The following is a 229,872-nucleotide window of genomic DNA, read 5'->3' on the forward strand; positions in this document are numbered from 1 at the left end:
ATTTATTTAAAGGATACAATAGAAGTAATTTTATTAATAAATTTTTTAGCTAAATCTTCATTTTCTTTTTTGAAAAATCGAATATCTAAGCCGTCATCTACATCACTAACTAAAATAAATTCTTCTTTCATAAATAAAAAATACCACATATCAGCATTAGGGCTTATAACCACTTCTTGTAATTCAATATCCATTACCTTTATTAATTCATTGATTTCACTGCTATCAAAAGAAAAATCTAATGGAAGAGACCATAGGGATTTATTAATTTTTAATGCCTCCATAATTATATCCCTAACTCTGCAAGTAATTTGGCGCAATCGACACCATCTAGCAACTTTTTATTTACTGATTCTCTAGATTTTCTTGATGATTCTATAATATCTTCATAAATTGCATTGCCTTCCAATCCCTTTTTCTTCTTCTTCGCAACTAATTGTTTAAAGGTTAGCATTGGATCGGTTTGGTACAGCTTAATAGCAGCTTTCCTATCTTTCATCAACATTCTTGCTCGAATCCTTGCCTCATTTCTTTGTTTGGAAAGATTTCTAGCACGTTGTTTTAAAGAAAGTTTGCAATTATCCTTTATTCTACTTTCTTCTCTTATATACCAGCATCGAACTGCTACATTACTTAGCGAACCAGCCTTGGGATCGCTTGGTCGAAGTTTAACTAAACCAGCAGGGTCGACCCACATTAACCCATTCGGCGCAAAAGCATATAGATTCTCCCCGCCCAACAACCGAATTGGATCCTGATTCACAAACCGTCCGGCGTCAGGCTCGTAATAGCGCTTCAGGTTGTAATGCAGCCCTGTCTCTTCATCGAAGTACTGGTTTTGCAGTCGGAACGGCTGATGCGCGTTCTTGTAAACCCGCCCGTCCTTTTTCAGACGACCCCAGGCGGTGTATTCGCCGTACCAAAGGAGATTACCGTGGATGTCGGTCATCTCGCGCGGGATGCCGATTTGGTCGGTGTGGAAATAGGCGAGGTATTGTTTGCCGTCTTTGGCGTTGTCAAAGATTTGCGCCAGCGGTTCGTAGCTGTCTTGGTCGGTATAGATATAGGTGTAGCTGCCTTTGTAGGTGTACTCCTGAAGTAATCGCGTTCCGTCCCAGACGAAGTGGGTGCGTTTCGGTTCGGTGCTCGTCCAGGCGAGTTTGTCTTGGCGTTCTTTGGAAAGCCTTCGGCCGAACGGATCGTAGGCGTATGTCCAGATTTCGGTATTGCCTGCGGGCTTTTTGATTTCGGTGCGGACGAGTTGGTTTTCTAAATCGTATTGGTAATATTGGTTTTCGCCGTCGGGCAGCTCGCGGTAGATCAAATTGCCCAATGCGTCGTAGGTGTATTCGATGCCGTTGTATTCTTTGAGGCGGTTGTCGCTGACCGGGTTAGGGTTGGCAGGTGATTTCAGACGACCTTGAGTTTTGGGGTCGTCTGAAATCGGAGCGGTCGCTTTGCCCTCTCCCACGGGAGAGGGAGTAGATGTTGGAATGTCGAGAATGTTGTGGGCGGGGTCGAAGGCGAAGGTTTCGCTGCGGCCGGTTTGGCTGTTGCGGGCTTCTTGAATGCGTCCGATTTTGTCGTAGATGTAATTGAGGACACCGCTTCTTTGGTCGGCGCTTTGAATCAGGTTGCCGGCTTTGTCGTAGGCGTAGCGGCGGTTGACGGCGCCGCCGGCCAGCGGGTTTTGTTTGCCGTGAAGCGTTTGTGTGCCGCTCCGGACGGTACGCTGGCTTTTCAGACGACCCATGGGGTCGTAGTCGTACAGGCTGCTGATGCTGCCCTGCGTCCTTTGGATTTCGCGGTGCAGTTTGTCGCGTTCGATGTCGGTTATGACTTCGCCGTTAAGGCTGATTTGGTGCAGGTGTCCGCTGCCGTAGTACAGGTAATCGATATGGCGGCCGTCGGGCAGGATGGTGCGGATGCGGTTGCCCAACGGGTCGTATCGGTAGCCTACGGTGGCGCTTTGGCCGTTGTGGACGGTGGTTTCGCCGATGAGTCGGTCGAGTTCGTCGTAGGCGAGTTCGACGCTGCTGTGATGGTTGCGGGCTTTGGTCAGGTTGCCGGTAATCGGGTCGTAGTCGAAACGGGTGCGGCTGATGCCTTCGTCTTTACTTTGTCCGTTGCGGTCGGAGACTTTGCGGCTTTGTTTTTCGATCAGTTGGCCGAGGATGTTGCGTTTGAACCGGTGGATGTGCCAAGTCTCGGGACGGTCTTTCAGACGACCTTTATCGGTGCTTTGGCCGTATTCGGTCTGCTGAACCAGTTGTCCGGCGGCATCGTAGCCGTAGGCGGTGATTTTGCCGTCCCAGCCGGTTTCTTGGATCAGGTTGTCGGTCGGGTCGTAATCGAGACGGTAGGTTTCGCCGTTTTCGTTGGTGAGGACGGTCAGACGGCGGGCTTTGTCGTAGGCGTAGGCGAAGGTATGGCCCAGCGCGTTGGTGCGTTTGAGCGGCAGTCCATCCACTGCGAGTTCGTAGGCGGTTTTGGCACCGAGTCCGTCGATGTGGGCGGTCAGACGGTTGAGGCGGTCGTATTCGAAGGTTTCGTGACTGCCGTCGGGATAGTCGGTACGGACGGGGTTGCCCGCTGCGTCGTAGTGGTGGCGGGTGGTATGGCCCAGCGCATCGGTAACGGTTTCGAGATCGCCGTATTCGGTGTAACCGAAACGGGTGGTTTCGCCGGTACAGTCGGTAAAGCAGACGAGCTGGTCGAGGGTGTCGTAGTGTAGGTGTCGGGTTTTGCCTAAGGCGTCGGTAATGGTTTCGGGCAGCCATTGGGCGTTGTAGCCGTAGCGGGTAATGTAACCGGCGGGGTCGGTGATGCTGATGAGGTTGCCGCGTTCGTCGTAATCGTAGGCGGTAATCCTGCCTGCGGGATCGTTGACGGCAACCGGCAGGTTGAGGGTTTCGTGGTAGTCGATTTGGGTGCTGCTGCCGTCCGGCGCGGTGATGGCGATGACGTTGCCTTCGGTATCGTAGAGATAGCGGGTTTCGCGTCCGAGGGGGTCGCGTTCTACGGTAATGCGGCCGTAGCTGTCACGTTCGCTGTCGCTGCGCTGTCCGTCGGCGTCGATGCGGTAGATAAGTTCGCGGTTTTCGTCGAAACCGTACACTTCCGTCCGCCCCAATGCGTCGGTAACGACGGTATGGTCTTTGCGGTAGTCGAACGTCCATTCTTCGCCGAGGTTGTTGCTGCTTTTAAGCACTTTGCCGTCGGTGTCGTAACGGTCGTATTCGTAGCGGGACACCAGTCCGTCGGGCTGGCTGTGTTCGACCATGATGTGGTTACGGTAGGCGAAACCGCGCAGTTTTTTGCCGTCGCGTCCGTAAACGGCGGTCAAATCGCCGTAGCCGTCGTAGTCGTAGCGCACCAGTTCCTTGCCGTTGAAGGTAACGGAGGTGAGGCGGTTGACGTAGAAACGTTCGTCTTCGGAAACGAAGACGTCCCGCTCTCCAGCCGGGTCGAAGTCGGGATCGTTGTCGTTCAGTTGGATGGAGGAGAATACGGGTTGGAAGTGTCGGCCGCTGCCGTCGTAAATGCTGTGCGGCAGTCCGTTGTCGTCGTAGCAGAGGCGGATATGGCGGCCGTTGCGGTCGAGTTGGGCGACCAGTTGGTAAATGCCGCAACCGGAATCGACTTCGGCAAACAGCAGCCGTGCGCCGCCGTCGGGGGAGGCGATTTGGTAGAGGTCGTCTGAAATCTGTGAAAAGAAGATTTGTTCGTAAGGATCGAAATAGGCGTCATCCAGACCGTAGGGATCTTCTTCGGCGGAAGCAGGTCTTGGTGCGGCCTCTTCTTCATATAAATCGTCCTCATCGTCGTCGGCTGCGGAATAAGGCTCGTCCGCTTCGTCGCTGATATCCGGCAACGAAATTTCCCTGCCCTGCTCATCAATATAAAGGAAACCGTCGGCAGTACGGACAAGATGCATGGAGAACGGCAGCGACCAACCTTGTCCCAACCAGCCGTTGCCTATTTGGTCGGAATAGTAGCTGCGCTGCCAAACAAGGGGAAGCGGGGAATCGAAGGCAAAGTCGGTCTCGGTATCGTCAAATAGGACTTTGATACCGAGCACTGCGTTTACGGGGTTACCAACATTTGTGGCAGCAGCTACCTTACAAGGAATACAGTGACCATGACCCGAGGTAACCACCCCGCCATCGAAGCCCATGCCCATGCCGCCGCTAAAACCACTGACCATTTTACGGGAAGGCGGTTTGGGGCTCGGCTGACCGGGTATCATGGACGCAAGGGAAACCAGTTCGGATATGGCATCAACTGCATCGGCTGCAGCAGAATCAGGCGCAACTATGGAAAGGGCAGTGGAAGCAACATCGGCAACCATCTCTATCACATCAACCGGTCCGGCTGCATTGGTCAGCGGCTCGGGTGGATTGGCAGAGCCTTGAGACACCATGGCTGGTGCGGCTGGTTTGGGGATGAGAATACCGAAAGTATTACCGAAAGAGGCCATGGGTTTACTCTCTCCGTCGAGATTCTTTTATTTTTGAAATGAAAAACTGGAATATTTGAGAAACTTGAGAAACTAAGTCAAAATAATTATGACTGTTTTAGAATGGCATTGCAACAAAATTATACAAATGAGAAACTGTAAACACAGTGTATCTTAAGACGTTAAGAATAAATAACGTTTTGTAAATACAATAATATCATAAAATGCTTACTTCACCTATTTTTTGATATGTAAAAAATATCAATGCATAAATCAAATTTATGGTAAAGTATTCGCAAAGTAGGCATATTTTGGATATGTCTGAGATAAGATTATAATCAATAACTTAAGTAACTTTATTTTTGTTAATTTTATTTTAAGTGGTTGTTATTTATGCGGCAAATAGAAACCTACTTTCAACTAGATTTAATTGATTTATTAATTCAGAAAAATGCTGACCCTTTACAAACTAATAAATTAGGTTTATCACCCATCAATTATTACTTAAAATTACACCCTCCCTTATGCCAAACACCTTTTTCAAAAAAGAAAGTAGAGAATGAAGAACTTTTTGTAGAATCAGAAGAAGGTATTTCACCAGGGAATATGAATATTAGAGATACTAAGTACAACACATAGACTTTCCCAAGCTCTAACGCCCCCGTAAGGTCGTCTGAAAAATTTTCAGACGACCCCATCCCCAACAGGAGCAAGCCGCCATGGCATTCAATAAAATCGCCCGCAAAGACAGCGACTTTAGAGTCGTCTTTATCCTCCCCGATTTCTGCTGGGCGCCCCCTCCTGCTCCTCCTGTCACACCCATCCCCTTCCCGCTCTTCGCTGACCTGGGCAACGCTCAAACCGTCGCCAAAGACGTCCGCCTCAACCGCAAGCCCGCCTTCGTCTTCAATGCCAGTAAAACCAACCGCACCACCGGTGACGAACCCGCCCTTCCGGGCCGCAAGGGCATACTTTCCCGTACCGCCACCAAACCCGCATGGCCGATGATGCACTCCTCTTCGGTTAAAATCCGCAAGCGCTACATCATACGCGCCGGCGATATGTTCCACATGAACAACAAGTTCAAGAAGAAACTGCCGCCCAAACCCTGTATTTCCTGCAAAGCCGCCGCCGCTGCCGGCCGCCCGGTCAATCCGATACACGGGCTGAAGTTTTTGGAGAGTGAAACCGACTTTGCTTTTGAAGGCATCCTGCCGCTGGTTTGGAGCCGCAGCTATTATTCCGACCAAGACGGTACCGGCTGGCTCGGCGAGGGCTGGAGCGTGCCGGGCTGCCAACGCATCATCCGCGATGCGGCGGGATTGGCCTATATCGACGATCAGGGCCGTCTGTTCCCGCTGCCGGAAGTCGATGAAGACGATGAAGAGCCGGTATTGTTCGAGAGCGAACAGATTTGGTTCAGCAAAAATCCGGACGGGCATTATGTCATTGCTTCGCTGGACGGTTCGATAGCGCTGCGTTTTGCGCCTTTGGTGGTGGCGGAAGACGGTTCGGACGAAGATGCCACCCTCTTCCCGCTGGTGGCGGTGGAAGACGCCAACGGCAACCATCAGCGTTTCGTCTATCATCCGCTGACCGGTCTGCCGCAATACGTCATCGACGGCAACGGCCGGGTGTTCTCGCTGAACTTCGGCAATGTCGCGGATGAGCAGTCGCCTAAAATGCGGCTGCTGTCGGTGTCGCTGCTGGAGGGTTTGCCCGTCTTCGGCGAGGCGGTCCGGGTCGGCAGTCCGCTGGTCCGCTACGAATACAATAATAGCGGCGACCTGCTGCGCGTCATCGGCCGCGACGGCGCTGTCAAACGCAGCTTCGGCTATAAAAACAATCTGATGGTGTCGCACACGGATGCGGCAGGATTGGTATCGGAATACGAATACGACCATTACACCCCGACCGGCAAGGTGTTGCGCAACTGGACCTCCTTGGGCGAGGAATGGCGTTTTACCTATCACGACGGTTATACCGAGGTAACCGACGTGTTGGGCCGTACCGAGCAATATCATTACGATTACAACAACGAGTTGACCAAACGGGTATTTGCCGACGGCAGCGCCGTATTGATGGAACGCGACGGTTTGGGCCGTCTGCTCAGCCATACCGATGCAATGGGGCGCGTTACCCGCTATCAGTACAGCAACGAGGGGCAGGTGGAGGCCATCGTCCGCCCCGACGGCGCCATCCTGCATTTCGACTATGACGACTGCTACCGCCTGATCCGTAAAAGCGATGCGGAAGGCCGTTATGACGGCTATACCTACGACGAAGCGGGCAACCTGCTGACCCATACCGACCCGCTGAAACATACCACCCGTTTCGAATACGACGACAACGGCCTGCTGCTGTCGGTAACCGATCCGAACGGCAGCAGCACCGCCTATCACTATAATGAAAACCGCCAGCCCGACCTCATTACCGACTGTTCCGGTTACGAAACCAAACTGGCCTACACCCCCGAAGGGCAACTGGCGCGCATTACCGATGCGCTGGGACAGCACACCGAATACCATTACGACGCCGACCAAAACCTCACCCTCGCCCTCTATCCCGACGGCAGCAAAGAAACCTTCGGCTACGATGCCGCAGGCCGTCTGAAAACCCATACCGACGGCGAAGGCCATACCACTTCCTACGAATACGGCCAAGACGGTCTGCCGACCTGACGCACCAATGCGCTGGGCCATACTTTCGGCTACCATTACGACAAAGCCCGCCGCCTGATCGGCCTGACCAATGAAAACGGTGCGCGCTACCGTTTTGCCTACGATGTCCTCGACCGCCTGATTGCCGAAAGCGGTTTCGACCATAAGCTCACCGGCTACCGCTACAACGCCGGCAACGAGCTGATCGAGCAGCGCGAATTCGGCGACGACGCCTCCCTCGCCGCCAAACTGATGGCGCAGCTGGGCGGACAGCCCGTCCCCAAAAAAGACGCCGCCCCGCTTTCAGACGACCTCGACAGCCAAACCCCGCTGCGGATTACCGAGTTCAAACGCGATATATTGGGACGCTTAATCCACACCTTCGCCCGCGATAACGACAAGGTTCAGGAAACCGTTTACCAATACGACTTGGACGGCAACCTCGTCCGCGCCGCCAACCGCCACAGCATCACCTGCTTCGACTACAACGAAAACGGCCAACTCATCGCCCAGCACCAATGGAAGGTGCCAAGCAAGGAAGAGAACGCCCGAAACGTTTTGCCGACAGCCAAAGAGATTACGGCGCGGAAGAGATCGCCAGTGTGTTGGACCAGCTGGCGTTTACCTACCATTTTTACGGGAGGCATACCAAAACAACTTCGCGGATAACGGCATCACCCGGTCGGTAAAAATTAAAGAATTGGAATTTGACGGACAGGGAAAATTGTCGGAAGGCTGTATGTTGATTTTGGAAGTGGAGCAGAAGAAAGGGGACAAGCTGTTTACGCTTTCGCCTGTACCGTTAAACGAGATCATTCATTTTATGCAGGACACTTGGCGGTATTGCTGATGCGGAAAGGACGGATTGAAAACCCGTCCTTTTGTTTTGCCGGTTGTTTTTCAGGTAGCCTACACCATTCAAGGCTACCTGAAAATTCATTTCTAAAAATAAAAGCTCATTCATTCAATGCCGCCAATCTCGCCCGAATTTTTGCAGCTGCATCTTCCGTACTGTTACCAACGATAACGTTTTGCTTGTCGTCGAAATACTGCACGGCAGGGAGGTCGCGCAGGAAGCTGTCAATATCCTGTGCGGTCAGGAAACGGCCGTGCATATCCCAGCCGACATTGAGGGCGCGTCCTTTGACGGCGGCCATGCGGTCGTGCAGATGGCCGTAGAGGTGGTATAGGCCGTGGTGGATACCGTCCCATTCGTATAAAGGATAGTGGCACAAAATCGCGGTATTGCCGATTTCGGGCAGTTTGAGCCGCCGGTAATGGCTGGCGGACGAGAGCAACGGATGGCCGTCGGCTTTGCGCGTGTTGAGGAAATGTGCTTCGTTTTGCCAAATCAGGTAGTCGTGGTTGCCGTAGATCAAATGGTGTTGCCCGTTAAGCCGTTGCAGCACGGCTTCGATGTGTGCGGGCTTTTTGGCAAAGCAGACATCGCCGAGGTTGTACACAGTGTCTTGCGGGGTAACGACGCGGTTCCAGCAGTCGATCAGGTATTCGTTCAGCTCGTTGGTGTTATCGCTTTGTAGGCGGAATTGCGGGCAGTATCGGGCGATGTTGGGATGGGAGAAGTGCCAGTCGGCGGTGAAATAGGTTTGGGACATGGGATACTCGGTTTCGGGTGATCTGACAATGAAAAATAAGGTGCAGGCTGCTTTAGAGGCCGTCTGAAACAGGGTTGGGGCGATAAAAAGCAGCCTGCACTTTTTTGCCCATCTATCTGCCGGTCAATACCAACCGTCGGCAGAAGGCTTCCCAGTCGGTAAGGTGCACAACGTGCGTGCCGTCTGCCAACGGGTGTACATCGGAAGCGCAGGCAGTGCGCCAATAGATGTAAAACGGAAGTTTGGCGATGTCGGCTTCCAATACGGCAGCATTGTCTTGTTCTGGCGTATGCACAATCGGCAGGCCGAAATAGCTATATTGGCCGTCTGCAGCTTGTTTACTGGTATGGCCGGTTTGGCCGCGGTGTTTACCGGTACGGACAAACCGGCGGCAGAATGCGTTCCAATCGTGCAGAAAAACGGCGGCTTGCCCGTCTATTAGGCTTTGGGCAGAACCGATGCTGCTGTCCCGCCAAAATGAATAGAACGGCAATTCGGCGATGTGGTACTCCATGACGACAGGATAATCGCCCTGTCCTGCCGGCCGCATCACCGGAACGCCGAAACAGGCGGTTTCAGGCAAGGTATGTGCAGGCTGCATAAAGGCGTTTTGCAGGATAACGGCCGCTTCGGCAGGTTCGATACCCAAACTGTCTATGGCGGACTGCAAGGTTGCGGGCAGGTCGCAAAAGCAGCCTGCACCGTCCGGCAGGCAATACACCGAGTTGTGCGTATAGGCCAGCGGTGCCACCCATCGGGTAACGGGCGAGGTGCGGATTCGGCTGCCTGCGGCAAAGCGTCCCGCCCCGTCTTGGGCGACCGTGCCGTACACCACGGCATACTCGGATTTGCCGGGCGTGTGGTAGCGCGTGAAGGTCCAGTCAGTGAGCTTGCAGGAGGCGAGGGTGCCGTCGTGGGAATGTGCGGATGGGATGGGGTTGGAGGGGGTGTTAGGCATGGTTCATTCCTTGAAGGGCGGTTTCAGGCAGCCTCAAACATAGGCTGCAGGCACGGCAACCAAATTCTCCGCCAACCAGATTTTTTGCGCGTACTGGTTGATGATCGTGCCGTGGGCGATGCCCAATTCGTTTGCTAGCAGCGTGTTGCGCAATAGGTTGAAAGCGGCGGCCATTTTTTTATTCGGATTGGCGGTGGCTTTGATTTCAACGGGGTACAGCATCTGCTGGTGTTCGATCAGTAGGTCGATTTCTTTTTGATTGGTGTCGCGGTAAAAATAAATCGGTGGTTCCTGGCCTTGGTTGTGGAAGGATTTGATGATTTCACCCACGACAAAAGTTTCAAAAAACTGCCCGCTCTTGGCTCCGTTTTGAATGGTTTCCGGCGTCAGCCATTTGGTCAGGTAGGCCATCAGGCCGGTGTTCAGCATATAGACTTTCGGGGTTTTGATGGCGCGTTTGAGGTGGTTGTTGCCATAGGGTTGCAGCAGATAGACGATGCCCGATGTTTGCAGCACGGTGAGCCAACGCTTGACGGTATCCACCGATACGCCGATTTCCTGGGCCACGCTGCTGTAATTCAATAATTCCCCGCTGCGGGCGGCAATAGCAATCATGAACCGAGTGAAATCACCGCTGCTGCCTACATTGACCAATTGGCGCACGTCGCGTTCGATATAGGTGGCGACATACGAGGCATAGTAAACCTGCCAGTCGGTTGCGGGTTGCTCGTATAAGCGCGGCATATCGCCGCGGTGGATAATCTGCCAGATATTTTCGTGTTCGGGCAAACTGAATACCGGTTTCCGGTCAGCCAAATAGCCTTCGTCCGGCACAAAGGCCGTCTGAAAATCATCGCCGCGCATTTCGCGCCACGACAATCCGTTTAATTTCAATACCGCAATGCGCCCGGCCAGGCTTTCGCTGACATTTTGCATCAACTCAAAAGCCTGAGAACCGGACAGCAGGTACAGGCCGTTCTTCTTGCGCCGGTCTATATCCATTTTCAGCAGGGGGAACAGCTCGGGGGCATATTGGACTTCGTCCACAATCAGCGGCGGCGTGTGGTTCAATAAAAACAGTTGCGGCTCGTTTTCGGCTTGGTCGAGCAGCAAGGGATCGTCTAAGGTAAGGTATCCGTATTCGGGCGCAATGTGCTGAAGCAGCGTAGATTTACCGACCTGCCGCGCACCGGTCAGCAATACAGCGGGAAATTGTGCGGACAGCTTTTGCAGGACGGATTGCAGGTGACGTGGGTAATACATAACAAAATCCAGTTTAACTTAAGACAGAATCTTAATTTAAACTGTATTTTTGCGCAATACATCTTATTTTGTATGGTAATGATGCCGTAGGCCACACCGCGAAACAGCCGCTATATACACTCCTTGTTATACTGGCGTACATAGTCCTCGGGCGTGATGCGCCGCTCATTCTGGCTGTTAGGCAGGTAATCAACAATAGAGACCGAGCTAGATAACACGGTAGATTCTCCGGCGGTACAAAAGGTGCGTGAAGAGTTAACAGCATTAAGCGATCAGCGAGCATAACAGGAAGTAGCTGATGATGCTTACAGATACGCTAACCCGACTAAAAAAAGAACCGCTCTTTCCAGTTAGGCAAGCTGACCGACAAAGGCACATCCGAACCACTACTGAAACCAGAACATGCTCTTTCGCAGCTGCAGAGGGTTTTTGACGGGGTTCAGATGGCACTAAGGGGGGTGAGCTCATGGAGCACAGTACGCAGGCCTCCCTACTTCAAGTACGCTCAACAGAACAGCAACGGATACTGTGTTCTACCCGTAGTGATATCAATGCGCTCATGAAGGAGGTGCAAGGCATCAAACATCCTTTCCATAACCTATCTACATTCAACCAGAGATATTCAGCCCCGCCCTTCTAAAACATCATCGGTATCCTAGAATCCCAACTACAATCCTGATAATTATTGGTGGAACCAATATTAACCAAATCGCCAGCCAATAAACAAGCCACCCTGATTGGGTGGCCTTTTTATTATTGGGTGGACAGATACATCTCGCGAATCTGCTCTTGGGTTGGTTTGGTTAACCCCATTGGTCATTGGTACAGCGTAGGATGAATTTATTGCTTCGGCAGACATAACTAACGCTCCATCCGCCAGTTTGCATACATCTCCATATTGGCATACTCGACTATTTCCCTTTTTGTCATCAACCCACCTACCAACCCGAAGGCTGTCGAGCCGAACCCGATAACATAAAATCAGCTTCGCCCTCGTTCGGTTGACGACCGAACTCGGAGTATGCTGACGGGCGTCTTACCGAATTCCGTCTCGACAATCCGATGACCATCGTGTCAAACCCTATGGGGAAAGTCAGCCAAAATTTCCAAAATCACCGATGTATATATACTATATATGATATATATATTCTTATAATAGGTACTTATATAGTATATATAAATATAAGTATGCGCTTTAAACAAAAAAAGCAATCTCTAGGACACATCATAGCTCCACTTTTCCCAGATCTATAATTTCAAAAAATTCGGGAGGTAAAACAATAAAAGTTTTACCTCCCGAGAAAAATTTTTCCGAAATCTTCATATATCGCTCATATTTTTCAGAGTCTCTTCCTCCAATGATAAATAATTCTTTACAGACCAGTCCTTCATCTTTTTATTTTTATGCAGACCGTAGTAGAACACTTCGTGAAAAAAATAAATGTGGCCCAAACTTGAGTAAAAATTTTTCCAACACGAACCCTAGTACACCGGCCTGGCAAACCATGGCTGGAATTTTTCTGTACCGGCTACCAAGTTTTGTTTACCTTGCTACTTTTTCTCTTCAAATGACAGCAATCGAACAAAGCTTTGGTACGTTGCACCGTAAATTCCGCTATGCCCGGGCAGCCTATTTTGGTCTGATTAAAGTGAGTGCGCAAAGCCATCTGAAGGTGATGTGTTTGAACCTGTTGAAAGCCGCCAACAGGCTAAGTGTGCCTGTTGCCGCCTAAAAGGCGGTCCGGATGCCTTATTATGAGGTATCCGGGGAGGATTAAGGGGGTATTTGGGTAAAATTAGGAGTGATTTGGGGCGAAAACAGCCGAAAACCTGTGTTTGGGTTTCAGCTGTCGGGGGAAGTGCTTTTTTGCAAAGGTCTCGGCCAAAGTCAGCACGCCGGCGGCAATCAGCCCAATGCCCAGCCATTCCTGGGAAGACGGCCATTCCTTCAACACCACTGCGAATAACGCCACCAGCACGATACTGAATTTATCCACAGGCGTGACCTTTGAGGCCTCGCCCATCTGCAAGGCCTTAAAATAAGCCAGCCAAGATGCGCCTGTGGCCAAACCCGACAATATCAGGAACGTCCAATTGCGCGCGGAAAAATCGGTCACGCCCTGCCATTTGCCCGCATAACTCAAAAATGCCGCCAAGGCAGCCAAAATAACCAATGTGCGGATAAAGGTGGCAAAATCCGAATCGATGTCCTGCAAGCCGGCTTTGGCAAAAACAGCCGTCAAAGCGGCAAAGAAAGCAGAAGCCAATGCCCAATAAAACCAAGTATTTTCCATTTTACCGCCTTCTAATTTCAAATATTTAAACAAAAATCAAGGATTCCTATGCAAGACAACGGCTTCTCTTATGCCCAGCAACGGCATGCGCTGTTTTGGCTGGTATTGTTCCATATGCTCATTATTGCCTCAAGCAATTATTTGGTGCAATTCCCCTTCACCGTAACCCTGCCCAACGGATTTGAAGTACATTCCACTTGGGGCGCGCTGACCTTTCCGTTTATCTTTTTGGCTACCGATTTGACCGTTCGGATTTTCGGGCAGCGGCTGGCGCGGAGGATAGTATTTTTCGTCATGTTTCCCGCTCTGGCGCTGTCTTACGCATTATCCGTCTTGTTCCAAAACGGCACATGGGTCGGTTTTGCCTCTTTGGCCGTATTCATACCGTCTGTGTTCCGTATCGCCGTCGCCAGTTTTTCGGCTTATGCGGTCGGACAGATATTGGATATTTTCGTGTTCAACCGGCTGCGCCGCCTGAAATCGTGGTGGATTGCCCCTTTTTCATCAATGTTTGCTGGCAATGCAATCGACACTTTACTTTTTTTCGGCATAGCCTTTGCCGGCAGCGGCGACAAATTTATGGCTGCCAATTGGCCGCATATCGCCTTTGTTGATTATCTGTTCAAACTGGCTGTTTGCACCCTGTTTTTCCTGCCCGCCTATGGGGTATTGTTGAAAATTCTAACCGGCAGACTAACCACATTGCCGGAGGAAGACATAAGGCAGACCGCCGCCCTTGCAGAAGAACATTTGTGAAGGGGCGGGTGTTTCTGACGGGATGGATAAAGGGGTTGGTCAGGCTTTGCCGATTTCGGCCTGCCAAACTTCCAACACACAATCCAGCAGCAACAATAGGGCGTGGTCGGTGCCATATTCGTCCAGATAAACGAAATGCAGCGGCAGGCTTTGTTCGAATTCGTCTATCAGGGCGACGGGTTTGCCTTGTGTGCGGGCGGCTTTGGCGGTATGTTTGGGCACCATGGCCAGTCCCGCACCATCGGCGACCAAGTCGATAATGGTTTGAGGATAATCGCAGATGATCTGCTTTTTGGGCGACAGCTTGTGGCGGTGCCAGAACTGCTGTAGGTTTTTGTGGCTGCCGGATATGCCGGACATCTCTATCCAAGTGTAGTCATTCAGGCTTTTGGGCAAACCGCGCCGCAACTTATCTTCTTCCCCATCCGGGCAAATCAAGGCGTAGGCGATGTTTTGCAGGAAACGGCATTGCAGGCTGCGTCCTTCTATGTTGCCGAGGAAAAAACCGCCGTGCAGCCGCTTTGCGGTCAGGCGTTCCAAAATTTCGCCGCTCATACCGTATTGGATGTGAAGTTGCACATCGGGACTGCGCTGTTGGATCAGGCGGGTCAGTTCGGTTACCTTGTGTGATGCTATGGGGTGGATCAGGCCGAGCTGCGCATGGAAGACGAAGTGTTCCGACAGCGTTTCGGCAAACTTTTCCAAACGGTGCTTGTGCTGCATCAGGGCTTCGGCTTCGGGCAGCAGCACTTCGCCTGCGCGGGTAAGCTGCATACCGTTGCTGGTGCGGATGAAAAGCGGCGTACCGACGTCGCTTTCTATGGCCTTGATTTGGGCGGAAACGGCCGGTTGCGACAAAAACAGCCTTTCGGCGGCCTGTGTCAGATTTTGCGTATGCGCCACAGTGATAAAGGCGCGCAATTGATTGATATCCATATATTCTTCTTTTTTCTACAGATAGAGGGCAGCGTTCTGTCTGTTTTGCCCATGTTTATCTGTGCATTTGTTTGAATTTTCTTATTTAAAATCAATTAACTACTCAGAAACCGAATTACTTCGGCCTTATTAGGCATCAACCTTTTTGATAATCCTTATCCAAATTTGCAATTACCGCGCCAAAAATATCGTTTTTAAAATTTTTTCTTTTATATTCATTAAATTGAATCAAGCCATAGGTAGTCCGGATAGGCTTAATCAGAATTTGCGATTGGCATCGTGTGCGGCTTGGACATTTAATATCTCGGCGGGCTGCCGCTTCGCAATTAAATAACCCCTACATAAGGAGCAAACCGATGGGCAAATCATCTACGGAAGAGGCCAGATTAACGGCTGAAATCCTGAATAATCCGAAATTCCAAAAAATGGCGCAGCAGAAGTCGTTGCTGGGCTGGTCGTTTTCGGCAGTAATGTTTTCCGTTTACACGGCCTTCATCTGGATCATCGGCACGCGCCCCGACCTTTTGGGACGCAAAGTTTCCGAAGGAGGCGTTACCACTTGGGGCATCTACGCCGGCATCGCCGTTATTGTATTTTCCTTCCTTATTACACTAGCGTATGTGTGGTTGGCCAACGGCTATTTCGAAAAAACCACGCGGGAGGTGGTACGTGAAGTTCAGGGGGATGCATCCTGTACTAACGTACAGGAACATGCATAAGGCACAGCTTCATGTACCTGTCCGATTGGAAAGGGATAACGCCTGTTGTTACAAAAAATCCAGATTCTACTGCCCCAAAGGGCTCAGTTTCAACCATTAAGGAAATTCCGATGAAAAAAATATACATAAAAACAATATTATATTTCATTTCGCCGATATTTGCGAATGCGGCGTATGCGGACGCGCTGACGGGCGACGTGCAGCGGCAGGCGACCAATTGGACGGCCATCGTGATGTTTTTCGTCTTTGTCGGCAGCACGCTGCTGATTACCAAGTGGGCGGCACGGCAAAACCGTTCGGCCAAGGATTTCTATACGGGCGGCGGCGGGATTTCCGGCACGCAGAACGGGCTGGCGATTGCGGGCGACTATATGTCCGCCGCGTCTTTTCTCGGCATTTCGGCAATGGTGTTTACCAGCGGCTACGACGGGCTGATTTATTCCACGGGCTTTTTGGTCGGCTGGCCTGTTGTGCTGTTTTTGGTGGCTGAGCGGCTGCGTAATCTGGGACGGTACACGTTTTCGGATGTGGCCGCCTACCGCCTGAAACAAACGCCGGTGAGGGTGTTTTCTGCCGCAGGTTCGCTTTTGGTGGTGATTCTTTATTTAATCGCGCAGGTGGTGGGTGCGGGCAAGCTGATTCAGCTTTTGTTCGGCATGAGCTACCTTTCCGCCGTGATACTGGTGGGCGTGCTGATGGTGGCCTATGTACTGTTCGGCGGGATGCTGGCAACGACATGGGTTCAGATGATTAAGGCGGTGTTGCTGCTGGGCGGGGCGACGCTGATGGCGTTTTTTGTGTTGCAACATGCGGGGTTCAATCTGGAAACCATGTTCGGCCAGGCCGTATCGGCGCATGAAAAGGGCGAGGCAATCATGTCGCCCGGCGGGCTGGTCAAAAACCCGGTGGACGCGCTGTCGCTCGGTTTCGCACTGATGTTCGGCACGGCCGGGCTGCCGCACATTCTGATGCGCTTTTTCACCGTGCCTGATGCGCGAGAAGCACGCAAGTCGGTGGTGGTGGCTACGGGGCTTATCGGTTATTTCTACCTGCTGACGATTATCATCGGCTTTGGCGCGATTATTTTCCTGAGCCGCGATAACCCGCAGTTTTTCACGCAGGTTGTCAAAGAAGGCAAAAGCGTGTACGAAATGGTGGGCGGCACAAATATGGCGGCGGTGCACTTGGCGGGAGCCACGGGTGGCGATTTGCTGCTGGGCTTCATTTCGGCCGTCGCCTTTGCCACAATTTTGGCGGTGGTGGCGGGGCTGACGCTGTCGGGCGCATCGGCGGTAAGCCATGATTTGTACGCTTCGGTCATCCGCAAGGGCAAGGCCACGCAGCACGAAGAGATGCGGGTTTCCAAGGCGGCCACGCTGGCTTTGGGCATTGCGGCGATTGTGTTCGGGATGGCCTTTGAGAATCAGAATGTGGCCTTTATGGTCGGGTTGGCTTTCGCGTTGGCGGCATCGGCCAATTTCCCCGTGCTGATGCTCAGTATGTTTTGGAAGGGGCTGACCACGCGCGGGGCGATTGCGGGCGGTTTTGCGGGGCTGCTCGGTGCGCTGGTGCTGATTGTGCTGGGGCCGACCGTGTGGGTGAGTGTGCTGCATCACGACAAACCCGTCTTCCCCTACGGTAATCCCGCGCTGTTTACCATCCCGCTGGCCTTTATCGTGGCCTGGCTGGTGTCGCTGGCCGACAAATCGGAACAGGCCGGCTGCGACAAGGCGGGTTTTGACGCGCAGTACGTCCGTTCGATGACGGGGGTAGGCGCGGCCGAAGCGAGCGATCATTGATTTCCGTTTTTGCAGGCTGTTTTTTCAGACGGCCTGTATCGGTTTTTCATCTTGTTGTTTGACCTATGTCGGTTTTTGGCTGTATTAATGATATAGAGACCTTTGCAAAATTCCTTTTCCCCCAACAGCCAAAACCCAAACACAGGTTTTTGGCTGTTTTCGCCCCCAATCACTCCTAATTTTACCCAAATACCCCCTTAATCCTCCCCGAATACCCCATAATCAGGCATCCGGGCCGCCTTTTAGGCAGCAACAGGCACACTTAGCCTGTTAGCCGCTTTCAACAGGTTTAAACACATCGCCTTCAGATGGCTTTGCGCACTCACTTTAATCAGCCCAAAATAGGCTGCCCGGGCGTAGCGGAATTTACGGTGCGGCGTACCGAAGCTTTGTTCCACCACATAACGGGTCTTCGACAAATATCGGTTGCGTTTGGTTTGCACTTCTGTCAGCGGACGGTTGCGGTGGGCTTTGCGCATAATGCCGTCTAACAACCGATGCTCTTTCAGGTGTTGCCGGTTTTCCGCACTGTCGTAGCCTTTATCGGCATAGACGGTCGTACCTTCGGCAATGCCTCCCAGCAAAGGCAACAGGTGGTTGCACTCATGGGTATTGGCGGGGGTAATCTGCAGTTTCTCGATATAGCCTTCCTCATCGGTGCGGGTATGTTGTTTGTAACCGAGTCTGTATAAACCGTTTTTCTTTGTCCAACGGGCATCTTTATCCTTACTCGGTGTAGTTTGGCCGCTGACTTGTCCTTCTTCATCGACTTCTATAGCCTGAAGCTGTTTACCGCCGGCGGTCTGAATAATGGTGGCGTCAATGACGGCGGCGGATGCCTTCTCTACTTTTAGTTTTTTTTCGGTCAGTTGTCGGTTAATCAGTTCCAGCAATTCGGACAGGGTGTCGTCTTGCGCCAGCCAGTTGCGGTAGCGGCATAAGGTGCTGTAGTCGGGGATGTTCAGTTCGTCAAAACGGCAAAACAGGTTGAAATCGATGCGGGTGATGAGGCTGTGTTCGAGTTCGGGATCGGAGAGGCTGTGCCATTGTCCGAGCAGGACGGCTTTGAACATGGACAGCAGGGGATAGGCGGGACGGCCGCGGTGGTCTCTAAGATAACGGGTTCTTTGACGGTTCAGGTATTGTTCGATCGGTTGCCAATCAATCACCTGATCCAACTTCAATAGTGGGAAGCGGTCGATGTGTTTGGCAATCATGGCTTGTGCGGTTTGCTGGAAGAAGGTGCTCATGAGAAATCCCCTAAATGCCTTGGTGGGAATTTAGGGGATTTTGGGGAATTTTGCAAAGGTCTCGGCCTGAATATCTGTCCGAAGGCCGTCTGAAAGCCTTATTGCTTCGCCGCCCCGCCTTGACGGCAACTTCGTTTCACCACATTATGGCACAGCCGCCAGGCAGCGATATTCATTGTAATCCAATACATTAGGAGATAAAACATGACCGACGCACACAAAATCTACACCGCATGGACGCAGATGTGGAACGGCCATCTCGATATTGCCGACGAACTGTTGTCGCCCCATTTCAAAGCGCACCTGACCGCCGACTCCACCCCGCCGCCCGCACCCGTTACCGACATTGCCAGCGCGAAGGCCTGGATTGCCACCATCCGCGCCAAAGCCGATTTGCATTACGAACTCGTGCTCGGCCCGTTTTGCGACGGCGACATGATTTCCGCCTATTGGCGCGTTACCGCCACGCTCGGCGACAAAACCGCCGTCAAAGTCGGCACGGATTTCCTGAAAGTCAAAGACGGCAAAATCACCGACTGCTGGACGATGAACAACAACGCCGCATAAGGCGAAGCTCGATGGGTTTCAGGCAGCCTGCACTTGGGAAATTTCAAGTGCAGGCTGCTTTTTTGCACGTTCGGCTTATAGGCCAAGCTAAACCAGCCCAGCCTTCTCCAATCCCATCAGACCGTCCATGCTGCCCGCCGGGGTGGCAAAAGCCACATTCAGGCGGTTCCAAACGTTGATGGTGTTGATGACGTGGGTCAACGCCACCAGTTCTTCTTCATCAAAATGAGCGCGTACCGCTGCGTAGTCCGCATCGTGAATACCCCGTTCGGAGATGCGGGTCAGGTTTTCCGCCCATTGCAGCGCGGCCCGTTCTTTTTCGGTAAACAGGGTTGATTCGTGCCAAACGGCCAAATGGTGCAGGCGCAGTTCTCGCTCACCGTGCAGCTTGGCTTCTTTGACGTGCATATCAACACAAAAAACGCAGCCATTGATTTGTGAAACACGCAGTTTCACCAAATCTTTCAGGGTACTATCCAGCGTGAGGCTTGCTTCCAAAGCCAGCAGTGCCTTATAGGTATTAAGAGCATATTGGGAATAGTGCAAGCGCATAAGTTCTCCAAATAAATGAATAAGCGGGTGGGAAATTTGGCCTGCCGGAAACTTTCTTCATTCAAGTGCAGGCTGCTTTTCAGACGGCCTTGGTTACAACAGCGTCAGTTTGCCCAGCTTAGCTTCCGCTTTTTGATAGTCGGGATGACTTTCGATGCGGCGCACATAGGCGGTAATGTTCGGCAGGTTTAATTCGGTGCGCGACACGGCGGCTTGCAGCGGGAAGCTCATCATGATGTCCGCGCCAGTGAGCGTGTCGCCCAGCAGCCATGCGGTTTTGCCCTGCAATTTCTGTTCGACGAATCCAAGGTGTAGTTCGAGTTGCGGATTCAGGAAATTCCTGCGTGTCCCATCGGTAATCTTGCGGGCAATCGGCTTCGCAAAAAACGGCATCGGGTTTTGGTCTATCTTGCGGAACACCAGCGACATGACCAAAAGCGGCATCAGTGATCCTTCGGCGTAGTGCAACCAAAATAGGTAGTCGGGGTAATTCGGGCTGTCGGCGGCGGGGCGCAGACTGCCTGTTTTGTCATACGTGGCAATCAGGTATTCCACAATCGCGCCGCTTTCGGGCAGGATAAGGCTGCCGTCCTGTAACAGCGGCGATTTACCGAGCGGGTGGATTGAACGCAGGCTTTCCGGCGCGAGTTGGGTTTGTTCGTTACGGCGGACGATTTCGGCGCGGTAATCCAATCCGAGGTGTTCCAGCAGCCAGGCGATGCGGTAAGCGCGGGATTGGGTGAGTGCGTAAAGGGTAATCATGGCGTTTCCTTTATGTGTGCAGCAAAACGGCAGTATGGATGAATTATTCAATCCAATCAACCACATCGTCTACTGCCTGCCGCGTTTTGGCGCGCTTGGGTTCGCCTGCGCGATAGCCAAACGCCGCCATGACGCTGACGCGGTATTCGTCAAGATTGATTAAACCTTTTTCCGACAGCAGTTTTTCCACATTTTCTTTTTGAAAGCCTTCCATCGGCGTGGAATCCACACCAATCAACGCGGCAGCGGTCATCATATTCGCCAACGCGATATAGGTTTGCTTGGCTGCCCAGTCGTTAAATGCGCGCGGATTATCGGCAATGGCAAAATCGGTTTCGGCAAACTGCTTGAAAAATTTTTGCATCATTCCAACGGTTTCAGGCGGTATTCCATGCGCGCCACCCCAGATTTTTTCCTGATAATCCGCCTGCATGGCAGCCTGCGTGCGCGCCAACAAAATCACAAAATGGCTGCAATCCATGATTTTTTCCGCCGCGCCCCATGCGATGCCGCGCAACTCTTCGCGCAGAGTACGGTTCTGCACCACCAAAAACCGCCAAGGTTCCAGCCCGAACGAGCTGGGCGACATGCGTGCGGTTTCCAGAATATAAGCAAAATCATCGGCAGGGATTTTCTTCGCCGCATCATAACTTTTGCAGGCGTGGCGGAAACGGAAGGCGTTTAAAACGGCTTGCTTATCGGCAAACATGGTTTTTCCTGTAAATTTATCTTGAATTCAAGCTAAATATAAATGGAGATTAGCTTGAAGTCAAGATAAAATAATCGCCATTTAAACCGAACGGAACATTCTATGACCGAACACCTTGATGCAGCCGCCCGCGCCGTTGCCCAATGGAAACAGGAACTGCCTGAATTGGCGGCCGAAAATATGCTTTTAATCGGACGTCTGAAACGCGCCGCTGCCTTCATCGCGCGCGAATTGGAAAAAGTTTACGGAGAATATGGTTTAACCGAAGGGTTGTTCGATGTGCTGGCCACTTTGCGCCGCAGCGGCGCGCCTTATACGCTGACCCCGACCGAGTTGTTCTCATCGCTGATGGTAACGTCCGGCACCATGACCACGCGCCTGAAAAATCTGGAAAACCAAGGCTTAATCGACCGCTTGCCCAACCCGGACGATGCCCGCAGCCTGCTTGTCCGCCTGACGGATAAAGGCAAAGAATTGATTGAAAAATCCGTGTTCCCGCATGTGGAAAACGAAAAGCGGCTGCTGGAAAAGCTGGATGCGGACACCCGCACGCAAATCGAACAAGGATTGGCGGCGTGGTTGGGGGCTTTGGAAACGTGAAGGCCGTCTGAAAACATAAAGTCGGCACAATAAAAAGCAGCCTGCACTTCAATTTCCAAAGTGCAGGCTGCTTTTTTCACTTCATCAACCCAATGCCTTTGCCAACGCCACCCCTACGCCTTTGGCGGATGCCGGGTTTTGACCGGTAATCAGACGGCCGTCCACCACCACGTTTTCCGCCCAGTTCGGCGCGGCATGGTGTTTTGCGCCGTGTTCAACGAGCGCGGTTTCCAGCAGGAAGGGGACGATTTTAGCTCCGCCCGTTGCTTCTTCTTCGGCGTTGGTGAAAGCGGCAACGTTTTTGCCGCTGACCAGATATTCGCCATTAGAAAGTTTCGCGTCCACCAGCGCGGCAGGGCCGTGGCAGACGGCGGCAACGATACCGCCGTTTTCGTACACTTCGCGGATAAGGCGTTGCGCGTCAAGGCTTTCGCGGAAATCCCACATCGTACCGTAGCCGCCGGTAAACAGAATGGCGGAATAGTCCGCGCCGTTCAGACCGCCCAGCCCGGGCGCAGCTTGCAAACGTTGTTGCAGGTCAGTTTGCTGCCAGTAATGGGCGTTCACGGGGTCATCCATATTCAGGCTGTCGGCATCAACGGGGGCGACTCCGGCTCGGATGGCGGCGATTTCGCTTCGGTGCCCGGCGGCTTCGGTTTCGTGCATGGGGTGCGTGAGTTCGGACAACCAAAAGCCGGTGGGCTGGCCGCTTGCACCTTTAACGGCATTGCTGGTTACAACGTAGAGAATGGGTTTGTCGGACATGTGTGTCTCCTGTCTGCAAGGTTGGTAAATAAAGGCTGGTTTTCAGAGGAGCTTTTGGCTGTATTCAGCCGTCTGAAATTTAAAAACAATATTAGTTTGTCTATGAAAAGCGGCGTTTTTGTGAAGCTGAAAGCAGCCTGCACTCTGATGCAATTAGGGTTGTCACTGCTTTGTTCATGTTTTCAGGTAGCCTCAATCCGCCACCGAAGCCGCCACCCATTTCACCACCAACGGTCGCACGCCGAGCAGGCTGGCGAATGCCACCGGCCAAGTAATCAAATATGATTTCAACAAACGCAGCGGGTAGCCCGCGTCGATGCCGATATTCAGAGCCACCAGCACCGCGCTCACAATCAGCACCATCACCGCTGAGGCGTAAAAAGAAAACAATACGCCCGCGTATTTTTTCGGCAATTTTTTCATCTCGCTCCCCTCAAAAAATCCATATCGTGTAGTTTAAACCGTTTATAAAAACACGAAAATAAGATAAATTGGCAAACACAGCCAAAACATGCACAAAGGAAGCAATAATGGATTGGGACTGGAACGGCATCCGCCACTTCACCACCCTCGTGGAAAAACAAACCCTTACCGCCGCTGCCGAACACCTGGGCGTGCAGCACAGCACCGTTTCGCGGCAAATCGCCCAGCTGGAAAACGCACTCGGCCTGCGCCTGTTTGACCGCATCGGCAAACGCTACCTGCTCACCCCCGAAGGCGAACGACTTTACCGTCATGCCTGCGAAATCTGCAAAGATATGAGCATGTTGCAGCGTACCGCGCGCGAACAGGCCGAGCTGCGGCACAGCGTCGTCATTTCCGCACCGCCATTCGTCGCCAGACTCCTGCTGATGCCCCACATTGCCGATTTCTACCGCAAACACAACGATATACGTCTTATCATTCAAAGTGATGCCGCACTCGCCGACTTGCACGGCCGCCAAGCCGACATCGCCCTGCGCCTCGTCCGCCCCACCCAAAACGACCTTGCCGTGCGCCGTATCGCCCATTTCTCCTACCGCATCTACGGCCATGAAGGCTACCTGAAAACCATCCGCCGCGAAGACTGGCGTTTCGTGCAAATTGCCGTAAACACCCGTTTTTCCCGCTGGTTTGCCGAACAAATCGGCGAAGATGCCGACATTTCCTTCGCCAGCAACGACTTCGCCGCCGTCAAACAAGCCGTGTGCGAACAAATCGGCATCGGTATCCTACCCGATTTCGCTGTTTTCCTTGCCGACAGGCTGCATCCCGTCTCACCCAATCCAGATGCCCCGCTACCTGAATTCGCAGCGGAACTCTTTCTGGTGATGCACGAAGACGTACGCCGCAGCCCCAGCGTCAGGGCGGTGGCGGATTACTTCGCGGAGGCGTTGGAACACATGTCGGTAAGATAAAAAGCAGCCTGCACTTCAATTTCAAAGTGCAGGCTGCTTTTGCGTTTGGGCGATACTGCTTTCGGCCTATTCCCTTTCCTTCGGCGGCACAATTGCCGGAAACCATCAGCACAATGGCGGTTAGTGTCCAAACTGTCCGAAGCAATCTGCGCCGTCGGCAATGCGCTGCTTGGCTTGCGCTTCGGTGGCGGAGTTGGTCAGGATTTCCGCTGCCTGCGTGCAGCCGATTTGTCGCAATACGTCGGCCAATACGTCCGATTTCGCCGTGTCTAAGCCGTCCTCATAGCGGCTTTTGGGCAGGCGCGCAGGGTTTCCAACCCGCGTTGTTTATCATGGCCTCTTACCCTATTAAAACGGAAGTCATGCTGATTGAGCCGAAGGCGAGTTCGTCATTGAATATTTCCATATCGTCCTGCAGTTCGCGCAGCGCGGCGGTATAGAGCAGCGGCAGGTAGTGTTCGGGGGTTGGCACGGAGAGCGCGGCGGCGTCCCCCTGCCGTTCGTAATGCACCAGTGTGTCGTTGTCCCGCGCGGCAAGGGCGCGGTTGACGGCATTGCGGAAGCCTATTGCCCAGTCGTAGCCCGCGGCGGGTTCGCGGCGCATGGCGCGCAGGTTGTGCACGATGTTGCCGCTGCCGGCCACCAGCACGCCTTGTTCGCGCAGCGGGGCGAGTTTTTTCGCCAAATCGAAATGCCATTGTGCAGGCTGCATCAGGTTCAAGCTGAGCTGCACCACGGGAATCTCGGCTTCGGGATATAGGTGTTTCAGCACCGCCCACGCGCCGTGGTCGAAGCCGCGTTCCGGTTTCGTTTCCACATTTGCAGGCTGCAACAACGAGCGCACCTGCCCCGCCAGTTCGGGCGAGCCGGGCGCGGGATATTGCACTTGGCTGAGTGCTGCGGGGAAGCCGTAAAAATCGTAAATCATTTCGGGGCGTTCGCCGGACGTTACCTGCAAACGGTTGCCGTACCAGTGCGCCGAAATCATCAGAATGGCTTTGGGCTTGGCAAATTTCTGCACGATGCGGCGGAAGCCTTGGTTGAACGGGTTTTCCGCGTCCAGCGCGTTCATCGGGCTGCCGTGTCCGACAAACAATACGGGCATTTTGTTCATGGTGTTTCCCAATTCGTTTTGAATCGGATGATTTTACGGGAAACTTTTGTGCGAACCATCCCGTTAGGAGAAGAATATATAGTCAATTAAAATCAAAATAGGACAGTAACGCATCGTCAAATCGGGCGTAATCAGACAATACGGTTCGCAGATACCGCTTAATATTCGCCCACACCTTCTCAATCGGGTTGAGCTCAGGTGAATAAGGTGCAAGAGGCAATACCTTATGTCCCCATTTTTCCGCCATTTCCCGTAAGACACCCATACGGTGAAATCGCGCATTATCTAAAATAATCACCGATTTTTGAGTCAATGCGGGCAGTAGGCATTGCTGAAACCACGCTTCAAAAAAGACTCCGGTCATCGTATTTTGATAAACCATCGGAGCAATCAGCCGGTTGCCGACTTGTGCGGACACCAGAGATAAGCGTCGGTATCTTTTCCCACTTATCTGCGCTTTCACTATTTGCCCTTTCAGGCTGCGGGCATAGGGGCGGAACAGGTAGCGGTCAAATCCTGTTTCATCCAAATAAACACGTTGGTAGTCGGAAAATTCGGCCAGCTGTGTCAAATAATGCGTTACTTTGGCCGGGTCTTGTTCTTTGTAAGTGGTGGTCTTTTTTTGCGCGTCATCCCCATCTGTTTGAGTGCATAGCAAACGGCGGCTGCCGTACAATCAAAATGTTTGGCGATTTCATGCAGATAGGCATCCGGGTGTTGCCCAACATATTGAGCCAGTTTTTGCCTATCCAATTTGACGGCATTTAGACCGGTAACTTGATGTTTTAGGCTGCCTGTTTGTTTTTTAAGGCGAATCCACAGGTAAAGCGTGTTTCTTGACAAGTTAAACGTCGCTGCGGTTTGGCTGATGTTTTTGCATTGTTCGTAATAGTTTAAAGCTTTGTTTCTTAAGTCCGCAGAGTATGCCATGGTTAGACCTTAAAAGTTGAGTATTGTACTATTTTATTTTTAATTGACTATATTTTCTTAATGGGAAATCATCGGGCGGTTTTTGGCTTTTGTGTTTTATTTTTTGTTGTTTATAAAGGCTACCTGAAAGCGCAGCTTCAACGAAGTTAAAACGAAGCGAAGCGAGTTTCTGCGAAGCTAAAACGGATTTATGCTTTGCCTTCCCAGCCGCCGCGCATATCCACGCCGGTTTCTTCCGCAGGCGTTCGATTTCGGCCGTTTGTTCGGCGGTCAGTACCAGCTTGGCAGAGACCTTTGCAAAAAAGCCCTTCCTTCGACAGCCAAAACCCAAACACAGGTTTTCGTCTATTTCCGCCCCTAATTGCTCCTGATTTTACCCAAATGCCCCCTTAATCCTCCCCGGATACCCCATAATCAGGCATCTGGGTCGCCTTTTAGGCGGCAACAGGCACACTTAGCCTGTTGGCCGCTTTCAACAGGTTCAAACACATCGCCTTCAGATGGCTTTGCGCACTCACTTTGAGCAGACCAAAATAGGCTGCTCGGGCGTAGTCGTAGCCTTTGTCGGCATAGACGGTCGTGCCTTCGGCAATGCCTTCCAACAAAGGGGACAGATGGTTGCACTCATGGGTATTGGCGGGGGTAATGTGCAGTTTCTCGATATAGCCTTCCTCATCGGTGCGGGTATGTTGTTTGTAACCGAGTCTGTATAAACCGTTTTTCTTTGTCCAGCGGGCATCGCTGTCTTTACTCGGTGTGGTTTGTCCGCTGACTTGTCCTTCTTCATCGACTTCTATGGCCTGACGCTGTTTGCTGCCGGCGGTCTGAATAATGGTGGCGTCAATGACGGCGGCGGATGCTTTCTCTATTTTTAGGTTTTTTTCGGTCAGTTGGCGGTTAATCAGTTCCAGCAATTCGGACAGGGTGTCGTCTTGCGCCAGCCAGTTGCGGTAGCGGCATAAGGTGCTGTAATCGGGGATGCTCAGTTCGTCAAAACGGCAAAACAGGTTGAAATCGATGCGGGTGATGAGGCTGTGTTCGAGTTCGGGATCGGAGAGGCTGTGCCATTGTCCGAGCAGGACGGCTTTGAACATGGACAACAGGGGATAGGCGGGACGGCCGCGGTGGTCTCTAAGGTAACGGGTTCTTTGACGATTCAGGTACTGCTCGATCGGCTGCCAATCAATCACCTGATCCAACTTCAATAGTGGGAAGCGGTCGATGTGTTTGGCAATCATGGCTTGTGCGGTTTGCTGGAAGAAGGTGCTCATGAGAAATCCCCTAAATGTCTTGATGGGAATTTAGGGGATTTTGGGGGGATTTTGCAAAGGTCTCCCTCTACCCAACCTCAAATTCTCTGCATTAGAATAGTATATTGATCAAAAGGAGAACACATGACTACCTACTTCGTCTCTCGTCATACAGGCGCGATTGAATGGATAAAACAGCAACCGCAATGGCAAATAGATGAATTTACCTCACACCTGGACGCAACAAGAATTCAAGCGGGTGATGTCGTTTTAGGAACGTTGCCCTTGGACTTGGCTGCAGAAGTGTGCCATCGCGGTGCCAAATTTTATTTTTTAATTTTGCCCCAGCAGTTTGCAGAACGAGGCAACGAGCATACTGTAGCAGCCATGTCTGCCGCAGGCGCAACTTTACAGCGGTTTGAAGTCAAAAAAATCTCCGAATAAAACTTCAAGCTTCCTGAAAAACATTGATCCAGAAAATGCAATGAAACAAAAACGCAAAATCTTAATCGCCGTTACAGGCATGTCACCGCAAATTTTGACCGAAACCGTCTATGCCCTGTATACGCAGCAAAATTGGCTGCCTGATGAAATTTTTGTACTGACCACACAAACCGGCTACAACAATATCGTTCGTAATTTGCTTGGGGAAGACGGCTTTTTCACGCGCCTTTGCAAAGATTACAATCTGCCTGAAATTCAGTTCGGCGAACGGAACATCCATGTTATCCACGATGCCGACGGCGAAAAACTGAGTGATATCCGCACACCTGAAGAAAACAATTTAGCAGCAGATATGATTGTGAATTTTATCCGCCAACAATGCGCCGATGATAAGACCGAGCTACACGTTTCCATCGCAGGCGGACGAAAATCTATGGGATTTTATATTGGTTATGCACTATCTTTGTTTGGTCGTCCGCAGGATAAACTGTCGCACGTTCTAGTCACCGAAGGATTTGAAAACAACCCGCTTTTTTTCTATCCGACCCATTACGACAACTATATTTCCAAAAAGCCGTACGACCCTAATTGCACAGAAACCATTAACACGCGTGAAGCCAAAGTAATGCAGGCAGAAATTCCGTTTGTACGCATGAGTTACGGTTTGCCAAATTTGGCGCAAAATAATGTGAGCTACTCCGAAGCAGTACAGCTCTTACAAAACAATTTAAAAGCTGACCGCATCATTTTAAATATCAAAGATTGCACCATTCAACTTGGGCAGGACAAACCCATTAAAATAGCCGACAAACGCTACTTTTTTGCCTATGCCGCATTAGCGCGTTTTCATTTGCAAAATAAAAGCATCAAGCTGATAAACCAAGCAACCTGCTATGACAACATTAAAAACAACAAATGGCAGCTTGACGTATATCCCGAGCTGGATGATTTTCAAACATGCTATTGGGACATCATGCAAATCCACGAACCATCTCTAAAAAATGCTCCGAATCGTCAAGATCTATTAGAGCAGGCACGCAATAGCGCATTGCAAAGTTTGCGCGAACTACCTTCCAAACTCCGCACCATCTTAACGGAGAACTTTTCAGAATACGTTGCAGAACAATACGGCGTATTTAGCACAGGTACACGAAAAACAACGCCAACATACTATTTAAAGATGCCAGCAGAAAAAATTGAAATTGTAGGGTAATAAAAAATAAATTTTTAAACTGTCTACCCTATTCCTACTTTTATATGGAGTCTTACATGTCCCAAACCATCATTGCCCTAAGCACGACCGAGCAACTTGCTGCAGCCATTCCCGAAAAAGAACAAAACGCACTATTGTTTGAAATATTCAAATTCGCCGCCTGGGGCTTAGACAACAAAGACTATCAAGAAAAAGTAAACGAACTGCTTTACCTTGCGGCACAGCGTGGTACTGAATTGTCAAACTCCGCTCAAAAAAACAAGAAACAGGGCGAACACGCCTATCAGCTGACGCAAGAATTAGAAACCCTATTCAAAAAAGACAACCAGACAGCTCTAAACGCTTGGTTTAATGAGCAGCAAGCCCGTCCCGAACTAAGCCAACGCATCAAAAAACACTTAGCCATCAAACTGGGCAAACTCAACAAGAATAAAGACAAGAGAAAATCCTTCACGCCAACACAAGGCTGCCTGGTACGCCCTCCCCAATTTACCCAACATCATCCCAACAGCCTGCGCCACCTGCCCCAACATTCCAACTGGGAAATCGTCATTGACGAAACAGGCATGGAATTTGAGCAAGCGGAGGATTTATCCATCGATGACTACAGCTTAGGCCGCTATGTTGCGCTTGCCATTCCAGAAGGTAAAGCCGAATTGGACAGACTGCCCGAAACATTCCACGCTGCCGAAGAAAAGCCCGAGCTGCTGGACAAAGTCATCAATAACATTCTCTCGCAGTCAGTAGGCGTATTGGGCATTACTGCCAAAGACCCGCTTTCATTCAACCGCCCGCGTTGGTTTAGCGGTGTTTACCGTTTACTGCAACTTGTCTTACGCCTGCTGCCACTACCCAACGAAGGCAGCAAGCAAGTTCGCGTGTTTATCGAACAACGCGGCAGCTTTAATGCCGATACCGACTTGGAGGTTTTAAAACAACTGCTGTTAAGCGAATTGCAAAGTATAGACGAAGCCCGCTTCAGCCAACTACTCCTGTCGCTGGAAATCGCCCCCAAAGGCAAACACCCCTATCTTGCCCATGTTGACGCACTGGCGCACTGCTGGGGCGGCTCGTCTGCCGCACAACGTTTGACAAAAGCCAAATTCAAAGGGCATTGTTTCCTTACCCCGGAAAGCGGCGATTTAGAACGCATTTATGCTGCACTCGACGGCAAAACTGCCCTGTCGCCGCACGACTGGTTTCAAGCAGTCTGCGCCCTTTCCGGCGAACCCGAACACAGCCTGTTGCGCGAAGCCATGCAGCAATTGGGCGAACGCTGCCGAACACGGCCTGAAATCTGGCAAAACTACCTGCAAACAGTCCGCCAACGCCTAAACGAAAAAGACTACCGCCCCCAAGCCTTAGATGAAATCTTAGGCTGGCTGCAAACCTACGCCCCGGCAGACAACAAACTGCCGCCGCTATTACAGCTGCGTTTTCAAGCAGCCCGGCTTGCCGCCGACAACCATCAGGGCAGAATGCGTCTGGAAGCCATACAAAACCTGCTTGATTTGGGCAACCAACTGAAATACGAAGCCGCACCCGAAGTCGCGCAGGTATACAACCGCCTGGCGGTAGCCACCACCAACATATACGAATTCGACTACGCCAAACAAATTCTGCAACACGCGCTCAAACTGCCTGAAATCGCCGTCGGTCGGCAGCAATACGGCAGGCTTCTATCAGGCATGGGACAGATACACGCCTTCTCGGGCGAACACCAAGCTGCCGCATCCTTTTTTACCCAAGCACTTGAAACATTTGAAAAACTATCCGATCCAGCAGAAGCACAAAAAGACATCCGGCAAACCAACCTTTACCGGCTGCACAACGCCCTGGACGCAGGCGAAACATGGGAAAACATACAGCCGCTCGCCACATCTGTTTTCGGCAGCGATTTAGACAAAGCCGCCAACAAATTTTCAAGCAACCCAAACGGCCGCTTTACCCATCATGCCTTATTGCGCCTGCTTGCCGCCTATCCGCAGCAAACCGCATCCGCGCAAAAAACCTATTTGTACAATCAAGCCCACTGGCTAAGCGAAGCAGGACACCCATGGCAGCTTATCCACCTGTGGCGCGGCTGGTTGGCGCATTTTGCAGGCAACGACATCATTGCCGCCGAAGCCTTTAACCATACCCTAGATGAAGAAGCAGACGGCCTGACCCTGCAATGGATTGTGCTGACGACTGCCGTATTGGCAGAACGGCTCGGACTGGGCAAATCCAGCTCCTACCCCATTGCCACCGAAGCTGCTCGTCTGAAAACCGCGTTCCCCCAAGCGCCGCACGCAGCCTTACAGACCTTGCAGAAAAGCGAAGCAAAACCCGAAAAACTGCTTGCCGCGCTGAAAGCCTGCCTGCCTTTTAACTTCAAATAAAAAAGCGCACACTGACACAACACACCATTTCAGACGACCCCAATCCACCAAACAAAGCGAGACCATCATGCAGCCAATTCCACACTACTTCATCATCCTTTCCGAACACAACATCGCCGAATACCGCGCCTGCCTCGATTTACAGCCCCAAAACGTCCACCTCATCGTCACCGATTGGGTCGCCGGTAAAAACGCACACACCCGTTTCAAAAACACGCTGGAGCAAAGCGAACAATTTAACGGCAAAATCCACGAAATCGGCTTTCAAAGCGACAGCCAACTCATCGGCGAACGAACCGAAGAAATCCAAATGTGGCTCGACACCGTCTTCAAAGCCTACTGCGCCCAACACCACATTTCAAACAACGCCATACTCAACATCACAGGCGGCACAAAAATCCTGTCCCAACTGCTTGCCGCCCAAACCGGCATATGGCAGGAGCTGCACTACCAAGCCTTCCAACGCGACAGCAACCAAATCCACATAGACCGCCTCAATCCCGACAACTTGGCATTTCTGGGCGAAATCGTCCTATCCAATCAATTCTCCCTGCGCGACAGCTTGAAGCTCTACGCCGACGAAATCAAAAAACACAACCCCAACCCCATTGCTAAACATCCCGACAGCCTGCCCCTTGCCCAAATGCGTTTTGCCGCCCAAAGCATGCAGCAGCCTGAAAACGGCAACCTCTTCCCCGCCGTTATGCCCGTCTTGGAAAACGCATGGACACAAAAATATCCCAAAGACCAAAAAGAAATCCTGCTTGAATGGCAAAAGTTCGGGCTTGCACAACCCGACGAACTCAAACCCTTCCTTCAAAGGCTGATCAACCTGCTTGACCCGCAAGACCGCATCCGCCTGGATGAAAAAGGACTGATACTGCCCACCAAATACAACAAAAACAGTCAAATAGCCCGACAAATTCACGACTGGAGAAAATGGATAAGCGGCGACTGGTTTGAACAACTTATTTACACATGGTTTAAAGAAAACGGCGTGAAAGACGAAGAACTGGAGACAGGTTTGCAACTGATACAAGGAGAAAGTCAGGGCAACGAAACCGACATTTTGCTGTTCCGTAAAAACCAACTGATTTTTTGCGAACTCAAATCCGATTTAAGCTCCGAAAGCAAGCTGGCAGACCCGCTAAGGCAAGTGATCGACCAAAGCCTCAACATGGGCAAAGTGCGCCGCGTCCTGATTCTGTCGCCCAAAATCCAGAATGATCACCAAAAAGACGAAAGTAAAAAACAAAAATGGACAGAATTCGAGCGCAACTGCGCCGCCAAAAACATCCAGATCATCATCGTCCGCGACAAAGAAGCGCTGAAAGCCCTGACAAGCTGACATCGAAGTCTCTTGACCATGGAAACGTCGTCTGAAAACGTTAAAAAACATTGTGAAATGCAAAGCAGACGGCTATAATCCGAAACACAAGTTTTCCGACGGATAGCGAAAAGTCTGTCTTTCGGCTGCTCTTTTCAGTTAAGGTTTTATTAAATAATGTTTTTGTTGGTTAAGGAAAAATACTAACTTTTCTTAACTATATAGAAGATTGAAAATAATAGAATTTTTTAACCGAGCGCAGTCGGAAGACTTGCCCCACGTATCGGGGATTAAGACTGTTTCATCTGACTGATTGCACCGTTTTGAACGGGTCGGAAGACTTGCCCCACGTATCGGGGATTAAGACGGAATGCTTTGGACAAGAGCATTGGTATATTTACGTCGGAAGACTTGCCCCACGTATCGGGGATTAAGACCAGTGCAGTGTTAGCTTCTTCACGAGTGATGTCAAGGTCGGAAGACTTGCCCCACGTATCGGGGATTAAGACTCAGCCAGAGAGATGCTGTCATCGTGTGCATTACGTCGGAAGACTTGCCCCACGTATCGGGGATTAAGACCGTACATCTTGCTGTTGAAACACCGTATCAGGAGTCTGAAGACTTGCCCCACGAATCGGGGATTAAGACTTTTAGCCACGATTATCTCCATAAAAGGCTGTTAAGTCGGAAGACTTGCCCCACGTATCGGGGATTAAGACACACGCATTGCACCGTATTGCTGAACCAACTCTGTCGGAAGACTTGCCCCACTTATCTGTCTTTCAAGCTTTTCGGACGACCTCAAGCCAAGGTCGTCTGAAAATATCGGAAAACCTGCCCCACTAATCGGGGATTAAGACCTGTAATATCTGGGTAAATTGACTTTTTTCTTTTGTCGGAAGACTTGCCCCACTAATCGGGGATTAAGACACTAACTGTACTGTTTTTGTGCCAATGAAGTGAAGTCGAAAAACTTTCCCCACACATCTGGAGTTTCAAGCTTTTCAGACGACCTCAAACCAAGGTCGTCTGAAAATGTCGGGAAACCTGCCCCACTCATCGGGGATTAAGACTCGTACATCAAAATCTTCAGGGATAGTCACTTTAGTCGGGAGACTTGCCCCACTCATCGGGGATTAAGACTAACGTCCATTGCGGTTCAAGGCGGCCGCATCACAGTCGGAAGACTTGTACCACGTATCAGGCTTAAAGCTTTTCAGACGACCTCAAGCCTAGCTCGTCTGAAAATATCGGAAAACCTGCCCCACTAATCGGGGATTAAGACACGCTCATTGCCTCGTAGGCACGTTCCGTTTTCAGTCGGAAGACTTGCCCCACCCATCGGGGATTAAGACAAATATTCTACGTTTACTTTGATCCACGATAATATCGGAAGACTTACCCCACTTATCGGGGATAAAAATCAAACAGCCTTGATGGTTCGTTCCATCAAGGCTGTTTTTACGTCGGGCGTATGTTCAAGCGGCTTGGATAATGCGGTATTGCCCGTTGCCGAATACCGTTTCTTTGCCCAAGTGCAGCCATTGCCCGATATACAGCATTTGCGAGAAGGCGGGCGGAAGGTCGGTCAGCTGCCATGTACCGATTGCGCCGCTAAGGGGCGTAATCTGCTTTTGACGGTTGGAAAAACGGCGGTGTTCGTGCCATGAAAGCCGGGGCGGGACGCCTTGTCCGCCGATTTGGGCGGACAGCTCGGCAGCGTTTGCATTGTTGCCCCAGTGCAGATGGGCCAGCGTCAGATAGCGGCGCAGGAGCTGGCGCAGGAAAACCGCCTGCGTCAGTTCGGTTTCCCGCAAAATCCTGCCTTTTTGCTGGATACGCAGAGGCGTCAGCAGCTGAATATGCGCTTGGGTGGGATAGCGTTCGGGCAGCCTGATATGGTTGTCGTGCAGCGCGATGGGGCTGCCGCGTTCGCTAATCGTCAGAAAACTGCCGTCCGCCTGCTGTACCGCAATACCGCTCAATTCGCCCTTGCCCGCATTGTTTGCCCCCAACCCTTTGGCAAAAGCCTGGGCAAATACCGCGGCAATCAAAGGCAGGCTGTGCCGCGCCCTGCCGAACAGCACCAAATCAAACGCATACCCCGCGCCCGCCGGAAAATGCGTGGGCGCGACCAGCGGCGTTTCAATCAAATAAGGCGGCGGCGGACTTTGGCGCACGCTGCCGGGCAAGTCGGCACAAGGCGCCGGCTCGAAAATCTGCGCGTAAGGGCAATCGGGAAGATGCGGCGTTTGAGGCGTATCGCATGTACAGGCGGCAGCCAAAAGCGCATGCCCGAACACTCCGCGCAAGGTCGAAGCCGCATAGGACGGAAGCTGCAAATCATGCGTCAGCGTGAAATGCAAACGATAGCGGGCTATGGGCAATTCCGGAGGAAGATTGAGCGGATTCATGGCAGACAGACAAGTAAAAAATGGCATGATACGGCGTTTCAGACGACCTGAAAATGCGAAATAGAGCAGATTCCAACCATCCCGCCCCTTCAGGCAAGGAAAACACCGTCAGAATATCAAAACAAGCCGATACGGGGAAACAAACAAATTTGTGTCCTTAGCATTTCACGCTGTATAAGCCTAGAATCCACTTCATCGTTTTCAACAACGTTTCTTTTTGCCCTATCCGTCCCAATGCGCCAACATTATCTTTTTGCTTACGACATCACTTGCCCGCGCCGCCAAGCACGAGTACGCCGCTTGCTGCAAAGCTATGCGGTAGGTATGCAGAAATCCTTATTCGAATGCTGGCTGACCGCAGACGAATTAATGCAACTTAACGGCAAATTGAGTGAATTATTGGATTCAAATGATACGCTGCATTATCTCGCCTTAAGTCAGTCAGACAATGAATGGCTGTTCAGCACAACCAAGCCGCTTCGCTACGATGTTTTTATGGTGGTTTAGTATTTGAAACCGCCTACAACATTACACAAACAACACGAAAAGGAAAAAAAGATGCAAAACTTAGACACGATTTTTGTAACCGTCAAAGACATTGCGCAAAAAAATCCGAAACTTGCCGCAATAGTCTGCCTATTCGGCATCGCCATAAGCGCAGTCGTCACCGTCAACGAAACATCAACAAAATAAGGAGAAAACCATGTGGCTGGCAATTTTGAAATGGGCGATTAAATTTTGCATCGGCAAGATTGTCGACAGGATATTCGCCTCCTTCATACCTATACCCGTATAGCTTCAATCCGAAAGGCAAATTCATGACCACGCTCTACCTAGACCGCAAAAACCTTACTCTGCGAGCAGACGGCGATGCTTTGGTGTGTTACGAGAACGATGGACGTATAGCAACCGTACCGCTCAAAATCTTACAGCGCGTCTGCATACGCGGGGATATAACCCTATCGGCAAAGGTTTTAAGCAAATTGGGCGAAGCTGGCGTCGGCGTACTCATATTAAATGGGCGACAAAACCGCCCTGCCCTCATGCTGCCCAACTGGAAACTGGATGGAAAAAGACGTGTCGCGCAATACGCCCTGTCGCAGGATAAGGCAGCAAGCCTTGCCGCCGCCCGAAACACTGTTGCCGCCAAGTTGTCCGCACAACAGCATCACTTGCAGCAAATGGCATGTTCGGACAATCGGAATACAGCTTGCCTGAACAATCACAGCCAAGCCCTGGCAAACCTTGTCGATGCCATTTCAAGCAGCCCCGACATTGCCGCATTGCGGGGCATAGAAGGCGCTGCCGCCGCACATTATTTCAGCGCATGGGCAAGCGTACTGCCCGCAAACTGGCACTTTACAGGACGCAACAAACGTCCGCCGCGCGACCCGCTCAACGCAACCCTGTCCCTCGCCTACACCCTGCTGCACTTCGACATCGTCAAGCATCTCTACCTAAGCGGATTAGACCCCTTTATCGGCTACTATCACCAGCCCGAACACGGTCGCGAATCCTTTGCCTGCGATTTATTGGAACACCTGCGCAGTCAATGCGATGTCTGGGTGCTTTCCCTGTTTCATCAAGAAACCCTGACACTAGAGGATTTTTCAACCACCGCGCAAGGCTGCCTGATGAGCAAAAACGCACGCATCAAATTTTATCCAGCCTACGAAGCAACCGCCAAGCAATGGCGGATCCATATCCACCAGCTTTGCGCCGACTATCTAGCCATCCTCTCCCAATACAGTGGACAGCCTGAGATCCAATTAAGCGGACTGACCACCTTAGAATAAAAATGCGCCACCTTATCGCCTACGACATCGCCGACCCGCACCGCCTGCGAAAAGCACACCGCTATTTAATACAGCACGCCATCCCCCTGCAAAACAGCGTCTTCCTGCACATCGGCAGCAGTGATCAAGCAAGGCAATGCTTTGAAATACTTTGCAAAATGCTCAACGCCAAGCAGGACAATTTACGCTGCTATCCCCTGCCCAACAGCAGCGTAATCCACACGCTGGGCAAACCCGCCTTACCTGAAGGCATCATCTTGGGCGGCGTGGGCAAGCTGTAAACACAAACCCGCTTTTCAGACGACCCCGAACTCACACAAACCCTCCGCCAACAAAAACAGCCTTGATGCAATATCAAGGCTGTTTTGCTATCGGTCATCAACAAACCCGGCAGACATTTTCAGACGACCCAAGCTCGAGGTCGTCTGAAAAGATTGAAACCCCGATTAGTGGGGCAAGTCTTCCGACTTTGCCAGCAATACCGTTTGCGCGACTCTTTTTTGTCTTAATCCCCGATTAGTGGGGCAAGTCTTCCGACGCACTGTAGCGGGTAAACTGAACGTAGTTGCTGGGTCTTAATCCCCGATTAGTGGGGCAAGTCTTCCGACCCTATGTGGCTCAAGTATTTATCTTTTACTTGGATAGTCTTAATCCCCGATTAGTGGGGCAAGTCTTCCGACGTTGTTCAATCTTACGATGGTCAACAGGTTGAAGAGTCTTAATCCCCGATTAGTGGGGCAAGTCTTCCGACGCAAAACCTGCGTGCTTTCGGCACGACCCAAGCGTCTTAATCCCCGATTAGTGGGGCAAGTCTTCCGATATGGCTGAACATTATCATAAGCTGCGGGACTTTTACGTCTTAATCCCCGATTCGTGGGGGTAAGTCTTCCGACATAAGCATTTATATGACTAACAAAAATAAGTTTAGTCTTAATCCCCGATTCGTGGGGGCAAGTCTTCCGACATAACCAAATAGAGTTTTATAGGTGGCGCAAATTGTCTTAATCCCCGATTTATGGGGCAAATCTTCCGACGCGAAGGCTTCACTGCGAAGCAGCACATCATCGAGTCTTAATCCCCGATTCGTGGGGCAAGTCTTCCGACCGTCAGTGGGAATACAGAATGAGCCTGCGAGATGAGTCTTAATCCCCGATTAGTGGGGCAAGTCTTCCGACGGATCAGTTCTATCTCAAGATGGAGAAGTTTGATGATGTCTTAATCCCCGATTAGTGGGGCAAGTCTTCCGACTTAGTTGTTTTCTTTTCTGTAATCTTTTGTGGCGTCTTAATCCCCGATTAGTGGGGCAAGTCTTCCGACTTTAGATGATTCGTCATATGTTGCTAATGGTATTGTCTTAATCCCCGATTAGTGGGGCAAGTCTTCCGACCAAGGAGCAGTTGATAGCATGGCTGCAGTGTTTGAGTCTTAATCCCCGATTAGTGGGGCAAGTCTTCCGACAAGTTATCCGAACCAGAACCCCACCTTTAATTCTGTCTTAATCCCCGATTAGTGGGGCAAGTCTTCCGACCAGGGCCATCGTCCTTCACGGTATTGATTGGTTGTCTTAATCCCCGATTAGTGGGGCAAGTCTTCCGACTGCACTCGGTTAAAAAATTTCATTATTTTCAATCTTCTATATAGTTAAGAAAGGTTAGCATTTTTCCTTAACCAACAAAGACATTATTTAATAAAACCTTAACTGAAAAGAGCAGCCGAAAGACAGACTTTTCGCTATCCGTCGGAAAACTTGTGATACGGATTATAGCCGTGTGCTTTGCATTCGACAACGCTTTTTAACTGTTTTGCGGCTTTAGGTCGTCTGAAAAGCTCGGGCTTTGACAAAGACGAAAATCTATTCGCCGCGCAGCTTCGCCAGGATGGGTTTCAGCTCTTTGCCGCGTTTGTCGTTCAGCCATTTCGGGAATTTTGACATCATCTTTTTGACGGCAAATACGACGGCGATTTCGGCTTTCTGCTCTGCGCTGAAATCGGGGCTTTCTGCGGCGTTTTGAAGAGCTTCTTTCCACTCGTGATAGAGTATGGCGTGCTCTTGATTGCCTATGGTCAGACCGGTTTGCGCTGCCATTTTATCTTGCCATGTTTGGATAAACTGCTGATGCGCGGGCATGGCGGCAAGCTCGGCGGCCTTTTGTTGCGCGGCTAGGGCTTGGTTTTGTGCTTCTTGGATATTGCGGATGCTGCGGCGGGCTTCTTCGCCTGCTTCGGTAAAATAGCCGTAGCCGGATGCGGTTTTGCTGCCTGCGCCTTGTGTTTGCAAGGCTTGAAACAGTAGGTTTTGGGCGTATGCCGCCCATGCCTGCGCGCCCGGTGCGCTTTCGATGACGAAATAGAAGCTGCCTTGTGTGGCGATTTGCTGATTGGGGATGGGGGATTCCATTTCGTCGGCTTCGGGTTGTTTGCCGTTGTAGTAGTCTTGGTGGTGGGTGGTGATGATTTCTGCAGCAAAGGGCGGGGTGTTGGCGGGGATGAACCATGCGTCGTGCCAAACGAGTGCGCCTGATTTCAGGCTGCCTGAGTCGCTGTCGTCGCCGAACAATACGGTCAGGTGGGCTTTATCCAGTCCGAGGCTTTCGGCATGGCTGCGGGCGATGCCTTTGACGGAGGAGCCTGCGATGAGGGGCATGCCGTAGGTGTGGCTGGTGCTGATGCCTGTTTCCAGTGCGCCTGCGCTGTTTAGGCCTGTATAGAGCCTGCCTGAAATGCCGGCAGCAAGTGTGGCGAAGCGGCCGGTATCGGAAGTGGCCTGCACCCAGCGTGTGAAGGCGAGTGTGTACAGGCTGTCTTTTTTGGGCGCGGGAATTTTGACGATTTTTTGAATCAGCTCTGCTTTGGCTTGTTTGTCGTCTTTGTCCCATTTGGTCAGGCCGCGCTGCATGAGCAAACCGGCATGCGCGTCTTTTAGGTCGTCTGAAATGAGTTTTTTCAGGCTTTCCCGCATGAGTGATATGGTCATGATTGTCCCCCTTGTTCGTCTTTGGGTTTGGGCAGCAGGGCTTGGGTGTAGCGTTTGAGGCTGGAGGCGGCTTCTATGGCTTGGCGCGTGAGGAGTTGGTAATGCGATAAGTCTGCTTCTAAGATTTTCTTGTGCAGGCTGTCTTTATTTTCGCCCAACAATTCAGCAATGTGCGCCAGTAGGAGCAGGTGCTCTTCTTTGCCTTTGGCTTGTAAAAAGCCGATGGCTTGGGCAAGCCCGGATTGCAGGATCATGGTGGGGAAATTCAGCGCAAGCGTGCGGTATTCTTTGACTTGCTTGTTGTCATCTTTGACTTTTTGAATCAAGCCTAATGCGCGTTGGGCGTATTTTTGCGAGCGGATGTGTGGCATGTTATTCCCCTTTTGTCAGGTCGTCTGAAAGTACGAGACGACACAGGCCGCGTCCGACTGTATGTTTGCCGCCGATTTGGATTTGGGTCTCGCCTGCGGGAATCAATGCGGAGAGTTCGTCTGCGCTTTTGGCGTTGCGGCTGTGGCGCGATTTGTCGATGGCTAAAATGCCGTACAACACGCTTTCGGCGGGTAGGTTTTCTTCCGACCAGAGCGCGCCTTCTTTGACGATGCGCGTTTCGCGGTCGATTCTGATGCGCATGCGGATTTCGGTTGCGGTATCGGCTAAGAAGGAGAATGTGCTGTCGGGCAGGATAATGAAGCGTTGGCAGAGCTGTTCGCGCCATGCTTCGCTGTTTGCCGTGTTTTCAGGATAAACGGTGGCGGAAATGTGTTCTGCCCATTGTTTGGCTTCGGTACTGGTTTCGCTGCCGATGTCCAAATCTTCCAGCGCGATTTGGCTGCCTGAAACGCGCAATACGGTGTTGTCCGGTACGGATGCGCTATCTTTTAAAGCGGGTACTTTGGGGCTTTCCGGCAGTATCCCGCGTACATCGCGTGCATAACGTTGCAGGATAAAGGGGCAAGTGGCAAAGGCGACTGTTCCGGCAAACGAGCGGATCGGAAGCAGCAATAGATGTGCATCGCCAAAGGCGGCGGCGCCGGCGTGAATATTTTCTTTGTCGGCTTGGCTGTCCGCGCCAAACAGGGCTTGAATGTCGTCTTCGCTGACATGCCATTTTTCTTTGGCTTCATCACGCAATACGCCTTTGAGCGCGCTGCCGGGGACGAGCGGCAGATTGGTGGCGCGGCTGCGGGCGATAGGCAAGTCGACGGCGCCGATGCCTTGACCTGTGCCGACGTGGAGGGCGGATAAGGCATGTAGGTGAAAAATTCGGGTGTTCATTTTGGTTTCCTTGTTTTTTAAATGTGAAATAGGTTGTCAGGTCGTCTGAAAATTAAATGCTCTGCCACGGGCCGATCAATCCGATGCCGAAGCCGTCGCGTCGGTCTTGTTCGCTGTCGCTGAATGCCTGCCATTGGGCTTGGGTAAGTTCGGCCGGGTTGCCGCTTTGTATTTCAAACCAATACACTGCGCCTGCCGAAACGGCTTTTCGCATGGCTTTCGGTGCATGTTGCTGCAAATCCCAGCCTGAAACGGGCAGCCAATGGTCTATGGCGGCGGCGCGGAGTTTGACTTGCAGATTGGTATGCGGGAGTGTGCCTGTTAAGGTTTGGCTGTCCAACCAGCCGGGCAGCCAGCCTTTGTCAAACAAGGCAGGCGTCAGCAAGGTGAGCATCAATCCGTTTGTATATGCGTATTCAGGCTGTTTGAATACGTCGTCTGAAATTTTATTCAGCCGCGACAGCCTTCCTTCTCCGCCGAAACGCACTACGCTGTTATCTTGCAAATCGGCTGCCGTGCGTATCACGAAACCATAGCGGTGGCTTTCCCAGCCCTGATGATGCTTCCGCACAGATTCGGCAAAATCGTAAGCAGCTGTTTGGAACAAACGTCCGTCTTCGGCTGCAAGTGTTTCTCGATTTATGCCGACATGGGTACGCGTTTCAATCGGCAGCGATTGTGCGCCGCGTTTATTGATGTCTTCAAACACCAACTTCCCGCCGTTTTGCCAAGCCAGCAGATCTGCCAAATCCCAATACGTTGCGCCACTTTGAGGCTTGCCTTTGATGGACGATTGAATTTGTACGGGCAATAAATCGGCTTGGGGGAAATCTGCCGCTGTATCGCTGCCAAAGGCTTGCGGCGCGAGACGGACGAGTTCGGTTTTGTCTGTCTCTTTGTTTTTTAAATACAGGGCGTTGGCAGGTTTAGGCAATAGGATTCTCAGGTCGTCTGAAATATCCTGTTTCGCTAAAAACGCGCCCTGTACGGCAATTTGGCGTAATTCATCAACTTGTGCGTCCGACAACTTGGCTCGATTGCCTTGGGTTTTGCCGTCCCAATCACTGCCGCTCTGCCACATGATTTGCGTGCGTACCAAACCTGCTGCCGCAGAGGGTAACGGAAATTGAATATCATCGGTATCCGACTGCGCCCCAAACGGTTTGCCGCTGCGGAATACCAACGGCGCAAGTGCGTCTAAAAAATAGCTGTTCATGATTGCGCCTCCTGTCCTAAATCGTTTTGTGTTTTGGCGGCAAGCCAGCGGGCAATGATTAACTCGGTAGCGAAGATATTGAGTGCGCCGGTATGTTCGCTGCCAAGCTGACGTTGCAAGGCATCCAGTCGGGCTTTCAGCTCTTTCTTCACATCGTCTTTCAATTCACCGCCCGACATATTTCGCGCCCTATCGAGCATTCGGGTAAACTCGGCTTGGCGGATATTTTGGTGCAGCTCGAAGGATAAATCGGCGGATTTCGGAAAATCCGTGCGCATAAAGATATCGCGGCTGTCGTAGGCAATACGGCTGCTGATTTCTTTCTTCTGATACCGGTTTTGCCATTTTTTAAATGCTGCCAAACCTGCTTCATCACTCCATTGCACACGCCAATCGCTGTCCGAACCTGAACGCACGGACAAGGTAATCCCCAATCCATTGCGCTGTTGATCGGCAGGATAATTGTCGCCTTTCGCCACTTTTTCCGCGTGTTTTGCCAAACGGCGTACATTGCCGAGCGGCGTGCTGATGTGGCAAATCGCCAAACCGACGGACAATGTGGGCGTTTTTTCTGCTTTCAAAACATCTGACACTTTTTTCAAGCTGTCTGAAAATTCTTGTCGCAACGTATCCGCGCAACCAACCGCCTTATCCAACGCGACAAAGCCCAATACATCATCGCCGCCCGCATAAACGCATTGCGCCCGAAAATTGCGCATTTTCGCAGGTACACTTTCGGCAAATGTAGATAATGCTTCGGTAATCGCTTGATGCTCTTCAATCGTTTTCGCACGATCCAGCAACTCGCCCATGCGGTCGCCGTCTGCCAGCAACATCGCCCAGTAGCTGCATGGTTCGCCATATTTGTGCCAAATCGTTTTTAAAACATTTTTCAACTTTGATAATTTTTCTGATGCATCCGCACTGTTTTTATTGTCTGACAAAGCAGCATCCAACCGATTGCGGTACAGCAACTGCCCATCAAACGGAAAATCTGAGTAAATGCCTTGATTGCCCTTTACACGAGTCGCTAAATTCAGCGCAATTAAAGGTTCGTAAGCATCGCAAAGTTTGCTTAACTCATTTTCAGGCAAACCTTGCAGCCAAGCATCTGCGGCTACACGGGTAACGGGCGTAAACTGTTCGCTATTGCCGCCCAAACGCTTCACAATTCCTGCGCAATCCAACTGCTCCGACCGACTCAAACCCAGCTTGCGTCTTGCCACATCAGACAAGTCGGCATCGCCGTTTGCTTTTTCCAACAATACGGTTTCACGCGCCCCATCCAGTGAAGACTTAGGCAGCATAAACTGCCTGTCCCAAGCATCGGCCGCATGTGCCGGCGCAAAATCGCGTGTTGCCTTACGCGCCGCCAAAGCCGATGCGGCACGTTGGCTTGCATCCGAATAACCTTTTTCGTTTATCCGCGCCCATGCCGTCTGGATTTCCAAATAATCATTAAGTTGCATCTGCCAGATTTCAACGCGCAAGGCCGCATTCAAATCCTGCAGCGCCTGCCGTGCTATGGTTTCAAACCGTGACTGTGCCGCCGCTTTCGCCTGTTCGACCAAATCGCGCACGGCGGCATCATCAGCCGCCTCAACCTGCACTTGAATTTTGTTGCCGACTGAGAAATTATCGTCCATCCGGTCACAAGGCTCTAAACGGTCTTTGGTCGTCTCATCCACAAACGGAAACACCATCTGCGCTCTGGCTTCAAACAAACTCTTTGCAGCAGCCTTCGCCATTTCCGACAGCAGCCAAGAACCGCTCCATAAATCCCGACTCCGCCGAGCCGAAGCAATGAATCCCTGTACAGGACCGATGGATAGGGTTAAAACGTATTGAGTCATTTCGTTTTCTCCAAAATCTGTTTTACTTCTGGACTACTGTTAGGCAACATAATCACCATGCCACGCCATTGACCGCTCTCATGAACGGGACGGCTGAATATGGTTGCTAAATGTCGTGAATGTTCATCATTTCGTCCAAGCAGTCGGCGAAACTCCGCTTTATATTTACGGCGTGTTTCCTTCCACTCAGTGATTGCATCGATCCAAGCATCTTTGACCTTTTTATCGCTACCTAAAAACAAAATTTTGCAACCCAACTCACGCATTTCATCAGTTAGAACCAGTTTTATACCTTCAGCCTTAAAAGCACCACAGCCACGCCGAGTGCGCCCACCTAGTCCGCCTAAAGTCACCCACCAGCGCAAAGTTTCCAAAATCTGCTGCTTATCTGTTTCGTTTGCCCTTTCACTCAAACGCCATTGCACAACCCATTGCAAACCTTCTTTGCCCAATTTCATTTCAGGTAGTCCTGTATTCGTCTTGCGTGCCGTAAACAACGCATAGCCTAAAGGATCATTTAAACCTCTTACATAATCAGAAAGTGAAGCTTCATGCAGTTTGTTTTGTACCTGTACACGCAAAAATACTAAACTTGCCGCAGCTTCTTCACCAATACCTCCCCATAAACGAAACTCTGCTTCACGTAATCTTTTCCCGCTCAAATTCCATTTTTGATGAGCCAACAAACGCCACCAGAAACGCAGTTGCCCGCGAATTTCGGTTACACGAATAGGCAATTTCTCATCACTTTCACGCGCTACTACGCCACCACCGTGCAAAGGCGTAACAAGCTCACAGTAAATTTCCTGCCAAGCCTCCTTGCTTCCAGGCAGTTTTTCCATCGGCCCAAAATCGGGTATTAGTAAAGCCATTTTCTTATCCTTTGTTATTTAATCAGCAAGCTACTTTATAACGAAACTAACTAAATTTTGCATTATACACAAATTTGTTTAGCATTCATAATTCATAAAAATGAGACTTGAGAACAAAATTACTATAACTGATAATAGACTTCTAATAGTAATAGGCGATATTAGTAAATCGCAGATTTAGTTAAGACTAAACGTTACGTTAATAGAATCCGATCAAAACCTGATTTTAAAGTGACACACAGCCACATCACGAAAACAACTGGATTATGCCATTAAAAATTAATAATTTTTTATCTATTACCGATGCTGAGAGAATCGATTCAGCTTTAAATCAACTGCCTTGGGCAGGATCGAGCATAGATTGGGATAAGATTAAAGGCGAGAAGCTGCGCATTTCCTTATTTGGGGAAATAACGACAGCATCTATTCATTATGATACTTTTAAAAGATTTAAAGCTTGCCAAGGGAAGAACGTGGTAATTTACTACTCGCCATCACATCAACCTTGGATACTGGATACGGATGATTTTATCTATAATTGGTTAAGTATCTTTGAAGAATTACTTGAATTTCCTAAATTTATAGTATTTTGTTATGAAAAAATTTGGCAGCCTGGATATTTAGAAAATTCAATAGAATGCGAACCTATGGGAGAGTTAATTGGTTTAATCTGAAAAAGAACCCTAACACGCATAATATCTGAATTTGCGCACAAGGCATGGATTTTTGCTTACGATTTTTTATGCCATTCATTGCAATCAGTTTTTCAAAAAAGCCGAAATTCTTTAATGGCTGCATGAAAACAGCCAGAGACCTTTGCAAAATCCCCCAAAATCCCCTAAATTCCCATCAAGACATTTAGGGGATTTTCCATGAGCACCTTCTTCCAGCAAACCGCACAAGCCATGATCGCCAAACACATCGACCGCTTCCCATTATTGAAGTTGGATCAGGTGATTAATTGGCAACCGATCAAGCAGTACCTGAATCGCCAAAGAACCCGTTACCTTAGAGACCACCGCAGCCGTCCCGCCTATCCCCTGTTGTCCATGTTCAAAGCCGTCCTGCTCGGACAATGGCACAGCCTCTCCGATCCCGAACTCGAACACAGCCTCATCACCCGCATCGATTTCAACCTGTTTTGCCGTTTTGACGAACTGAGCATCCCCGATTACAGCACCTTATGCCGCTACCGCAACTGGCTGGCGCAAGACGACACCCTGTCCGAATTGCTGGAACTGATTAACCGCCAACTGACCGAAAAAAACCTAAAAATAGAGAAAGCATCCGCCGCCGTCATTGACGCCACCATTATTCAGACCGCCGGCAGCAAACAGCGTCAGGCCATAGAAGTCGATGAAGAAGGACAAGTCAGCGGACAAACCACACCGAGTAAAGACAGCGATGCCCGCTGGACAAAGAAAAACGGCCTCTACAAACTCGGTTACAAACAACATACCCGCACCGATGAGGAAGGCTATATCGAGAAACTGCACATTACCCCCGCCAATACCCATGAGTGCAACCATCTGTCCCCTTTGTTGGAGGGTATTGCCGAAGGCACGACCGTCTATGCCGACAAAGGCTACGACAGTACGGAAAACCGGCAACACCTGAAAGAGCATCGGTTGTTGGACGGCATTATGCTCAAAGCCCACCGCAACCGTCCGCTGACGGAAGCGCAAACCAAACGCAACCGATATTTGTCGAAAACCCGTTATGTGGTCGAACAAAGCTTCGGTACGCTGCACCGTAAATTCCGCTACGCCCGGGCAGCCTATTTCGGACTAATTAAAGTGAGTGCGCAAAGCCATCTGAAGGCGATGTGTTTGAACCTGTTGAAAGCGGCTAACAGGCTAAGTGTGCCTGTTGCCGCCTAAAAGGCGGGCCGGATGCCTGATTATGGGGTATCCGGGGAGGATTAAGGGGGTATTTGGGTAGAATTAAGGAGTGATTGGGAGCGGAAACAGCCGAAAACAGCCGAAAACCTGTGTTTGGGGTTTCGGCTGTTGGGGGGAGGAAGGAATTTTGCAAAGATCTCTATATCATTGAATCAAAACGAATACTGCTGGTAACGAAAACAGTATCAACAATGAAACGATTGACCACGAACCTAGGTACTCCTCCGGTCATTAGGGGAGATAGATGCCGGTCGTCGGTATCATCATCACTGCTTTATTAGGTTTCACTTTTCACTGAGTGAAAGAACCAGGTTCTTGCAATCATCTTTCAGCCAAGCAAAGCTGTCTGCCTCAATCCCCCTTTTGATTGCGGACTTGGTCTCGGCAATCTGCCCATTGCCCGTCGGTATGACTTTCTGCATCGGTGCGGATATGCTGTAAGCAAGCCTTAAAGTGCCTTTAACCTGGCATGCATCACAGTCGTTGCCGGTAGTGACTGCTGTACGGATTCCATTTGCACTAATACGCTGATCTGATTTTGTCAGCCGCCGATAAACCAGGTCCGGATAACGCTAGCGATACCTACATCGGCGCACAGGATATCGGAACCTTGTCCGCTCAATCGGTGCTTGATTAGGCTCAACAGATGGGGAAGTGTGCCTGACCAGGTTTTCCGGTTAGTGAGTTTTGCCAAAGTCTCGGGCAGAAACCACTTCAAAAATATCAATCCATTGATATTTAATATTATTTCTACTTTATATTAAAAACCATGCGGCGCTCAGCATTAACAGAACCTAGTTCCATTACATGAATACACTTGTGGCCATCGTACTTTTTATAGGGATAACCAGCTACGCCAATCCAAAGTAACCTGTTATTCATTCAGTGAACAAAGGTTTTTCTACGTTTCAAACCGCCATATAGTCTGCCAATATTCATCCTCCTTTGAGAATGGGCTGAAAAAAATTTTAGGGCTTTTTACTGCTAATATAGTTGGTACCAATATAGGCAAAGGCAATGGATGCGCACCTGACATTGTTGCTTATCCCACCGGTAAATCACCCTCCCCCACGCAGTGTAGAACACAATCTGCCGTGGACAATGGATTAACTAAACCGCTTAAAGGCGAACTTAAAATTTGGAGAAAAAATGCAAACAGAAAGACGACTCAGGTTGCCTGATGTCCGCCACATGGTTGGCTACGGTACTACGACCACTTACTACAAGTCCTAATTACTCATATGGAGGATTGAATATGCTGAACCAAATCCAGTTGAAACGTTACGCCGAATTGTCAGGCTATACAGAAAAGGCTTTAAGGGACAAAATTAGCACCGGCGTTTGGATAGAGGGACTCCACTACTACCGTGCACCTGACCGCCACATCTTAATCAACGTAAAAGAGGTAGAAAAATGGCAACGAAACGAATGCCAACCGGCTTAGTTATCCGCGACTGTAGTATCAAAATATGGTTCATGTATCGGGGTAAACGATGTTGGGAAAGCCTGCCGCTCAAGCCCACCACCGCCAACATCCGACATGCCACCAAACTCTGGGAAGAAATATGTACCCGAATCGCCATCGGCGTATTCGACTACGCTGAATTCTTCCCCCACTCCAAACGTGCAGAAAAAACGGAAAGCAGCCCCACTTTCCGTGAGATGGCCGAAGCCTAGCTGGCCACCGTTAACCAGCTATCCCACTCCACCCTATCCCGCTATCGCGGCATGCTCAACAGCCACGTTCTGCCCAAAATTGGCGACATACCGATAGACCGTATCCAGTACAGTACCCTAGCCGGGTTGCTGGCTACCTTAGACTGTAGCGCAAAAACTCGCAACAACATCGCCACCGTTATTCGGCAGCCGTTTGTTCTTGCGCTCCGCGACGGTAGGATAAAAGACAACCCCGCCCAGCATCTGTCCAACGCCAAAGTGCAGAAAGAGCCGCCTGACCCGTTCACGCTCGAAGAAGCCGAAGCCATCCTAGGCTACCTGAAAAATGAACCTGTGTTTCACAATTACTTCGAACTGGCCTTCTTCAGCGGTATGCGTACCAGCGAGTTCATCGCCCTCACTTGGCAGGACATCGACTTTCAGAGGCAGTGCGTGTGCGTAACAAAGCATCCGTGGCTGGCAAGCTGAAAAGCACTAAAACCCACAGCTACCGAGACATCGAACTCAATAGCCGCGCCTTGGAAGCCTTACGCAGACAATGGCAAAGAACAGGACTAGCAAGCGGATACGTTTTCATCAATCCAAAAACCGGCAGCCCGTTTGAGAATGACAAAGTACCTTGGAGACCGTGGCAGCACGCCATAAAAATAGCGGGGGTAAGGTACAGGAAACCCTACAACACCCGCCATACATTTGCCACACTCAACCTCATGGCCGGAGCCAACCCCATGTGGGTAGCCCGGCAGATGGGACACAGCACCATGAAGATGCTACTTGAAAACTATTCCCGCTGGATTGACTTGGCCGACAAGCAGCGTGAAAAGTCTAAAATCGAGCAGCTTTTTGATGGGAAATGTGCCAATAGTGTGCCAAAAAACACAGAAATGAAGATAAGTATAGGATACTTATCGGATATCTTGGTGGAGGCGGGGGGAATCGAACCCCCGTCCGGAAGTCCTCTACAGAGCGTTCTACATACTTAGTCGTGTCTATTTAAAATCTCGTTCCTATCATGCCGACCGACAGGCCTTCTAGGAACCAGTTACCTTAAATCTTATTTTCCGCCAAGTAACCCGGCGGAAAACCAGTCAATGTAAAATGACGTTGCGGTAGCTTGCACTACACAGCCCATTGACCAACTGCTGCAACGGCAGGCCTTAAGCGGCCAGTGCGTAAGTTTCGTCGTTTGCGACTATTTAGATTCAGTGTTTTACGGGAAATCTGAGACCCCGGTATGCCCGCATCTGCTTTGCAACCCCCGTCGAAACCAAGATCGCCCCCAGATGGGAAAGGTCGATTATACGCATATCGTTATACTTTGCCAAGTCGGACTGTCTTGATGATGAGTTTGATTGGGATGGTTGCAGAGATTCGAGGTCGTCTGAAAAATACAGTGAATTCGTTTATAATACCGCTTTCCGATTTTGGGCCTGTTTGAGCATGAAAAAGGTTGAGAAAAATATCTTGGTTTTGCATAGCGCGGAGCAAATGTTTGAGTTGGTTGATAAGGTTGAAGACTATCCGAAATTTTTGCCCTGGTATAGTAAAACTGAAGTGATTGAACGAAAAAACAATGAGTTGAAAGCGCGTCTTTTTATGGACTATATGCGCGTGCGCCAATCATTTGCTACACACAATCACAATATTCCCGGCAAGGAAATCCGAATGGATTTGTTGGAAGGGCCTTTTAAAATCTTGCGGGGAACATGGAAATTCTTAGATTTGGGCGACGATATGTGCAAAGTTGAATTTAAATTGGAATATGAATTTTCCAACTCTGTCTTATCTGCCATGATTTCGCCCGTTTTCAGCCATTTGTCCGGGGCATTGGTTGATGCGTTCGTTAAGGAAGCGGATCGCCGTTATGCTTGAGATTGAAGTTGTTTATGGTTTGCCTGGCAAGCAAGTGTTGAAAAAACTGAATGTGCAAAATGGCTGTACGGCGCGTGAAGCGGTGTGTCAAAGTGGCCTAGATGAAATATTTTCAGAATTGGACTTGCAAACTGCTCCGCTGGGAATTTTTGGCAAATCAGTTAAAAGTGAGACGCTTCTTCGCGATAAAGATCGGATTGAGATTTATCGCCCATTATTGATTGATCCTAAAGAGGCACGTCGGAAACGGGTACAAAATCAGGATTGAAAGTTAACCGGGGTCGTCTGAAACCATGTTCAGGCGACCTTTTATTAAAAATTGCCGTATTTTCTGAGGTATTGAGAATTAATTATGTCGAATAAAATCAAAATGATCGTCGGACTGGGAAATCCCGGGGGCGAATACGAACAAACTCGCCATAATGCAGGATTTTGGTTCTTAGACGAACTTGCGTGGCAGTGGAAAGTATCATTTAAAGAAGAGAAAAAATTTTTTGGTGAGGTGGCGCGGGCGAATCTGCCCGATGGCGATGTTTGGCTGCTTAAACCTATGACTTTTATGAATCGTTCCGGCCAGTCTGTTGCCGCACTCGCGCAGTTTTACAAAATCAAGCCCGAAGAGATACTGGTTGTGCATGACGAATTGGACATTCCTTGCGGCCGTATCAAATTTAAACTTGGCGGCGGAAATGGGGGGCATAACGGTTTGAAAGATATCCAAGCCCGTCTTGGTACACCTGACTATTACCGTTTGCGTTTGGGTATAGATCATCCTGGTGACCGTAACCTCGTTGTCTCTTATGTATTGAACAAGCCAAGCGCAGAACACCGCCAACAGATTGACGAGGCAATTGCCAAATCATTAAAAGCGATGCCAAAAATAATGTCGGGCGAATGGGAAGAAGCTACACGTTTCTTGCACAGCAAATAAATTTTATGTTGCTTAGCCCCCTCTTTTGAAAAATTCCCTTATATGACTCAGATTTTAGAATTAATCCAAACTGAATCTGTCGGCGTAGTGGAAGAAACCCTTGATTTTCTTCTGTACGAATGCAGTATAGAGGACGCTCCGACAACAGAGGAAGTTGAACAATGGCGCGACATACTAAACGGACGCGGCAATAAATTCATCCGCCTTGCGGCTATCTGCCAAACTTGGTTGGATGAGGAACAAAAATGAAATTTTACATCAATAAATTCAGCCTGTTGGCTATCGTTTGGTTTGTAGCCGGCATCTATTCTTTAATTTTCAAAGAGGCAGGTAATACGCCGCCGCCGTTCCCCCATTTCGATAAAGTGGCTCACTTTGCTTTGTTTTTTGCCCAAATTTGGTTATTGGCAAAATCTTATATCCATGAAAAAGCAAAAATTCCCTATTTCGGTTTGTTGATATTCGCACTTTTATTTGCTGTTGGAAGCGAATGGGCGCAAGCTACTTTCACGACAACTCGCGAAGGCTCTATCGGTGACGGCATTGCAGATATGTTGGGTACAGGCGTCGCGCTATGGGTTGCAGCAAAAATTAATACATCCAAAAACCTTTCTTCTTCCCAGTCCCATTAACTACCCTCACCTATTTTTTTCTATAAAACTATTTGAAACCCGGGTGCAATCGTATTTGTTGAATACCCTTGCATTCATATGGATTGATTAATTTATTCATTAATAAATGAATTAGCTTTTAAATATAATGATATTTATTCGCATATAGATATTTATATTTGTGGAATCAGCATTTCAGACGACCTATCAATCGTTTCCAATATTATTTTTTAAAATTATACTTGACCGCCTACATGCAATTACTTAAAGTAGCCATCTATTTATACAAAGAAAAACGGGTACTCCCGTTAACGAAAAAATGAGCGCAATCACCCCACCCAAAATCACTAAATTCGACAGCAAGCCGACCGATGTTTATTTCTTCGGCACCTGCGTCCTCGATCTTTTCATGCCCGAAGCAGGCATGGATGCCATTACTTTAATCGAGCAGCAAGGCATACGGGTTCATTACCCGATGGCGCAAAGCTGCTGCGGCCAACCCGCCTACTCTTCCGGTCATCCGACCGAGGCGTTTGATGTCGCCAAAGCACAACTCGACCTCTTCCCCGAAAACTGGCCGATCGTCGTACCGTCCGGCTCATGCGGCGGCATGATGAAACATCACTGGCCTACCCTGTTTAAAAATACAGAATACGAATCCAAAGCGGTTGATTGTGCCAACCGCATCATCGAATTTACTCATTTCTTGCTTGCCATCGGCTACAAGCCTGAAGACAAAGGCGAGCCGGTCAAAGTCGCCGTCCACACTTCCTGCGCCGCCCGCCGCGAAATGAACGTCCATATTTCAGGCTGGCAGTTGATTGACGGCATGGAAAACGTTGAACGTATCGTTCACGACCATGAAAGCGAATGCTGCGGCTTCGGCGGTACATTCTCCGTCAAACAGGCGGATATTTCCGGCGCGATGGTAACCGACAAAGTTGCCGCACTGAAAGAAACCGGTGCGACCGAAATCATCAGCGCGGACTGCGGCTGCATGATGAATATCGGCGGAAAAATCGCTAAGGACGAGCCGAACATGCCGCGTCCGAAACATATCGCATCCTTCTTGTTGGAACGTACCGGAGGCAAAGCATGAGCGCGCGCGAAAATATTTTGGCAAAACTGAAAAAAGCCGACGCATTGCCGATGGAAGAGCCTGCGGTTTTTGATTATTACCGTGAAATGGGCGTTTCTTGGGACAGCGAAGTTGAACGTCTGAAACATTGGGCTGCCGCTATGCGCGCCGTCAAAACCGAAATTTATTGGGTGACCAAAACCGGCTGGCCGCAAGTATTCCGTCAAGCAGCCGAAGGCAAAGGTTTGAAAAACATCCTGCTGCCGTTGGCGACCGAACACGGACAAATTGCCCGTGCCGCGCTGGTGGACAGCAATATCGAACCGATTGCTTTCGAGCGCGAAATCGATACTTGGAAAACCGAGTTCTTCACGAACATCGATGCAGGCTTTAGCGGCTCGCAATGCGGCATCGCCCGTACCGGTACACTGATGCTGTTTTCCAGCCCCGAAGAACCGCGTACTTTAAGCCTCGTTCCGCCCGTGCATTTCTGTCTGTTTGATACGGCGAAAATGTATAACGAATTTCACAACGCCGTTGAAGGCGAAAAACTGGTGGAAAACGGTATGCCGACCAATGTTTTCCTGATTTCCGGCCCGTCCAAAACCGCAGACATTCAGTTGACGCTTGCTTACGGCGCGCACGGTCCGCGTGATTTGGTCATCCTCGCCATCCTGCCTGACCACATTTCCCCTGCCGATTTGGAGGAAAACGCATGACTACGCAAACCATCAAGTTCCACATGAAGCCGGAAACTTTCAAACAAAACGCCGCAATTTCCCTTCAAGACAAGCCTTTGCGTAAGAGTCTGCGTACCGCGATGGATATGCTGATGACCAAACGCAAAGCCGTTTTGACCGACGAAGAAGAGCTGCAAAGCCTGCGTGATTTGTGCGAACACGTCCGTCAGCGTTCTCTGTCCAAATTGCCCGCCCTGCTGGAGCAACTGGAAGAAAACCTGACTAAGTTGGGCGTGAAAGTACACTGGGCGGAAACTCCGGCCGAAGCCTGCCAAATCATCCACGACATCATTGCTGCCAAAAACGGTAAGCTGATGGTCAAAGGCAAATCGATGGTCAGCGAAGAAATCGAACTGAACCATTATCTTGAAGCAAAAGGCATTAAAGCAGTGGAAAGCGACTTGGGCGAGTTTATCGTCCAAATGGCAGGTGAAAAACCGACCCATATCGTGATGCCCGCCATTCACAAAACCAAAGAACAGGTTAGCGAACTTTTCCACCAAAACCTCGGCACGCCGTTAACGGACGACGTAGACCAACTGACCGGCTTCGCCCGCAAAGCCCTGCGCGATATTTACAGCACTGCCGATGTTGGTTTGAGCGGCGTAAACTTTGCTGTTGCAGAAACAGGTACGCTGTGTCTGGTGGAAAACGAAGGCAACGGTCGCTTGAGTACCACCGTTCCGCCCGTGCATATCGCTATTACCGGTATTGAAAAAGTTGTAGCCAAGCTGTCGGACGTTCCTCCTTTGTACAGCCTGCTACCACGTTCTGCCATCGGTCAGAACATTACCACCTATTTCAACATGATTACCGGCCCGCGCCGCAGCGAAGAGCTGGACGGTCCGCAGGAAATGCACTTGGTTCTGCTCGACAACGGCCGCAGCCAAGCCTATGCCGAAGATCAAATGCGCCGCACCTTGCAATGTATCCGTTGTGGCGCATGTATGAACCATTGTCCGGTTTATACCCGTATCGGTGGCGCGGCATACGGCACAACCTACCCCGGCCCTATCGGCGAGATTATTTCTCCGCACCTTTTGGGCTTGGAAGCCACCCGCGATCTGCCGACCGCCTGTACCATGTGCGGCGCGTGTGTGGAAGTTTGTCCGGTGCGTATCCCGATTACCGAGCAAATGCAGCGTCTGCGTGTCGAGGCACAACGTTCGCCGACCGAGGTCGTACCACATCCTATCCGCGGACAAGGCGCATCGCATACCTTCGGCGAACAAATGGCATGGCGCACGTTCAACGGCATTTTCAGCGGCAGCAAAGCCTACCGCGCCTTCGGTTGGGCGGCCACTAAATTCCGCGCATTGACGCCGAGCAAGCAACTGGGCTGGACAGACAACCGCGTTCCGATGAAACCTGCCAAGAGAACTCTGCATGAAATGATGGCGGAAAAAATGCGCCAAAAAGAAAAAGCGTAAAGCTGAATCTGACAAGGAGCGCGACACATAGTTGAGGCTCGTCTGAAAATAGCAAACTGCACTTTGTTAGCTGGATTTTCCCTCCAGTCAGCCAAAGTGCAGTTTTTATGACTTAAATTTGGCGGATAACATTGCATCAGTACGGCTATCGGTACAGCATACGACTCTGCCCCGTCTGATTTGAAGTCGAGCCACGATTAAACGCATCTGAGCAATACAGAAAGTGTTCTTAAAATCTCATTAAAAAGGTCGTCTGAAAACCGTATTTGAAGCATTAGCTTCGTAAATATAGTTCTCAGACGACCTTGATCTATCGGAAATATAAGAAAGAACGGATTAATAATCTACTTTGATTTTAGGCGTTTCGTTTTCCTGTTGCGCCGCTTCGTATTCTTCTTCCAACTCAAACCGTAACGGATACAAATTCAGTTTTTCCATCAGTAGGCGGTCGCCGTCTTCGTCGGGGTTTTCGGTGGTTAAGAGCTTGTCGCCGTAGAAAATCGAGTTCGCGCCCGCCAAGAAACACATCGCCTGCATGGACTCGGGCATATTGCTGCGTCCTGCCGACAGACGGACGTAGCTGTGCGGCATGGTAATCCGTGCTACGGCGATGGTGCGCACGAACTCCGTCCAGTCCAAATCTTCGGCATCGGCAAGCGGCGTGCCTTCCACTTTGACCAACTGGTTAATCGGCACGCTTTCGGGCTGCGGGTCAAGGTTGGCGAGGCTGGCAATCAGTCCGGCACGCTCGGCGCGGGTCTCGTTCATGCCGACGATGCCGCCGCAGCAAACCTTCAAACCGGCATTGCGGACTTTGCCCAAGGTATCCATGCGGTCTTCGTGTTTGCGCGTGTGGATGATGTCGTTGTAGCGCTCAGGGTCGGTGTCGAGGTTGTGGTTGTAATAGTCCAAACCTGCTTTTTTGAAGTCTTCCGCCATACCGTCTTCGAGCATACCGAACGTGCCGCAGGTTTCCATGCCCAAGCCCTTCACGGCTTTGATGATTGCGGAAACCGTCTCCACGTCTTTGGGTTTGGGTCCGCGCCATGCCGCGCCCATGCAGAAACGGCTTGCGCCGCGCGATTTGGCGATTTTGGCTTTTTCGACGATTTCATCTACATCCATCATCTGCTCTTTGCCCAGATTGGTGTTGTGGTGCGCCGATTGCGGACAGTAGGCGCAGTCTTCGGGACAGCCGCCGGTTTTGATGGATAACAGCGTGGAAAGCTGGATTTCGCGCGGGTTGAAATTTTGGCGGTGTATTTCGGCGGCTTGGTAAACGAGGTCGAGGAAGGGAAGTCCGAACAGGGCTTCGACATCGCATTTTTTCCAATAACGCGCAGTCGGGTGCGGCTTGCGCTCGGTCTTACGGCGCAAGGCGACGGGAGAGATGGTCATAGTGTGTTCTTTCGTGTTTACAGCGGCGCAATGACGCTGACTGCCTGACTGTCGGCGCAATGACGGCAGCGGCGTGGTTAGATAAGTTGGCATCGATGTTATTTGCCTCAAAGGGTGAAATCATTCAAATCAAATACTTGAACAATTTTGGCAGCTCATAAAATCATAAGATTGCCACCCTACTCTCGATGCCGGATGGAGTGTAACGCTTTTGAAAACTCAGGGCAAAACTTTTTAGTTTTTCACTCAAAAAATCATCTGAATTTCTATTTCCATTGATGGAAACCGACTTTTCAGACGACTCTCATCAAAAGGAACGAATTTTATCTATGTGTGATATTGGCGGATAGGCAGAATCAAACTAGAATCGATAAATTAATTACAACGTGCTATGACTATAAATTAGAAAAGGAATATGATGAATCAGCCTAAAATTAAAGCATATTGGAAATCTGCCGCTCTGCTGCTGGTTGTATTTGGTGTGCAAGTACTGTTGTTTTTGTTATTGCTTTACATGAATGTTTTAGATAAAGGAAATCCGTCCGTTTTAGAGATATTGGGCAATGTTTTGATTTCTACTGCCCATGGTCTACCCGCCATGCTGTTATGTACCCTTGTCGCAAAACGTTTGTACTTGCGGCGCAGTGTAGCAGGAACGTTGTTGTTTACATTGCTTTCAGCGGCAGGTGTGGTACTTACGATTGCGGCATCTGAAGGTATGTTGATGCTGATATATCAGCGTTCAACAACATTGGATTGGCAAATGTACGCCGGAGTCGGAATAATGGGGGCAATTGCGGGCTCGATTGGTTCTTTGATGTTGCCGAAGTCGTCTGAAAACAAGTCTCTCAATAAATAGTTACATAGCTTTGACTATTGTATTTTGGATAGATATTGGCACTTTTAGAAAGTCAATAGACTAAAGGTCGTCTGAAAACCCTGTTTTCAGACGACCTTTTACATTGGCAAGGATAAACAAATATGCGGTAATGTCTGCTTCTTGTCTAATCCGCTGAACTAGCCTGCCAGTTGCGGAAAAATAGATTTCAATCCGGCAACGATGATTTCTACGGAGACGGCCGCAAGCATCATACCCATGATGCGGTTGAGGATGGTCAACCCTGTCGTACCCAGTTTTTTGCTGATTCGCCCGGCGACGATGAGGATGGCGTAGCAAATCAGGCTGACGAGGAAGCCTGCGGTAAGGATCAAAGCAATATCGCTGTAATTTTTGGCGGCTGAGGCGTAGATGATCACGGTAGAGATACCGCCCGGACCGATGGTGATGGGGATGGCGACGGGAACGACGGCGATGGCTTTGGCATTTTTCTGGATGTGTTGTACAACACCCTCTTCCTTGTCTCCACCGATATTTTGTTTGGCAGGGTTGTCGTTGCCGTTCATCATGGAGATGGCGATAAGCAATACCAAAATACCGCCGCCGACTTGGAAAGAGCCGACGCTGATGCCTAAGATTTTCAACAACATCCCGCCCGTTAAGGTGAAGACGGTAATGACGATGAAGACGGCGAGTGCGGCGGTGCGGGCGATGCGGCGCTTTTCTTTGGTGCTGTGATCCTGCGTCAAATCAAGGTAAATCGAAAGCGCGCTGAACGGGTTGATCAGTACAAGGAAGGCAACCAAAAGTTTGCCGATTTCTACACCTAATTCCATTTTTTATTAGACCTTTTGCGAAAGTATCCTGAAGATTTACAATTCCCAAATGAAATACGAAAACCTCATCCAAAGAAGCGACAGGGAATTCAAACGGCTCACAGGTGTAACGCCCGTCCTTTTTCACGAAATGCTGAAAGTCACCACAGAAGCAGAAAGCCGGAAGGTCAAGTCAGGCAGGCCGCATACGCTCAGCTTGGCAGACCAACTGCTGCTTACCCTGAGCTATCTGCGTCATTACCATACCCAACTCGAATTGGCCGCCATCTACGGCCTTTCTGAAAGTAATGTCTGCCGCACCATCCGTAAAACCGAGGACGCCCTCATCCGTTGCAAACGCTTTTCCCTGCCAAAACACAAGAATCTGGGCGATCAAACGGTCATCATTGACGTTACCGAAAGCCCGATTGAACGTCCCAAAAAAACAGCGGCAGTATTACAGCGGCAAGAAAAAGCGGCACACGGTTAAAATCCAGGTCATATACGGCAGAGAAACTGAAAAAATCATCAGCATCCGGACGGGGATGGGTGCTCAGCATGACATGCGTTTAGCCAAGAGGCACCTTGCAGAGCTTTATCCCTACAAAATAGTCATTGCGGATAAGGGTTATCAAGGATTGGCTAAAACCGGATTACAGACCCCGAAAAAGAAATCCAAACATCATCCGCTGAACAAACAGGATAAAGAGGCGAACAGGCGGTTAGGCAAACTCAGAACCGTCATCGAGCACATCAACAGGAAACTGAAGATATTCAAAATCTTGTCGCTGCCTTACCGCAACAGGCGGAAACGGTTCGGGTTAAGGGTAAATCTGATTGCAGGACTGGTTAATGCGATGGGATGAATATTTTCGCAAGAGGTCTATTCCCTTATTGGTTTTTTGTAGAGACGTTTACGTCCGCTTTGTCATTGAATTCGTAGCGGCGTTTGGTTTTGTGCTCGCTGGAAATACCCATGAGCAGCGCAAGTACGGTCATGATGGAGAGCGTTGCAGTGCCGCCATAGCTGACCAACGGCAGGGGAACGCCGACAACGGGCAAAATGCCGCTCACCATACCCATGTTCACAAAGGCGTAGCAGAAAAAGGTCATGGTCAATGCGCCGGCAAGCGTGCGGCTGTAAAGCGATTGGGCTTTGGCGGCAATCAGCAGTCCGCGCGTCAGGATAACGAGGTAAACCAGCAGCAGCAAGATGTTGCCGATCAAACCGAATTCTTCGCCATACACGGCAAAAATGAAGTCGGTCGTGGACTCGGGAATGTAATCCAAATGCGTTTGTGTGCCGTTGAGCCAGCCTTTTCCCCAAACGCCGCCCGAACCGATGGCAATCATGGACTGAATGATGTGGTAGCCTGCGCCCAAAGGGTCTTGCGTCGGGTCAAACAGCGTCAAAACGCGGGTTTTCTGATAGTCGTGCATCCCGTAGTTCCACAAAAGTGGCAATGCGGCAACAAAGGCGACGATGGCGGCAAAGATGACTTTCCAAGGTAAACCTGCGAAAAAGACGATGAAAATACCCGATGCCATAATCAAAACCGCCGTACCCAAGTCAGGCTGTTTCAAAATCAGCGCAACGGGGATAAGGATTAAAAGCATGGCGATGATGTAGTGAAACCATTTCAGACGACCTTCGTGCCGTTGGAAATACCAAGCAACGGTCATGGGCAGGACGATTTTCATGATTTCGGACGGCTGGATGCGTGTGAAACCCAGCTCCAGCCAGCGCGTAGAGCCATTGACGGTAACGCCTGCAACCTCGACGGCGACAAGCAGCAACACGCCAATCAGGTACATCGGCAGCGCAACCTTTGCGGCATCACGCGGCTTGAAGGAAGCGACAAACCACAGGAGCGCAAAGCCTGTTACGGTGTGAATGGTTTTGTGTTCAAGCTGACCGAAATCCTGACCATCCGCCGAATAGAGCAAAAACAGGCTCATGATGTAGATGGCGAGCATGGGGAAAAACAGCCACGGGTCTATCGGCGCGGATACGATGCGCTTGATTTTCGCCCACATTCCGACCGTTTCATTCATGATTTGCTTCCTCCTGTTTCAGACCGTAGGCTTTTTGGAATATGGTCGGCGGTTGAGGTTGTGTGCGGTGTTGTTGCGGTTCGGGCATTCCGCCTGCATCAGGGTCGTCTGAAAACTGCTGCGGCTTGACGTTGAGCATATAAAAGTCGGTTAAGCTGCGGGCAAGCGGTGCGGCGTATGCACCCCAGCCGCCGTTTTCCAGAATCACTGCGATGGCGATTTCAGGTTTCTCTAAGGGGGCAAACGAGATAAACCACGCATGGTCGCGATGTTGCTCGCGCAAGGCTGAGGCGTTGTAACGACCGCCCTGCTTGATTTGTACAACCTGTGCTGTACCCGTTTTGCCGCCCATGCTGTAAGCCAAACCGCCGCCGATACGGTGTGCCGTACCGCCCGGTTTCAAAACTTTTTCCATCGCCTGTTTGACGTATTCGAAATTGTCTTGTTTAAACGGAATTTTGTATTCGGGATTGGGATTGATACGCGTGATTTTGCGTTTGTCGAAATCCAACAACTCTTTCACCAAATGCGGCTGATAAACCACGCCGTCATTAGCGAGCGAGGCGGTGGCGTGTGCCATTTGTAGTGGGGTGTAGGCGTTGTAACCCTGCCCGATACTGACCGAGACCATCTCGCCTGCGCGCCATTCTTTGGCGGTAGGATCGGACGATTTGGCAAAGCGTTTCGCCTTCCATTCGCGGCTGGGCAAAACGCCCGTATATTCGCTGGGCAGGTCGATGCCGGTTTTTTTGCCGAAACCGAATTGCGCTAAATACGGCGATGCTTTGTCTATGCCCATTTCGTAGCCCAAGCGGTAGAAAAAGGTATCAGACGACACCTGTATCGCCTTGCTCAAATTTGCCGAACCGTGACCACTGCGTACGGAATCTCGGAAAACGTGGCGACTGCCGGGAATGCTCCATGCGCCGGGCGCAGGAACGACCGTCGTTTGGGTAATTTTGCCGCTTTCCAGCAAAGCCATGCCCATAAACGGCTTAAACGTCGAGCCCGGCGGATACAGACCTTGCGTTACGCGGTTAACCAACGGCTTTTTCCAGTCGTCATTCAAGGCTTTCCAAGTTTCGCTGTCGATGCCGTCGATAAAGAGATTGGGATCGAAAGAAGGTTTGGAAACGAAAGCCAACACTGTACCGTCTTGCGGATTGATGGCGACAATCGCCCCGCGCCTGTCTCCCAATATTTTGTCCGCTTCTTGCTGCATACGGATGTCCATGCCCAAACGCAAAGTTTGCCCCATACGCGACGGCACGTTTTTCAAGACGCGAACAATATTGCCGTAAGCGTCTTTTTCCACTTCTTGATAGCCGGGCGCGCCATGAAGCTGCGGTTCGTAAAATTTTTCCAGCCCCGATTTGCCGATGTGCGTGCTGCCGCGATAAAGCGCAGTCAATCCCTCTTCTTCCAAAATTTCCTGATCTTTGTCGCTGATGCGGCCGATGTAGCCTAAAAAGTGTGAAGTCAGTTTGCCATAAGGATACTCGCGGAAAGTACGCGAATTGACTTCTACGCCTTTAAATTCATTAAGATGCACGGACAATTTTGCCGCTTCTTCATCTGTCAGGCGCAGCTTGAGCGGGATGTTTTCAAATTTGCGGTAGCTCTCGCGGTATTTGTGGAAACGCTTCAAATCGGTAGGCGTAATATCGACATACTTCCGCAAGGCTTCGATGACATCCTCCATCTTACCTTCAATGCGGCTGGGGATGACTTCCAGAGAAAACACGGGATAGTTTTTTGCCAACGGCACGCCGTTGACATCTACGATTTCGCCGCGGACGGGCGGGGTTGGAATTAATGTGATGCGGTTGCTGGATGCCTGTCCGGAAAAATCGTCATGCCGAAACACCTGCAAATAAACAAACCGCGCCACCAATGCGGCAAACAGAACCACAATCAGGATAAACGCCACCAGCAGACGCAATAAAGAATCGGCTTGCGCCGCCTTTGCAGTCTGTGTTTTACCGCTACCGCCATTTTTCAGACGACGTTTCATAGTATTCAGTATAGGCATGGTTTCATGTTATCTGTTGGCGCGATAAAAATTGGTCAGCATCAGCATCAACTGGCTCAAGAAAGGCCAAAGCAGCGCACCGGTCAAAGGCGCAATAAAACTTTGCCAAGTGATGATTTGGTTGTTGAGAAACAGGCGCGCCGCCACCAATACCGCCTGATGGCAGAACAATGCTGCCAATACCGCCCCAATCTGCATGATGTGGCCGTAGAGCATAATTTGACGGCGCGTGTTCAATACGAAATACACCATGACCGTATAAGACAATGCGTGCAGCCCCAAAGTCGCTGCCGTTGCAGCATCGACTATCAAGCCGAGCAAAAACGCAATGCCCATGCCGACACGTTGGGGATGGTGCATAGACCAATAAAGCAGCATCAGCGCAGTCAGTTCGGGCAGCCAAAAAAACACATCAAAGGGAAAAGGCATGAAATCGACAAGCATGGTTACGGCAAAACTTGCCGCAATCACGCCGACAGGCATGGCACGGTAGGAATCGTCAAAATCGTTCATGAATGATTTATTGAGAAGAATGGGAAGAAGACAGAACCAAAACAAAGCGGCTGCGGAGCAAGGCGGCAAACGGGGTCAGTTCTGTGTCGTAATAAGGCGTACCTGAAGCGCGGACGACTTTATCCACGTGCGCCACGGGAATGCCTGCCGGATAAATGCCGTCCAAACCGGAAGTAATCAAAACATCCTGCGGCTTCAAATCCGATCCTGTCGGGAAATAGCGCAAATCCAAGCCCACGCCGTTGCCGTAGGCGAGATTGCGTTCGCCCGTCCGCTCAACGGCAACAGGGACGATACTTTGTGCAGCCGCTATCAGCTCGACTTCCGCACTGTTTGCGTGAACCAATGTAATCCGCCCGATTAAGCCGTTTTGATCGATAACGGCATCGCCTGCCGCAACCCCTTCGCCACTGCCTTTATTGATAATCAAACGTTCGGACAATGGGTCTTTGCCACTGGACAACACTTCCGCACCAATGACATTACTTACGCCTTTTTGCTGCAAACTGTATAGCTTTTTCAGCTCCTGCAATTCGCTCAGGTTAACCTTGTCGCGTTGAAGCTGGATTTTCAGACGGCCGTTTTCCTCCAAAAGGAGACGGTTTTGCTCCAATAGCTCGGTTTGCGATTGAGATTGGTTGGAAAAATATTGATAGAGACGGACCGGCTGGTTTGCCAACCATTGCACCGGATAAAGAATCTCCGCCGCCGCAGTACGCACAGGCTGCATCAGGTCGAAACGACCGTCTGCCACCATGATGCCGGCACCCAATAAAAGATACGCAATAAAACGAGGCAACAGCTTTTGGCCCTTTGCCTCGTCAAACCGTAAAGAAGAATGTTCCATTTCAGCCTGCCTTACGGGTTATCCACAAAAACGGCATTCCATTTGCCGATATAATCCAAGGCCTTACCCGCACCATAAGCCACACAGTTCAAAGGCTGGTCGGCAATACCGACAGGCAGCCCCGTCGCATCCGCCAAAACAGTGTCCATACCGTGCAACAATGCGCCGCCGCCCGTCAGCATAATACCCCTGTCGGCAATATCGCCAGCCAACTCAGGCGGAGCTTGTTCCAACGCAAGGCGCACGGCGCGAATAATTTGATTAACCGTTTCGCTTAAAGCCTCGCGCACTTCTTCCGAAGTAATGGCAAGCGACTTGGGCGTACCTTCCGCCAAATCGCGACCTTTAATCCGCATGGCGGTTTCGGTTGCAAAGCCGGAGGCTGAACCGATTGTTTTCTTCAATTCCTCAGCCGTTGCTTCGCCAATCAACACGCCGCGATGACGGCGCAGATAGTGCACGATGCTCTTATCGAACTCATCACCCGCCGCGCGGACAGAGGCGGAATAAGCCATACCGCCCAACGACAAAATGCCGATTTCCGTTGTGCCGCCGCCGATGTCCACCACCATCGAACCGGCGGTATCCTCAATTGGCAAACCCGCACCCAAAGCAGCCGCCATCGGCTCCTCAATCAAATGTACGGAAGATGCGCCTGCGGCAAACGCAGAATCCAAAATTGCCTTGCGTTCCACTTGAGTTGCCCCGCCCGGCACGCAAATCACTACGCGCGGCGGTACGACCGAATTGCCTTGTATTGCTTTTTTAATCAACATACCCAGCATACGCTCGGCAATCGTAAAATCAGCAATCACCCCATCCCGCATAGGACGGACGATTTCAATATTGCGCGGCGCACGCCCCTGCATTTTTTTGGCTTCCGTACCCACGGCGACAATCTTACTTTTACCGCCCGTACCCGATTGAACCGCCACCACAGACGGCTCGTCCAAAACAATGCCTTTACCACGCACATAAATCAACGTGTTCGCCGTACCCAAGTCAATGGCGATATCGTTGGAGAAAAAACGGGATAAAAAACGAAACATAAAATACCTGAATATCGGCCCAGCACCGATTTTATTTAATTGTTATTCAAAATATTAAAAACATGGGAACAACGCCTTTTCAGACGACCTCCCCACTCCCCGTATGAAACGCATGGCGAAATCACACGCCGTTTGAGTAGTTTTCGGTTATAATTCCTCGTTTCATCGAAGAAGAACGCAATGATACCCCAATAAAGGGGCGTTTGCTATCAGACAAGGATTTTTTATGGCTTTAAGCTTAACCGATGTGGAAAAAATCGCCAAACTCTCACGCCTTTCGCTGACAGAGGAAGAAAAAGGCAAAACCCTCTCAGAATTGAACGACATTTTCGCTATGGTTGAAAAAATGCAGAGCGTGAATACTGATGGGGTTGAGCCGATGGCTCACCCTCATGAAGCCGCCCTGCGCCTGCGCGAAGATAAAGTTACCGAAACCGACCATGCCGCCGAATATCAAGCCGTCGCGCCCGAAGTGCGCAACCGTTTGTATATCGTGCCTCAGGTAATTGAAGAATAGATGGAGTTTACCCTTTAGGAAAACCAATAATGAATAAATTTTTGACCACATTATTACTTGGCGTACTCACGGTTAACGCCTACGCTATGCCTAAGGATGACAACAACCCTAAATCCTCTGTATTGCCTGTTGTTCATTCCGAGCAAGCCGTGCATTTGTATGACTACGAAACACCTGACGGGAAATACAGCGCATCACTCTATCCGAACAGTATCAAAAATCTCGGTAATGGTTGGTATTCGACCATTACACGGCATCAATCTGCGGGTTCAGGCAAACATGCCCATATGCTGATTTTAGATTGGGTACATTGCCAAGAACCTAAACAATCTGTTATGAGCGCGATTGCCCTGTTTGACAAAAACGGACAACTTGAAGAGCGTATCGACGTTCACAATTACAATAGTCCCGACAAAATGCCGCAAGAAGCCATTGGGCAGCTGAAAAAGGAAGATTCCAGCGAAACAATGCACAGTGACAAAATGGTGGAAACCGTTTGCAGCCGCGTAAAATAAAAATGTAAGTTATTTTACCTAGTTTAAATATTTGCAGTTTTAGACGACCTGAAAAGGAATTTCTGTGAAACAAGCCTTCATTTATACCGACGACAAGTCCCAGAAATTTTGGATTATCGATTCCGCTGGTAGCGACATCATGGTTAATTTCGGCAAACTTGGAACTGCCGGACGTTTCCAAATTACCGAATACGACGGTGAAGCCGATTGTCAAAAAGCTGCTGACAAACTCATCGCACAAAAGACCAAAAAAGGCTACAAACCTACTCCCGATTTTAATTTCATCGACCGCCTCTATTTTGACGATGAAGATTTCGGTCCGCATCGCAAAACCTCGCATCCACACTTCGTCCGATACTTAACCGATGATTTCTATTATGACTGCGGTGACGAAGAGGCTCCGTTTGGCAGTGATGAAGGCAGTGATGCGTTGTATGAGCTTGCACAAACCTTCCGCAAAAATCCCGATCTGGATACATTGATTTTCCCAGAGAAATTGATTTGTGAATATTGGGATATGGATTACCTGCCTCCTCAAGAAGACCAAACTGCCGAAAGCATTGAAGAACTGTGTAAACAACAGGAAACCGAAGTTTATCAATCCGATAAAGTGATTATCGCCACAGCATTTGGCAGCATTAAAATTGCAGGTCGTCTGAAACCTGAATTGCAGCAACTTGCCCAGCTTGCCATGCAGAGACTTGACATATTGGCACAGCTACGCGGCTGGTGTTTTGCTGGTACTCTGTCTGAGATCAATCAACAAATGGCAGATGACTTGAAACGTTTCGTTGTTGCACAAGCGAACCATTTTCAGACGACCTAACTGTGAAACATCAGCGTGCTGAGCCTGTATGCACAATGTCTCCCAAGCGACTCATCAAGATACTGGGCTACCTGCGTGAATATGCTCAACAGTGGAATAAAGCATACGAAGAAATCGCCGAGCAAGTCTGCCACGCATTTGCCGATACCAAGCTGAAAGACGGAATCGGAATATTGGAAGCCGACTGCGTGGATGACTGGATGGATACCAATAATCCGGAACGTTGCCGCTATCGCGCTGAAGACGAACGCAATTATTGGGAAAATGTCCTTTTTCAAGGACACCGCATAGGAGAGATTCCGCGTTTTAATCCCTGCTCCTCCATCACATTTATGGATAGTATAGGCAGGCATTTCGCCCTGCCATATTACTTGCTTTGGGCATTACAAGACCCAGACAATATGGTTGCCAATACATTGGCTTATGCATTGGAGAACAGTTATTACACTGATGAACTGCTGCTCAGCGTTGCACAACAACGTGCTTTGTTGAATGCAGTCGGATTTCTCGTAGAAATAACGGCAAATACCTACGACGACGGCTACTCAACCCATGGCAGGCTGCATTTGAACACTTAAATAAAATATTGTCAGATGCCAATATTTTGCCTGATAAAAAATAAGCCTTCCAAAAGAAGGTCGTCTGAAAGAACAAGTACAGTTTTTAAGTGTAATTTGAAGTATGTAGCGATAAAACGGTTCTGTTTCGCATACGAATAGAATAGACAAAAAGTACGAAGCAAAGGAATCCCATGTCCACCGAGCAACAACACCTTCACACAGTTGCCGTTAGCCACATCCACCAATGTTTCAACCGTATCAAGAAACAGGCCGAACAGGCAGGTAAAGAAATTGCCGCATATTATTTCTATCTGGTAGACGACTTTTTCGCCGCAGGCAATGCCGCCATTACCTATCAGGATTTGGCTGCTTTTACCGTCGAACACGCAGACGAATATGAAAATTGCACCATTTTGCAGGCGATTTGGGATGGCAGATGTACCCTTTATGACAGTGAAACCGAGCCTCAGAACGTTTCAGATAACTGGCTGGAAAACCAAAGCGAGCTCTACCAAGCTGCATACCTCAGCATAGAGAACCTAGATGATGATGCTTATCAGCAAAAACGTGCCGAATACGAAATCGCCCTGATAGCCGCACTGCAACAATGCGACCAAGAAGGTCTGTTCGGCAATCGTGCTGAAAACGGTATATTGCTGTTTGCGTTTTATATTGATGATTATGATGAAAATGACGAACAATCACTGCTTTACCGTTCCACCACTCAGCTCAACCAACCGGATACTTACCAAAAATTGATAGGTTGATATTTTCAGACGACCCTGAAATCAGCCTACACCATTAAACCCTTTAAAATCCCGCTTATTTAAACTAAAAGACTCTTATGACCCAATACACCCTCAAACAAGCCAGCCAACTGCTGCAATCCAAGCAAATCTCCGCCGTCGAACTGGCAACCGAATACCTCGCCGCCATTGCTGCGCAGAACCCGGCAATCAACGGCTACATTACTCTCGACCAAGACAAAACCCTCGCCGAAGCCCGTGCCGCCGATGCTCGTATCGCTCAAGGCAACGCCACCGCGCTTACCGGCGTACCCATCGCCTACAAAGACATTTTCTGCCAAACAGGCTGGCGCAGTGCGTGCAGCTCCAAAATGTTGGACAACTTTGTCTCCCCCTACACGGCTACCGTCGTACAAAACCTGCTTAATGAAGGTATGGTAACGCTCGGTCGTACCAATATGGACGAGTTTGCCATGGGCTCGACCAACGAAACCTCGTTCTACGGCGCGACCAAAAACCCGTGGAATCTTGAGCACGTCCCAGGCGGTTCGTCCGGCGGTTCCGCAGCCGTTGTTGCCGCACGTCTTGCTCCTGCCGCGCTCGGTTCAGACACCGGCGGTTCTATCCGCCAGCCTGCTTCACACTGCGGCATCACCGGCATCAAACCCACCTACGGTACCGTTTCCCGCTTCGGCATGGTTGCCTACGCTTCCAGTTTCGACCAAGCCGGTCCGATGGCGCAAACCGCCGAAGACTGCGCGATTTTGCTCAATGCGATGGCGAGCTTCGACGAGCGCGATTCCACCAGTTTGGAACGCAGCAAAGAAGACTACACCCGCGACTTGGACAAACCGCTCAAAGGCATAAAAATCGGTCTGCCTAAAGAATATTTTGGTGAAGGCGCGGATGCCGATGTGCAGGCTGCCTTGCAAAACGTCATTGACCTCTTAAAAGCGCAAGGTGCGGAAACCATTGAAGTTTCCCTGCCCCAAACCGCCCTGTCCATCCCCGCTTACTATGTCCTCGCTTCCGCCGAAGCCAGCACCAATCTTTCCCGCTACGACGGCGTGCGCTACGGCCACCGCGCCACCCAATTCGGCGACCTTGAAGAAATGTACAGCAACACCCGCGCCGAAGGCTTCGGCAGCGAAGTCAAACGCCGCATCATGATTGGCACTTATGTGTTGTCGCACGGCTACTACGATGCCTATTACCTGAAAGCCCAAAAACTGCGCCGCCTTGTTGCCAACGATTTTCAGACGGCCTTCGCGCAATGTGATTTCATCCTCGCCCCGACTGCACCCACCGCCGCCCCCAAACTCGGCAGCGACATCCACGACCCCGTGCAGATGTACCTTTCCGACATCTACACCATCGCCGTGAATCTGGCCGGTTTGCCCGCCCTGACCCTGCCCGCAGGTTTCAGCGGCAACGGACTACCCATCGGCGTACAATTTATCGGCAATCACTTCTCCGAAGCCAAAATCCTTGGCGCAGCGCATCAAGTACAGCTGGAGAGTGATTGGCATACAAAAGCACCGGCGTAAGATTTACAGGTAGTCTTTGAGGTCGTCTGAAAAAGGCTACCTGTAAATAGTGGAACTCGTAGCATTATTGTTTTGAATCATCTTTTTCAGGTAGCCTTAAGTAATGTCCCAATTAAAAATTCCAGAAAACTACGGCAAACTACTCAAAAAATATGAAGGTCTAGATGGCAAACTCAAACAGGAGCAAGACCAATTTGGTTACGAGTTGTTTACCGAAACCCATATTTTTTACAACTCAGATGAAATCCTAAGATACAGCCGCGAGTTACCCAAGGATTTCCCTGCAGAAGAAGCAAAAGAGTATGTCGATTACCAGAAGCAAAACGCATACAATTTAGGCTATATCACTAATTTCTCGCAAATCCTCGTATTCGGTGTTGATGGCAGCAATTGCCCGTTCTGCATGGATTTCTCAGAAAACAAAGAAATACCTCGTGTGATTTATTGGGATAACGGCGAGCTGACATGGCGTGTTATTGCTAATTCATTAGAAGATTTTTTTAACTTATTTAATTGGGCATAATTAGACGGCAATTTTCCAGCACTCTGAAACTAACAAAATTACTAAAATAATGGAATATTACAATTACTTCTCACCCAAATTTTGGCAATTCTTATGGGGTTTATGGCAGGAAGCTGGACTAGAAATATACACAAACATTGTGCTATTTCTGCTGTTATGGCTCATCCTTTCTACACTTGTTACATACATTTTGTGGCGTAAACGCCCCAGACCACCACATTTTTGGCGTAAGCATTTGTTACTCAATAGCATTATCTGCCTGCCTTTGAGTCTGTTTATCAACCTCGGTTATATTGTTATACAGTTTATTATGCCGGTTCGCAAGCAAGCGGCATATTATGGGCAATTGACGCTACACCCACTGGAACAAACATTTGTTACTTTATTTAATGTTATTTATTCCTACGAATGGTTGTTTCTAGTGTCTGCTGTGGTTGCTGTGAATGTATTGCTACTGGCTATTTGGCGTAAAAAGATTTTCAAACAATTAACATTATCCTGAATGCAAACGGGTTTCTATGTATTTCAGAAATCCTGCCCAATGAAAAATTAAATATCCCCTATTTAAAACAACCCAAATTCAAAGGAAACTTAAACTATGACTTGGGAAACCGTAATCGGCTTGGAAATCCACGTCCAGCTCAACACCCAATCCAAAATCTTCAGCGGCGCATCGACTGCATTCGGTGCGGAACCTAATGCGCACGCCAGCGTGGTGGAATGCGCATTGCCGGGCGTACTGCCGGTAATGAACCGAGAAGTCGTTGAAAAAGCTATCAAATTGGGCTTGGCGTTGGATGCGAAAATCAACCAGAAAAACGTGTTCGACCGCAAAAACTACTTCTATCCCGACTTGCCCAAAGGCTATCAAATCAGCCAGTTGGATTTACCGATTGTCGAACACGGCAAGCTGGAAATCGTAGTCGGCGACGCGGTAAAAACCATCAACGTAACCCGCGCGCACATGGAAGAAGACGCGGGCAAATCCGTGCATGAGGGCTTGAACGGTGCAACCGGTATCGACCTGAACCGTGCCGGCACGCCGCTGTTGGAAGTGGTCTCCGAACCCGAAATGCGCTCCGCCGCCGAAGCCGTTGCCTACGCTAAAGCCTTACACAGCTTGGTAACATGGCTGGACATCTGCGACGGCAATATGGCGGAAGGTTCGTTCCGCGTCGATGCCAACGTATCTGTGCGTCCGAAAGGTCAAGCGGAATTCGGCACGCGCCGCGAGATTAAAAACCTCAATTCCTTCCGCTTCTTGGAACAGGCGATTAATTACGAAGTGGAAGCGCAAATCGAGATTTTGGAAGACGGCGGCAAAGTACAGCAGGCAACCATGCTGTTCGACCCTGAAAAAGGCGAAACCCGCGTGATGCGTTTGAAAGAAGACGCGCACGACTACCGCTACTTCCCCGACCCTGATTTGCTGCCCGTCATCATTTCAGACGACCGGTTGCAAAAAGCCAAAGAAGAAATGCCCGAACTGCCGAAAGAAATGGCGGCGCGTTTCGTGGCGGACTACGGCGTATCCGACTACGACGCGCGTCTGCTCACCGCCAGCCGCGTGCAGGCTGCCTATTTTGAAGAAGCCGCCAAAGAGAGCGGACAAGGCAAGCTGACTGCCAACTGGATGAACGGCGAACTCGCCGCCACGCTGAACAAAGAAGGCATGGAACTTGCCGACAGCCCGATTACCGCTCCGCGCCTCGCTGCGTTGGTAGGTAAAATTGCTGACGGCACTTTAAGCAGCAAACTGGCGAAAAAAGCCTTTGAAGCCATGTGGGCAGAACCTGAAGCCACTATCGCCGAAATCATCGAAAAACACGGCTTGCAGCAGATGACCGATACCGGCGCGATTGAAGCGATGGTGGACGAAGTGCTGGCAAACAATGCCAAAGCCGTGGAACAGTTCAAATCCGGCAACGAAAAAGCCCTGAATGCGATTGTGGGACAAGTGATGAAAGCCAGCAAAGGCAAAGCGAATCCCGCGCAGGTGCAGGAATTGATTAAAGCGAAGTTGGCTTAAGTAGAGTGCTGCCTGAAAACAGCAATAATGCTGATTCAGGCGGCTTTGATAACCGTGATGAGGAATCCCTATGACTATTCCGAAAAGTCTCAAACATCCACAGTTTGGTATTTTTAAATGGAAATCAGATTGGGATGCCTATACGGGAAGCATTCCGTGGAGCAAAGGCAAAATCACTGTATTAATTTATCGTGATGCCTTTGACCATTCAGATGTGGAAGATATATGGCAAATACTGGAAGATATTGTGTCCCATGTTGAAAGTTGGGATGTTGTAATTCATACAGCATTGAAAGAGCATTTTTATACGACGGCACAAAACTGGTTTGCGCCACACGATGATTACGATGAAACTGATTTTGACAGTCTGATTACTGACATGGCGGAGTACGTTGGCAAAGAAACTGCCGAGCGACTGGTTTTATCAGGAAAAATAGACGAAGACGGCTTTTACCGCCTGATGAAATTGGACAGTATTTCCTTGTCGGAGCAGGGTCTTTTAGATTTCCACTTTGATGATGATGGTTGGATTTTTGACGGACACAGCATCACACTGACCGCTTCAATTGAACAGGATATTTTGGACGGCTGCCTTGCAGGATAGCCTTGTCTTCCTTGAAAACACAGTAATCTCCACCAGGTTCTCCCTCAGGCAAAACCTCTATGTTTATTCTCCAAACCGTCTCCGTACAATGGACAAAACGCAGCCGCTCCGCGCCACTTGCCACCATACGCAACCGCCTGCCGCGTCTACTGCCCTTGCCTGATACTGTTTTAGAGTGTGAATATGGTTGCCACAACCAACATTATCAGGAATCTTATTCTGACAATGATTTGGTCACTTTTTTAGTCTATGAACCCAAGTTCAGCATAATGCAAACTCTACCCGCAGAGTTGGATAATGGTTTCGGATTTATTAATCAGGACAACTGCCTTACCGTTTACTTCACCGATAAACGCGGTGGACGAAAATCTCGTAGGCGCCTGTTTGTTTTAGCCGACGGGCAAACCGCACAGCTTCGCACAAATGGGCGCGGCTGTGGATTTGATAATACCTATTACACTCAGCATACCTACAATCTTGCCTATGCCAAGCATATCCCACGCGAAATTTTTACCCAGCGTCGATTCGATTACTGCGTATCTCTGGAAAACCGACTATTCTAGTGCTTGCAACATCCTGTAATCACGTTGAATCTGCTTTCTAAGCTCCATTTTAATCTGAGTTACACAAGGATAAAACATGACAGAACAAGAATACCGCGAGACCTTCTCCGAAGACGAATCCGTCGGCTGGGACGCCATCGATGCCGAACTTGAAAAACTCTACGGCGACACCGAACCTCGTCACTACGGCAGTATCGTCAAATACTGGATGGGCGGAGAAGATCCGCTAGACGGCACGAGCATCTACGATTGCGAAGAACAAACGCCACACCGCCACATCATCTCCTACGGCATGAGCGAGCTTTACTTTTCTCCGGAGAGTGCTGATGTCGAATTCAGCAAGTGGGGCTTCGAATTTACCTTCCGTATCACACCTTGCAAACTTGACCCGGCTTCCGACAGCGGCACGCCGCACGAACCATTTTGGGCTATCAACCTGATGAATAACTTAGCCCGCTATGTTTTTGAGAGCAAAAAATGGTTCGAGCCCTACCACTTTATTCCCACCAACAGTCCCATACGAAGTGATACTGAAACCGCTTTGGTCGGTATCGCTTTTGTCCCTGATCCCAAACTGCCTGCTATTGACACACCGAATGGCAAAGTTGATTTTCTGCAGATGGTTGGTCTGACCCAATCTGAGCTGGATTGGCTGTGGCAAGAACCTTCAACCGCCCGCTGCAAAGAGCTGATCGACAAAATGCGTGTTGACAATCCCCTTCTGATAACTGATTTGGCGCGTACGCACAGTTATGTATAGCCACACGGTTTGATTAATCCAATGCTCGTTGAAACTGAAAATACAACGGGCTCATCTTCGGATGCGGGCGACTATGTGCTGCTGAACAAAGAACAGCAACCGATGAACCTGAAAATGATTCATCTGTTTTTAGTCAGTCTTGCCATGCCATCTGAAAACAAAGCTTGGTTTTCAGACGACCTTCAAGCCATAACAAATTAAGGAGTAGGATGAAAATAATATTACCTGCAGTACTATTACTGGTAACAACTTCCTCATTTGCAAAAAATTACGCCGATCAGCCTCAGCCTTTTACTCCTCAAACAGTACAGGATGTATTGCGTTGCAAGGTGTCATCGTTGGATTTTTCGTTTTGGATTCCGGAAAATTTTACCGGTTACCCTGGTTCAAATGAGCGTGCGGAAGAAGAAAATGTGGGACGTTTTGTCAATAAGATCGACAACATTACTTACCGTTACCGCTTGCCGTTTAAGGTGCATCTTGCCAATCCCTTAGATGGAAAAGAAGTAGAAGGGCAGTATGTCGCTATTCGCAACAATGCTGTCTATTTGGAAATTGATTGGGCACGATATCCCAAATTGCATTCACTATACCGTCAGAAATATCAGGAAGACCTTTATGAGCTGACGCAACAGCTAAGGGGACAAAATATCACATCCAAAACGACACCTAAAAAACTGGATACATTGGGCTATAGTGTGCCTGCTGTCGAAAAATCGATAACAGACCCCAATAAAAAATTGAAGATATGGAAATATTTTGGCTTTCCTGCTGTCTTTAAAGCAGATGTAATAAGGGGTGATTCAGATAAGGGCTATATCGGCTGCCGTTATCCGTTGTAGACTGTCTTCCGAAAACGGAGGTCGTCTGAAAGCTGATTTTTCAGACGACCTTTTAACTTAATCTATTCAAACCACACCAAGCTATGACCCATACCATTACCCTACCCGACCAAACCACCTTTACCGCCAACGACGGCGAAACGGTTTTAGCCGCTGCCGCCCGTCAAAACCTCAATCTGCCCCATTCCTGCAAAAGCGGTGCCTGCGGGCAATGTAAAGCCGAACTGGTCAGCGGCGATATTCAAATGGGCGAACACTCGGAACAGGCTTTGTCCGAAGCAGAAAAAGCGCAAGGCAAGATTTTGATGTGCTGCACCACCGCGCAAAGCGACATCAGCATCAACATCCCCGGTTACAACGCAAACGCCCTCCCCGTCCGCACCCTGCCCGCCCGTATTGAAAGCATGGTTTTCAAACACGATGTCGCCCTCCTGAAACTTGCCCTGCCCAAAGCCCCGCCGTTTGCTTTCTACGCCGGGCAATACATTGATTTACTACTGCCGGGCAACGTCAGCCGCAGCTACTCCATCGCCAATTCGCCCGACCAAGAAGGCATTTTGGAACTGCACATCCGCAGGCGCGAAAATGGCGTCTGCTCGGAAATGATTTTCGGCAGCGAACCCAAAGTCAAAGAAAAAGGCATCGTCCGAGTTAAAGGTCCGCTCGGTTCGTTTACCCTACAAGAAGACAGCGACAAACCCATCATTCTCTTGGCAACCGGTACAGGCTATGCCCCCATCCGCAGCATCCTGCTCGACCTTATTCGCCAAGACAGCAGCCGTGCCGTCCATTTTTACTGGGGCGCGCGTCACCAAGATGATTTGTACGTACTCGAAGAAGCGCAAGAGCTGACAGGTCGTCTGAAAAACGCCCGCTTCACTCCCGTCCTTTCAAAAGCCGATGAGGGCTGGCAAGGCGAAAAAGGATACGTCCAAACCACCACGGCGAAGGATTATCCCGATTTGAGCGGCTACGAAGTTTATGCCTGCGGCTCCGTCGCCATGATTGAAAGCGCGAAATCCGTGTTGACCGCGCAATGCAGCCTGCCTGAAACAGCCTTCTATTCGGACGCATTCTCGCCGGCGCAATAAATATATCCGCGCAAATCTAATCCTGCCGAAACTGCAAAAGGCTTGGAAACAGAGTTGTCTTAAAAAATATAGTGGATTAAATTTAAACCAGTACGGCGTTGCCTCGCCTTGCCGTACTATTTGTACTGTCTGCGGCTTCGTCGCCTTGTCCTGATTTAAATTTAATCCACTATAATGTGCCGATGTCGTCGAACAAGTTTTCAGACGACCTCGGCACATGATTTCGTAAAAAGTCGTCTGAAAACGAATTTAGCAGGGTTTGTTCAGGTTTTCAGACGACCTTTCGATTATTTGGTTTATCCCTATTCCGTTACCGTTTTACGGATCAGTTTTTCCGCGTTGGCGAGCGTGTTTTCGACTTCGGCAAACTCGATTTTGCTGCCCGACACCAGCGCGCGTGTGTCGTTGAACACGACTTGGACTGTGCCGTCGGTTTCGGTAACGAGGACGCGCAATGGCAGTTGCAGGGCGAAGGCGGGGTCTTTTTGCATCAGCGGCGTGCCGGCTTTGGGCGTGCCGAAGACGATGACTTTCGCTGGCTGCATGTCCAAACCGCTTTGGCGTGCGGCAGCTTGGTGGTCGATGACGGCGAACACGGTCATGCCTTTTTCTTTGACGGCGGTTTCCAAACGACGGACGGTATCGTCAAAACTGTATTTGCTGACGGCGGTATGGGTTTGATTCATGGTGGAACTTTGTCGGGAATCGGGTTGTCGGGCGGCATCGCCGCCGTGTGAAGCGCAGGCGGTCAGGGCGGCGAGGATGGCGGCTGCGGCGAAGGTGCGTATCGGTTTCATGTTTTTCCTTAGATAAAAGGTCGTCTGAAATGTTTCAGACGACCTTGTTGCTGGTTATTTCAAACCTTTTTTTACCAAGTCTTCGTAACCGCCGTGGTTGGTTACGTTGGTGTAGCCTGCTTTTTTCAACTCGGTAAGCGCGGCTTCGGCACGGCGGCCGCTGCGGCAGTAGAGGTTGACGGGTGCGTTTTTGTCGGGGCTGACGCTTTTGATGCGTTCGACGATTTGGTCGTGCGGGATGTTGACCGCGCCTTGCAAGTGGCCGGATTTGAATTCTTCTTCGGAACGTACGTCAATCCATACGCCTTTTGCTTTGGCAGGTTGCGTGCTGGCGGCTTTGGCAGCGGGCGCGGCATAGGATACGGCGGCAGGTAGGACGAGTGCGGCGGCAGTCAGCGCGGCAGTCAGCAATTTTTTCATGGTTGTTTCTCCAAACGGTTGAACAAAGATGTCAATCTAAACGGTTCGGCGGCAAAAAGCAATGCTCCGTCAGCAGAAGGGTCGTCTGAAACGGGAGTTGTTTTCAGACGACCCTTTGAGACAAAATCAACGCTGTGCGTCAACCGCTTCCAAAGCACGCAGGGCGTAAGTGTAGGCTGCGCCTGCGTTCAAGGAAATAGCGGTCGCCAGCGCGCCGGCGATTTCGCTTTCAGTCGCGCCCGCTTTGGCGGCTGCGGCGGCATGTACGCTGATGCAGCTTTCGCAACGGGTGGTGATGGCGACGGCGATAGCAATCAGTTCGCGGGTTTTTGCATCCAATGCTTCGGCTGCGGCGGCTTGTTCCAGCGCGCCGTAGGCTTGCAGCATTTTCGGGTGGTTTTTACCCAGCTCGCCGAATGATTTTTTAACGTGTGCGGTGTGTTCGGGCCAATTTAGAAACATTTTGATTTCCTTTCCAATGTGTTTGATATGAAGGATGCTGCTCTTTCATGGCAGATTTCAATTTAATCCGCCATCTTTACATCCGATGAATGGCATTATTGCAATAATTTGACTATTATAATCGTCAAATCATCTCATTCACTTGCAAAAAACACTTATGGACACTTTGGACAAACTCATCGAACTGGCGCAAATCACCGGCAGCGTGGACATACAATGCCTGTTCCGCGACAAATGGTACGCACCGCACGGACGCAGGCGCGCGCACGGCATCGCGCATCTCGTCGTCGCCGGAGAAAGCTACATCAAAATCGAAGGCGAACCCGAGGCACGTCTCTTGCAAACCGGCGACCTTATCTTTTTCCCGCGCAGCGCGGAACACATCATCAGCAGCGAAGCGGACTGCAACAACTGCGGCGATACCATTCATATCAGCAACGATGGCGCGTTTACCATCGAATCTTCAGGCAGCGGCGGCGAAAAAAGCCTCGATTTGTTCTGCGCCCGCTTCGAATACGACGAACACGCCGACATCATGCACGACCTGCCCGAAACCGTCCTCATCAAGATGGACCATCCCTCGCTGCAATGCCTTGTTTCCATGTTGCAATACGAAAGCGCGCACACGCTTTCCGGCTCGCGCGCCATCGTCAACGCCCTTTCCTCCGTCCTCCTCGTCCTCATTGTCCGCGCCCATCTTGAACAAGGCGGAGAAGCACCATTAGGCGGCATACTCAACGGCCTGCGCGACAAACGCCTGCGCCAACTTATCCAAACCGTCGTCAGCTGCCCCGAAGACGAATGGAACATCGAAAAAATGACCACGCTTGCCAACCTCTCCCGCGCCCAACTGATGCGCCTGTTCAAACAGCAAACCGGCATCAGCCCCCACGCCTTCGTCAACCTCATCCGCCTACGCCAAGCAGCCGTATTACTGCGGCAAACCGCCGATTCTGTCTTATCCGTCGCCTTGAACGTCGGTTTCCAATCCGAAACCCACTTCGGCAAAGCGTTTAAAAAACAATACGGGATTTCGCCAGGGCAATATAGGAAAAACGAAAACGAAACGGCAGATGAAGATACCAGCCGGCCGCTTGAAGGCATTTGAACCCGAAAGGTTGTCTGAAAACGGCAAAGTCAAAAGCATCATAAACTTTTGATTTATCGTTTAGCCATTGTGATGCCCGAGAAAGCCTGTTTGGATACACCGTTTATTTGCCTATATAATCCATTTTTCCCTTTTCAGACGACCTCTTATGCTCAGCTACCGCCACGCCTTCCATGCCGGCAACCATGCCGATATGCTCAAGCATTTCATCCTTTTCCTGACGCTTGATTACTTCAATCAGAAAGACAAGCCCTATTGGTATATCGATACCCACAGCGGCGCAGGCTTATATGATTTGAGTGGCAGCGAAGCGCAAAAAGTCGGCGAATACAAACAAGGCATCCGGTTGCTCCAAGAGGCGGAAAATCTGCCACCCGAGCTGTCCGCCTTTATCGCCCGTCTAAAATCCATACTCCCGCAAGAACAGCTCTATTGCGGTTCGCCGTGGCTTGCCCAAGCCCTGACGCGCGACAGCGACAAACTGCGTTTGTTTGAGCTGCATCCTGCCGATTTCCAACATTTAAAAAACAATATGGAAGAAGCCCGTTTGGGCAAACGCGGGCAGATTGTGCAGACAGACGGGTTTCGCGGTTTGATTTCGCTGCTGCCTCCGCCGCCGCGCCGTGCTGTTGTCCTGATTGACCCTCCGTATGAAGAAAAACAAGACTACCAACGCGTTGTCCAAACTTTAAAAGACGCGCTCAAACGCTTTGAGCAGGGTTGTTATATGGTTTGGTATCCTTGCTTGAGCCGCGAAGAAAGCCGCAAGCTGCCCGAACAACTGCAAAAGCTGAAACCCGACAGCTACCTGCACGCCGAGTTGCACGTCCACACCCCGCGTCCGGACGGATTCGGGATGAACGGCAGCGGCATGTTTATCATCAACCCACCCTACCTGCTGCCGGAACTGCTGAAAAACAACCTTCCCGCGTTGACCGAGATATTGGCACAAGACAACGGCGCGCGATTCGTCTTAAACAGCTGCATAAAATAATCAGCCTTCCCCAGCCCGCCAAACGAAGACACCGGCGGGAAATCCTGTGGCAGAGGCATCCGATTTAAACTACAATTCACTACATTGTTTTTACGTTTTCAAATTATGACTATCAGACATCCCGCTTCATTGCTTTTGGCTCCCCTTTGCGCGCTTCTTCTATGCTCGTGCGAACGCTCAGTCCAAGATACGGTGCAAGAAACCTTCGGAGAAGAGCTTCGCGGCCACTTCATCAGCAGCGCGACAGCCATCTGCGTGGAAAAAGCGCCGAAAAGCAGCGCGATACCGTCTGATACCGTACAGCAAATCTGTTCGTGCGCTTCGGAAAAAACCGCAGACCAGATATCCATCGACGATATGTCGAAACTGATCGGCGGCGAAGTCGGCGGCGAGCTGAAAACCAAAATCAAACAAAGCGCGGTCGAATGCGCCAAAGAAATGATAGGCGGCACCGCCTCCGCCCCTTCAAGCAAAAAATAAATACCGACCTCGTCTAAAAACCATTTTCAGACGACCTTTTCTTTTTTATAGCCAGAAACCGAGTCCAATATGAAAACATTAGCGCAATTCCTACCGCAGCATTTACAGCAAAACAACATTCCTGCCGAATTGGGCAGCGTCCTCGAGTCCATCGTCGCCGCCTGCTCCGACATCAGCGGCAAAGTCCGCTTGGGCGCACTCGCCGGCGTGTTGGGCATGGCGGGTACGGGCAATGTTCAGGGCGAAGATCAGAAAAAGCTGGATGTGATTGCCAACGATATCCTGATTGACGTCTTGAAAAACAATGCCCATGTTGCCGGTTTGGCAAGCGAGGAAGAGGATACTTTTGTTGCAGCCAACGAAAACGGCGGCTATCTCGTCTTGTTCGACCCTCTGGACGGCTCGTCTAATATCGACGTCAATATTTCCGTCGGCACGATTTTTTCCGTACTCACCAAACCCGAAGGTCGTCTGAATACCGAATCCTTCCTGCAAAAAGGTCGTGACCAAGTGGCGGCAGGTTATGTTTTGTACGGTCCACAAACACAATTGGTGTTCACTTTGAAACACGGCGTTTTCGTGTTCACGCTCAACGAAAACAACGAATTCGTCCTGACCAAAGAAAATCCAGAAGTTCCGGCATCGACCAAAGAATTTGCCATCAATATGTCCAACTCTCGCCACTGGCAAGCCCCCATGCAGCAATATATTAACGAACTGCTGGCAGGCGATACGGGCGTTCGCGGTAAAAATTACAATATGCGCTGGGTAGCGAGCATGGTCGCTGAAATCCACCGTATCCTGATGCGCGGCGGCGTATTTATGTATCCTCAAGACAAACGCGATCCATCCAAACCCGGCAAGCTGCGCCTGATGTACGAAGCCAACCCGATGAGCCTGATTTTGGAACAGGCAGGCGCAGCGGCAAGCAATGCTTTGGAAAACATGCTCGACATCGTCCCCACGGGTCTGCACCAACGCGTAGCCGTCGTCATGGGCAGCCGCGAGGAAGTCGAATATGTCGGCAAGCTGCATCAAAACTAAGATGTTGAGTTTGTAGGATATCCTGCCATAAAAAGGTCGTCTGAAAATCCGTTTCAGCATTCGTAATGAACGTTGAAACAGGTTTTCAGACGACCTTTTGTGTATTTAGTATTCGGGCATTTATAGTGGATTAAATTTAAATCAGGACAAGGCGACGAAGCCGCAGACAGTACAGATAGTACGGAACCGATTCACTTGGTGCTTCAGCACCTTAGAGAATCGTTCTCTTTGAGCTAAGGCGAGGCAACACAGTACTGGTTTAAAGTTAATCCACTATACAAGGACTGCTGTTCGGCAAGCCTTGACTCATCTGCGGGCCGTTATGACCTTTCGCCCAAAATCATCGAGCCTATGCCTGCATCGGTGAAAATTTCCAACAAAAGCGCGTTGGGCAGGCGTCCGTCGATGATGTGTGTCGCTTTGACGCCGTTGCTTGCCGCTTCGACGGCGGAGCTGATTTTGGGCAACATACCGCCGTAGAGTGTGCCGTCTGCGATTAATTCGCCGATACGGCTTGGCGTGAGGTTGGTCAGCAGGTTGCCTTCTTTGTCCATCACGCCGGAGATGTTGGTCATCAACAGCAGTTTTTCCGCGTTTAACTCTTCCGCCAGTTTGCCTGCGACCAAGTCGGCGTTGATGTTGAAGGCTTCGCCTTTCTCGCCGACGCCGATGGGTGCGACGACGGGAATGCAGCCGCGTTCGATCAAGCCTTCAATCAAGCGTACGTCTATGCTTTCGACCGTGCCGACTTGTCCGATGTCCACACCTGCCTGCTCGGGCGTATCAACCAGCAGTTTTTTCGCTTTGATGAAATGGTTGTCGCGTCCGGTGACTCCGACCGCGCGTCCGCCCTGTAAATTGATCAGCGAGACGATTTCTTTGTTGACATGACCGCCCAACACCATTTCTACGATGTCCATTGTTTCGCCGTCGGTCACGCGCATGCCTTGCACGAATTCGCCTTTTTTACCAATTTTTTCCAACATTTCATTGATTTGCGGTCCGCCGCCGTGGACGATGACAGGATGGATACCCACCAGTTTGAGCAAAACGACATCGCGGGCAAAGCCTTCTTTCAAAGCAGGCTCGGTCATGGCGTTGCCGCCGTATTTGATGACGATAACGGAGCCGGAAAAACGGCGGATATACGGCAGGGCTTCGGCTAAAATGCGCGCTTTGTCGGCTGCGGAAATGGGGTGGGATTCGCTCATAATCGTGTCTCATTATTAACAATTTAATCATTATAGCGGATTACCTTTGAATCAGTAAAAATCAGCTTCGCAACTGTTTGCAGCTTTGCCGTCTTGTCCTGATTTAAAGTGAATCTGCCCTATCTTAACGTCAAAGGTCGTCTGAAACAACATTCCCCGCCCCTTATCGGTTGAGGACGCGCCCGTCGGAATGGTAGAATCAACGGATTCGGGCATATCGGTTTGCCGTCGCCGACGGATACGGTATCGCCCACACATTTTTTCAAACAACGGTTATCCGGTTTGTCCGATATACCGAGGACTTTCCCATGATTAAAATCAGCACTCAATTTGACGCCGGCTCCGTCGTCGTCAAAGACCTGACCGACCCTGCCAATATCCGCCTCGCCCTGCGTCCGGACAACGCTTCCGATTTCGCCCAATGGTTTTACTTCCGCCTGCAAGGTGCGGCGTATCAGAATTGCGTGATGCACTTTGAAAATGCGGCGGATTCGGCTTATCCGCAAGGCTGGGAAGATTATCAGGCGTGCGCCTCTTACGACCGCCAAAATTGGTTCCGCGTCCCGACCGAATACGAAAACGGCGTGCTGACCATCAACCATACGCCTTTGTCTAACAGCGTTTACTACGCCTATTTCGAACCCTACTCCCACGAGCAGCATTTAAACCTCTTGGGCGACGCGCAAGGCAGCGGGCTTTGCCGCATCGACGACTTGGGCAGCACCGTGCAAGGCCGTGACATCAACCTGCTGACCGTCGGCAACCAAGTCGAAAGCGACATGAAAATCTGGATTATCGCCCGCCAACACCCGGGCGAAACGATGGCGGAATGGTTTATCGAAGGGCTGCTCGGCCGCCTGCTCGACCCGCAAGACCCGACCGCACGCATCCTGCTCGACCGCGCCACGTTCTACATCGTGCCGAACATGAACCCCGACGGCTCGGTATTGGGCAATCTGCGCACCAATGCCACAGGCGCAAACCTCAACCGCGAATGGGAAAACCCGACTTTGGAAAAAAGCCCGGAAGTCTTCCTCGTGCGCGAAAAAATGCTGGAAACCGGCGTGGATTTGTTCTTAGACATTCACGGCGACGAAGCATTGCCGTTTGTCTTTGTCGCCGGTACGGAAGGCGTGCCGAACTACAATCCGTGCATCGCCGCGTTGGAAACGCAGTTCAAAGCCGCCCTGCTTTCCGCCAGTCCCGACTTCCAAGACGAATACGGCTATGAAAAAGACGCACCCGGTCAGGCAAACATGACGCTCGCGACCAACTGGGTGGGCAACCGTTTTGACTGCCTCGCCTATACGCTCGAAATGCCGTTTAAAGACAACGCCAACCTGCCCGACGACGACTTCGGCTGGAACGGTCAACGCTCCCTGCGCTTGGGCGAAGCCATGTTGTCGGCTGTCTTGAACATTGTCGATGATTTGCGATAATTCTTTTCCCCCATCACACAAAAGATCGTCTGAAATCCCAATCGGGATTTTCAGACGACCTTTGTCGGGCTAAAAACACATAAACCGCCCTTCTCATAAGGAACACCATCATGATGATACATCCGCAGTTTAATCCTGTTGCAATCAGTATCGGACCAGTCGCCATCCGCTGGTATGCCCTCAGCTATATCGTCGGCTTTATTCTTTTCCTATGGCTGGGACGCCGCCGCATCAAGCAAGGCAACACCGCCTTTACCAAAGAAATGCTCGACGACTTCCTGACTTGGGGTGTTGTGGGCGTCATTCTCGGCGGACGACTCGGTTATATTCTGTTTTACAAACTCTCATACTACCTCGAACATCCGCTCGAAATGCTTAAAGTTTGGGAAGGCGGTATGTCGTTCCACGGCGGCTTCTTAGGCGTCGTCATCGCCATGTGGCTCTTCAGCCGCAAACACAAAATCAGTACCTTGAAAACCATGGATTTTGTCGCGCCGCTTGTTCCGCTGGGCTTGGCTTCCGGCCGTATCGGCAACTTCATCAACGGCGAACTCTGGGGCCGGATTACCGACATCAACGCCTTTTGGGCAATGGGTTTCCCGCAAGCGCGCGCAGAAGACCTCAACGCCGCCGTGCGCAATCCTCTTTGGGCAGAATGGATGCAGCAATACCACGTACTGCCACGCCACCCTTCGCAACTCTACCAATTCGCGCTGGAAGGCATCTGCCTTTTCATCGTCGTATGGATTTTTTCCAAAAAACCGCGTCCGACCGGACAAGTCGCCTCCCTCTTCCTCGGCGGCTACGGCTTCTTCCGCTTCATTGCCGAATACGCCCGCCAGCCCGACGACTATCTCGGTCTGCTCACCTTGGGCTTGTCGATGGGACAATGGTTGAGCGTTCCGATGATTGTTTTGGGCGCGATCGGTTTCGTCTGGTTCGGTAAGAAAAACCGCCTGAACTGATGCCCAAAGGCCGTCTGAAAACCAAAGCGGGACGCGATATAGTGGATTAACTTTAAACCAGTACGGCGTTGCCTCGCCTTGCCGTACTATTTGTACTGTCTGCGGCTTCGTCGCCTTGTCCTGATTTAAAGTTAATCCACTATAACAAGCGTCCCGTCATCATATCAGCCGCACATCAACCATCCTAAACCGGCACGATTTGCGATTCATCAAACCGAATCGCAAAAAATCTTAAATCCGACTTGGTTTATCCGCCGCCCGATGGTATCTTGGCACACCTTTCCACCCTTTTTTAAAGAGAGCCTAAAATGTCAGAAGAAAACAAAATCAAAGTCAACGACCTGCCCGAAGACAAAAAAGAACAATCTGAAGAAGTCGAGCTGCCCGTAGTCAACAACGAAGAAAAACGCGGCGGCCACAGCGAAGGCGGCTGCTGCGGCGCATGCGGCGGTTGATTCCGTTTTGAAAAACAAAGGTCGTCTGAAAACTGAACTGGCCCCAAAATCTTGGACACTCATAAAAGCCTATTCAGGCACTCTGTGTAAGCTGGGTTCTGTATGCGACAGGACTCAGCTTTTTCAATAGACCTTTTGCGAAAGTATCCTGAAGATTTACAATTCCCAAATGAAATACGAAAACCTCATCCAAAGAAGCGACAGGGAATTCAAACGGCTCACAGGTGTAACGCCCGTCCTTTTTCACGAAATGCTGAAAGTCACCACAGAAGCAGAAAGCCGGAAGGTCAAGTCAGGCAGGCCGCATACGCTCAGCTTGGCAGACCAACTGCTGCTTACCCTGAGCTATCTGCGTCATTACCATACCCAACTCGAATTGGCCGCCATCTACGGCCTTTCTGAAAGTAATGTCTGCCGCACCATCCGTAAAACCGAGGACGCCCTCATCCGTTGCAAACGCTTTTCCCTGCCAAAACACAAGAATCTGGGCGATCAAACGGTCATCATTGACGTTACCGAAAGCCCGATTGAACGTCCCAAAAAAACAGCGGCAGTATTACAGCGGCAAGAAAAAGCGGCACACGGTTAAAATCCAGGTCATATACGGCAGAGAAACTGAAAAAATCATCAGCATCCGGACGGGGATGGGTGCTCAGCATGACATGCGTTTAGCCAAGAGGCACCTTGCAGAGCTTTATCCCTACAAAATAGTCATTGCGGATAAGGGTTATCAAGGATTGGCTAAAACCGGATTACAGACCCCGAAAAAGAAATCCAAACATCATCCGCTGAACAAACAGGATAAAGAGGCGAACAGGCGGTTAGGCAAACTCAGAACCGTCATCGAGCACATCAACAGGAAACTGAAGATATTCAAAATCTTGTCGCTGCCTTACCGCAACAGGCGGAAACGGTTCGGGTTAAGGGTAAATCTGATTGCAGGACTGGTTAATGCGATGGGATGAATATTTTCGCAAGAGGTCTAATTTCAAACTGCAACGCTCCCGGTTGTAGTAATCCATATAGTCATCTATCTGTTTCATCAATTCGTCCACCGTCAATTCACCTGCGTTATAGAAACACTCTGTCTTCAACACCGCAAAGAAGCTTTCCATCGGTGCATTGTCCCAACAATTCGCCTTTCGCGACATGCTTTGAACCATGGAATGTTGGGCAAGCAATTCCCTATATCCCGACGTACGGTACAGCACACCTTGGTCCGAATGAAGCATCGTTCCTTCGCCGGTCAGACGGGGGGCGGCTTTTTCGAGCATTTCCTTCACCATTTCGCTGTTAGCATTGCGGCTCATGGCGTAGGCGATGATTTCGCGGTTGAACAAGTCCAATATTGGCGAGAGGTACAGTTTGCCGTCCTTTCCTTTGAGTTCGGTCACGTCGGTCAGCCATTTCTCGTTGGGCTTTCGGGCTGTGAACCGGCGTTTGAGGAGGTGTTCCGATATCTCGCCCATGGCGGGATGGCGGTAGGCTTTTTTCGCCCGTATGAGGGCTTTCAGTCCTAGCTGCCTCATCAGCCGCGCTGCTTTTTTGCGGTTCCAACCCAATGCTGCGGCAATGCGCCTTTGTCCGTAGCGTCCTTTATGCTGTTCGTAGATTTCGGCGATAAGGGCTTTGTCGGCTGCGTCGGGGTCGGGCCGGTCTTGACGGTGGTAGTAAAAGCTGCTTTTGGGCAGGTTTGCGATGTGCAGCAGGTATTTGAGCGGGTGTTGCGCCCTCAGTGTTTGGACGGTTTGGCTTTGTCCTTTTCGGTCTGTTTTTGGCTGAGGGCTTTTAACTCCTTTAGGTAGGCGGCCTCTGCGCGCATATAGCACAACTCTTCGATAAGCTCTGCCTGTGTTTTTTCTTGGTCGGGTTTATCTGCGATGAAGGGGTTTTTGCGGTGTTGGGGCATGGTTTTGGATTGGGGATGTTCGAGTGCGCCGATACCGCCTTCTTGATAGGCGCGTATCCATCGTCTCAGGTGGGTTCGTGAGATGCCGTAGTGGTCTGCAGTACGCTGTTGGCTGCGTATATGCAGGTAGTGGAGTACGGCTTGGTATTTGAAGTGTAATGTATATTTGCTGATAAAAAAACTGCACCTTAGTGGTTGGAGGTGATGTCCAACTTTTGGGGTGCAGTTCAAACCTCAAATCCGAGTTTTCAGACGACCTTTTTAATTCCATTCAAACAGCCTTTGCTATAACGGTATTTACTTCACTTATCAAACTTGCCCATAAAACATTTTAAACCTACAATGCCGCTGTTTATCACATCTCCGAGTCCATCATGTTCTTCGTCCTTTCCCCCGCCAAAAACCTCAATGAAAAAGACCCTGCGCACGTCAAAGAATTCACCCAACCGGACCTCTTGGCAGAAGCCGAAATCCTGATGCGCCAACTGCGTGAACTCGCCCCGCAGCAAATCGCCGAGCTGATGCACGTTTCCGACAAAATCGCCCTCTTAAACGCCGAGCGCAACGCCGAATGGCATACACCGTTTACACCAGACAACGCTAAACAGGCAGTCTTTATGTTCAACGGAGACGTTTACGAAGGCATCGCCGCAGACACCCTCAAGCCAGAACAAATCCAATATCTGCAACAACACCTCCGCCTGCTTTCCGGCCTCTACGGCGTTCTTCGCCCGCTGGATTTGATGCAGCCCTACCGTTTGGAAATGGGAACGGCGTTTGCCAACACACGCGGTAAGAACCTGTATGAATTTTGGGGCGACATCATCACCGACCTGTTAAACGACACCCTTGCCCAAGCCGGCAGCGACATATTGATTAACCTCGCTTCGCAAGAATATTTCAAATCCGTCAACACCCAAAAACTCAAAGCCCGCCTGATTACCCCCGTTTTCAAAGACGAAAAAAACGGCAAATACAAAATCATCAGCTTCTACGCCAAACGCGCGCGCGGACTGATGGTACGCTACGCGGCGGAACACAATATCACTGCCCCAGAAATGCTGAAAAATTTCGATTACGAAGGTTACGCATTTAACGCAGCAGCGTCGAATGAGTCCGAATGGGTGTTCATGCGTAAAGAACAAACCAAGTAAAAACAAAAAACTAAATATTCGCCTGCAAATTTCGCTTGGCAAACCCGGCAAATTTCATTATTATTTCAGCTTCAAGAAACGGAAGCGTGGCAGAGCGGTTTAATGCAACGGTCTTGAAAACCGTCGAGGGTTGATAGCCCTCCGTGAGTTCGAATCTCACCGCTTCCGCCATTTCTTGAAAATAGAAAAACCAAATAAAAATGAAGTGAAGCCCAGCCAACAACATTTTTATTTGGTTTTACTTTATTCTACGGAAACGTGGCAGAGAGGCTGAATGCAGCGGACTCGAAATCCGCTGAGGGTGCAAATCCTCCGTGGGTTCGAATCCCACCGTTTCCGCCAAACCGGACAAAAGCTGCTATTTCCATAGCAGCTTTTTGTGAATTTGCCTCCCAAGTATTGGGTATGTATAGTGGATGGATTCAACTTCAAGGGGCATTCAGTTTTCAGACAACCTTGGATTCGGATTTCAAGTACAACACTAGGATATCAGTGGTTGGAACAGATTCAAGAATATAGTGGATTAACTTTAAACCAGTACGGCGTTGCCTCGCCTTGCCGTACTATCTGTACTGTCTGTGGCTTCGTCGCCTTATCCTGATTTAAATTTAATCCACTATAAAACACTTGGCGTTTCGTAACCAAGTGTTTTTCTTGGGCGGATAAGGATGTTAATGTGTTGCATTGCAGGAAAGGCCAGTATGCTACCGCATACTGGCCTTTTTCTGTTATGGAAAGTTGCACTTCAAATCCGAATCCGCCGTCATCTGAAAAGTATCCATTGCTTTTTCAGACGACCTTTTCGTATTGCCGGATAGTTACTGCTCTTCCAAGCGTCCGTCGTGCATCAGCATGACCCGATCGAAACGGCCAGCCAATTCGTCATCATGCGTGACCACAATCAGGCTGGTATTCAACTCGGATTTCAGATCCAGCATCATATCCAGTACATTTTGCGCATTTTTACGGTCCAGATTGCCTGTCGGCTCGTCGGCAAGCAAGCATTTGGGACGTGTTACCAGCGCGCGTGCAATGGCGGCACGTTGGCGTTCACCACCGGAAAGCTCGCTGGGTCGGTGTTGTATGCGCTTTTTCAAACCCGCTTTTTCCAACATTTCAACCGCACGCTGTTCTGCTTCGGCTTTTTTCATCTTACCAATTAAAAGCGGCATCATGACGTTTTCCAAAGCGGAAAACTCAGGCAGCAAATGGTGGAACTGGTACACGAAACCCAAATACTGATTGCGCAGCAGACCCAGTTGTTTCTGTCCCAACTGACTCAAATCCTGCCCCATCAGTACCACGCTGCCGGAAGTCGGCTTATCCAAACCGCCCAAAATGTGCATCAAGGTCGATTTGCCGCTACCGGACGAACCGATAATGCTGACGCTTTGACCTTCGAGCACTTCGAGCCTCAACTGATTCAAAACGTTGACATTCAATTGACCGTCTTTGTAGCTTTTGCTGACATTATCGCATTTCAAAACTACTTTATTCATAGCGCAAAGCCTCCGCCGGTTGGGTTCTTGCAGCACGCCAGCTTGGATAGAGCGTGGCGATAAACGACAAAATCAGGGAAATGCAGGCAATCAGCACAACATCATGAACACTGACGTCACTCGGAATATAATCAATGAAATAAACTTGTGATTTGATGAATTGGAAACCAAACCAACTCTCTAACTGTTTGACAATACTGCCCACGTTCAAAGCCAGCGTGACACCGGTAATCACTCCGGTCAAGGTACCAAAAAAGCCGGCAAATACGCCCTGCACCATAAAAATTTTCATAATACTGCCCGGGGAGACACCCAAAGTCCTCAAAATGGCAATATCGGCTTGTTTTTCCGTAACCGCCATGACCAAAGAAGAAACCAAGTTAAAGGTGGCTACGGCAACAATCAGCAGCAGAATGATGAACATCACCCTTTTCTCCATTTCTACGGCCTCGAAATAACTGCGGTTGGTGTACGTCCAATCGCGCAACCATACTTCTTCTTGCAGATTTTTCGGCAGCAGTGTTTCGGTGAACGACGGCGCATTGATCGGATCGGCAAGTTTCAATCTCAAGCCTGCCGCATTTTCATCTAGACGGTACAAGACTTGGGCATCTTTCATGTGCGTCAATGCTAGAGTAGTGTTCAATTCATGGATTTTGGTTTTGACCAAGCCGACAACTTTAAATTGTTTCAGACGAGGTACAACACCGGCTGGCGTCACGTTGCCTTCAGGCGTAACGACAGTGATTTTTTCACCAACCTTTACATCCAAAGACTCAGCCAAATCCTGTCCCAAAATAATATCAAATTCGCCCGGCTTCAAATCATCAAAACTGCCCACAGGCATTTCTTTACTGTATTCAACGATTTTTTTTTCTTCATCAGGCAAAATCCCGCGGATTTGAACGCCTTGGACCTCACCCGCATTTGCCAGCAATGCCTGTCCGGAAACATAAGGTGCCGACTGAAGCACCTCTTTGCGTCCTTTAATAATCTCGCGCAGGCTCTCCCAGCTTTTACCGTTGCCGTTATCGTAATAACCCATTTCGGCATGAGGAGCCACTTTCAAAAGCTGCCCCCGTATATCTCTCTGAAAGCCCGCCATGACTGACAATACGACAATCAAAGCCATCACACCGAGTGCAATACCCACAATAGAAATGACGGTGATAAACGACATGAAGCCATTGCGTTTTTTTGCCCGCAAATAGCGCAGTCCTATCCAAGTCTCTAAAGAAGCCATTTATATGCCTCATCCGTTTGTCAAAAAACGCCTATTGTACCGTAAAACCGACAGGTCGTCTGAATACGCCGAAACGACCGAGAATAGAGACATCGCAATTTGTAAACCAAAGTCTTCTTATTCAGGGCTACCGTAAAATCGGCCGAAAAACTTGCACAATCATCTATTCGGCCTTATTCTGAAATCGCGGTAAAGTTTACCGCCATCAAAAAGGAAAACCATTAATGAACATCACAAAATTCTTAGCATTATCCGTTGCCGCTGCCGGATTGGCATTCAGTGCAAATGCGTATGCGGCTAAGGAGATTAAAATCAGTTCAAACAATACGTCCTATTCCGCTGCCGACGTGCAAAAACTTGCCGCAACCGCAGTCGGCATGGGTGTCAAAGAACCGGTCAGCCTGACCGCAGGCAGCGGTGTCGTCACCGTATCCGGCAGCAGCGCCACCAAATGTGCCTTCAAAGTAGGCAGCGGCGATACTCCGCAAATTCAAGGCGTAAGCTGCAAATAAACCGGCTTTGTTTGAAATAAGGTCGTCTGAAACGCGTTTTCAGACGACCTTGTTGTTTAATCCTTGACTGCGCGCCTTTCATAAACGGCCTGCGCCAAAGTCCCTGCATCGACATATTCCAACTCTCCCCCCAAAGGGATGCCTCTGGCAAGGCGGCTGACTTTATATGGAAGGTTTTTAAATAATTCTGCCAACACATACGCCGTCGCATCCCCTTCGGCAGTAAAGTTTGTCGCAATAATGATTTCTTCAACATCGGCGTTCTGCAACCTCGCCACCAGTTTGTCCAATGCAATGGCGCTCACATCCATCCCTTGCGCGGGACTAATTTGCCCCATCAGCACAAAATACAAACCATCATGGCAATTCGCAGTTTCCATATTGGAGACATCTGCCGGCATATGGACAATCATCAGGCGGCGTTTGTCCCGTGATTCGTCGGAACAAATATCGCACAAACTCCCTTCGCAAAATGTGTTGCACATCCTGCAATGCTGGACTTGCTTTAATGCGTATTGCAAAGCATCAACCAACTCCTGCGCCTGCTCCCGCTTGCTTTGCAGCAATTGATGCGCCATGCGTTGCGCGGATTTGGGACCGACATTGGGTAGAATTTTCAAGGCATTAATCAGCCGCGTAAAAGCATCGGGAGCTTTGCTCATGGTATTCAGACGACCTCTAACCGAAAAACAAGGAAAATCGGGATGTGTATAGTAGTGAAATCACTATATATTGATGGAGCAAGAAAGGCTGATTATATAATGAAAACGGTCGGATTTTCTCCGACCATTTTATTCTGTCTAAGCCAGGCGGGCAATCATGTTCGCCATCTTTGCCGCCTGCTTGTTCATCAACTGCTTACTCTGCCGAATTATCAACTTTTTGCGCACCTTGCTCGCGCTTGATTTCCTTGCTGAAATAACGCAGCAATGCATCAAAAATGTTGGCTGACTGCTGTTGCGCCAGCATTTGTTTGGCAGCAGGCACTTGGGAAGCAATATTTTCCGGCGCTGCAATGTTCTGCACTTCAACAATTACAGGAGTCGGCATGCCTTCCAGCAGCATGGCGTATGCAGGTTTACCATTTTGCGGACGGGCTTTAATCAGTTCATTGTAGGCTTCAGGCGCCATGGTCCGGCGTGCATCTTGCGCACTCAATTTCGATACTTCCGACCATTTCAAGTCAACTGCCTTGCCTGCCTTCAAAGCCTCGATGGCTTCTTTGGCTTTTTTGTCGGCCAGTTTTGCGGCTTCGCTGCGCAGATAAGCCAAACGCACTTCTTCTTGAACATCAGCGAAAGGTGCGGTTTTTTCTTCCCTGACTTCTTTGACACGAATAACCCAAACCGTATCTTTGTCCATGGAAATCAAATCGGAATTGTGTTTTTTCTTCAACACATCTTCACTGAATGCCGCATTAATCAACGCATCGGGCAAACCTGCTGCTTTTCCGTTGGCTTGAGTCAGCCAATCTTGATCCAAACTTTCCAGTTTCAGATTTGTTTTTTTGGCGACATCCGCCAAGGAGGTTGGCGTATTAAATGCTTCTTCAGAAAGCTTTTCTTTTGCCGAATTGAATTCGGAAGCAGCTTTTTTCAGCTTCAACTCAGCTTCAATACGGGCTTTTTCATGCTCAAAAGACACTTTGTCTTCAATATTCAAAACTTGGACAATATCGTAGCCGACCGGAGTTTGAACCACATCGCTGATTCCTCCTTTAGGCAGCGAGAACGCCACGTTTTCCAAATCCGTACCCAAGCCGCCGTCTTTAGACAGATAGCCCAAGTTGCCGCCTTTGGAAGCAGATGCGGTGTCTTTTGAATATTTTTTCGCCAAAGCAGCAAAATCGGCCGGCTTGGCTTTCAACTCTGCCGCAACTTTGTCTGCTTCGGCTTTGATTGCCGCGCGTACCGTTTCATCGGCATCTTGGGGAACCGGGAAGAAAATGTGGGCAATTTCACGGCGGGGCGAAAGATGGGGCGCCTGTTCGTCAAATGCTTTTTTCACTTCATCTTCGCTGACGGTCTGTTTGTCCGCCAAATCTTTTGCACTCAGGGCGATGTATTCCAATTTCACACCTTGTGGAATCAGATAATCTTTTTTGTGCGCCTCATAGTATGCCTTCAACGCGGCATCATCGACTTTTACTTGAGAAACAAAGGCTTCAGGATTGAATGTTACCGAACGGATATCGCGTGTCGCCTGAGTTAGCTTAACCAGTTGCTCTGCTTGCGCATCGCTGACAATCGCACCGTTTTGCACCAAATTGATCAAACTTTGCAGCGCATAACGCTCGCGGATATCAGCAACGAACTGATCTTCCGTCATATGGCGCTGGCTCAGGAAGTTTGAAAAGATTTGTTGGCTGAATTTACCGTTTTGATCGTGAAAGGTAGGGTCGTCCACGATCAGTTGTTTAAGCTGCTCTTGGGAAACTTCCACACCCATCAGCTTGGCACCTTCCTTCAGATAGGCGCGTTGAACCAAAGATTGGAATACGGCTCCCCGCGACGGGCTTTGGCCTTGAAGCTGCTCACCTTGCAACTCATTATTCAAAGAATACTCACTGATTTTTTCATCCCCTATTTTGACGATAAAATCAGAGCCGGGCGCAGCAACCGTGCTGACACCGAAGCCGACGAAGGTCAGCGCAATCAAACCCAACAAAATCTGGGCCGGAGTTTTATATTTTTCAACGGTATGGAACATATTATCTGAAGACGTAATGATTAAAATAGCAAACGCGCATTGTAGCGCGTTTTGCCTTGTTATGCACTCTTGGCAGAACGATGGCCCGACTTATTTTTCAGACGACCCTATCCCGCCGTATCGTGTTATTTTGAAAAAATTTCTTGATAGTTTTCTTCGGAAAAACCGACGAAAAACCGCCCTTCCTTTTCCAAAACCGGACGCTTGATGATGCTGGGCTGCTCCGCCATCAATCGAACAGCGCCATCGACAGTAGCAGCAGCGGCTTGGGCTTGCTTATCCAGCTTGCGCCACGTCGTACCACGTTTGTTCAATAAAACCTCCAACGGTATCTGCTCCAACCATTTGCTTATCGTGTCAACTTGCGGCGGGCTCTTTTTAAAATCCACAAATTGAAAATCAACGCCATGTTCTTCCAACCATTTGCGGGCTTTTTTCACCGTATCGCAATTGGGAATGCCGTATAACTGAATCATCTTGAAATCACTCTCTATCTTAAAGAAAAAGCGCCGTCATTTTAGCCGATTTTCCTTTTAATCAGAACAAAATGGGTCGTCTGAAACCTTTTCAGACGACCTCTACATGCTCTTCCCAAGTTTGAACGGCTTTTTTCATCAAGCATTTGTTCTTATAATATCGAACTATTCCATTGCTACCCGACAAAGGATTCCACATGCAAACCCGCCTGCCATTTTTTGGTGTCGTCCGAGTCAGCGGGGAGGACAGAGCCTCCTTTCTTCACGGACAATTATCCAACGACATCAACCATCTGAACGAAAATACCGCGTGTTATGCCACTTACAACACCCCGAAAGGGCGCGTGTTGGCAAATATGATCGTCCTCAACCGAGGAGAGGATTTGCTGCTGATTATGGCGCAGGATTTGATCGAAGCCATTATCAAACGGTTGCGTATGTTTGTCCTGAGAGCCAAGGTCATCTTTGAACCGCTGTCCGATTTTGCCGTCGCAGGCGAGCTGGACGAAGCTGCCTCGCCCTCTCCCGCTGCCGAACCTGCCCTGTCCTTTCCTGCCCAAGCAGACAATGGGGTATACACCATTACCCTGCCCCATTCAGGTCGTCTGAAAATCGGCGAAGCTGGGCTTCTGCCTGAATATGACACGGCAGCCGAAAACGCTTGGAACCTGCACGAAATCCGCAGCGGCTACGCTTGGATTTCGACGGCAACCAAAGAAACTGCCGTTGCCCAAATGCTCAACCAACACATCATCGGCGGCGTACATTTCAAAAAAGGCTGCTATCCGGGACAGGAAATCATCGCCCGCGCCCAATATCGCGGACAAGTCAAACGCGGGCTGGCGGTTTTGCGGGGCGATTCGTTGGAAGCCGCAGGCGTTGCCGTTCAAAACGGAGGCGAAGAAGCCGGACAAATCATCAATACCGCGCTGACCGATACCGGCAGCCTGAGTCTTACAGTTATCAAATTTTCCGCAGCACATGCCGATTTGACTGATGCCGACGGCAATGCTTTAAAACAAGAAACCTTGTTCTTTAAAGTGGATGCTTGAAGCGCGGAGATAGCGTAATAGGCTTTAAGTCAATCCGCTATCTCTCTGCACACGATAAAAAGGTCGTCTGAAAACGCAACATGGGGCAATCCCAGCGTTTTCAGACGACCTTTTCAATCCGTCCTTATTTCTGCCAATACGTTTTCACGTTCACAAATTCATACAGCCCGAATTCAGACAATTCCCGTCCGTAACCTGAGGCTTTGACGCCGCCAAAGGGTAGGCGCAGGTCGCTGCTGGTGTGGCGGTTGATAAAAACCGAGCCTGCTTGGATTTTTTCGGCAAAATCCCATGCGCGGCAGGTATCGGCGGTATAGATGCTGGCGCCCAGTCCGTAAGGCGTATCATTGGCAAGGGCGACGGCATGTTCCTCGTCCTTCGCCCGCAAAATCATGGCAACCGGCCCGAAAACCTCTTCGTTCCAAACGCGGCAGTCGGGATTCACTTTGTCCAACACGGTGGCAGGGTAAAACCAGCCCTTTCCTTCGGGAATGAATCCACCCGTCAAAACCTCTGCGCCGTGTGCGACTGTGTCCTGTACTTGAGCGTGTACGTTTGCGCGCAAGTCTTCGCGGTGCAGCGGGGCAAGTGTGGTCGCAGGGTCTTTGGGATCGCCTGTTTGCAATTTGGCGCATTCGGCAAGAAACAGGGGGATGAAGCGGTCGGCAACGGTTTCGGTAACGACGATTCGTTTGGCGGCATTGCAAGACTGACCGGCGTCGCGGAAACGCGAATAACAGGCTTCGGCGGCGGCGCGTTCGAGATCCGCATCGGGCATGACGATGAAAGGGTTGCTGCCGCCGAGTTCGAGGACGGTTTTCTTGAGGTGCATTCCCGCATGGGCGGCGAGCAGGCGACCGGTCTGCGTTGAGCCGGTAAACGCCATCGCATCGGTGTCTTCGATGGCTTTCAAGGTATCGTTGTTGTCCAGCCACGCACCAATCAGCGGGAGGTCGTCTGAAACCAGTTCCAGCAGCGCCGCGCTGACCCGCGCCACGCTGGGCGCAGGTTTGACGGCACAAGCATTTCCCGCACACAAGGCAGGAACGGCAAAACGCAAAACCTGCCAGACAGGATAGTTCCACGGCATGACGGCAAGTACAACGCCCAACGGCTCAAACCGCACCTGACTGAGGCTCGCCTGTGTAGCGATGGTCTTATGCGCCAGCAACTCGGGGGCAAGGCGGACGTAATATCGGATGAGTTCGACCGATTTATCCAGTTCGGCACGGCATTCATGAAGGCAGCGTCCAACTTCTTCGCAAACCATTTCCGCAAGCCGCTCCTTGTTTTGCGCCAAACGCTCGGCAAAGGCTTGCAGCAAAGCAGTCCGTCCGGTAACGCCCAACCGCGCAAACGTCTGCTGGCGCACCTTCAACGCCGCCAATTCTTGTGAAAATTCGGCATAACTCTGCGCTGGACGGCGGCAAAGGGTTTCGCCGGTATAGGCATTGATGCTGTGAAACATGGTTCGGCTCCTTTGTATGTCGGTTTTATTTTAGGTCGTCTGAAAATAAAGATGTTCTTTCAGACGACGTTTGTTTATCTTTGTTCATCAAAGATGGCGCGATTATATAGCAAACTCGGATAGAACATCTCCACACAGTTCTTTTCCCTTTAATTCAGCCTGTTGTTATCCATTTAAAATATTTATGAGTTAGAATCCTAAAATAAAATAAAATTACTTGATAAAACTTTTAATTAATTTCTCTATTTTTAGATGATATTCAATCAACTCTTGTTGAGAAGGCTGCTTAGAAAATTTTCCATATTCATGTGTACTGATACTAGGATAATAATCTACTGACAAACCATTTATGCATGAGTCAACTGCGATTGAAAAATGCGGTTCATTAAGTCTTTTTCCATTTTTTCTACCATCATCCCTTACTTGTATTCTTACTGGATTTTCATCATCCCTAATATAATTAAATTCATGATAGAACGGTTCTTCATTAAATCTTTCATATGCTTTATAGTCTTTAGAATAAGAGGTTATTTCTTTTGAACCGTACCTGAACATCATTTTCGTAACATACTTAGGATCTAAAAGGCATTCAGAATTTTTCTGAATCGAAATAGTGTCTATCATCGGTAGACCATCCTTCAATGCCTTAACGAATAAATCTTTATTCTCCCGATTGAAAGGCTCTAAAATCCAGGAATCTCCTTTGCGTTTGGCATGGACGTAAATATCAAACCTACCGCCCTTATGGATTTTTTCCTCGTCCGACATCCATCTTGTTGCCGAATCTCGGGACGAACCTGCCAAATAACCGTAAGGTACGCTCATCAACGTTCCATTCAAATCAATTTTAATATTTCTTTCAAAACCCGTTATGGGTATCTCATTATCCATTTTTACTTCCTCCTTATTTTCTGAAGATGGATAACAAGCTACCAAAGCGAATGAACCCAAAACTGCTATTAAAGCTGCTAGCTTCTTTAATACACTATCTTTTCCAGATTCCACTTTTACTCCTTCCTGTAACAGATTTCTGATTAATCAGATCGGCTGAAATACAATCCATTATCAATTTCTGATTTCTGAGAAAGTATCATATTTTCATAAACCAGCAATTTACTTCAGCTAAATGGTATTTAATTCAAACAAACGTATCATTACAATTGTAAATATAACAAAAATCGCCTGAAGATTTTTCAGACGACCTTTTGATATTTGCAAAGCCCTGATGCAAGAACCAAACTACTCGACTCGTCTGAAACTGAAATTCTGCGTTGCAAGCCAGCATACGCCTGAGCCGATGCAGACCATAATCGCGCCCTGCCAAAACTGTACAGACAGGGGCGCATTGAGCAGGAAGGAGGAAATGAGAGCCGAGAAAATGGGAATGAAATAGGAAGCGCCTGCCAAAACGGTCATATTGCCGCATGAAATGCCGATGTTCCAAACTGCGTAGCCTAACCCCATGCAGGCTGCGGCGGAGACGGCATAAAGTATGGAATCGGTATCAAAATGAAGGCTGCCGTAGCCGCCTGCGAAATATTTTGCCCACAGGATACAGGATACGAGAAGAAAGAAAAAACCAACGGCGTTGCCCTGCGCTTTCGTTCTGGCGGTCAGGGTGCAGTATGCTGCCCAAAACAGCGCGTCTAACAATGCCATGATGTAACTGAGCGGGTTGGTTCGGACGTTGCCGATAATTTCGGGCAGAGAAAATCCGCCGTCACCGCCTAAAACGGTGGCAATACCTATAAACGACAAGGCAAAGCCTATGCCTATCCACCATTTTGCCGGCTGTTTGTTAAACCAAACCGCGCCGATGATGGTAAACGTCGGCCAAAGATAATTGACCATGCCGACTTCGACCGCTTGGCGTGCGTTGTCGGCAAAACCGATGGAAAGAGACAGGCACAATTCGCAGCCGACGAAAAAAATGCTTGCCCAGAAAAGATAGCTGCGGCTGAACTGCCGCAAATTCGGCAATCCGAAAATAGCCAAGAGCAACAAAGTGGAAAGGCTATACATCACCGCCGCGCCACCAACCGCCCCCATGTGCAGGCTCAAGGCGCGTATCAATCCGACGACGGAACTCCAAAAGGCTACGGCAAGCAGACCTATGGATGTGGCTTGATTGGGGGTAAATGCGTGTTGGAGCAGACGGTTCATGATGTGTTGTGTTGAAATTTGTTTTATTGTGTAATTTTTTGATATTTTACGCCTCCTGTTTGCATAATCAAGAGGAAAGGTCGTCTGAAAACACGAGTGCAGATACTGCCAAACTGTTTTCAGACGACCTTTTGCTGTTTTCTGAATTTAATATTCCTTCCCCTAGAGACGAATTCAGTTTCATTTCAGTCATGATTTCTACTTATTACAATCGCAATTCTTCAAAATAGTTATTTATCGTCATATCTGAAACAGTAGCTAAATCTATCAATTCTGGGTTGATTATGTAATTTTTCAAGCTATCAGAATGATTCAAATGGTAAATAGTCGTCAACAAATTAACAAAATACCTTTCCCCTTTTACCATTATTTTTTCATCGACATCCGTTATAAAATAAATTTCCCTATCTTTCAGATATATGATTTGATTTTTCTTCAAATCTACCGTCCATTCCTCAATCGATTTATTCATGCGCGCATTTTGAATATACAGTTCAAACTGATGGCTATAAGAAAAATCTATTCCTACTTTAATAAATAAATCATCTCCAAAAAATTTGGATTCAAAATCAGCCCATAGCTCATCTTGAAATTTTTTATTTACTTCTTTTATGAAATCATTAAATTCAATCATCTGATTACCTCTGACGGCAGCTTTATATAAGCTGCTTTATTAGTTGTCCGATGGACATCTGCGCTTTTGCTGCCCTTAAAAATCTCAAAGGATTATAGTCGGGTCGTCTGAAAACCGATATCGACCCTATCTCCCTCTTCCAATCCAGAATATAACGAAATCGCATTAAATTAAAACCAAGCATTCTTTCCGTTTTTCAGACGACCTGTTTACAGTATCGCCACTGTTTTCAGAAAAATTCACCATTCAACCAAACAATTAAAGCCGCGCAGGCAAATGCTCTGCCTCAAGCAGCCGTCCGCACAAAGGAACCGACATGACCCCAGCCAACCCGCTTCCCATCGAACTTTCCGCACAACTCGCCGCCCTCTCGCCTACACAGCTCGCTTGGCTTTCCGGCTACTGCTGGGCGCAAAGTCAAGGGGCGGCGGGCAGTTTGGGTGTTTCCGCTGCTGCCGTTGCCGCCACCGCGCGACGCGTGTTGGTCTTATCCGCCTCGCAAACGGGCAATGCGCGTGGCGTTGCCGAATCTTTACACACCAAACTTAAAACCGCAGGCGTAGAAGCCGTGTTGAGCAGCGCGGGAGACTTCAAAAGCAAAACACTGCCCGATGAAGACATCGTGTTGTTGGTAACATCCACGCAAGGCGAGGGCGAGCCGCCCGAAGAAGCCCTGCCGCTGTATAAATTCGTCTTCGGCAAAAAAGCCCCCGATTTGGGCAAACTCACTTTTGCCGTCTTGGGTTTGGGCGATTCTTCCTATCCCAATTTCTGCCAAGCGGGCAAAGACTTTGACGCCAAATTCGCCGAACTGGGCGCACGTCGTCTGAACGACTTGGGCATCTGCGATTTAGAGTTCCAAAGTGCCGCCGACGCGTGGATAGAAGCCGTCGTCCCCCAAGTTGCCGAACTTGCCGCGCAAACCGCAGCAGCATCCGTTACGACACCTGCCGCCCTTCAAACCGCAGGCGCTGTCTATACCAAAGACAAACCCTATACCGCCACCCTGTCCGTCCGCCAAAAAATCACGTCCCGTTCCGCCGAGAAAGACGTGGAACACATCGAAATCGACCTATCCGGCTCCGGACTGCACTATCAGGCAGGCGACGCATTGGGCGTACTCCCGCTCAACGCTCCCGCTTTGGTTCAAGAAATCCTTGATTTGCACCAATTAAGCGGGGAAGAAAAAATCCGCCTTTCAGACGACCTCGAAACCGACATCCGCACCGCCCTGACCGAGTCCGCCGATATCACGCAAAACACACCCGCCCTCGTGCAGCAATACGCCAAGTTGTCCGGCAGCGAAGCACTCAAAACCACAGCCGCCGACAAAGCCCGATTGGACGCCTACCTCGCCGCTACCCCGCCCGTCGGCGTCTTCGCCGCCTACCCCCATCCGCTGGACGCGCAAACCTTGTTCCAACTGTTCCGCCCCCAAACCCCACGCCTTTACTCCATCGCCTCCGCGCAAGACGAAGTCGGCGAAGAAGTCCACCTGACCGTCGGCGTCGTCCGCTTCGAACACCACGGCAACACCTACACCGGCGCAGCCTCAGGCTATCTGGGCGAACGTCTTGAAGAAGGCGGCGAAGTACGCGTATTCGTCGAACCCAACCCCAACTTCCGCCTGCCCGCCAACGGCGACACCCCCGTCATCATGATAGGCGCAGGCACAGGCATCGCCCCCTTCCGCGCCTTCATGCAGCAACGCGCCGCCAACGGCGACAACGGCAAAAACTGGCTCATCTTCGGCAACCAACGCCTCGCCGACGACTTCCTGTACCAGCTTGAATGGAGCGATTACCGCAAAGACGGCATCCTCACACGCGCCGACTTGGCATGGAGCAGACAAGGCGAACACAAAGTCTATGTCCAACACAAAATCGCCGAACACGCCGCCGAAGTTTGGAACTGGCTGCAACAAGGCGCACACCTCTACGTCTGCGGCGACGCCACCCGCATGGCACGCGACGTAGAAACCGCCCTGATCGACGTCATCGAAACCCAAGGCAAACTCAGCCGCGACGATGCCGAAGACTATCTCAACGAAATGCGCGAAGACAAACGCTACCAACGCGACGTTTATTGATACCTACCCAAACGAAAGGTCGTCTGAAAAGCCCAAATCGGGTTTTCAGACGACCTTTCGCATCATCAAGCCATTTATAGTGGATTAAATTTAAATCAGGACAAGGTGAGGTAACGCCGTCCTGGTTTAAAGTTACCACTATATCTCGCTAAACAAAGCAAACCATTCAGACACACCTTCCACCGCTTATCCCATCTGCTTTACCCATTATCTCAACCCAGCTAACATACAAAATTCATCGTCATTCCCATCCAACACAAAACCCGATTTATTTGTTACAAACCGCATCAGGATATTATGAACATCGAAAAAGTACAAAGAAGGTTATCAATAATGAAGACATTCAATAAAAAGCTGACTGTATTGGCAGGTTTGCTGGTTATGACGGCGTGTAACAATCAGCCGAACTTGACGCAAGATAGAAAGCAGGATGCAGAAGCCGTTAAAACCGCATCGACCTCGCATTTTGAATGTCATCCTTCCGAATATAAGTTTAATACGCCTCCTCGGCTCCCGCCTGCAGATCCTGCGGCATACCCGCGATATGAGCCTACGCATTTTGAGGTAGTTAAACGCCTGCCTATCCCCATGAATAAAGAACTGATTGTTCCTAAATTGCAAGAGTTAGGCTTTATAGAAAACAGCAATAACGAAATCTTTAAAAGAAATTTCGGGAAGAAAAACATGTATAGCGCCGCTGACTACCTTGCAAATCTTTTTTCTGTCACTATAGTTTTAAAAGACTTTGCCAATCCGGAATGTCCGTACGGTGTCGATATATATCATGTCAATAACAAGGTAGACGGTGTGGATGCTGTGATTGGGTATAACGGTCTGATCTTTAAAGACACTACCATCCCCGACTTAATCATTTCCACCATCGATCATAAAAACAAACCGGACCACCTGTTTAAAAACCTATTGGACAAACATATCCAAAACATCGAAGCCTTTAAACAGAAACAGCCGCTTAATGAAGAACTGATCAGCACGCGCGCCGTGTATGATGGCATTACCTATGAAATCAATTCTTTCAAAGGCGGCAGGTCAACTAATCTGCAAATTTATAGTCAATTAAAATCAAAATAGGACAGTAACGCATCGTCAAATCGGGCGTAATCAGACAATACGGTTCGCAGATACCGCTTAATATTCGCCCACACCTTCTCAATCGGGTTGAGCTCAGGTGAATAAGGTGCAAGAGGCAATACCTTATGTCCCCATTTTTCCGCCATTTCCCGTAAGACACCCATACGGTGAAATCGCGCATTATCTAAAATAATCACCGATTTTTGAGTCAATGCGGGCAGTAGGCATTGCTGAAACCACGCTTCAAAAAAGACTCCGGTCATCGTATTTTGATAAACCATCGGAGCAATCAGCCGGTTGCCGACTTGTGCGGACACCAGAGATAAGCGTCGGTATCTTTTTCCACTTATCTGCGCTTTCACTATTTGCCCTTTCGGGCTGCGGGCATAGGGACGGAACAGGTAGCGGTCAAATCCTGTTTCATCCAAATAAACACGTTGGTAGTCGGAAAATTCGGCCAGCTGTGTCAAATAATGCGTTACTTTGGCCGGATCTTGTTCTTTGTAAGTGGTGGTCTTTTTTTGCGCGTCATCCCCATCTGTTTGAGTGCATAGCAAACGGCGGCTGGCGTACAATCAAAATGTTTGGCGATTTCATGCAGATAGGCATCCGGGTGTTGCCCAACATATTGAGCCAGTTTTTGCCTATCCAATTTGACGGCATTTAGACCGGTAACTTGATGTTTTAGGCTGCCTGTTTGTTTTTTAAGGCGAATCCACAGGTAAAGCGTGTTTCTTGACAAGTTAAACGTCGCTGCGGTTTGGCTGATGTTTTTGCATTGTTCGTAATAGTTTAAAGCTTTGTTTCTTAAGTCCGCAGAGTATGCCATGGTTAGACCTTAAAAGTTGAGTATTGTACTATTTTATTTTTAATTGACTATATCGATATAGAACCCGAAAGAAAGCCCATAACTGATTACAACAAAGACCAAATAAAGAAAGTAAAATCATGGAGATAGTCAATAAAAAGCTGATGGTATTGGCAGGTTTGCTGGTTATGGCAGCGTGTAGCAATCAGCCGAACTTGACGCAAGATGGAAAGCAGGATGCAGAAGCCGTTAAAACCGCAGCTACATCGCATTTTGAATGTCATCCTTCCGAATATAGGTTTAATACACTTCCCCCGCTCCCGCCTGTAGACCCTGCGGCATACCCGCGATATGAGCCTACGCATTTTGAGGCAGTTAATCGCCTGCCTATTCCCATGAACAAAAAACTAATTGTTCCCAAATTGCAAGAGTTAGGCTTTATCGAAAAAAGCAATAATGAAATCGTTGAAAAAAATTTCGGGAAACAAAATATGTATAGAGCCGCTGACTATCATGCCAATCTTTTTTCTGTATCTATAGTTTTAAAAGACTTTGTCAAGTTGGGATGTCCGTATAGTGTCAACATATATCATGTCAATAACAAGGTAGACGGTGTGGATGCTGTGATTGGAAACGATGGACTTATCTTGAAAGACACCACTATCCCCGATTTAATCATTTCCACCATCGACCATAAAAACAAACCGGACAACCTGTTTAAAAACCTGTTGGACAAACATATCCAAAACATCGAAGCCTTTAAACAGAAACAGCCGCTTAATGAAGAGCTGATCAGCACGCGCGCTGTGTATGATGGCATTACCTATGAAATCAATTCTTTTAAGGGCGGCAGGTCAACCAATCTGCAAATCTATCGATATAAAGACAAGTCAAACAAAAAATCTCATTAAAACACGGGAGCCAGCCGTTCATCACACAGGTCGTCTGAAAACCTAAAACCGACCATGTTGCAGACACTGCATTCGGTTTCGCAATGCCAAACCTGTGTTTTCAGACGACCTGCCTGATCCATATGCCGCAGCCTTTCAAAATCGGGTATGATTCCCCCTTTCAAATCAGGAGCCTGACTATGCAGACCCAAGCCGTTATCCGCCATATTGCCGACTGGCTGAAAAACTATGCCGCCGCCGCACACGCCAAAGGGTTTGTCGTCGGCGTTTCCGGCGGTATCGATTCCGCAGTCGTTTCCGCCATCGCGGCACGGACGGGGCTGAAGGTTCTGTTGCTTGAAATGCCCATCCGCCAAAAAGCCGACCAAGTCAGCCGTGCGCAGGAACACATCCGCCGGTTGGAACAGGCGTTTTCCAACGTCAGCGGGATGCGTGTGGATTTGACGCCGACTTTCGATACCTTTGCCGCCGGTGTCGAGGTCGATGAAACCGAGTTCCCCGCCAAACAGCTCGCGCTTGCCAACGCCCGCAGCCGCCTGCGGATGCTGACGCTTTATTATTATGGGCAGCTAAACGGTTTGCTGGTTACCGGCACGGGCAACAAAATCGAAGATTTCGGCGTAGGCTTTTTCACCAAATACGGCGACGGCGGCGTGGACATCAACCCGATTGCCGATTTGACCAAAACTCAGATTTATCAAATTGCCGCCGAACTGGACATCGCCGAGTCCATCCAAAAAGCCGTACCGACCGACGGACTTTGGGATACCGAGCGCACGGACGAAGAACAGATGGGCGCAAGCTATCCCGAACTGGAATGGGCGATGAGCGTTTACGGCACGCACCGCCCCGAAGAGTTTGAAGGCAGGCAGCGCGAAGTCTTGGAAATCTACACCCGCCTGCACAAAGCCATGCAACACAAAGTCAATCCGATTCCCGTCTGCAAAATTCCCGAAGAGATGCTGAAATAAGCGAAAGGTCGTCTGAAACCGGTTTTCAGACGACCTTTTGAAAGCAAAGAGGGTTGAAATCGTCAAACATTGCTCCAAAATATCGAATGTGCTTACAGCTGGTTGCATAAATTACCTGAACTTATCAAACCCGCCGTTTTGTGTAAAAATACCGCAATGGAAAAAATTACTCACCAAAATCTACATCCCTTACTTTCCAAAAGCCTGACCGATACCGATTTCGTCCTTATTCTCAATGCCTTAATCAAATTCCTGCGGCGCGGCGGCAAAAAACAGGCGGCAGAACGCTTCGACCTGATTATCGCCACGCTCAAACAAGACGAAGCACTCGCAAAAAACTTCAGCGGTCGCTTTTACCACTGGCTTTCGCAAGTCCATATCTATCCCGCGCTGATCAAACTCGGCATCTTCTCACGCCACAGCTTCACCCGCGAGATGGGCATACGCATATACGAACGTTTCAGCCCGTCCTATAAAGACTTCGCGAACCTGCGCGAAGTGTTCCTCTATCTTTTCCATTCGGAAAACGACGACAGATGGCTGCAAACCCTCAGCATCCGCCAATGGTTGAGCCTGTACGACCTGATCCGCACCAGCGTCGATTCCACCTTGCTGCAAAACGCCTGCCGCCAGTTGGTTGACGCGCGCCTGCGCGCCATCGAAATGCTCGCCATTTGGATTGCCTCCGAAGCCCTCGAACCTGACCTCATCCGCATCGCCCCGCGCCTGCTCGAAGCCGACTCGCCCTTCGTCGCCCTCCAACGTGAAACCGCCAAACTGGTCGAACACTACCGCAACGACACCAGCCCTTACGACACCGCACACCTCGAAGTCATGTTCGACCAGTGCAGCAAACAAATCGACTATCTGCGTCGCAAAGGAACGGGCGCAGGATCAGGCTCGTCCGTCAAAGTCGCCCACCTGCTCGAACGGCTCCAGCAGACCATAGGTCGTCTGAAATTGCTCACCGACATCCAAACCGATGCCGGCAACCGCAACCGCCTCACCATTACGCTGATGAATTCACTCATCTACGCCGCGGTCGAGCAATACAGCACCCGCCACCTGCGCCGCAGCAGCATCCGTATGCTCGCCCGCAGCATTACCGAAAACAAAAGTCACCACGGCGAGCATTACATCACCCGCAACCGCAAAGAATATTTCAAAATGTTCTACTCCGCGGCAGGCGGCGGCGTCATCATCGCCCTGATGGCGCTGTATAAAATCCATATCGGCTCACTCGGCTTCAGCCCCTTCGTTACCTCCTTGTTGGCAGGGCTCAACTACGGCATAGGATTCATGATCATCCACATGCTGCACTGCACCGTCGCCACCAAACAGCCCGCCATGACTGCCGCCAGCTTCGCCGAACAAGTCGATCTCAACGAAGGCGGCAAGGCAGTGGACAACAAGCTTGCCAAGCTCCTTATCGACGTATGCCGCTCCCAAAGCGTCGCCGTCTTCGGCAACGTTTCCATCGCTATTCTCTTGGCGTGCGCCATATCGTTCGGCTACGCCCATCTGCACCAACAGCCCATACTCGATGCCCACACCACCGCCTACCAGTTCAAATCCATAGACATCATCAATCATCCGACCCTATGGTATGCCGCCATCGCAGGCTTGTGGCTGTTCTGTTCCGGCATCATCGCAGGCTTCTTCGACAACCGCGCCGACTACCTCAACCTGCGCCAACGCCTGCCCTTCAATCCCTTATTGCGCAAAATCATGCGCCCCAAACCCCGCCGCGTCCTCGCCGCCTACATCCACAAACACTACGGCTCGCTGGTCGGCAACTTCATTTTCGGTATGCTCTTGGGCATGACTGGCTATTTTGGACACCTCCTCGGACTGCCGCTGGACATCCGCCATGTCGCCTTCTCCTCCGCCAACCTCGGCTACGCCGCCGTCAGCGGCAACGTCGGTTTAGGTGCATTCCTGCTCGGCATTTGCAGCGTCCTCGCCATCGGCTTGGTCAACCTCATCGTCAGCTTCACCCTCGCCCTCTTCGTCGCCCTGCGCTCGCGCGGCACGAAAATCGGCAGCGTCGGCAACTTGTGCAAAAGTTTCTGGCAGCAGATTAAAGCCAACCCGCTGATCTTGTTTTTCCCGGTTACGCCGGTTCAAACCAAAGAGCCGACCAAAGAGCAGGGAGAAAAGCATTAAGGCAAGCCGACAGACAGCGCTTCAGTAATCAAACTTTTTTCAGACGACCCCGCCATGCCCATCCTCGCTTGGAACGCCCCGCCCATTCTTGCCGAACTTGCCCGCGTGATTGAAACTCATCCCGTGCCACTGCATCTGATTGCCTGTCTGAGCGAAAACCGCATTCCCGATTTTCCTTTGTCCGATGCCCCGACTGATCTGGAAGGCCGTCTGAAAAACCGCCTCGACCAAGCTGTAAAATGCCTTCAGTTCAACAGCGTCAACTTTCTGGAAAACCTGTTGCCTGATGTGCATCTCTGGCTTGTCCCGCCGCACCGCGCCGACAGACTGTACGAACATTTCGACCCTATCGAATGGCAGACCGAAGCTGTGCCGCAAGCCGCCCCCAAGCCCGTCAAACCTTGGTTCAGACGACCTCAAGCCACCACTTTGCCCGAATACGCGCTGGTTATCGGCGCGGGCATTGCCGGATCCGCGACCGCGCGCAAGCTGGCGGAACACGGCGTGCGCGTTACCGTTTTGGAAGCGGGCAAAGCGGCGCAAGGCGGCAGCGGCAACCGCCAAGGGCTGCTCTACGCCAAAATCTCGCCGCACGACACCGAGCAGACCGAACTGCTGCTGGCCGGCTACGGCTATACCCGCCGCCTACTGCAAGACCTGTTGCCCGATTCCGACGCATGGGGTGGCGACGGCGTGTTGCACCTCAATTTCGACGAAGCCGAACGCAAACGCAATCAGGCATTGGGTTTGCAACAACATCATGCCCACCTTTACCGCAGCGTGTCCGCCGACGAAGCCGCGCAAATTGCAGGCATAGACGTCTTTTCAGACGGCCTCTACTGGCCGCAGGGCGTATGGCTGAACCCGCCCGCCGTCGTCCGCGCCTTGCTGAATCATCCGCTGATTGCGTTGCACGAAGACACACCCTTATCCTCCGCCGAATACGACGGCGCAAACTGGACGGCACACACGCCGTGCGGCAGTTTCAGCGCAACCCACATCATCTACTGCATGGGTGCGCACAGCCCGAACGCCACCGACGCCAACGTCTCCGCCCTGCCTTTCCGCCAAATCCGCGGGCAAACCGGCGTAACGGCGGCAAGCGGTTTTTCCAAACGCCTGCGCTGCGCCCTATCCGGCGAAAGCTACATCAGCCCGAGCTGGCGGGGGCAACACTGCTACGGCGCAACCTTTGTCCTCAACAGCAACGACGACGCTTGGCACCCGCACGAAGAAACCGCCAACCGCGCCGCCCTGCAACAACTCAACCCGCCATTGGCGCAATCATTGTTTGAGCAAAACCCGCCTTGTTCGGTTTCAGACGACCCCTTTGAACAACCGCAAGGACACGCCGCCCTGCGCTGCGACAGCCCCGACCACCTGCCCGTCGTCGGCGCGCTCGGCGACATCGCCGCCATGCAGACTGCCTACGCCAAACTCGCGTTGGACAAAAACTACCGCCTCGACAACGTCCCCTGCCCCTACCTGCCGAACGCCTACATCAACACCGCCCACGGCACGCGCGGACTCGCCACCGCCCCCATCTGCGCCGCCGCTATTGCCGCCGACATCCTCGGCCTGCCCCAGCCGCTGTCCCAACGCCTGCGCACCGCCCTGCACCCCAACCGCGCCGTCATCCGCGCCATCGTGCGGCAGCAGCCTTTGCTTTGATGCGCAAGAGGTCGTCTGAAAAGCTGCCTGAGCACGCTGTCAATCGACCTCCGTTTCTACTATAATGTCGCATCCCATGCCCATACGGAACAGGCCGTCTTTTTTCAGACGACCTGTTTCTTTTATAGTGGATTAACTTTAAATCAGGACAAGGCGACGAAGCCGCAGACAGTACAGATAGTACGGAACCGATTCACTTGGTGCTTCAGCACCTTAGAGAATCGTTCTCTTTGAGCTAAGGCGAGGCAACGCCGTACTGGTTTAAAGTTAATCCACTATATTTCCGCTTTTTTTAAAGTCCTACAAACACTTATGCTGCTCGACCTCAACCGCTTTTCCTTTTCCGTCTTCCTGAAAGAAGTCCGCCTGCTGACCGCCCTTGCCCTGCCCATGCTGCTGGCGCAGGTCGCGCAGGTGGGCATCGGTTTCGTCGATACCGTGATGGCGGGCGATGCGAGTACGGAGGACTTGGCGGCGGTGGCGTTGGGCAGCAGCGCGTTTGCCACGGTTTATATTACGTTTATGGGCATTATGGCGGCGCTGAACCCGATGATTGCCCAGCTTTACGGCGCGGGTAAAACCGACGAAGTAGGCGAAACGGGGCGGCAGGGGATTTGGTTCGGGCTGTTTTTGGGGATTTTCGGCATGGTATTGATGTGGACGGCGATTACGCCGTTCCGCAACTGGCTGACCTTGAGCGATTATGTGGAAGGCACGATGGCGCAGTATATGTTGTTCACCAGTCTGGCGATGCCGGCAGCAATGGTGCACCGCGCCTTACACGCCTACGCTTCCAGCCTGAACCGCCCGCGCCTGATTATGTTGGTCAGCTTCGCGGCGTTTGTGTTGAACGTGCCGCTGAACTATATTTTTGTTTACGGCAAATTCGGTATGCCCGCTTTGGGCGGCGCGGGCTGCGGGTTGGCAACGATGGCGGTGTTCTGGTTCAGCGCGCTGGCGTTGTGGATTTATATCGCTAAGGAAAAATTCTTCCGCCCATTCGGACTGACGGCAAAATTCGGCAAACCGGATTGGGCGGTGTTCAAACAGATTTGGAAAATCGGCGCGCCCATCGGGCTGTCTTATTTTTTGGAAGCCAGCGCGTTTTCGTTTATCGTATTTTTGATTGCGCCTTTCGGCGAGGCTTATGTGGCGGCGCAGCAGGTCGGCATCAGTTTGTCGGGGATTCTCTATATGATTCCGCAAAGCGTCGGCTCGGCGGGGACGGTGCGCATCGGTTTTTCTCTGGGGCGGCGCGAATTTTCGCGGGCGCGTTATATTTCGGGCGTATCGCTGGTGTCGGGCTGGGCGCTCGCCGTGATTACCGTGCTTTCCTTGGTATTATTCCGTTCCCCGCTGGCAAGCATGTACAACAAGGATCCGGCGGTTTTAAGCATCGCCGCCACCGTCCTGCTGTTCGCCGGCTTATTCCAACCGGCAGACTTCACCCAATGCATCGCGTCCTACGCCCTGCGCGGTTATAAAGTCACCAAGGTGCCGATGTTCATCCACGCCGCCGCCTTCTGGGGCTGCGGCCTGCTGCCGGGCTATCTGCTCGCCTACCGTTTCGATATGGGCATTTACGGCTTCTGGACGGCATTGATTGCCTCGCTCACCATCGCCGCCGTCGCCTTGGTGTGGTGTTTGGAATTGTGCAGCAGGGAGATGGTCAGATCGCATAAGGTCGTCTGAAAACTCCGCCGATTAAAATATCGAAACAATGGGCTGAAGCCCGCCACTGACAATACCTATTTTAAAGTTTAAACCCATGCAACCCATCCAATACCAAACCGACCTCACCCCCTACAACACCTTCGGTCTTCGCGCCCAAGCCCAAGCCTTTATCGCGCTCGAACACGCCGACGAGTTGCGCGACATCATCCGACTGCCCGAGTTCGACCGCGATACCGTTTTATGGCTCGGCGGCGGCAGCAACATCCTCTTGATGCAGGATTACGCCGGACTGGTCGTACATATGGAAAACAAAGGCATACGCGAGATTGCGCGTTCAGACGACCTTGTTTACATCGAAGCGCAGGCAGGCGAAATCTGGCACGATTTTGTTCTGCACACCGTCGCGCTGGGCTTGAACGGTCTGGAAAACCTGAGCCTGATTCCGGGTACGGTCGGCGCGTCGCCCGTTCAGAACATCGGTGCATACGGTGTGGAGGCTAAAGACGTGATTCACAGCGTGCGCTGCTTCGATTTGGATACGGAAACCTTTGTCGAGCTTTCCAATGCCGATTGCCGCTTCGCCTACCGCGAAAGCCTGTTCAAGCAGGAAGGCAGAGGACGTTATGTGATTGTTTCGGTCGTATTCGCCCTGAAAGAGCGTTTCGAGCCGAATTTGGGTTACGGCGATTTGGCGGCCGCCGTTGCCGAACTGAGCGCGGGCAGAATGCCGACGGCGAAAGACGTTTCCGATGCAGTGTGTGCAATCCGCAACAGTAAACTGCCTAATCCTAACGTACTTGGTAATGTCGGCAGTTTCTTTAAAAACCCCGTCGTCAGTGCGGAAAAAGCCGCCGCCCTGTTGCAACAGCATCCGGATATGCCGCGCTATCCGCAGCCCGATGGTTCGGTCAAGCTTGCGGCAGGCTGGCTGATCGACCAATGTCGTCTGAAAGGCTTCCAAATTGGCGGCGCGGCGGTACACGACAGGCAGGCTTTGGTTTTGGTGAACAAAAACAATGCCTCTTCAGACGACGTTCGGAAATTGGCGCAACATGTCTGCGATACAGTATTTACTCGATTTCAGGTAGAATTACACGCCGAACCCAATTGGCTGCCCGCTTCGTTCAGCCTGTAAATCCAAGGAGTATGCCCGTGACCCGCATTGCAAAAACCAATACTTACACCCGCATCATCGACGCCAGCCTGACGCTCTTCAACGAGGAAGGCGAGCGCAACATCAGTACCAACCATATCGCGGCGCATTTGGGCATCAGTCCGGGCAATCTTTATTACCACTTCCGCAACAAAGACGAAATCATCGTCCAACTGTTCAAACGTTACAGCGAAGCCCTGCTGGTATACCTGAATGAAGCCGTGTTGCCGTCCGATGTGGAAGACTCTATCAACTATATGGCGGGCATTTACGACGTTATGTGGGAATACCGCTTCCTCTTCAGCGACGTGAACACCCTGCTTGCGCGCAGTGCCGAACTTTTGGGCGAGCACAACACCTTCACCCAAGCCAAAGTCTCTCCGCTCTTGGTCAACCTGCTCACCCAGCTCAACGGTCTGAACATCATCCAAGCCGACCAAACCGCTATGAACGACCTCGCCGTCAATATGTGGATGGTCACAAAATACTGGTTCGACTTCGACAGCTCCCTGCGCGGGCGCACCAAGCTGACCGAAGACTCCAAAGCACGCGGCATCCGCCGTACCTTAAGCCTCCTGCGTCCCTACCTCTTGCCGGAACACCGCGAGGAATACGACCGGAAAATAGGCGGTACGCAGTCATAATTTCCATGCCGTCTGAGCCTATTTCCAGACGGCATTCATCTATAAACATGATACATACCCCTCCTTCCGCCTCCCCCGACGCATCTATCTTAGGCCTAGGCTATCTCGGCCGCCCTTTGGCGCAGAAACTCTACGAAAACGGCAGCAGCGTCGCCGCGGTCAAGCGCAACCTGACTTCGGACGATATTAATCTGCCCATACACCTCGACACCCTCGACCTCAATCAAGACAGCGTATTTCAAAGCGCGAACCTTGCCCGCGATACAAGCTTTTGGCGGCACCACGCCGACAAACCCGTTTGGTTCTGCCTCTTGCCGCCATCCTCGCTGACGCATTACGCCAACACCGTCAAACAATGGGCAGAACTTGCCCGAGCGTGTAACGTGCAACATCTGATTTTCACGAGCAGCACCAGTGTTTACGGCGATAAAGCGCGCGAATGCGACGAAACTGCCATACCCGATCCGCAAACCGAGTCCGCCCGCCAAATCCTCGCCGCCGAGCAATACCTGCTCGACAGCGGCGTTCCGAATATCGACATCCTGCGCCTGGGCGGGCTTTATTGCGCCGAACGCCACCCCGTCAGCCGCCTCGTTCAAAAACAAAACATCCAAGGCGGCAACCAGCCCGTCAATATCGTCCACCGCGACATTGCCGTCGAAACCCTGTTTCAGACGACCCTCCATCCAAACGGCAAACGCATCCGCAACATCGTCGAACCGCGCCACCCGACCCGCCGCGATTTCTACACCGCCGAAGCCGCCAAACTCGGTCTCCCGCCGCCCGATTTCGCACCCGACGGCACCGGCGGCGGCAAAATTGTAAATACCGTTTCCGCCGACGGATTAAGCCTGTAAAATTGGCGCTCCGCAACCGTTTCAGACGACCTTTCGGCAGCGGCAAAACCAAAACCAAAAAACACAGTCTTACTTAACAACCCCAAGCCCGAAAGTATCGAGAACACCCTATGTCCGCCCTATTTCCCGTTATCAACCACCTAATACAGCAAAATCCGGAACATCAACAAGACCTGTCCCGCCTGTCAGGTAAAACCCTGAGCCTCAACCTCGCCGGATTCGGACTGACCGGACGCATCAATCACGACGGCTTCCTCGAAACCGCCGACCAACCCGCCGACACCCTCATCACCTTCCACCAAAGCGCCATCCGCAAAATCCTGACCGGACAAGAACCCGGCGTCGGCGACATCAGCCTCGAAGGCGACCTCATGCTCGGCATGACCGTCCTGCCCATACTCGGCAGCCTGCGCTACTACGCTTCAGACGACCTCGCCCGCATCTTCGGCGACTCACTCGCAAGCAGCATCAGCGGACGCGCCGCAAACATCGGACAAACCGTCAAAAAAATCGGACAAAGCATAGCCGAGCAAATCAGCGACTTTTCCCGCGAACCCGAATCCCCCGTTATCGACGCCGCCACCCTGTCCGCCTGGATGGAAGAAGTGGACAAACTGCGCGACGACGTTGCCCGCCTTAATGAACGCCTCGACCGGCTCGAACGCGACATCTGGATAGACTAACTTTCAGACGACCCTATGCCTATGAACAGCCCGTTTCACAACATCGGTATCGTAACCCGCCCCAATACCCCCGAAATCCAAAACACCGCCCACACCCTCATCCAATTCCTGCAGGGACACGGCTTTACCGTCTATCTGGACGAAATCGGCATAGAAGAACGCTGCATCTACGTTCAAGACACCGTCGGCTGCCACATCGTCAGCAAATCCGACTTGGGCAAACACTGCGACCTCGTCATCGTCCTCGGCGGCGACGGCACATTCCTCTCCGTCGCCCGCGAAATCGCCCCCCGTACCGTACCCGTTATCGGCATCAACCAGGGGCATTTAGGCTTCCTCACCCAAATTCCCCGCGAAAACATGACCGAAGAGCTGCAGCTCGTCCTAGAAGGCAAATACCTGCCCGAAGAGCGCATCCTCATCGAAGCCACACTCGTCCGCGACGGCGAAACCATCCACCGCGCCCTCGCCCTCAACGATGCCGTCATCTCACGCGGCGGCGCCGGACAAATGATCGAGTTCGAAGTCTTCATCAACCAAGAATTCGTCTATACCCAACGGTCCGACGGTCTCATCGTCTCCACCCCCACCGGCTCCACCGCCTACTCCCTTGCCGCAGGTGGCCCCATCATGCAGGCAGGATTACACGCCTTCACCCTCGTGCCCATCTGCCCCCAATCCATGACCAACCGCCCCATCGCCATCCCCGACACCTCCGAAATCGAAATCCTCGTTACCCAAAGCGGCGACGCCCGCGTCCATTTCGACGGACAATCCTTCATCGACGTACAAAACCTCGACCGCATCATCATCCGCCGCTACCACAACCCCCTGCGCATCCTCCACCCCACCGACTACCAATACTTCCGAACCCTGCGCCAAAAATTACACTGGGGCGAACAGCTCGTATAAACACCAAAGGTCGTCTGAAACCCGATTGCCAAGTTTTCAGACGACCTCATCAACCCACAAACCCTTCCCCCATTCCCAAACCAACGCCATCCCTATCTAACAACAAACGGACAACCTAAACCCCACGTCCGCCCTTTATCAAAAACGTCCCCAATCATGAACCGACAAAAAACCTACCTCCTGCTGACCGCCCTGTTCACCCTGATTTTCATCGCACTCATCATGCTCGGCGGCTACCTGCTTTCCATCCAAAGCAAACAGTTCGCCGTCGCCGCCTTCCTGTTCGCCTTCGGCGCCGTCTTCGCCCAAATCGGCAGCCTCGCCCTCTACATCCGCCACAAAGCCCGCGCACAAATCATGCGTGAGCAACAAACCGAATCCCATTAAGGCTGGGTATTGTTCGTTATCCGTTTGCCGGTTCTACAGGCTTTACATAGGTAAAGTTTTGTTTGCCGCATTGCTCCCCCCCCCCCTTGCAATTTACACTGACACCGCATACAACTTGTATGTTCTTAAATCTTTCAACCCACGGGAGTAGACTTATGAAACAAAACATCATCGTTGTCTTATTCAACATCTCCAGCGAAGCTTATCAAGCCTTTTCTGAATTGAAAGCTTACTCGCAGACAACAGATGCTTTGGTGGCACAAGCCGTTTTGATTAAAAAGGAAAATGGTCTGATTATCCCAGCAGAAAGCACCGACTTTACCGCCAATACGGTCGAAGGCACATGGACGGGCGGCCTCATTGGTTCACTGGTCGGCATTCTCGGCGGTCCTATCGGTGTTCTGTTGGGTGGAGCTACTGGCGCACTCATCGGCAGTGATGCAGGCACTGCCCAAACATTGGGAGAGGGGTTGTTGCTGGAAAATACAGCCAAAAAACTGGATAACGGCAGTACTGCAATCATTATTTTGGCGCAAGAATCCGACGAAGCTGTATTGGATGCCTTCTTCCACCGTTTCAAAACCGTTATTCTCCGGCAAGATGCAGCCGTTGCCCAACAGGACGTATTGGCAGCAATAGAAGCGCAGGAAGAAGTGGCACGTCAGGCACACGAAGCGTGGAAAAAACAGCGCAAAGCCGAGCGCAAAGAGAAAGTGGAAGCCTTCAAGGCCGACATCAAACAAAAATTCGACAAATTGGCAGCCAAGTTGAAATAACACTGCCACCAACCCAAGGTATGTAACCGCTCAAATTTTCCGTTTCGGATGCATGCCAAACCGGTTTGAGGCTACCTGAAAATCTATTTTTCAGGTAGCCTCTCCCTTTTTCATGCCCCGCCAAACCATCATGCTCACCCCGCAAAGCTGCGACCTATTCCAACGCCCATTTTTCCAGTTCGCCCAAATCCGCCAATACCAGCCCGAAACCGAAGCGCAAACCAAGCAAGGCCGACTACAAAGCCGCGTGGCAAGTGTGGCGCACGTTGGTTTTACAGGTAGCCTCACAACTGGGCGCGGGCTTTGCCCCGCCGCATATCGAACGCTGGTGCAACGGCTGGCAGCGCGACCTGGCTAGTCGAAACCCTGCACCGCCTGCTGCCAGTGTACGAAGCCTGCCACAATGTGCGGCTGTGAGCGGAAGCAAGCTTCCCCCATCTGCCGTTAAGGCTACCTGAAATCTAAAAGAAACAAACAAAACCAATGACCAAACGCCGAACCTTCCTCATTCTGACCATCCTCTTCACCCTGCTCTTCATCGCATTGGTAACGTTGGGCGCCTACCTGCTTTCCATCCAAAGCAAACAATTCGCCGTCGCCGCCTTCCTATTCGCCTTCGGCGCCGTCTTCGCCCAAATCGGCAGCCTCGCCCTCTACATCCGCCATAAAGCCCGCGCACAAATCATGCGCTCGCAACAAACCGAACCCCATTAAGGAAAACCCATGTTCGACAAAATCGTCCTCGCCAGCGGCAACGCAGGCAAACTCAAAGAATTTTCCCGCCTCTTCGCCGATTTGAACATCGAAGTCCTGCCGCAATCGCAGTTCGACACGCCCGAATGCCCCGAGCCGTACCACACCTTCGTCGAAAACGCGCTCGCCAAAGCCCGCCACGCCGCACGCCACAGCGGTCTGCCCGCGCTCGCCGATGACTCCGGCATCTGCGCCGCCGCATTAAACGGCGCACCCAGCGTCCTCTCCGCCCGCTATGCCGGAGCCAATCCTAAATCCGATGCCGCCAACAACAAACGCCTTTCAGACGACCTCGCCGACAAAGCCGACAAAAGCTGCTACTACGTCTGCGTCCTCGTCCTCGTCCGCCACGAAAACGACCCGCAACCCATCATCGCCGAAGGCATCTGGCGCGGACAATGGCAGGCAGAAGCCGCAGGAACCAACGGCTTCGGCTACGACCCGCATTTCTACCTGCCCAAACACAACTGCACCGCCGCCGAGCTTGACCCCGAAATCAAAAACGCCGAAAGCCACAGGGGGCAGGCTTTGCGGGAATTGTTGAAAAAAATCGAAGCTCTGTGAACAACAAAACGTCGTCTGAAAACCTACAACTCCGTTTTCAGACGACGTTTCCCATCCCGTTTATCCGTAAAACGCACCATCAAAGGAACAAAACTTATAAAATTTTTTCAAAAACTTATAATATCCAAAAAACAACAAATATCCTTACCCAAAAATCCCCATCATAAAAACATAAAACACATTCTACAAACCACTCCTTGAAGTATTGATTACCGTCCGCACCCGACGGAGCGCCTGTTATAAAGACAATACGAGGAGTCATCACATGAGAAACTACCCCTTCAAAACCATCGTCGCCTGCCTCAGTATTTTGTGGCATAGCCCGCACCTGTGGGCAGCAGATGTAGTTACCTCCGAAACTGCCGTCCTCGACACTATCGAAGTCCACGGCAAACGCCTGACCAAAGACCAAAAAGGCGAAGCGCAGCAATACAGCAAAAACGTCTCCAACGCCTATCTCGGCAAAGAATACCTCGAACGCTACCGCCCTGACGCCGCCGGCGACATCCTCAAGGGGCTTAACGGCGTGTACAACATGAATACGCGCAATGCAGGTAGCGCGATTACACCCAGCATCCGCGGCATCGCCGGAAAAGGCCGTATCCCCGTCACCATTGACGGAACGGAACAGACCGTCGACGTATGGATGAACAATTACGGCGTTGCCGACAGAAACTATGTCGATCCCGCCCTGTTCCGCAGTATTGCAGTAGAAAAAGGGCCGTCGATGACTCGAGGTGTCAAATCGGGAGTAGGCGGTTCGGTCGCCATTCAAACCATCGAACCCGAAGACATTGTTCCCGAAGGAAAAAAATGGGGGATACAAATTAAGGGCAGTTTTTCCGACAATACAGTAAAGCAGCCAGAAAGCCTTCTTAAATATAAAGGCTGGCCCGATTATCGCACCCTTCCAGGCAACCCTACTGCCGATGGTGCTATCGGAACAATAGGCAACGTTTTAGAAGACCCTTCAGGACAAAGCCGTTACTACTATGGATTGCAATTTGAAGACCGATACCGCATAACCCGTTTCCGCAACCACAAACTGAGGAATTTTAAAAACGATCGTTCGGGTATGTTTTCGGCTGCATTTAAAACCGATATTTCAGACGGTCTGATTGCTTACAGTATCCGTGAAAAAGGCAATTATTTCGCCGGCAAACACGCGGCGGGCGGTTATCTTAATAATCCGGTGTACAAAAACGAAGATTCAGGCCATACCAATACCACTGCCAGCATGGTTCCCAATATGGCACGGTTTTATCGCCCAGGAAGAGAAGTAGTCAACAGTAATATTTCCAGCAAAAGTCTATTATTGAAAAATAACTGGCATCTTCCTGCCAATCAAAAAATCAGCCTGTCCTATATGCAGACCAGAGTGGATTTCGGTGAACACAACCCCTTCTACAGCAACCTTGCGCAAGGATATAGCGACGATTTTTTCAATATCGGCGAACAATATCGCGAAGCCGCCATGCAAATGATGCCGATACAAGGTATGGAATCGAATATCCAAAATAAAAGCTATAAAATCGGCTACGGGTGGAAACCCGAAAACAACAGCTGGATAGACCTGAATGCCAACATCTGGCGTACCCGCACCCGCAGCACGCGCTATCAGAACGGTGCCACAGATTTATATGTCGATTACCCCGACAGCGATTACGATAACTGGATACGTTGTTCGCGTGGCGAAATTCCATGGACGATGGCATTTCATAACATGAACTGCAGCCAAATGATGGCCGAAGGCCTGATACCCGATAAAGAGCCATCAAAAAAACCTTACGACGGCGATCTAAAGCTGGACGGCTACCGTGTCAAAGCCGCAGCAGAACAACGCACCCGCTCGGTACGTACAGGTGCAGACCTCAGCAATCGCTTTCGTTTGGGCGATACTTTGTCCATGACCCTTTCTGCCAATGTGCAACATGAAAAACTGAATGAATTTACAGAACAATACAATAATGACTTGGATTTCGACGGCTTAAGCAATGCCGCAAGCGGAATGACCGCCCTCTCCGGTCCACGTTCCGGCCGCCGCCACGAATGGGGCGCAGGAATGGTATTCGACTGGCAGCCGACAGACCGTTTGAATATTCAGGCAGGCATACGCTACAACAAATTCTGGAGCTACGACGACATACTCGCCCAAAAACGCAAAGAGCGTAAAGAATCCTTCTACTCCATTACCAAAGGTAATGAAGGATACATTATCGGAACATACCTGCCCTACTATAAACTTATCGACAATCCTCAAGAAGTTGCCGATTATTTTGCCTATGACAACGCACCGACAGGCTCGGACGAGCAAGAAAAACTCGGTCAAAAATTTGAAAAAAAATACGGCTATCTTTTCAGCTCCAGCAACAATATATTACGCAATCCAAAAGGCAACCCTGCTTATGACACGGGAGAACCCCAAGCACTCTACCGCTTGGAACAGGCATATACCCCCTTCCGCAACGGCAGATTTGAGGGTCCAGTTTTCCCAGACGGGATGTTTGACGAAAAAATCGCCAATCCCCAAGGACAAAACGGAAATTTTTACAAATACCTAATCCAACGGCATACTGATACCGCTGCCACAACAGACTATGAGGACAAAAAAAAGAATTACCCGATAGAGGCCGGAGACATGATAAAAGAAACGAAAAACCTCGCAGCAGACAGCGACGAAAACTGGCCCTCCCCCAAACACCTCAGGGCGCATGCTTGGTCTCCCATGCTTGCCCTCAGTTACAACCTGACGCAAAACGGGCGGCTACACCTGAGGTGGGCGCAAGCAGTACGTTTTCCCACCATATACGAAGCCACTACCACCAATTCGTCGTGGGCGGACGCTTATTCCCAAGAATTTGATTTGAAGCCCGAACGCAGCACCAATTGGGAAATCGGCTATACCTACAACTTCGCCCCTCGTTTCAAACGCCTGCGCCACGGCGACATCCGTCTGACCTACTACAACAGCGTGATAAAAAATGCTATCGAGCTGTCGTCTGAACGCAACCTCCAACAATACGACAAACGCCTTACCAGTGGTATCGAACTTCAAAGCCGCTTCGACAGCGGGAAATGGTTTGCCTCACTGGCTGCCAACTACCGCCTGAAACAGCAGACCTGCGACAAAGCCACCGTATTCAACTATGATTTATATATCAACCGTATTCCTGTCTGCGTGGATGGAGGATTCGGCGCAACCCGCTTCCATCAAAGCCGCCAACCAAAATATTCCATCAATCTCGATATCGGAACCCGCCGATTCAACGAAAAATTGGAATTGGGCCTACGCGGCACTTATCACAGCAAAGCCGAAAACAAACAACAGGACAAGCTGGCCAAAAGCGGCTTGGCACGCATCTACGAAGCGACAGGCCGCCCCTACCACTGGCGTTCCGCCTTGGTATTGGACGCTTACGGACGCTACAACTTCGGCAAAAACCTGAGCATGAACTTCAGTGTCAGCAACCTCACCAACCGCTATTATCTCGACCCCATGTCCAACGTCCCCATCCCCGCACCGGGACGGGCGGTTACCGTCGGGTTTACAGGTAAATTCTGACGGGGCAATGCTTGAAAGGTCGTCTGAAAATTTCAGACGACCTCTCCAACAAAAGCTGCTATGATGCCTGCGTTTCTGCCTGCCACGAAAACGACCCGCAACCCATGATTCCCAAAAGCCTCAGGGGGGCAGGCGTTACGGGAATTGATGAAAAAATCAAAGCCTTATAAATCGATGATAGGTCGTCTGAAAACCCGAAATGCTTTTTCAGACGACCCAAACCCACCACATCACGAAAGAAACTCATGTCGCCTAAGCAAATCCTGATTGCCGCCATCCGTTTGATCGTTTTAATCGGTATTGTACAAACGCTCAGCAGCATCGTTACCATATTTGCCCAGTCTGGAAGCGAATATAACAGCGCACAACTCCTGTTGCCGCTATCCATCTACGGCTTTTATTTGGCCGCATGGCTGCTTGTATGGTGTTTCCCTGCCACCATTGCCAACCGCCTGCTGCCCCAACATCTGCAAACCGCACAGGAGCCTCCCAAACACCCTGCGCCATGGATGATGACCGGTATTGTTTTGATCGGCATATACACTCTTTCCCAAGCCATACCCGAACTGATTTACTTGTTCTCTATTTATCGTTTTACACAATCTATCTCTACCGACACGCAGACATCCATTTGGGCGAATCTCGGCACGCAAAACCAAGCCGGTATATTCGCCAGCACCGCCCAATTCCTTATCGGGATTTTCCTACTGTTCGGCGCGCCCAAACTCTCGTCTTGGATTCGCAAAAGACTTTAACGGCATAAAGGCAAAAGGTCGTCTGAAAAAATTTCAGACGACCTGAGATTGTCCTTGTCCCGAAATAAAACCGAATTTATGGCCCATGCCCGCCATCAACTTTTGAAACTGCTCTTGCTGCCCTTTATTCCGCTGATGAAAACCATCCGTTTGATATTGTCGTCTATAGTAGCTTTATCATTAATCCTGTTACTGTTTATTTCTAAAACTTTGTTGTTTTTCTCAAAGCCTTTTCTGCCCGTCATTGCCGTTTTGTGGCGTTTATTGATGTGGCTGATGTTCCCTTTATTTTTTATCTGTTTGTTTATTTACACAATGTTCCGCCCATTAAAAAATCATGAAACACTTTTCCGGCATTGGCTGGATGTCATTTACCGCGACCGGCCGGAAACCGTTGGCATCATTATCGAAAATATCCATCAAGACTTAATAGAGGAAGATGAAGATGGGGAAAATAACACGCAGGAAGAAAATAACGAAACCGCCGTATTTAAAAACCTCTTAACCGAAGGCTTCATCCTACACAATAATCTCGAAGACTACGCACATCTGTTTTCCGTTGATTGGAAAGACGGGGAAGGTTTTATTGACTGCATCGCAGAAATGGCGGAACGTTTTAATGTCGTCCTGAATTGGACCGAACAGCAGCTTGAAGAAGATCTGCCCGATGAGCTGGCAAGGGCCGTATATCACTTATTTGAAGCCGCCGGGGCGGTACTTTATAGTGCAGACACGGGAAGCGACTACTACACCTTTATCATCATCCCGCAACAAGACACAGCCGATTTTGAAAAAATATCGAAACAATATGGTGTATCCTTGAAGCGGGCAAATAAAACCATCTAACACGAAACTTATAGTGGATTAACTTTAAACCAGTACGGCGTTGCCTCGCCTTAGCTCAAAGAGAACGATTCTCTAAGGTGCTGAAGCACCAAGTGAATCGGTTCCGTACTATCTGTACTGTCTGCGGCTTCGTCGCCTTGTCCTGATTTAAATTTAATCCACTATATAATACCGCAACTTTCGTCTGAAAAATTTCAGACGGCCTCAATCCCAAAAACACACCATGACCCAAATCACATTCCCCCAAGCCGGACAACTCACCGCCCTGCCGCCCCTGTCGCTCTACATCCACATCCCGTGGTGCATCAAAAAATGCCCGTATTGCGACTTCAATTCCCACAGCCTGAAAAACGGGCTGCCCGAAGCCGCCTATATCGACGCGCTGCTGACCGACTTGCAGCTTGAATTGCCGAATATTTGGGGCAGGCCGGTGGAAACGATATTTTTCGGCGGCGGTACGCCCAGCCTGTTTCAGGCGGAATCGATTGACCGTTTGTTGAGCGGCGTGCGTTCGCTGTTGCGCTTGCAGCCGGAAGCGGAAATTACTTTGGAAGCCAATCCGGGTACGTTTGAAATTGAGAAATTTCAAGGATTTAAAGACGCAGGCATCACGCGGCTTTCTATTGGTGTGCAGAGTTTCAACGACGATATGCTCTCAAGGCTGGGGCGCGTCCACAACGGCAAAGAAGCCTTAACCGCCATAGCTACCGCCTTGAAATTATTTGATAAAGTCAATATCGACTTGATGTACGCCCTGCCGAACCAGACCGTTCAGACGGCCTTAAACGACGTACAAACCGCTATCGCTACGGGCGCGACCCACATCAGCGCATATCATCTGACGATGGAGCCAAACACGCCGTTCGGCCATACGCCGCCGAAAGGTTTGCCTCAAGACGAAGCGGCCCTCGACATCGAAGACGCGGTACACGGCGCGCTGGAAGGCGCGGGTTTTATCCACTACGAAACATCGGCTTTTGCGAAACCCGCCATGCAGTGCCGCCACAATTTGAACTACTGGCAGTTCGGCGATTATTTGGGCATAGGCGCGGGCGCGCACGGCAAAATCTCCTACCCCGACCGCATCGAGCGCACCGTCCGCCGCCGCCACCCCAACGACTACCTCGCTCTAATGCAAAGCCAGCCGAGTGAAGCCGTCGAACGCAAAACCGTTGCCGCAGAAGATTTGCCGTTCGAATTCATGATGAACGCCCTGCGCCTGACCGACGGCGTACCCGCCGCAATGTTGCAGGAGCGCACGGGCGTACCCACCGCCAAAGTCATGGCGCAGATCGAAACGGCAAGGCAAAAAGGCTTGCTGGAAACCGACCCGACTGTGTTCCGCCCAACTGAGCAGGGACAGTTGTTTTTAAACGATTTACTTCAATGCTTTTTGTAGGATTAAATTTTTTCAAACGACCTTGTTACGCCAAACTGTAACATCCGCAGGCTGCTAGCGAAGGCCATGACAGACAGTTTTCATGTTGTTTGTTTTATCATAATAAAATACAATTGGGATAACCGTCGGTCTTGAATAAATATTCGGCGGTAATACCCCTTATTCCGTTGCAAGGAAACAAACATGAAGAAAATTCTGACTACCCTGATTGCCCTCTCCATCTCAACCGTTGCGCTGGCAGATGACAGCCGTGGTTTCTACATTCAAGGCGATCTTGGCCACTCAACCCTTAAAACCAATGACGAAGGTGGTAAAACTAGTGCCAAAGGCTTCAGCCCGCGTCTGTCTGCCGGATATGATTTCGGCGATTTCCGTGTCGCTGCCGATTACACCCACTATAAAACTTTGAAAGACCATGAACAGGGTCGGTATTACACACTCGACTCAAAAATCAAACTCCAAAGCGTCGGCGTTTCCGCCATTTATGATTTCAACTTAAATTCCCCGGTCAAACCTTATGTCGGCGCACGCGTAGGCATCAACCGCTTTTCTTATGACGACGATTACCGCAGTGTGAATTTTCATGAGACTGAATCGATCCGCAAAACTAAAACCGGCGTAGGCGTATTGGCAGGCGTAGGCTATGACATTACCGAAAACGTCGCTTTGGACGCCGGCTACCGCTACAACCACTTGGGCAAATTCGACGGCTTAAAAGTGCACTCTCACGAAGTATCTGCCGGTGTCCGCGTGAAATTCTAATTTCCGCATCATTCAATTACCAAACCGCCTGAAGTGTCCAAACTTCAGGCGGTTTTCGCAAATGAGTGAAGTACATACGATATATAGTGGATTAAATTTAAATCAGGACAAGGCGACGAAGCCGCAGACAGTACAGATAGTACGGAACCGATTCACTTGGTGCTTCAGCACCTTAGAGAATCGTTCTCTTTGAGCTAAGGCGAGGCAACGCCGTACTGGTTTAAAGTTAATCTACTATAATTCTATTCTCATTCAAATTTATTCCACCAAAGGTCGTCTGAAAATATTCATACCCTACACAATCACTCGGTTTTATACGATAATCGACACCGTTTTCATCAAAGCTCCCATCTTTCAGACGACCCCGACAACAGGAGAAAATCATGTCCAAAACCATCATCCACACCGACAAAGCCCCTGCCGCCATCGGTGCATACAGCCAAGCCGTGCGCGCGGGCGACACCGTTTACATGAGCGGTCAAATTCCCCTCGATCCCGCCACCATGACCGTTGTCGGCAACGGCGACTTCCGCGCCGAAGCGCGCCAGGTCTTTAAAAACCTGCAAGCCGTTGCCGAAGCCGCTGGCGGCTCGCTGGGCGACATCGTCAAACTCAACGCCTACCTGACCGACCTTGCCAACTTCGCCGTTTTTAACGAAGTTATGGCAGAGTTCATCCAAGAACCCTTCCCCGCCCGCGCCGCCGTCGGTGTCGCCTCCCTGCCTAAAGGCGTACAGGTTGAAGCCGAAGCCGTGCTGGTACTGAACGCATAAGACACGCAACCCGTTTTCAGACGACCTCCCACAAGCCAAAGGTCGTCTGAAACACCACACACTATCGGACAATAACAACAATGGCACACTACGCAATCGGCGATATTCAAGGCTGCTTCGACGAATTCACCCTTCTGCTCGACAAAATCAACTTCAACCACGGCACAGACACCCTCTGGCTTGTCGGCGACATCGTCAACCGCGGCCCCAAATCCCTCGAAGTCCTCCAATTCTGCATGGAACACGAAAGCAGCGTCCGTATGGTCCTCGGCAACCACGACCTGCACCTGCTCGCCGTCGGCTGCGGCGAAGGCACGGTCAAACGAAGCGACACCATCACACCCATCCTCACCCACCCCGACAGCAAAAAAATGCTCGACTGGCTGCGTTTCCAACCCCTGCTCATCAAAGGCGTGCGCCATGTTATGGTTCACGCCGGCATCCTGCCCCAATGGACCATCGCCCGCGCCGAATTGCTCGCCAGTGAAACCGAAGCCGAACTGCGCAGCAAAAAATACAAAAAGTTTTTCTCCAAAATGTATGGCAACAAACCCGCCGAATGGAGCGACGAGCTGACCGGCTACGACCGCCTGCGCATGATTGTCAACGTCTTCACCCGAATGCGCGCACTGACTCTGAAAAACGAACTCGACTACGACTACAAATCTACTCTCAAAAAAATGCCCTCGAACCTGCGCCCTTGGTTTAAAGCCCCAAACAGGCAAAACCTCAGCCACACCATCGTCTTCGGACACTGGTCTTCGCTGGGCTTTATGAACACCGACAACATCCTCTCCCTCGACACCGGCGCACTTTGGGGCGGCGAACTGACCGCCATCAACCTTGCCGACCACAGCATTACCCAAGTCTCTTCCCTCGGCGGTTTGGACTGGAAAACGGCTTTGAAATAAGCCATAAAATTGAAAAAGCATAACCATTGAAGGCGGTGTGTGGGTGGGGGTGGAAGTCAGTTAATGTAGAAGCACGTTTTCGGCAGCATAAAAAGAAAGTCGCCCGAAAACTAATTTTCAGACGACCTCACGGTTTTGTTAGTCGCAGCCTCAATCTGTTTATTTTATTCAACGTTATTTTGATATATTTTTATCAGATTTCCTCTGCCATCATACTCATAGGTAAAACCCATTATTTTGTTATTATTAATATACTTATCAAATTTGATTAATTTTTCATCTCTATAAAATCCGACATAATAAGATATAATTTCCTTGCTTTTTCTAATTTCATCTACTTTATCCAAATTAATCTCATTATACAATTTTGCAGGATGATTATACTTAGGGAAACTCATTCCTAAATAGTACCTAATAGTCAAATCATTATATGGAATATTTTTTTCAAGTGGATGTGACATACTTGAAGCACCTATCAAAAGCAAAATAGTCCCAATTACTCCAATCAACAACTTTCCCATTTACTTTCTCCAATTCTAAGCCTAATTTCTTTAGAACGCTTTTCCTATAAAAAAACAGATAGTTCAGACGACCTCAGAGAAGATATTGAGGTCGTCTGAAAAACAAAAAACACATGCAGATACTCCGTACATTCTATGTATCGTAATCCAGAGTTTAATTGAGCTACGTACTTACGACCTGCAATTACCAACTAGTGATAGGTCTATGTAAATTTGCCCAAAATTTTAATAATAATTGTTCAAAAAAGTGAAACTCAGAGAAGTCTTTTGCCACAACCAAACCTAATTCTTTGAAAAGATATTTAAATTTTCCCCTTTCAATTCCATCATATTTATTTAATAATTCAGAAAGCCCTTTTTCTGATGAGATATTAATTTCATTATAGTATATTGGAATAATTTCTTTTTTATCATAAAAAATTGTAATTTGCGTCAATTTTTCATTATCAAATCTAAGCGCAAAATTATTTATCCATAAGATATTTTTCTTATCCGGGATAATTTTTTCTAATATATCATATTCCTTTATAATATCCGATAGAGAACTGTTAAATTCAAAATTACCTACTGATGCATGAGGAATAAATATTAATTTACCATAAAATGTAATTGGACTTTTAAGTTTACTTTTTTGGAAGTCTGAGTATCTTTGCCCGCTATTTTCATATAAATCTTTTATACTTTCATCGTAAATTAAAACCTGTAGAAACAATTTATCCTTATAATCAACATATAAAACTAAATTATATTGTGGAAAAGTATAAAAATAGTTTTCTTCATCCGAAATTTCTACAAGAGGAGACCTTTGCAAAATTCCCCAAAATCCCCTAAATTCCCATCAAGACATTTAGGGGATTTTCCATGAGCACCTTCTTCCGGCAAACCGCACAAGCCATGATCGCCAAACACATCGACCACTTCCCACTATTGAAGTTGGATCAAGTGATTGATTGGCAGCCGATCGAACAGTACCTGAATCGTCAAAGAACCCGTTACCTCCGAGACCACCGTGGCCGTCCCGCCTATCCCCTGTTGTCCATGTTCAAAGCCGTCCTGCTCGGACAATGGCACAGCCTCTCCGATCCCGAACTCGAACACAGCCTCATCACCCGCATCGATTTCAACCTGTTTTGCCGTTTTGACGAATTGAGCATCCCCGATTACAGCACCTTATGCCGCTACCGTAACTGGCCGGCGCAAGACGACACCCTGTCCGAATTGCTGGAACTGATTAACCGCCAACTGACCGAAAAAAACCTAAAAATAGACCTTTTGCGAAAGTATCCTGAAGATTTACAATTCCCAAATGAAATACGAAAACCTCATCCAAAGAAGCGACAGGGAATTCAAACGGCTCACAGGTGTAACGCCCGTCCTTTTTCACGAAATGCTGAAAGTCACCACAGAAGCAGAAAGCCGGAAGGTCAAGTCAGGCAGGCCGCATACGCTCAGCTTGGCAGACCAACTGCTGCTTACCCTGAGCTATCTGCGTCATTACCATACCCAACTCGAATTGGCCGCCATCTACGGCCTTTCTGAAAGTAATGTCTGCCGCACCATCCGTAAAACCGAGGACGCCCTCATCCGTTGCAAACGCTTTTCCCTGCCAAAACACAAGAATCTGGGCGATCAAACGGTCATCATTGACGTTACCGAAAGCCCGATTGAACGTCCCAAAAAAACAGCGGCAGTATTACAGCGGCAAGAAAAAGCGGCACACGGTTAAAATCCAGGTCATATACGGCAGAGAAACTGAAAAAATCATCAGCATCCGGACGGGGATGGGTGCTCAGCATGACATGCGTTTAGCCAAGAGGCACCTTGCAGAGCTTTATCCCTACAAAATAGTCATTGCGGATAAGGGTTATCAAGGATTGGCTAAAACCGGATTACAGACCCCGAAAAAGAAATCCAAACATCATCCGCTGAACAAACAGGATAAAGAGGCGAACAGGCGGTTAGGCAAACTCAGAACCGTCATCGAGCACATCAACAGGAAACTGAAGATATTCAAAATCTTGTCGCTGCCTTACCGCAACAGGCGGAAACGGTTCGGGTTAAGGGTAAATCTGATTGCAGGACTGGTTAATGCGATGGGATGAATATTTTCGCAAGAGGTCTAATAGAGAAAGCATCCGCCGCCGTCATTGACGCCACCATTATTCAGACCGCCGGCAGCAAACAGCGTCAGGCCATAGAAGTCGATGAAGAAGGACAAGTCAGCGGACAAACCACACCGAGTAAAGACAGCGATGCCCGCTGGACAAAGAAAAACGGTTTATACAGACTCGGTTACAAACAACATACCCGCACCGATGAGGAAGGCTATATCGAGAAACTGCACATCACCCCCGCCAATACCCATGAGTGCAACCACCTGTTGCCTTTGTTGGAAGGTATAGCCAAAGATACGACCGTCTATGCCGATAAAGGCTACGACAGTGCGGAAAACCGGCAACATCTGAAAGACCATCAGTTGTTGGACGGCATTATGCGCAAAGCCCACCGCAACCGTCCGCTGACGGAAGCGCAAACCAAACGTAACCGGTATTTGTCGAAGACCCGTTATGTGGTGGAACAAAGCTTCGGTACGCTGCACCGTAAATTCCGTTATGCGCGGGCAGCCTATTTTGGTCTGCTCAAAGTGAGTGCGCAAAGCCATCTGAAGGCGATGTGTTTGAACCTGTTGAAAGCGGCTAACAGGCTAAGTGTGCCTGTTGCTGCCTAAAAGGCGGCCCGGATGCCTGATTATGGGGCGTCCGGGGAGGATTAAGGGGGCATTGGGTAGAATTAGTGGATATTTGAAACGAAAACAGCCGAAAATCTTTGTTTAGGTTTCGGCTGTCGGGGGAAAAGGAATTTTGCAAAGGTCTCAAGAGGATTCTCCTCTTTTACAAATTTTTCGAGATTAGAGAAGTTAATAATTTTTCCATTTAAGCTAAATTCGTCACAAGTTTCAGAAGATGATAAAGTAATCACTTGTGAATCAGATTGTATCTTGTGCTTTCTATCAAACTCTAATGAACAACTAGATTCATTTAAAGTAGCATCATCTAAGTCAACCTTTCTTTGCCCCAAAGTAATCCCATTTAAGGAATTATTCAAAATTTTCAACATTTTGCTTATCTCCTATTTAATCTACGGCCTTCTGTCTTGGTAATATGCCCTTCACTAATTGCATAATCGATCATCTTGCCTGCTTTTCTGAATTTGCCTTTATCAATTAATTGCGCCTCTATCGGGAGAGACGGCTTCAAAGGAAGTATTGTCTTTCAAAAACTGTAAATAATGCTAGGATTTCTTGCCATCAAGGTCGTCTGAAAAACAGTTTTCGTAAAGTCGAAACCTTGTTTCAGACGACCTTTCGTTTCGCTTAAAGCATTTCTTATTATGCGGTATTTCATATAAAATACCGGTCTAAATGCCGTCTGAAACAAAGGTTGCTCAAGCCAATACCTTTATTTCAGACGGCCTGCCTTTCAAAATATCCCCTCTGAGGAACACTCCATGCCAGACTACCGCTCCAAAACCTCCACCCACGGCCGCAATATGGCGGGTGCGCGCGCATTGTGGCGCGCTACCGGCGTGATGGAAACCGACTTCGGCAAGCCCATCATCGCCGTTGCCAACTCTTTCACCCAATTTGTGCCCGGCCATGTCCACCTGCACAACATGGGCCAGCTGGTTGCCCGCGAAATCGAAAAAGCCGGCGCCATCGCCAAAGAATTCAACACCATCGCCATCGACGACGGCATCGCCATGGGACACAGCGGCATGTTGTACTCCCTGCCCAGCCGCGATTTGATTGCCGACTCCATCGAATACATGGTCAACGCCCACTGCGCCGACGCGCTGGTGTGCATTTCCAACTGCGACAAAATCACTCCGGGAATGCTGATTGCCGCTATGCGTCTGAATATCCCGACCATCTTCGTTTCCGGCGGTCCGATGGAAGCGGGCAAGGTTATCGGCGTGGCCAACATTCAACCCGAACGCCGCTTGGACTTGATTGACGCCATGATTGAATCGGCGGACGACAATGTCAGCAACCAGCAAGTCGAAGAAGTCGAACAGAATGCCTGCCCAACCTGCGGCTCCTGCTCCGGCATGTTCACCGCCAACTCTATGAACTGCCTGACCGAAGCGCTTGGCTTATCCTTGCCCGGCAACGGCTCCTACCTCGCCACCCACGTCGGCCGCAAAGAATTGTTCCTCGAAGCCGGCCGCATGATTGTCGAAATCACCAAACGCTATTACGAACAAAACGACGAAACCGTGTTGCCGCGCAGCATCGCCACCAAAAAAGCGTTTGAAAACGCCATGACCATGGACATTGCCATGGGCGGCTCTACCAACACCATCCTGCATTTGCTTGCCGTTGCCAACGAAGCGGGCGTGGATTTCAAAATGGCCGACATCGACCGCTTGAGCCGCGTCGTGCCCTGCATTTGCAAAACCGCGCCTAACAACCACGACTACTACATGGAAGACGTACACCGCGCGGGCGGCATCTTCGCTATCCTGAAAGAATTGGACAAAGCAGGCAAGCTGCACACCGACGTGTACACCATCCACGCGCCGACGCTGAAAGACGCGATTGAAAAATGGGACGTGACCAATCCTGAAAACACCCACGCCATCGAACGCTTCAAAGCCGCGCCCGGCGGCGTGCGCACCACCCAAGCGTTCTCGCAAAACCGCATGTGGAAAACCCTCGACCTCGACCGCGAAAAAGGCTGCATCCGCAACGTCAAACACGCCTACTCGCAAGACGGCGGTTTGGCTGTATTGTTCGGCAACATCGCCGAACGCGGCTGCGTGGTGAAAACCGCAGGCGTGGACGAGAGCATCCTCAAATTCACCGGCCGCGCCCGCGTGTTTGAAAGCCAAGAAGCCGCCGTCGAAGGCATTTTGGGCAACCAAATCGTCGCCGGCGACATCGTCATCATCCGCTACGAAGGTCCGAAAGGCGGCCCCGGCATGCAGGAAATGTTGTATCCCACCAGCTACCTGAAATCCAAAGGCTTGGGCAAAGCCTGCGCCTTGCTGACTGACGGACGCTTCTCCGGAGGTACATCAGGCCTCTCCATCGGCCATGCTTCGCCCGAAGCGGCGGAAGGCGGCGCCATCGGTTTGGTGCACGAAGGCGATACGATTGAAATCAACATTCCCAACCGCAGCATCAACCTGAAAGTGTCCGACGAAGAACTCGCCGCCCGTCGTGCCGAAATGGAAGCGCGCGGCAGCAAAGCGTGGAAGCCGGAAAACCGCGACCGCTACGTTTCCGCCGCCCTGCGTGCCTACGGTGCCATGGCGACTTCCGCCGACAAAGGCGCGGTACGCGATGTGTCGCAAATCGAGCGATAAAATAGTGCGGTAATAAAGGTTTTCAGACGACCATACGGTATCGTAGGTCGTCTGAAAATCTATTATCGTTCCAACAATACCTAAAGAAAGGACGCTGAAATGATTGACACCCTGATTATCAATGCACATCCTGATCCACATTCTACTGCTTCCGCCACCAACCGCATGGTTGCCCACCTGTTGACCAAACTGCCCGCAGGCAGCGTGCAAACGGTCAATTTGGCAGAAGCTGATATTCAGCCTTTGGATAAGGCGGTTCTGGAAATGTTTACTGTTACCCTGTTTCAAGGGCAACAACCGAACGAAGAACAGGCTGCGCTGAAAGCTCGGCTGATGTCGGTAGTGAACCAAGTCAAATCCGCCCGCCGCCTCGTTATCGCCTACCCCATGTATAACTTCGGCATTCCCGCCCTACTGAAAAACTGGCTGGACAATCTGGTTATACCCAGCGAAACCTTCCGCTACGGCGAAGACGGTACGCCGAAAGGTTTGATGGGCGAGCATAAAGTGCTGCTGTTGCAGGCCAGCGGCAGCGTTTATAGCGAAGGTCCGATGGCGCAAATGGATTTCGCCTCAAGCTATTTGAAAACATTGCTTGGCGGCTTCTTGGGCTTTGCCTCCGTGGATACCGTTTATGCCGAAGGTACGGCAGGCGACTGGGAAGCCGCAGTCCAACGTGCTTGTGCAAAAATTGATGTTGTGTACGACTATTTTGCTGCTTAAAGGTCACAGACAATCGGAGGTCGTCTGAAAACTCAAAACAGCCTGCATTAATTTCATTGTACAAACTGCCTACAAATAACGGCTGAATACCGCCAAAATTTGGAAAGGATATTCCAATGAGCATTTCTTTTCACATCAAAAATCCAAAAAAACTATTTCGCCACATGCCCGTATTAACTGTGCAGGAATGTTTCCAGCTTTCATCGCAGCCGTTGGCACAATTTTCATTTGATGAACACGATGAAGATTTTGATTTGCAGCAATTTCAAGCCCTGCCCTTATCCGACTTCGAATGTCTGCTGCTTGGCGTAAACGAAAAAAGCGGCAGGGGATTTGAACTATCCTTTGATGAAGACACACAGGAATACGCAGTGCGGGAGTTCACGCCCAGCACTTTGGAAGACTGGCAAATCGCCCTGCAATATCTTGCTGATTTAGCTCGCGCGCTCAAACAGCCGATTACCTGCGAAACCGGTGAAACTTTCACCGCCGACACCATCCAAACCTTCGATTTCAAACCAGACATACAGGCCGGTATATCCATGGTGCCTTTTGAAGATGAAGACGAAATACAAAACTATAAATTCTACGGCGTTACCCGCCCTGTGGCACTAAACAAAGAGATTCGCGACAAAATTCTAGCCGACAACGACCCACTCGCAGCCTTCAGCCGCCTGATGCGTGAAACCCAATGGCTGGATGCCTATTCCGCTCATCAAATGATTGGGAAAAATAGTGACACGGGAGAGCTCGTCGGCTTTTATGTCTTAAACCCTGAACTGCCGACTATCCTGCCCTACCAACCCGAAATAGAATACGGCACGGATCTCGATATTTCCAACAACGATATCAGCAGCTGGAGATTGATTTTTACCAACGATGACGATTCACCTACCGAGCTGCCCTACGAAACCTTTATCGCACGGCTACCCAAAGAAAAATACCGCTTTATTGACGCAGCGTATATTCTGCTGGAAGCATTCACGAAAGACGAATTGGCTCAGCTTGCCATCGAATAATGCTCAGGCAATCACCATTTAAAAAATGAGGCAATCAAAATGATGGTAAACAAGTTTCAGATTATCCCTTTTAAAGGCGTGGATTTAGGCGACAAATTTTTTGAGCTTGGTAAAACCAATGAGCAAATTATCGCCGAATTTGGAGAGGCCAGCGAAGTGGTGCAAAACAACCTTTTGAATATCAGCACAGAGTACAGGTTTGCCTGTGAATTAAAATATAGGGCAGACAAACTTGTTGCCGTCATTTGCAACAAACATACCAACCCCATGCTTGGCGGCTTAAACTTCTTTACAGCCGAAGACCTAGAAAAAATCAAGCAGCAGAATGATTTTATTGAAGAAAAATCGTATATTACCTTTCCTGAACTCGGTATCTGCATTGGTGGTATGAGTCAAAAACGCATACCGGAGGGCAAAGCCGCCATCGTTTTTGCCAAAGAAGAAACTAAGTTGACAGATTTTTGGCAAAATAAAGTCAAAAAGAAACCTTCGGAAGCAGAACCTCATGAAGTAAAAATCTCATCCTTTGAAGGCGTAGAAACAAATAGTAAATTTTTCAAACTCGGCAATACCATGCAACAAATCATTGCCGAATTCGGCAAAGCAGAAAGAGTATTGCAACACAACATCTTAGGATGTACTTTTGAAACACGAGGTTCGTGCGAATTACAATATAAGGAAAACAGGCTGGTTGCCGTCACTTGCAATCAATACACATATCCTATTTTCAACGGCTTGAATCTCTTTGAAACTGAGAGCATAGAAAAACTAAAAAACGAACATCATTTTCTCGAAGGAAAACATTACCTCACCTTTCCAAGCCTAGGAATCTGCATCGGCGGCATGTCCCAAAAAAGAATACCTGAAGGTAAATTGGCTCTGGTTTTTACCCGGAGTGAAACCGACATATATGAATTTTATGCCGAAGATTAATCCATTAAGCGATGCCATACCACAGCAATATTCTTAGCAAAATACAAAAAGGTCGTCTGAAAACAGAAACCCAATCCTGTTTTCAGACGACCTCTTAGATTGTCAATCAACTTAATTAGTGATGATGACCGTGCGGGCCGTGAACGTGGCCGTGTGCGATTTCCTCTTCAGTCGCATCGCGCACGCCGTCAACTGTCGCTTTGAACAAGATTTTCATGCCGGCAAGCGGATGGTTGCCGTCAACTACGGCTTTGCCGTCCGCCACGTCGGTTACGCGGTAAATCAAGACGTCGCCGGTTTCAGGATCATCGGCTTCAAACATCATGCCTACTTCCACATCGACAGGGAATACGCTGACATCTTCAATACGCACCAGGCTGGGATCTTGCTCGCCGAAAGCGTCATCGGGTGACAGCGCGACTTCAACGGTATCGCCGACGTTTTTCTCGTGCAAAGCTTCTTCCACCAAAGGGAAAATGCCGTCATATCCACCGTGCAGATAGACGATGGGTTCTTCGGTTTTGTCCAGCAGTTGGTTGTCCGCATCGTACATTTCATAGTGAAGCGAAACCACAGAATTTTTTTCAATAGCCATTTTTTATCCTTTATCATGACCGTTTATCAAAACAGGTTTTCTTTATTGACAACCCTCTGCCAACAAATCTGAAGCATTCTAACACACCGCCGTCATGCACGGAGATTTATCGCAAAATTATCAAAACTAACAATTATAAATTAATACGCACAATATTTAACATATTGCACGTAAAAGCGTAAATTTTGATAATCTTTATATCTATGTAACTTTTTTACAACTTTTTGCTTTTATGCGCAACAACTGCCCGCATTTCATTCAAACCGATTGAAAACAAAGGCCCATAGCGCATTATTCAAATGTAAACGCATGAAATAAATAAATTTTACTATACAATTTATTTCAAATGTACATTGAATAACAGCCAATGCGGACTAGTTTCACCCCCGTCTTTCGTCCATTTCAGATTGATTAAAAATTACTAATTCGTCCGTATCGTTGCACCGAAGCACCCTGTGGGGCATAATGCAGGAAATTCAGCAATGAATTTTTACTCTAAATGAAACGACTTATATGTCGTTTTGTTGTTTTGTTCTACTTAAATCGATTTAAAGAAGGTTCTCAAAATGAAAAAATCTCTGATTGCTGCTGCTCTGTTATCTTTGGCTTTGGCTGCTTGTAACAAAGGCGCTGATACTGCTGCTCCTACCGCTTCCGGTGCTTCTGAAACTGCTGCTTCTGCCGCTTCTTCTGCAACTGGTGCCGCTTCTGCAGCTTCCTCTGCAACTGAAGCCGCTTCTGCAGCTAACACCGCTGCTTCTGCTGCCAACACTGCCGCTTCTGCAGCTAATACCGCTGCTTCTGCTGCAACTGGTGCTGCTTCTGCTGCTAGCTCAGCTGCTGCTTCTGCCGCTTCTGCTGCAAAATAATATTTTTACAGTTAAAAAAGCAGGATACGGATTGTATCCTGCTTTTTTATTTTTCAGACGACCTTTACCGTTTTTCGCGCCCCTTATCCACTATATAATCCCCGTACACATATAAACCATTCCTGCTTCCCGCCATGTCCAATCTGTACGACCGCTTTCTTGAATTCCTTTCTTCCGCCGAAATCCTCGAAGCCACTCCGGCTCTTCTAAACGACCAGCGTCGCCGTTTTGTTTCCGAGCCCGACATCATCTTGCAACCGCATTCCACAGAAAATGTACAAAAAATCATGCGGTTTTGTTTTGAACACCGTATCCCCGTTACCCCGCAGGGCGGCAATACCGGTTTGTGCGGCGCGGCGGTAGCCTCCAGCGGCGTGCTACTCAATCTCTCCAAAATCAGCTGCATCCGCGAAATCAACCTTGCCGATAACAGCATCACCGTCGAGGCGGGCGTAATCCTGCAAAATGTCCAAAAAGCGGCAGCCGAAGCAGGCAGGCTGTTTCCTCTCAGTCTTGCCAGTGAAGGCTCGTGTGAAATCGGCGGCAACATCGCCTGCAACGCCGGCGGATTAAACGTTTTACGCTACGGCAGCATGCGCGACTTGGTATTGGGCTTGGAAGTCGTCCTGCCCAATGGCGAACTTGTTTCCCATCTCCAACCGCTGCACAAAAATACCACCGGCTACGACCTGCGCCACCTCTTTATCGGCAGTGAAGGCACGCTCGGCATTATCACCGCCGCCACGCTCAAACTCTTCGCCCGTCCGCAAACCACAGCCACCGCGTGGGTAGGTTTGGATGACATCGAATCTGCCGTACAGCTTTTAACAGCCGTACAAGGGCATTTTGCCGAACGCCTCACCAGTTTCGAGCTGATCAGCCGCTACGCTTTGGCATTGTCTTCCGAGTTCAGTCATCTGAAACAGCCGACCGATGCAAACTGGCACGTCCTGCTCGAACTGACCGACTCCGTTCCCGATACTGCGCTCGACGAAAAACTTGCCGAGTTTCTCTATCAAAACGGCAAAGAAAACAGCATCATCGCTCAATCCGAACAAGAACGCCTCGATTTGTGGACGCTGCGTGAAAACATTTCCGCCTCCCAGCGCAAGCTCGGCACCAGCATCAAACACGACATCGCCGTCCCGATTGCCCAAGTCGCCGCCTTTGTCCGTCAATGCGCCCCCGCCTTGGAAGCCCGTTTTCCTGGCATACAAATTGTCTGCTTCGGACATTTGGGCGACGGCAGCCTGCATTACAACACTTTCCTGCCTGACGTTTTGAGCAACGACGCTTACCGCTACGAAGATGCCGTCAACACCATCGTCTATGAACACATCCTCGCCTGCCACGGCACCATCGCGGCGGAACACGGTATCGGCACCATCAAAAAACACTGGCTCCCCAGCGTCCGCAATCCGTCCGAAATCGCCCTGATGCGCGCCATCAAAGCCCAGCTTGATCCGCACGACATCATGAATCCGGGCAAGCTCCTGCCGTAAGCAATATTTCAGTATAGTGGATTAACTTTAAACCAGTACGGCGTTGCCTCGCCTTAGCTCAAAGAGAACGATTCTCTAAGGTGCTGAAGCACCAAGTGAATCGGTTCCGTACTATCTGTACTGTCTGCGGCTTCGTCGCCTTGTCCTGATTTAAATTTAATCCACTATATTTGCCAAAATCGAAAAGGTCGTCTGAAAACCTAATCCCAGTTTCAGACGACCTTTGACATGGTTCGCAGATTGCACTCAAGGCAATATTGCCTCAGCCCAATCAACCCACAGCACAAACTATTTTTCTTCCCTGCGCCTGCGCTTCAACAAAATGCGTACAGCGCCGTCATTGCCTTCCCTCGGCTCGATATAAGCCAATACATCGGGGTGCTGCATCAGCCAGCGGCGCGTCATGTTTTTTAAAACAGGTTTGTAGCCTGACGAGCCCAAACCGCTGCCGTGGATGATTTCGGCGCATACGCCACGCTTTTGGGTAAATTCGATAAATTCGTTTAAAACCTGTTGTGCCTCTTCCTGCGTGTAGCCGTGCAAATCGACATCGGCGACTACGGGATAATGCCCGTTGCGCAGACGTTGCAAGTCATTCTTGCCTTGTCCGTTTTTACTGAACGAAGCGGGCGGTTCATCCCAAGAAGTGCCGCTGCCGACATAAAAATAATCTTCAGCTGCCAAACTTTCCTGCTCTTTCGGGCGGGGTTTGATGGGCGTTTTATCACGCGGCGCTTCATAGCGCGGCGCGGTTTTCAACGGCGTAACTGCGCCTACGGCTTTGGCGAAATCGATATTCTCTTCCTCGCGCTTCTTCGCCAAGGCTTTCTCCTGCGCCCGCGCTTCGGCTTCTTTTTTGGCTTGCTTGCCTAATGCTTTCAAGGCGGATTGGAAATCTGTTTTCATCATGGGGATATTTTGAGGTTTAACATGGAAAACACATTTTCAGACGACCTCGGCGTTCCTATGTACAGGTCGTCTGAAAACGGCTTATAGATATTTGCGCATCAATTCGCACTTGACCTTGACGTCTTTGTTCAACTGCAATACGGCAGAACCCAAAGATTCGTAGTGGTTCAAGCGGTAGAAAGGAACGGAATTGAGCGAGGCGTACAGTTTCAAAAAGCTCAAACCCGCCTGATGGGCAAGCTCTTCGGCACGGCGCAGCAAGGCTGTACCCAAGCCGTGATTATGAACGAAGGGATGGACATACAGCGCGTCCAATTGGGCTTCTTTGAAGTCCACTTGGAAAAAACCCTGTATGGTGCCTCTGTATTCCACCACCCAAAAGGCTTTGCCGGGATCGGAAATGGTTTCGAGGTAGCTGTCGATATCGAGCAGGGCTTCCCATGCATGCAATACTTTATCGTCGTAACTGCGGATGCAGGTATATTGGACGGCGTGCAGATGGGCATTGTGTATGGCTTGGCAGTCTTGCGCGACTGCGGGACGGAGTATGGTCAGAAGGCTCATGGCAAGATGTGTTGTAAGATGTATTGTAATGCGTGTTCAGACGACGTTTTCTTCATAAACAGACAAGGGGTCGTCTGAACGCTGTTTCCGATATTATATTTTATATTCAAAGGCTTTGATGTAATTTTCCCGCTACTTCAAAAGCAGCATCGGCATCGGCAGCCAAGACAGTGAAATGCCCCATTTTGCGGCCTTTCCGCGCGGCTTTTTTGCCGTATAGGTGTAAATGTGCATTCGGATGGCTTTGCAACGGCAGCCAATTCGGTTCTCCGCCGTCTTCCTGCCAAACGTCGCCCAAGATATTCGCCATGCAGCATGAAGAAAGCAAGTTGGTGTCGGCGGGCGGCAGGTTGCACATGATGCGTACCTGCTGCTGGAACTGGTCTGCGGCGCAGGCATCCAGCGTATGGTGGCCGGAATTGTGCGGGCGCGGGGCGATTTCGTTGACGACCAATTCATGCGTGTCGCCGACGACGAACATTTCTACCGCCAACACGCCGACATAATCCAATTCGTCCGCCAATCGTTGTGCCATCTGCCGCGCCTGTTGCTGCACGTCGGCACTCAGCCGCGCGGGGACGATGGAATAAGCAAGGATGCCGTTTTCGTGGATGTTTTCGGCGGGGTCGAAGGTTTGCACATTTTCATTGTTCAGACGACATACGATCACGGAAATCTCGCCGCGCAAATCCACCATTTTTTCTAAAACGCAATCCACGCCGCCGTGTTCGGCAAACGCGGCTTTGAGTTCGTCCACTGTTTTGACGCGGATTTGACCTTTGCCGTCGTAACCCAACGTAGCCGTTTTAAGGATGCCGGGCAGGAATTGCGCGCTTGCTTCGCTGATGTCGTCTGAACGGCAAACTGCTTGATACGGCGCGGTTTGCAATCCCGCTTTGCGTATCCACCCTTTTTCCTGAATACGGTTTTGCGCGATGGCAACGCAGTCGCCGCTGGGGGAAACGTTGGTATGTTTTGCCAGAAAGCGCATCGCGTCGGCATTGACGTTTTCAAATTCAGTGGTAACCGCCGTGCATTTTGCCAACTCGTCCAAAGCGGCTTGATCGTCAAACGGCGCGCACAAATGGCGGTCGGCAAATTCCGCCGCCGGCGCGTTCGGATCGGGGTCGAGAACGGTGACTTTGTAGCCCATGGTTTTGGCGGCAACGGTAAACATTCTGCCTAATTGTCCGCCGCCGAGGATGCCGAGCATGGCGGGCGGGAGGATGGCGGATGAGTTCATCAGCATTTTGAGGTTCCACTAAAATTTTCCCGAAATTGTAACAAACCTGCTTATAGAGATAAATGTTAAAACGCCTTTTATAGTGGATTAACTTTAAACCAGTACGGCGTTGCCTCGCCTTGTCGTACTATCTGTACTGTCTGCGGCTTCGTCGCCTTGTCCTGATTTAAATTTAATCCACTATACACGCTATTTCGATGCCTGCCGTATGAGTAAAATGACAACAATCAAAACATCCTCTCCCGATATCCGGATTTTCCAAAGAAACCTATCGGCAGCCGTTTTGTAATAAAAGGTCGTCTGAAACCGTATTCATGGTTTCAGACGACCCTTCCCCTTCATCTGAGCAGACTTACCCCAGATATTTCAGTTTGCCTTTGAAGTCTTCCAGCTTCTCATAGCCTTTTTGCACCATGATGGCTTTCAAGCCAAGCGAAACGCGTTCGAAAATTTCGACGCCTTGCTGATGCAGCGCCGTGCCGATTTGCACCATGCTCGCGCCGCACAAGATATGCTCGAACGCATCGCGACCGGTATAAACGCCGCCTGTACCGATGATTTGGATAGATGGATTCAATCTTTGGTAGAACGCGTGGACATTGGCGAGCGCGGTCGGTTTGATGTATTCGCCGCCTATGCCGCCAAAGCCGTTTTTAGGTCGGATCACGACGGATTCGTCCTCGATATACATGCCGTTGCCGATAGAATTGACGCAGTTGACGAATTTCAGCGGATGGCGGTTGAACACTTCCGCCGCTTGGTCGAAATGGACAATGTCGAAATACGGCGGCAGTTTGATACCTAAAGGCTTATCGAAGTAGCCGAAGGCTTCGCCCAAAATCCGCTCGGTTGCTTCAAAATCGTAGGCGATTTGCGGCTTGCCGGGGACGTTCGGGCAGGAAAGGTTGAGTTCGGTAATGCCTTTAAACCCGCTGTTTTGCACTTTTTTCAGCAGCGTGTGTGTTTCATCGGGCGACATACCGACCAGCGAGAGGAAAAATGTCCGTTCGGGCTGCGATTCTTGAAGGCTCAGCAAATAATCCAGATAGTAATCAATGCCTTGATTCGGCAAACCCATAGAATTGATGCTGCCCAGCGGTACATCGCGGTAACGCGGCTCTGGATTGCCCGCCCGCGCTTCCAGCGTCGCCGTTTTGGTGACGAAGCTGCCCGCGGCGGATTGTCTGACTTCTTCCAGTTCTTCCACTGTCATACACGCCACACCAGCGGCGTTCATCAGACAGTTGTCAAAAGAAAAACCGGCAATTTTCGTTCTCAATGACGGCATACCCTGCTCCTTTCCCTTGAAAAATCAATTTGTTTGCGAAGCGTAACACGAATAGGCAAGGCATTTTTTAACGAACATCAAATGACAGGGGATGTAGGAAAATGTTGTTTTAGGTGATGAAGGGGAGGCGCAAAAAGGTCGTCTGAAAGCATGGCTTCAACAAAGTGAAAACCTAAGATGCTTTTCAGACGACCTTTTGTTTGCCTGTTCAAAATACGGTTAAAATCCCCAACCCTACCCTTTTGATTTTTCTTGTCTCCGGATTTCAATATGTTTCAAAACGTCATGGCGATTGCTTTTGGCGCGGCTTTGGGTGCATTGTCCCGCTGGTTACTCGTTCTCGCCTTTGCCGCACTCTCCGTCCCGTTTTCGGTCGGCACGCTTGCTGCCAACTGGATTGGCGCGTTCTTAATCGGCATCTGCGCAGAATGGCTGGATAATCCTCAATGGAAGCTTTTGCTGATTACCGGTTTTCTCGGCAGTCTGACGACTTTTTCCAGCTTTTCATTGGAAATGGTCACTCTGATGCAGGCGCAACGCTGGGCGACGGCGTTTTCAGCGGTCTGCCTGCATGTTTTCGGCTCGTTCCTGCTGACGGCGTTGGGCATTTACTTGGCGCAAAGCTGGAAATAGCCGCGAACATCGCCATCTCAATAAAATATTTTCACTCTATCCCAATATCCAAACACACGGTCTCTCCGCAATATGCTTTGCCTGCGTCAGTCATATGCGCGGGTTTGTAGGCGGCGAAGGCATAAGTCAGATCGGCGCGGAAGGTGTCTTGATCTGCTTCGCCTGTGTCGCAGTTCAGCCCGGTCGGGATGTCCAGCGCGATTTTGAAACCGTCGGCTTGATTCAGCAGGCGGCAGACGGCGGCGGCTGTTTCGGGCAATGCGCCGCTGAAGCCAGTTCCGAAAATGCCTTCGATAACGAGACCGTAACCTGTTTTCAGACGACCTTCCAGTTCGTCGGATCGGATAAAGCTGACGCCGTCTAAATGATTCAAACGCTCGCGATTCAACTGCGCCAGCGGCGACAGTTTATCTCCCAAGACGAAGACGACATCTACCTGCCAATCCTGTTCCGACAACACGCGCGCGATGACCAAACCGTCGCCACCGTTATTGCCCTTGCCGCAAACGATCAGCGCGCGCCCTGCTTTGGGGAAACGGCGCAGCAAATCCGCGGAGGTGGCTTGTCCCGCGTTTTCCATCAGTTGCTCGAAAGTCGTGCCTTTATCGACTGCCATTTGCTCGTGTTCGCGCATTTCTGTGGCGGTGTAGATTTTCATCATTCGCTCCTTTTCTCTTTACGCCTATCAAACATCCAAATGCAAACCTTATCAATAGCCCTGCCCGACTTTCCCGTCAAATCATTCGCTTTTTTTGATTTGCCGCAAGAGGTCGTCTGAAAATCAGGAATTTGGTGGCTTTGGATTTGATTTTTATGTTAACAAGATTTATTATCAAAATAAAACAAAGTGATAAACAATCAAAACTACTTCTTTTGCGGGAACGGGCGTTGGAACATGCCTCGGCCTACCCTGTGTCAAATTCGTCTTTACTTGCCGTCTCTTTTTTCAATCGACAACGAAAGTAAAACACCCTATGTCTGCCATACCTTTGTCAAAACTCAGTAAAGGCGCAGTCGCGCACATCGACTCCATCGTCCCCAATTCGACTTTCGGCGAACTCGACCCGCTGGTTACGCGCCGTCTTGCCGACTTGGGTTTTTCAAGCGGAATGCCGTTGCAGGTGATTGCCGTCGGCGGATTCGGACGCGGTCCGTTTGCCGTACGTTTGGGCAACCAGTCGCAATTCTCGTTGCGGCAGGAAGAAGCGGGAAAAATTATGTGCCATGTGATTGACGGCTGACCGCTGTACAGACAGGCGGGCTTCATGTTCTGAAAATGCGGCAAAGGCGGATTGAACCTGACCGCCCTATCCTTTTCAGACGACCTGGGTCGTCTGAAAGCGCCGTTTCAAAGCCTTTTCCCCAATTCAACGCCAAACTCATCACACAATCAAACAAGGAGAATAAATAAATGGAACTAAGCTATTTTGCCTTGATTGGCGCGCCAAACTGCGGCAAAACCGTTTTGTTCAACGGTTTGACCGGCGCACATGCCAAGGTTGCCAATTATCCGGGCGTAACGGTCGATAAGCGCGAGGGCGCCTTACTTGACGACAAGGCCGTTCGCATTATCGACCTGCCGGGCACATACAGCCTGCGCACGACCAGCCCCGACGAAGCGGTGGCGAAAGATGTCGCCGTAGGCAAGCTGGGCATTCCGCCCGACGCCATCATTGCCGTTGCCGACGCGACCAACCTGCGTATGACCCTGCGCATGATTTTGGAACTGAAAACGCTGGGACTGCCTATGGTGGTGTCGCTGAACATGAGCGACGTTGCCCGCAGAAGGGGCTTGAATATTGATGCGGCCAAACTGAGCGAGTTGTTGGATGCACCTGTTTTGGAAACAGTTGCCGTGAGTGCGTCGGGCGTACAGGCCGTGCGCGAAGCCGTGGCGAAGCTGCCGCGCAAACGCTCTTTCCCCGCCAACCCCGCTTCTGCCGAACGCACGCTCGAGGCGCTGGAGAGCGACAAACTTTATCAAGAAGTCGAATCGATTTTGGCACAGGTGGTGCGCACGGAAATGACGCTGCCCGCATGGCACAAAAAACTCGACGACATCGTGCTGCACCCCGTCTGGGGCATAATTATGCTGCTGTTTATCCTGTTTATGGTGTTCCAAGCGGTTTACACTTGGGCGGCACCGATTATGGAAGCCATCGAAGGCGGCTTTGCCGCGCTGGGCGAATGGATAGGCACCAACATGGAGCCGGGCATCCTCAGCGACTTGCTCGTCAACGGCGTCATTGCCGGTTTGGGCAGCGTGTTGGTGTTCGTGCCGCAGATTACGATTTTGTTCGCCTTCATCCTGCTTTTGGAAGACTCAGGCTACCTGCCGCGTGCGGCGTTTCTGCTGGATAACGTGATGGCGAAAAGCGGCCTGTCCGGACGCTCATTCATCCCGCTCCTGTCGAGTTTCGCCTGTGCCGTTCCCGCCGTTATGTCGGCGCGTACGATTAATGACCCGCGCGAACGCCTCGTTACCATCGCCGTCGCCCCGCTGCTGACCTGCTCCGCGCGGCTGCCCGTTTACGCGCTGATTATCGCCGCCGTCATTCCTAATCGCACCGTAGGCGGGATTTTCAACCTGCAAGGACTGACGCTGTTCATCCTCTATCTCGCAGGCATCCTGTCTGCCGCCTTGGCAGCGTATATCATGAAACGCTTGGCGCGTATGAAAGGCAACGTGCAGCAATTCCCGCTCTTGATGGAGCTGCCGACTTTCCGCACACCCAACTTCAAACACATCATGACCAGCCTGTGGGACAGGGTAAAAGCCTTCCTCAAACGCGCCGGTACGATTATCTTCGCCCTTGCCGTAGTTTTGTGGGGCTTGGTAAGCTGGCCGCAACCGCCCGCAGGTGCAACAGGCGCGGCAATCGACTACAGCTTGGCGGGTATGCTCGGCCACGCTATCCAACCATTGTTCGCCCCGCTGGGCTTCACTTGGGAAATGTGTATCGCCATGATTCCGGGCATTGCCGCGCGTGAAGTCGTCGTTGCCGCACTGGGTACGGTCTATGCCGTCAGCGCGTCGTCTGAAGACGCCGTACAAAACGCGCTGATTCCGATTGTGCACAACAACTGGGGTTTGCCAACCGCCTTCGCCTTCCTGGCTTGGTATGTGTACGCCCCCATGTGTGCCGCGACATTGGCTGTGATTAAACGCGAAACCAAATCCACAAAAAATATGGTGATGATTACCGGCTATTTGTTCCTGATGGCTTACTTTGCCGCATTTGTGGTTTACCAAATTACTTCAAGGATACTATCGTCATGACTCAATATATTATCGTCGGCATCATCATGCTTGCCTGTCTGTTTTTCCTCTTGCGAAAATTCTTGTTCAAACCGAAAAAACACGATTGCAGCAGCGGCTGCGGCAAATGCGGCGGTTGCGGCTGAGCATGGATAGCTAGAAAGAAGAAAGGTCGTCTGAAATGGTTTCAGACGACCTTTTGTATGTTTGGAGCTATAGTTTAGTGGTTGTTGTAGGACTTTCCATCATTCGGTAACAAAACGCTTAAACAGCCTTTTTTCTTGGAAAGATGATACAAGTAATTAAAAATATCAAAGTTCCGCCCACAAAATCAATAAAATGGTGTTGATAGACAAACAAGACCGAAATGGCGAGTAAAAATCCCCATATACCAAATAATGATTTTAAGAATTTGGATTTGACTTCTCTGCAATAAACCTCCGCCGAAAGAAAAGCAAAACTCACATGCAATGACGGGCATTGGTTAAAACTACTGTCCAATTTTCCCAATATATAAAAGAAGGATTTTAAAATTTGGTTATCGACTTCGGGTTTGGGAAAATAAAATTTCATTGGAAATATGACAAATAAAGCAGTAGAAACCGCAATTAAAAAGGCTGCCCTCTTTATCAGCAATTTCAAATTGCTTTCGTTCTTTTCCAAAAATATAGTGGCTAAGAAGAAAACCTGAGACGTCATATAAGGCAACATAAATATGGGCAAAAAAGGAATATTCCTTTCCCAGCCCATAAAATATGAAGGCACGTTATCGACTGTATAGGTATAAAACTCAGCCCCTTTGTACAAAATGACAAAAAATATCGATATAAAAATTGTATATTTAATCTTTAATTTTGACAGCTTATCCACTTGCAAACTTTCTCCAGTCACAATTCCAACTTAATCAAAACAGCAAAATTGCATCACGATATCATATATGGTAATGATATGGAATATCTGACACTATTTGCACATAAGCATTAAATCGTAAGAAAAAATGTAGGGATAAAACAAAATGGAATATCTGATTAATTTTAGGGACGGTATCATTACTTATGAAAATTTATTTTGGTTATTTAAATACACCCCTCATGAAGCAATTGATCAACTTGAATTTGAAGAAGATCTATTACAAGTATCTTTCTTTGATGAGAAATACATTTTAGATGTTGGATGGTATCCGAATCCTAGAAAAAACGGGGTATTTAAAGTCTACGTCATTAAAAATTATGATTGGGAAAATCCACTATTTACCCGCTCTCATAGAGATATAAATCATTTAATTCCTATTATTGAACAAGGGATTAACTGTATATATAGTCAATTAAAATCAAAATAGGACAGTAACGCATCGTCAAATCGGGCGTAATCAGACAATACGGTTCGCAGATACCGCTTAATATTCGCCCACACCTTCTCAATCGGGTTGAGCTCAGGTGAATAAGGTGCAAGAGGCAATACCTTATGTCCCCATTTTTCCGCCATTTCCCGTAAGACACCCATACGGTGAAATCGCGCATTATCTAAAATAATCACCGATTTTTGAGTCAATGCGGGCAGTAGGCATTGCTGAAACCACGCTTCAAAAAAGACTCCGGTCATCGTATTTTGATAAACCATCGGAGCAATCAGCCGGTTGCCGACTTGTGCGGACACCAGAGATAAGCGTCGGTATCTTTTCCCACTTATCTGCGCTTTCACTATTTGCCCTTTCAGGCTGCGGGCATAGGGGCGGAACAGGTAGCGGTCAAATCCTGTTTCATCCAAATAAACACGTTGGTAGTCGGAAAATTCGGCCAGCTGTGTCAAATAATGCGTTACTTTGGCCGGGTCTTGTTCTTTGTAAGTGGTGGTCTTTTTTTGCGCGTCATCCCCATCTGTTTGAGTGCATAGCAAACGGCGGCTGCCGTACAATCAAAATGTTTGGCGATTTCATGCAGATAGGCATCCGGGTGTTGCCCAACATATTGAGCCAGTTTTTGCCTATCCAATTTGACGGCATTTAGACCGGTAACTTGATGTTTTAGGCTGCCTGTTTGTTTTTTAAGGCGAATCCACAGGTAAAGCGTGTTTCTTGACAAGTTAAACGTCGCTGCGGTTTGGCTGATGTTTTTGCATTGTTCGTAATAGTTTAAAGCTTTGTTTCTTAAGTCCGCAGAGTATGCCATGGTTAGACCTTAAAAGTTGAGTATTGTACTATTTTATTTTTAATTGACTATATAAGAAATACCTCCATCGGTGAGCCTAGTTTGAGGCACACCCTCAACCATCATATCTCAATCACTCCATAACAAAAGGTCGTCTGAAAACCAAACTCCGGTTTTCAGACGACCTCAATCATTCAAAACTTTCAACCAATCTTATTTCAACGCTTCCAGCAGCTTCCCGTGTATCCCGCCGAAACCGCCGTTGCTCATCACCAAAATATGGTCGCCTGCTTCGGCATTTTTCACGATTTCGGCGACGAAGGCATCGAAGTCTTGTCCGACGTGCAGCTTGCCGCCCAAAGGCGCGAGGGCTTCGGCGACATTCCAGTCCACACCGCCGGCGTAGCAGAACACTTGGTCGGCATCTTTGAGGCTTTCGGGCAGCGCGGCTTTCATCGTGCCGAGTTTCATGGTGTTGGAACGCGGCTCGAGGACGGCGAGGATTCGGGCGTTTCCGACGCGTTGGCGCAGGCCTTCGATGGTGGTTTCGATGGCGGTCGGATGGTGGGCGAAGTCGTCGTAAACGGTGATGCCGTTCACCGTGCCTTTGATTTCCATGCGGCGTTTGACGTTTTTAAACGCGCTCAAGGCTTCGCAGGCGGTCTGAATATCGACGCCGGCATGGCGCGCGGCGGCGATGACGGCGAGCGCGTTCATGCGGTTGTGTCCGCCCATCAAATCCCATGCGACGTGTCCGGCTTTTTTGCCGTCAAGCAACACGTCGAACGAGCCGTCGGCATTAACTTCGCCGACCTGCCAGCCGTGTTCGGTGCCGAATTTTTCCACCGGCGTCCAGCAGCCTTTGTCGAGAGTGTCTTGCAGACTTTGCTGCTGTCCGTTGCAGACGATGAGGCCTTCAGATGGCACGGTGCGCACGAGGTGGTGGAACTGGGTCTGTATCGCGCCCAAGTCGGCGAAGATGTCGGCGTGGTCGAATTCCAGATTGTTCAACACGGCGGTACGTGGACGGTAATGCACGAATTTGGAGCGTTTGTCGAAAAAGGCGGTGTCGTATTCGTCGGCTTCGATGACGAAAAACGGCGATTTGCTGTTCGGGTCTTGACGCGGCGTTTGCGGCAGGCGGGCGGAAACGCTGAAGTTTTCCGGTACGCCGCCGATGAGGAAGCCCGGCGCGAGTCCGGCATATTCCAAGACCCATGCGAGCATGGAAGCGGTGGTGGTTTTGCCGTGCGTCCCCGCCACGCCGAGCACCCAATGATGGTGCAGCACGTTTTCCGACAGCCATTGCGGGCCGGAAATGTAAGGCAGACCGCGGTTCAAAATCGCTTCAACCACCTCCATCCCGCGCTTGGCGACATTGCCGATAACGTAAACGTCGGCTTTAAATTCGTCCAACTGCGCAGCATCGAAGCCTTCGTGTACGTCTATGCCCAAGGCTTCGAGCTGGGTGCTCATCGGCGGATACATCTTCGCGTCGCAACCGCTGACTTTAAACCCCGCTTCTTTGGCAATGGCGGCAACCCCGCCCATAAACGTGCCGCCGATACCGATAATGTGGATGTGTTTCATAATAAGACCGTCTTTTGAATGAAATAATTGGAAAGCCGCCATTATAACGGAGTTTGGATGAAGGGGTCGTCTGAAAAACAAAGCTGTAAAAGGAAGCAGGTATCTCAATCATCAAGCTGATACTGGAAAGATTTTCTTTTTTGAGAATGAATCGCAAACTAAAACCGTCTGCCTGACTCTAAGCATTGAAACAAATAATCAGATGTTTTCCTAGGGATAAAATATCTGAGGAAAAACTGACCGAACATTAATACAAGTCAAACATACTAGATATTAATGATTAATCCCCGCTTGGAAACCTTTGTTTTTCTAGGCTTCCAATATAGAATCCAAGAAAAAATTACTTAATCTTACATTACACGGTTTACTCGCTTTTTTAGATTTAAAAATTGTTAACAAACTAAAAAGGCTTGCGTATGTCCGCGAATGAAGAAATTCAACCCAAGCGTCCTAAATACTTTTTATGGACTGCTTTCATAGTGGGTATTTTGGCTACCATAGCTGTTGTTGAACCCGCCTTATTCACCAACACAATCACCGACGTCAGTAAGTTCTTTTATTTGAAGTTCGACTGGCTGATTATGTGGCTGCCTCTATTGGCATTTACCGTGTGTATGGTCGTTGCTTTATCCCCCCGCTTCGGCAATATCAGGTTAGGCGGAAAGGATGCCCAGCCAGAATATTCATTCTTTTCTTGGATGAATATGCTGTTTACCGCCGGCATCGGTGTGGGCATCGTGTTCTTCGGCCCGATTGAGGCGTTGTGGCACTATTATCATTCGCCCATCGGTATACAAGCTGCAAATTTGCCTGAATACCAGAAAGTGGAAAATGCAATGAGCCTTGCGTTGCATGTATGGGGTATTCCGGCATGGTCGCTTTATACCATCGGCGGGCTGGTGCTGGCATATTTCATGTATCAGCATAAAACGGAATGTACGCCCTCCGCGCCGCTGGAATATGCGTTCAAACACAAGAAATGGGCAAAACCATTGGGCATTTTGATTACAGGCATAGCGATTGTGTCGATTGCCATGTCGGTTTCCTCTTCCATTGCCATGGCTTCCACCCAAATTTCTTCCGGTATGAAAATCATCACCGGAATGGACTTCAGCACAATAGGCTGGCAAACCGTCGTTCTGATCATTATCGCCTCCCTTTATACTTTGGGCGCCGTATTGCCGATTGAGAAAGGTATGAAATGGCTGGGCGATTTGACTGTGGTTTTGTCTTTGCTCATGCTGGTATTTGTCTTCTTGGTCGGCCCGACCCACTACTTCCTCAGTAATTTGGTCGTGTCTATCGGCAATATCCTCACTCAAACCGTTCACCACTCTTTCGAGCTTTATTTGTTCCATAACCGCGATTGGCTGGTATGGTATCCGATGGCTTACTGGGTATGGTGGATTACTTGGACACCGTTTGTGGGTGTGTTTCTCGCCAAAATTTCCAAAGGCCGCACTTTACGCGAATTCGTGCTGGCTTCGATTATGGTACCGGTCGGCTTCTTGGTAATTTGGTTCTCCGTATTCTCCGGTTTCAGCCTGCTTGACACCGTAGAAGGTAGCGGACGCTTGGCGGAAATTGCCAATAAAGGCGACTACGAAGGCACATTCTATTACCTGCTCAATATGCTGCCCCTGTCTTTTGCAACCAAACCGCTGACTGTGGTTCTGTTCCTCGGCTTCGTGGTGACTACGGTAACCAGCTCCGCCATTTCTCTGGGCATTATGACCAGCAACGACGGACGCCACGAAAACAAAACCCGCGCAGTAATTTGGGCGATCTTAATGTCGCTTATCGCCTACGCCGTGATTGTTACCGGCAAGATGGAAGGTATTAAAGCTGTCGGCTCATTCTCCGGCTTCCCGTTTGTATTCATTATGTACTTATGGTTCGCCGCACTTTGGCGCCAGCTCAAACGCGACATACCCCGCGTATCGCCCGCCCAAGAACCTGTAAAAAACAAGGAGTAAACCGTGGAAAAACAAATTATGTATTTGAATCAAAGCGTTCAAGACAACATTCTCGAAACTGTATTGATGGTTTTGGTTCTCGCCTTTTTATGCTATGTCATCAAACTGGCCTTTATTGAAAAAGACGATTAAACATTTACAGACAGGCATTACCGCCTGCGCCTAATGATTAGGAGAACACGATGTCCCAAACACCCCGCCTCCCCGTGCCTGATTTGGCCGAAACCTGCGAACGCTATTTGAAACTGGTGTGCCCGCTGCTGAGTGATGAAGCTTTTGAAAAAACCGCAGCAACCACCCGTAATTTCGAATCGGGCAAAGGCAAAGAATTGCAAGCCGCGTTGCAGCAATTTGCAGCAGAAGTCGAAACCAGCTGGTTGATCGACGCTTGGCTCGAAAGCTATCTGCGCGTACGCAATCCGCTGCCTTTAGCCAGCAACGTAGGTTTCAACATCCAAACTCAAGGTAAGGATTTGGCGGAGTGGGCATCGGCATTGGCTGCGGTGTGCGCTGATTATTACCATCAGCGCATTCCCGTGCCGCAAACCCCGCAAGGTACGCCCGTATGCATGGAGCAATGGAAAATTTTGCAAGGTGCCGCGCGCGTGCCGCAAAAAGAAGTCGACGGATTCCACTTTTCACCCAATGGCAGCCGTCACATCGGCGTGTTGCACAACGGTTTCTACTACCGCATTGCCGCACTCGACGAACAATTTGAAGCCTACCATCCCGATGCGTTTAGACAGGCATTTGAAGAAATCCTTTCCGATACCCATCAAAACAAATATCCGGTAGCCGTACCCTGCTACTTGGGCGGCAACGAAACCGCCCGCGTGTACCAAGCCCTGCAACAGCATGACGACAACACCCGCCTGATGGAACACATCGAACAAGACCTGTTCCACATCAGCATCAGCAGCGAAAACCTCGATACCGACAGCGATCTGGCGCAAACTACTTTCCAACCCAAGCAAAACGTTTGGTGCTACAAACCTACTACCTATTGCTACAACACCAGCACCAAGCGCCTGTATCTGCATTGCGAACACACTTGGGCAGACGGCGGCGCACTCAAAGGCATCGTTACCCTCGCCGCCGCCAAGCTGACTGCGCTCAGCGGCAAGAAAACCCGCCCTGCCGTCCACCGCTACGAATGGCAGTTGGATGCCGACTTGCTAAAAAACTGGGAACAATGGCAGCAAAACTATGCCAAACAAGCTGACCAGATGCACGTTACCAGCGTTGCCATCCCGTTCAACGGCTTAACCATTCCCCAAGGCGTGAGCCAAGATGCGTTGATGCAGTTCCTCCTGCAATACGCCCAGCTCACCACCTACGGCAGCGTCCGCAACACATACGAAGCCGTTGACGTGAGCCACTTCAAAAACGGCCGTACCGAATGCGTGCGCCCCGTTTCCAACGAATCTCTGGCCTTCGTCAGCACCTTATTGCAGGAAAAACCCTCCCGCGAAGCGCTGGATGCCGCACTGGCCGAACACAAAGCCCGCATCAAAGCCAGCAAACTCGGCCAAGGCCCCAACCGCCACCTGCTCGGCCTGCAACTGATGGCAACCAAAGCAAACAGTGAGATTCCTGATTTTTTTAAAGACGAAGGCTACCAAACCTTTACCACCGATTTCCTCTCTACCTCAACCGTAGGCGACAACAGCACGGTAGTAAACTTCGCCTTTGCCCCCACCTCGGTTGGCGGTTTGGGCATCAACTACACCATTACGCCCGAAGGTTGGTTGTATACGGTAAGCCATACCCAAGAGCAACAACAGAAAGTCAACGTATTTGTGGAGGCCTTGAAAGTTGGCGGGAAACATTTGCTTGAATTTCTCAACGCTTGACGGAATGCCTGTCTGAAAGCCTGCTTTCTTTTCAGACAGGTTTCCATTCAAAAAACAAAGAAGGATGCGACCATACCCGCCGTGTCCCATCTCAAAAAACAACGTCGTCTGAAAACAGGCACAGCAGATTTTGCTAAAGCTGTATTTTCAGACGACGTTTTTTATTAAGTGAAAAGCCCGTTTCTTTAACAATCATGGAGACGAATTGAGAGATAAAGGTCGTCTGAAAAGCAAAGCTGTGGCAAGATTGTAGCGATATAGAGGATTTGAACTGAAAAGGAGAAAGCCCATGCCCAAGCTGACACCGGAATTGTTCGCTTTTCTGCAAGCGCCTCAAACGGAAGCGGTTTTGCTGCGGCTCTACGCCCAAGCCTTAAAGCAAAACAGGCAGATGTTTTTCCACTTTCTACCCAAGATTTTCAAGCTGTTGGGTAAAGGGCTGGATTGGGCGGGAGAAAATGAAAGTTTTTACGAAGACAAATACATCCCCATCGCACCGCAACAAGGCAAGTTTTTGTATATGCAGGCTTTGGCATCGGGTGCAAAAAACATCGTCGAATTCGGGACTTCCTACGGCATTTCGACGCTGTATCTCGCGGCAGCCGCCAAACGCAACGGCGGGCGCGTCATCACTTGCGAATATCTGCCGCACAAAGCCGCGGCGGCGAGAAAACATTTTCAGGAAGCCGGTTTGGCAGACTACATCGAACTTCGCGAAGGCGATGCGCTGGAAACCTTAAAAGACTTAGACTCCCGCCCCGATTTCGTCTTGCTCGACGGCTGGCCGGATTTGGTATTCCCCGTATTCAAGCTGCTGGAACCCAATCTTGCCGACCGCGCGGTCATTGCCGTGGACGATGTGGAAGGCTTCTCACCTGCCATGCAGGATTATCTCGATTACGTCCGCCATCCTGAAAACGGTTATATTTCATCCACACTAAAACCTTACAAAGCGTTGGAATATACGGTCAAGTTAGACCGATAAACCGAAGAGGTCGTCTGAAAACACAGTTTAGGCGAAATGGATTTGCCTTACTGGTTTCAGACGACCTTTTACTGACGTCTTTTCAGTTGTTAATGCTCAATCATCATTCCGGCTTCGTCCACCATGCCGCCTGCAGCGTTAGCTCGCTCCTGCGCGGCTTTCACTTGATTCTCCAAACCTTTAATCCGTTCTTGATAGCGGGCGTAGTTGCGTTCGTTGCCATAACGGACCTGTTTGCCCTCTTCCAGATTTTTCTGTGCCTGAGCCAATTCGTTTTGCGCCGAAGATGAAGCGGACATTGCGCCAGCTGGCGGAGGCGGCATTTGTTCGGAAGGAACGTTTCCTGAAGCAGCGTTTGCTGATGCCGAGTGTGCAGACGGTGCGGCGGAGGTATAAACCGAAGGTCTGCCGATATTGCCCGGCTTGCAGTTTTTGCCGCCGGTCTGCGTATAGGTTTTACGCCCTGATTTGTCGATACATTCAAATACGGGGGATGCCGTTGCTACGGCGGAAAATGCGAGCAGTAATGTGCTTAAAATCAATTTATTCATTGTTATACCTTTCATCAAATCATCAAAACCATATCCACCACACCACTAAAGCGATGATCATCACCAAATTGGCAATAATAATCGGCTTCCATTGCCTAGGCGCGTGGCGTAATTCTGCACCCGAACGCGTGCGGCGGATATAGAAAAACGGACTGAGCAACATAGATGCGGCACACAACAGAATAATCACGGCGTAATAGATTTTTTCGGTTTCCATTTCCTCCGCCCCCGTTTCAGACGACCTATACAAAATATGCTACAATCGCCGGCGATTATAACACCCTGTTTATCTATATTTATAAAGGTTTTACCAATAATGATTTCTACCAACGGCATTACCATGCAGTTCGGCGCGAAGCCGCTGTTTGAAAACGTATCCGTCAAGTTCGGCGAAGGCAACCGCTACGGCTTGATCGGCGCGAACGGTTCGGGCAAATCAACCTTCATGAAAATCCTCGGCGGCGATTTGGAACAGACTGCGGGCGAAGTGGCGATTGAAAACGGCGTGCGCTTGGGTAAGCTGCGCCAAGACCAGTTTGCCTACGAAGACATGCGCGTGCTGGACGTAGTGATGATGGGGCACACCGAAATGTGGGCGGCGATGACCGAACGCGACGCGATTTACGCCAACCTCGAAGCCACCGAAGACGACTACATGAAAGCCGCCGAACTGGAAGCCAAGTTTGCCGAATACGACGGCTACACCGCTGAAGCGCGCGCCGCCGAACTGTTGAGCGGCGTGGGCATTTCCGAAGATTTGCACAATGCGACCATGGCGGAAGTCGCCCCGGGCTTCAAGCTGCGCGTATTGCTGGCACAAGCCCTGTTCTCCAAACCTGATGTGTTGTTGCTTGACGAGCCGACCAACAACTTGGACATCAATACCATCCGCTGGCTAGAGGGCGTGTTGAACCAATACGACTCCACCATGATTATCATCTCGCACGACCGTCACTTTTTGAACGAAGTCTGCACCCACATGGCGGATTTGGACTACAACACCATCACCATCTACCCGGGCAACTACGACGACTACATGCTCGCCTCCGCCCAATCGCGCGAACGCGCCCTGAAAGACAACGCCAAGGCAAAAGAGAAACTGCAAGAGCTGCAAGAGTTCGTCGCCCGCTTCTCTGCCAACAAATCCAAAGCCCGCCAGGCAACCAGTCGTCTGAAACAGGCTGACAAAATCAAAGCCGAAATGGTCGAAGTCAAACCTTCTACCCGCCAAAACCCGTATATCCGCTTTGAAGCCGATGAAAAAGCCAAGTTACACCGTCAGGCAGTAGAAGTCGAAAACTTGGCAAAACGCTTTGAAACCCAGTTGTTCAAAAACCTGAGCTTCATCCTCGAAGCAGGCCAGCGCCTTGCCATCATCGGCCCCAACGGCGCGGGTAAATCCACCCTGCTGAAACTCCTTGCCGGCGCGTTCAACCCCGAATATTCAGACGGCCTCACCCCTGATGCAGGCACCATCAAATGGGCGGAAAAAGCCAGCGTCGGCTATTATCCGCAAGACCATGAAAACGACTTCGATGTCGATATGAACCTGAGCGAATGGATGCGCCAATGGGGACAAGAAGGCGACGACGAACAGGTCATCCGCGGCACTTTGGGGCGTTTGCTCTTCGGCAGCAACGACGTGGTGAAAAAAGTGCAGGTTCTCTCCGGCGGTGAAAAAGGCCGTATGCTCTACGGCAAGCTCCTGCTGCTGAAACCCAATGTGCTGATTATGGACGAACCGACCAACCACATGGACATGGAAAGCATCGAATCGCTAAACATGGCGCTGGAAAAATACAACGGTACGTTGATTTTCGTATCGCACGACCGCCAGTTCGTCTCCTCGCTCGCCACCCAGATTATCGAGCTGGACGGCAAGGGCGGTTACGAGCACTATCTGGGCGATTACGAAAGCTATCTGGAGAAAAAAGGGATTGTGTAAAAAAACATGAACGCCAATCTGCAAAAACTGCTGCAAAACCCGATTGCGCTCATCGTATTGCACGCATAGAGCTGGTACCTTACGCAAGACGGTAAGGTACACTTGGTTGATGCCGAACATGCTTATCGCAAAGGTCGTGCAGCCACCTGGCTATTTAACGAGTTCGGCGTAGCAGACGTAGGGGCTTTCTACTAGGCGTTGCCTAGATTGTCTGCCTGTTTTTAGCCATTCGTTCATATCGGGTGTGGCAGCAAGATAAGTAGCAGTAAACAAAAAGCTCAGGCAGTCTGAAAAATGTCTTTCAGACTGCCTGAGCTTTTTAGTCAATAAAGGAAGACAATAAATAAAAAACAAACAGCATAACTATATGGCAAGTTATCTTACTAATGCTATAGTTTATAGATAATTCAATATACTTTAATTACCCTACTCCTCAAAAATAATTAACTAAATTGTCTATATTCAAAATACATTTAATATGACATATAAAATTTAATTGCACCCCATCCAAAAACAGCTTGAATTACCGTGATTTAACCGATTTTGAAGTTATTTTACTAAGTTAAATATACATGGTCTAAACCCCTCTATGCCGTATTAATTCAAACAACAGCAAAAATGAATTAACCCTTTAAAATATAAGGAAATTAGCCTCCCTACCCATATAAAAATATTCCTTAGTCACGGTATTCATTACTTAACTTTTTTCTTTCAAACCGTCTTAATTTGCCCAATCCCATGATTTAAGTCAGGGAAACAAAATGACTATGCTTGACACTCCACAGGAATGGTTTAACATACAATTTCTTTTTTAACCAAGATTCAAAAAGAGAGACTCATGAAAAAATCAGCTTTATTGGCAACTTTGTTGGCCGCTCTGACCTTGTCCGCATGTGGTGGTGGTACTCCTGCAGTTTGTGAAGAATACAAAAAAGCTATTGAAGATACTAAAGGTATTCCTGAAGATGCAAAAGCCACTATGAAACAACAGCTTGATGAAATGAAAAAACTGCCTTCAGACCAGCAGGAAATGGCTTGTAAAAGTGGCTTAGCTGGATTAAAAGACATCGGCGCCCGATCTTCTGAAGCAGCCGCGGAAGCAGCTAAAGATGCCGCAGAAGACGCTAAAGAAGCAGCTGCCGATGCTAAAGAAGAAGCAAAAGATGCTGCTGAAGCAGCTAAAGAAGAAGCCAAATAATACGATACCTTTGGCAGAAAAACGGATTCTGATTACTCAGAGTCCGTTTTTGTTTATGCCTTTACTGATTAGTTATGTATTAAGTGATTTAATTAATATGAAATATGTATGAAAATTAACTTTCAATATAGTTTATCGAGAAACAAATTTTCGTTCTTATATACAAAACCATCCCTGTGAAGCCATCAGGGTATTGAAATCAAAACACGAGGTCGTCTGAAAATAGTTTTCAGACGACCTTTGATACTAAGTTTCGTTGGGATATGACTCAAGCTACACTTGATTGCTATCAGGTAAACACATCGCCTTACGCCAAAAACCCATCACAATTGCCGCCGCAATGATGATAATTCCGTATGGGATCATGCCGTCGCCGTTTTCATATGCCGCCCGTCCGCCTGGAAAGCCTGTACGCGCAGTATTGGCAACCGTGTGGCACGCAATCAATACAAATACCGAGCCGCCACTGCCGTTATACAGCCATACATAGATAATCCTCACGGCAACCGTCCCTGCCAGCCCCCATGCGATCAGTTCGGCAGACTGCCCCACGGCAATCATGGACGGCAAATGCCACAATGCCCACGGCACCCCGATAATCAGCGCCGTAACAAGCGGGGTAAAACGCCGTTGCAGACTTTCCGTAGCGTAGGCGGCATAGCCCAATTCCTCGGCAACTGCCGCAATAAAGAACATGACGAACGCTCCGGCAAGCGGCGCAAACGATACGGATAAGGCAGGTATGGTTTGTCCTGTTTGGCGTATCGCGACATAAGTCAGCAGATAAAGCAGGGGGAAAATCAGTATCGCCGTCCAAAAATAGCCAAAATGCTTTATCCGCCCGTAATCAAACACACGTCCAAACAGTCCGCGCACCGCCGCCATTCCGCCCTCGCGGTAACGCAGCAACGCGGCGGCAACCGTCGGGGTGAGCGCCGCGCCGATGTCGGTCAGCGGCAGATTATCAGGTAGGGGACTGTGTTTGAGAAACAAAGACAGCAACCAAAACGGCGCGCTCAAAGCGTACACCAGTAAAAAGTATTGCCACGGATGCGAATAACCGGCTATCGGTTTTTCTGAAGAGGGGTTCTGCATGTTATTCCTGTTCGTTCAGTCAATAAGTCGGCAGGAGAGCAGGTACGGCCTGCTACATGATGTACAGTATAAAAATATTGCGCGTTTTTTTCTAATTATTATGAAAAGCAGCCTGCACTTCGATTTTTGAAACTGCAGGCTGCTTTTTATAGAGAGGTCGTCTGAAAATTATTTTTCAGACGACCTTTGATATTACAGGTGATATTAGGATTTCGTTGGGTCATGACCCAAGCTGCGTTTGCTGCCGACCGGATTGCGACATGGTTTGAAATCATTTGGTAACAAAAAAAACCGCGTGCGTGTGTACCGCACACCCCCTACACCCCCTACACATTAATCTTAAGGTTTGCGTCGCCCGCAGGTAGGGTGTGTGGCGTAGCCACGCACGCGGTTAGTAGGGATTCAGGCTACGGCTTGCTTGCTGCTGGAAGTCATAGGTCGTCTGAAAGGCAAAGGTAATTCGATAGTGATTATCGAACATAATCTTGATGTAATTTAAACTGCAGATTGGATTGTAAACTTAGGACCGGAAGACGGTGACGGTGGGGGAAGGATTATTGCGGAAGGTAGCCCCAAGGAAGTTACTAAGTTTAAGGGGATTTATACTGTAAAGTATTTGAAGGAAATGGTATAATTAAAACGAAACAGTTCATTTGAAAGGGTGTTTTTAAAATGTCTAAACGTATTGTTTTCTTCAATCATAAGGGTGGCGTAAGCAAAACAACCACGGTCTATAATATCGGATGGAAATTAGCAGAAAAATCTAAAGTATTAATTATAGATGGCGATCCTCAATGTAACCTGACATCTTTGATATTAAAAGATAAGTTTGAGGAATATTACACACTTGAAGCTACTAAAGCACAAAATATCAAAGATGGTGTTAGCCCAGCATTTTCTGGTAGTCCCAAACTGATATCCAAAGTAGTTTGTCCAACTGCAGAAAGAAATAATTCATTATTTTTATTAGCTGGACATGCGAATTTATCAGAGTATGACGCATCCCTAACATTTGCTCAAACTGCTAATAATGCACTTGCTACTTTGCAAAATTTGCCTGGTGCTTTCAGTACATTAATTGAACAATGCGAGATAGAATACAACATTGATTATACATTAATAGACCTAAACCCGGGATTAAGCGCAATTAATCAAAATCTATTTTTAAATTCTGATTATTTTATAATACCAACAAATCCAGATCCATTTTCTATAATGGCTCTTGAAACACTATCTAATATTCTCCCTAGATGGGGAAATTGGAAAAATTCTTCATTTGAGTCATTTTCTGAATCAGCTTATAAATTAAGAGAAGGCTTACCAAAATTTATTGGAATTCTTACTCAGAGGTTTAATGTTCGAAATGGTAAGGCAGCAAAACCATATCGAGAAAATATTGATGAAATAAAAACTACGACTAGAAATCTGTTAGTCCCGAGCTTAGAAACAGCGGGTATGTTATTAGATAATAGGAAATATTCTAGTAATCTGATTTCAAATGGTTATTGTTTAGCTGAAACACCAGATTTTGGGGGATTATTACCTAAAGCATTTGATGCAGGAGTCCCCGTATTTGCTTTAACTGCTGATGATATTAGAGAGACTGGACCAATACTGGAAGGATTAAAAAACAAATCAAATCAGTTAAATAATATATTTACTGAGACTTCTAATCTAATTATGGAAATGATTTCTGATGAATAATGCAAAAAGAATATTTGATACTGAAATAGCTCGCATACGTTCATTTGATCAATTAATAAATCATCTTAATATTAGTGGTTTTCAGGATAATGAAATATATGAAAATATAAACAGAATGAAAATTGTATTTGCAGTAAGTTCTTTCGATAAATTCATGCATGATATTATAAAGATAGGGATAATAGAAATGTTTCTCGGAGATAGGAATCATACAAAAAAATATTCAAATGAACTTATTCCAATTTCAGTTTTAACAAAAATATATAATCAAGAGCTAATTCCTGCAGCAATGGAGTTTGAGACATCAATTTATGCTAAACTAAAAACAATATCTTATCAAGATCCTACAAAACTAGCTGATGGATTAAGTTTTATATGGGACGAAAAGCAAAAGTGGCAAAAAATTGCCTCAGAATTAGGATATCCCAATGATGAACAAGCTAGAAGTCAGTTAAAATTAATTATAACTAGAAGAAATGCAATTGTTCATGAGTCAGACCTAGATCCTACTACTAATAAGAAACAAAATTTAGATGACATATCAACTAATGATAGTATAGATTTTTTAGAAAAGTTAGGTAACGTTATTTTTAATAATTGTTGTTTATCTGCACACAAAAGCAAACCATAGCCTGCATACCCAACTGCATGCGTGGTTACACCACACACCCTACCTGCGAATTACACGGAACTTCAAAACCAACGCGTAGGGCATGAGCGGTACGCACATACGCAATCAATCTAATTGGCGGTTTGCCGTTTTGTATTTTCTTCAGCTATCAAAACAATACTAATTTCTTTGGTTATCATCCCCCGATGATAAAAATTGAAACGAACCACCCCACTTTAAATCGGGCTAAATGGCAAAATGGTTTTTTATGGTTGTAAAGGTCGTCTGAATTACGGTTTTCGTCAATCCGAAACCTCGTTTCAGACGACCTTTCGTTTACTTTGAAGCCTGAAACCAACGTGTAAAGTTCGTCTCTATGATATGCAGCAAGGGCTTATCTATCTTCTTCATAAACTCAAAAAAGCAGCCTGAGACCTTTGCAACCCATTGTAAAAATGAGTATGACAGACTGTACAAAAAAGGTCGTCTGAAAAATTTTTCAGACGACCTTTTCTACTTAACTTACATACATCACTCATCAACTCAGTTTACTGTTTACCCAGCCTTCCACGCTTCCCAGCATTTCAGGCAGTTTCGCAGCATCCGTTCCCCCGGCCTGTGCCAAATCCGGTCGGCCACCGCCTTTGCCGCCGACTTGTTCGGCTGCAAATTTGACCAAGTCGCCGGCTTTTACTTTGCCGGTCAGGGCTTTGGATACGCCGGCGCACAGGGAAACTTTGCCATCGTTTACTGCCGCCAAAAGAATCACGGCGTTGTCGGATTTGCCGGTTAAATCGGTAACGATTTCGCGCAGGGCGGCTGCGTCGGCTTCGATTTGGGCAGCGACGAGTTTGGCTGCGCCCAAGTCTTTGGCGTTGTCCAACAGTTTTGCGCCTACGTGGACGGCGAGTTCGGCTTTGGCTTTTGCCAACTCTTTTTCCACGGCTTTGGCGTTGGCGGCGTTGGCTTGGATTTTGGCCAGTACGTCTTTTTCGGTTTGGGCTTTGACTTCGGCGATGATGTTTTTCATCAGGCTTTCTTGGTTTTGCGCCCATGCCAGCGCGGCAAGGCCTGTGATGGCTTCTACGCGGCGGATGCCTGCGGCGATGCCGCCTTCGCTGATGATTTTGAAGAAGCCGATGTCGCCGGTGCGGGCGACGTGGGTGCCGCCGCACAGTTCGGTGGAGTAGTCGCCCATAGTGATGACGCGGACGAAATCGCCGTATTTTTCGCCGAAGAGCATCATGGCGCCTGATTTTTGCGCGTCTTCAATGGACATGGTTTCCACTTTGACGGGCACGTTGGCGATAATCGCGGCGTTGACGCGGCGTTCGACTTCGGCGATTTCTTCCGCGCTGATGCCTTGCGGATGGGAGATGTCGAAGCGGGTCAGCTCGGCGTTTTGCAGGCTGCCTTTTTGTTCGACGTGCGTGCCCAAAACATCGCGCAGGGCTTTGTGCATCAGGTGGGTAACGCTGTGGTTGCGCATGATGCTGTCGCGGATGTCGTTGTCGATTTCGGCGGATACGGCATCGCCCACTTTCAGACGGCCTGATACGACTGCGCCGAATTGTCCGTGTACGGCAGCTTTGATTTTCTGCGTGTCTTCAACGCGGAAGCGGTTTTCACCTGCGAAGATAAAGCCTACGTCGCCGACTTGGCCGCCACTTTCGGCGTAGAACGGGGTTTGTTCCAAAACGACCACGCCGGCTTCGCCTGCTTGGAGTTCGTCCACGGCTTCGCTGCCTTTGTATAAGGCGATGATTTTGGTGTCTTGGCTGCGTTTTTCGTAGCCTGTGAATTCGGTGTCCGCGCCTGTGTAGTCCAGTTGCGCGTTGGCTTTGAAGTTTTGCGCGGCGCGGGCGCGGGCGCGTTGGGCTTCCATTTCGCGGTTGAAGCCTTCTTCGTCCAAGTCGATACCCAATTCGCGCGCCATGTCGGCGGTCAGGTCGTAGGGGAAGCCGTAGGTGTCGTAGAGTTTGAAGATGTGTTCGCCGCCAATAACAAGTTTGCTGTTGGCGATGTTGTCCATCAGATAGGCATTCAAGGCTTCGGCAAACGGCTTTTCCGCGTCGGGAATATGGGCGGTTTCCAAAGCAGCCTGCAAATCGATATACACGCCTTCGTTCAGGCTACCTGAAACTTGGGGACGGATAACGATTTGCTTTTTGCCCGGAGCGGCACGGGAAGCGGCGGTAAATTCCACACCATCTGCGGTTTTCAATGTCAGTGGTTTGCCCGCACCATCTTGCGGCAGCAGGCTTTCCAGTTTCAGAAATTTCATGCCATTGAGCACTTGGTTGAACAAGCCCATGCCTTTTTCCAGCGTTTCGCCGAAGCGGCTTTCTTCTGCGCGCAGGGCTTCCATAATCTGCGTTTGTTTCTCTTTCAACTCGGGATACGCGTCGCCCATCGCTTTCACTAAATCGGGCACGAGTTTGTAGAAAAACGCCTGTTTCTGACCGAGTTTGTAACCGTGGCGCACGGCGCGACGGATGATGCGGCGCAGTACATAGCCGCGGCCTTCGTTGGAAGGCATTACGCCGTCGGCAATCAGGAAGGAGCAGGAGCGGATGTGGTCGGCAATCACTTTCAGGCTGGGTTCGTCCATGCTGAACGGCGCGCCGGTTTCGCGGGCAACGGCTTTGAGCAGGTCTTGGAACAGGTCGATTTCGTAGTTGCTGTGGACGTGCTGCATTACTGCCGCCATGCGCTCCAAGCCCATGCCGGTATCGACGGACGGTTTGGGCAGCGGGTTCATATTGCCTTGCTCGTCGCGATTGAACTGCATAAACACGCAGTTCCAAATTTCAATCCAGCGGTCGCCGTCTTCTTCAGGACTGCCGGGAATGCCGCCCCAGATTTCTTCGCCGTGGTCGTAGAAAATTTCGGAACACGGGCCGCAGGGGCCGGTGTCGCCCATCTGCCAGAAGTTGTCGGACGCGTATTTCGCGCCTTTGTTGTCGCCGATGCGGACGATGCGCTCGGCAGGCATACCGATTTCGTTCAGCCAAATGTTGTAGGCTTCGTCGTCTTCGGCATACACGGTCGCCAGGAGTTTTTCTTTGGGGATGTTCAGCCATTCGGGGGAAGTGAGGAATTCCCAAGCGAAGTGGATCGCGTCGCGTTTGAAGTAGTCGCCGAAGGAGAAGTTGCCCATCATTTCAAAGAAGGTGTGGTGGCGGGCGGTGTAACCGACGTTTTCCAAGTCATTGTGTTTGCCGCCGGCGCGTACGCATTTTTGCGCGGTGGTGGCGCGGCTGTATGGGCGTTTGTCGAAGCCGAGGAACACGTCTTTAAACTGGTTCATGCCGGCATTGGTAAACAGCAGCGTCGGGTCGTCGTGCGGCACGAGCGAAGAGGATCGGACGATGGTGTGGCCTTTGGATTCGAAGAATTTTAGGAATTTTTGGCGTAGTTCGGAGGTTTTCATGATGTTTCGTTGTCTCTATTGAAAAGGTTTCAGACGACCTTCCCGGCCGTATGTAATTGTGAAAAGAAAATGGCTGCTATATTACCGCAAAACCTTGTTTCTAGCTATTGAATCAGGGACTTTCAGACGACCTTCGTACTATCAATATAATGGAAATTGCTATCAGATAGTGCGTGCCTGATTTATAATCCCTTACTTTCCCTTCCGCCCGATATGCAAGGAATGATAATGACCAAACATCTGCCACTCATCGCCCTAGCCGCCGTCATGCTCGCCGCCTGCGGAGGTTCGGATAAAAATACCTCCGATAAAGCGGAGCAGGCGGGAAACCAAAATGTATTGAGGATTTACAACTGGTCGGAATACGTCGATCCTGAAACCGTTGCCGATTTTGAAAAGAAAAACGGTATCAAGGTAACTTACGACGTGTACGACAGCGATGAGACGCTGGAAAGTAAAGTATTGACCGGAAAATCGGGCTACGACATCGTCGGCCCGTCCAATACCTTCGTCGGCAGGCAGATTAAGGCGGGGGCTTATCAAAAAATCGACAAATCCCTGATTCCCAACTATAAAAACCTCAATTCTGAATTGATGAAGCTGATGGAAGGCGTTGATCCGAGCCACGAATATGCCGTTCCGTTTTATTGGGGAACCAATACCTTCGCCATCAATACCGAGCGCGTGAAAAAAGCCTTAGGCACGGAAAAACTGCCGGACAACCAATGGGATTTGGTGTTCAACCCCGAATACACATCCAAACTCAAACAATGCGGCATCAGCTACTTGGACAGCGCGGCGGAAATTTATCCTATGGTCTTGAACTACATGGGTAAAAACCCCAACAGCAACGATACTGAAGACATCAAAGCCGCAACCGAGCTGCTCAAGAAAAACCGTCCCAACATCAAACGCTTTACCTCGTCCGGCTTCATCGATGATTTGGCGCGCGGCGACACTTGCGTCACCATCGGCTTCGGCGGCGACTTAAACATTGCCAGACGGCGCGCCGAAGAAGCGGGCGGCAAAGAAAAAATCCGCGTCATGATGCCCAAAGAAGGCGTAGGGATTTGGGTGGACTCCTTCGTTATCCCGAAAGATGCGAAGAACGTCGCCAACGCCCATAAATACATCAACGACTTTCTCGACCCCGAAGTCGCCGCGAAAAACGGCAATTTCGTTACCTACGCCCCTTCCAGCAAACCCGCACGCGAACTGATGGAAGCCGAATTCAGGGACGACCGCACCATCTTCCCGAGCGAAGAAGATTTAAAAAACAGCTTTATTATGGTTCCCATCCAACCCACCATTTTGAAATTCATGGTTCGCCAATGGCAGGGCGTAAAAGCCGGTAAATAACTTGATACGGATAGATTGAAGGTCGTCTGAAAACTTGAATTACAGGTTTGAACTGGCCCCCAAATCTTGGACACTCATAAAAGCCTATTCAGGCGCTCTGTGCAAGCTGGGTTCTGTATGCGACAGGACTCAGCTTTTTCAATTTCAAACTGCAACGCTCCCGGTTGTAGTAATCCATATAGTCATCTATCTGTTTCATCAATTCGTCCACCGTCAATTCCCCTGCGTTATAGAAACACTCTGTCTTCAACACCGCAAAGAAGCTTTCCATCGGTGCATTGTCCCAACAATTCGCCTTTCGCGACATGCTTTGAACCATGGAATGTTGGGCAAGCAATTCCCTATATCCCGACGTACGGTACAGCACACCTTGGTCAGAATGAAGCATCGTTCCTTCGCCGGTCAGACGGGGGGCGGCTTTTTCGAGCATTTCCTTCACCATTTCGCTGTTAGCATTGCGGCTCATGGCGTAGGCGATGATTTCGCGGTTGAACAAGTCCAATATTGGCGAGAGGTACAGTTTGCCGTCCTTTCCTTTGAGTTCGGTCACGTCGGTCAGCCATTTTTCGTTGGGCTTTCGGGCTGTGAACCGGCGTTTGAGGAGGTGTTCCGATATCTCGCCCATGGCGGGATGGCGGTAGGCTTTTTTCGCCCGTATGAGGGCTTTCAGTCCTAGCTGCCTCATCAGCCGCGCTGCTTTTTTGCGGTTCCAACCCAATGCTGCGGCAATGCGCCTTTGTCCGTAGCGTCCTTTATGCTGTTCGTAGATTTCGGCGATAAGGGCTTTGTCGGCTGCGTCGGGGTCGGGCCGGTCTTGACGGTGGTAGTAAAAGCTGCTTTTGGGCAGGTTTGCGATGTGCAGCAGGTATTTGAGCGGGTGTTGCGCCCTCAGTGTTTGGACGGTTTGGCTTTGTCCTTTTCGGTCTGTTTTTGGCTGAGGGCTTTTAACTCCTTTAGGTAGGCGACCTCTGCGCGCATATAGCACAACTCTTCGATAAGCTCTGCCTGTGTTTTTTCTTGGTCGGGTTTATCTGCGATGAAGGGGTTTTTGCGGTGTTGGGGCATGGTTTTGGATTGGGGATGTTCGAGTGCGCCGATACCGCCTTCTTGATAGGCGCGTATCCATCGTCTCAGGTGGGTTCGGGAAATGCCGTAGTGGTCTGCAGTACGCTGTTGGCTGCGTATATGCAAGTAGTGGAGTACGGCTTGGTATTTGAAGTGTAATGTATATTTGCTCATAAAAAAACTGCACCTTGTGAGTTGGAGGGGATGTGTCCAACTTTTGGGGTGCAGTTCAGGTTTTCATACGACCTTTTTGTATAAACATCAAACAGGTTTCTTGCATCTGTCTTTTACCCTTCTCATTCCCATCCACCATACTTGCAGTCATCAAAGTCCAGATATGATATAGTCCCTCCACTTTCACTCGTATTTTGAAACGGAGTAAAACCATGACTCAATCCATCCATATCCACAGTATGACCGGCTTTGCCAATGCCGCAGGCGAATGCGGTGGCAAGCGCGTGAATTTGGAAATCCGCGCGGTGAACCACCGTTATCTGGATGTCCAATTCCGCATGCCTGAAGAATTGCGCTATCTAGAAGGCGCGTTACGCGAAAAAATTGCGGCTTCAGCCACACGTGGCAAATTGGAATGCCGCATTCAGTTGCAAGACGCGACGGTCGGCGGGCAGAGTTTGGAAACCAATGAAGAATTAGTGAAACAGTTGTCCGATTTGAACAAAACTTGGCGCAAGGAACACGGTTTCGGTAAGCTGACGGTCGCTGAAGTATTGCGCTTTCCAGGGGTATTGGCAGGTCAAAGCGAAGACCCCGAGGCTTTGGCAAAAACCGTACAAGAACTGCTGGACGAAGCATTAAAAGAGTTTGCCGCCGCCCGCAAACGCGAAGGTAAAAAACTCGGCGAACATTTGTTGCAACGTTTAGCCGGCATGGAAGAAATCGTGGATGCCTTGAGCGAACTGTTCCCCAGCCTGCTTCAGGCGCATATGGACAAGGTAAACGCGCGTTTGACGGAAGCGGTCGGCAATATCGACAACGACCGTTTGCAGCAGGAATTTGCGTTGTTTATCCAAAAATCCGATGTTGACGAAGAATTCAGCCGCCTGCGCACGCATATCACCGAAGTCCGCCGCATTGTTACGGAAAACAAAGGCAGCGCGGGCAAACGCTTGGACTTCCTGATGCAGGAATTGAACCGCGAGGCAAACACGCTGGGCAGCAAAGCGATCGCGGCAGAATGCACGCAGGCTTCGGTAGAACTGAAAGTCTTGATCGAACAAATGCGCGAGCAGGTTCAAAACATCGAATAAGCCTTCAAAAATAGAACAAAGGTCGTCTGAAAAGCCATTTTCTGCTTTTCAGACGACCTTTTTCTTAATGAATGCTTAGTTTTGTCCGGGTTTAATGACTTTGGCGCCCTGCTCTGTACCCAAAATCAACACATCCGCGGCGTTGCGAGCGAAGATGCCGTTTTCGAGAACGCCGGTGATGCGGTTGATTTCATCTTCCATAGTCAGCGGACGGTCGATGTGCAAGTCATAGACATCAATGATTTGGTTACCGTGGAAGGTGGTGTAGTTCAGGCGTAACTCAGGCTGTCCGCCCATTGCCAAAAGTTTGCGCGACACCAGCGAACGCGCGCCGGGCAACACTTCTACGGGCAGCGGAAATTTGCCCAAACGCGAAACATATTTGCTCTCGTCGGCGATACAGATGAATTTGTCGGACGCGCTGGCGACGACTTTTTCGTTCAGATGCGCGCCACCGCCGCCTTTAATCATTTGCAGCATATGGTTCACTTCGTCCGCGCCGTCAACATAGACAGCCAGCCCCATCACATCATTCAGCGATACTTCAGGGATGTCGTATTGCGCCATCAATTCGCTGGACTTTTTAGAAGTCGAAACCGCGCCTTTGATTTTTTTGCCGCTTTTGCCCAACGCTTCGATAAACATATTGACGGTCGAGCCGGAACCGATGCCGATGTATTCGTTTTCAGGTACGAATTCCACCGCTTTCTCGGCGGCAATTCGCTTCAATTCGTCTTGAGTAGCCATGAGTTCTCCTTAATGGATGTTGTTCAATAGGATTATGTTAACATTTTCATGCTGTTTGTGCTTGCCTGCTTACGCTTTTTCCAGCAACACCGCCGCCTGCGCCTCGATGGCTTCCATGCGCCCCAGATAGCCGAGTTTTTCGTTGGTTTTGCCTTTGATGTTCACACAGGCCGTCTGAATGCCCAAATCGGCGGCAATGTTGGCGCGCATGGCGGGAATGTGCGGCGCAAGTTTGGGCTTTTGTGCGATGATGGTCGTATCCACGTTCACAACGTGCCAGCCTAAAGCCTGCACGCTTTGATACGCTTCGCGCAGCAATACGCGGCTGTCGGCATCTTTGAATTCGGCGGCGGTATCGGGGAAATGGCTGCCGATGTCGCCCAAACCCGCCGCGCCGAGCAAGGCGTCGGTAAGCGCGTGCAACAGCGCGTCGGCATCGGAATGGCCGAGCAGGCCTTTTTCAAACGGGATGTGTACGCCGCCGAGTATCAAATCGCGGCCTTCGACGAGTTGGTGGACATCGTAGCCTTGTCCGATGCGGATATTCATGTTTTTTCCTTTTTTCAATGTCAGGTCGTCTGAAAAACGATTTTCAGACAACCTGCAACAACAGCCTCACAATAAATTCATCCTGCGACAGCGTCAGCTTCAAATTGCGCGTATCGCCCTGCACCAGCAGCGGCTGCACGCCCAGCTTTTCCACCGCCGACGCTTCGTCTGTAATACCGCTCAAATCCTCTGCCGACAAAGCTCGGTGCAATAAGGCCGTCTGAAAAAGCTGCGGGGTTTGCGCCTGCCACAATCCGGCGCGGGAAACGGTTTCGCCGATATGGTTTTTACCGTCGGCGCGTTTGAGTGTATCGGCAACGGGTACTGCCAAAATACCGCCCTGCTCTTGTCCGCCCGCTTCTTCAATCAGACGGGTCAAAGCCTCGGGCGGCAGGCAGCAACGGGCGGCATCGTGAACAAGAATGTTGTCCTGTTCCGCCGCCAAACCTTGAACCACCAATGCGGATACGCCGTTGCGCACCGTTTCGGCACGGCTTGCTCCGCCTACACGAAATACGCGTGTTTTACTGGAAGGGGTCGTCTGAAACGTTTGGTCTTCGGGCGATACGATAACGGCAATCAAATCGATGGCAGGATGTTTTTCAAAAATGTCTATCGTATGCTGCAACACGGTTTTGCCGTTGATTTCAACGTATTGCTTGGGCGTTCCCGCCCCAAAGCGCGCTCCGATACCGGCGGCCGGAATCAGGGCGATATTGCGGCGCGTCATGCTTCGGCTCCGGCTGTTTCGGCTTTGCGCCACAGACAGGCTTCGCCCAAACCGTCCAAATATTGTTCATGAGCGGCGAGCTCCTCAGCGTTGGCTTTGATGACTTTCAGATGCGCCGGACGCTTGGTCTCGGTAATAATGACCGGTTTGACTTCCTCGTCTTCTTCTTTTTCGCCGCCCATTAAATCAAACTGCTGGCGCGTCATGGCGAGATACACTTCGCCCAAAAGCTCGCAGTCAATCAACGCGCCGTGCAGCACGCGCTTGCTTCGGTCGACGGAAAGGCGGTTGCACAAAGCATCCAAACTGGCTTTCTGACCGGGGAACATTTCCCGCGCCATCGCCAGCGTGTCGGTTACGGTACAGCCAAGTTTCTCAATGGAAGGTAGCCCCATACGGCGGAATTCCATGTTCAAGAAGCCGACGTCAAACTTGGCGTTGTGAATAATCAACTCAGCATCGCGTATAAAATCGGCAATCTGACGCCCTACTTCGGCAAACGGCGGTGCGTTTTTCTCTTCCAAAACCTCAATGGTCAGGCCGTGTACCTTCGCCGCTTCTTCAGGCATATCGCGTTCGGGATGAACATATAAATGAAGGTTGTTGTCGGTCATCTGGCGGTTGATCATTTCCAGACCGGCAAACTCGACCAAGCGGTCGCCGCCTTCGGCATAAAGGCCCGTGGTTTCGGTATCAAGGATAATCTGGCGTTTGCTCATAGGAATCTTCTGTATATCGCTCATTGATAAAATGCCTTGAATCATACGCAAGGCTGCTAAAAATGTATAGTCAGCAAAAATCGGGACGCGTGTATTATCGGGACGCGTGTATTTGAATGCAATATTTCTTAGGGCGTGAATGCAGCCTGACAAGAAATTTTGCTGACAATTTTCCAGACGTATTTATCTTCGTATTTCCGCTAAGGCTTGTTTTCTCTAAATTCCGAGTAAATCACTCAACTTTTATAATTTTTTAAAAATTAATTTCTATAAAAATCATTATCTTATTACACATCTTCATAATAATAACAATTATCATTTGCAAATTTTGAAATTATCCGTATAATGCAATTCATCGAAACGAAATCAACGCACTACAGAACGAAAGGAGAAGAAAATGCCTGAAAATATTTTCCAGCAAGTCTCTCTCGACATTCTGAGACTGCACCAACATACCATCCGCTCTCTTTTGGCAACCCAGTGTTGCGATGATTGCGAAGTACATGATGCCGTATATGTTACGCTCGATGGTCGTTATTATGTTTGGCTTCCCTGCATGGGTAAATCGGAGCAGCCGCAAACCGGTATCCTCCTAATTGAAGATGAAGACAGCCATTCCCGTTTAAGCTGGGTCGCCAGCACTCGGGAGGTTAAACAAAAAGACAGTTTGTACAGTCGCGTCGTTTCCGTTTTACAACGCAAAATGCAGAAGGCAAAAGAAAAGTTTATTCATGCGTCTGATGCCCGTTTGCTTGAACTGACACCGCAGCAAGGTCGTTTGACGACCAAAAGCAAAGATTTGTCGCTTTCACCCTATGATTTGATGAAGGCACTTTATCCGGCAACCCATCAACGTCAATTAGAGGAGTTCGCCCTGTAACAGTTTTGGTAGTGGTTTGTGTTCCTTTTGCGCCCCTTAAAATTAAAGGGGCGATTTTTTTTGCCTGCAACTCAACATGGCTTCCATCAAACCAATCAAAAAAGGTCGTCTGAAATCGGATTCAAACTTCAAATCCGGTTTCAGACGACCTTTTGTCTATTGCCGTTTACTTGCCTGCTTCAGATGAAGACAGGTTTTCCGGCAACATGTCCTGCTCGTCAAAATCAGGCTCAGGCTCGTTTTGCAACACCTTGCCATTCAATTTCAATTCGTTGTTTTGCAGGGTCAGATGGGTTTTGATGTTGTTTTCTTCCAAAGTCAGGTATTGCTCCTGCGCCATACTTTTCACAGTGCTGTCCACCATCAGACGCAGCGTTTCATTGATATCTTCAATTCCTGCGCGTCCGGCTTCTTCATCTTCGGCATTGACGCTAAACAGGCTGCGCGCTTGGTTGATTGCCATCTGCTCCAACAGTTTTTTCGGAACGCTCACATTGAAATCGGCATGGGTTTTTTTCAACATTTCGCTGAGGCTGTTCAAATCTTTTGCCGCCAAGCCTTTAAAGGCGAGTTTACCGCTGACATCCACTTGACCTTGCGGCATGATGAATTTGAATGTTTTGACATTCAGCACCGGATCATTGGTAAATAAACTAGAAGCTTCGTTTTTAGCGGTTTGGAGCAAGGCGTTTTGGATTTCTTCCTCACTCATTTTCTTATTGGCGACTTCGGCAAGCTTGGCTTTCAAAGCCTGCAAACCTTTGCCGTCCAAATGCTCTGCGGCCACATTGATATCCAGCGGACCATATTTATCTTCGCCATAAACCAGCTCTTCAAATTGGAACCGTCCTTCGCTGTTGATGAATTTATCAACTTCGTTGGTATTGGTATCAAATTTCAGTTTGCTGACTTCGATTTTGGAAGGCGCGATACTGCCGGTCGGATTGATAAATGCGCCGATTTGCAGATTGGTCACGAGATTGACCAGCTCGTTCAGCTTGACGTTGTAATCAATATTTTCTTTCCATTGCAGCAGGAATTTATCCAAAGTAATGCTGCTTTTGCCCAAAGAAAGCTTGTTGAGTCCGTCTGAAGTCTCAGATTGGAAATGTAGGTTTTCCATCGAAACATCGCCTTTGTCCGCCAACTTGATCTGCAAAGACGGAGCGGTATAGTCGTGGCGGTAGCTTTGGAAATCTTTTTCGTAATCGGTGTTGCCGCTCAAGCCTTTCCAGCTGAGCTTGATGCCGGACAACTCTTCATAGTCGAAAGCCGGAACGCTGAGTTGAAGCTTGCCGCTTCCTCCGAAATAAATCGTATTGCTCATGGTCAACGGAGCTTGTTGGCCAAAGAAGCGAGACAATACTTTTTCGGTTTCCGGATGGTATTTAAACTCTGTTTCCACATGAGCCTGAGTACCGAAACCGCCGGCAAACGGACCATGGCTGATATGGTTCACAACCGTAATCGGCTCTTGCAAGACGGTTTTCAGATTATCGGGCAGATATTGCTGGGTATTTTGAAGCAATGTCGGTTTCAGGCGTATGACCGTAGTTTCGGTCGCACCGAACCAGCCTCGATCATATTGGTGGGATTCTACGGTTAGAAAACCTGATTCCTGCAACAGCTTTTGTTGTGCAGTCAGGGTTTCTTCTGCTTTGATGCCGAAGTAGTAAGGCGCACCGAGGCCGGCGGCGATGGCTACGGCAACGGTCGAAATAAGATACTTTTTCATTGCTACAAACAGATAGGTTGAAAGCGATAAGAATAGCATTTTTTGACCGATTTGTCTTTTGGGAGACCTGGGCGGTACAAATAAACCTATATTTGGTACTTTCCCATCCTTATATACCGACCACTTGCATTCTATTATTTCAAGCGTTCTGATTTATAATCGGGTCGTCTGAAAACTTGACCACTACCACCCGCCCCATGACCACGGACTTCGACATCCCCCTCTTCCTCAAAAACCTGCCCAACCTGCCCGGCGTATACCGTTTTTTCGACGAAGGCGGCAACGTCTTATACGTTGGCAAAGCGGTCAACCTCAAGCGGCGCGTGTCCGGTTATTTCCAGAAAAACGACCATTCCCCGCGCATCGCATTGATGGTGAAACAGGTTCACCACATCGAAACCACCATCACCCGCTCCGAAGCCGAAGCCCTGATTCTCGAAAACAACTTCATCAAAGCCCTGTCGCCCAAATACAATATCCTTTTCCGCGACGACAAAAGCTATCCTTACCTCATGCTCAGCGGACATCAATATCCGCAGATGGCGTATTACCGAGGCACGCTGAAAAAGCCCAACCAATACTTCGGCCCCTATCCCAACAGCAACGCCGTGCGCGACAGCATCCAAGTCCTGCAAAAAGTCTTCATGCTGCGTACCTGCGAAGACAGCGTGTTCGAACACCGCGACCGCCCTTGCCTGCTGTATCAAATCAAACGCTGCACCGCGCCCTGCGTCGGACACATCAGCGAAGAAGACTACCGCGACAGCGTGCGCCAAGCCGCCACCTTCCTCAACGGTAAAACCGACGAACTGACCCGCACCCTGCAACACAAAATGCAGACCGCCGCCGCCAACCTGCAATTTGAAGAAGCCGCCCGCTACCGCGACCAAATCCAGGCACTCGGCATCATGCAGAGCAACCAGTTCATCGACAGCAAAAACCCCAACAACCCCAACGACATCGACCTGCTTGCGCTCGCAGTTTCAGACGGCCTCGTCTGCGTACACTGGGTCAGCATACGCGGCGGGCGGCACGTCGGCGACAAAAGCTTCTTCCCCGACACCAAAAACGACCCCGAACCAAACGGGCAAGACTACGCCGAAGCCTTCGTTGCCCAACACTATCTGGGCAAAAACAAACCCGACATCATCATCAGCAACTTCCCCGTCCCCGACGCATTGAAAGAAGCCCTAGAGGGCGAACACGGCAAACAAATGCAGTTCGTGACCAAAACCATAGGCGAACGCAAAGTCTGGCTGAAAATGGCGGAACAAAACGCACAAATGGCGATTGCCCAACGCCGCCTGCAACAAAGCAGCCAACAACACCGCATCGACGAGCTGGCAAAAATCCTGAACATGAATTCAGACGACCTCAACCGCCTCGAGTGCTTCGACATCAGCCACACCCAAGGCGAAGCCACCATCGCCTCCTGTGTCGTGTACGACGAACAAAACATCCAACCCTCGCAATACCGCCGCTACAACATCACCACCGCCAAACCCGGCGACGACTACGCCGCCATGCGCGAAGTCCTTACCCGCCGCTACGGCAAAATGCAGGAAGCCGAAGCCAACGGCGAGGCAGTCAAATGGCCCGATGTCGTATTGATTGACGGTGGCAAAGGACAGATCGGCATCGCCGTGTCCGTATGGGAAGAACTCGGGCTGCACATCCCCTTGGTCGGTATCGCCAAAGGCCCCGAACGCAAAGCCGGCATGGAAGAACTCATCCTCCCGTTCACCGGCGAAACCTTCCGCCTGCCGCCCAACAGCCCCGCCCTGCACCTCCTGCAAACCGTGCGCGACGAATCGCACCGCTTCGCCATCACCGGCCACCGCAAAAAACGCGACAAAGCCCGCGTTACCTCGTCCCTCAGCGACATCCCCGGCGTAGGCAGCAAACGCCGCCAAGCCCTGCTCACCCGCTTTGGTGGCCTGCGTGGCGTCGTTGCTGCCAGCAAAGAAGATTTGGAACAAGTTGAAGGCATCAGCAAGGCATTGGCGGAAACCATTTACGAGCATCTGCATTAAACGATGGGATGAATATGGAAAAAGGTCGTCTGAAAAGTTTTCAGACGACCTCTTGCTTTATTTGCCATGCCATATCAAAAACAATATTTTTTTAAAACCTTATTAGGAACGTATTGATAAATATTCCGAAATTCTTTCTTTACCGCGCCTGAAGCAGGATTCAGCTTCTCATTCCGCACCAATTTTATTTTATCTTTGGTTACTTCCGACAACGATGCAGCGGTATAGCGGTATTCCTGATGCGAACCTGCCGTCAAACGGTCTCGGGTAAATTCATACCGGTATTTATCCTGTCCCGTTTCCCCATAAAAATCAACATCCATCCTGCAACGTCCTTGCGGTTGGGCAAACAATACCAACCCGCTCCCCTCCGGACTCAATTCAAAATCCGTCAAATCCCTTTCATAAACTTTTTTCCATTGGGAATGATGATTTTGAGCAGCAAGTAAACCCGAGCTCAAACATAAAACTGAAACCAATAAACCCTTAGCGACATTCATACGATTACACCTAAATACGGTTACACCTAAATTTGAAGAGCCTATGATCAAAACAAAGAACTGAAAATAATACAATTGGGTTTCAACCGACTCAATCCCGCTCATCAAACAAACCGACATCGAACAAATCCGGTTCGCTCACCCGCCCGCGGCAATCGACCTTAATGTCCTCGTGAACCCGACAGCAACACGGCAGAATCTCGCCGGGTGCGACAAACGCCAGCGGGAAATCGTCGTAGGACACCCTACCGTCTAATATTTTGACGCGGCAGGAACCGCAATAGCCGCTTCGGCACTGGTATTCGACCTCGTGGCCGGTGCGCTCCAAGCCCTCCAATAAGGTTTCGCCTTCTTGAAGCTCGAAGGTTTTGTCGTGTGTACTGATGAGTGCCATTATTATCTGTTTAAGCGGGAAAGGCCGTCTGCACGGTGTAACCGAAATCTTTGATTTCGTTTCTACACCTGTTCAGACGACCTCTGATGATGGAAATGCGGAAAAACCGCCGAGTTTGATTACAGTTCGAAATCGCCCAAATCGTCCGCGCTGACTTCCGAATCGATCTGACCGATTAAGTAAGAAGAAATTTCCACTTCCTGCGGCGCGACCTGTACGTTGTCGGACGACAGCCACGCGTTAATCCACGGAATCGGGTTTTGGGTAGCGCCTTCGAATCCGGCAGGCAAGCCGACCGCCTGCATACGCAGGTTGGTGATGTATTCGACATATTGCGCCAGAATTTCCTTGTTCAGACCAATCATGGAACCGTCTTTAAACAGATAGGCAGCCCATTCTTTTTCCTGCTCCGCCGCTTTTTTGAAGAGTTTGAAACATTCGTCCTGCAACTCGACGGCGATTTCCGCCATTTCAGGATCGTCGGCACCGGCGCGCATCAGGTTGAGCATATGCTGGGTGCTGGTCAGGTGCAGGGCTTCGTCGCGGGCAATCAGTTTGATGATTTTGGCGTTGCCTTCCATCAACTCGCGCTCGGCAAAAGCGAACGAGCAGGCGAATGAGACGTAGAAACGGATGGCTTCCAACACGTTAACGCACATCAGGCAAAGATAGAGCTTTTTCTTCAACTCGCGCAAAGACACGGTAACGAGCCTGCCGCCGATATTGTGCGTCCCTTCGCCCAACAGGTTGTAATACTGGGTATATTCGATTAAATCATCGTAATAGCAGGCGATGTCTTCGGCGCGGGCGATGATGTATTCGTTCTGCACAATGTCGTCGAACACGACCGACGGATCATTCACGATATTGCGGATAATGTGGGTATAGCTGCGCGAGTGTATGGTTTCGCTAAAGCTCCACGTTTCAATCCAAGTTTCCAACTCGGGAATCGACACCAAAGGCAACAAGGCAACGTTCGGACTGCGACCTTGGATGGAATCGAGCAAGGTTTGGTATTTCAGATTGCTGATGAAAATATGTTTTTCGTGTTCGGGCAAGTTCGCATAGTCGATACGGTCACGCGACACGTCGATTTCTTCCGGCCGCCAGAAAAACGACAGTTGCTTTTCAATCAGTTTCTCAAATACTTCGTATTTCTGCTGGTCATAGCGGGCAACATTTACCGGCTGACCGAAAAACATTGGCTCTTTCAGCGCGTCGTTTTTGGTTTTGGAAAAGGTGCTGTATGACATGACTAGGTGTTCACAAGACATTTATTCTAAATCCTTGTCTTTATATAATTTTTTGACGGTTTTTCGGAAATTTTTATTACACAGAACATCTTTGAGCTGTTTGACTGAATAAATTAATACAATCGCAATCAAATATGTTACGTCTTTATTGCGTCCTAAACTATCAATAATTGAAGGAATATCCATAAAATTCATATATTTATAATGATGAATATCCTCCTCAAGAAGCCTAAATTTTAATTACAGACTTCCTGAAGAAGTTCTGTTAATAAAACTCTAGCCCTTAAATCTTACAAGCCCCGCCCGCGCAGCCGTCATCCTGAATATCGGTCTGCGTATCGTCCGCGCCGTCGCGGGTGTTATGGTAGTACAGGGTTTTGACGCCGTATTTATAGGTGGTCAGCAGGTCTTTGAGCATTTGTTTCATGGAAACTTTGTTGCCTTCAAATTTGCCTGGGTCGTAGGCGGTGTTGGCGGAAATCGCCTGATCGACGAATTTTTGCATCACGCCGACAAGTTTCAGATAGCCTTCGTTGCCCGGAAGCTGCCATAGGGTTTCGTAGGCGTCTTTCAGGGTTTCAAATTCTGGTACGACTTGTTTCAGGATGCCGTCTTTCGAGGCTTTAACCGTTACCAATCCGCGCGGCGGCTCGATGCCGTTGGTGGCGTTGGCAATTTGCGAACTGGTTTCAGACGGCATGAGTGCGGTCAGGGTGGAGTTGCGCAGACCGTATTTGACGATGTCGGAGCGCAGGCTTTCCCAGTCGCACAACAGCGGTTCGCTGCATACGGCATCCAAGTCTTTTTTGTAGGTATCGATGGGCAGTTTGCCTTGCGAATAAACGGTTTGGTTGAACAGCGGGCACGCGCCGTATTCTTTGGCAAGGTTTACCGATGCTTTGAGCAGGTAATACTGCATGGCTTCAAAGGTACGGTGGGTCAGGCCGAGCGCGGAATCATCACTGTAACGGACGCCGTTTTTCGCCAGATAGTAAGCGTAGTTGATGACCCCGATGCCGAGCGTGCGGCGGTTCATGGTCGCGGTACGGGCGGCTTCGACCGGATAGTCTTGATAATCCAGCAAGGCATCGAGTGCGCGCACGGTCAAATCGGCAAGCCCTTCCAGTTCATCCAAGCTGTTTAATGCGCCCAAGTTGAAGGCGGACAAGGTGCACAGGGCGATTTCGCCGTTCGGGTCGTTGATGTTGTCCAGCGGTTTGGTCGGCAGGGCGATTTCCATGCACAGGTTGGACTGGTGCACGGGCGCGACGCGCGGGTCAAACGGACTGTGCGTGTTGCAGTGGTCAACGTTTTGGATATAGATGCGTCCCGTTCCGGCACGTTCCTGCATCAGCGTGGAGAACAAATCGGTAGCCGACAAGGTACGTTTGCGGATGTTCGGGTCTTGCTCGTATTTCGTATAGAGACGCTCGAATTCGTCTTGGTCGGCAAAGAACGCGTCGTACAGGCCGGGGACTTCGTTGGGCGAAAACAGCGTAATGTTGCCGCCTTTAATCAGGCGTGTGTACAGCAGGCGGTTGATTTGTACGCCGTAATCAAGCTGGCGGATGCGGTTGTCTTCCACGCCACGGTTGTTTTTCAATACCAACAGGCTTTCGGCTTCGATGTGCCACAAGGGGTAGAACAAGGTTGCCGCGCCGCCGCGCACGCCGCCTTGCGAACAGGATTTAACCGCCGCTTGGAACATTTTGAAAAACGGGATGCAGCCGGTATGTTGCGCTTCACCGCCGCGGATTTCGCTACCCAAGCCGCGGATACGTCCGGCGTTGATGCCGATACCCGCGCGTTGGGAAACGTATTTCACAATCGCGCTGGTGGTGGCGTTGATGGAATCCAGACTGTCGTCGCATTCAATCAATACGCAGCTTGAGAACTGGCGCGTAGGCGTACGCACGCCGCTCATAATCGGGGTTGGTAGCGATACTTTGAATGTGGAAACGGCATCGTAAAAGCGTTTGACGTAATCCAAACGCGTCTCTTTCGGGTATTTGCTGAAGAGGCACATCGCCACCAAGATGTATAAAAACTGCGGCGTTTCATAAATCTGGCGGGTCACGCGATTCTGCACCAGATATTTGCCTTCGAGCTGCTTCACGGCGGCATACGAGAAGGTCATGTCGCGGCTGTGGTCGATATAGGCATTCAGCTCGTCAAACTCTTCGCGGCTGTAATCTTCGATGATGTGGCGGTCGTATTTGCCCGCATCGGTGAGTTTTTTAACGTGGTCAAAGAGATGCGGCGGTTCGAACTCGCCGTAAGCGATTTTTCGCAGGTGGAAAATCGCCAGACGCGCGGCGAGATATTGATAATCGGGCGTATCCTGAGAAATCAGGTCGGCAGCCGCCTTGATAATGGTTTCGTGGATGTCGTCGGTGCGGATGCCGTTGTAAAACTGGATGTGCGATTTGAGCTCGACTTGCGATACGGAGACGTTTTTCAAGCCTTCCGCCGCCCAAGTAACGACGCGGTGGATTTTGTCTAAGTCAAGATTTTCCAAACGTCCGTCGCGCTTGGTTACTTTCAAATCAGTCGGTGCATTCATCGTGAGTTTTCTCCATCCTGAAACACAAGATACAGTATGTATTAATATCGAGTGGCACAATATAGTGTATTTTTCGTCGCTTATCCAGTCTTGACAAGGCCGCTATTTTGAAATCGGACTTTTCCCAATTTTCTTTCAGACGACCTCTTTCCCTATGATTCAAGCCTTACCGCAAAGATGCGTTTTTTAGCATCAAAACCCTCATGCGGCTATGCGCTTATGAAATAAGGCAAATTCGGATTTGTGTTAAATTTTGAAAATAAACAGCATGACAATGGATGACATATGCAACATGAAGTCGTCTGAACCGTGATAATTTATGTAGTTTATTATTTTCTCTGCTTGATAATATGTAATGGAAGATGGGTTTCATCAAAATGCTTTAAATACCCCGCTTGCTTTTTCAGACGACCCATCCTGCCAAATTTCCTTTTTACAAAAGCCATGAATATAATGAAATGCACCTTTTAAATAAACAGGAGTCCGCCATGTTATTGAGGAAAAGCTTTATTCCCGCCCTATCTGCAGCACTGATACTGGGTTTTGCAACCCAACCTGCCGATGCAGCCACCCGCAAACATCATAAAACCCACCACGCTCAAACCCAAGCCAAACAAAGCAAGCTGCATCCTGTCTGCAAAAAATATCTTGACCGTCGCGCTGCATGGTACAAACACAAAGGCAACAAAGCCGAGCTGAAAGAAAACGCCAAAGCCCGGAAAGCCTTCCGCCAACTGCCGTATAAAGAACAACGCATCCAATGCCAAGCGGCTTATGAAGCATTTGATGATTTCGACCACGGCAAATTCCGTCGCTAAAACGGATAAAGGTCGTCTGAAAAAACCGGATTGCACCCCAAAAGTTGGATATTCCATCCAAACATACGGGTGCAGTTTTTATGACCAAAGTTACGCTTCAAATAACAAACCGCATCCCATTATTTATACAGTCGCATAAGACAACGCAGATGGAGGGCTTCTTTACGGTATTAAACGAAATGCTCCTACCGTTCAGGAGAATTGACGGTGGACGAATATGATTGTATGGATTACTGCATCTGGGAGCGTTACAGTTTGAAAGTGAAAAAAGCTGAGCCCTGTCGTATACAGAACCCAGCTTATATAGAACGCCTAAATAGGGTTTTATGAACGTCCAAGATTTGGACGCAGCCCGGTTTTTCAGACGACCTTTTTGAATGTTAAGCAAGTTTTATTCGGGAAATTAACGCTCGCTCAATGCCTGTTTCATACGGGTAATCGGTTTGATCAGGTATTGGAAGATGGTTTTTTCGCCGGTTTTAATATCCACTGTGGCAACCATACCCGGAATAATCGGCATGTCTTTACCGTTTTTGTCTTTCAGGGCGTTGTTCTCAGTTTGGACGATGACTCGGTAGTAAACTTGGTTGGGGTCGAGCTTCAGATCGTTGGCACGGCTTTGCATGGAGTTGCTGACGGTATCTGCGCCGACAAGGGTAACTTTGCCTTCCAATCCACCGTAGATGGAGTAGTCATATGCGCTGACTTTGACCAGTGCGGGCTGTCCTGCGCGGACGAAGGCGATGTCTTGCGGACGGATATAGGCTTCGACAAGGAGTTTGTCGTCAACGGGAACAATTTGCATGATTTCTTCGCCCGGGTTGACTACGCCGCCGATGGTATTGATTTTGATGTTTTTGACGATGCCACGCATGGGGGAGCGGATTTGGGAGCGGTCAACCGGGTCGGCGCGCATTGCCATGTTTTCTTTGGATTGCGCCAGCTCGGATTCGGATTGCACAAGTTCGTTGTTGGCATCTGTTCTGTAACGGTTGCGGCGTTCGGCAATTTGCAGGGTCAGATCGCTGGATTCGCGGCGCATTTTGAGGAGTTCGACTTCGGACATAACGCCTTGTGCCACCATAGGTGCAGTAATGGCGATTTCGCGGTCAAGCGCCGCTTTGCTTTGTACCAGACTTTGTACGGCATCGGTCATGGCTTGGCGGCGAGCATTATATGCGGCGGTTTCGCGGCGGCGGAGTTCGGGGCTGACGCTGTTGGGGAACGTGAGTTTGCCGCCGTAAGCTTCGGCTTTCAGGCGGGCGATGGTGGCCTCGAGGTTTTGGACTTTGGCTTCGCTCTCGCGCAATACGGCAAGACTGCGCGTATCGTCGAGCTTCAGCAGGATTTGGTCTTTTTCGACCAAATCGCCTTCTTTAACCATCATTTGGGTAATGACGCCGGCGTCCAGGCTTTGGATGACTTGTTCGCGGCTGCTGGGGATAACGTTGCCGTTGCCGCGGGTTACTTCTTCGACAGTGCTGTTGTATGCCCATACGACAAAGACGACGAGCAGCAGGAAAAACAGGATGATGACCCAAAATTGGCCGCTGTGTTTTTCTTTTTGCAAGGCTGCATTCAAATCGTTAATGAGATGCAGGTCTTTGGATTTAACGTTGTTTTCGCTCATAATGATGAATCTTCGGTATCTGTTTGTTGTTTTCAAAGAGGTCGTCTGAAACGCTTTCTGCTTGTGTTTTCAGACGACCTTTTCCCTTTTCGTCATGCTTGCGCCGCTTCGCCGGGACGTTGGTTTTCCTGCGCTTGTTGTGCTGCTTTGACTTTGTTTTGCTCGTTTTGCATCAGTTTTTGCAAGACTAAATCGCGCGGGCCGTCCATAACGACTTTGCCGTTTTCCATTACGATGATGCGGTTAACGATTTGCAGCACTTGCGGACGGTGGGTGACCAAGAGCATGGTGCGGTTGCGTCCCCAGTGGGCAATCGCGTTCAATGCCATGCGTTCGGTACCTTGGTCGAGGCTGGTTGTCGGCTCGTCCAAAAGGACGACTTTGGGGTCGCGCAGCGTCATGCGTGCGAGGGCGATGATTTGTTTTTGACCGCCGGACAGACCCAAGCCGTCTTCACCCAAAGGCATATCCAAGCCTCTCGGGTGGTTGCGAATGATTTGGTCCAGACCGAAACGCTTGAGAGCAGACAGCAGGTCTTGGTCGGTTGAATAGCTGTCGGCACGCGCCAAATCCATGTTTTCGCGCAATGTACCCAAGAAAAGGCGTGGAGATTGGCTAAACAGGAGGACTTGGTTACGCAGGAAGTTCGGATCAAGTTGGCGCATATCGACGCCGTCGAGGGTTACGTTGCCTTTTTCGGTATCGTACAGACCGCTCGCCAGCTTCAGCATGGTACTTTTACCGCTGCCGATACGTCCGAGGATACCGACTTTTTCACCGGGTCGGATGTTGATGCGCAACTCGTCAACTGCGTTGTTGCTTTCGTTTTTGTATTTGAACGTTACGTTTTCAAAGGCGATATTGCCTTGAACGTTATCCAATGTAATGTATTTGCGTTCGGGACTGCGTTCGATCGGACGGGAAACAATGTCGTTCACACCTCTTAATGCCAGCTTCGCCTGTTGGAAGCGGGTAGCAAGGCCGGCAACTTGAGCCAACGGCGCCAACGCGCGGCCGGACAGGATGACGGAGGCAATCAGCGCACCCATGGTAATCCGTTCCGCATGGTTGTCGGCATGAATCAGATAGGTACCGACAACGACCAAAAAGACAGTATTGAGCTGCTGCATGGCAACGGCGAAGTTGACCATGAAGTTGCTGGTATCTTTAACTTTAATGGATGAAGCGGAGGTTTTAGCGGTGTATTCGTCCCAACGTTGTTGCGCCCATGAAGTCGCGTTGTTGGTTTTCAGGGTTTCGATGCCTTCGATGGCTTCTACGGCAAGGCCTGAACGTTGCGAACTTTCTTTCATGGATTCGTTAATGTGGCGCGACAAGGGGCGTTGGACGATGAAGCCAACAATGACGACAATCGGAATAATTGCCAAAGGAACCAATGCCAGTTTGCCACCGACTATCGAAATAACAAAGATAAACAGCAACAGGAACGGCAAATCCACCAAAGTCAACAGGCTCGCGCTGGTCATGAATTCGCGTACGGATTCAAATTCGCGCAGGTTGTTGGCGTATGAGCCGGACGAAGCGGGACGGTCGGCAAGGCGCAATGCCATCACGCGGCGGAATAAGGCGGAGCTGATAATCAGGTCGGCTTTTTTACCGGCAATGTCGGTCAAATGACCACGTATCATCTTGGCGGCAAATTCGAACAAAATGGCGAGAACAACACCGATACTCAAAACCCACAGGGTTTCATAGGCTTGGTTGGGAATGACGCGGTCGTACACGTTCATGACATACAACGAGCTGACCAAGGCGAGGAAGTTGATGATGACGGTCGCCAAAATCACTTGATAGTAATAGCTGCGGAAACGCCAAATGACTTTCCAGAACCATGCTTTGGGGAGATGGTATTCAGGCAATTCGGAACGCGTGTCCGCCGCCATTTTAGGCTTGATAAACCAGCAGTAACCCAGATACAAACCGGAAAGCTGGTCATGATCAAGCTGTTGTTCCAAGCCATCTACCTGACGGATATGATATTTTCTGTTTCGACCCGAGCCTTCGATATTGGTAATGACGGCGGCTTCTTCGTTGTGAAGAATGATCATCACAGGAACGGCAAGCGATGGAATGTCTTCCAGATTGCGCTTGGACAATGTGTTTTCAAAGCCGTGACTGCGCAAGACTTCGACGAGAGAATGATAGTTGACATTGAGTTTTTTATCCCGCACCACCTCTGCCGTCAGCGCGGCTTCTGACACAGGTGCCCCTAAGAGACGGGTAACCAACACAATATGTTCAATGATTGCTTTCATGATAATTCGCGTAATGAGTAATGATGTTAAGATTTTATGTTATTGCTTCAAGCCTGCCCAATTCGCCATTTGCGCCTGCGCAGCCAAATAATCCAACGCGGCATCACGGAAATCGTTGCGCGCTGAAATATTTTCCTGCTCGATGCTGGACAATTCGTTGTATGCGCCCAAAACGTCGGTCAGCGTGCGACGGGCAATTTTAAATTGCAGCTCGTAAGTTTTAACCACGTCTTTTTGAGCGGCAATATGTTGCGCGGCAATATCGGCACGGCGTTCGCTCTCGCGCATGTCGATTTCGGCAGTTTGGGTTTTCTCGGTAATGTCGCGCATAATCTGCTCGGATTTCGATTCGGCAGCAATCAATGCATCAGCATTTTTCTGCACATTATGGCGCGCGGCAACGTCCAAGACATTCCATGCCACATTCAGATAAAGCTGTCTGTTGTCGCGGTTCGCATTACCTTCCAAATTTACGGCGGGTAGACGTTCTGCCTTGGAAACGTCCAAATCTGCCTTCACGCTGTCGCGTTCTGCTACCTGCGCCCGATAGGAAGGATTGGTGTTGTTATCGACGGTTTTGAAACGGCGAACCAATGATTCCGCGCTGTCGTTGGCAAACGGATCTTCCAAATCTTCTGCCGTCAACTGCCGTCCGGTGTAGCGGGACAAGCGGCTCAACGCCAATTCCATCGTGCGTTGTTGTTGCGCGATTGATGATTCGACCTGCAACTGGCGCGCACGCGCTTCGATAAGTTCGGAACGGCGACCGCTGTCGTATTTCACAATAATATTCAAATCTTTCAGAAGATTATTGTGTCGAACCAAGCTCTGACGGTTAATGCGCAGGATTTCTTTTGCGCGTAATGCGGTCAAATAAAGTTTACCGATGTCGCTGCCCAAGCGTTCCTGATTTTCGAAATAACGATGATGGTAGTACTGCTCTCTGTTTTTATCGCGCCGTACCGCCGCATTGATGGCACCCCATGAATAAACATTCACAGTTCCGCGTATGCCGACACCGTCACTCATATCGCTGCTGGAATATTTGTTTTTCTGCGCCAAAACTTTGGTACCGGTCAGCGTCAACACAGGATAATGCCGAGCACGGGTTGCCTTTGTTGTGCTTTTTGCCGAATCTTCGGTCGCTTTCGCTTCCTTCACAATCGGATCGGACACCATGGCATCCCGCAAAATAGCCTTCAAAGGATATGCCTGCGCTGTTGTCGCACACACCGCCGCACAAACGGCGGCAGCAAGCTTGCCAGCGCGAAGGATGGACGACTCAGGACGATTCAAAAAAGTTTTTTTCTTCATATTATTCACAACAATACGGTTCGTCATTTATCAGATTGGCAGAGGGGTGGCCTATTGCAAATCAATTCTTTGAGCATATTATCATTAATCGGAATCCCTGTTTTCAGATTGCGATGAAAGGTAGTTATCTGCTCCTGAAAGTAACATGGATGATATTCCTACTATTGCTAAATCACGACACCGTATTAAAAACGAGCAAAAGGTCGTCTGAAAACGACCTCCTGTTTACAGATGTCCGCCAATGATTTGCAACATTTGCGCCAGTACTTTCGGATTGGCTGCCACAATATCGCCGCTTTCCAGCCAGCCTTCATTGCCGGACATATCGGTAACGATACCACCCGCCTCCTGCACAATCAGCGCGCCTGCAGCAATATCCCAAGGTTTGAGGTTGAACTCGAAGAAACCGTCCAAACGGCCGGCCGCTACGGCGCACAAATCCAACGAAGCCGCGCCTTCTCTGCGGCCTCCGGCCGTTCTTGCCAAAAAGTCTTTCAAAATAGCCAGATACTTGTCCATCATGCTTTGATCAACGACAGGGAAGCCGGTACCGATCAAGCAGCGGTTCAACTCAATGCGTGAAGAAACGCGGATACGGCGGTCGTTGAGCAACGCGCCTTTGCCGCGCGAAGCCATGTAAACGTCGTTGCGCTCAGGTGCGTACACCAAAGCTTCCTGCAACACGCCTTTGTGCAGCAGCGCCATAGAAATCGCGTATTGGGGATGGCCGTGTAAGAAGTTGGTCGTGCCGTCGAGCGGATCGATAATCCATTCGTATTCCGCAGAGGCTTTGCCGTGGGAGCCGCCTTCTTCGCAAGTGATTTTGTGATGCGGATAGGCTTCTTTAAGCGCTTCCACCAAAATCATCTCGGAATTGCGGTCAACGTCGGAAACAAAATCGTTGAATGCCTTGCTGTCAACTTTGACGGCATCCAGATTGCCGCTTGCGCGGATCATCATCTGCCCGGCTTTACGGGCGGCTTTGAAAGCGGTATTTAAAAACGGATTCATGGGTTTTCTTTCTAAATCAGGTAAAATACCGTCCGGCGCATCTGCACCGGACGCAACGTTTGCACGTTTCCGACGTTGTTAAAGAACATTTCAGACGACCTCTCAAGCTCAAAGGCGAAAGGTCGTCTGAAAACAAAAAGATGGCGTATTATACCCGATTCCCGAACAAACCGAAAACAAAACATGACTTCAGCCAAGCCCGAATTGCCCGACTATCTCGGCAACATCCGCATCATCCTCACCCGCACCAGCCATCCCGCCAATATCGGCTCTGCCGCCCGTGCTATGAAAACCATGGGGCTGCACAAACTCACCATCGTCGCCCCGAATTTAATGTCCACGCCGATGACCGGGCAGCCGCCCGTTTTCAATCCCGAAAACCCGCAAGACTTCCAACTGCCGGAGGAAAGTTTCATCCTTGCTTCCGGCGCGGCAGACGTATTGCACACCGCCGTCATTGCCGCTACGCTTGACAAAGCACTCGCCGACACCACACTTGCCTGCGCCCTTACCAGCCGCCGCCGCGAAATCACCGCCCCGCTGCAAACCCCGCGCGAACTGGTTCCCGAATTATTGCAGGCGGCACAACGCGGAGAACAAGTTGCCCTCGTCTTCGGCAACGAAACCTTCGGCTTGAGCATTGAAGAAGTACGGGCGTGCAACCGCCTGATGACCATCAACGGCAACCCCGACTATTTCTCGCTCAACCTCGCCCAAGCCGTTCAGGTCGTGTGTTATGAAATATTCAGTCAGACCGATATGCCCATGACCCACCTGCAACAGGAAGACCACGCCGCCACCCACGAGCAAATCAAAGGCATGGTCGCCCACATGGAAAGCGTCATGGACGACATCGGCTTCTTCAACCGCCGCAACAGCGAACGCCTGATGCGCCGAATGCAAAGCCTGTTCGGCCGCGCCAACACGCAAACCGAAGACATCGACATCCTGCGCGGCTTTTTCAATACCGTCAGCCATTGCTTGAAGAATAAAGACTGAAAAGGTCGTCTGAAAAATAGAACTGCACCCTAAAAGTCGGACATCCCATCCAACTTCGGGGGCAATTTTAAGACCAAATATATAGTAGATTAAATTTAAATCAGGACAAGGCGACGAAGCCACAGACAGAGACCTTTGCAATAACATAGGTTACTAAAATTTTATGCTCAATCTCATTTTCAAAATTCAAAACCTTTCTGATTTTTCCTACTTTTTGCTCAATATTAGGAAGGTTTTAGTCAATTGAAAATTTTTTGGCACATTTTTATGCGTCAAATTTCGTTAACAGACTATTTTTGCAAAGGTCTCAGACAGTACAGATAGTACGGCAAGGCGAGGCAACGCCGTACTGGTTTAAAGTTAATCCACTATACATTACATTTCAAATACCAAGTATTACTGCATATGTATCAATTCAAACTCAGCAACAAATCTCTAAAAGCATTGGGATCTTTAATAAACGTCATTTCACCGGTTTGCGGAAAGTGAAAGTCTAAAAGACGCGACACCCAAAACCGGATACAACCCGCTCTTTGGGCAATCGGGAAATATTCGCGTTCTTCATCAGACAAAGGCCTGATGCTTTCATACCCCCTGATAAAAGCATCTTGCAAGGAACTATCCAGCTTGTTCTCCGCTGTTCTTGCCCAATCATTGACGGCAATAGCCAGGTCATACATAAAATTTCCGTTGCAGGCATAGTAAAAATCGATAAAGCCTGCCACCTTCTCCCCATCCAATAAAACATTATCCTTAAACAAATCGGCATGGATAATGCCTGAAGGCAGATGATTACCCAGATTACCATCTAAATCAGCAATCTCCTTTTGCAGCAAAGCCGCATCATCTTCACTCAATACCGGCAAAAGCTGACCGCAAGCATCATGCCACCAACGGTCGTAACGCGGATTGACCATTTTTTGCGGGAAACTTTGTCCGGCAATATGCATTTTTGCCAACATGGCCCCTGTATTGAAGCATTGCATTTCCGTTGCCCAGCCGGTATCCGAGCCATTCAGGCAAGTAACCAGACAGGCAGGTTTGCCTACCAAGACAGAATCCAGCTTACCATCCTTGCGCACAATCGGAGCAGGACAAGCCACGCCATTGCTACTCAGATGCCGGCTCAATTCCAGAAAAAACGGCAACTCCTCTTGCTTCAATACCTCGAATACCGTTAAAACGTAACGCCCCGTCGTGGTGGTCAAAAAATAATTGCTGTTCGTAATCCCCTGCGCAATTCCCTGCAACGATACAAAACCGCCCAAATCGTATTGGGTCAAAAACGCCCGCATTTCCTCATCAGAAACACTTGTATAGACAGACATAGTGCAAACCTATCAATAGAAAATATAAGGGGCAATCATACCAAAAAATTCCCCTGCCAAACAGGCAAACGCCAAGCTCGCGCCATAGTCATAAAAAACAAAAAGCTCGTCTGAAAATATTTTCAGACGACCTTTTGCTTGTTGATCTCAATTAAGCTTGTTTATGCCAACGCTCGATCGATTCTTTAATGACTTGTTTCGCTTCTTCAACATCACCCCAAGATTCGACTTTGGTCGTACCTGCTTTTTTCAAGTCTTTGTAGTGGTTGAAATGGAATTCGATTTGCTTGATTAATTGTTGCGGCAAATCAGACAATGTTTTATACGCATTGCCATTATTGCGGTCATCGGCAGGAACGCAAACGATTTTATCGTCAACCTCGCCATCATCAACAAATTTCATCACGCCGATGACGCGCGCTTCCAGAAAAATGCCGGTTGCCAATGGCTGCTCTGTCACCAACAAGACATCCAATTCATCGCCATCTTCGTCTAAAGTCTGAGGGATAAAACCGTAGTTTGTAGGTTTAGAAAAAATTGCAGGTTCAACACGGTCGAGTTGGAAAGCCGCTAATTTGCGGTTCCATTCGATTTTATGATTGCTGCCTGCAGGAATTTCGTTCACAACATTAATAATGCCGCCATCGACATCACCCGGCGTCAAGATTTTATTAAAATCTGCCATTTTGCGCTCCTTATAAACAATTGCAAAAGTTAAACGCCGAAAGTATAACAAACAAAAGACATTTCTGGAAATGTATCGCTTTACGCCTAATTTATGACGTCAAAATTCTTCCGAACATCTCAAAACCATGAACATAACGGCACGAGGCGGCATTGCTTACAAATTTTATTCGATTTATTTCTAGATTTATTTCTATGTTAAATGTACAAAAACAGCACAAAATAAAAATCGACTCCTATATCGGAGTCGATTTTTATCAGGCTTAATGCCTATCTATGCTTACAGGGCATCTTTCAATGCTTTACCGGCACGGAATTTAGGAGTTTTAGCAGCAGCGATGGTCAGAGGCTCGCCGGTTTTAGGGTTGCGGCCTTGACGTTCTGCGCGTTCGCCAACGTAGAAAGTACCGAAACCGACCAGAGTTACGGTGTCGCCTTTTTTCAGAGCGTTGGTTACAGCATTGGTAGTGGCATCCAGAGCTTTTTGGGCGGCAGCTTTAGAAATGCCGGCTTCTTGAGCAATTGCTTCGATCAATTCAGACTTATTCACAATCAGTCCCTTCCTATCGTTGAAAATAATGAAATGCCCTAATACTCGGGGCTTCGTACTTTTAAGTACCTTTGCGCTTTATAGCAATTCTGAAAATACCGTGTCAAGCAAAAAATGCGGAATTGCCCTATTTTACAGGCTTTCAAGGCAAACCCGCATCTTTTGCAACACATTTTTTACAAAATCAGTGTTTGGTCGCTTTCGCCCTTGACTTAGGCTTGGCGGCTTCAACCTGCGCCTCTTCGGTACTTAAAGGCGCAACCCAAGGTGTCGGCTGACTTTCCAAGCCCAAAGCGAGGACTTCGTCTATCCATTTGACCGGATGGATGGTCAGGCCGGTTTTCACGTTTTCAGGGATTTCTTCCAAGTCTTTGACGTTGTCTTTCGGAATCAGGACGTGTTTGATGCTACCGCGCAAGGCAGCCAACAGTTTTTCCTTTAAACCGCCGATTGGCAAAACTTCGCCGCGCAGGGTGATTTCGCCTGTCATTGCCACATCGGCGCGCACCGGAATTTTGGTGAAGGCAGATACCATCGCCAAGGTCATGGCGATACCTGCACTCGGACCGTCTTTCGGCGTTGCGCCTTCTGGAACGTGAACATGGATGTCTTTTTTCTCGTAAAAATCAGGAGCCAAACCCACTGATTCTGCACGGGAACGGACAACAGACCATGCTGCGGAGACAGATTCCTTCATCACATCACCCAACTGGCCGGTACACTGAATCACGCCCTTACCCGGCAACGCCACGGCTTCGACAGTCAGCAATTCACCGCCGACTTCCGTCCACGCCAAACCGGTAACCTGTCCGATGCGGTTTTCACTTTCGGCAACGCCGTAATCGAAGCGGCGCACGCCCAAGTAGTCATGCAGGTTTTTCTCATTGACTTTAACCGCTTTAGGCTTGGCTTTGCTGGTTTTCTTGGTTTCAGACGACCTCTTCTTATCTTCGCTCAAGGTAATCTGCATCACCACCTTACGACAGATTTTGGCAATCTCGCGATCGAGCGAACGTACACCGGCTTCACGGGTGTAATAACGGATAATATCGCGCACCGCGCTTTCCTCGACCACCAATTCGCCTTCTTTCACGCCGTTGCGTTTCATTTGTTTCGGCACGAGATACTGCATGGCGATATTGATTTTTTCGTCTTCGGTATAGCCGGACAAACGGATGATTTCCATGCGGTCGAGCAACGGGGTCGGGATATTCAAACTATTAGATGTAGCAATAAACATCACATCGCTCAAGTCGTAATCCACTTCCGCATAATGATCGGCAAACTTGTTGTTTTGCTCAGGATCAAGCACCTCAAGCAATGCGCTGGCAGGATCGCCTCGGAAGTCGCTGCCCAATTTGTCGATTTCGTCGAGCAGGAACAGCGGATTCCTCACGCCCGCTTTAGCCATGTTTTGCAGGATTTTGCCGGGCATAGAGCCGATATAGGTGCGGCGATGACCGCGGATTTCGCTTTCGTCGCGCACGCCGCCTAAAGCCATGCGGACATATTGGCGACCTGTCGCTTTGGCGATGGATTCTCCTAAAGAGGTTTTACCCACACCCGGAGGACCGACCAAACACAGAATCGGACCTTTGAGCTTGTCCATACGTTTTTGGACGGCGAGGTATTCCAAAATCCGCTCTTTGACTTTTTCCAAGCCGTAATGGTCAGCGTTCAACACCAAATCGGCTTTGGCAATATCTTTGCTGACGCGGGATTTTTTCTTCCACGGCAGCTCAAGCAAAGTATCGATGTAGTTGCGTACTACGGTGGATTCCGCAGACATAGGCGGCATCATTTTGAGCTTTTTCAATTCAGACAGGCATTTTTCCTCAGCTTCTTTGGTCATGCCCGCTTCTTTGATTTTTGCTTCCAACGCATCCAGTTCGCCGCGTTCGTCTTCTTCGCCCAATTCTTTCTGAATCGCTTTCACTTGCTCGTTCAGATAATACTCGCGCTGGGATTTTTCCATCTGGCGTTTGACGCGGCCGCGGATGCGTTTTTCAACTTGCATGATGTCCAGCTCGGATTCCAACTGTGCAAGCAGAAACTCCATACGGCCGATAATGCCAAAGGTTTCCAAAATCTGTTGGCGCTGCTCCAGTTTCAACTGCAAATGCGCAGCGATGGTGTCCACCAAACGGCTGTTATCATCGATACCGTTGATGGTATTGATGATTTCGGCAGGGATTTTTTTATTTAACTTGGCGTATTGGTCAAACTGGGTAAGCAGCGTGCGACGAATCGCTTCGATATCGGGATTGTCCGCATCCGCATACTCATCGACAGCTTCGACATGGGACAGGAACAACCCGCCGCTCTCTTCAATGGTCAATACTCTGCCGCGCCGGATACCTTCGACCAACACTTTCACCGTGCCATCAGGCAGCTTCAACACCTGCAAAACCTGCGCGACCGTACCCGTACGGTGCAAATCGGACGCCGTCGGATCTTCGGTGTTCGGGTCGATTTGCGCCAGCAAAAACACCGGATCGTCATTCGCCATTGCCGCTTCCAATGCTGCAATGGATTTCGGGCGGCCTACAAACAGCGGCAACACCATATGCGGATAAACGACGACATCGCGTAAAGGCAGGGTTGCCAGTGCGCTGTATTCCTCAAAATGTTTTTCTTTTGTCGGCATATTGTTCTCTACTTGGTAATAAATTCGGAGTGTGGCTTAAATTGGGATGGAAAAGCGTATTTCAAGACTTGAAAAAGCCGATGTACGCTTCTATTTTTATCGACAACTTTTTGCGATAAAATACACGCCATTCGAGGTCGTCTGAAAGGCTGGAAAACTTTCAGACGACCTCTCGGCATACAGCACATCAGGAGTCAGCCATGACCGACCAAACCTCACTAATCGAATTCCCCTGCCAATTCCCCATCAAAGTCATGGGCAACGCGCATCCCGAATTTGAAAAAAACATCTTGGAAACCGTCCGCCAACACGCGCCCGATACTGAACCTCACCACATCACCACCCGCCAGAGCAGCAAGGGCAACTATACCGGCGCGACTATCAAAGTAAACGTCGAAAGCAAAGAGCAATTAGACAAAATCTACCGCGCCCTGACCGATCACGAAATGGTGAAAGTAGTGTACTGATATGAAAATCGTGCATAAAGGCATGGTCGAGTACCAGCCGACTTTCGAAGCCATGAAAGTGTTCAACGCAGCCCGCGACGAACATACCGAAGACGAATTATGGGTGGTTGAGCATCCGCCCGTCTTCACGCAAGGCTTGGCGGGCAAACCGGAGCATCTCCTGATTCGCGACGACATACCCGTCGTCCAAATCGACCGAGGCGGACAAATCACCTACCACGGTCCCGGCCAGTTGGTCATCTACACCATGATCAACTTCAAACGTCGCAAAACCAGCGTCCGCAACATCGTTTCCGCACTTGAAAACAGCATCATCGCCACGTTGGCGGAATACGGCATCGAAGCGGCGGCAGACCCGAAACGTCCCGGCGTTTATGTCGGCGAGCGTAAAATCGCCTCACTCGGCTTGCGTATCAAAGACGGTTCCGTCTATCACGGTCTGGCATTAAACGTAAACATGGACCTAAGCCCGTTTACCCACATCAACCCCTGCGGCTATGCCGGCATGGAAATGACCCAAATCGCGGATTTTGTCCAACCCTGCCCCACCTTGGACGAGGTTGCACAAAAACTGACCGCACACCTCGAGACACAACTCACACCGAAAGCGAACAATTAATGAGCGAAATCAAAGTTGACGATCCCAAACGCGGCGTCAAACTCAAAGGCGCGGACAAAACCGCCCGCATCCCCATCAAAGTCGTCCCCCTTCAGGAAAAACTGAAAAAGCCCGAATGGATACGCGCCAAGCTGCCTTCACGCAAATTCTTTGAAATCAAAGACATTTTACGCGAACAAAAAATGCACACCGTTTGCGAAGAAGCCTCCTGCCCGAATATCGGCGAATGTTTCAGCAAAGGCACAGCGACCTTCATGATTATGGGCGACATTTGTACCCGACGCTGCCCGTTCTGCGACGTAGGACACGGTCGTCCAAATATGCTCGACCCTGACGAACCGAAAAACCTCGCAGAATCCGTCAAAGCCATGAACCTGCGTTACGTCGTCATCACCTCCGTTGACCGCGACGACCTGCGCGACGGCGGCGCACAGCATTTCGCCGACTGCATCAAAGCCATCCGCGAAACCAGTCCGAACACCAAAATCGAAATTCTCGTTCCCGACTTCCGCGGCCGTTTGGACATCGCACTGAAAATCCTTGCCGAAACTCCGCCCGACGTGATGAACCACAACTTGGAAACACATCCGAGCCTGTACAAAAAAGCCCGTCCGGGTGCCAACTATCAGCACTCCCTCGACCTGCTGCGCCGCTACAAAGAAATGATGCCGCACATTCCGACCAAATCCGGCATCATGGTCGGCTTGGGCGAAACAGACGAAGACGTACGCGAAATCATGCGCGATATGCGGGCGCACAATATCGAGATGATTACCATCGGCCAGTACCTCCAGCCTTCAGACGGACACCTGCCCGTCTTGCGTTACGTCACGCCCGACCAGTTCAAAATCTTTGAAAAAGAAGCGTACGAACTGGGCTTCACCAACGCCGCCATCGGCGCCATGGTCCGCTCAAGCTACCATGCCGACGAGCAGGCTGCCGAAGCATTACGCGAAAGCCATGGCGGCGGTTGCGGCCATCACTGATAACAAAAGGTCGTCTGAAAATTTTCAGACGACCTTTTTTCAAACAAGCGGCTTAAACTTTATACGTCATACGTTCCCATCACGCTTGCGCTGCCTAAGATATGTCCCTGCATGGCAAAGTGCAGGTCGTTGAAGCGGAAGCCGCGCGGCAGGTTTAATACGGTGTCGAGTGCGTAAACGATGAGTTCGTAGCGGTGGCGGCAGTTGGGCGGATACATGCCGCCGTAGCCTGTGGCTTCTTCGATGTCCAACTTGCCCAACAGGCTCGCCCAACTGTTTGCGCCTTGCGTGTAGTCAGTGGCGGTCAGGCTTTCGTTTTCGGCAACGGAGGTGCGCTTGAGGTCGGCAATCAGCCAATGTGTCCACACGAATCCGCTAGCGGTAATGGCGTCTTTGTCTTCCAAAACGACGGCAAAGAATTTCGTACCTTCGGGCGCGCCGCTGATTTCAAAGGGGATGGAGTAAGTCGGCATATTGTTCGGACTGAACTGGCTGCCGCGCTTGCCGTATTTGTCTTCAAATTCGCCGTTGACAATGGCTGAAGTCGTTACCTGCATAGTGTTCTCCTGTGGGGTTGGGAAAGGGGTCGTCTGAAAAAGGAAGGCTTGTTCAGACGGCGGGTGGATTGTCCGGTTTGCTATGGCTGCTGTTTTCAGACGACCTGTTTTTATACCTGCCAGTCTATCGGCGTTATCCCGTTTTCCTGCAAATAGGCATTGGCGCGGGAAAAGTGTTTGCAGCCGAAGAAGCCGCGATAGGCGGACAACGGCGAGGGGTGTGGCGCGCTAAGGACGAGATGGCGGCTGCGGTCAATAAATGCGCCTTTTTTCTGCGCGTGGCTGCCCCAAAGCATGAAGACAACGTGTTCGCGGTTTTGGTTGATTTGGTTGACCACTTCGTCGGTAAAGCGTTCCCAACCCAATGTGGCATGGGAATGCGCCTGTCCCGCGCGGACGGTGAGGACGGTATTGAGCAGTAAAACGCCCTGCTCCGCCCAATGTTGCAGATAGCCGTGTTGCGGGATACGGAAGCCTTCGATGTCGTCCGCCAACTCTTTGTAAATATTGACCAACGAGGGCGGGACGGCTATGCCTTCACGGACGGAAAACGCCAAACCGTGCGCCTGCCCTGCGCCGTGATACGGGTCTTGCCCCAAAATCACGACTTTGACGTTACCAAATTCGGTTGCCTTAAAGGCGTTGAACACATCTTCGGCAGGCGGATAGATAATCCGTCCCATGCCGCGCTCTTTTTTGACGGTTTCGATGATGTGTTGGAAATAGGGTTCGGACTTTTCCGAGCCGATTGCTTCGTGCCAAGTTTGCATATTGATGCCTTCATGATCGTGAAAAATGATTATAACGCAGCAAAATGGAGATGACGCCTTTTCTGCCGACCTTCCATTTCCTCCTGACGCATCAAATAAAATATTGTCATGATTGAATTGTCAGTCAGCCGTTGTGCCGTTATGATTGAGCCTGTCCCACCCGAATCTTAAGGAATCTATATGACTACTTGGTTTATCGTTGCCGCCGCCGTCCTGATTGTCGAGCTGTTTGTCGGTACTGTATATCTCTTGGTTGTCAGCGCGGCTTTGTTCGGCGCGGGATTGGTGTATTGGCTGACCGGTAATAATTCGATTGCTGTTGCTGCGGCAGCCGTTTTGTCCGCCGCTGGTATCTGGCTGGTACACGGCAAGTTCAAAAAAACTGCGCCTCGTCAGGAGCTGAACGATGATTTGGACATCGGACAGACCGTTCATATCCTCCAGCGCCTTCACGGCGATTGCTATGAAGTTGCTTATCGGGGAACGCACTGGCAGGCGCAGGCTGAAAATGCCGATGCCGTTCAGACGACCTCTACCGCCGTGATTACCGGTAAAAACGGTAATGTTTTACTCATTCGTTTAAATTGATTGATAAAATCGAAAGGAGCATCATGGGCGAATTGATTACCCTTCCTGAAAATATTCATCTATTAATATTAATCTTTGCTCTCACCGCATAAGGAAAAAACAATGGAATTTTTATACAGTTTCCCCGTCATCCTGTTGCTTGTCGTCGTAATTTTCGGCTTCAAAGCCTTTATCGTCGTGCCGCAGCAGGAAGTTTACGTCGTTGAACGCCTCGGCAGATTTCACAACGCGCTGACCGCCGGTCTGAACATCCTGATTCCTTTCGTTGACCGCGTTGCCTACCGCCACTCGCTCAAAGAAGTGCCTTTGGACGTTCCCAGCCAAGTTTGTATCACCCGCGACAACACCCAGCTTACCGTTGACGGCATTATCTATTTCCAAGTAACCGATCCGAAACTCGCTTCCTACGGCTCCAGCAACTACATCATGGCGATTACCCAGCTCGCCCAAACCACGCTGCGTTCGGTTATCGGCCGCATGGAGTTGGATAAAACGTTTGAAGAGCGCGACGAAATCAACAGCATCGTCGTTTCCGCGCTCGACGAAGCGGCAGGCGCATGGGGCGTGAAAGTATTGCGTTACGAAATCAAAGACTTGGTTCCGCCGCAAGAAATTCTGCGTTCTATGCAGGCGCAAATTACCGCCGAACGTGAAAAACGTGCCCGTATCGCCGAATCCGAAGGCCGCAAAATCGAGCAAATCAACCTTGCCAGCGGTCAGCGCGAAGCGGAAATCCAACAGTCTGAAGGTGAAGCGCAAGCCGCTATCAACGCGTCGAACGGTGAAAAAATCGCCCGCATCAACCGCGCACAAGGTGAAGCCGAAGCCTTGCGCCTGGTTGCCGAAGCCAACGCCGACGCCATCCGCAAAATCGCCGAGGCTGTCCGCGCAGAAGGTGGCTCCGAAGCCGTCAACCTGAAAGTTGCCGAGCAATATGTCGAAGCATTCAGCAATTTGGCAAAAGAAAGCACAACTCTGATTATGCCTGCCAACGTGGCTGACATCGGCAGCCTGGTTTCAGCCGGACTGAAGATTGTCGACGGCAACAAAGCGGCAAAATAAACCTTACGTTTTGCCATAAGGTCGTCTGAAAACGAGTGCAATGCGTTTCGCTAGAATAAAGAGCGAATTTCGCCAAACCGTTTTTCAGACGACCTTTATTCACATGATGGCAGACAGAATGCCCATCTGACCATGCTTCAAGACATTCTGATTGTTACCAAAGACCAATTCAATGACTCAGAAAACACACACCATCAAAACCTACCTCGTCGGCGGCGCCGTCCGCGATTATCTTTTAGGTTTGCCTGTCAAAGACCGCGACTGGGTGGTCGTCGGTGCTGACGCGCAAACTATGTTGGCGCAAGGCTTCCAGCCGGTCGGCAAAGATTTTCCCGTGTTCCTCCACCCCGAAACCCACGAAGAATACGCCCTCGCCCGTACCGAACGCAAAACCGCCAAGGGCTATGCCGGATTCAGTTTTCACGCCGATAAAGACGTTACGCTGGAGCAGGATTTGATGCGCCGCGACCTGACCATCAACGCAATGGCGCAGGATTCAGACGACCTCATCATCGACCCTTTCGGCGGACAACAGGATTTGGCGGCAGGTATTTTGCGCCACGTCTCGCCCGCATTTGCCGAAGACCCCGTCCGCATCCTGCGTACCGCCCGCTTTGCCGCGCGCTACGGGTTTGAAATCGCTGAAGAAACCATGAAACTGATGCGGCAAATGGTAGAAAACGGCGAAGCGGACGCTTTGGTCGCCGAGCGCGTCTGGCAGGAGTTGGCGAAAGGTTTGATGGAAAAAAATCCGCGCAGAATGATTGAAGTGTTGCGCGAATGCGGCGCGCTCAAAGTCTTGCTGCCCGAAGTCGATGCCCTCTTCGGCGTGCCGCAACGCGCCGACTATCATCCCGAAATCGACAGCGGCATCCATACCCTGATGACGCTGCAACGTACCGCCGATATGGGGCTGAGCCTGCCTGAACGCTACGCCGCCCTGCTGCACGACTTGGGCAAAGCCAAAACCCCGCCCGACATCCTGCCCAAACACCACGGACACGACCTCGCCGGCGTCGAACCCGTACGCGAAGTCAATCAGAAGCTGCGCGCGCCAAAACACTGCGCCGAGCTTGCCGAACTGGTCTGCCGCTGGCACATCATGTTCCACCAAGTCGAGCAGTTCAAAAACAAAACTATCTTAAGCGTTTTGAAAAAAACCGATGCTTTCAGACGACCCGAACGCTTCGCCGCTGCCTTAAACGTCTGCATTGCCGACAAACAAGGCCGCCTGAACCGCGAAAACGCTCCCTACCCGCAACGCGCGCACTGGCTCGCCCTGCTCGAAGCCGCCAACAAAGTGGATTCGGGCAAAATCGCCGCCGAATGCCGCGCGCAGGAAAAAGCGCACCTTATCGCCGAAGAAATCGACCGGGCGCGGTTGGCACAAATCGCCCCGCTGCAAAAAGCGTATAAGACAGAAAGATTAGGAAGCTATTGATGACATCTTCACGTTATAAAATCGAACGCGCGCCCGACAGCATTACTGTGTCTGCGCGTGTTGTACATGACTTGCAGGAAATTGGCTCTACCGCTCTATTTCTTATACTTTCTTTTGCTCTTACATGCATCGCGCCGTTTTACCTTGAAGAGCATTATTTCACTGATCCAATAATAATTCTTATCCATATACTTTTTACTTTCTACCTAGTCGGCTCACTGGTTTACGACCTTCTTTGGCAACTTTTCGTACGTGAAAACATCAAGATCCGTAACCATACCCTGTCTCATGGTTATACCTTGTTCTCCATTGGGCGTTGGCGTAGTTTCCCGCTGTCAGAAATCTCCGAATGGCAGTTTCGTGACAATATTCCCAAAGCTCCTGTTGCAAGAGAAAGGGAAGCTGAGTACCCAAACAAAAACTACTACCAAAATGGTATAAAACAACCAAAAAACGATATTCCCAATATCTTACGTATCCAAAAATGCAAACAAGGCGCATGGTCTTTCGATTATCAGAAAAAAACCATACTTATCGGCGATTTTTTTGACAGCCGTGATGCTCAGATAATCAATACTGAATTGAACAGGTTTATCCCAGCATCCGCTAAAGCCCGTCAACTTTCAGACGACCTTTGAAACAGCCGCCGCCATATCCGCTATAATCTGCCTCTCAGCTATTTAGTCCAACCATAAAAATCATGACCATTCAGACCGATTTATTGCTTAAAATCAACAACGAAGATTACCAACGCCTCATCCTCAAACACAGCGTAGAATTCAGCGAAGGTGAAATCCGCCTGCTGAACGAAATCCTCGAAAAATTCACCTTCGACGTCGTTCAGGCGCAGGCATTGGCGCAGGCGGTGATGCAGCAGGTGCGCTTCGACCCCAACGCCTACCACATCGACAGCGACGACGAAGACACCACAGGCATCTGCCCCCACTGCATCAACCCGCCCATGCCGCCCCTGCGCGATTACCTCGTTTGGCGCGAAACACGCGGCTGAATCCCTTTCAAAAAGGTCGTCTGAAAACGGCAAACCGCTTTTCAGACGACCCCGAACCCACCGGAAAACCCATGCTGCAAACCGACAACCTGACCGCCGCCCAGCCCCAGCGCATCATCACCGCCCAAAGCATCTCCTCGCAGGAAGAGCTGCTCGAGCGCGCCCTGCGCCCTAAAACGCTGGACGACTATATCGGGCAAGACAAAGCCAAAGAACAGCTCGCCATCTTCATCCAAGCCGCCAAAAAACGCGGCGAAGCCCTAGACCACACCCTACTCTTCGGCCCGCCCGGACTGGGCAAAACCACGCTGGCGCACATCATCGCCAAAGAGCTGGGCGTCAACCTGCGCCAAACCAGCGGCCCCGTCCTCGAACGCGCCGGCGACCTTGCTGCCCTTCTGACCAATCTCGAGCCGCACGACGTATTGTTCATTGACGAAATCCACCGCCTCAGCCCTGTCGTCGAAGAAATCCTCTACCCCGCGCTCGAAGACTACCAGCTCGACATCATGATAGGCGAAGGCCCTGCCGCCCGTTCCGTCAAAATCGACCTGCCACCCTTCACGCTCGTCGGCGCGACCACCCGCGCAGGTATGCTGACCAACCCTCTGCGCGACCGCTTCGGTATCGTTGCCCGCTTGGAGTTTTACCAAAATCAAGACCTTGCCACCATCGTCAGCCGTTCCGCACAATTACTGCAACTCGACATGGGCGAAGAAGGCGCAATGGAAGTCGCCAAACGCAGCCGCGGTACACCCCGCATCGCCAACCGCCTGCTGCGCCGCGTACGCGATTTTGCCGATGTGAAAAACAACGGCGTAATCGATGCCACCGTCGCCGATGCCGCTTTAAGTATGCTGGATGTGGACGCGCAAGGTTTGGACGTCATGGACAGAAAATTCCTCGAAGCCATCCTGCACAAATTCAGCGGCGGTCCCGTCGGCCTCGACAACGTTGCCGCCGCCATCGGCGAATCCACGGACACCATCGAAGACGTTATCGAACCCTACCTCATCCAACAAGGCTTCCTGCAACGCACCCCGCGCGGCAGAATGGCCACCGAACGCGCCTACCTGCACTTCGGCTTGAAAATGGAAAAATAAGCGTATTGAAATGAAGAAAGGTCGTCTGAAACCGGATTTTTGGTTTTCAGACGACCTTTTGTTATCAGCGTAATTGGTGCGGATAGGCTTCAAGGCAGAGCAAGGCAATCAAGCCCGAAATGATATATAGTGGATTAAATTTAAATCAGGACAAGGCGACGAAGCCGCAGACAGTACAGCTAGTACGGCAAGGCGAGGCAACGCCGTACTGGTTTAAATTTAATCCACTATAAAAATTGGGAAACGATTTGCCAAGCAGTTCAGCACATTAGGCCACAGAAGCCAATTCCTTCCTCATGGCATCAATCACCGCCTTATAGTCCGGCTTGCCAAAGATGGCGGAACCTGCCACAAAAGTATCGGCACCCGCCGCCGCAACGGCGGCGATATTGTCGGTTTTGATGCCGCCGTCCACTTCGATGGCGATGTGCCGCCCGCTTTGCGCTTCGTACTGATCCAACATCGCCCGAACTTGACGGATTTTTTCAAGGGTGTGCGGGATGAAGCTTTGTCCGCCGAAACCGGGGTTGACCGACATCAACAATACCATGTCCAACCTGTCCAATACGTTTTCCAAAACGTAGGCGGGAGTGGCCGGATTCAACACCAATCCTGCCTGACAGCCCGCATCTTTAATCAGGCTGAGGCTGCGGTCGATATGGCGGCTGGCTTCGGGATGAAACGTGATAATCGTCGCCCCTGCTTTGGCAAATGACTGAATCAGATCGTCAACGGGTTCGACCATCAGATGCACATCAATCGGCACGGTGACATAAGGCTTCAACGCTGCGCAGACCATAGGGCCGAAAGTCAGATTCGGCACATAATGATTGTCCATCACGTCGAAATGAATCAAATCGGCTCCCGCTTCGATAACTTTCGTTACTTCTTCACCCAAACGGGCAAAATCGGCGGATAAGATACTGGGCGCAATACGGAAATTGTGGTTCATAGAAATCCAGTCGGATGGTGTGGTTTGATAAACGGATAATTTTTCATATTCTACCACCAACGCCTCACGCAACACTAACTATGCATTATTAATATTTAACAAAAGTAAGCATATGCATAAATAATTATAGGTTAAGGATATGTTTTGTCAGAAATAAAATAAAGATATGAAGTTAACAAAAGTTAACTGGAGGGATACTGCCTTTCACACGCTAATCGGGTATATTTGCGCGGTTACGGAAACTAGGAAAACGCTGTGTCTGTCGGATTCAAATCTTATTTACCCCTCTGTGCATTATCGGTTGCGCTGCTGGCGGCTGTCGGTCAAGCGCACGCCGGCCCCCAATATATCAAGCTGGACGATTTTCAAGCCAATTGCGACATCCGCTCCCTTAATCTGACGCAAGACCAACACAATGCTTTGCGCCGTATCCGTAATGATTACAAACAGGCATCGGACAAGGCATACCGCAAACTCGTCCGCACAGACCGTAACCGCCGCCAAGTCATTATGAAAATCCTTGCGGCAGATAATTTCGATCAAAACAACGCCCGCGATTATGTCGAAACCCGCTACTTGTCGAGCATGGACTTCGCCGTGGAAGAATTGGAAATCCAACACCGTTTCTACCACCTGCTCAATCCGCGCCAACGCCAGATTTGGCTCTCTTCCTGCCTTCGCTGACATATCGCTTTCCTGATTGGTCCGTACAAAAAGGTCGTCTGAAATCCTGTTTCAGACGACCTTTTAAACGATATGGCGATTCAAAGCGATGCGGCCGGAAGCAATTGAACCGGAAAAGGCTTTCCCTACCCTTATCCTCCCACAGATTTCAGTACGGCAGACCTATTTCCCAAAAACTCAATCCAAAACCCGTTGTTCCGGCAAACGCCCTGCCCAATCGCACGCAAACTGCCAAGCCGAACGTCCCGAGCGGTTGCCGCGCATTTGCGCCCATTGCAATGCCGCCTTGTGTGCCGTTTCATCAAAATCCACGCCGAAATCATCCAACCAATTTTCAACCGCTTGGAGGTAGTCGTTTTGATCAAACGGATAAAAACTCAACCACAAACCGAAACGGTCGGACAGGGAAATTTTTTCTTCAACAGCTTCTTTTTGATGAATTTCGCCGCGTATGCCCGTTGTCCCGATATTTTCATCCATATATTCAGGCATCAGGTGGCGCCGGTTGGACGTCGCGTACACCAACACGTTGCTGCATCTTTGCGACAAACCGCCGTCCAATGCGGTTTTCAGGGCTTTGTAGGTTTCATCACCGGTTTCAAACGATAGGTCATCGCAGAATACGATGAATTTTTCGGGACGGTCTTTCAGCAAAAAAAGCAGCGCGGGCAGGCTGACCAAATCGCTCTTATCAACTTCAATCAGACGCAGCCCTTGCTCGGCATATTCGTGCAACAGGGCTTTGACTAGCGAGGATTTGCCCGTTCCGCGCGAGCCGCTCATCAAAACATTATTCGCAGATCGGCCTGCCAAAAACTGCTCGGTATTGCGTTTGAGCTTTTCGGTTTGCGTCCCGACGGCAGCCAGACGGTCAAGCGGGAATGTATGCGGGTTTGGCAGGCTCTCCAAAATCCCTTTTTTACCAACGCTGTGCCAACGGTATGCCAAAGCGCTCCAGTCGGTTTTGCCGGGTTCTTCGGGCAACACCAAATCAAGACGGTTCAAAACGGAATAGGCTTTTTGCAAAAAGGCGGCAAGTTTCATATATATCCCTATTGTTCTGATGTAACAGGATTTTGCTGCGCCATCACACGCATCACGGTATCGACAACGGCTTGGGTTTGCGGATCGACTTCGATATTGATGACGTCGCCCTCTTTCCGGCTGCCGAACAAAGTGCGCGTCAAAGTTTCCGGAATCAGATGGACATTGAATTCCGTTTCGGCAACATCGCCTATGGTCAGGCTGCAACCGTCCAAGCCGACAAAGCCTTTGCTCAAAATATAGGGTTTGAGTTCAGTCGGCAGTGCAAACCATACTGTGCGGTTAAACTCGCTGCGTTCTATCCGCGTAATCTGCGTAGTCGTCATGATATGCCCACTCATGACGTGTCCGCCAATTTCATTGCCGAAACGGGCGGCACGTTCGAGATTAACGGCATCTCCCGTTTTCAGACGACCTAAATTGGTCTTTTCCAAGGTTTCTTTCATCAAATCAAAGCTGACCGTATCGCCGTCGATTTGGGTAATGGTCAGGCAGCAGCCGTTGTTGGCGACGGATGCGCCGATTTGCAGATGCTCGGTCATCCCATCGGGCAGTTTGACGACATGGGTACGGAAATCGGCGGACGGTTCGCGGATAGCGATGATTTCGCCGACACCTTGGACGATACCTGTAAACATGGGAGATTCTCCAATCGGTTTATTTGATGCGTTTGAAAACCAAATCCCAAACGCCGTGCCCCAAACGTTTGCCGCGGGCTTCAAATTTCGTTTCGGGACGGTAGTCGGGCGTAGGCGCGTAATCGGCGGCGGTATTTTGCAAATTGTCAAAACCACTCAACACTTCCAGCATCTGCTGCGCGTATTCTTCCCAGTCGGTCGCCAGATGGATATAGCCGCCAACTTTCAGCTTGGGCAGCAGTTTCTGCACAAACGGCGTTTGTACCAAGCGGCGTTTGTTATGGCGTTTTTTGTGCCAAGGGTCGGGAAAGAAAATGTGGATGCCGTCGAGCACGTCGTCTGAAAGCATATTTTCCACCACTTCGACCGCATCGTGCCGCATTACACGGATATTGCCGATGTGTTCTTCTTCAATCAATTTCAGAATGTTGCCGACGCCGGGACCGTGTACATCAATCGCCAAAAAGTCGGTATCAGGCAGGCGCTTGGCAATTTCAACAGTCGCCACACCCATTCCGAAACCGATTTCCAACACCTTGGGACGGTCGCTGCCGAAACGCTGATTCAAATCCAACACAGAATCTTGGTAATCGATGCCAAACTGCGGCCACATTGTATCAATGGCACGCTGCTGCGCCGCAGTCATATGCCCTTGGCGCAACACAAAGCTGCGGATGGAGCGTTTGTGCGCTTCAGGAACGGTGGAATCCGGAGTTATTTCGTTCATAAATTATTTCTTGTATCTGATAAAACTGGGGAAAGGTCGTCTGAAAATTCTTCAATATGGTTTCAGACGACCTCTGAATGTATGGGGTCAACCGTTAAACGGTTTGAGACCTTTGCAAAAATAGTCTTTTAACGAAATTTAACGCATAAAAATGCGCCAAAAAATTTCAATTGACTAAAATCTTCCTAATATTAGGCAAAAAGTAGGAAAATCAGAAAGGTTTTGCATTTTGAAAATGGGATTGAGCATAAAATTTTAGTAACTTATGTTATTGCAAAGGTCTCGGTTTGTTTTTATCGTTGATGAATAAACATGAGCCAAGCCGCTGACAGTATCAATCCTGCCGAATTTGTTTGCTTACTGTTTTAAAGCATGACTAAATGGTTGACTTGGAGCTTAGGCACGCATTCTTGCTCATCCATTATATAGTGGATTACCTTTGAACCAGTACGGCGTTGCCTCGCCTTGCCGTACTATCTGTACTGTCTGCGGCTTCGTCGCCTTGTCCTGATTTAAATTTAATCCACTATATCGTTAATGAAATCACTATTACTGATGCCATGCTGTTTGACGAAAAGGTCGTCTGAAAGATTCAGACGACCTTTGACTGATAAATGCAGCGTCAGCAGTTTAATTCAACTGACTGAATACACTTATTTTTTCTTTTGAGCCGGCAGGTCGGTACAAGTACCCAGCGCCACTTCGGCAGCCATACCGATGGATTCGCCCAAGGTCGGGTGCGGATGGATGGTTTTGCCGATGTCTGCCGCGTCGCAACCCATTTCGATTGCCAGACAGATTTCGCCAATCATATCACCACCGTTCGGACCAACGATACCGCCGCCGATGATACGGCCGGTTTCGGCATCAAAAATCAGCTTGGTGAAGCCGGTATCGCAACCGTTGGCAATTGCACGGCCGGAAGCGGCCCACGGGAAGTTGGCTTTGGTGATTTTGCGGCCGGATGCTTTGGCAGACAATTCGGTTTCGCCAACCCATGCCACTTCAGGAGCGGTGTAAGCCACGCCCGGAATCACGCGGGCATCGAAGTAGGCTTTGTGTCCGGCGCAGTTTTCAGCGGCAACGTGGCCTTCATGAACGGCTTTGTGCGCCAGCATAGGCTGACCGACGATGTCGCCGATGGCGTAGATGTGCGGCACATTGGTACGCATTTGTTTATCGACTTCGATGAAGCCGCGGTCGGTTACGGCAACGCCTGCTTTTTCGGCGCTGATGAGTTTGCCGTTAGGCGCACGACCGGCAGCAACCAATACGGCATCGTAGCGTTGCGGCTCTTTCGGCGCGTTCGCACCTTCGAAGGTAACGTAGACGCCGTCTTCTTTCGGCTCGACTGCAACGGTTTTGGTGTTAATCATGATGTTGTCAAAACGGTATTCGTTTTGTTTTTGCCATACTTTCACCAAATCGCGGTCTGCACCTTGCATCAGACCGTCCATCATCTCAACGACGTCGAGGCGCGAACCCAGCGTGCTGTAAACCGTACCCATCTCGAGGCCGATAATACCGCCACCGATAATCAGCAGTTTGCCCGGTACTTCTTTCAGAGCCAAAGCGCCGCTGGAATCGATGATGCGCGGATCTTCAGGGATAAACGGCAGCTTGGTTACGCGGCTGCCCGCAGCAATGATACAGTTTTTGAACGCAACGATTTTTTTCTCGCCAGTAGGCGTAGCTTGCTCGTACACGTCGCCGGTAGTCAGTGATACTTCCAAGTGGTGCGGATCCAAGAATTGACCGTCGCCTTGGATAACGTCTACTTTGCGGCCTTTAGCCATACCTGCCAAACCGGTAGTCAGGCGGGAAACCACGCCGTCTTTATAGCCGCGCAGCATGTCGATGTCGAGTTCAGGCTCGGGGTATTTGATGCCGTTGGCAGCCAAATGGCGTACTTCGTCGATAACGGCAGCGTTGTGCAACAAGGCTTTGGAAGGGATACAGCCGACGTTCAAGCAAACGCCGCCCAAGGTTTTGTAACGCTCGACGATGGCAACTTTCAGGCCTTCGTCAGCAGCGGCGAATGCAGCGGAGTAACCACCGGGACCGCCACCCAATACGACCACGTCGTACTCAGCATCGGCAGAACCGCCGAATTGCGCCGCTTGCGGTGCAGGAGCGGCAGCTTTGGGGGCTTCTTGCGCAGGAGCGGCAGCAGGTGCTTCGGCTTTAGGAGCGGCAGCCGCGCCTTCGGCTTCAACGACTACAATCAAGCCGCCTTCGGAGATTTTGTCGCCGACTTTGACTTTGACTTCTTTGACGACGCCAGCAACTTCGGCAGGCACGTCCATCGTCGCTTTGTCGGTTTCCAAGGTAATCAGGGTATCGTCAACGGCGATGGTGTCGCCTACGTTCACTTCAACCGCAATAATATCTACATTTTCGTGTCCGCCAATGTCGGGCACTTTCAATTCAACTAAGCTCATGTCTAATCTTTCTGAATGATATTCGGACTTCTGTTTTCAGACGACCTGTCGGGTTGTGTGCCGAAGGCCGTCTGAAATACGCTCGGATTACAGGGTAATGCGGCGGAAGTCTTTCAACAGGTTCGCCAGGAATACGGTGAAGCGCATACCGGCGGCACCGTCGATAACGCGGTGGTCGAAGGACAGGCTCAACGGACACATCAGGCGCGGAGCGAACTCTTTGCCGTTCCAAACCGGTTTGATTTGGGATTTGCACACGCCCAAAATAGCGACTTCAGGTGCGTTCACAATCGGAGTGAAGCCTGTACCGCCGATGCCGCCCAAGCTGGAAATGGTAAAGCAGGCGCCTTGCATTTCTTGCGGTTTGAGCTTGCCTTCGCGGGCTTTTTTAGACAATTCGGTCAGCTCTTGACTGATTTCTTTCAGACCTTTTTGATCCACGTCTTTGATGACGGGAACAACCAAGCCGTTCGGCGTATCGGCTGCGAAACCGATATTGAAGTAGTTTTTCAGCACCAGATTGTCGCCGTCCAAAGAAGCGTTAAATTCAGGGAAGGCTTTCAGTGCGGAAACGGAGGCTTTGATGATGAACGCCAACGGAGACAGTTTCACGCCTTCGCGTTCCCATTCTTTGTTCAGCTGTTTGCGGAATTCTTCCAGTTCGGTCATGTCCGCTTCTTCGTGAACGGTAACGTGCGGGATGACTACCCAGTTGCGGGACAGGTTTTGACCGGAAATTTTCTTAATGCGGGACAACTCTTTAACTTCGACATTACCGAATTTGGAGAAGTCCACTTTAGGCCACGGCAGCAAATCCAGACCGCCGCCCAAAGATGCACCGGCAGCAGCAGGTTTCGCCGCACCGCCTTGCATTACAGATTTCACAAAGGCTTTAATGTCGTCGCCCATGATACGGCCTTTCAAGCCGGTACCTTTGACTTGACCCAAATCTACGCCCAATTCACGTGCCAGTTTGCGTGCGGAAGGACCGGCGTGTGCTTTGGCGAAAGCGGCTTCGTCGATTTCGGCAGCGGCAGGTGCAGGAGCGGCAACAGGAGCCGGAGCTGCGGCAGGCGCGGCAGCTGGAGCAGGTGCTGCTGCCGGTGCGGCGGCTTGAGCAGGAGCGGGAGCGGCGACAGAACCGGCGGTTTCCACTTCGATAATGGCAGTACCTTCAGATACTTTGTCACCAACTTTCAGGAATACGGCTTTAACGACACCGGCAGCCGTACAAGGTACGTCCATGGTCGCTTTGTCGGTTTCCAAAGTAATCAGCGTGTCGTCTTCGGCAACGGTGTCGCCCACTTTGATTTCAACGGCGATTACATCTACATCAGTATGACCGCCAATGTCAGGAACGGCTACTTGAACGGTTGCACCGCCTGCAGGAGCGGCAGCGGGTGCAGCGGCAGGTGCAGGTTGTGCTTCAGCCGCAGGAGCCGGAGCGGCTTCAGCTGCGGCAGCACCGGTTTCAACGGTCAGAATCACGCCGCCTTCGGAGATTTTGTCGCCGACTTTGACTTTCACTTCTTTCACAACCCCTGCTGCATCGGCAGGTACGTCCATAGTGGCTTTGTCGGTTTCCAGTGTAATCAGGGTGTCGTCAACGGCGATGGTGTCGCCCGCTTTGACTTCTACTGCGATGATATCGACGTTTTCATGACCGCCAATATCGGGTACTTTGATTTCTACGATACTCATTTGAGTTCCTTTGATGATTTCGGTTTGAGGTCGTCTGAAAAACAGTTTCAGACGACATCACTTATGTTTTCCGGCACGGATAACCATTTCCAAGACAACTTTTCTGCGCTTCGAACCTTTTGCACGACTTGCGCCCGCTGCCCGGTAATTCAAGGTTTGTCCGTTATACAAACCGTCAACGTATTCTTGATTCAGACGACCCCGCAAGCAAATTGACTTTGAGGTCGTCTGAAAACAGGATTAGCGTTTCCAGCTTGGCGCCACGTCGGCATTGATGCCGTATTTTTCGATGGCTTGTTGAACGGTTTCTTTGCTGACGTTGCCTTGTTCTGCCAATGCGCTCAATGCTGCCACGGCAACGTTGTAGCGGTCCACTTCGAAGAAGCGGCGCAGGTTGGCACGGCTGTCGGAACGGCCGAAACCATCGGTACCCAAGACATGGTAGTCGTTCGGGATGTACGCGCGGATACGGTCGGCATAGCTGCGGATATAGTCGGTAGCGGCGATAACCGGACCGTCATGACCTTGCAGTTGTGAGGTAACGAAAGGCACTTTTTCAGCTTCCAGCGGATGCAGGCGGTTGAAACGTTCTACTTCGATGGCATCACGGTGCAGCAAGTTGAAGGACGGGCAAGACCAAATGTCTGCTTCTATGCCGAAGTCGGCTTTCAGCAACTCGGCACCGGCAATCACTTCTTGCAGGATGGTACCGGAACCCATCAATTGAACTTTCTTGTCGCCTTTACCGCCGGCTTTCAGCAAGTACATACCTTTCAGGATGTCTTGTTCCACGCCTTCGGGCATATCCGGATGAGTGTAGTTCTCGTTCATCAGGGTGATGTAGTAGAACACGTCTTCGTTATTGGCATACATGCGGCGCAGACCGTCTTGTACGATAACGGCTACTTCGTATTGGAAGGTCGGATCGTAAGAAACGCAGTTCGGGATCAAATCGGCTTGAATGTGGCTGTGGCCGTCTTCGTGTTGCAGACCTTCACCGTTCAAGGTTGTACGACCGGCAGTACCACCCAACAGGAAGCCGCGTGCGTGCATATCGCCGGCAGCCCATGCCAAGTCGCCAACACGTTGGAAACCGAACATAGAGTAGTAAATGTAGAACGGAATCATCGCGAAGTCGCTGTTGGCATAGCTGGTCGCTGCAGCAATCCAGTCAGCCATCGCGCCTGGCTCGTTAATACCTTCTTGCAGGATTTGACCGTCAACAGACTCTTTATAGAACATCAGTTGGTCTTTGTCTTGCGGGGTGTATTGTTGGCCTTTCGGATTCCAAATACCGTATTGGCGGAACATGCCTTCCATACCGAAGGTACGGCTTTCGTCAGGAACGATAGGTACGACGCGTTTGCCGATTTTTTTGTCTTTCAGCAAAGTAGACAGAATGCGGACGAAAGCCATAGTGGTTGAGAATTCACGGTCGCCGCTGGATTTCAGTTGAGTCTCAAATGCTGACAACTCAGGCACTTCCAGAACTTCTTGGGTAGGCTTGCGTTGAGGCAGGTAGCCGCCCAGAGCTTCACGGCGTGCGTGCAAGTATTTGTACTCTTCGCTGTCGGGAGCGAAAGTCAGGTAAGGCAGATCGCCGCTGTCGATTTGCTCGTCGGTAACAGGAATGTCAAAGCGGTCTCGGAATTGTTTCAGAGATGCTTTGTCCATTTTTTTGGCTTGGTGGGCAACGTTTTGACCTTCGCCGGATGCACCCATACCATAACCTTTAATGGTTTTCGCCAAAATTACGGTAGGTTTGCCATCTGCATGGTTAGCTGCGAGATCATAAGCATTGTACACTTTTTGAGGGTCGTGACCGCCGCGGTTCAATGCCCAGATTTGCTCATCGGTCATATCGGCAACCAATGCTTTCAATTCAGGGGTATTGAAGAAGTGTTCGCGAACGTACGCGCCGTCTTTTGATTTGTAAGTTTGGTAGTCGCCGTCCAAACATTCTTCCATACGTTTGCGCAGGATACCGTCTTTGTCTTTTGCCAAGAGGCGGTCCCAACGGCGACCCCAGATGACTTTAACAACATTCCAGCCTGCGCCGGCAAAGTTGCCTTCCAATTCTTGGATGATTTTGCCGTTACCGCGGACAGGACCGTCCAAACGTTGCAGGTTACAGTTGATGACGAAAATCAGGTTATCCAAACCTTCGCGTGCTGCCAATGCAATGGCGCCTTGTGATTCGGGTTCGTCCATTTCGCCGTCACCGCAGAAACACCATACTTTACGGCCTTTGGTTTTTGCCAGACCGCGTGATTCCAAGTATTTCAGGAAACGGGCTTGGTAAATCGCCATGATCGGACCCAAGCCCATAGATACGGTCGGGAATTGCCAGAAATCAGGCAGCAAGTGCGGGTGCGGGTAAGAAGGCAGACCATGTCCGCCCACTTCCTGACGGAAATTGTTCAGTTGGTCTTCAGTCAGACGGCCTTCAACGAAAGCGCGGGCATAGATACCTGGAGAAACGTGGCCTTGGAAGAATACCAAATCACCTTCTTCGCCTTCGCCTTTAGCTTTCCAGAAGTGGTTGAAACCCACTTCGTACATGGTTGCGGCAGATTGGAAAGATGCGATATGACCACCCAGCTCCAAATCTTTTTTACCGGCGCGCAATACGATGGCGGCGGCGTTCCAGCGCACGAATGCACGGATGCGGTGTTCGATGTTTTGATCGCCCGGAATGCCTTTTTCGTCTTCAACCGAAACGGTATTCAAATACGGTGTGGTTGTGCCGTGAGGCATACGGACGCCTTTGTCGCGGCTGTATTTAACCAGATGTTCCAACAGGTATTGTGCGCGTTCGCTGCCTTCGTATTCGAGAACTGAGCTTAACGCATCCAACCACTCTTGGGTTTCAATCGGGTCAACATCGTGTAATTGGGTGGACATAGTATCTATCCTTATGTTGAGTGTTATTCAATGACGGAGGGTTATACCCCTAATGTTTTCGTTTGCGAAAATTGATGTACAAAAACGAAAATTCCTAAAATCAAATCAAACGTAAAACCACAATTACCCTAATATTATCAATCAATTAAAAACATAATTGAAAACAATGGGCGCAATGAGTCATTTATTTGAATTTATTCCGCTGCAAATCGTATCAGTAATTGGAATAACTGGCAAATTGCAATTTATAACATCGGTTTTATTCTGAACAATTGATATATGGATTTGATTGATTTTTGCTTGAATTTAAACAAAACCGAAAATTTATCATTAAATTATTTTCCAAAAACAACAAATAAGCACATTATCCATTACCAACTAAATAGAAATACCTCATCAAATTTGTTAACAGTTAAATAAAATCAATCAAATTCAGACGAGCCATTCCGTTAATGCAGCCTCCAAGCGTTTTAGTCCTTCCGCCATATCTTCATCGTTTAGCAGAAGGCTAGGAGCAAAGCGCACGACATCGGCTCCGGCGACCAATACCATCAAGCCGTGTTTCAATGCCGCAGCGGTAATTTCTGAAGCGCGGCCTTTGTATTTGTCCGCCAGCACACAGCCGATGAGCAGCCCCATACCACGGACTTCTTTAAATACACCGGTTTTTTCGCCCAATTCCCGTAAGGTCGTCTGAAATTTTTGTCCTTGTTTTTCGACATGTGCCAAGGTTTCGGGCGCGTTGATGATGTCGAACGCGCGGCTGCCGACGGCGCACGCCATCGGATTGCCGCCGAAAGTCGAACCGTGTGTTCCCGGCCCGAAGGTCGGGGCGATTTTATCGGTGGTCAGAATCGCGCCGATGGGAAAGCCTCCGCTTAAGGCTTTGGCGGAACTGAGAATATCGGGCGTAATGCCGTAATGCTCGTAGGCGAACAGCTTGCCCGTGTGTCCCATACCGGTTTGCACTTCGTCCAAAATCAGCAATGCGCCGTGTTCGTCGCACAAACGGCGCGCGGTTTGCAGATATTCCTGCGTGGCGGGCAGGATGCCGCTTTCGCCTTGAATCGGCTCGATAATCACCGCGCAGGTGTTTTCGCCGATGGCGGCTTCCAATGCGGCAACATCGTTGAACGGAACGTGGGTAATGCCTTGCGGCAGCGGCGCGTAGTCTTTGCTGTATTTGGGTTGGCCGCCGACTGAGACGGTAAACAGCGTGCGACCGTGGAAGCTGTTCAGGCAGGAGATGATTTCGGTTTTGTGTCCACCAAAATGATCGCGCCCGTATTTGCGCGCCAGTTTCAGTGCGGCTTCGTTGGCTTCCGCACCGGAATTGCAGAAAAACACTTTGTCGGCGAAGGTATGCTCTACCAGCTTTTGCGCCAATTCCTGCGCGGGTTTGGTGGTGTAGATATTGGAAATATGCCACAATTTTTGCGACTGCTCCGCCAGCGCGGCAATCAAATCGGGATGGCAGTGTCCCAACGCGTTGACCGCGATACCGCCCGACAAGTCGATGTATTCACGGCCTTCGGTATCCCAGACGCGGCTGCCAAGGGCGCGTTCGGGAATCATGGGGGCAAATGAAAAATTAGGGGTCAGGTAGTTTTGCATCCGATTTCCTTTGCAGTTTAAGTCTGATGTATAGTGAATGAATGGCGTTGCTTCGTATGGTTTCGCCTGACATGGCATGAGACATTTCCTATCCAGATTGTCTTCGAAGCAAATACAACGCCGTTGTAGATATTGAATCAATTCGTCGATTATGCGCCGATTAAGACATTGTGTCATCCGCAGCCGGATTCAAATATTTAGACAATGCAGCCACTATCAACAAAGGTCGTCTGAAAACGCAGATCTAACCCGTCAAACGTTTTCAGACGACCTTTTGGCATAATATTCACACTAAGGCTTACTTGAACAATCAAGGTACAAACTTAGCAGCTCTATCTTTTTATAGTGGATTAACTTTAAACCAGTACGGCGTTGCCTCGCCTTGCCGTACTATCTGTACTGTCTGCGGCTTCGTCGCCTTGTCCTGATTTAAATTTAAGCCACTATACTTTCAAATTTCTTTTTTCCAAACATCTTTCCGCCGCCGTCAAACCCGACTGCACCGCAGCTTCCAACGTAGCCGGATAGCGCGGATGCAGGTAGTCGCCTGCGGGATAGATATTCCGCTGGTGCAGCCAAGCAAAATCGGGAGATGCGGTATCTGGCGTACAGGCTGTGATCGCGCGTTTTTCGGTAATAACGCGGACGGCTTCGGGTTCGTCCAAATAAGGGCAGATCCGTTTTACGTCGGCATGGACTTTCTCCGCCCATTCTTGGCTTTTGAACGCGCCAACATGATCGGAAACGCTGATGACGGCAGCGACTTCGTTTGTCGGCAAACCGAGTGCGCCGCGATACACCAGCCATTGAGCCGTACCATCGGCAAATCCGGTCAGCGGCGCGGGCAGATGGACGGGAACGGCATAGCGAAGATAGACGGTGGTGATTGAGTGGTATTGGAGATTTTGATAGGTCGTCTGAATATAGTCCGGAGTATCTTCAGGAAAAAGATGGACGGCATGATATGGCGCAGTCGCAACAATAACGGCATCAAAAGCCTCATCATTCACAACAACGCGTCCGTCAGGAAGGTTTTTCAGACGACCTACTCGGGTTTCAAGACGGATATCCGCGCCAAGTTGCTTGAGTTTTGCCAACGCAGGCTCGGCGATGATTGCGCCTAAATCGCGCTTGGGTAAAAGATAGTCACTGCCGGATTTATCCGCCCATACGCCGTCGGACAAAACATTGCACAATACCCGTAAACTTGCGTGTTCCAAGGGCGTATTGAGCGCGCCCCACACCAACGGCTGCCAAAACTCTGCAACCAGCCTGCGCGGGACATTGCGCTGCCGCAGCCATTGAGCAACAGCCAAATCAGTGCGCTTGCCTCGTGCGTAACGCTGCAACGCGGACATATCGGATAACAACCTGATTTTCAGCGATAACGAAATGTTTTTAGCACGCAAGATGCCGGTCAAAATATGCAGCGGCGAAGGAAGGTTCGCACTTTGAAACTGCAAACCTTCATACATATGCCATTGAAGGGGCAAACGGCAGAACGCGGCTTCAGGGTCGACGCCGATATGTTCCATTAGCGCCAATACGCCGTGATAAGCGCCGAGCAAAATATGCTGTCCATTATCCAGAAAGCTGAATCCGTCAGCGTTTCCAGCTAAAGTACGCGCCCTACCCCCAGCCTGCCGACTGGCTTCAAACACGGTAACATCGGCACGGCGCGCCAGTGACACTGCGGCAGACAAACCTGCCCAACCTGCACCGACAACGGCAATTTTCGGGCGAAGATGCGAAGTATTCATGGCTTAAATCCGAATAACCAGGTTTTCAGGGCAATACGCTTTTTGCGCGGCGAAGGAATGGCAATTTTATAAGTCAGGACGTTTTGCGCGCCGTCGCGGTCGATTTCGTTCAGCAGCGCATAATAAATCGCCGCCATCACCAATCCGACTTTTTGGGATTTTTTATCGGCGGCGGGCAACAGCGACATCGCCTTGCGATAAGTTTCGCGGGCGCGTGAAACTTGAAAGCGCATCAGTTCAGCAAAATTATCCGTCGGCTTACACTGCATAATCACGCTTGCAGGCACGTCAAACCGCTGCATTTCCTCCATCGGCAGGTAAATACGACCGTTTCTCGCATCCTCGCCGACATCACGGATAATGTTCGTCAGCTGCAACGCCAGTCCCATCTTATCGGCGTATTTCAGCGTTCGGTCGTCTGAAAAACCCAAAATCCGCGCAATCAGGCAGCCGACTACGCCTGCGACGCGGTGGCAATACAGTTTCAACTCTTCAAAACTGCCGTAACGCGCCTGAACCAAATCCATCTGCATCCCGTCGATTAAGGCTTCCAGTTCATATTTCGGCAGCTTGAATGTTTCCTTGACCTGCTGCAAAGCCTGATTGACCGGATGCTCCGGCATCACGCCGCCGAATACCTTGTCCAAATCGCCACGCCACCAGTTCAGCGTCGCCTGCGCCACATTCGGATCGGAACAGTCATCGACTACATCGTCCAATTCGCGGCAAAAAGCATACAAAACCGTTATCGCATCCCGCTTTTCCTGCGGCAGGAAACGGAAGCCCGATAAAAAACTGGAGCGGCTTTCTTCTGCCTTCTGACGGCAATAATCAAGTCCTTGCACGGCGTGTCCTAAAAATCTAAAAATATGGTTATGAAGGACGATTTTATCGGGATTTGGGGAATTGTGGCAATTTCAGACGACCTTTCATCCCTATATTGTTCAAATCGTCCATATTTGATTTACTTCATTTTTAAGACAAGTTAATATAGACAATCGACTCTCCTAATACCAATTATATTTTATAGTCATGAACATTACGTCTAAAACACTTATCCTAACCATCCTGCTTTCCATTTCAGGAATGCAGGCTTATGCAGCAAAACCACATTACACCCCGCGCCACAATGTCTCTCAAAATAATGAAAACCAAGCCTTCCGATTGATGCAAGAAATGGCGAAACGGGGAGATACCCGTTCTCAACTTGACTTAGGCACTATGTACGCCAAAGGCATCGGTACGACACAGGATTACGAGCAGGCAAAATACTGGTTTGAAAAAGCAGCACACAGCGACAACTCCGAAGCGCAATTCAATCTTGGAATCGTTTATTACGAAGGTGAAGGAACGGCACAAGACTATCGTCAAGCCAAATTTTGGTGGGAAAAAGCAGCCGAACAGGGCAATGCAGAAGCAGCGTTTAATTTAGGTATTCTGCACTATGCCGGTATAGGCGTCCCACAAGATTATATACAGGCAAAAACTTGGTTTCACAAAGCTGCAGACCAGGGAGAAGACAGCGCACAATTTTACTTGGGTTTGATGTATTACTCAGGTGAAGGTGTAGCTCAAGACTATAAGCTTGCCAAGTCATGGTTTGAAAAAGCTGCCAAGAAAGGCAATGCCAAAGCACAATATAATTTAGGCATCATGTTTGCCGAGGGACAAGGCGTTACCCAAAATTATCCCAAAGCAAAATATTGGTATAACAAAGCAGCAGAACAAGGTAACGCGAATGCTCAAAACAACTTAGGCGTTTTATACGAAAACGGACAAGGGGTAACCCAAAATGTTACCCAAGCAAAATCTTGGTTTGAAAAAGCCGCAGCCCAAGGCAATACGCTTGCACAACACGCCTTGGAATACATGACGCAGCAAAATCACAACTGAACCCCAAATTTTGCCAATACACCCTTATCGATGGATTAACCTTGTCCATTGAGCAGCCATACTAGAGAAAGCTAAAAAATAAGGCATATGGTTACAACCATATGCCTTATTTTTCTTTTGATACAATCAATTACAATATTTGTTAATATCACCCTGATATTGCTTAATCAAATCATCGCGATTGGCTGTACGCGCACTTTCCGCAAACTGACGATTTACGCGGGCAATCCGGCAATTGTCTTCTTTATTTTGGCGGTTTGCTTCTTCAACTTTCTTATTCTGCTCCTCAACCTGCTTATTCTGCGCCAAAATTTTCTCGTTCAGCTTGGCTTGCTGCTCTGACAGCGTCCCTTCTTGAGCATGTTCCGGCTTGGCAACCGCAGGGGTCACATTGCGAGTTCGAATATTCACAATATTCGAACGTTCCGGCTGCAAGCGGTTAGGGGTATCGGAGTAGCTGGTACTGCCACTGCCGCTTTTCCATGTATAAACGTTATTTCCGGCCACTGCTCCGGCAGCATACAAAACGCCCACCAAAAATAAGGATAAAGATGATTTTTTCATATTGTTTTCATCGTAAACGTGTTTTCAGACGACCCTATTCTACTTGATTTTCAAAAATATGTCATATTAATTCAAAAATATGCGTCGTAATGGTGTCGTAAAAAAATAATCTCAAATTGCAAACAATCCGCTGTCAACAAATCTTAGCGGGTGTTATAATGCCGTGCATCTTGCACAAACTGAAAGACTGAGCATCATGCGTATCGTAGAAAAAGCCTATACTTTCGACGATGTTTTGTTGGTTCCTGCACATTCAACCGTGCTGCCACGAGACGTTAAACTTCAAACCAAGCTCACCCGCGAAATCACGCTCAACCTCCCCTTACTTTCCGCAGCAATGGACACCGTTACCGAAGCACGCCTCGCCATTTCTATGGCGCAAGAAGGCGGTATCGGCATTATCCATAAAAACATGACGCCCGAAATGCAGGCGCGTGCCGTTTCCAAAGTGAAACGCCATGAGAGCGGCGTAGTGAAAGACCCTATTACGGTTGCGCCGACGACGCTTATCCGCGAAGTATTGGAAATGCGCGCGCAACGCAAACGCAAAATGTCCGGTCTGCCAGTCGTAGAAAACGGCAAAGTAGTCGGTATCGTTACCAACCGCGACCTGCGTTTTGAAAACCGCCTCGACCTGCCCGTTTCCGCCATCATGACCCCGCGCGAACGCTTGGTTACCGTCCCCGAAGGCACAAGTATCGACGAAGCGCGCGAACTGATGCACGAACACAAAGTCGAGCGCGTTTTGGTCTTGAATGAAAAAGACGAGCTGAAAGGCTTGATTACCGTAAAAGATATTTTGAAAACCACCGAGTTTCCAAATGCCAACAAAGACTCCGAAGGCCGTTTGCGCGTAGGCGCGGCTGTAGGCACTGGCGGCGACACCGAAGAGCGCGTAAAAGCATTGGTCGGTGCTGGTGTCGACGTCATCGTCGTCGATACTGCACACGGCCATAGTCAAGGCGTTATCGAACGCGTCAAATGGGTGAAAGAAACCTATCCGCACATCCAAGTCATCGGCGGCAATATCGCAACCGCCAAAGCTGCTTTGGATTTGGTTGCAGCAGGCGCAGATGCCGTCAAAGTCGGTATCGGTCCGGGTTCGATTTGTACCACCCGTATCGTTGCAGGCGTAGGCGTGCCGCAACTGACCGCCATCCACAACGTTGCCGAAGCCCTCAAAGGTACAGGCGTTCCGCTGATTGCCGACGGCGGCATCCGCTTCTCCGGCGACATCGCCAAAGCTCTGGCAGCGGGTGCATACAGCGTAATGCTGGGCGGTATGTTTGCCGGTACGGAAGAAGCACCGGGCGAAATCGAACTCTACCAAGGCCGCTCGTACAAATCCTACCGCGGCATGGGTTCTTTGGGTGCAATGAGCCAAGGCTCCGCCGACCGTTACTTCCAAGATAAAACCGACAGCACCGATAAATACGTCCCCGAAGGCATTGAAGGCCGCGTTCCCTACAAAGGCCCGATTGTGAACATTATTCACCAACTGACCGGCGGCCTGCGTTCCAGCATGGGCTATTTGGGCTGCGCCAATATCGCAGAAATGCACGAAAAAGCGGAATTTGTCGAAATCACTTCCGCAGGCATGAACGAATCGCACGTTCACGACGTACAGATTACGAAAGAAGCACCGAACTATCACCGCTAAGGTAAAGTGAAAAAAGGTCGTCTGAAAGTTTCAGACGACCTTAATTGCATCACATTCAAAAATTGTTATTCCACTTCAACCGGTTTGCCTTGCTTATCAATATAAAAGAATTCATCCTCACTATAATCTTCGTCTTTAAATATATTTTTCATATTAACAAGAGCCACACCATTTTGGAAATTATTGAAAGTACCAAATTTGAACGGTATGATTACTTTGCCGGTTCTATCTAAATAGCCGAATTTGCCGTTTAATTCTGCACCAATCAAACCTTCACTCAATGAACCTAGATACGTATATTTAAAAGGGATAACTACCTTTCCCTTTTTATCGATATAACCGTATTTATCATTTTGTGAAACCCTTGCCATACCATCCTCAAAATTATAAGCACTTTTATATCGCGCAGGAATTACCCACTGATTTCTTTTATCGATATAACCCCATTTATCAAGAATCTGAACAGCAGCTACACCCTCATTAAAATAAAAAGCCTTTTCATATTTTGGTGGAATAACCATCTCACCTTTTGTATTGATATAGCCATATTTATCTGTATCAGCAGTGACAACCGCAGCCAATCCTTCGCTAAATGAATCAGCTTTATCATATTGAAATGGGATGACAACTTTGCCCTTTGTATCAATAAAACCCCATTTGCCTTTTTGTTTGGCAGGAGCAATACCTTGTACAAAATCATCAGGCAAATCCTCAAATTTCAAAGGAATCACTTCTTTACCACTAGCGTTGATGTAGCCGCATAAAAGCTGATCTGATTTTCCTACTATTTTACATACTGCTGCCAATCCTTCAGAAAAATCACGGGCAACAGCATATTTGAAAGGAACAACAACTTTCCCTTGTCGATTGACAAAACCATATAAATCAGAAGTATTCTTGTTACTCGGCTTAGTAACCATAGACAAGCCTTCTTCATTAAGGCAAGAAACCGTGCTGTAACCTTCTCTACCGGTCAATTTTGGTGCTTCGCAGGTATCAGCCAGTGCAATAGGTATATACACTGATGCAATGAAAGCGCCTAATAATATTTTCTTCATACATTAACCTTGTTGAAAATGATGTCTGAATTTTATAAAAAACCATATGACCTGTCCATATTCAAAAACAGTTAGCTTACTTAAGATATTTTCAGACGACCTTTCCAACTAAAACAAAGCATTTGCAGCAAGCCTCCCTGCCCTAAAATCTCAAAAACTGTTAAAATGCGGGGCTGTTTAGGCGTATCTGGCTTTTTGTGCAAACTGATGTTGACGTGAAACAAACTTACAGTCGGTTTCATAGCAGTTTTGGCGCCACCATCGGTATAATCGCCGTTGATGTGCTTTCAGCGATACTCACAGGTCGTCTGAAATGTAACAAAGCTACTTTTCTTTTTTCATCCTCATTTGGAGAATATTCATGAGCGCAATCGTTGATATTTTTGCCCGCGAGATTTTGGATTCACGCGGCAACCCCACCGTAGAATGCGATGTATTGCTGGAGTCCGGCGTAATGGGCCGTGCCGCTGTACCGAGCGGTGCGTCTACCGGTCAAAAAGAGGCTTTGGAACTTCGCGACGGCGACAAATCCCGCTACTCGGGCAAAGGCGTATTGAAAGCAGTTGAACACGTCAACAACCAAATTGCCCAAGCCCTGATCGGTATCGATGCCAACGAACAGTCCTACATCGACAAAATCATGATCGAGCTGGACGGCACTGAAAACAAAGGCAATTTGGGTGCGAATGCTACTTTGGCAGTTTCTATGGCTGTTGCCCGCGCGGCTGCCGAAGATTCAGGCCTGCCGCTTTACCGTTATTTGGGCGGTGCCGGTCCTATGGCTCTGCCGGTGCCGATGATGAACGTTATCAACGGCGGCGAGCACGCCAATAACAGCTTGAACATTCAAGAATTTATGATTATGCCTGTCGGCGCAAAATCCTTCCGCGAAGCCCTGCGCTGCGGTGCCGAAATTTTCCACGCGCTGAAAAAACTGTGCGACGGTAAAGGCTTCCCGACTACTGTCGGCGATGAAGGTGGTTTCGCACCTAACCTGAACAGCCACAAAGAAGCCCTGCAACTGATGATAGAAGCAACCGAAGCCGCTGGTTACAAAGCAGGTGATGATGTCTTGTTTGCTTTGGACTGCGCATCCAGCGAATTCTACAAAGACGGCAAATACCACTTGGAAGCCGAAGGCCGTTCTTACACCAGCACTGAATTTGCCGAATACCTTGAAGGCTTGGTTAACGAATTCCCGATTATCTCCATCGAAGACGGTATGGATGAAAACGACTGGGACGGCTGGAAACTTCTCACCGAAAAACTCGGCAGCAAAGTACAACTGGTCGGCGACGACTTGTTCGTAACCAATCCGAAAATCCTTGCCGAAGGCATCGAAAAAGGCGTGGCAAACGCATTGCTGGTCAAAGTCAACCAAATCGGTACTTTAAGCGAAACCTTGCAAGCGGTTGACTTGGCAAAACGCAGTCGTTATGCCAGCGTAATGAGCCACCGTTCGGGCGAAACTGAAGACAGCACCATTGCCGACTTGGCAGTCGCTACCAACTGTATGCAGATCAAAACCGGTTCATTGAGCCGCTCCGACCGCATGGCGAAATACAACCAACTGCTGCGCATCGAGGAAGAATTGGCAGAAGCTGCCTACTACCCCGGCAAAGCCGCATTCTATCAACTGGGCAAATAAGAAAAGGTATTGACGTATGAAGTGGGTAACTGTTGTTTTATCCATCGCGCTTGCTTACTGCCAATACAGCCTTTGGTTTGGAAAAGGCAGTATCGGGCACACGGAAGAATTGCAGGAACAACTTTCCGTGCAAGAGGAGAAAAACCAGACGCTCACTTTGCGCAACCAGTTCCTTGCTGCGGAAGTCGATGATTTGGCGAACGGTCAAGAAGCAATTTCTGAAATTGCCCGTGTGGAATTGGGTTACGTCCAAGACGGCGAAACCTATTACCGTTTTATCGAACGCAGCCGTTAATTGCCCTGATGGGAATAAAAGGTCGTCTGAAAAGAAGTTATTTCTAAGTTTTAGGTATCTATGAACAACTGTTCAGACGTTTCGTACAAGCCGATTTCTGTATATTACAGAAACCGGCTTCTCTAATTTCAAAACAATATCGCTCCCATCATTTCCAAAACATATGCAATCATCTATCTGTTATCAATTCATACCCGATTCTGATACAGATATCCCATTCTCAACACAATAGAGAAATCCCTCCTAGACACACATCCTTCTATTGAGAAAATATTGTGTTTAAAATCCAAATACGAAACCCATTCTTTTTCTAATATGCGGTTTCCAAACGCTTTTTGCGGTACAATACCGCCCTTAAATTTCTCCTTATTTCAAAGCACAAACCGCCATGTCCAAAAAAACCAAACAAGAATTAGAGAACAACAAACTCAACAAACGCCTGCGCCATGCCGTCGGCGATGCGATTAACGATTTCAACATGATAGAGCCGGGCGACAAAATCATGGTCTGTCTCTCCGGCGGCAAAGACAGCTACGCCCTCTTAGACATCCTGCGCCAACTCCAAGCCAGTGCGCCGATTGATTTTGAGCTGGTTGCCGTCAATCTCGACCAAAAACAGCCGGGCTTCCCCGAAGAAGTATTACCGACCTATCTTGAAAGCATAGGTGTACCGTATAAAATCGTCGAAGAAGATACCTACTCGACCGTCAAACGCGTATTGGACGAAGGCAAAACGACTTGTTCGCTGTGCAGCCGCCTGCGCCGAGGCATCCTCTACCGCACCGCCAAAGAATTGGGCTGTACCAAAATCGCCTTGGGACACCACCGCGACGACATCCTCGCCACTATGTTCCTGAATATGTTTTACGGCGGCAAACTCAAAGCCATGCCGCCCAAACTGGTAAGCGACAATGGCGAACACATCGTCATCCGCCCGCTGGCGTATGTGAAAGAAAAAGATTTGATCAAATATGCCGAACTGAAACAATTCCCGATTATCCCTTGCAACCTCTGCGGCTCGCAGCCCAACCTGCAACGCCAAGTCATCGGCGATATGCTGCGCGATTGGGACAAACGCTTCCCCGGCCGCATTGAATCCATGTTCTCCGCCCTGCAAAACGTCGTTCCCTCACATCTTGTCGACCCCGAGCTTTTCGACTTCGTCGGTTTGGAACGCGGTCAAACCTTGAAACACGGTGGCGACTTGGCGTTTGACAGCGAAAAAATGCCTGAACGCTACTCCGACGGCAGCGAAGAAGACGAAAGCGAAATCAAAATTACCCCGTCCAAACCCGAACGCAAAGTCATAAATATTCTGGCGAACAAGCCGAAAACTTGCGGTTTATAACGGAATTCAGATTTTCAGACGACCTTTTGGTGCCACCTCCCAAGGTCGTCTGAATTTTTATATCTAAAATTCGACGTATTCGCTCGTTTGCATCAACCTAACCGTTTTCTAGAAATCTAGCATTATTCTTTCTTTTCCTGACAAGACATACAGAAACAATCCCAGTATATTTTTGCAATTGCTTTTGCTGTGAAACTACATAAAGCACAATTCGTTACAGATCACAACAAAAGGTCGTCTGAAAACCGATTTTCAGACGACCTTTTCGTTTTTCACTCATCAACATCAGAATACTATCAAATATCATTTTTTATTTTAAATTAGCAAACAAAACAATAATATCAATTATTATACCTTTCCCGTCATTTTATTCCCCGATACAATCAACATCATGACACACAAGAAAAAAATCTATTAATGTCAGATAGATAGGTATTATTTTTTCCCAGCAACTTGTTCTCAAGGAGAGCCATCATGGCCAATACATTGCACTCTTTACCCAGCAACGCAGCAAATAATAAACCCGTCGTCCTCAAAGGAACGCCCCGTAATGACGTTTTACATGGCAGTCTCGGACATACCACGTTCTATGGCGGCTTGGGCGACGATATTTATTACAGTAAGAACGCGGGCGACACTATCGTTGAATATGCACATGAAGGCAATGATACGGTTTACGCCGATACAACCTTTACCTTACCGACCCACGTCGAAAACCTGACACTGACAGGCAACGGCAACACCTTTGGATTTGGCAACAACTCCAACAATATTCTAATAGGCAACAGTGGCAACAACCGCTTGAGCGGCGGTCGCGGCAATGACAAGCTAGAAGGTATGGCTGGTAACGACCTGTTGCTAGGCGGTGACGGCGACGACTCGCTCTATGGTGGAGATGGCAAGGACTCACTCTATGCTGGAGATGGCGATGACCGGCTCTATGGTGGAGATGGCGATGACCGGCTCTATGGTGGAGATGGCGATGACCGGCTCTATGGTGGAGATGGCGACGACTGGCTCGAGGGCGGACATGGTCGCGACGGCCTTGTGGGTGGAGATGGCAACGACACTTTAAACGGTGGTAGTGGAGTAGACTTCATGCGTGGTGACCAGGGGGATGATATTTACTATGTTGATAATTGGCTCGATGAAGTTGACGAATATTTTGATGAAGGTACCGATACTGTTTACAGCAGCGTTTCCTACTTTATTAATAGCAACGTCGAAAACTTGACGCTGATAGGAAACGATAACATCAACGGTTATGGCAACGAAGAAAGCAACATCCTGACAGGCAACAGCGGCAACAACTACTTGCTCGATAATCTAGATGGATATGACACGCTCTACGGCATGGACGGTGACGACCTTCTGCAGAGTGGCGCAGGTGACGACCGTCTTTACGGGGGTAACGGAGATGACATCCTAGAAGGTGGTGAAAACAACGACGTACTTGATGGCGGACATGGAAATGATACTTTAGACGGTGGCTACGGCGTAGACAAGATGACCGGTGGGGATGGAAATGATATCTATTATGTGGACAATGTAAATGACACAGTTACCGAGCGATCGGGAGAAGGTAACGATACCATTTACAGTAGCGTTTCCTACACTGCCGCAGCAAATGTTGAAAACCTGACTTTAAGAGGCAGCAACAACATCTTCGGCATTGGCAACCATAATGACAACATCTTGACGGGCAACAACGGAAATAATCGCTTGAGCGGTGAAGACGGCAATGATACCCTGTACGGTATAGGCGGCAACGACACCCTGTTAGGCGGCAATGGAAATGACCATCTCAACGGTGGAGACGGTGATGACTATATCGCTGGCAGCTCGGGTAGCGACACCATCATCACAGGTGAAGGCAAAGACACCGTTGCCTTTACTGCATCAGATATTCGTGAAGGCAGTATAGACCGTTTGCTCGACTTTAACCCTACGACGGACAAACTCGACCTATCTGGTATGCGTTCACTGCTGACTGGCAGCAACGCCAATTTGAGCTGGTCAAAGATGTTCGTTGAAAAAGACCCTGAGGTCATCCTCCAAAAAGACCGTCCTTATCTCATCTTCGATACAGAGCAGCATACTCTTGCTTATCGTGAGGCAGGTTCAAGCAGCAGCACCATATTTGCCAAATTCGATTTTGTCTGGTTGGGCCCATCCAATATCATCGGCTAAAGATTTGCTAAAAAGAACAGACCATTTGGAACGAATCTGCTTTTGCTGAGAAACGACACCTAAAGCACGATTCGTTACAGATAGCAACAAAAGGTCGTCTGAAAATCAGTTTTCAGACGACCTTTTCGTTTTTTCACCCTCTCGACATTAAAATACTATTAAATATTATTTCATATTTTAAATTAATATAAAAAACAATAATATAAATTATTATATCTTTTGCATCATTTTATTTCTCGATACAATCAGCATCAAACATACAAGAAAAAACCTATAAATGTCAAATAGATATTTATATCTATTTTCCCCAGCAACTTGTTCACAAGGAGAGCCATTATGGCCAATACATTGCACCCTTTATACTATAACGTAGCAAACAATGAATCCGTCGTCATTAAAGGCAAGACCCGCGATGACGTTTTATATGGCAGTCTCGGACATACCGTATTCTACGGCGGCTTAGGCAACGATATTTATCACAGTAAAAACGCAGGTGACACTATCGTTGAATATGGATATGAAGGCAACGATACGGTTTATGCTGATACGGACTTTACCTTACCGACACACGTCGAAAACCTGACACTGACAGGCTACGGTAACCACTACGGTTTCGGTAACAACTCAAATAACACCCTGATAGGCAACAGTGGCAACAACCGCTTAAGCGGTGGTCGTGGTAATGACACGCTACACGGCATGGACGGTAACGATCTGCTGATGGGCGGCGATGATCGCGACTATCTTTACGGAGGTAGCGGAAATGACGTTCTACAAGGCGGCGAAGGAAACGACCTGCTCGATGGCGGATACGGCAACGACACTTTAGACGGTGGCAGCGGTGCAGACAGCATGAGCGGTGGATACGGTGATGACATTTACTATGTAGACAATGTGAACGATACCGTTACTGAAGGATGGTTTGAAGGGACCGATACCATTTACAGCAGCGTTTCCTACACTGCCCCAACCAACGTCGAAAACCTGACGCTGACAGGCTACGGTAACCACTACGGTTTCGGCAACAACTCAAATAACACCCTGACAGGCAACAGTGGTAACAACCGCTTAAGCGGTGGGCGCGGAAATGACACGCTCTACGGCATGGACGGTAACGATCTGCTGATGGGCGGCGATGATCGCGACTATCTTTACGGAGGTAGCGGAAATGACGTTCTACAAGGAGGCGAAGGAAACGACCTGCTCGATGGCGGATACGGCAACGACACTTTAGATGGTGG

224 protein-coding genes, 2 tRNA genes, 1 other RNA gene, 9 pseudogenes and 3 CRISPR repeat arrays (1 of these 239 running past the window's edge) are annotated in these 229,872 nt (G+C 49.8%); of the genes and pseudogenes, 133 read left to right on the forward strand and 103 right to left on the reverse strand.

The genetic code is table 11. From position 1 onward, the window contains the following. Nucleotides 1-2 precede the first annotated feature (2 nt). Complete coding sequence (locus ACMYUL_RS13045) at nt 3-284, reverse strand: hypothetical protein (RefSeq protein ID WP_415771024.1); 282 nt, start codon at nt 282-284, stop codon at nt 3-5. A gap of 2 nt (nt 285-286) precedes the next feature. Then, nucleotides 287-4,480, reverse strand: coding sequence for an RHS repeat-associated core domain-containing protein (locus ACMYUL_RS13050; RefSeq protein ID WP_415771026.1), 4,194 nt, complete (start codon nt 4,478-4,480; stop codon nt 287-289). Nucleotides 4,481-4,852: 372 nt separating this feature from the next. Between ACMYUL_RS13050 and ACMYUL_RS13055 the strand changes: the two genes are divergently transcribed. From ACMYUL_RS13055 to ACMYUL_RS13065, 3 genes are all read left to right on the forward strand, one after another. Next, a complete protein-coding gene (locus ACMYUL_RS13055; protein WP_415771028.1) occupies nt 4,853-5,098 on the forward strand; it encodes a hypothetical protein in 246 nt (81 codons plus the stop codon). A gap of 80 nt (nt 5,099-5,178) precedes the next feature. After that, on the forward strand, nt 5,179-7,140 hold the full coding sequence (locus tag ACMYUL_RS13060) for a DUF6531 domain-containing protein (protein ID WP_415771030.1): 1,962 nt from the start codon (nt 5,179-5,181) through the stop codon (nt 7,138-7,140). A 231-nt stretch (nt 7,141-7,371) separates the two neighbouring features. Next, nucleotides 7,372-7,788, forward strand: a complete 417-nt coding sequence (locus tag ACMYUL_RS13065; protein WP_415771032.1) for a hypothetical protein — start codon at nt 7,372-7,374, stop codon at nt 7,786-7,788. Between the two features lie 287 nt (nt 7,789-8,075). Here the strand turns inward: ACMYUL_RS13065 and ACMYUL_RS13070 are convergent, their stop codons facing one another. From ACMYUL_RS13070 to ACMYUL_RS13080, 3 genes are all read right to left on the reverse strand, one after another. Further along, on the reverse strand, nt 8,076-8,735 hold the full coding sequence (locus ACMYUL_RS13070; protein ID WP_415771034.1) for a phosphoesterase: 660 nt from the start codon (nt 8,733-8,735) through the stop codon (nt 8,076-8,078). A 112-nt stretch (nt 8,736-8,847) separates the two neighbouring features. Further along, nucleotides 8,848-9,693: a hypothetical protein gene (locus ACMYUL_RS13075; protein WP_415771035.1), complete on the reverse strand. Its 846-nt coding sequence runs from the start codon at nt 9,691-9,693 to the stop codon at nt 8,848-8,850. A 33-nt stretch (nt 9,694-9,726) separates the two neighbouring features. Further along, entirely contained in the window at nt 9,727-10,956 is a 1,230-nt protein-coding gene (locus tag ACMYUL_RS13080) for an ATP-binding protein (RefSeq protein ID WP_415771037.1), read from the reverse strand. Between the two features lie 1,577 nt (nt 10,957-12,533). On the opposite strand from ACMYUL_RS13080, the pseudogene ACMYUL_RS13085 reads away from it, so the two are divergent. Further along, a pseudogene (locus ACMYUL_RS13085) lies at nt 12,534-12,689 on the forward strand (transposase); the annotation flags it as partial. A gap of 147 nt (nt 12,690-12,836) precedes the next feature. Here the strand turns inward: ACMYUL_RS13085 and ACMYUL_RS13090 are convergent. After that, a pseudogene (locus ACMYUL_RS13090) lies at nt 12,837-13,250 on the reverse strand (EamA family transporter); the annotation flags it as partial. Between the two features lie 48 nt (nt 13,251-13,298). On the opposite strand from ACMYUL_RS13090, the gene ACMYUL_RS13095 reads away from it, so the two are divergent. Further along, a complete protein-coding gene (locus tag ACMYUL_RS13095; protein WP_003755171.1) occupies nt 13,299-14,006 on the forward strand; it encodes a 7-cyano-7-deazaguanine/7-aminomethyl-7-deazaguanine transporter in 708 nt (235 codons plus the stop codon). 39 nt (nt 14,007-14,045) lie between these two features. On the opposite strand, the gene ACMYUL_RS13100 is transcribed toward ACMYUL_RS13095, so the two are convergent. Then, nucleotides 14,046-14,942, reverse strand: coding sequence for a LysR family transcriptional regulator (locus ACMYUL_RS13100; protein ID WP_107145152.1), 897 nt, complete (start codon nt 14,940-14,942; stop codon nt 14,046-14,048). A 356-nt stretch (nt 14,943-15,298) separates the two neighbouring features. Between ACMYUL_RS13100 and ACMYUL_RS13105 the strand changes: the two genes are divergently transcribed. Then, nucleotides 15,299-15,661: a DUF485 domain-containing protein gene (locus tag ACMYUL_RS13105; RefSeq protein WP_415771040.1), complete on the forward strand. Its 363-nt coding sequence runs from the start codon at nt 15,299-15,301 to the stop codon at nt 15,659-15,661. Between the two features lie 110 nt (nt 15,662-15,771). Further along, nucleotides 15,772-17,460 (forward strand): cation acetate symporter, encoded by a 1,689-nt coding sequence (locus ACMYUL_RS13110; RefSeq protein WP_415771041.1) that lies wholly within the window; start codon nt 15,772-15,774, stop codon nt 17,458-17,460. Nucleotides 17,461-17,702: 242 nt separating this feature from the next. Here the strand turns inward: ACMYUL_RS13110 and ACMYUL_RS13115 are convergent, their stop codons facing one another. Beyond that, entirely contained in the window at nt 17,703-18,710 is a 1,008-nt protein-coding gene (locus ACMYUL_RS13115; protein ID WP_415771043.1) for an IS5 family transposase, read from the reverse strand. A gap of 204 nt (nt 18,711-18,914) precedes the next feature. Between ACMYUL_RS13115 and ACMYUL_RS13120 the strand changes: the two genes are divergently transcribed. After that, nucleotides 18,915-19,277 (forward strand): nuclear transport factor 2 family protein, encoded by a 363-nt coding sequence (locus tag ACMYUL_RS13120; RefSeq protein ID WP_003778828.1) that lies wholly within the window; start codon nt 18,915-18,917, stop codon nt 19,275-19,277. 87 nt (nt 19,278-19,364) lie between these two features. Here ACMYUL_RS13120 and ACMYUL_RS13125 read toward each other — a convergent pair whose 3' ends face one another. The 3 genes from ACMYUL_RS13125 to ACMYUL_RS13135 all read right to left on the reverse strand — a co-directional run bounded on the left by ACMYUL_RS13125 (nt 19,365) and on the right by ACMYUL_RS13135 (nt 21,300). Then, entirely contained in the window at nt 19,365-19,829 is a 465-nt protein-coding gene (locus ACMYUL_RS13125; protein WP_049249440.1) for a carboxymuconolactone decarboxylase family protein, read from the reverse strand. 93 nt (nt 19,830-19,922) lie between these two features. Continuing rightward, nucleotides 19,923-20,591, reverse strand: a complete 669-nt coding sequence (locus tag ACMYUL_RS13130) for a glutathione S-transferase (RefSeq protein WP_415771046.1) — start codon at nt 20,589-20,591, stop codon at nt 19,923-19,925. Between the two features lie 43 nt (nt 20,592-20,634). Then, on the reverse strand, nt 20,635-21,300 hold the full coding sequence (locus ACMYUL_RS13135) for an NAD(P)H-dependent oxidoreductase (RefSeq protein ID WP_415771048.1): 666 nt from the start codon (nt 21,298-21,300) through the stop codon (nt 20,635-20,637). Nucleotides 21,301-21,402: 102 nt separating this feature from the next. On the opposite strand from ACMYUL_RS13135, the gene ACMYUL_RS13140 reads away from it, so the two are divergent. Continuing rightward, nucleotides 21,403-21,900 carry a MarR family winged helix-turn-helix transcriptional regulator gene (locus tag ACMYUL_RS13140; protein WP_415771050.1) on the forward strand — a complete coding sequence of 166 codons (498 nt, stop codon included), beginning with the start codon at nt 21,403-21,405 and terminating at the stop codon, nt 21,898-21,900. 84 nt (nt 21,901-21,984) lie between these two features. Here the strand turns inward: ACMYUL_RS13140 and ACMYUL_RS13145 are convergent, their stop codons facing one another. Next, complete coding sequence (locus ACMYUL_RS13145; protein ID WP_003778834.1) at nt 21,985-22,665, reverse strand: type 1 glutamine amidotransferase domain-containing protein; 681 nt, start codon at nt 22,663-22,665, stop codon at nt 21,985-21,987. 192 nt (nt 22,666-22,857) lie between these two features. Next, nucleotides 22,858-23,088, reverse strand: a complete 231-nt coding sequence (locus tag ACMYUL_RS13150; protein WP_114921363.1) for a DUF2798 domain-containing protein — start codon at nt 23,086-23,088, stop codon at nt 22,858-22,860. A gap of 107 nt (nt 23,089-23,195) precedes the next feature. Here ACMYUL_RS13150 and ACMYUL_RS13155 point away from each other — a divergent pair, with 107 nt between their 5' ends. Then, entirely contained in the window at nt 23,196-24,062 is an 867-nt protein-coding gene (locus ACMYUL_RS13155; RefSeq protein WP_415771052.1) for a LysR family transcriptional regulator, read from the forward strand. 120 nt (nt 24,063-24,182) lie between these two features. Here the strand turns inward: ACMYUL_RS13155 and ACMYUL_RS13160 are convergent, their stop codons facing one another. The 5 genes from ACMYUL_RS13160 to ACMYUL_RS13180 form a co-directional block, all read right to left on the reverse strand. Beyond that, nucleotides 24,183-24,311, reverse strand: a complete 129-nt coding sequence (locus ACMYUL_RS13160; RefSeq protein ID WP_415771054.1) for a metal ABC transporter substrate-binding protein — start codon at nt 24,309-24,311, stop codon at nt 24,183-24,185. Nucleotides 24,312-24,402: 91 nt separating this feature from the next. Then, on the reverse strand, nt 24,403-25,176 hold the full coding sequence (gene ygiD / locus ACMYUL_RS13165) for a 4,5-DOPA dioxygenase extradiol (RefSeq protein WP_415771056.1): 774 nt from the start codon (nt 25,174-25,176) through the stop codon (nt 24,403-24,405). An 82-nt stretch (nt 25,177-25,258) separates the two neighbouring features. Beyond that, nucleotides 25,259-26,106 (reverse strand): IS630 family transposase gene (locus ACMYUL_RS13170; protein ID WP_156798183.1). Its coding sequence is split into 2 segments (ribosomal slippage): nt 25,259-25,791 and nt 25,791-26,106, totalling 849 coding nucleotides; the frame shifts between segments, so codons are not numbered across the junction. Nucleotides 26,107-26,134: 28 nt separating this feature from the next. Then, a complete protein-coding gene (locus tag ACMYUL_RS13175) occupies nt 26,135-26,437 on the reverse strand; it encodes a hypothetical protein (protein ID WP_415771058.1) in 303 nt (100 codons plus the stop codon). A 103-nt stretch (nt 26,438-26,540) separates the two neighbouring features. Then, nucleotides 26,541-27,377, reverse strand: a complete 837-nt coding sequence (locus ACMYUL_RS13180; protein WP_415771060.1) for an IS5 family transposase — start codon at nt 27,375-27,377, stop codon at nt 26,541-26,543. A gap of 123 nt (nt 27,378-27,500) precedes the next feature. Between ACMYUL_RS13180 and csx16 the strand changes: the two genes are divergently transcribed. The 4 genes from csx16 (at nt 27,501) to ACMYUL_RS13200 (ending at nt 32,742) form a co-directional block, all read left to right on the forward strand. After that, nucleotides 27,501-27,800, forward strand: a complete 300-nt coding sequence (csx16, locus tag ACMYUL_RS13185; RefSeq protein WP_415771062.1) for a CRISPR-associated protein Csx16 — start codon at nt 27,501-27,503, stop codon at nt 27,798-27,800. A 40-nt stretch (nt 27,801-27,840) separates the two neighbouring features. Continuing rightward, complete coding sequence (gene csm6, locus ACMYUL_RS13190) at nt 27,841-29,013, forward strand: CRISPR-associated ring nuclease Csm6 (protein ID WP_415771064.1); 1,173 nt, start codon at nt 27,841-27,843, stop codon at nt 29,011-29,013. A gap of 56 nt (nt 29,014-29,069) precedes the next feature. Next, nucleotides 29,070-31,394 carry a hypothetical protein gene (locus ACMYUL_RS13195; protein ID WP_415771066.1) on the forward strand — a complete coding sequence of 775 codons (2,325 nt, stop codon included), beginning with the start codon at nt 29,070-29,072 and terminating at the stop codon, nt 31,392-31,394. A 67-nt stretch (nt 31,395-31,461) separates the two neighbouring features. After that, nucleotides 31,462-32,742: a hypothetical protein gene (locus ACMYUL_RS13200; protein WP_415771068.1), complete on the forward strand. Its 1,281-nt coding sequence runs from the start codon at nt 31,462-31,464 to the stop codon at nt 32,740-32,742. A 240-nt stretch (nt 32,743-32,982) separates the two neighbouring features. Next, nucleotides 32,983-33,441: direct repeats of the CRISPR family, unit length 36 nt; unit sequence GTCGGAAGACTTGCCCCACGTATCGGGGATTAAGAC. 758 nt (nt 33,442-34,199) lie between these two features. Here ACMYUL_RS13200 and cas6 read toward each other — a convergent pair. Then, nucleotides 34,200-35,162: a CRISPR system precrRNA processing endoribonuclease RAMP protein Cas6 gene (gene cas6 / locus ACMYUL_RS13205; protein ID WP_415771070.1), complete on the reverse strand. Its 963-nt coding sequence runs from the start codon at nt 35,160-35,162 to the stop codon at nt 34,200-34,202. Between the two features lie 207 nt (nt 35,163-35,369). Between cas6 and cas2 (ACMYUL_RS13210) the strand changes: the two genes are divergently transcribed. The 4 genes from cas2 (ACMYUL_RS13210) to cas2 (ACMYUL_RS13225) all read left to right on the forward strand — a co-directional run bounded on the left by cas2 (ACMYUL_RS13210) (nt 35,370) and on the right by cas2 (ACMYUL_RS13225) (nt 37,212). Next, nucleotides 35,370-35,642, forward strand: a complete 273-nt coding sequence (gene cas2 / locus ACMYUL_RS13210; RefSeq protein WP_070440466.1) for a CRISPR-associated endonuclease Cas2 — start codon at nt 35,370-35,372, stop codon at nt 35,640-35,642. Nucleotides 35,643-35,693: 51 nt separating this feature from the next. After that, a complete protein-coding gene (locus tag ACMYUL_RS13215; protein ID WP_267894567.1) occupies nt 35,694-35,828 on the forward strand; it encodes a hypothetical protein in 135 nt (44 codons plus the stop codon). A gap of 125 nt (nt 35,829-35,953) precedes the next feature. Next, nucleotides 35,954-36,931 (forward strand): CRISPR-associated endonuclease Cas1, encoded by a 978-nt coding sequence (gene cas1, locus ACMYUL_RS13220; RefSeq protein WP_415771073.1) that lies wholly within the window; start codon nt 35,954-35,956, stop codon nt 36,929-36,931. A 2-nt stretch (nt 36,932-36,933) separates the two neighbouring features. Continuing rightward, nucleotides 36,934-37,212: a CRISPR-associated endonuclease Cas2 gene (cas2, locus tag ACMYUL_RS13225; protein WP_415771075.1), complete on the forward strand. Its 279-nt coding sequence runs from the start codon at nt 36,934-36,936 to the stop codon at nt 37,210-37,212. Between the two features lie 151 nt (nt 37,213-37,363). Beyond that, a CRISPR array of direct repeats spans nt 37,364-37,752; the repeat unit is 36 nt; unit sequence GTCTTAATCCCCGATTAGTGGGGCAAGTCTTCCGAC. Nucleotides 37,753-37,929: 177 nt separating this feature from the next. Then, nucleotides 37,930-38,528: direct repeats of the CRISPR family, unit length 36 nt; unit sequence GTCTTAATCCCCGATTAGTGGGGCAAGTCTTCCGAC. Nucleotides 38,529-38,783: 255 nt separating this feature from the next. Here cas2 (ACMYUL_RS13225) and cmr6 read toward each other — a convergent pair. From cmr6 to cmr1, 6 genes are read right to left on the reverse strand one after another with little or no spacing between them, the layout of a single operon-like run. Then, nucleotides 38,784-39,905: a type III-B CRISPR module RAMP protein Cmr6 gene (cmr6, locus tag ACMYUL_RS13230; protein WP_415771077.1), complete on the reverse strand. Its 1,122-nt coding sequence runs from the start codon at nt 39,903-39,905 to the stop codon at nt 38,784-38,786. Beyond that, complete coding sequence (gene cmr5 / locus ACMYUL_RS13235) at nt 39,902-40,276, reverse strand: type III-B CRISPR module-associated protein Cmr5 (protein ID WP_415771079.1); 375 nt, start codon at nt 40,274-40,276, stop codon at nt 39,902-39,904. The genes cmr6 and cmr5 overlap by 4 nt, the downstream gene beginning before the upstream one ends. Before the next feature lies 1 nt (nt 40,277). Next, nucleotides 40,278-41,183: a type III-B CRISPR module RAMP protein Cmr4 gene (gene cmr4, locus ACMYUL_RS13240; protein ID WP_070498209.1), complete on the reverse strand. Its 906-nt coding sequence runs from the start codon at nt 41,181-41,183 to the stop codon at nt 40,278-40,280. A gap of 52 nt (nt 41,184-41,235) precedes the next feature. Next, nucleotides 41,236-42,399 carry a type III-B CRISPR module-associated Cmr3 family protein gene (locus tag ACMYUL_RS13245; protein WP_415771081.1) on the reverse strand — a complete coding sequence of 388 codons (1,164 nt, stop codon included), beginning with the start codon at nt 42,397-42,399 and terminating at the stop codon, nt 41,236-41,238. After that, complete coding sequence (gene cas10 / locus ACMYUL_RS13250) at nt 42,396-44,252, reverse strand: type III-B CRISPR-associated protein Cas10/Cmr2 (RefSeq protein ID WP_415771083.1); 1,857 nt, start codon at nt 44,250-44,252, stop codon at nt 42,396-42,398. The genes ACMYUL_RS13245 and cas10 overlap by 4 nt, the downstream gene beginning before the upstream one ends. Continuing rightward, complete coding sequence (cmr1, locus tag ACMYUL_RS13255; RefSeq protein ID WP_415771085.1) at nt 44,249-45,124, reverse strand: type III-B CRISPR module RAMP protein Cmr1; 876 nt, start codon at nt 45,122-45,124, stop codon at nt 44,249-44,251. Before cmr1 ends, cas10 begins: the two co-directional genes overlap by 4 nt. 266 nt (nt 45,125-45,390) lie before the next feature. On the opposite strand from cmr1, the gene ACMYUL_RS13260 reads away from it, so the two are divergent. From ACMYUL_RS13260 to ACMYUL_RS13285, 6 genes and pseudogenes are all read left to right on the forward strand, one after another. After that, nucleotides 45,391-45,798 (forward strand): hypothetical protein, encoded by a 408-nt coding sequence (locus tag ACMYUL_RS13260; protein ID WP_415771087.1) that lies wholly within the window; start codon nt 45,391-45,393, stop codon nt 45,796-45,798. A gap of 198 nt (nt 45,799-45,996) precedes the next feature. Continuing rightward, entirely contained in the window at nt 45,997-47,004 is a 1,008-nt protein-coding gene (locus tag ACMYUL_RS13265; RefSeq protein WP_415771089.1) for an IS5 family transposase, read from the forward strand. A gap of 1,276 nt (nt 47,005-48,280) precedes the next feature. Then, nucleotides 48,281-48,469, forward strand: coding sequence for an excisionase (locus ACMYUL_RS13270; RefSeq protein WP_070514065.1), 189 nt, complete (start codon nt 48,281-48,283; stop codon nt 48,467-48,469). Between the two features lie 32 nt (nt 48,470-48,501). After that, nucleotides 48,502-48,702: an Arm DNA-binding domain-containing protein gene (locus ACMYUL_RS13275; RefSeq protein ID WP_415771091.1), complete on the forward strand. Its 201-nt coding sequence runs from the start codon at nt 48,502-48,504 to the stop codon at nt 48,700-48,702. Between the two features lie 51 nt (nt 48,703-48,753). After that, nucleotides 48,754-49,170, forward strand: coding sequence for a tyrosine-type recombinase/integrase (locus tag ACMYUL_RS13280; protein WP_415771093.1), 417 nt, complete (start codon nt 48,754-48,756; stop codon nt 49,168-49,170). Then, nucleotides 49,155-49,430, forward strand: a pseudogene (locus tag ACMYUL_RS13285) (site-specific integrase); the annotation flags it as partial. The gene ACMYUL_RS13280 and the pseudogene ACMYUL_RS13285, both read left to right, overlap by 16 nt. A gap of 190 nt (nt 49,431-49,620) precedes the next feature. Here ACMYUL_RS13285 and ssrA read toward each other — a convergent pair. Then, nucleotides 49,621-49,983: a transfer-messenger RNA gene (gene ssrA, locus ACMYUL_RS13290) on the reverse strand. A gap of 159 nt (nt 49,984-50,142) precedes the next feature. Here ssrA and ACMYUL_RS13295 point away from each other — a divergent pair. The 8 genes from ACMYUL_RS13295 (at nt 50,143) to ACMYUL_RS13330 (ending at nt 55,364) form a co-directional block, all read left to right on the forward strand. Next, nucleotides 50,143-50,574 carry a type II toxin-antitoxin system RatA family toxin gene (locus tag ACMYUL_RS13295; protein WP_003756250.1) on the forward strand — a complete coding sequence of 144 codons (432 nt, stop codon included), beginning with the start codon at nt 50,143-50,145 and terminating at the stop codon, nt 50,572-50,574. Further along, complete coding sequence (locus ACMYUL_RS13300) at nt 50,567-50,842, forward strand: RnfH family protein (protein WP_415771096.1); 276 nt, start codon at nt 50,567-50,569, stop codon at nt 50,840-50,842. Before ACMYUL_RS13295 ends, ACMYUL_RS13300 begins: the two co-directional genes overlap by 8 nt. Nucleotides 50,843-50,926: 84 nt before the next feature. Next, nucleotides 50,927-51,505, forward strand: a complete 579-nt coding sequence (gene pth, locus ACMYUL_RS13305; RefSeq protein WP_070514067.1) for an aminoacyl-tRNA hydrolase — start codon at nt 50,927-50,929, stop codon at nt 51,503-51,505. 42 nt (nt 51,506-51,547) lie between these two features. Beyond that, nucleotides 51,548-51,754: a dioxygenase gene (locus ACMYUL_RS13310; RefSeq protein WP_070514068.1), complete on the forward strand. Its 207-nt coding sequence runs from the start codon at nt 51,548-51,550 to the stop codon at nt 51,752-51,754. Continuing rightward, nucleotides 51,751-52,137 (forward strand): VanZ family protein, encoded by a 387-nt coding sequence (locus ACMYUL_RS13315; RefSeq protein WP_070514069.1) that lies wholly within the window; start codon nt 51,751-51,753, stop codon nt 52,135-52,137. The genes ACMYUL_RS13310 and ACMYUL_RS13315 overlap by 4 nt, the downstream gene beginning before the upstream one ends. A gap of 298 nt (nt 52,138-52,435) precedes the next feature. Continuing rightward, nucleotides 52,436-53,215 (forward strand): (Fe-S)-binding protein, encoded by a 780-nt coding sequence (locus tag ACMYUL_RS13320; protein WP_003763626.1) that lies wholly within the window; start codon nt 52,436-52,438, stop codon nt 53,213-53,215. Further along, entirely contained in the window at nt 53,212-53,913 is a 702-nt protein-coding gene (locus ACMYUL_RS13325; protein ID WP_070514070.1) for a LutC/YkgG family protein, read from the forward strand. The genes ACMYUL_RS13320 and ACMYUL_RS13325 overlap by 4 nt, the downstream gene beginning before the upstream one ends. After that, entirely contained in the window at nt 53,910-55,364 is a 1,455-nt protein-coding gene (locus ACMYUL_RS13330; protein WP_070514071.1) for a LutB/LldF family L-lactate oxidation iron-sulfur protein, read from the forward strand. Before ACMYUL_RS13325 ends, ACMYUL_RS13330 begins: the two co-directional genes overlap by 4 nt. Before the next feature lie 336 nt (nt 55,365-55,700). Here ACMYUL_RS13330 and bioB read toward each other — a convergent pair whose 3' ends face one another. Next, nucleotides 55,701-56,762 carry a biotin synthase BioB gene (bioB, locus tag ACMYUL_RS13335; RefSeq protein ID WP_070512032.1) on the reverse strand — a complete coding sequence of 354 codons (1,062 nt, stop codon included), beginning with the start codon at nt 56,760-56,762 and terminating at the stop codon, nt 55,701-55,703. Between the two features lie 418 nt (nt 56,763-57,180). Between bioB and ACMYUL_RS13340 the strand changes: the two genes are divergently transcribed. Continuing rightward, nucleotides 57,181-57,621, forward strand: a complete 441-nt coding sequence (locus ACMYUL_RS13340) for a methionine ABC transporter permease (RefSeq protein ID WP_083299282.1) — start codon at nt 57,181-57,183, stop codon at nt 57,619-57,621. A gap of 158 nt (nt 57,622-57,779) precedes the next feature. Here the strand turns inward: ACMYUL_RS13340 and ACMYUL_RS13345 are convergent, their stop codons facing one another. After that, nucleotides 57,780-58,436 carry a MarC family protein gene (locus tag ACMYUL_RS13345; RefSeq protein WP_049231480.1) on the reverse strand — a complete coding sequence of 219 codons (657 nt, stop codon included), beginning with the start codon at nt 58,434-58,436 and terminating at the stop codon, nt 57,780-57,782. Nucleotides 58,437-58,485: 49 nt separating this feature from the next. Between ACMYUL_RS13345 and ACMYUL_RS13350 the strand changes: the two genes are divergently transcribed. Beyond that, nucleotides 58,486-59,281, forward strand: a protein-coding gene (locus ACMYUL_RS13350) for an IS5 family transposase (RefSeq protein ID WP_415771101.1) whose coding sequence is annotated in 2 segments (ribosomal slippage) — nt 58,486-58,851 and nt 58,853-59,281 — 795 coding nt in all. Because the reading frame shifts where the segments join, the coding sequence is not laid out codon by codon here. Between the two features lie 25 nt (nt 59,282-59,306). Here ACMYUL_RS13350 and rodA read toward each other — a convergent pair. Genes rodA through ACMYUL_RS13375 form a run of 5 tightly spaced genes read right to left on the reverse strand, consistent with a single transcriptional unit; the run spans nt 59,307 to nt 64,911 of the window. Continuing rightward, on the reverse strand, nt 59,307-60,470 hold the full coding sequence (gene rodA, locus ACMYUL_RS13355; RefSeq protein ID WP_070512026.1) for a rod shape-determining protein RodA: 1,164 nt from the start codon (nt 60,468-60,470) through the stop codon (nt 59,307-59,309). Beyond that, a complete protein-coding gene (mrdA, locus tag ACMYUL_RS13360; RefSeq protein ID WP_342032089.1) occupies nt 60,463-62,502 on the reverse strand; it encodes a penicillin-binding protein 2 in 2,040 nt (679 codons plus the stop codon). The genes rodA and mrdA overlap by 8 nt, the downstream gene beginning before the upstream one ends. A 9-nt stretch (nt 62,503-62,511) precedes the next feature. Then, on the reverse strand, nt 62,512-63,015 hold the full coding sequence (gene mreD / locus ACMYUL_RS13365; protein WP_070512018.1) for a rod shape-determining protein MreD: 504 nt from the start codon (nt 63,013-63,015) through the stop codon (nt 62,512-62,514). A 7-nt stretch (nt 63,016-63,022) separates the two neighbouring features. Beyond that, a complete protein-coding gene (gene mreC, locus ACMYUL_RS13370; protein ID WP_342032090.1) occupies nt 63,023-63,862 on the reverse strand; it encodes a rod shape-determining protein MreC in 840 nt (279 codons plus the stop codon). 11 nt (nt 63,863-63,873) lie between these two features. Further along, the gene (locus ACMYUL_RS13375) at nt 63,874-64,911 is read right to left on the reverse strand and encodes a rod shape-determining protein (RefSeq protein ID WP_003778899.1); all 1,038 of its coding nucleotides are present in this window, start codon (nt 64,909-64,911) and stop codon (nt 63,874-63,876) included. Nucleotides 64,912-65,137: 226 nt separating this feature from the next. Here ACMYUL_RS13375 and gatC point away from each other — a divergent pair, with 226 nt between their 5' ends. From gatC to ACMYUL_RS13450, 15 genes are all read left to right on the forward strand, one after another. Then, nucleotides 65,138-65,428: an Asp-tRNA(Asn)/Glu-tRNA(Gln) amidotransferase subunit GatC gene (gatC, locus tag ACMYUL_RS13380; RefSeq protein ID WP_003778900.1), complete on the forward strand. Its 291-nt coding sequence runs from the start codon at nt 65,138-65,140 to the stop codon at nt 65,426-65,428. A 29-nt stretch (nt 65,429-65,457) separates the two neighbouring features. Continuing rightward, nucleotides 65,458-65,943 carry a hypothetical protein gene (locus tag ACMYUL_RS13385; RefSeq protein WP_070512012.1) on the forward strand — a complete coding sequence of 162 codons (486 nt, stop codon included), beginning with the start codon at nt 65,458-65,460 and terminating at the stop codon, nt 65,941-65,943. 64 nt (nt 65,944-66,007) lie between these two features. Then, nucleotides 66,008-66,769, forward strand: a complete 762-nt coding sequence (locus ACMYUL_RS13390) for a WGR domain-containing protein (protein ID WP_070512009.1) — start codon at nt 66,008-66,010, stop codon at nt 66,767-66,769. Between the two features lie 2 nt (nt 66,770-66,771). Beyond that, entirely contained in the window at nt 66,772-67,347 is a 576-nt protein-coding gene (locus ACMYUL_RS13395; RefSeq protein ID WP_415771104.1) for a DUF6714 family protein, read from the forward strand. A 173-nt stretch (nt 67,348-67,520) separates the two neighbouring features. After that, on the forward strand, nt 67,521-68,096 hold the full coding sequence (locus ACMYUL_RS13400) for a DUF4303 domain-containing protein (RefSeq protein WP_415771106.1): 576 nt from the start codon (nt 67,521-67,523) through the stop codon (nt 68,094-68,096). Between the two features lie 77 nt (nt 68,097-68,173). Continuing rightward, nucleotides 68,174-69,622, forward strand: a complete 1,449-nt coding sequence (gatA, locus tag ACMYUL_RS13405) for an Asp-tRNA(Asn)/Glu-tRNA(Gln) amidotransferase subunit GatA (protein ID WP_415771108.1) — start codon at nt 68,174-68,176, stop codon at nt 69,620-69,622. A 103-nt stretch (nt 69,623-69,725) separates the two neighbouring features. Further along, a complete protein-coding gene (locus ACMYUL_RS13410) occupies nt 69,726-70,145 on the forward strand; it encodes an SMI1/KNR4 family protein (protein WP_415771110.1) in 420 nt (139 codons plus the stop codon). Nucleotides 70,146-70,194: 49 nt separating this feature from the next. Then, nucleotides 70,195-70,647 (forward strand): hypothetical protein, encoded by a 453-nt coding sequence (locus ACMYUL_RS13415; RefSeq protein ID WP_415771112.1) that lies wholly within the window; start codon nt 70,195-70,197, stop codon nt 70,645-70,647. 96 nt (nt 70,648-70,743) lie between these two features. Then, the gene (gatB, locus tag ACMYUL_RS13420; RefSeq protein ID WP_415771113.1) at nt 70,744-72,174 is read left to right on the forward strand and encodes an Asp-tRNA(Asn)/Glu-tRNA(Gln) amidotransferase subunit GatB; all 1,431 of its coding nucleotides are present in this window, start codon (nt 70,744-70,746) and stop codon (nt 72,172-72,174) included. Between the two features lie 70 nt (nt 72,175-72,244). Beyond that, nucleotides 72,245-72,778 (forward strand): DUF2262 domain-containing protein, encoded by a 534-nt coding sequence (locus tag ACMYUL_RS13425; RefSeq protein ID WP_415771115.1) that lies wholly within the window; start codon nt 72,245-72,247, stop codon nt 72,776-72,778. 59 nt (nt 72,779-72,837) lie between these two features. Next, nucleotides 72,838-73,341, forward strand: coding sequence for a hypothetical protein (locus tag ACMYUL_RS13430; RefSeq protein WP_415771117.1), 504 nt, complete (start codon nt 72,838-72,840; stop codon nt 73,339-73,341). Between the two features lie 76 nt (nt 73,342-73,417). Beyond that, complete coding sequence (locus ACMYUL_RS13435; protein WP_415771119.1) at nt 73,418-74,101, forward strand: suppressor of fused domain protein; 684 nt, start codon at nt 73,418-73,420, stop codon at nt 74,099-74,101. Nucleotides 74,102-74,110: 9 nt separating this feature from the next. Beyond that, nucleotides 74,111-74,302, forward strand: coding sequence for a hypothetical protein (locus ACMYUL_RS13440; RefSeq protein WP_415771120.1), 192 nt, complete (start codon nt 74,111-74,113; stop codon nt 74,300-74,302). A gap of 8 nt (nt 74,303-74,310) precedes the next feature. After that, on the forward strand, nt 74,311-74,943 hold the full coding sequence (locus ACMYUL_RS13445; RefSeq protein ID WP_107825886.1) for a peptidoglycan-binding protein: 633 nt from the start codon (nt 74,311-74,313) through the stop codon (nt 74,941-74,943). Nucleotides 74,944-75,026: 83 nt separating this feature from the next. Continuing rightward, on the forward strand, nt 75,027-76,034 hold the full coding sequence (locus ACMYUL_RS13450; RefSeq protein ID WP_415771122.1) for a 2Fe-2S iron-sulfur cluster-binding protein: 1,008 nt from the start codon (nt 75,027-75,029) through the stop codon (nt 76,032-76,034). Between the two features lie 6 nt (nt 76,035-76,040). On the opposite strand, the pseudogene ACMYUL_RS13455 reads toward ACMYUL_RS13450, so the two are convergent. From ACMYUL_RS13455 to ACMYUL_RS13470, 4 genes and pseudogenes are all read right to left on the reverse strand, one after another. Continuing rightward, nucleotides 76,041-76,250, reverse strand: a pseudogene (locus ACMYUL_RS13455) (IS5/IS1182 family transposase); the annotation flags it as partial. An 86-nt stretch (nt 76,251-76,336) separates the two neighbouring features. Continuing rightward, nucleotides 76,337-76,831 (reverse strand): DUF302 domain-containing protein, encoded by a 495-nt coding sequence (locus ACMYUL_RS13460; protein ID WP_415771124.1) that lies wholly within the window; start codon nt 76,829-76,831, stop codon nt 76,337-76,339. 54 nt (nt 76,832-76,885) lie between these two features. Beyond that, the gene (locus tag ACMYUL_RS13465; protein WP_342032387.1) at nt 76,886-77,251 is read right to left on the reverse strand and encodes a rhodanese-like domain-containing protein; all 366 of its coding nucleotides are present in this window, start codon (nt 77,249-77,251) and stop codon (nt 76,886-76,888) included. 126 nt (nt 77,252-77,377) lie between these two features. Next, nucleotides 77,378-77,713: a carboxymuconolactone decarboxylase family protein gene (locus tag ACMYUL_RS13470; protein ID WP_019270858.1), complete on the reverse strand. Its 336-nt coding sequence runs from the start codon at nt 77,711-77,713 to the stop codon at nt 77,378-77,380. A 157-nt stretch (nt 77,714-77,870) separates the two neighbouring features. On the opposite strand from ACMYUL_RS13470, the gene ACMYUL_RS13475 reads away from it, so the two are divergent. From ACMYUL_RS13475 to ACMYUL_RS13490, 4 genes are all read left to right on the forward strand, one after another. Further along, nucleotides 77,871-78,821 carry an AraC family transcriptional regulator gene (locus tag ACMYUL_RS13475; protein ID WP_415771127.1) on the forward strand — a complete coding sequence of 317 codons (951 nt, stop codon included), beginning with the start codon at nt 77,871-77,873 and terminating at the stop codon, nt 78,819-78,821. A gap of 148 nt (nt 78,822-78,969) precedes the next feature. Then, nucleotides 78,970-79,815, forward strand: a complete 846-nt coding sequence (locus ACMYUL_RS13480; protein WP_415771129.1) for a 23S rRNA (adenine(2030)-N(6))-methyltransferase RlmJ — start codon at nt 78,970-78,972, stop codon at nt 79,813-79,815. Between the two features lie 192 nt (nt 79,816-80,007). Further along, the gene (locus tag ACMYUL_RS13485) at nt 80,008-80,295 is read left to right on the forward strand and encodes a hypothetical protein (RefSeq protein ID WP_415771131.1); all 288 of its coding nucleotides are present in this window, start codon (nt 80,008-80,010) and stop codon (nt 80,293-80,295) included. A gap of 69 nt (nt 80,296-80,364) precedes the next feature. Further along, a complete protein-coding gene (locus ACMYUL_RS13490; protein WP_342032391.1) occupies nt 80,365-81,339 on the forward strand; it encodes a class 1 fructose-bisphosphatase in 975 nt (324 codons plus the stop codon). A gap of 320 nt (nt 81,340-81,659) precedes the next feature. On the opposite strand, the gene argB is transcribed toward ACMYUL_RS13490, so the two are convergent. Further along, nucleotides 81,660-82,550, reverse strand: a complete 891-nt coding sequence (gene argB / locus ACMYUL_RS13495) for an acetylglutamate kinase (protein WP_342032392.1) — start codon at nt 82,548-82,550, stop codon at nt 81,660-81,662. Between the two features lie 51 nt (nt 82,551-82,601). Beyond that, nucleotides 82,602-82,766 carry a pseudouridine synthase gene (locus ACMYUL_RS13500; RefSeq protein WP_415771134.1) on the reverse strand — a complete coding sequence of 55 codons (165 nt, stop codon included), beginning with the start codon at nt 82,764-82,766 and terminating at the stop codon, nt 82,602-82,604. Nucleotides 82,767-82,858: 92 nt separating this feature from the next. Here ACMYUL_RS13500 and ACMYUL_RS13505 point away from each other — a divergent pair, with 92 nt between their 5' ends. The 4 genes from ACMYUL_RS13505 (at nt 82,859) to ACMYUL_RS13520 (ending at nt 86,374) form a co-directional block, all read left to right on the forward strand. After that, complete coding sequence (locus ACMYUL_RS13505) at nt 82,859-83,989, forward strand: M14-type cytosolic carboxypeptidase (RefSeq protein ID WP_415771136.1); 1,131 nt, start codon at nt 82,859-82,861, stop codon at nt 83,987-83,989. 110 nt (nt 83,990-84,099) lie between these two features. After that, nucleotides 84,100-84,954 carry a prolipoprotein diacylglyceryl transferase gene (lgt, locus tag ACMYUL_RS13510; protein ID WP_415771138.1) on the forward strand — a complete coding sequence of 285 codons (855 nt, stop codon included), beginning with the start codon at nt 84,100-84,102 and terminating at the stop codon, nt 84,952-84,954. Nucleotides 84,955-85,262: 308 nt separating this feature from the next. Then, a complete protein-coding gene (locus ACMYUL_RS13515) occupies nt 85,263-85,409 on the forward strand; it encodes a hypothetical protein (protein ID WP_003767024.1) in 147 nt (48 codons plus the stop codon). Nucleotides 85,410-85,578: 169 nt separating this feature from the next. Beyond that, nucleotides 85,579-86,374 (forward strand): IS5 family transposase gene (locus tag ACMYUL_RS13520; protein WP_415771101.1). Its coding sequence is split into 2 segments (ribosomal slippage): nt 85,579-85,944 and nt 85,946-86,374, totalling 795 coding nucleotides; the frame shifts between segments, so codons are not numbered across the junction. Here ACMYUL_RS13520 and ACMYUL_RS13525 read toward each other — a convergent pair. Together ACMYUL_RS13525 and ACMYUL_RS13530 are read right to left on the reverse strand one after the other, a co-directional pair. After that, nucleotides 86,330-87,238, reverse strand: coding sequence for an IS3 family transposase (locus ACMYUL_RS13525; protein WP_415771140.1), 909 nt, complete (start codon nt 87,236-87,238; stop codon nt 86,330-86,332). The two genes, ACMYUL_RS13520 and ACMYUL_RS13525, sit on opposite strands and share 45 nt — an antisense overlap. Beyond that, entirely contained in the window at nt 87,142-87,549 is a 408-nt protein-coding gene (locus ACMYUL_RS13530; protein WP_415771141.1) for a helix-turn-helix domain-containing protein, read from the reverse strand. Before ACMYUL_RS13530 ends, ACMYUL_RS13525 begins: the two co-directional genes overlap by 97 nt. Nucleotides 87,550-87,692: 143 nt before the next feature. Between ACMYUL_RS13530 and yaaA the strand changes: the two genes are divergently transcribed. The 3 genes from yaaA to ACMYUL_RS13545 all read left to right on the forward strand — a co-directional run bounded on the left by yaaA (nt 87,693) and on the right by ACMYUL_RS13545 (nt 88,814). Beyond that, nucleotides 87,693-88,472 carry a peroxide stress protein YaaA gene (gene yaaA, locus ACMYUL_RS13535; RefSeq protein ID WP_070512141.1) on the forward strand — a complete coding sequence of 260 codons (780 nt, stop codon included), beginning with the start codon at nt 87,693-87,695 and terminating at the stop codon, nt 88,470-88,472. An 80-nt stretch (nt 88,473-88,552) separates the two neighbouring features. Beyond that, a tRNA-Ser gene (locus ACMYUL_RS13540) sits at nt 88,553-88,643 on the forward strand. Between the two features lie 81 nt (nt 88,644-88,724). After that, nucleotides 88,725-88,814 (forward strand) — tRNA-Ser (locus tag ACMYUL_RS13545). A gap of 476 nt (nt 88,815-89,290) precedes the next feature. On the opposite strand, the gene lolD is transcribed toward ACMYUL_RS13545, so the two are convergent. Together lolD and ACMYUL_RS13555 are read right to left on the reverse strand one after the other, a co-directional pair. Continuing rightward, entirely contained in the window at nt 89,291-89,971 is a 681-nt protein-coding gene (gene lolD / locus ACMYUL_RS13550; RefSeq protein WP_070512138.1) for a lipoprotein-releasing ABC transporter ATP-binding protein LolD, read from the reverse strand. After that, nucleotides 89,964-91,214, reverse strand: a complete 1,251-nt coding sequence (locus ACMYUL_RS13555; RefSeq protein WP_070512136.1) for a lipoprotein-releasing ABC transporter permease subunit — start codon at nt 91,212-91,214, stop codon at nt 89,964-89,966. The genes lolD and ACMYUL_RS13555 overlap by 8 nt, the downstream gene beginning before the upstream one ends. Nucleotides 91,215-91,438: 224 nt before the next feature. On the opposite strand from ACMYUL_RS13555, the gene ACMYUL_RS13560 reads away from it, so the two are divergent. Next, nucleotides 91,439-91,726, forward strand: coding sequence for a hypothetical protein (locus ACMYUL_RS13560; protein WP_003760695.1), 288 nt, complete (start codon nt 91,439-91,441; stop codon nt 91,724-91,726). A gap of 56 nt (nt 91,727-91,782) precedes the next feature. Here the strand turns inward: ACMYUL_RS13560 and recR are convergent, their stop codons facing one another. The 3 genes from recR to ACMYUL_RS13575 form a co-directional block, all read right to left on the reverse strand. Next, entirely contained in the window at nt 91,783-92,388 is a 606-nt protein-coding gene (gene recR / locus ACMYUL_RS13565; protein WP_070512133.1) for a recombination mediator RecR, read from the reverse strand. Nucleotides 92,389-92,584: 196 nt separating this feature from the next. Next, entirely contained in the window at nt 92,585-94,435 is a 1,851-nt protein-coding gene (locus tag ACMYUL_RS13570; RefSeq protein ID WP_070512130.1) for a SurA N-terminal domain-containing protein, read from the reverse strand. A gap of 125 nt (nt 94,436-94,560) precedes the next feature. Then, entirely contained in the window at nt 94,561-94,911 is a 351-nt protein-coding gene (locus ACMYUL_RS13575; protein WP_070512126.1) for an ArsC family reductase, read from the reverse strand. Between the two features lie 197 nt (nt 94,912-95,108). Between ACMYUL_RS13575 and ACMYUL_RS13580 the strand changes: the two genes are divergently transcribed. Further along, complete coding sequence (locus ACMYUL_RS13580; RefSeq protein ID WP_415771146.1) at nt 95,109-95,963, forward strand: YgfZ/GcvT domain-containing protein; 855 nt, start codon at nt 95,109-95,111, stop codon at nt 95,961-95,963. Between the two features lie 124 nt (nt 95,964-96,087). Here ACMYUL_RS13580 and ACMYUL_RS13585 read toward each other — a convergent pair whose 3' ends face one another. From ACMYUL_RS13585 to ACMYUL_RS13605, 5 genes are all read right to left on the reverse strand, one after another. Then, nucleotides 96,088-97,431 carry an aldehyde dehydrogenase family protein gene (locus ACMYUL_RS13585; RefSeq protein WP_415771148.1) on the reverse strand — a complete coding sequence of 448 codons (1,344 nt, stop codon included), beginning with the start codon at nt 97,429-97,431 and terminating at the stop codon, nt 96,088-96,090. Between the two features lie 213 nt (nt 97,432-97,644). Further along, nucleotides 97,645-98,436, reverse strand: a complete 792-nt coding sequence (locus tag ACMYUL_RS13590) for an RTX iron-regulated FrpC family protein (protein WP_415771150.1) — start codon at nt 98,434-98,436, stop codon at nt 97,645-97,647. Between the two features lie 234 nt (nt 98,437-98,670). Then, the gene (gene yddG / locus ACMYUL_RS13595; protein ID WP_148132271.1) at nt 98,671-99,594 is read right to left on the reverse strand and encodes an aromatic amino acid DMT transporter YddG; all 924 of its coding nucleotides are present in this window, start codon (nt 99,592-99,594) and stop codon (nt 98,671-98,673) included. A gap of 67 nt (nt 99,595-99,661) precedes the next feature. Continuing rightward, nucleotides 99,662-99,787, reverse strand: coding sequence for a hypothetical protein (locus ACMYUL_RS13600; RefSeq protein ID WP_283118430.1), 126 nt, complete (start codon nt 99,785-99,787; stop codon nt 99,662-99,664). A 12-nt stretch (nt 99,788-99,799) separates the two neighbouring features. After that, nucleotides 99,800-100,228, reverse strand: a complete 429-nt coding sequence (locus tag ACMYUL_RS13605) for a hypothetical protein (protein WP_070496223.1) — start codon at nt 100,226-100,228, stop codon at nt 99,800-99,802. 316 nt (nt 100,229-100,544) lie between these two features. Between ACMYUL_RS13605 and ACMYUL_RS13610 the strand changes: the two genes are divergently transcribed. Continuing rightward, entirely contained in the window at nt 100,545-102,317 is a 1,773-nt protein-coding gene (locus tag ACMYUL_RS13610; protein WP_415771153.1) for an assimilatory sulfite reductase (NADPH) flavoprotein subunit, read from the forward strand. Nucleotides 102,318-102,614: 297 nt separating this feature from the next. Then, complete coding sequence (locus tag ACMYUL_RS13615) at nt 102,615-103,406, forward strand: hypothetical protein (protein ID WP_415771155.1); 792 nt, start codon at nt 102,615-102,617, stop codon at nt 103,404-103,406. Here the strand turns inward: ACMYUL_RS13615 and ACMYUL_RS13620 are convergent. Continuing rightward, nucleotides 103,388-104,235, reverse strand: a protein-coding gene (locus ACMYUL_RS13620) for an IS630 family transposase (protein WP_099048405.1) whose coding sequence is annotated in 2 segments (ribosomal slippage) — nt 103,388-103,920 and nt 103,920-104,235 — 849 coding nt in all. Because the reading frame shifts where the segments join, the coding sequence is not laid out codon by codon here. The two genes, ACMYUL_RS13615 and ACMYUL_RS13620, sit on opposite strands and share 19 nt — an antisense overlap. 119 nt (nt 104,236-104,354) lie before the next feature. On the opposite strand from ACMYUL_RS13620, the gene ACMYUL_RS13625 reads away from it, so the two are divergent. Continuing rightward, on the forward strand, nt 104,355-105,125 hold the full coding sequence (locus ACMYUL_RS13625) for a hypothetical protein (RefSeq protein WP_415771157.1): 771 nt from the start codon (nt 104,355-104,357) through the stop codon (nt 105,123-105,125). On the opposite strand, the gene ACMYUL_RS13630 is transcribed toward ACMYUL_RS13625, so the two are convergent. After that, the gene (locus ACMYUL_RS13630) at nt 105,122-105,289 is read right to left on the reverse strand and encodes a hypothetical protein (RefSeq protein WP_168163280.1); all 168 of its coding nucleotides are present in this window, start codon (nt 105,287-105,289) and stop codon (nt 105,122-105,124) included. The genes ACMYUL_RS13625 and ACMYUL_RS13630 overlap by 4 nt on opposite strands. A gap of 15 nt (nt 105,290-105,304) precedes the next feature. On the opposite strand from ACMYUL_RS13630, the gene nadE reads away from it, so the two are divergent. The 22 genes and pseudogenes from nadE to ACMYUL_RS13740 all read left to right on the forward strand — a co-directional run bounded on the left by nadE (nt 105,305) and on the right by ACMYUL_RS13740 (nt 127,344). Then, on the forward strand, nt 105,305-106,096 hold the full coding sequence (nadE, locus tag ACMYUL_RS13635) for an NAD(+) synthase (RefSeq protein WP_009311696.1): 792 nt from the start codon (nt 105,305-105,307) through the stop codon (nt 106,094-106,096). A 156-nt stretch (nt 106,097-106,252) separates the two neighbouring features. Further along, the gene (locus tag ACMYUL_RS13640) at nt 106,253-108,262 is read left to right on the forward strand and encodes a site-specific recombinase (protein WP_415771160.1); all 2,010 of its coding nucleotides are present in this window, start codon (nt 106,253-106,255) and stop codon (nt 108,260-108,262) included. Between the two features lie 54 nt (nt 108,263-108,316). After that, nucleotides 108,317-109,933: an FAD-dependent 5-carboxymethylaminomethyl-2-thiouridine(34) oxidoreductase MnmC gene (mnmC, locus tag ACMYUL_RS13645; protein WP_415771162.1), complete on the forward strand. Its 1,617-nt coding sequence runs from the start codon at nt 108,317-108,319 to the stop codon at nt 109,931-109,933. 312 nt (nt 109,934-110,245) lie between these two features. Continuing rightward, the gene (norM, locus tag ACMYUL_RS13650) at nt 110,246-111,625 is read left to right on the forward strand and encodes a multidrug efflux MATE transporter NorM (RefSeq protein WP_415771164.1); all 1,380 of its coding nucleotides are present in this window, start codon (nt 110,246-110,248) and stop codon (nt 111,623-111,625) included. 76 nt (nt 111,626-111,701) lie between these two features. Then, complete coding sequence (murB, locus tag ACMYUL_RS13655) at nt 111,702-112,742, forward strand: UDP-N-acetylmuramate dehydrogenase (RefSeq protein ID WP_415771166.1); 1,041 nt, start codon at nt 111,702-111,704, stop codon at nt 112,740-112,742. An 11-nt stretch (nt 112,743-112,753) separates the two neighbouring features. Then, nucleotides 112,754-113,404 (forward strand): TetR/AcrR family transcriptional regulator, encoded by a 651-nt coding sequence (locus ACMYUL_RS13660; protein ID WP_415771168.1) that lies wholly within the window; start codon nt 112,754-112,756, stop codon nt 113,402-113,404. A gap of 47 nt (nt 113,405-113,451) precedes the next feature. Further along, nucleotides 113,452-114,261 (forward strand): SDR family oxidoreductase, encoded by an 810-nt coding sequence (locus ACMYUL_RS13665; protein ID WP_415771170.1) that lies wholly within the window; start codon nt 113,452-113,454, stop codon nt 114,259-114,261. A gap of 110 nt (nt 114,262-114,371) precedes the next feature. Then, on the forward strand, nt 114,372-114,944 hold the full coding sequence (locus ACMYUL_RS13670) for an SCP2 sterol-binding domain-containing protein (protein ID WP_019270674.1): 573 nt from the start codon (nt 114,372-114,374) through the stop codon (nt 114,942-114,944). Nucleotides 114,945-114,965: 21 nt separating this feature from the next. After that, the gene (locus tag ACMYUL_RS13675; RefSeq protein ID WP_049222657.1) at nt 114,966-115,856 is read left to right on the forward strand and encodes an NAD(+) kinase; all 891 of its coding nucleotides are present in this window, start codon (nt 114,966-114,968) and stop codon (nt 115,854-115,856) included. Nucleotides 115,857-116,012: 156 nt separating this feature from the next. Further along, nucleotides 116,013-116,243 carry an NGO_0222 family membrane protein gene (locus ACMYUL_RS13680; RefSeq protein ID WP_019270290.1) on the forward strand — a complete coding sequence of 77 codons (231 nt, stop codon included), beginning with the start codon at nt 116,013-116,015 and terminating at the stop codon, nt 116,241-116,243. Between the two features lie 155 nt (nt 116,244-116,398). Further along, nucleotides 116,399-117,019: a DUF1269 domain-containing protein gene (locus ACMYUL_RS13685; RefSeq protein WP_003741838.1), complete on the forward strand. Its 621-nt coding sequence runs from the start codon at nt 116,399-116,401 to the stop codon at nt 117,017-117,019. A 130-nt stretch (nt 117,020-117,149) separates the two neighbouring features. Beyond that, nucleotides 117,150-117,363, forward strand: a pseudogene (locus ACMYUL_RS13690) (HI_0552 family protein); the annotation flags it as partial. Nucleotides 117,364-117,502: 139 nt separating this feature from the next. Continuing rightward, on the forward strand, nt 117,503-117,733 hold the full coding sequence (locus ACMYUL_RS13695) for an NGO_0222 family membrane protein (RefSeq protein ID WP_003741840.1): 231 nt from the start codon (nt 117,503-117,505) through the stop codon (nt 117,731-117,733). A 9-nt stretch (nt 117,734-117,742) separates the two neighbouring features. Continuing rightward, nucleotides 117,743-118,336, forward strand: coding sequence for an RdgB/HAM1 family non-canonical purine NTP pyrophosphatase (gene rdgB, locus ACMYUL_RS13700; RefSeq protein ID WP_415771173.1), 594 nt, complete (start codon nt 117,743-117,745; stop codon nt 118,334-118,336). Between the two features lie 265 nt (nt 118,337-118,601). Then, nucleotides 118,602-121,898 (forward strand): TonB-dependent receptor domain-containing protein, encoded by a 3,297-nt coding sequence (locus ACMYUL_RS13705; RefSeq protein ID WP_415771175.1) that lies wholly within the window; start codon nt 118,602-118,604, stop codon nt 121,896-121,898. A gap of 11 nt (nt 121,899-121,909) precedes the next feature. Beyond that, nucleotides 121,910-122,068, forward strand: coding sequence for a hypothetical protein (locus ACMYUL_RS13710; RefSeq protein ID WP_168168256.1), 159 nt, complete (start codon nt 121,910-121,912; stop codon nt 122,066-122,068). A gap of 75 nt (nt 122,069-122,143) precedes the next feature. Continuing rightward, nucleotides 122,144-122,653, forward strand: coding sequence for a hypothetical protein (locus ACMYUL_RS13715; RefSeq protein ID WP_070870678.1), 510 nt, complete (start codon nt 122,144-122,146; stop codon nt 122,651-122,653). 78 nt (nt 122,654-122,731) lie between these two features. After that, nucleotides 122,732-123,499, forward strand: a complete 768-nt coding sequence (locus ACMYUL_RS13720) for a hypothetical protein (protein ID WP_415771178.1) — start codon at nt 122,732-122,734, stop codon at nt 123,497-123,499. A 223-nt stretch (nt 123,500-123,722) separates the two neighbouring features. Then, a complete protein-coding gene (hemW, locus tag ACMYUL_RS13725) occupies nt 123,723-124,898 on the forward strand; it encodes a radical SAM family heme chaperone HemW (protein ID WP_070512078.1) in 1,176 nt (391 codons plus the stop codon). Nucleotides 124,899-125,081: 183 nt separating this feature from the next. Continuing rightward, nucleotides 125,082-125,660: an opacity family porin gene (locus ACMYUL_RS13730; protein ID WP_070512075.1), complete on the forward strand. Its 579-nt coding sequence runs from the start codon at nt 125,082-125,084 to the stop codon at nt 125,658-125,660. A 383-nt stretch (nt 125,661-126,043) separates the two neighbouring features. After that, nucleotides 126,044-126,433, forward strand: a complete 390-nt coding sequence (locus ACMYUL_RS13735) for a RidA family protein (RefSeq protein ID WP_070512072.1) — start codon at nt 126,044-126,046, stop codon at nt 126,431-126,433. An 80-nt stretch (nt 126,434-126,513) separates the two neighbouring features. Beyond that, nucleotides 126,514-127,344 carry a symmetrical bis(5'-nucleosyl)-tetraphosphatase gene (locus ACMYUL_RS13740; protein ID WP_070512069.1) on the forward strand — a complete coding sequence of 277 codons (831 nt, stop codon included), beginning with the start codon at nt 126,514-126,516 and terminating at the stop codon, nt 127,342-127,344. A 164-nt stretch (nt 127,345-127,508) separates the two neighbouring features. Here the strand turns inward: ACMYUL_RS13740 and ACMYUL_RS13745 are convergent, their stop codons facing one another. Continuing rightward, a complete protein-coding gene (locus ACMYUL_RS13745; RefSeq protein WP_070512066.1) occupies nt 127,509-127,865 on the reverse strand; it encodes a hypothetical protein in 357 nt (118 codons plus the stop codon). Between the two features lie 184 nt (nt 127,866-128,049). Then, entirely contained in the window at nt 128,050-128,676 is a 627-nt protein-coding gene (locus ACMYUL_RS13750) for a hypothetical protein (protein ID WP_415771182.1), read from the reverse strand. Between the two features lie 50 nt (nt 128,677-128,726). On the opposite strand from ACMYUL_RS13750, the pseudogene ACMYUL_RS13755 reads away from it, so the two are divergent. The 3 genes and pseudogenes from ACMYUL_RS13755 to ACMYUL_RS13765 form a co-directional block, all read left to right on the forward strand. After that, nucleotides 128,727-129,134 (forward strand): annotated as a pseudogene (locus ACMYUL_RS13755) (transposase); the annotation flags it as partial. Nucleotides 129,135-129,171: 37 nt separating this feature from the next. Continuing rightward, nucleotides 129,172-129,967, forward strand: a protein-coding gene (locus tag ACMYUL_RS13760; RefSeq protein WP_415771101.1) for an IS5 family transposase whose coding sequence is annotated in 2 segments (ribosomal slippage) — nt 129,172-129,537 and nt 129,539-129,967 — 795 coding nt in all. Because the reading frame shifts where the segments join, the coding sequence is not laid out codon by codon here. Between the two features lie 20 nt (nt 129,968-129,987). After that, nucleotides 129,988-130,593 (forward strand): annotated as a pseudogene (locus ACMYUL_RS13765) (IS5 family transposase); the annotation flags it as partial. Nucleotides 130,594-130,655: 62 nt separating this feature from the next. On the opposite strand, the gene ACMYUL_RS13770 reads toward ACMYUL_RS13765, so the two are convergent. Beyond that, entirely contained in the window at nt 130,656-130,982 is a 327-nt protein-coding gene (locus tag ACMYUL_RS13770) for a hypothetical protein (RefSeq protein ID WP_415771184.1), read from the reverse strand. Nucleotides 130,983-131,372: 390 nt separating this feature from the next. Here ACMYUL_RS13770 and ilvD point away from each other — a divergent pair, with 390 nt between their 5' ends. The 4 genes from ilvD to ACMYUL_RS13790 all read left to right on the forward strand — a co-directional run bounded on the left by ilvD (nt 131,373) and on the right by ACMYUL_RS13790 (nt 135,907). Further along, entirely contained in the window at nt 131,373-133,232 is a 1,860-nt protein-coding gene (ilvD, locus tag ACMYUL_RS13775; RefSeq protein ID WP_415771186.1) for a dihydroxy-acid dehydratase, read from the forward strand. 99 nt (nt 133,233-133,331) lie between these two features. After that, the gene (locus ACMYUL_RS13780) at nt 133,332-133,955 is read left to right on the forward strand and encodes an FMN-dependent NADH-azoreductase (RefSeq protein WP_070512058.1); all 624 of its coding nucleotides are present in this window, start codon (nt 133,332-133,334) and stop codon (nt 133,953-133,955) included. Nucleotides 133,956-134,071: 116 nt separating this feature from the next. Next, nucleotides 134,072-134,974: a DUF4299 family protein gene (locus ACMYUL_RS13785; RefSeq protein ID WP_415771188.1), complete on the forward strand. Its 903-nt coding sequence runs from the start codon at nt 134,072-134,074 to the stop codon at nt 134,972-134,974. Nucleotides 134,975-135,013: 39 nt separating this feature from the next. Then, nucleotides 135,014-135,907: a hypothetical protein gene (locus ACMYUL_RS13790; RefSeq protein WP_415771190.1), complete on the forward strand. Its 894-nt coding sequence runs from the start codon at nt 135,014-135,016 to the stop codon at nt 135,905-135,907. A 115-nt stretch (nt 135,908-136,022) separates the two neighbouring features. On the opposite strand, the gene ACMYUL_RS13795 is transcribed toward ACMYUL_RS13790, so the two are convergent. After that, nucleotides 136,023-136,502, reverse strand: coding sequence for an FKBP-type peptidyl-prolyl cis-trans isomerase (locus ACMYUL_RS13795; protein ID WP_009311725.1), 480 nt, complete (start codon nt 136,500-136,502; stop codon nt 136,023-136,025). A 566-nt stretch (nt 136,503-137,068) separates the two neighbouring features. Between ACMYUL_RS13795 and ACMYUL_RS13800 the strand changes: the two genes are divergently transcribed. Together ACMYUL_RS13800 and ACMYUL_RS13805 are read left to right on the forward strand one after the other, a co-directional pair. Then, nucleotides 137,069-137,371, forward strand: a complete 303-nt coding sequence (locus ACMYUL_RS13800) for a hypothetical protein (protein WP_049224223.1) — start codon at nt 137,069-137,071, stop codon at nt 137,369-137,371. Between the two features lie 134 nt (nt 137,372-137,505). Beyond that, the gene (locus tag ACMYUL_RS13805) at nt 137,506-138,873 is read left to right on the forward strand and encodes an FAD-binding oxidoreductase (protein ID WP_415771193.1); all 1,368 of its coding nucleotides are present in this window, start codon (nt 137,506-137,508) and stop codon (nt 138,871-138,873) included. Between the two features lie 288 nt (nt 138,874-139,161). Here ACMYUL_RS13805 and ACMYUL_RS13810 read toward each other — a convergent pair whose 3' ends face one another. The 4 genes from ACMYUL_RS13810 to ACMYUL_RS13825 form a co-directional block, all read right to left on the reverse strand. After that, nucleotides 139,162-139,779, reverse strand: a complete 618-nt coding sequence (locus tag ACMYUL_RS13810; protein WP_415772974.1) for a Smr/MutS family protein — start codon at nt 139,777-139,779, stop codon at nt 139,162-139,164. Nucleotides 139,780-139,863: 84 nt separating this feature from the next. Then, entirely contained in the window at nt 139,864-140,346 is a 483-nt protein-coding gene (locus ACMYUL_RS13815; protein WP_003756935.1) for a GNAT family N-acetyltransferase, read from the reverse strand. 106 nt (nt 140,347-140,452) lie between these two features. After that, nucleotides 140,453-141,589 carry a 5-(carboxyamino)imidazole ribonucleotide synthase gene (locus tag ACMYUL_RS13820; protein ID WP_415772976.1) on the reverse strand — a complete coding sequence of 379 codons (1,137 nt, stop codon included), beginning with the start codon at nt 141,587-141,589 and terminating at the stop codon, nt 140,453-140,455. A 352-nt stretch (nt 141,590-141,941) separates the two neighbouring features. After that, on the reverse strand, nt 141,942-142,877 hold the full coding sequence (locus tag ACMYUL_RS13825; RefSeq protein ID WP_415771195.1) for a dihydroorotate oxidase: 936 nt from the start codon (nt 142,875-142,877) through the stop codon (nt 141,942-141,944). Nucleotides 142,878-143,147: 270 nt separating this feature from the next. Between ACMYUL_RS13825 and crcB the strand changes: the two genes are divergently transcribed. Then, nucleotides 143,148-143,510 (forward strand): fluoride efflux transporter CrcB, encoded by a 363-nt coding sequence (crcB, locus tag ACMYUL_RS13830; protein WP_415771197.1) that lies wholly within the window; start codon nt 143,148-143,150, stop codon nt 143,508-143,510. 31 nt (nt 143,511-143,541) lie between these two features. On the opposite strand, the gene ACMYUL_RS13835 is transcribed toward crcB, so the two are convergent. Next, nucleotides 143,542-144,168, reverse strand: a complete 627-nt coding sequence (locus ACMYUL_RS13835) for an NAD(P)H-hydrate epimerase (RefSeq protein ID WP_415772978.1) — start codon at nt 144,166-144,168, stop codon at nt 143,542-143,544. A gap of 316 nt (nt 144,169-144,484) precedes the next feature. Between ACMYUL_RS13835 and ACMYUL_RS13840 the strand changes: the two genes are divergently transcribed. The 3 genes from ACMYUL_RS13840 to ACMYUL_RS13850 all read left to right on the forward strand — a co-directional run bounded on the left by ACMYUL_RS13840 (nt 144,485) and on the right by ACMYUL_RS13850 (nt 146,915). After that, complete coding sequence (locus ACMYUL_RS13840) at nt 144,485-144,751, forward strand: FeoA family protein (protein ID WP_003742387.1); 267 nt, start codon at nt 144,485-144,487, stop codon at nt 144,749-144,751. A 170-nt stretch (nt 144,752-144,921) separates the two neighbouring features. Further along, nucleotides 144,922-146,790 (forward strand): ferrous iron transporter B, encoded by a 1,869-nt coding sequence (gene feoB, locus ACMYUL_RS13845; RefSeq protein WP_070512041.1) that lies wholly within the window; start codon nt 144,922-144,924, stop codon nt 146,788-146,790. After that, nucleotides 146,787-146,915: a FeoB-associated Cys-rich membrane protein gene (locus ACMYUL_RS13850; protein ID WP_083299283.1), complete on the forward strand. Its 129-nt coding sequence runs from the start codon at nt 146,787-146,789 to the stop codon at nt 146,913-146,915. The genes feoB and ACMYUL_RS13850 overlap by 4 nt, the downstream gene beginning before the upstream one ends. Before the next feature lie 118 nt (nt 146,916-147,033). On the opposite strand, the gene ACMYUL_RS13855 is transcribed toward ACMYUL_RS13850, so the two are convergent. Beyond that, nucleotides 147,034-147,639: a phosphatase PAP2 family protein gene (locus ACMYUL_RS13855; protein ID WP_070512143.1), complete on the reverse strand. Its 606-nt coding sequence runs from the start codon at nt 147,637-147,639 to the stop codon at nt 147,034-147,036. Between the two features lie 145 nt (nt 147,640-147,784). On the opposite strand from ACMYUL_RS13855, the gene ACMYUL_RS13860 reads away from it, so the two are divergent. Next, complete coding sequence (locus ACMYUL_RS13860; protein WP_415771200.1) at nt 147,785-148,108, forward strand: hypothetical protein; 324 nt, start codon at nt 147,785-147,787, stop codon at nt 148,106-148,108. Here ACMYUL_RS13860 and ACMYUL_RS13865 read toward each other — a convergent pair. Together ACMYUL_RS13865 and mpl are read right to left on the reverse strand one after the other, a co-directional pair. Next, nucleotides 148,090-148,937 (reverse strand): IS630 family transposase gene (locus ACMYUL_RS13865; RefSeq protein ID WP_156798183.1). Its coding sequence is split into 2 segments (ribosomal slippage): nt 148,090-148,622 and nt 148,622-148,937, totalling 849 coding nucleotides; the frame shifts between segments, so codons are not numbered across the junction. The two genes, ACMYUL_RS13860 and ACMYUL_RS13865, sit on opposite strands and share 19 nt — an antisense overlap. Nucleotides 148,938-149,129: 192 nt before the next feature. Then, complete coding sequence (mpl, locus tag ACMYUL_RS13870; RefSeq protein ID WP_415771202.1) at nt 149,130-150,506, reverse strand: UDP-N-acetylmuramate:L-alanyl-gamma-D-glutamyl-meso-diaminopimelate ligase; 1,377 nt, start codon at nt 150,504-150,506, stop codon at nt 149,130-149,132. A gap of 416 nt (nt 150,507-150,922) precedes the next feature. Between mpl and ACMYUL_RS13875 the strand changes: the two genes are divergently transcribed. The 4 genes from ACMYUL_RS13875 to ACMYUL_RS13890 all read left to right on the forward strand — a co-directional run bounded on the left by ACMYUL_RS13875 (nt 150,923) and on the right by ACMYUL_RS13890 (nt 155,320). Further along, the gene (locus ACMYUL_RS13875) at nt 150,923-152,482 is read left to right on the forward strand and encodes a BCCT family transporter (RefSeq protein ID WP_070512328.1); all 1,560 of its coding nucleotides are present in this window, start codon (nt 150,923-150,925) and stop codon (nt 152,480-152,482) included. 3 nt (nt 152,483-152,485) lie between these two features. Beyond that, nucleotides 152,486-152,614, forward strand: coding sequence for a hypothetical protein (locus ACMYUL_RS13880; protein ID WP_256359116.1), 129 nt, complete (start codon nt 152,486-152,488; stop codon nt 152,612-152,614). Nucleotides 152,615-152,664: 50 nt separating this feature from the next. Beyond that, a complete protein-coding gene (locus ACMYUL_RS13885; RefSeq protein WP_070512325.1) occupies nt 152,665-154,335 on the forward strand; it encodes a choline/carnitine O-acyltransferase in 1,671 nt (556 codons plus the stop codon). A 289-nt stretch (nt 154,336-154,624) separates the two neighbouring features. After that, entirely contained in the window at nt 154,625-155,320 is a 696-nt protein-coding gene (locus ACMYUL_RS13890) for an O-methyltransferase (RefSeq protein ID WP_070512323.1), read from the forward strand. Nucleotides 155,321-155,409: 89 nt separating this feature from the next. On the opposite strand, the gene ACMYUL_RS13895 is transcribed toward ACMYUL_RS13890, so the two are convergent. After that, complete coding sequence (locus tag ACMYUL_RS13895; RefSeq protein WP_415771206.1) at nt 155,410-155,871, reverse strand: DUF4124 domain-containing protein; 462 nt, start codon at nt 155,869-155,871, stop codon at nt 155,410-155,412. A 22-nt stretch (nt 155,872-155,893) separates the two neighbouring features. After that, on the reverse strand, nt 155,894-156,088 hold the full coding sequence (locus ACMYUL_RS13900) for a hypothetical protein (protein WP_003742028.1): 195 nt from the start codon (nt 156,086-156,088) through the stop codon (nt 155,894-155,896). 99 nt (nt 156,089-156,187) lie between these two features. Here ACMYUL_RS13900 and ACMYUL_RS13905 point away from each other — a divergent pair, with 99 nt between their 5' ends. Next, nucleotides 156,188-157,816, forward strand: a complete 1,629-nt coding sequence (locus tag ACMYUL_RS13905) for an ABC-F family ATPase (RefSeq protein WP_415771208.1) — start codon at nt 156,188-156,190, stop codon at nt 157,814-157,816. 838 nt (nt 157,817-158,654) lie between these two features. Then, entirely contained in the window at nt 158,655-159,014 is a 360-nt protein-coding gene (locus tag ACMYUL_RS13910) for a DUF5339 family protein (RefSeq protein ID WP_070512314.1), read from the forward strand. A 273-nt stretch (nt 159,015-159,287) separates the two neighbouring features. Here ACMYUL_RS13910 and ACMYUL_RS13915 read toward each other — a convergent pair whose 3' ends face one another. Continuing rightward, the gene (locus ACMYUL_RS13915; protein ID WP_415771209.1) at nt 159,288-160,109 is read right to left on the reverse strand and encodes a CPBP family intramembrane glutamic endopeptidase; all 822 of its coding nucleotides are present in this window, start codon (nt 160,107-160,109) and stop codon (nt 159,288-159,290) included. A 406-nt stretch (nt 160,110-160,515) separates the two neighbouring features. Between ACMYUL_RS13915 and ACMYUL_RS13920 the strand changes: the two are divergent. From ACMYUL_RS13920 to ACMYUL_RS13930, 3 genes and pseudogenes are all read left to right on the forward strand, one after another. Next, nucleotides 160,516-160,743: pseudogene (locus tag ACMYUL_RS13920) on the forward strand (DNA helicase UvrA); the annotation flags it as partial. A 38-nt stretch (nt 160,744-160,781) separates the two neighbouring features. Then, nucleotides 160,782-161,813 carry a ParA family protein gene (locus ACMYUL_RS13925; RefSeq protein WP_415771210.1) on the forward strand — a complete coding sequence of 344 codons (1,032 nt, stop codon included), beginning with the start codon at nt 160,782-160,784 and terminating at the stop codon, nt 161,811-161,813. Further along, on the forward strand, nt 161,806-162,444 hold the full coding sequence (locus ACMYUL_RS13930; RefSeq protein WP_415771212.1) for a HEPN domain-containing protein: 639 nt from the start codon (nt 161,806-161,808) through the stop codon (nt 162,442-162,444). The genes ACMYUL_RS13925 and ACMYUL_RS13930 overlap by 8 nt, the downstream gene beginning before the upstream one ends. Before the next feature lie 517 nt (nt 162,445-162,961). Here ACMYUL_RS13930 and alaS read toward each other — a convergent pair. Next, complete coding sequence (alaS, locus tag ACMYUL_RS13935) at nt 162,962-165,856, reverse strand: alanine--tRNA ligase (RefSeq protein WP_415771214.1); 2,895 nt, start codon at nt 165,854-165,856, stop codon at nt 162,962-162,964. Nucleotides 165,857-166,084: 228 nt separating this feature from the next. Here alaS and ACMYUL_RS13940 point away from each other — a divergent pair, with 228 nt between their 5' ends. Next, nucleotides 166,085-167,215 (forward strand): polyamine ABC transporter substrate-binding protein, encoded by a 1,131-nt coding sequence (locus tag ACMYUL_RS13940; RefSeq protein WP_415771216.1) that lies wholly within the window; start codon nt 166,085-166,087, stop codon nt 167,213-167,215. 88 nt (nt 167,216-167,303) lie between these two features. On the opposite strand, the gene ACMYUL_RS13945 is transcribed toward ACMYUL_RS13940, so the two are convergent. Both ACMYUL_RS13945 and ACMYUL_RS13950 read right to left on the reverse strand, forming a co-directional pair. Further along, nucleotides 167,304-168,200: an IS3 family transposase gene (locus tag ACMYUL_RS13945; protein WP_415771218.1), complete on the reverse strand. Its 897-nt coding sequence runs from the start codon at nt 168,198-168,200 to the stop codon at nt 167,304-167,306. Next, a complete protein-coding gene (locus ACMYUL_RS13950; protein WP_003756443.1) occupies nt 168,104-168,454 on the reverse strand; it encodes a helix-turn-helix domain-containing protein in 351 nt (116 codons plus the stop codon). Before ACMYUL_RS13950 ends, ACMYUL_RS13945 begins: the two co-directional genes overlap by 97 nt. A 212-nt stretch (nt 168,455-168,666) precedes the next feature. Between ACMYUL_RS13950 and ACMYUL_RS13955 the strand changes: the two genes are divergently transcribed. Next, nucleotides 168,667-169,548: a YicC/YloC family endoribonuclease gene (locus ACMYUL_RS13955; RefSeq protein WP_415771220.1), complete on the forward strand. Its 882-nt coding sequence runs from the start codon at nt 168,667-168,669 to the stop codon at nt 169,546-169,548. A gap of 75 nt (nt 169,549-169,623) precedes the next feature. On the opposite strand, the gene rpiA is transcribed toward ACMYUL_RS13955, so the two are convergent. The 4 genes from rpiA to dnaQ form a co-directional block, all read right to left on the reverse strand. Further along, on the reverse strand, nt 169,624-170,295 hold the full coding sequence (rpiA, locus tag ACMYUL_RS13960; RefSeq protein ID WP_039410379.1) for a ribose-5-phosphate isomerase RpiA: 672 nt from the start codon (nt 170,293-170,295) through the stop codon (nt 169,624-169,626). A gap of 69 nt (nt 170,296-170,364) precedes the next feature. Continuing rightward, on the reverse strand, nt 170,365-170,844 hold the full coding sequence (gene ispF / locus ACMYUL_RS13965) for a 2-C-methyl-D-erythritol 2,4-cyclodiphosphate synthase (RefSeq protein ID WP_415771223.1): 480 nt from the start codon (nt 170,842-170,844) through the stop codon (nt 170,365-170,367). A 43-nt stretch (nt 170,845-170,887) separates the two neighbouring features. Further along, nucleotides 170,888-171,574 carry a 2-C-methyl-D-erythritol 4-phosphate cytidylyltransferase gene (gene ispD, locus ACMYUL_RS13970; RefSeq protein WP_415771225.1) on the reverse strand — a complete coding sequence of 229 codons (687 nt, stop codon included), beginning with the start codon at nt 171,572-171,574 and terminating at the stop codon, nt 170,888-170,890. Beyond that, nucleotides 171,571-172,293 carry a DNA polymerase III subunit epsilon gene (dnaQ, locus tag ACMYUL_RS13975; RefSeq protein ID WP_415771227.1) on the reverse strand — a complete coding sequence of 241 codons (723 nt, stop codon included), beginning with the start codon at nt 172,291-172,293 and terminating at the stop codon, nt 171,571-171,573. The genes ispD and dnaQ overlap by 4 nt, the downstream gene beginning before the upstream one ends. A 397-nt stretch (nt 172,294-172,690) precedes the next feature. On the opposite strand from dnaQ, the gene ACMYUL_RS13980 reads away from it, so the two are divergent. Further along, a complete protein-coding gene (locus ACMYUL_RS13980; protein WP_009311747.1) occupies nt 172,691-173,173 on the forward strand; it encodes a hypothetical protein in 483 nt (160 codons plus the stop codon). Nucleotides 173,174-173,339: 166 nt separating this feature from the next. On the opposite strand, the gene ACMYUL_RS13985 is transcribed toward ACMYUL_RS13980, so the two are convergent. Next, on the reverse strand, nt 173,340-174,947 hold the full coding sequence (locus tag ACMYUL_RS13985; RefSeq protein ID WP_415771236.1) for a YdgA family protein: 1,608 nt from the start codon (nt 174,945-174,947) through the stop codon (nt 173,340-173,342). Between the two features lie 158 nt (nt 174,948-175,105). Here ACMYUL_RS13985 and uvrC point away from each other — a divergent pair, with 158 nt between their 5' ends. Then, the gene (gene uvrC, locus ACMYUL_RS13990; protein ID WP_203025928.1) at nt 175,106-176,941 is read left to right on the forward strand and encodes an excinuclease ABC subunit UvrC; all 1,836 of its coding nucleotides are present in this window, start codon (nt 175,106-175,108) and stop codon (nt 176,939-176,941) included. Nucleotides 176,942-177,015: 74 nt separating this feature from the next. Here the strand turns inward: uvrC and ACMYUL_RS13995 are convergent, their stop codons facing one another. From ACMYUL_RS13995 to nrdA, 4 genes are all read right to left on the reverse strand, one after another. Next, a complete protein-coding gene (locus ACMYUL_RS13995; RefSeq protein ID WP_415771238.1) occupies nt 177,016-177,441 on the reverse strand; it encodes a hypothetical protein in 426 nt (141 codons plus the stop codon). Between the two features lie 91 nt (nt 177,442-177,532). Beyond that, nucleotides 177,533-177,835, reverse strand: a complete 303-nt coding sequence (gene yfaE / locus ACMYUL_RS14000) for a class I ribonucleotide reductase maintenance protein YfaE (protein ID WP_045073660.1) — start codon at nt 177,833-177,835, stop codon at nt 177,533-177,535. 119 nt (nt 177,836-177,954) lie between these two features. After that, the gene (gene nrdB, locus ACMYUL_RS14005) at nt 177,955-179,088 is read right to left on the reverse strand and encodes a class Ia ribonucleoside-diphosphate reductase subunit beta (protein ID WP_415771241.1); all 1,134 of its coding nucleotides are present in this window, start codon (nt 179,086-179,088) and stop codon (nt 177,955-177,957) included. Between the two features lie 283 nt (nt 179,089-179,371). Continuing rightward, entirely contained in the window at nt 179,372-181,651 is a 2,280-nt protein-coding gene (gene nrdA, locus ACMYUL_RS14010) for a class 1a ribonucleoside-diphosphate reductase subunit alpha (RefSeq protein ID WP_415771243.1), read from the reverse strand. 488 nt (nt 181,652-182,139) lie between these two features. Between nrdA and ACMYUL_RS14015 the strand changes: the two genes are divergently transcribed. Next, entirely contained in the window at nt 182,140-182,469 is a 330-nt protein-coding gene (locus tag ACMYUL_RS14015) for a stress response protein (protein ID WP_415771245.1), read from the forward strand. A gap of 403 nt (nt 182,470-182,872) precedes the next feature. Here the strand turns inward: ACMYUL_RS14015 and ACMYUL_RS14020 are convergent, their stop codons facing one another. From ACMYUL_RS14020 to ACMYUL_RS14035, 4 genes are all read right to left on the reverse strand, one after another. Next, the gene (locus ACMYUL_RS14020) at nt 182,873-184,099 is read right to left on the reverse strand and encodes an HlyD family type I secretion periplasmic adaptor subunit (RefSeq protein WP_003756845.1); all 1,227 of its coding nucleotides are present in this window, start codon (nt 184,097-184,099) and stop codon (nt 182,873-182,875) included. A gap of 92 nt (nt 184,100-184,191) precedes the next feature. Further along, a complete protein-coding gene (locus ACMYUL_RS14025; protein ID WP_415771247.1) occupies nt 184,192-186,375 on the reverse strand; it encodes a type I secretion system permease/ATPase in 2,184 nt (727 codons plus the stop codon). A 39-nt stretch (nt 186,376-186,414) separates the two neighbouring features. Continuing rightward, on the reverse strand, nt 186,415-187,716 hold the full coding sequence (locus tag ACMYUL_RS14030; RefSeq protein ID WP_107825212.1) for a TolC family protein: 1,302 nt from the start codon (nt 187,714-187,716) through the stop codon (nt 186,415-186,417). A gap of 198 nt (nt 187,717-187,914) precedes the next feature. Then, a complete protein-coding gene (locus ACMYUL_RS14035) occupies nt 187,915-188,700 on the reverse strand; it encodes an inositol monophosphatase family protein (RefSeq protein ID WP_415771249.1) in 786 nt (261 codons plus the stop codon). Nucleotides 188,701-188,883: 183 nt separating this feature from the next. Here ACMYUL_RS14035 and ACMYUL_RS14040 point away from each other — a divergent pair, with 183 nt between their 5' ends. Next, entirely contained in the window at nt 188,884-189,699 is an 816-nt protein-coding gene (locus ACMYUL_RS14040) for an RNA methyltransferase (protein ID WP_415771251.1), read from the forward strand. 410 nt (nt 189,700-190,109) lie between these two features. Here the strand turns inward: ACMYUL_RS14040 and thrB are convergent, their stop codons facing one another. The 4 genes from thrB to lon all read right to left on the reverse strand — a co-directional run bounded on the left by thrB (nt 190,110) and on the right by lon (nt 194,908). Then, on the reverse strand, nt 190,110-191,027 hold the full coding sequence (thrB, locus tag ACMYUL_RS14045) for a homoserine kinase (protein ID WP_415771253.1): 918 nt from the start codon (nt 191,025-191,027) through the stop codon (nt 190,110-190,112). 151 nt (nt 191,028-191,178) lie between these two features. After that, complete coding sequence (locus tag ACMYUL_RS14050; protein ID WP_415772981.1) at nt 191,179-191,712, reverse strand: inorganic diphosphatase; 534 nt, start codon at nt 191,710-191,712, stop codon at nt 191,179-191,181. Nucleotides 191,713-191,991: 279 nt separating this feature from the next. Further along, a complete protein-coding gene (locus tag ACMYUL_RS14055) occupies nt 191,992-192,261 on the reverse strand; it encodes an HU family DNA-binding protein (protein ID WP_003677477.1) in 270 nt (89 codons plus the stop codon). Between the two features lie 184 nt (nt 192,262-192,445). Continuing rightward, nucleotides 192,446-194,908, reverse strand: coding sequence for an endopeptidase La (gene lon, locus ACMYUL_RS14060; protein ID WP_415771255.1), 2,463 nt, complete (start codon nt 194,906-194,908; stop codon nt 192,446-192,448). A gap of 200 nt (nt 194,909-195,108) precedes the next feature. On the opposite strand from lon, the gene ACMYUL_RS14065 reads away from it, so the two are divergent. The 3 genes from ACMYUL_RS14065 to lipA are packed head-to-tail and all read left to right on the forward strand — an operon-like array spanning nt 195,109 to nt 196,980. Then, nucleotides 195,109-195,375 carry a YbeD family protein gene (locus tag ACMYUL_RS14065; protein ID WP_209283212.1) on the forward strand — a complete coding sequence of 89 codons (267 nt, stop codon included), beginning with the start codon at nt 195,109-195,111 and terminating at the stop codon, nt 195,373-195,375. 1 nt (nt 195,376) lies between these two features. After that, entirely contained in the window at nt 195,377-195,994 is a 618-nt protein-coding gene (gene lipB, locus ACMYUL_RS14070; protein ID WP_209283213.1) for a lipoyl(octanoyl) transferase LipB, read from the forward strand. Next, a complete protein-coding gene (lipA, locus tag ACMYUL_RS14075; RefSeq protein WP_019271297.1) occupies nt 195,994-196,980 on the forward strand; it encodes a lipoyl synthase in 987 nt (328 codons plus the stop codon). The genes lipB and lipA overlap by 1 nt, the downstream gene beginning before the upstream one ends. Before the next feature lie 59 nt (nt 196,981-197,039). Here lipA and ACMYUL_RS14080 read toward each other — a convergent pair whose 3' ends face one another. Beyond that, nucleotides 197,040-197,537: a YbhB/YbcL family Raf kinase inhibitor-like protein gene (locus tag ACMYUL_RS14080; protein WP_415771258.1), complete on the reverse strand. Its 498-nt coding sequence runs from the start codon at nt 197,535-197,537 to the stop codon at nt 197,040-197,042. A 110-nt stretch (nt 197,538-197,647) separates the two neighbouring features. Then, on the reverse strand, nt 197,648-198,307 hold the full coding sequence (gene ung, locus ACMYUL_RS14085) for a uracil-DNA glycosylase (RefSeq protein WP_415771260.1): 660 nt from the start codon (nt 198,305-198,307) through the stop codon (nt 197,648-197,650). Between the two features lie 180 nt (nt 198,308-198,487). On the opposite strand from ung, the gene ACMYUL_RS14090 reads away from it, so the two are divergent. The 6 genes from ACMYUL_RS14090 (at nt 198,488) to ruvB (ending at nt 203,510) form a co-directional block, all read left to right on the forward strand. Further along, nucleotides 198,488-198,895 carry an NfeD family protein gene (locus ACMYUL_RS14090; protein ID WP_415771262.1) on the forward strand — a complete coding sequence of 136 codons (408 nt, stop codon included), beginning with the start codon at nt 198,488-198,490 and terminating at the stop codon, nt 198,893-198,895. Nucleotides 198,896-198,997: 102 nt separating this feature from the next. Next, nucleotides 198,998-199,957 (forward strand): SPFH domain-containing protein, encoded by a 960-nt coding sequence (locus ACMYUL_RS14095; protein ID WP_415771263.1) that lies wholly within the window; start codon nt 198,998-199,000, stop codon nt 199,955-199,957. Nucleotides 199,958-200,150: 193 nt separating this feature from the next. Then, a complete protein-coding gene (locus ACMYUL_RS14100; protein WP_415772983.1) occupies nt 200,151-201,398 on the forward strand; it encodes a multifunctional CCA addition/repair protein in 1,248 nt (415 codons plus the stop codon). Beyond that, nucleotides 201,398-202,036, forward strand: coding sequence for a hypothetical protein (locus ACMYUL_RS14105; RefSeq protein ID WP_415771265.1), 639 nt, complete (start codon nt 201,398-201,400; stop codon nt 202,034-202,036). The genes ACMYUL_RS14100 and ACMYUL_RS14105 overlap by 1 nt, the downstream gene beginning before the upstream one ends. Before the next feature lie 62 nt (nt 202,037-202,098). After that, nucleotides 202,099-202,407: a hypothetical protein gene (locus ACMYUL_RS14110; protein WP_415771267.1), complete on the forward strand. Its 309-nt coding sequence runs from the start codon at nt 202,099-202,101 to the stop codon at nt 202,405-202,407. A gap of 71 nt (nt 202,408-202,478) precedes the next feature. Then, complete coding sequence (gene ruvB, locus ACMYUL_RS14115; protein ID WP_415772985.1) at nt 202,479-203,510, forward strand: Holliday junction branch migration DNA helicase RuvB; 1,032 nt, start codon at nt 202,479-202,481, stop codon at nt 203,508-203,510. A gap of 268 nt (nt 203,511-203,778) precedes the next feature. Here ruvB and rpe read toward each other — a convergent pair whose 3' ends face one another. Then, nucleotides 203,779-204,462 (reverse strand): ribulose-phosphate 3-epimerase, encoded by a 684-nt coding sequence (gene rpe / locus ACMYUL_RS14120; protein ID WP_415771269.1) that lies wholly within the window; start codon nt 204,460-204,462, stop codon nt 203,779-203,781. 255 nt (nt 204,463-204,717) lie between these two features. On the opposite strand from rpe, the gene ACMYUL_RS14125 reads away from it, so the two are divergent. After that, entirely contained in the window at nt 204,718-205,146 is a 429-nt protein-coding gene (locus ACMYUL_RS14125; protein WP_415771271.1) for a Spy/CpxP family protein refolding chaperone, read from the forward strand. A 177-nt stretch (nt 205,147-205,323) separates the two neighbouring features. Here the strand turns inward: ACMYUL_RS14125 and ACMYUL_RS14130 are convergent, their stop codons facing one another. The 10 genes and pseudogenes from ACMYUL_RS14130 to hpnD form a co-directional block, all read right to left on the reverse strand. Next, on the reverse strand, nt 205,324-206,190 hold the full coding sequence (locus ACMYUL_RS14130) for an ATP-binding protein (protein ID WP_415771273.1): 867 nt from the start codon (nt 206,188-206,190) through the stop codon (nt 205,324-205,326). Between the two features lie 8 nt (nt 206,191-206,198). Beyond that, entirely contained in the window at nt 206,199-206,828 is a 630-nt protein-coding gene (locus ACMYUL_RS14135) for a riboflavin synthase subunit alpha (RefSeq protein ID WP_415771275.1), read from the reverse strand. Between the two features lie 19 nt (nt 206,829-206,847). Next, nucleotides 206,848-207,555: a tRNA (guanosine(46)-N7)-methyltransferase TrmB gene (trmB, locus tag ACMYUL_RS14140; RefSeq protein ID WP_003767951.1), complete on the reverse strand. Its 708-nt coding sequence runs from the start codon at nt 207,553-207,555 to the stop codon at nt 206,848-206,850. A gap of 653 nt (nt 207,556-208,208) precedes the next feature. Continuing rightward, a complete protein-coding gene (lpdA, locus tag ACMYUL_RS14145) occupies nt 208,209-209,996 on the reverse strand; it encodes a dihydrolipoyl dehydrogenase (RefSeq protein WP_415771277.1) in 1,788 nt (595 codons plus the stop codon). Between the two features lie 87 nt (nt 209,997-210,083). Continuing rightward, nucleotides 210,084-211,697: a dihydrolipoyllysine-residue acetyltransferase gene (gene aceF / locus ACMYUL_RS14150; RefSeq protein ID WP_415771279.1), complete on the reverse strand. Its 1,614-nt coding sequence runs from the start codon at nt 211,695-211,697 to the stop codon at nt 210,084-210,086. Between the two features lie 240 nt (nt 211,698-211,937). Further along, on the reverse strand, nt 211,938-214,601 hold the full coding sequence (aceE, locus tag ACMYUL_RS14155; RefSeq protein WP_415771281.1) for a pyruvate dehydrogenase (acetyl-transferring), homodimeric type: 2,664 nt from the start codon (nt 214,599-214,601) through the stop codon (nt 211,938-211,940). Nucleotides 214,602-215,033: 432 nt separating this feature from the next. After that, a complete protein-coding gene (locus ACMYUL_RS14160) occupies nt 215,034-216,392 on the reverse strand; it encodes an aspartate aminotransferase family protein (protein WP_415771283.1) in 1,359 nt (452 codons plus the stop codon). Nucleotides 216,393-216,558: 166 nt separating this feature from the next. Further along, nucleotides 216,559-216,666: pseudogene (locus tag ACMYUL_RS14165) on the reverse strand (IS5/IS1182 family transposase); the annotation flags it as partial. Continuing rightward, the gene (hpnE, locus tag ACMYUL_RS14170; RefSeq protein WP_415771285.1) at nt 216,659-217,975 is read right to left on the reverse strand and encodes a hydroxysqualene dehydroxylase HpnE; all 1,317 of its coding nucleotides are present in this window, start codon (nt 217,973-217,975) and stop codon (nt 216,659-216,661) included. The pseudogene ACMYUL_RS14165 and the gene hpnE, both read right to left, overlap by 8 nt. Beyond that, on the reverse strand, nt 217,972-218,820 hold the full coding sequence (gene hpnD / locus ACMYUL_RS14175; protein ID WP_415771287.1) for a presqualene diphosphate synthase HpnD: 849 nt from the start codon (nt 218,818-218,820) through the stop codon (nt 217,972-217,974). Before hpnD ends, hpnE begins: the two co-directional genes overlap by 4 nt. 187 nt (nt 218,821-219,007) lie before the next feature. On the opposite strand from hpnD, the gene ACMYUL_RS14180 reads away from it, so the two are divergent. Next, complete coding sequence (locus tag ACMYUL_RS14180; RefSeq protein ID WP_415771289.1) at nt 219,008-219,868, forward strand: tetratricopeptide repeat protein; 861 nt, start codon at nt 219,008-219,010, stop codon at nt 219,866-219,868. Between the two features lie 126 nt (nt 219,869-219,994). On the opposite strand, the gene ACMYUL_RS14185 is transcribed toward ACMYUL_RS14180, so the two are convergent. Then, nucleotides 219,995-220,432: a DUF4124 domain-containing protein gene (locus ACMYUL_RS14185; RefSeq protein ID WP_415771291.1), complete on the reverse strand. Its 438-nt coding sequence runs from the start codon at nt 220,430-220,432 to the stop codon at nt 219,995-219,997. Nucleotides 220,433-220,628: 196 nt separating this feature from the next. Here ACMYUL_RS14185 and guaB point away from each other — a divergent pair, with 196 nt between their 5' ends. Then, the gene (gene guaB / locus ACMYUL_RS14190; RefSeq protein ID WP_415771293.1) at nt 220,629-222,092 is read left to right on the forward strand and encodes an IMP dehydrogenase; all 1,464 of its coding nucleotides are present in this window, start codon (nt 220,629-220,631) and stop codon (nt 222,090-222,092) included. Nucleotides 222,093-222,157: 65 nt separating this feature from the next. Here guaB and ACMYUL_RS14195 read toward each other — a convergent pair whose 3' ends face one another. Further along, complete coding sequence (locus ACMYUL_RS14195) at nt 222,158-223,150, reverse strand: WG repeat-containing protein (protein ID WP_415771295.1); 993 nt, start codon at nt 223,148-223,150, stop codon at nt 222,158-222,160. A gap of 361 nt (nt 223,151-223,511) precedes the next feature. Here ACMYUL_RS14195 and eno point away from each other — a divergent pair, with 361 nt between their 5' ends. The 5 genes from eno to ACMYUL_RS14220 form a co-directional block, all read left to right on the forward strand. Continuing rightward, on the forward strand, nt 223,512-224,798 hold the full coding sequence (eno, locus tag ACMYUL_RS14200) for a phosphopyruvate hydratase (protein WP_415771297.1): 1,287 nt from the start codon (nt 223,512-223,514) through the stop codon (nt 224,796-224,798). A 16-nt stretch (nt 224,799-224,814) separates the two neighbouring features. Next, nucleotides 224,815-225,093, forward strand: a complete 279-nt coding sequence (gene ftsB / locus ACMYUL_RS14205) for a cell division protein FtsB (protein ID WP_003743241.1) — start codon at nt 224,815-224,817, stop codon at nt 225,091-225,093. Nucleotides 225,094-225,481: 388 nt separating this feature from the next. Next, entirely contained in the window at nt 225,482-226,441 is a 960-nt protein-coding gene (gene ttcA, locus ACMYUL_RS14210; protein WP_070512213.1) for a tRNA 2-thiocytidine(32) synthetase TtcA, read from the forward strand. Between the two features lie 474 nt (nt 226,442-226,915). Beyond that, entirely contained in the window at nt 226,916-228,631 is a 1,716-nt protein-coding gene (locus ACMYUL_RS14215) for a calcium-binding protein (RefSeq protein WP_415771299.1), read from the forward strand. A 336-nt stretch (nt 228,632-228,967) separates the two neighbouring features. Next, on the forward strand, nt 228,968-229,872 hold the 5' portion of the coding sequence (locus tag ACMYUL_RS14220) for a calcium-binding protein (RefSeq protein WP_415771301.1). Its footprint extends 703 nt past the window's final position; the window shows 905 of its 1,608 coding nt (coding positions 1-905); it begins with the start codon at nt 228,968-228,970; the stop codon falls past the right edge of the window.

Origin of the sequence: Neisseria sp. CP9 (assembly GCF_047758525.1) — a bacterium.
In the GTDB taxonomy this organism is placed as follows: Bacteria; Pseudomonadota; Gammaproteobacteria; order Burkholderiales; family Neisseriaceae; genus Neisseria.

Bases quoted from the DNA above. Each gene is read 5' to 3' on its own strand.
- ACMYUL_RS13245 (WP_415771081.1), bottom strand. From the start codon at position 42,399: ATGAACAGCTATTTTTTAGACGCACTTGCGCCGTTGGTATTCCGCAGC.
- ACMYUL_RS13475 (WP_415771127.1), top strand. From the start codon at position 77,871: ATGGACACTTTGGACAAACTCATCGAACTGGCGCAAATCACCGGCAGC.
- ACMYUL_RS13075 (WP_415771035.1), bottom strand. From the start codon at position 9,693: ATGCCTAACACCCCCTCCAACCCCATCCCATCCGCACATTCCCACGAC.
- ACMYUL_RS13895 (WP_415771206.1), bottom strand. From the start codon at position 155,871: ATGAATAAATTGATTTTAAGCACATTACTGCTCGCATTTTCCGCCGTA.
- mreC (WP_342032090.1), bottom strand. From the start codon at position 63,862: ATGGAACATTCTTCTTTACGGTTTGACGAGGCAAAGGGCCAAAAGCTG.
- ACMYUL_RS13470 (WP_019270858.1), bottom strand. From the start codon at position 77,713: ATGTTTCTAAATTGGCCCGAACACACCGCACACGTTAAAAAATCATTC.
- ACMYUL_RS13570 (WP_070512130.1), bottom strand. From the start codon at position 94,435: ATGTTCCATACCGTTGAAAAATATAAAACTCCGGCCCAGATTTTGTTG.
- ACMYUL_RS13400 (WP_415771106.1), top strand. From the start codon at position 67,521: ATGTCCACCGAGCAACAACACCTTCACACAGTTGCCGTTAGCCACATC.
- ACMYUL_RS14185 (WP_415771291.1), bottom strand. From the start codon at position 220,432: ATGAAAAAATCATCTTTATCCTTATTTTTGGTGGGCGTTTTGTATGCT.
- ACMYUL_RS13080 (WP_415771037.1), bottom strand. From the start codon at position 10,956: ATGTATTACCCACGTCACCTGCAATCCGTCCTGCAAAAGCTGTCCGCA.
- ACMYUL_RS13930 (WP_415771212.1), top strand. From the start codon at position 161,806: ATGAATAATGCAAAAAGAATATTTGATACTGAAATAGCTCGCATACGT.
- ACMYUL_RS14195 (WP_415771295.1), bottom strand. From the start codon at position 223,150: ATGAAGAAAATATTATTAGGCGCTTTCATTGCATCAGTGTATATACCT.
- mrdA (WP_342032089.1), bottom strand. From the start codon at position 62,502: ATGCCTATACTGAATACTATGAAACGTCGTCTGAAAAATGGCGGTAGC.
- ACMYUL_RS13315 (WP_070514069.1), top strand. From the start codon at position 51,751: ATGAAATTTTACATCAATAAATTCAGCCTGTTGGCTATCGTTTGGTTT.
- ACMYUL_RS13110 (WP_415771041.1), top strand. From the start codon at position 15,772: ATGAAAAAAATATACATAAAAACAATATTATATTTCATTTCGCCGATA.
- ACMYUL_RS13600 (WP_283118430.1), bottom strand. From the start codon at position 99,787: ATGACTGAAATGAAACTGAATTCGTCTCTAGGGGAAGGAATATTAAAT.
- ACMYUL_RS13325 (WP_070514070.1), top strand. From the start codon at position 53,212: ATGAGCGCGCGCGAAAATATTTTGGCAAAACTGAAAAAAGCCGACGCA.
- ACMYUL_RS13850 (WP_083299283.1), top strand. From the start codon at position 146,787: ATGACTCAATATATTATCGTCGGCATCATCATGCTTGCCTGTCTGTTT.
- nrdB (WP_415771241.1), bottom strand. From the start codon at position 179,088: ATGTCATACAGCACCTTTTCCAAAACCAAAAACGACGCGCTGAAAGAG.
- ACMYUL_RS14040 (WP_415771251.1), top strand. From the start codon at position 188,884: ATGACTTCAGCCAAGCCCGAATTGCCCGACTATCTCGGCAACATCCGC.
- ACMYUL_RS13295 (WP_003756250.1), top strand. From the start codon at position 50,143: ATGAAAAAGGTTGAGAAAAATATCTTGGTTTTGCATAGCGCGGAGCAA.
- ACMYUL_RS13260 (WP_415771087.1), top strand. From the start codon at position 45,391: ATGCCATTAAAAATTAATAATTTTTTATCTATTACCGATGCTGAGAGA.
- ACMYUL_RS13505 (WP_415771136.1), top strand. From the start codon at position 82,859: ATGATTAAAATCAGCACTCAATTTGACGCCGGCTCCGTCGTCGTCAAA.
- ACMYUL_RS13095 (WP_003755171.1), top strand. From the start codon at position 13,299: ATGCAAGACAACGGCTTCTCTTATGCCCAGCAACGGCATGCGCTGTTT.
- crcB (WP_415771197.1), top strand. From the start codon at position 143,148: ATGTTTCAAAACGTCATGGCGATTGCTTTTGGCGCGGCTTTGGGTGCA.
- ACMYUL_RS13125 (WP_049249440.1), bottom strand. From the start codon at position 19,829: ATGCGCTTGCACTATTCCCAATATGCTCTTAATACCTATAAGGCACTG.
- ACMYUL_RS13430 (WP_415771117.1), top strand. From the start codon at position 72,838: ATGTTTATTCTCCAAACCGTCTCCGTACAATGGACAAAACGCAGCCGC.
- feoB (WP_070512041.1), top strand. From the start codon at position 144,922: ATGGAACTAAGCTATTTTGCCTTGATTGGCGCGCCAAACTGCGGCAAA.
- yddG (WP_148132271.1), bottom strand. From the start codon at position 99,594: ATGAACCGTCTGCTCCAACACGCATTTACCCCCAATCAAGCCACATCC.
- cas10 (WP_415771083.1), bottom strand. From the start codon at position 44,252: ATGACTCAATACGTTTTAACCCTATCCATCGGTCCTGTACAGGGATTC.
- ACMYUL_RS13135 (WP_415771048.1), bottom strand. From the start codon at position 21,300: ATGTTTGCCGATAAGCAAGCCGTTTTAAACGCCTTCCGTTTCCGCCAC.
- gatA (WP_415771108.1), top strand. From the start codon at position 68,174: ATGACCCAATACACCCTCAAACAAGCCAGCCAACTGCTGCAATCCAAG.
- ACMYUL_RS13330 (WP_070514071.1), top strand. From the start codon at position 53,910: ATGACTACGCAAACCATCAAGTTCCACATGAAGCCGGAAACTTTCAAA.
- ttcA (WP_070512213.1), top strand. From the start codon at position 225,482: ATGTCCAAAAAAACCAAACAAGAATTAGAGAACAACAAACTCAACAAA.
- ACMYUL_RS13670 (WP_019270674.1), top strand. From the start codon at position 114,372: ATGTCCGCCCTATTTCCCGTTATCAACCACCTAATACAGCAAAATCCG.
- rodA (WP_070512026.1), bottom strand. From the start codon at position 60,470: ATGAATGAAACGGTCGGAATGTGGGCGAAAATCAAGCGCATCGTATCC.
- ACMYUL_RS13340 (WP_083299282.1), top strand. From the start codon at position 57,181: ATGAATCAGCCTAAAATTAAAGCATATTGGAAATCTGCCGCTCTGCTG.
- nadE (WP_009311696.1), top strand. From the start codon at position 105,305: ATGCAGACCCAAGCCGTTATCCGCCATATTGCCGACTGGCTGAAAAAC.
- ACMYUL_RS13985 (WP_415771236.1), bottom strand. From the start codon at position 174,947: ATGCTATTCTTATCGCTTTCAACCTATCTGTTTGTAGCAATGAAAAAG.
- ACMYUL_RS13785 (WP_415771188.1), top strand. From the start codon at position 134,072: ATGAGCATTTCTTTTCACATCAAAAATCCAAAAAAACTATTTCGCCAC.
- ACMYUL_RS14090 (WP_415771262.1), top strand. From the start codon at position 198,488: ATGACTACTTGGTTTATCGTTGCCGCCGCCGTCCTGATTGTCGAGCTG.
- ACMYUL_RS14110 (WP_415771267.1), top strand. From the start codon at position 202,099: ATGACCATTCAGACCGATTTATTGCTTAAAATCAACAACGAAGATTAC.
- thrB (WP_415771253.1), bottom strand. From the start codon at position 191,027: ATGTCTGTCTATACAAGTGTTTCTGATGAGGAAATGCGGGCGTTTTTG.
- ACMYUL_RS13300 (WP_415771096.1), top strand. From the start codon at position 50,567: ATGCTTGAGATTGAAGTTGTTTATGGTTTGCCTGGCAAGCAAGTGTTG.
- ACMYUL_RS13275 (WP_415771091.1), top strand. From the start codon at position 48,502: ATGTATCGGGGTAAACGATGTTGGGAAAGCCTGCCGCTCAAGCCCACC.
- mnmC (WP_415771162.1), top strand. From the start codon at position 108,317: ATGCCCATCCTCGCTTGGAACGCCCCGCCCATTCTTGCCGAACTTGCC.
- ACMYUL_RS13800 (WP_049224223.1), top strand. From the start codon at position 137,069: ATGAAAAAATCTCTGATTGCTGCTGCTCTGTTATCTTTGGCTTTGGCT.
- ACMYUL_RS13580 (WP_415771146.1), top strand. From the start codon at position 95,109: ATGCAAACCCGCCTGCCATTTTTTGGTGTCGTCCGAGTCAGCGGGGAG.
- ACMYUL_RS14105 (WP_415771265.1), top strand. From the start codon at position 201,398: ATGACATCTTCACGTTATAAAATCGAACGCGCGCCCGACAGCATTACT.
- ispF (WP_415771223.1), bottom strand. From the start codon at position 170,844: ATGAATATCCGCATCGGACAAGGCTACGATGTCCACCAACTCGTCGAA.
- csx16 (WP_415771062.1), top strand. From the start codon at position 27,501: ATGACTACCTACTTCGTCTCTCGTCATACAGGCGCGATTGAATGGATA.
- ACMYUL_RS14130 (WP_415771273.1), bottom strand. From the start codon at position 206,190: ATGAAACTTGCCGCCTTTTTGCAAAAAGCCTATTCCGTTTTGAACCGT.
- ACMYUL_RS13940 (WP_415771216.1), top strand. From the start codon at position 166,085: ATGACCAAACATCTGCCACTCATCGCCCTAGCCGCCGTCATGCTCGCC.
- ACMYUL_RS13835 (WP_415772978.1), bottom strand. From the start codon at position 144,168: ATGAAAATCTACACCGCCACAGAAATGCGCGAACACGAGCAAATGGCA.
- ACMYUL_RS13815 (WP_003756935.1), bottom strand. From the start codon at position 140,346: ATGAGCCTTCTGACCATACTCCGTCCCGCAGTCGCGCAAGACTGCCAA.
- ACMYUL_RS13560 (WP_003760695.1), top strand. From the start codon at position 91,439: ATGAACATCACAAAATTCTTAGCATTATCCGTTGCCGCTGCCGGATTG.
- ACMYUL_RS13660 (WP_415771168.1), top strand. From the start codon at position 112,754: ATGCCCGTGACCCGCATTGCAAAAACCAATACTTACACCCGCATCATC.
- guaB (WP_415771293.1), top strand. From the start codon at position 220,629: ATGCGTATCGTAGAAAAAGCCTATACTTTCGACGATGTTTTGTTGGTT.
- ACMYUL_RS13915 (WP_415771209.1), bottom strand. From the start codon at position 160,109: ATGCAGAACCCCTCTTCAGAAAAACCGATAGCCGGTTATTCGCATCCG.
- ACMYUL_RS13200 (WP_415771068.1), top strand. From the start codon at position 31,462: ATGCAGCCAATTCCACACTACTTCATCATCCTTTCCGAACACAACATC.
- ACMYUL_RS13065 (WP_415771032.1), top strand. From the start codon at position 7,372: ATGGCGCAGCTGGGCGGACAGCCCGTCCCCAAAAAAGACGCCGCCCCG.
- ACMYUL_RS13955 (WP_415771220.1), top strand. From the start codon at position 168,667: ATGACTCAATCCATCCATATCCACAGTATGACCGGCTTTGCCAATGCC.
- lolD (WP_070512138.1), bottom strand. From the start codon at position 89,971: ATGAATAAAGTAGTTTTGAAATGCGATAATGTCAGCAAAAGCTACAAA.
- rpiA (WP_039410379.1), bottom strand. From the start codon at position 170,295: ATGGCTACTCAAGACGAATTGAAGCGAATTGCCGCCGAGAAAGCGGTG.
- eno (WP_415771297.1), top strand. From the start codon at position 223,512: ATGAGCGCAATCGTTGATATTTTTGCCCGCGAGATTTTGGATTCACGC.
- ACMYUL_RS13685 (WP_003741838.1), top strand. From the start codon at position 116,399: ATGAAACAAAACATCATCGTTGTCTTATTCAACATCTCCAGCGAAGCT.
- ilvD (WP_415771186.1), top strand. From the start codon at position 131,373: ATGCCAGACTACCGCTCCAAAACCTCCACCCACGGCCGCAATATGGCG.
- ACMYUL_RS14095 (WP_415771263.1), top strand. From the start codon at position 198,998: ATGGAATTTTTATACAGTTTCCCCGTCATCCTGTTGCTTGTCGTCGTA.
- ACMYUL_RS13265 (WP_415771089.1), top strand. From the start codon at position 45,997: ATGAGCACCTTCTTCCAGCAAACCGCACAAGCCATGATCGCCAAACAC.
- ACMYUL_RS13925 (WP_415771210.1), top strand. From the start codon at position 160,782: ATGTCTAAACGTATTGTTTTCTTCAATCATAAGGGTGGCGTAAGCAAA.
- ACMYUL_RS13735 (WP_070512072.1), top strand. From the start codon at position 126,044: ATGTCCAAAACCATCATCCACACCGACAAAGCCCCTGCCGCCATCGGT.
- csm6 (WP_415771064.1), top strand. From the start codon at position 27,841: ATGAAACAAAAACGCAAAATCTTAATCGCCGTTACAGGCATGTCACCG.
- ACMYUL_RS13610 (WP_415771153.1), top strand. From the start codon at position 100,545: ATGACCCCAGCCAACCCGCTTCCCATCGAACTTTCCGCACAACTCGCC.
- ACMYUL_RS13890 (WP_070512323.1), top strand. From the start codon at position 154,625: ATGCCCAAGCTGACACCGGAATTGTTCGCTTTTCTGCAAGCGCCTCAA.
- ACMYUL_RS14180 (WP_415771289.1), top strand. From the start codon at position 219,008: ATGAACATTACGTCTAAAACACTTATCCTAACCATCCTGCTTTCCATT.
- ACMYUL_RS13885 (WP_070512325.1), top strand. From the start codon at position 152,665: ATGTCCCAAACACCCCGCCTCCCCGTGCCTGATTTGGCCGAAACCTGC.
- alaS (WP_415771214.1), bottom strand. From the start codon at position 165,856: ATGAAAACCTCCGAACTACGCCAAAAATTCCTAAAATTCTTCGAATCC.
- ung (WP_415771260.1), bottom strand. From the start codon at position 198,307: ATGCAAACTTGGCACGAAGCAATCGGCTCGGAAAAGTCCGAACCCTAT.
- ACMYUL_RS13435 (WP_415771119.1), top strand. From the start codon at position 73,418: ATGACAGAACAAGAATACCGCGAGACCTTCTCCGAAGACGAATCCGTC.
- ACMYUL_RS13695 (WP_003741840.1), top strand. From the start codon at position 117,503: ATGACCAAACGCCGAACCTTCCTCATTCTGACCATCCTCTTCACCCTG.
- ACMYUL_RS13995 (WP_415771238.1), bottom strand. From the start codon at position 177,441: ATGAATGTCGCTAAGGGTTTATTGGTTTCAGTTTTATGTTTGAGCTCG.
- ACMYUL_RS13810 (WP_415772974.1), bottom strand. From the start codon at position 139,779: ATGAAAACAGATTTCCAATCCGCCTTGAAAGCATTAGGCAAGCAAGCC.
- ACMYUL_RS13625 (WP_415771157.1), top strand. From the start codon at position 104,355: ATGGAGATAGTCAATAAAAAGCTGATGGTATTGGCAGGTTTGCTGGTT.
- pth (WP_070514067.1), top strand. From the start codon at position 50,927: ATGTCGAATAAAATCAAAATGATCGTCGGACTGGGAAATCCCGGGGGC.
- ACMYUL_RS13490 (WP_342032391.1), top strand. From the start codon at position 80,365: ATGAAAACATTAGCGCAATTCCTACCGCAGCATTTACAGCAAAACAAC.
- ACMYUL_RS13860 (WP_415771200.1), top strand. From the start codon at position 147,785: ATGGAATATCTGATTAATTTTAGGGACGGTATCATTACTTATGAAAAT.
- ACMYUL_RS13745 (WP_070512066.1), bottom strand. From the start codon at position 127,865: ATGGGAAAGTTGTTGATTGGAGTAATTGGGACTATTTTGCTTTTGATA.
- ACMYUL_RS13910 (WP_070512314.1), top strand. From the start codon at position 158,655: ATGAAAAAATCAGCTTTATTGGCAACTTTGTTGGCCGCTCTGACCTTG.
- ACMYUL_RS13900 (WP_003742028.1), bottom strand. From the start codon at position 156,088: ATGGAAACCGAAAAAATCTATTACGCCGTGATTATTCTGTTGTGTGCC.
- argB (WP_342032392.1), bottom strand. From the start codon at position 82,550: ATGAGCGAATCCCACCCCATTTCCGCAGCCGACAAAGCGCGCATTTTA.
- ACMYUL_RS14020 (WP_003756845.1), bottom strand. From the start codon at position 184,099: ATGAGCGAAAACAACGTTAAATCCAAAGACCTGCATCTCATTAACGAT.
- recR (WP_070512133.1), bottom strand. From the start codon at position 92,388: ATGAGCAAAGCTCCCGATGCTTTTACGCGGCTGATTAATGCCTTGAAA.
- ACMYUL_RS13780 (WP_070512058.1), top strand. From the start codon at position 133,332: ATGATTGACACCCTGATTATCAATGCACATCCTGATCCACATTCTACT.
- ACMYUL_RS13665 (WP_415771170.1), top strand. From the start codon at position 113,452: ATGATACATACCCCTCCTTCCGCCTCCCCCGACGCATCTATCTTAGGC.
- lipB (WP_209283213.1), top strand. From the start codon at position 195,377: ATGAAAATCGTGCATAAAGGCATGGTCGAGTACCAGCCGACTTTCGAA.
- ACMYUL_RS13465 (WP_342032387.1), bottom strand. From the start codon at position 77,251: ATGAAAAAATTGCTGACTGCCGCGCTGACTGCCGCCGCACTCGTCCTA.
- aceE (WP_415771281.1), bottom strand. From the start codon at position 214,601: ATGTCCACCCAATTACACGATGTTGACCCGATTGAAACCCAAGAGTGG.
- ACMYUL_RS14030 (WP_107825212.1), bottom strand. From the start codon at position 187,716: ATGACGAACCGTATTGTTGTGAATAATATGAAGAAAAAAACTTTTTTG.
- ACMYUL_RS13180 (WP_415771060.1), bottom strand. From the start codon at position 27,377: ATGAGCACCTTCTTCCAGCAAACCGCACAAGCCATGATTGCCAAACAC.
- ACMYUL_RS13155 (WP_415771052.1), top strand. From the start codon at position 23,196: ATGGATTGGGACTGGAACGGCATCCGCCACTTCACCACCCTCGTGGAA.
- cas1 (WP_415771073.1), top strand. From the start codon at position 35,954: ATGACCACGCTCTACCTAGACCGCAAAAACCTTACTCTGCGAGCAGAC.
- ruvB (WP_415772985.1), top strand. From the start codon at position 202,479: ATGCTGCAAACCGACAACCTGACCGCCGCCCAGCCCCAGCGCATCATC.
- ACMYUL_RS13795 (WP_009311725.1), bottom strand. From the start codon at position 136,502: ATGGCTATTGAAAAAAATTCTGTGGTTTCGCTTCACTATGAAATGTAC.
- ACMYUL_RS13715 (WP_070870678.1), top strand. From the start codon at position 122,144: ATGTCGCCTAAGCAAATCCTGATTGCCGCCATCCGTTTGATCGTTTTA.
- ACMYUL_RS13555 (WP_070512136.1), bottom strand. From the start codon at position 91,214: ATGGCTTCTTTAGAGACTTGGATAGGACTGCGCTATTTGCGGGCAAAA.
- cmr1 (WP_415771085.1), bottom strand. From the start codon at position 45,124: ATGGCTTTACTAATACCCGATTTTGGGCCGATGGAAAAACTGCCTGGA.
- ACMYUL_RS13310 (WP_070514068.1), top strand. From the start codon at position 51,548: ATGACTCAGATTTTAGAATTAATCCAAACTGAATCTGTCGGCGTAGTG.
- ACMYUL_RS13145 (WP_003778834.1), bottom strand. From the start codon at position 22,665: ATGTCCGACAAACCCATTCTCTACGTTGTAACCAGCAATGCCGTTAAA.
- ACMYUL_RS13375 (WP_003778899.1), bottom strand. From the start codon at position 64,911: ATGTTTCGTTTTTTATCCCGTTTTTTCTCCAACGATATCGCCATTGAC.
- ACMYUL_RS13140 (WP_415771050.1), top strand. From the start codon at position 21,403: ATGACCGAACACCTTGATGCAGCCGCCCGCGCCGTTGCCCAATGGAAA.
- ACMYUL_RS13320 (WP_003763626.1), top strand. From the start codon at position 52,436: ATGAGCGCAATCACCCCACCCAAAATCACTAAATTCGACAGCAAGCCG.
- ACMYUL_RS13270 (WP_070514065.1), top strand. From the start codon at position 48,281: ATGCTGAACCAAATCCAGTTGAAACGTTACGCCGAATTGTCAGGCTAT.
- ACMYUL_RS13730 (WP_070512075.1), top strand. From the start codon at position 125,082: ATGAAGAAAATTCTGACTACCCTGATTGCCCTCTCCATCTCAACCGTT.
- ACMYUL_RS13120 (WP_003778828.1), top strand. From the start codon at position 18,915: ATGACCGACGCACACAAAATCTACACCGCATGGACGCAGATGTGGAAC.
- ACMYUL_RS13905 (WP_415771208.1), top strand. From the start codon at position 156,188: ATGATTTCTACCAACGGCATTACCATGCAGTTCGGCGCGAAGCCGCTG.
- hemW (WP_070512078.1), top strand. From the start codon at position 123,723: ATGACCCAAATCACATTCCCCCAAGCCGGACAACTCACCGCCCTGCCG.
- ACMYUL_RS13875 (WP_070512328.1), top strand. From the start codon at position 150,923: ATGTCCGCGAATGAAGAAATTCAACCCAAGCGTCCTAAATACTTTTTA.
- ACMYUL_RS13445 (WP_107825886.1), top strand. From the start codon at position 74,311: ATGAAAATAATATTACCTGCAGTACTATTACTGGTAACAACTTCCTCA.
- rpe (WP_415771269.1), bottom strand. From the start codon at position 204,462: ATGAACCACAATTTCCGTATTGCGCCCAGTATCTTATCCGCCGATTTT.
- uvrC (WP_203025928.1), top strand. From the start codon at position 175,106: ATGACCACGGACTTCGACATCCCCCTCTTCCTCAAAAACCTGCCCAAC.
- ACMYUL_RS14015 (WP_415771245.1), top strand. From the start codon at position 182,140: ATGTTATTGAGGAAAAGCTTTATTCCCGCCCTATCTGCAGCACTGATA.
- ACMYUL_RS13425 (WP_415771115.1), top strand. From the start codon at position 72,245: ATGACTATTCCGAAAAGTCTCAAACATCCACAGTTTGGTATTTTTAAA.
- ACMYUL_RS13605 (WP_070496223.1), bottom strand. From the start codon at position 100,228: ATGATTGAATTTAATGATTTCATAAAAGAAGTAAATAAAAAATTTCAA.
- dnaQ (WP_415771227.1), bottom strand. From the start codon at position 172,293: ATGAGCAAACGCCAGATTATCCTTGATACCGAAACCACGGGCCTTTAT.
- gatC (WP_003778900.1), top strand. From the start codon at position 65,138: ATGGCTTTAAGCTTAACCGATGTGGAAAAAATCGCCAAACTCTCACGC.
- yaaA (WP_070512141.1), top strand. From the start codon at position 87,693: ATGTTCTTCGTCCTTTCCCCCGCCAAAAACCTCAATGAAAAAGACCCT.
- cas2 (WP_070440466.1), top strand. From the start codon at position 35,370: ATGCGCCAACATTATCTTTTTGCTTACGACATCACTTGCCCGCGCCGC.
- norM (WP_415771164.1), top strand. From the start codon at position 110,246: ATGCTGCTCGACCTCAACCGCTTTTCCTTTTCCGTCTTCCTGAAAGAA.
- ACMYUL_RS13980 (WP_009311747.1), top strand. From the start codon at position 172,691: ATGCCTGAAAATATTTTCCAGCAAGTCTCTCTCGACATTCTGAGACTG.
- ACMYUL_RS13770 (WP_415771184.1), bottom strand. From the start codon at position 130,982: ATGTTGAAAATTTTGAATAATTCCTTAAATGGGATTACTTTGGGGCAA.
- ACMYUL_RS14215 (WP_415771299.1), top strand. From the start codon at position 226,916: ATGGCCAATACATTGCACTCTTTACCCAGCAACGCAGCAAATAATAAA.
- ACMYUL_RS13460 (WP_415771124.1), bottom strand. From the start codon at position 76,831: ATGAAACCGATACGCACCTTCGCCGCAGCCGCCATCCTCGCCGCCCTG.
- mreD (WP_070512018.1), bottom strand. From the start codon at position 63,015: ATGAACGATTTTGACGATTCCTACCGTGCCATGCCTGTCGGCGTGATT.
- ACMYUL_RS13500 (WP_415771134.1), bottom strand. From the start codon at position 82,766: ATGCCCGAATCCGTTGATTCTACCATTCCGACGGGCGCGTCCTCAACC.
- ACMYUL_RS14065 (WP_209283212.1), top strand. From the start codon at position 195,109: ATGACCGACCAAACCTCACTAATCGAATTCCCCTGCCAATTCCCCATC.
- ACMYUL_RS13115 (WP_415771043.1), bottom strand. From the start codon at position 18,710: ATGAGCACCTTCTTCCAGCAAACCGCACAAGCCATGATTGCCAAACAC.
- murB (WP_415771166.1), top strand. From the start codon at position 111,702: ATGCAACCCATCCAATACCAAACCGACCTCACCCCCTACAACACCTTC.
- ACMYUL_RS13410 (WP_415771110.1), top strand. From the start codon at position 69,726: ATGTCCCAATTAAAAATTCCAGAAAACTACGGCAAACTACTCAAAAAA.
- ACMYUL_RS13215 (WP_267894567.1), top strand. From the start codon at position 35,694: ATGCAAAACTTAGACACGATTTTTGTAACCGTCAAAGACATTGCGCAA.
- lipA (WP_019271297.1), top strand. From the start codon at position 195,994: ATGAGCGAAATCAAAGTTGACGATCCCAAACGCGGCGTCAAACTCAAA.
- ACMYUL_RS13280 (WP_415771093.1), top strand. From the start codon at position 48,754: ATGCTCAACAGCCACGTTCTGCCCAAAATTGGCGACATACCGATAGAC.
- cas6 (WP_415771070.1), bottom strand. From the start codon at position 35,162: ATGCCATTTTTTACTTGTCTGTCTGCCATGAATCCGCTCAATCTTCCT.
- ispD (WP_415771225.1), bottom strand. From the start codon at position 171,574: ATGACGCGCCGCAATATCGCCCTGATTCCGGCCGCCGGTATCGGAGCG.
- ACMYUL_RS13950 (WP_003756443.1), bottom strand. From the start codon at position 168,454: ATGAGCAAATATACATTACACTTCAAATACCAAGCCGTACTCCACTAC.
- ACMYUL_RS13820 (WP_415772976.1), bottom strand. From the start codon at position 141,589: ATGAACTCATCCGCCATCCTCCCGCCCGCCATGCTCGGCATCCTCGGC.
- cas2 (WP_415771075.1), top strand. From the start codon at position 36,934: ATGCGCCACCTTATCGCCTACGACATCGCCGACCCGCACCGCCTGCGA.
- ACMYUL_RS13805 (WP_415771193.1), top strand. From the start codon at position 137,506: ATGTCCAATCTGTACGACCGCTTTCTTGAATTCCTTTCTTCCGCCGAA.
- ACMYUL_RS13680 (WP_019270290.1), top strand. From the start codon at position 116,013: ATGAACCGACAAAAAACCTACCTCCTGCTGACCGCCCTGTTCACCCTG.
- ACMYUL_RS13045 (WP_415771024.1), bottom strand. From the start codon at position 284: ATGGAGGCATTAAAAATTAATAAATCCCTATGGTCTCTTCCATTAGAT.
- nrdA (WP_415771243.1), bottom strand. From the start codon at position 181,651: ATGAATGCACCGACTGATTTGAAAGTAACCAAGCGCGACGGACGTTTG.
- ACMYUL_RS13705 (WP_415771175.1), top strand. From the start codon at position 118,602: ATGAGAAACTACCCCTTCAAAACCATCGTCGCCTGCCTCAGTATTTTG.
- ACMYUL_RS14025 (WP_415771247.1), bottom strand. From the start codon at position 186,375: ATGAAAGCAATCATTGAACATATTGTGTTGGTTACCCGTCTCTTAGGG.
- ACMYUL_RS13130 (WP_415771046.1), bottom strand. From the start codon at position 20,591: ATGATTACCCTTTACGCACTCACCCAATCCCGCGCTTACCGCATCGCC.
- ACMYUL_RS13195 (WP_415771066.1), top strand. From the start codon at position 29,070: ATGTCCCAAACCATCATTGCCCTAAGCACGACCGAGCAACTTGCTGCA.
- ACMYUL_RS14080 (WP_415771258.1), bottom strand. From the start codon at position 197,537: ATGCAGGTAACGACTTCAGCCATTGTCAACGGCGAATTTGAAGACAAA.
- aceF (WP_415771279.1), bottom strand. From the start codon at position 211,697: ATGAGTATCGTAGAAATCAAAGTACCCGATATTGGCGGTCATGAAAAC.
- ACMYUL_RS13740 (WP_070512069.1), top strand. From the start codon at position 126,514: ATGGCACACTACGCAATCGGCGATATTCAAGGCTGCTTCGACGAATTC.
- ACMYUL_RS13840 (WP_003742387.1), top strand. From the start codon at position 144,485: ATGTCTGCCATACCTTTGTCAAAACTCAGTAAAGGCGCAGTCGCGCAC.
- mpl (WP_415771202.1), bottom strand. From the start codon at position 150,506: ATGAAACACATCCACATTATCGGTATCGGCGGCACGTTTATGGGCGGG.
- bioB (WP_070512032.1), bottom strand. From the start codon at position 56,762: ATGACCATCTCTCCCGTCGCCTTGCGCCGTAAGACCGAGCGCAAGCCG.
- ACMYUL_RS13615 (WP_415771155.1), top strand. From the start codon at position 102,615: ATGAACATCGAAAAAGTACAAAGAAGGTTATCAATAATGAAGACATTC.
- ACMYUL_RS13055 (WP_415771028.1), top strand. From the start codon at position 4,853: ATGCGGCAAATAGAAACCTACTTTCAACTAGATTTAATTGATTTATTA.
- ACMYUL_RS14160 (WP_415771283.1), bottom strand. From the start codon at position 216,392: ATGACACAATGTCTTAATCGGCGCATAATCGACGAATTGATTCAATAT.
- yfaE (WP_045073660.1), bottom strand. From the start codon at position 177,835: ATGGCACTCATCAGTACACACGACAAAACCTTCGAGCTTCAAGAAGGC.
- lon (WP_415771255.1), bottom strand. From the start codon at position 194,908: ATGCCGACAAAAGAAAAACATTTTGAGGAATACAGCGCACTGGCAACC.
- ACMYUL_RS13515 (WP_003767024.1), top strand. From the start codon at position 85,263: ATGTCAGAAGAAAACAAAATCAAAGTCAACGACCTGCCCGAAGACAAA.
- trmB (WP_003767951.1), bottom strand. From the start codon at position 207,555: ATGAACGAAATAACTCCGGATTCCACCGTTCCTGAAGCGCACAAACGC.
- ACMYUL_RS13675 (WP_049222657.1), top strand. From the start codon at position 114,966: ATGAACAGCCCGTTTCACAACATCGGTATCGTAACCCGCCCCAATACC.
- ACMYUL_RS13825 (WP_415771195.1), bottom strand. From the start codon at position 142,877: ATGCCGTCATTGAGAACGAAAATTGCCGGTTTTTCTTTTGACAACTGT.
- ACMYUL_RS13060 (WP_415771030.1), top strand. From the start codon at position 5,179: ATGGCATTCAATAAAATCGCCCGCAAAGACAGCGACTTTAGAGTCGTC.
- ftsB (WP_003743241.1), top strand. From the start codon at position 224,815: ATGAAGTGGGTAACTGTTGTTTTATCCATCGCGCTTGCTTACTGCCAA.
- rdgB (WP_415771173.1), top strand. From the start codon at position 117,743: ATGTTCGACAAAATCGTCCTCGCCAGCGGCAACGCAGGCAAACTCAAA.
- ACMYUL_RS14035 (WP_415771249.1), bottom strand. From the start codon at position 188,700: ATGAATCCGTTTTTAAATACCGCTTTCAAAGCCGCCCGTAAAGCCGGG.
- ACMYUL_RS13720 (WP_415771178.1), top strand. From the start codon at position 122,732: ATGGCCCATGCCCGCCATCAACTTTTGAAACTGCTCTTGCTGCCCTTT.
- ACMYUL_RS14050 (WP_415772981.1), bottom strand. From the start codon at position 191,712: ATGGCAGATTTTAATAAAATCTTGACGCCGGGTGATGTCGATGGCGGC.
- ACMYUL_RS13150 (WP_114921363.1), bottom strand. From the start codon at position 23,088: ATGAAAAAATTGCCGAAAAAATACGCGGGCGTATTGTTTTCTTTTTAC.
- ACMYUL_RS13585 (WP_415771148.1), bottom strand. From the start codon at position 97,431: ATGTTTCACAGCATCAATGCCTATACCGGCGAAACCCTTTGCCGCCGT.
- ACMYUL_RS13345 (WP_049231480.1), bottom strand. From the start codon at position 58,436: ATGGAATTAGGTGTAGAAATCGGCAAACTTTTGGTTGCCTTCCTTGTA.
- lgt (WP_415771138.1), top strand. From the start codon at position 84,100: ATGATGATACATCCGCAGTTTAATCCTGTTGCAATCAGTATCGGACCA.
- ACMYUL_RS13100 (WP_107145152.1), bottom strand. From the start codon at position 14,942: ATGGATATCAATCAATTGCGCGCCTTTATCACTGTGGCGCATACGCAA.
- ACMYUL_RS13105 (WP_415771040.1), top strand. From the start codon at position 15,299: ATGGGCAAATCATCTACGGAAGAGGCCAGATTAACGGCTGAAATCCTG.
- ACMYUL_RS13640 (WP_415771160.1), top strand. From the start codon at position 106,253: ATGGAAAAAATTACTCACCAAAATCTACATCCCTTACTTTCCAAAAGC.
- ACMYUL_RS13070 (WP_415771034.1), bottom strand. From the start codon at position 8,735: ATGTCCCAAACCTATTTCACCGCCGACTGGCACTTCTCCCATCCCAAC.
- ACMYUL_RS13415 (WP_415771112.1), top strand. From the start codon at position 70,195: ATGGAATATTACAATTACTTCTCACCCAAATTTTGGCAATTCTTATGG.
- ACMYUL_RS14135 (WP_415771275.1), bottom strand. From the start codon at position 206,828: ATGTTTACAGGTATCGTCCAAGGTGTCGGCGAAATCATCGCTATCCGC.
- ACMYUL_RS13385 (WP_070512012.1), top strand. From the start codon at position 65,458: ATGAATAAATTTTTGACCACATTATTACTTGGCGTACTCACGGTTAAC.
- cmr4 (WP_070498209.1), bottom strand. From the start codon at position 41,183: ATGAACACCCGAATTTTTCACCTACATGCCTTATCCGCCCTCCACGTC.
- gatB (WP_415771113.1), top strand. From the start codon at position 70,744: ATGACTTGGGAAACCGTAATCGGCTTGGAAATCCACGTCCAGCTCAAC.
- ACMYUL_RS13450 (WP_415771122.1), top strand. From the start codon at position 75,027: ATGACCCATACCATTACCCTACCCGACCAAACCACCTTTACCGCCAAC.
- ACMYUL_RS13050 (WP_415771026.1), bottom strand. From the start codon at position 4,480: ATGGCCTCTTTCGGTAATACTTTCGGTATTCTCATCCCCAAACCAGCC.
- cmr5 (WP_415771079.1), bottom strand. From the start codon at position 40,276: ATGCCACACATCCGCTCGCAAAAATACGCCCAACGCGCATTAGGCTTG.
- cmr6 (WP_415771077.1), bottom strand. From the start codon at position 39,905: ATGACCATATCACTCATGCGGGAAAGCCTGAAAAAACTCATTTCAGAC.
- ACMYUL_RS13575 (WP_070512126.1), bottom strand. From the start codon at position 94,911: ATGATTCAGTTATACGGCATTCCCAATTGCGATACGGTGAAAAAAGCC.
- ACMYUL_RS13480 (WP_415771129.1), top strand. From the start codon at position 78,970: ATGCTCAGCTACCGCCACGCCTTCCATGCCGGCAACCATGCCGATATG.
- ACMYUL_RS13790 (WP_415771190.1), top strand. From the start codon at position 135,014: ATGATGGTAAACAAGTTTCAGATTATCCCTTTTAAAGGCGTGGATTTA.
- ygiD (WP_415771056.1), bottom strand. From the start codon at position 25,176: ATGAACAAAATGCCCGTATTGTTTGTCGGACACGGCAGCCCGATGAAC.
- hpnE (WP_415771285.1), bottom strand. From the start codon at position 217,975: ATGAATACTTCGCATCTTCGCCCGAAAATTGCCGTTGTCGGTGCAGGT.
- lpdA (WP_415771277.1), bottom strand. From the start codon at position 209,996: ATGAGCTTAGTTGAATTGAAAGTGCCCGACATTGGCGGACACGAAAAT.